Origin of the sequence: Ligilactobacillus animalis, assembly GCF_009933595.1 — a bacterium.
GTDB lineage: Bacteria > Bacillota > Bacilli > Lactobacillales > Lactobacillaceae > Ligilactobacillus > Ligilactobacillus animalis.
In genome coordinates, this window is the sequence record NZ_CP047141.1 from 956,374 (window position 1) to 1,187,059 (window position 230,686).

General features: G+C 40.5%; 208 protein-coding genes, 3 tRNA genes, 1 other RNA gene, 5 pseudogenes, 2 CRISPR repeat arrays and 1 other annotated feature (1 of these 220 cut by a window edge). Of the genes and pseudogenes, 44 read left to right on the plus strand and 173 right to left on the minus strand.

The genetic code is table 11. The features are described 5' to 3' along the window. Positions 1 to 31: 31 nt before the first annotated feature. From GSR62_RS04780 to GSR62_RS04905, 26 genes are all read right to left on the minus strand, one after another. Entirely contained in the window at positions 32 to 760 is a 729-nt protein-coding gene (locus GSR62_RS04780) for a hypothetical protein (protein ID WP_225362233.1), read from the minus strand. A 36-nt stretch (positions 761 to 796) separates the two neighbouring features. Beyond that, the gene (locus tag GSR62_RS04785) at positions 797 to 943 is read right to left on the minus strand and encodes a hypothetical protein (protein WP_010689056.1); all 147 of its coding nucleotides are present in this window, start codon (positions 941 to 943) and stop codon (positions 797 to 799) included. 351 nt (positions 944 to 1,294) lie between these two features. Beyond that, positions 1,295 to 2,218, minus strand: a complete 924-nt coding sequence (locus GSR62_RS04790) for a tyrosine-type recombinase/integrase (RefSeq protein WP_035448295.1) — start codon at positions 2,216 to 2,218, stop codon at positions 1,295 to 1,297. Positions 2,219 to 2,306: 88 nt separating this feature from the next. Next, the gene (locus GSR62_RS04795; RefSeq protein WP_066023920.1) at positions 2,307 to 3,146 is read right to left on the minus strand and encodes a metallophosphoesterase family protein; all 840 of its coding nucleotides are present in this window, start codon (positions 3,144 to 3,146) and stop codon (positions 2,307 to 2,309) included. A 17-nt stretch (positions 3,147 to 3,163) separates the two neighbouring features. Further along, complete coding sequence (locus tag GSR62_RS04800; RefSeq protein WP_010689059.1) at positions 3,164 to 3,631, minus strand: hypothetical protein; 468 nt, start codon at positions 3,629 to 3,631, stop codon at positions 3,164 to 3,166. 301 nt (positions 3,632 to 3,932) lie between these two features. Then, entirely contained in the window at positions 3,933 to 4,844 is a 912-nt protein-coding gene (locus tag GSR62_RS04805) for a DMT family transporter (protein ID WP_010689060.1), read from the minus strand. Positions 4,845 to 4,915: 71 nt separating this feature from the next. Continuing rightward, entirely contained in the window at positions 4,916 to 5,701 is a 786-nt protein-coding gene (murI, locus tag GSR62_RS04810) for a glutamate racemase (protein WP_066023921.1), read from the minus strand. A 71-nt stretch (positions 5,702 to 5,772) separates the two neighbouring features. Continuing rightward, the gene (locus GSR62_RS04815; RefSeq protein WP_035448289.1) at positions 5,773 to 6,933 is read right to left on the minus strand and encodes a pyridoxal phosphate-dependent aminotransferase; all 1,161 of its coding nucleotides are present in this window, start codon (positions 6,931 to 6,933) and stop codon (positions 5,773 to 5,775) included. A gap of 117 nt (positions 6,934 to 7,050) precedes the next feature. After that, a complete protein-coding gene (locus GSR62_RS04820; protein ID WP_010689063.1) occupies positions 7,051 to 7,587 on the minus strand; it encodes a biotin transporter BioY in 537 nt (178 codons plus the stop codon). A 122-nt stretch (positions 7,588 to 7,709) separates the two neighbouring features. After that, on the minus strand, positions 7,710 to 8,468 hold the full coding sequence (locus tag GSR62_RS04825) for a DeoR/GlpR family DNA-binding transcription regulator (protein ID WP_066023922.1): 759 nt from the start codon (positions 8,466 to 8,468) through the stop codon (positions 7,710 to 7,712). 195 nt (positions 8,469 to 8,663) lie between these two features. Then, positions 8,664 to 9,590, minus strand: coding sequence for a manganese-dependent inorganic pyrophosphatase (locus tag GSR62_RS04830; RefSeq protein ID WP_066023923.1), 927 nt, complete (start codon positions 9,588 to 9,590; stop codon positions 8,664 to 8,666). A gap of 122 nt (positions 9,591 to 9,712) precedes the next feature. Then, positions 9,713 to 10,663, minus strand: coding sequence for a LysR family transcriptional regulator (locus tag GSR62_RS04835; protein WP_066023924.1), 951 nt, complete (start codon positions 10,661 to 10,663; stop codon positions 9,713 to 9,715). A gap of 426 nt (positions 10,664 to 11,089) precedes the next feature. Further along, complete coding sequence (locus tag GSR62_RS04840; protein ID WP_066023925.1) at positions 11,090 to 12,028, minus strand: LCP family glycopolymer transferase; 939 nt, start codon at positions 12,026 to 12,028, stop codon at positions 11,090 to 11,092. Between the two features lie 149 nt (positions 12,029 to 12,177). Beyond that, a complete protein-coding gene (gene pyrE / locus GSR62_RS04845; RefSeq protein ID WP_010689068.1) occupies positions 12,178 to 12,804 on the minus strand; it encodes an orotate phosphoribosyltransferase in 627 nt (208 codons plus the stop codon). A 15-nt stretch (positions 12,805 to 12,819) separates the two neighbouring features. Further along, entirely contained in the window at positions 12,820 to 13,536 is a 717-nt protein-coding gene (pyrF, locus tag GSR62_RS04850; RefSeq protein ID WP_066023926.1) for an orotidine-5'-phosphate decarboxylase, read from the minus strand. After that, complete coding sequence (locus GSR62_RS04855; protein WP_035448277.1) at positions 13,526 to 14,464, minus strand: dihydroorotate dehydrogenase; 939 nt, start codon at positions 14,462 to 14,464, stop codon at positions 13,526 to 13,528. The genes pyrF and GSR62_RS04855 overlap by 11 nt, the downstream gene beginning before the upstream one ends. A gap of 13 nt (positions 14,465 to 14,477) precedes the next feature. Beyond that, on the minus strand, positions 14,478 to 17,654 hold the full coding sequence (gene carB, locus GSR62_RS04860) for a carbamoyl-phosphate synthase large subunit (RefSeq protein WP_066023927.1): 3,177 nt from the start codon (positions 17,652 to 17,654) through the stop codon (positions 14,478 to 14,480). After that, a complete protein-coding gene (locus tag GSR62_RS04865) occupies positions 17,647 to 18,732 on the minus strand; it encodes a carbamoyl phosphate synthase small subunit (protein WP_010689073.1) in 1,086 nt (361 codons plus the stop codon). Before GSR62_RS04865 ends, carB begins: the two co-directional genes overlap by 8 nt. A 1-nt stretch (position 18,733) precedes the next feature. Then, entirely contained in the window at positions 18,734 to 20,011 is a 1,278-nt protein-coding gene (locus tag GSR62_RS04870; protein ID WP_035448273.1) for a dihydroorotase, read from the minus strand. Further along, positions 20,008 to 20,940: an aspartate carbamoyltransferase catalytic subunit gene (locus GSR62_RS04875; RefSeq protein WP_010689075.1), complete on the minus strand. Its 933-nt coding sequence runs from the start codon at positions 20,938 to 20,940 to the stop codon at positions 20,008 to 20,010. Before GSR62_RS04875 ends, GSR62_RS04870 begins: the two co-directional genes overlap by 4 nt. 107 nt (positions 20,941 to 21,047) lie before the next feature. Further along, a complete protein-coding gene (locus tag GSR62_RS04880) occupies positions 21,048 to 22,328 on the minus strand; it encodes a solute carrier family 23 protein (protein WP_035448271.1) in 1,281 nt (426 codons plus the stop codon). A gap of 139 nt (positions 22,329 to 22,467) precedes the next feature. Next, a complete protein-coding gene (gene pyrR / locus GSR62_RS04885) occupies positions 22,468 to 23,010 on the minus strand; it encodes a bifunctional pyr operon transcriptional regulator/uracil phosphoribosyltransferase PyrR (RefSeq protein WP_035448270.1) in 543 nt (180 codons plus the stop codon). Between the two features lie 157 nt (positions 23,011 to 23,167). Continuing rightward, a complete protein-coding gene (locus GSR62_RS04890) occupies positions 23,168 to 24,073 on the minus strand; it encodes an RluA family pseudouridine synthase (protein WP_035448268.1) in 906 nt (301 codons plus the stop codon). A 25-nt stretch (positions 24,074 to 24,098) separates the two neighbouring features. Continuing rightward, the gene (lspA, locus tag GSR62_RS04895; protein WP_035448377.1) at positions 24,099 to 24,548 is read right to left on the minus strand and encodes a signal peptidase II; all 450 of its coding nucleotides are present in this window, start codon (positions 24,546 to 24,548) and stop codon (positions 24,099 to 24,101) included. A 166-nt stretch (positions 24,549 to 24,714) separates the two neighbouring features. After that, positions 24,715 to 26,373: a formate--tetrahydrofolate ligase gene (locus GSR62_RS04900; protein ID WP_035448266.1), complete on the minus strand. Its 1,659-nt coding sequence runs from the start codon at positions 26,371 to 26,373 to the stop codon at positions 24,715 to 24,717. A gap of 176 nt (positions 26,374 to 26,549) precedes the next feature. Further along, the gene (locus GSR62_RS04905; RefSeq protein ID WP_010689081.1) at positions 26,550 to 26,921 is read right to left on the minus strand and encodes an EbsA family protein; all 372 of its coding nucleotides are present in this window, start codon (positions 26,919 to 26,921) and stop codon (positions 26,550 to 26,552) included. 112 nt (positions 26,922 to 27,033) lie between these two features. Between GSR62_RS04905 and GSR62_RS04910 the strand changes: the two genes are divergently transcribed. Next, on the plus strand, positions 27,034 to 27,411 hold the full coding sequence (locus GSR62_RS04910; protein WP_035448264.1) for a ribonuclease HI family protein: 378 nt from the start codon (positions 27,034 to 27,036) through the stop codon (positions 27,409 to 27,411). Here the strand turns inward: GSR62_RS04910 and GSR62_RS04915 are convergent. The 4 genes from GSR62_RS04915 to GSR62_RS04930 form a co-directional block, all read right to left on the minus strand. Then, positions 27,408 to 28,544 carry a THUMP domain-containing class I SAM-dependent RNA methyltransferase gene (locus tag GSR62_RS04915; RefSeq protein ID WP_066023928.1) on the minus strand — a complete coding sequence of 379 codons (1,137 nt, stop codon included), beginning with the start codon at positions 28,542 to 28,544 and terminating at the stop codon, positions 27,408 to 27,410. The two genes, GSR62_RS04910 and GSR62_RS04915, sit on opposite strands and share 4 nt — an antisense overlap. Before the next feature lie 106 nt (positions 28,545 to 28,650). After that, positions 28,651 to 29,025, minus strand: an RNA gene (rnpB, locus tag GSR62_RS04920) — RNase P RNA component class B. An 18-nt stretch (positions 29,026 to 29,043) separates the two neighbouring features. After that, positions 29,044 to 29,385, minus strand: coding sequence for a cell division regulator GpsB (gpsB, locus tag GSR62_RS04925; RefSeq protein WP_004047746.1), 342 nt, complete (start codon positions 29,383 to 29,385; stop codon positions 29,044 to 29,046). 100 nt (positions 29,386 to 29,485) lie between these two features. Then, a complete protein-coding gene (locus GSR62_RS04930; RefSeq protein ID WP_035448262.1) occupies positions 29,486 to 30,040 on the minus strand; it encodes an SLOG family protein in 555 nt (184 codons plus the stop codon). Between the two features lie 133 nt (positions 30,041 to 30,173). On the opposite strand from GSR62_RS04930, the gene recU reads away from it, so the two are divergent. Continuing rightward, on the plus strand, positions 30,174 to 30,776 hold the full coding sequence (recU, locus tag GSR62_RS04935; RefSeq protein WP_035448261.1) for a Holliday junction resolvase RecU: 603 nt from the start codon (positions 30,174 to 30,176) through the stop codon (positions 30,774 to 30,776). 210 nt (positions 30,777 to 30,986) lie between these two features. Continuing rightward, positions 30,987 to 33,302: a transglycosylase domain-containing protein gene (locus GSR62_RS04940; protein WP_066024107.1), complete on the plus strand. Its 2,316-nt coding sequence runs from the start codon at positions 30,987 to 30,989 to the stop codon at positions 33,300 to 33,302. 127 nt (positions 33,303 to 33,429) lie between these two features. On the opposite strand, the gene GSR62_RS04945 is transcribed toward GSR62_RS04940, so the two are convergent. The 7 genes from GSR62_RS04945 to GSR62_RS04975 all read right to left on the minus strand — a co-directional run bounded on the left by GSR62_RS04945 (position 33,430) and on the right by GSR62_RS04975 (position 42,113). Continuing rightward, complete coding sequence (locus GSR62_RS04945) at positions 33,430 to 34,707, minus strand: cation:dicarboxylate symporter family transporter (protein WP_010689087.1); 1,278 nt, start codon at positions 34,705 to 34,707, stop codon at positions 33,430 to 33,432. Positions 34,708 to 34,828: 121 nt separating this feature from the next. Next, positions 34,829 to 35,467 carry an endonuclease III gene (nth, locus tag GSR62_RS04950; RefSeq protein WP_010689088.1) on the minus strand — a complete coding sequence of 213 codons (639 nt, stop codon included), beginning with the start codon at positions 35,465 to 35,467 and terminating at the stop codon, positions 34,829 to 34,831. Further along, complete coding sequence (locus GSR62_RS04955; RefSeq protein ID WP_035448259.1) at positions 35,457 to 36,176, minus strand: DnaD domain-containing protein; 720 nt, start codon at positions 36,174 to 36,176, stop codon at positions 35,457 to 35,459. The genes nth and GSR62_RS04955 overlap by 11 nt, the downstream gene beginning before the upstream one ends. Before the next feature lie 68 nt (positions 36,177 to 36,244). After that, positions 36,245 to 37,546, minus strand: coding sequence for an asparagine--tRNA ligase (asnS, locus tag GSR62_RS04960; protein WP_010689090.1), 1,302 nt, complete (start codon positions 37,544 to 37,546; stop codon positions 36,245 to 36,247). An 18-nt stretch (positions 37,547 to 37,564) separates the two neighbouring features. After that, a complete protein-coding gene (locus GSR62_RS04965) occupies positions 37,565 to 38,752 on the minus strand; it encodes a pyridoxal phosphate-dependent aminotransferase (RefSeq protein ID WP_035448258.1) in 1,188 nt (395 codons plus the stop codon). Between the two features lie 17 nt (positions 38,753 to 38,769). Next, positions 38,770 to 39,267 carry a cell wall elongation regulator TseB-like domain-containing protein gene (locus tag GSR62_RS04970; RefSeq protein WP_035448256.1) on the minus strand — a complete coding sequence of 166 codons (498 nt, stop codon included), beginning with the start codon at positions 39,265 to 39,267 and terminating at the stop codon, positions 38,770 to 38,772. A gap of 47 nt (positions 39,268 to 39,314) precedes the next feature. Continuing rightward, entirely contained in the window at positions 39,315 to 42,113 is a 2,799-nt protein-coding gene (locus GSR62_RS04975) for a helicase C-terminal domain-containing protein (RefSeq protein ID WP_035448254.1), read from the minus strand. A gap of 259 nt (positions 42,114 to 42,372) precedes the next feature. Between GSR62_RS04975 and mvk the strand changes: the two genes are divergently transcribed. The 5 genes from mvk to GSR62_RS05000 all read left to right on the plus strand — a co-directional run bounded on the left by mvk (position 42,373) and on the right by GSR62_RS05000 (position 49,189). Further along, complete coding sequence (gene mvk, locus GSR62_RS04980; protein ID WP_066023929.1) at positions 42,373 to 43,317, plus strand: mevalonate kinase; 945 nt, start codon at positions 42,373 to 42,375, stop codon at positions 43,315 to 43,317. A gap of 123 nt (positions 43,318 to 43,440) precedes the next feature. Beyond that, a complete protein-coding gene (gene mvaD / locus GSR62_RS04985; protein WP_066023930.1) occupies positions 43,441 to 44,433 on the plus strand; it encodes a diphosphomevalonate decarboxylase in 993 nt (330 codons plus the stop codon). Positions 44,434 to 44,437: 4 nt separating this feature from the next. Beyond that, entirely contained in the window at positions 44,438 to 45,517 is a 1,080-nt protein-coding gene (locus GSR62_RS04990) for a phosphomevalonate kinase (protein ID WP_066023931.1), read from the plus strand. A 4-nt stretch (positions 45,518 to 45,521) separates the two neighbouring features. Beyond that, complete coding sequence (fni, locus tag GSR62_RS04995) at positions 45,522 to 46,544, plus strand: type 2 isopentenyl-diphosphate Delta-isomerase (protein WP_066023932.1); 1,023 nt, start codon at positions 45,522 to 45,524, stop codon at positions 46,542 to 46,544. A gap of 110 nt (positions 46,545 to 46,654) precedes the next feature. Next, positions 46,655 to 49,189, plus strand: coding sequence for a M1 family metallopeptidase (locus GSR62_RS05000; protein WP_066023933.1), 2,535 nt, complete (start codon positions 46,655 to 46,657; stop codon positions 49,187 to 49,189). Between the two features lie 56 nt (positions 49,190 to 49,245). On the opposite strand, the gene GSR62_RS05005 is transcribed toward GSR62_RS05000, so the two are convergent. After that, the gene (locus tag GSR62_RS05005) at positions 49,246 to 50,631 is read right to left on the minus strand and encodes a L,D-transpeptidase family protein (RefSeq protein WP_035448243.1); all 1,386 of its coding nucleotides are present in this window, start codon (positions 50,629 to 50,631) and stop codon (positions 49,246 to 49,248) included. A 174-nt stretch (positions 50,632 to 50,805) separates the two neighbouring features. Between GSR62_RS05005 and GSR62_RS05010 the strand changes: the two genes are divergently transcribed. After that, positions 50,806 to 51,573 (plus strand): DUF4931 domain-containing protein, encoded by a 768-nt coding sequence (locus tag GSR62_RS05010; RefSeq protein WP_066023934.1) that lies wholly within the window; start codon positions 50,806 to 50,808, stop codon positions 51,571 to 51,573. A gap of 66 nt (positions 51,574 to 51,639) precedes the next feature. On the opposite strand, the gene GSR62_RS05015 is transcribed toward GSR62_RS05010, so the two are convergent. The 4 genes from GSR62_RS05015 to GSR62_RS05030 all read right to left on the minus strand — a co-directional run bounded on the left by GSR62_RS05015 (position 51,640) and on the right by GSR62_RS05030 (position 55,142). Beyond that, complete coding sequence (locus tag GSR62_RS05015; RefSeq protein ID WP_066023935.1) at positions 51,640 to 53,013, minus strand: RsmB/NOP family class I SAM-dependent RNA methyltransferase; 1,374 nt, start codon at positions 53,011 to 53,013, stop codon at positions 51,640 to 51,642. Between the two features lie 63 nt (positions 53,014 to 53,076). Then, a complete protein-coding gene (locus GSR62_RS05020) occupies positions 53,077 to 54,048 on the minus strand; it encodes an ABC transporter permease (RefSeq protein ID WP_066023936.1) in 972 nt (323 codons plus the stop codon). 13 nt (positions 54,049 to 54,061) lie between these two features. Further along, positions 54,062 to 54,382: a metal-sulfur cluster assembly factor gene (locus GSR62_RS05025; RefSeq protein ID WP_010689103.1), complete on the minus strand. Its 321-nt coding sequence runs from the start codon at positions 54,380 to 54,382 to the stop codon at positions 54,062 to 54,064. Then, positions 54,366 to 55,142, minus strand: coding sequence for an alpha/beta hydrolase family protein (locus GSR62_RS05030; RefSeq protein ID WP_066024108.1), 777 nt, complete (start codon positions 55,140 to 55,142; stop codon positions 54,366 to 54,368). The genes GSR62_RS05025 and GSR62_RS05030 overlap by 17 nt, the downstream gene beginning before the upstream one ends. 148 nt (positions 55,143 to 55,290) lie before the next feature. Here GSR62_RS05030 and GSR62_RS05035 point away from each other — a divergent pair, with 148 nt between their 5' ends. Next, positions 55,291 to 56,100, plus strand: coding sequence for a Cof-type HAD-IIB family hydrolase (locus GSR62_RS05035; protein WP_066023937.1), 810 nt, complete (start codon positions 55,291 to 55,293; stop codon positions 56,098 to 56,100). Positions 56,101 to 56,152: 52 nt separating this feature from the next. On the opposite strand, the gene GSR62_RS05040 is transcribed toward GSR62_RS05035, so the two are convergent. Continuing rightward, positions 56,153 to 56,341 (minus strand): 2-hydroxymuconate tautomerase, encoded by a 189-nt coding sequence (locus tag GSR62_RS05040; RefSeq protein WP_004047673.1) that lies wholly within the window; start codon positions 56,339 to 56,341, stop codon positions 56,153 to 56,155. 124 nt (positions 56,342 to 56,465) lie between these two features. Here GSR62_RS05040 and GSR62_RS05045 point away from each other — a divergent pair, with 124 nt between their 5' ends. Continuing rightward, a complete protein-coding gene (locus tag GSR62_RS05045; RefSeq protein WP_066023938.1) occupies positions 56,466 to 57,896 on the plus strand; it encodes a C69 family dipeptidase in 1,431 nt (476 codons plus the stop codon). Between the two features lie 108 nt (positions 57,897 to 58,004). On the opposite strand, the pseudogene GSR62_RS05050 reads toward GSR62_RS05045, so the two are convergent. Further along, positions 58,005 to 58,320, minus strand: a pseudogene (locus GSR62_RS05050) (heavy metal-binding domain-containing protein). Between the two features lie 3 nt (positions 58,321 to 58,323). Continuing rightward, complete coding sequence (locus GSR62_RS05055; protein ID WP_066023939.1) at positions 58,324 to 59,292, minus strand: hypothetical protein; 969 nt, start codon at positions 59,290 to 59,292, stop codon at positions 58,324 to 58,326. Positions 59,293 to 59,453: 161 nt separating this feature from the next. On the opposite strand from GSR62_RS05055, the gene GSR62_RS05060 reads away from it, so the two are divergent. Further along, complete coding sequence (locus GSR62_RS05060) at positions 59,454 to 59,816, plus strand: iron-sulfur cluster biosynthesis family protein (RefSeq protein WP_010689108.1); 363 nt, start codon at positions 59,454 to 59,456, stop codon at positions 59,814 to 59,816. A gap of 69 nt (positions 59,817 to 59,885) precedes the next feature. Here the strand turns inward: GSR62_RS05060 and GSR62_RS05065 are convergent, their stop codons facing one another. The 9 genes from GSR62_RS05065 to dnaE all read right to left on the minus strand — a co-directional run bounded on the left by GSR62_RS05065 (position 59,886) and on the right by dnaE (position 72,595). After that, the gene (locus GSR62_RS05065; protein ID WP_066023940.1) at positions 59,886 to 60,677 is read right to left on the minus strand and encodes a TraX family protein; all 792 of its coding nucleotides are present in this window, start codon (positions 60,675 to 60,677) and stop codon (positions 59,886 to 59,888) included. Between the two features lie 27 nt (positions 60,678 to 60,704). After that, on the minus strand, positions 60,705 to 62,693 hold the full coding sequence (locus GSR62_RS05070; RefSeq protein WP_066023941.1) for an ABC transporter permease: 1,989 nt from the start codon (positions 62,691 to 62,693) through the stop codon (positions 60,705 to 60,707). A gap of 15 nt (positions 62,694 to 62,708) precedes the next feature. Continuing rightward, complete coding sequence (locus tag GSR62_RS05075) at positions 62,709 to 63,464, minus strand: ABC transporter ATP-binding protein (protein ID WP_010689111.1); 756 nt, start codon at positions 63,462 to 63,464, stop codon at positions 62,709 to 62,711. Positions 63,465 to 63,602: 138 nt separating this feature from the next. Continuing rightward, positions 63,603 to 64,580 carry a sensor histidine kinase gene (locus GSR62_RS05080; RefSeq protein WP_010689112.1) on the minus strand — a complete coding sequence of 326 codons (978 nt, stop codon included), beginning with the start codon at positions 64,578 to 64,580 and terminating at the stop codon, positions 63,603 to 63,605. Beyond that, entirely contained in the window at positions 64,564 to 65,262 is a 699-nt protein-coding gene (locus GSR62_RS05085; protein ID WP_010689113.1) for a response regulator transcription factor, read from the minus strand. The genes GSR62_RS05080 and GSR62_RS05085 overlap by 17 nt, the downstream gene beginning before the upstream one ends. 10 nt (positions 65,263 to 65,272) lie before the next feature. Continuing rightward, positions 65,273 to 66,175, minus strand: coding sequence for a magnesium transporter CorA family protein (locus tag GSR62_RS05090; RefSeq protein ID WP_010689114.1), 903 nt, complete (start codon positions 66,173 to 66,175; stop codon positions 65,273 to 65,275). A gap of 149 nt (positions 66,176 to 66,324) precedes the next feature. Beyond that, the gene (pyk, locus tag GSR62_RS05095) at positions 66,325 to 68,085 is read right to left on the minus strand and encodes a pyruvate kinase (protein WP_010689115.1); all 1,761 of its coding nucleotides are present in this window, start codon (positions 68,083 to 68,085) and stop codon (positions 66,325 to 66,327) included. Between the two features lie 113 nt (positions 68,086 to 68,198). Beyond that, a complete protein-coding gene (gene pfkA, locus GSR62_RS05100) occupies positions 68,199 to 69,161 on the minus strand; it encodes a 6-phosphofructokinase (RefSeq protein WP_010689116.1) in 963 nt (320 codons plus the stop codon). A gap of 128 nt (positions 69,162 to 69,289) precedes the next feature. After that, a complete protein-coding gene (gene dnaE, locus GSR62_RS05105) occupies positions 69,290 to 72,595 on the minus strand; it encodes a DNA polymerase III subunit alpha (RefSeq protein WP_066023942.1) in 3,306 nt (1,101 codons plus the stop codon). Between the two features lie 336 nt (positions 72,596 to 72,931). Here dnaE and GSR62_RS05110 point away from each other — a divergent pair, with 336 nt between their 5' ends. Beyond that, the gene (locus GSR62_RS05110; protein ID WP_004047900.1) at positions 72,932 to 73,129 is read left to right on the plus strand and encodes a YjzD family protein; all 198 of its coding nucleotides are present in this window, start codon (positions 72,932 to 72,934) and stop codon (positions 73,127 to 73,129) included. A gap of 36 nt (positions 73,130 to 73,165) precedes the next feature. On the opposite strand, the gene clpB is transcribed toward GSR62_RS05110, so the two are convergent. The 15 genes from clpB to rpsU form a co-directional block, all read right to left on the minus strand. After that, a complete protein-coding gene (gene clpB / locus GSR62_RS05115; protein WP_035448217.1) occupies positions 73,166 to 75,763 on the minus strand; it encodes an ATP-dependent chaperone ClpB in 2,598 nt (865 codons plus the stop codon). A 52-nt stretch (positions 75,764 to 75,815) separates the two neighbouring features. Continuing rightward, positions 75,816 to 77,060 carry a peptidase T gene (gene pepT, locus GSR62_RS05120; protein WP_035448214.1) on the minus strand — a complete coding sequence of 415 codons (1,245 nt, stop codon included), beginning with the start codon at positions 77,058 to 77,060 and terminating at the stop codon, positions 75,816 to 75,818. Positions 77,061 to 77,078: 18 nt separating this feature from the next. Continuing rightward, positions 77,079 to 78,194, minus strand: coding sequence for a Nif3-like dinuclear metal center hexameric protein (locus GSR62_RS05125; RefSeq protein WP_035448212.1), 1,116 nt, complete (start codon positions 78,192 to 78,194; stop codon positions 77,079 to 77,081). Then, on the minus strand, positions 78,187 to 78,885 hold the full coding sequence (locus GSR62_RS05130) for a tRNA (adenine(22)-N(1))-methyltransferase (RefSeq protein ID WP_035448210.1): 699 nt from the start codon (positions 78,883 to 78,885) through the stop codon (positions 78,187 to 78,189). The genes GSR62_RS05125 and GSR62_RS05130 overlap by 8 nt, the downstream gene beginning before the upstream one ends. Positions 78,886 to 79,065: 180 nt before the next feature. Next, the gene (gene rpoD, locus GSR62_RS05135) at positions 79,066 to 80,190 is read right to left on the minus strand and encodes an RNA polymerase sigma factor RpoD (RefSeq protein WP_035448208.1); all 1,125 of its coding nucleotides are present in this window, start codon (positions 80,188 to 80,190) and stop codon (positions 79,066 to 79,068) included. Positions 80,191 to 80,204: 14 nt separating this feature from the next. Continuing rightward, entirely contained in the window at positions 80,205 to 82,070 is a 1,866-nt protein-coding gene (dnaG, locus tag GSR62_RS05140; RefSeq protein WP_066023943.1) for a DNA primase, read from the minus strand. 287 nt (positions 82,071 to 82,357) lie between these two features. Then, positions 82,358 to 84,436: a glycine--tRNA ligase subunit beta gene (gene glyS, locus GSR62_RS05145; RefSeq protein WP_066023944.1), complete on the minus strand. Its 2,079-nt coding sequence runs from the start codon at positions 84,434 to 84,436 to the stop codon at positions 82,358 to 82,360. Continuing rightward, positions 84,436 to 85,353, minus strand: a complete 918-nt coding sequence (gene glyQ, locus GSR62_RS05150) for a glycine--tRNA ligase subunit alpha (protein WP_004047915.1) — start codon at positions 85,351 to 85,353, stop codon at positions 84,436 to 84,438. The genes glyS and glyQ overlap by 1 nt, the downstream gene beginning before the upstream one ends. 307 nt (positions 85,354 to 85,660) lie before the next feature. Further along, a complete protein-coding gene (recO, locus tag GSR62_RS05155) occupies positions 85,661 to 86,443 on the minus strand; it encodes a DNA repair protein RecO (protein ID WP_029507325.1) in 783 nt (260 codons plus the stop codon). 55 nt (positions 86,444 to 86,498) lie between these two features. Continuing rightward, positions 86,499 to 87,401, minus strand: a complete 903-nt coding sequence (gene era / locus GSR62_RS05160) for a GTPase Era (RefSeq protein WP_010689126.1) — start codon at positions 87,399 to 87,401, stop codon at positions 86,499 to 86,501. Positions 87,402 to 87,424: 23 nt separating this feature from the next. After that, positions 87,425 to 87,835: a diacylglycerol kinase family protein gene (locus tag GSR62_RS05165; protein ID WP_010689127.1), complete on the minus strand. Its 411-nt coding sequence runs from the start codon at positions 87,833 to 87,835 to the stop codon at positions 87,425 to 87,427. After that, positions 87,819 to 88,298, minus strand: a complete 480-nt coding sequence (gene ybeY, locus GSR62_RS05170) for an rRNA maturation RNase YbeY (RefSeq protein ID WP_010689128.1) — start codon at positions 88,296 to 88,298, stop codon at positions 87,819 to 87,821. Before ybeY ends, GSR62_RS05165 begins: the two co-directional genes overlap by 17 nt. 2 nt (positions 88,299 to 88,300) lie before the next feature. Next, on the minus strand, positions 88,301 to 89,284 hold the full coding sequence (locus tag GSR62_RS05175; protein ID WP_035448202.1) for a PhoH family protein: 984 nt from the start codon (positions 89,282 to 89,284) through the stop codon (positions 88,301 to 88,303). Between the two features lie 123 nt (positions 89,285 to 89,407). Continuing rightward, positions 89,408 to 89,854 (minus strand): GatB/YqeY domain-containing protein, encoded by a 447-nt coding sequence (locus GSR62_RS05180; protein ID WP_004047933.1) that lies wholly within the window; start codon positions 89,852 to 89,854, stop codon positions 89,408 to 89,410. 21 nt (positions 89,855 to 89,875) lie between these two features. Next, complete coding sequence (rpsU, locus tag GSR62_RS05185) at positions 89,876 to 90,061, minus strand: 30S ribosomal protein S21 (protein ID WP_003694124.1); 186 nt, start codon at positions 90,059 to 90,061, stop codon at positions 89,876 to 89,878. A 279-nt stretch (positions 90,062 to 90,340) separates the two neighbouring features. Here rpsU and GSR62_RS05190 point away from each other — a divergent pair, with 279 nt between their 5' ends. Beyond that, positions 90,341 to 91,156: a pyruvate, water dikinase regulatory protein gene (locus tag GSR62_RS05190; protein ID WP_010689130.1), complete on the plus strand. Its 816-nt coding sequence runs from the start codon at positions 90,341 to 90,343 to the stop codon at positions 91,154 to 91,156. Positions 91,157 to 91,214: 58 nt separating this feature from the next. Here the strand turns inward: GSR62_RS05190 and GSR62_RS05195 are convergent, their stop codons facing one another. The 9 genes from GSR62_RS05195 to GSR62_RS05235 form a co-directional block, all read right to left on the minus strand. Next, the gene (locus tag GSR62_RS05195) at positions 91,215 to 92,117 is read right to left on the minus strand and encodes a deoxyribonuclease IV (RefSeq protein ID WP_033193008.1); all 903 of its coding nucleotides are present in this window, start codon (positions 92,115 to 92,117) and stop codon (positions 91,215 to 91,217) included. A 15-nt stretch (positions 92,118 to 92,132) separates the two neighbouring features. After that, a complete protein-coding gene (locus GSR62_RS05200) occupies positions 92,133 to 93,083 on the minus strand; it encodes a glycosyltransferase family 2 protein (protein WP_035448200.1) in 951 nt (316 codons plus the stop codon). Next, on the minus strand, positions 93,080 to 93,859 hold the full coding sequence (locus GSR62_RS05205; protein WP_035448198.1) for a glycosyltransferase family 32 protein: 780 nt from the start codon (positions 93,857 to 93,859) through the stop codon (positions 93,080 to 93,082). Before GSR62_RS05205 ends, GSR62_RS05200 begins: the two co-directional genes overlap by 4 nt. Beyond that, a complete protein-coding gene (locus GSR62_RS05210; protein WP_066023945.1) occupies positions 93,856 to 94,875 on the minus strand; it encodes a sugar transferase in 1,020 nt (339 codons plus the stop codon). Before GSR62_RS05210 ends, GSR62_RS05205 begins: the two co-directional genes overlap by 4 nt. Positions 94,876 to 94,890: 15 nt before the next feature. Beyond that, positions 94,891 to 95,763: a YitT family protein gene (locus GSR62_RS05215; RefSeq protein ID WP_010689135.1), complete on the minus strand. Its 873-nt coding sequence runs from the start codon at positions 95,761 to 95,763 to the stop codon at positions 94,891 to 94,893. Between the two features lie 227 nt (positions 95,764 to 95,990). Continuing rightward, the gene (gene aspS / locus GSR62_RS05220; RefSeq protein WP_066023946.1) at positions 95,991 to 97,757 is read right to left on the minus strand and encodes an aspartate--tRNA ligase; all 1,767 of its coding nucleotides are present in this window, start codon (positions 97,755 to 97,757) and stop codon (positions 95,991 to 95,993) included. Positions 97,758 to 97,772: 15 nt separating this feature from the next. After that, the gene (gene hisS, locus GSR62_RS05225; protein ID WP_066023947.1) at positions 97,773 to 99,050 is read right to left on the minus strand and encodes a histidine--tRNA ligase; all 1,278 of its coding nucleotides are present in this window, start codon (positions 99,048 to 99,050) and stop codon (positions 97,773 to 97,775) included. Between the two features lie 344 nt (positions 99,051 to 99,394). Then, positions 99,395 to 100,525, minus strand: coding sequence for a site-specific integrase (locus tag GSR62_RS05230; protein WP_066023948.1), 1,131 nt, complete (start codon positions 100,523 to 100,525; stop codon positions 99,395 to 99,397). A 537-nt stretch (positions 100,526 to 101,062) separates the two neighbouring features. After that, a complete protein-coding gene (locus tag GSR62_RS05235; protein WP_066023949.1) occupies positions 101,063 to 101,899 on the minus strand; it encodes a helix-turn-helix domain-containing protein in 837 nt (278 codons plus the stop codon). Positions 101,900 to 102,029: 130 nt separating this feature from the next. On the opposite strand from GSR62_RS05235, the gene GSR62_RS05240 reads away from it, so the two are divergent. The 18 genes from GSR62_RS05240 to GSR62_RS05320 all read left to right on the plus strand — a co-directional run bounded on the left by GSR62_RS05240 (position 102,030) and on the right by GSR62_RS05320 (position 114,340). Then, entirely contained in the window at positions 102,030 to 102,221 is a 192-nt protein-coding gene (locus GSR62_RS05240; RefSeq protein ID WP_066023950.1) for a hypothetical protein, read from the plus strand. 21 nt (positions 102,222 to 102,242) lie between these two features. After that, positions 102,243 to 103,025, plus strand: coding sequence for a Rha family transcriptional regulator (locus tag GSR62_RS05245; RefSeq protein WP_066023951.1), 783 nt, complete (start codon positions 102,243 to 102,245; stop codon positions 103,023 to 103,025). Continuing rightward, complete coding sequence (locus tag GSR62_RS05250) at positions 103,009 to 103,296, plus strand: hypothetical protein (protein ID WP_066023952.1); 288 nt, start codon at positions 103,009 to 103,011, stop codon at positions 103,294 to 103,296. Before GSR62_RS05245 ends, GSR62_RS05250 begins: the two co-directional genes overlap by 17 nt. 72 nt (positions 103,297 to 103,368) lie before the next feature. Next, positions 103,369 to 104,208, plus strand: a complete 840-nt coding sequence (locus tag GSR62_RS05255) for a Rha family transcriptional regulator (RefSeq protein WP_066023953.1) — start codon at positions 103,369 to 103,371, stop codon at positions 104,206 to 104,208. Positions 104,209 to 104,344: 136 nt separating this feature from the next. Then, positions 104,345 to 104,593, plus strand: a complete 249-nt coding sequence (locus GSR62_RS09520; protein ID WP_066023954.1) for a hypothetical protein — start codon at positions 104,345 to 104,347, stop codon at positions 104,591 to 104,593. Next, positions 104,593 to 104,958 carry a hypothetical protein gene (locus GSR62_RS05260; RefSeq protein ID WP_066023955.1) on the plus strand — a complete coding sequence of 122 codons (366 nt, stop codon included), beginning with the start codon at positions 104,593 to 104,595 and terminating at the stop codon, positions 104,956 to 104,958. Before GSR62_RS09520 ends, GSR62_RS05260 begins: the two co-directional genes overlap by 1 nt. After that, positions 104,939 to 105,247: a hypothetical protein gene (locus GSR62_RS05265; RefSeq protein WP_066023956.1), complete on the plus strand. Its 309-nt coding sequence runs from the start codon at positions 104,939 to 104,941 to the stop codon at positions 105,245 to 105,247. The genes GSR62_RS05260 and GSR62_RS05265 overlap by 20 nt, the downstream gene beginning before the upstream one ends. A 94-nt stretch (positions 105,248 to 105,341) precedes the next feature. After that, positions 105,342 to 105,719 (plus strand): hypothetical protein, encoded by a 378-nt coding sequence (locus GSR62_RS05270; RefSeq protein ID WP_066023957.1) that lies wholly within the window; start codon positions 105,342 to 105,344, stop codon positions 105,717 to 105,719. 2 nt (positions 105,720 to 105,721) lie between these two features. Further along, positions 105,722 to 105,964 (plus strand): hypothetical protein, encoded by a 243-nt coding sequence (locus GSR62_RS05275; RefSeq protein WP_066023958.1) that lies wholly within the window; start codon positions 105,722 to 105,724, stop codon positions 105,962 to 105,964. 19 nt (positions 105,965 to 105,983) lie between these two features. Next, positions 105,984 to 106,334: a hypothetical protein gene (locus GSR62_RS05280; RefSeq protein WP_066023959.1), complete on the plus strand. Its 351-nt coding sequence runs from the start codon at positions 105,984 to 105,986 to the stop codon at positions 106,332 to 106,334. Beyond that, positions 106,331 to 107,134, plus strand: a complete 804-nt coding sequence (locus GSR62_RS05285) for a bifunctional DNA primase/polymerase (RefSeq protein WP_066023960.1) — start codon at positions 106,331 to 106,333, stop codon at positions 107,132 to 107,134. The genes GSR62_RS05280 and GSR62_RS05285 overlap by 4 nt, the downstream gene beginning before the upstream one ends. Further along, positions 107,115 to 108,527, plus strand: a complete 1,413-nt coding sequence (locus GSR62_RS05290) for a DNA primase family protein (RefSeq protein ID WP_066023961.1) — start codon at positions 107,115 to 107,117, stop codon at positions 108,525 to 108,527. The genes GSR62_RS05285 and GSR62_RS05290 overlap by 20 nt, the downstream gene beginning before the upstream one ends. 307 nt (positions 108,528 to 108,834) lie before the next feature. Continuing rightward, on the plus strand, positions 108,835 to 109,365 hold the full coding sequence (locus GSR62_RS05295; protein ID WP_066023962.1) for a hypothetical protein: 531 nt from the start codon (positions 108,835 to 108,837) through the stop codon (positions 109,363 to 109,365). Positions 109,366 to 109,390: 25 nt separating this feature from the next. Then, positions 109,391 to 109,726: a hypothetical protein gene (locus GSR62_RS05300; protein ID WP_066023963.1), complete on the plus strand. Its 336-nt coding sequence runs from the start codon at positions 109,391 to 109,393 to the stop codon at positions 109,724 to 109,726. A gap of 102 nt (positions 109,727 to 109,828) precedes the next feature. Continuing rightward, entirely contained in the window at positions 109,829 to 110,374 is a 546-nt protein-coding gene (locus GSR62_RS05305; protein WP_066023964.1) for a hypothetical protein, read from the plus strand. Positions 110,375 to 111,944: 1,570 nt separating this feature from the next. Continuing rightward, a complete protein-coding gene (locus GSR62_RS05310) occupies positions 111,945 to 112,133 on the plus strand; it encodes a hypothetical protein (protein ID WP_066023965.1) in 189 nt (62 codons plus the stop codon). Between the two features lie 612 nt (positions 112,134 to 112,745). Continuing rightward, a complete protein-coding gene (locus tag GSR62_RS05315) occupies positions 112,746 to 113,171 on the plus strand; it encodes an ArpU family phage packaging/lysis transcriptional regulator (RefSeq protein ID WP_066024109.1) in 426 nt (141 codons plus the stop codon). Positions 113,172 to 114,154: 983 nt separating this feature from the next. Beyond that, positions 114,155 to 114,340 (plus strand): hypothetical protein, encoded by a 186-nt coding sequence (locus GSR62_RS05320; protein ID WP_066023966.1) that lies wholly within the window; start codon positions 114,155 to 114,157, stop codon positions 114,338 to 114,340. Positions 114,341 to 115,192: 852 nt separating this feature from the next. Here the strand turns inward: GSR62_RS05320 and tpx are convergent. After that, positions 115,193 to 115,693, minus strand: coding sequence for a thiol peroxidase (gene tpx, locus GSR62_RS05325; protein WP_066023967.1), 501 nt, complete (start codon positions 115,691 to 115,693; stop codon positions 115,193 to 115,195). 618 nt (positions 115,694 to 116,311) lie between these two features. Between tpx and GSR62_RS05330 the strand changes: the two genes are divergently transcribed. Further along, positions 116,312 to 116,992, plus strand: a complete 681-nt coding sequence (locus GSR62_RS05330; RefSeq protein ID WP_066023968.1) for a hypothetical protein — start codon at positions 116,312 to 116,314, stop codon at positions 116,990 to 116,992. Between the two features lie 231 nt (positions 116,993 to 117,223). On the opposite strand, the gene GSR62_RS05335 is transcribed toward GSR62_RS05330, so the two are convergent. From GSR62_RS05335 to deoC, 7 genes are all read right to left on the minus strand, one after another. Then, positions 117,224 to 117,311, minus strand: a tRNA-Ser gene (locus GSR62_RS05335). A gap of 97 nt (positions 117,312 to 117,408) precedes the next feature. Next, a complete protein-coding gene (locus GSR62_RS05340) occupies positions 117,409 to 117,744 on the minus strand; it encodes a hypothetical protein (protein ID WP_066023969.1) in 336 nt (111 codons plus the stop codon). A 154-nt stretch (positions 117,745 to 117,898) separates the two neighbouring features. Further along, entirely contained in the window at positions 117,899 to 118,348 is a 450-nt protein-coding gene (locus tag GSR62_RS05345) for a hypothetical protein (protein ID WP_066023970.1), read from the minus strand. Between the two features lie 115 nt (positions 118,349 to 118,463). Next, positions 118,464 to 119,762 (minus strand): pyrimidine-nucleoside phosphorylase, encoded by a 1,299-nt coding sequence (locus tag GSR62_RS05350; RefSeq protein ID WP_066023971.1) that lies wholly within the window; start codon positions 119,760 to 119,762, stop codon positions 118,464 to 118,466. A gap of 16 nt (positions 119,763 to 119,778) precedes the next feature. After that, on the minus strand, positions 119,779 to 120,495 hold the full coding sequence (gene deoD / locus GSR62_RS05355) for a purine-nucleoside phosphorylase (protein WP_035448183.1): 717 nt from the start codon (positions 120,493 to 120,495) through the stop codon (positions 119,779 to 119,781). 1 nt (position 120,496) lies between these two features. Then, positions 120,497 to 121,690 (minus strand): phosphopentomutase, encoded by a 1,194-nt coding sequence (locus GSR62_RS05360; protein WP_035448181.1) that lies wholly within the window; start codon positions 121,688 to 121,690, stop codon positions 120,497 to 120,499. Positions 121,691 to 121,702: 12 nt separating this feature from the next. Then, positions 121,703 to 122,350, minus strand: a complete 648-nt coding sequence (gene deoC, locus GSR62_RS05365; RefSeq protein WP_010689145.1) for a deoxyribose-phosphate aldolase — start codon at positions 122,348 to 122,350, stop codon at positions 121,703 to 121,705. Positions 122,351 to 122,925: 575 nt separating this feature from the next. On the opposite strand from deoC, the gene GSR62_RS09525 reads away from it, so the two are divergent. Then, positions 122,926 to 123,504 (plus strand): hypothetical protein, encoded by a 579-nt coding sequence (locus tag GSR62_RS09525; RefSeq protein ID WP_225362235.1) that lies wholly within the window; start codon positions 122,926 to 122,928, stop codon positions 123,502 to 123,504. Positions 123,505 to 123,770: 266 nt separating this feature from the next. Here the strand turns inward: GSR62_RS09525 and GSR62_RS05375 are convergent. The 20 genes from GSR62_RS05375 to pyrH all read right to left on the minus strand — a co-directional run bounded on the left by GSR62_RS05375 (position 123,771) and on the right by pyrH (position 146,423). Beyond that, positions 123,771 to 123,844, minus strand: a tRNA-Arg gene (locus GSR62_RS05375). A gap of 85 nt (positions 123,845 to 123,929) precedes the next feature. Next, positions 123,930 to 125,057: a molecular chaperone DnaJ gene (gene dnaJ, locus GSR62_RS05380; RefSeq protein ID WP_010689147.1), complete on the minus strand. Its 1,128-nt coding sequence runs from the start codon at positions 125,055 to 125,057 to the stop codon at positions 123,930 to 123,932. A gap of 128 nt (positions 125,058 to 125,185) precedes the next feature. Further along, entirely contained in the window at positions 125,186 to 127,030 is a 1,845-nt protein-coding gene (dnaK, locus tag GSR62_RS05385) for a molecular chaperone DnaK (RefSeq protein WP_035448178.1), read from the minus strand. 23 nt (positions 127,031 to 127,053) lie between these two features. Continuing rightward, on the minus strand, positions 127,054 to 127,629 hold the full coding sequence (gene grpE, locus GSR62_RS05390; RefSeq protein WP_035448176.1) for a nucleotide exchange factor GrpE: 576 nt from the start codon (positions 127,627 to 127,629) through the stop codon (positions 127,054 to 127,056). Positions 127,630 to 127,658: 29 nt separating this feature from the next. Continuing rightward, positions 127,659 to 128,687 carry a heat-inducible transcriptional repressor HrcA gene (hrcA, locus tag GSR62_RS05395; RefSeq protein WP_066023972.1) on the minus strand — a complete coding sequence of 343 codons (1,029 nt, stop codon included), beginning with the start codon at positions 128,685 to 128,687 and terminating at the stop codon, positions 127,659 to 127,661. 88 nt (positions 128,688 to 128,775) lie between these two features. Then, complete coding sequence (gene ribF / locus GSR62_RS05400) at positions 128,776 to 129,723, minus strand: riboflavin biosynthesis protein RibF (RefSeq protein WP_035448173.1); 948 nt, start codon at positions 129,721 to 129,723, stop codon at positions 128,776 to 128,778. Between the two features lie 14 nt (positions 129,724 to 129,737). After that, positions 129,738 to 130,643, minus strand: coding sequence for a tRNA pseudouridine(55) synthase TruB (gene truB / locus GSR62_RS05405; protein ID WP_066023973.1), 906 nt, complete (start codon positions 130,641 to 130,643; stop codon positions 129,738 to 129,740). Between the two features lie 86 nt (positions 130,644 to 130,729). Next, entirely contained in the window at positions 130,730 to 131,095 is a 366-nt protein-coding gene (rbfA, locus tag GSR62_RS05410; protein WP_004047989.1) for a 30S ribosome-binding factor RbfA, read from the minus strand. Between the two features lie 24 nt (positions 131,096 to 131,119). After that, a complete protein-coding gene (gene infB, locus GSR62_RS05415; RefSeq protein ID WP_035448169.1) occupies positions 131,120 to 133,441 on the minus strand; it encodes a translation initiation factor IF-2 in 2,322 nt (773 codons plus the stop codon). Between the two features lie 72 nt (positions 133,442 to 133,513). Continuing rightward, positions 133,514 to 133,828 (minus strand): L7Ae/L30e/S12e/Gadd45 family ribosomal protein, encoded by a 315-nt coding sequence (locus GSR62_RS05420; RefSeq protein WP_066023974.1) that lies wholly within the window; start codon positions 133,826 to 133,828, stop codon positions 133,514 to 133,516. Continuing rightward, positions 133,818 to 134,117, minus strand: a complete 300-nt coding sequence (rnpM, locus tag GSR62_RS05425) for an RNase P modulator RnpM (RefSeq protein WP_010689155.1) — start codon at positions 134,115 to 134,117, stop codon at positions 133,818 to 133,820. The genes GSR62_RS05420 and rnpM overlap by 11 nt, the downstream gene beginning before the upstream one ends. Before the next feature lie 11 nt (positions 134,118 to 134,128). After that, positions 134,129 to 135,286 carry a transcription termination factor NusA gene (gene nusA, locus GSR62_RS05430; RefSeq protein ID WP_066023975.1) on the minus strand — a complete coding sequence of 386 codons (1,158 nt, stop codon included), beginning with the start codon at positions 135,284 to 135,286 and terminating at the stop codon, positions 134,129 to 134,131. A 29-nt stretch (positions 135,287 to 135,315) separates the two neighbouring features. Next, on the minus strand, positions 135,316 to 135,786 hold the full coding sequence (rimP, locus tag GSR62_RS05435; RefSeq protein WP_004047998.1) for a ribosome maturation factor RimP: 471 nt from the start codon (positions 135,784 to 135,786) through the stop codon (positions 135,316 to 135,318). A gap of 195 nt (positions 135,787 to 135,981) precedes the next feature. Further along, positions 135,982 to 140,328 (minus strand): PolC-type DNA polymerase III, encoded by a 4,347-nt coding sequence (locus GSR62_RS05440; protein ID WP_066023976.1) that lies wholly within the window; start codon positions 140,326 to 140,328, stop codon positions 135,982 to 135,984. A gap of 69 nt (positions 140,329 to 140,397) precedes the next feature. Continuing rightward, positions 140,398 to 142,119: a proline--tRNA ligase gene (locus GSR62_RS05445; protein WP_066023977.1), complete on the minus strand. Its 1,722-nt coding sequence runs from the start codon at positions 142,117 to 142,119 to the stop codon at positions 140,398 to 140,400. A 27-nt stretch (positions 142,120 to 142,146) separates the two neighbouring features. Further along, the gene (gene rseP, locus GSR62_RS05450; protein WP_066023978.1) at positions 142,147 to 143,421 is read right to left on the minus strand and encodes an RIP metalloprotease RseP; all 1,275 of its coding nucleotides are present in this window, start codon (positions 143,419 to 143,421) and stop codon (positions 142,147 to 142,149) included. 33 nt (positions 143,422 to 143,454) lie between these two features. After that, positions 143,455 to 144,243 carry a phosphatidate cytidylyltransferase gene (locus GSR62_RS05455; protein WP_010689160.1) on the minus strand — a complete coding sequence of 263 codons (789 nt, stop codon included), beginning with the start codon at positions 144,241 to 144,243 and terminating at the stop codon, positions 143,455 to 143,457. A gap of 3 nt (positions 144,244 to 144,246) precedes the next feature. Next, a complete protein-coding gene (locus tag GSR62_RS05460; protein ID WP_066023979.1) occupies positions 144,247 to 145,023 on the minus strand; it encodes an isoprenyl transferase in 777 nt (258 codons plus the stop codon). Between the two features lie 105 nt (positions 145,024 to 145,128). Continuing rightward, entirely contained in the window at positions 145,129 to 145,692 is a 564-nt protein-coding gene (gene frr, locus GSR62_RS05465) for a ribosome recycling factor (RefSeq protein WP_035448157.1), read from the minus strand. 8 nt (positions 145,693 to 145,700) lie between these two features. Further along, positions 145,701 to 146,423 (minus strand): UMP kinase, encoded by a 723-nt coding sequence (gene pyrH, locus GSR62_RS05470; RefSeq protein ID WP_010689163.1) that lies wholly within the window; start codon positions 146,421 to 146,423, stop codon positions 145,701 to 145,703. 213 nt (positions 146,424 to 146,636) lie between these two features. Between pyrH and GSR62_RS05475 the strand changes: the two genes are divergently transcribed. After that, positions 146,637 to 147,515 (plus strand): N-acetylmuramoyl-L-alanine amidase, encoded by an 879-nt coding sequence (locus tag GSR62_RS05475; RefSeq protein ID WP_035448156.1) that lies wholly within the window; start codon positions 146,637 to 146,639, stop codon positions 147,513 to 147,515. 172 nt (positions 147,516 to 147,687) lie between these two features. On the opposite strand, the gene rpmA is transcribed toward GSR62_RS05475, so the two are convergent. The 22 genes and pseudogenes from rpmA to GSR62_RS05580 all read right to left on the minus strand — a co-directional run bounded on the left by rpmA (position 147,688) and on the right by GSR62_RS05580 (position 170,797). Continuing rightward, positions 147,688 to 147,969, minus strand: a complete 282-nt coding sequence (rpmA, locus tag GSR62_RS05480; RefSeq protein ID WP_004048016.1) for a 50S ribosomal protein L27 — start codon at positions 147,967 to 147,969, stop codon at positions 147,688 to 147,690. A 22-nt stretch (positions 147,970 to 147,991) separates the two neighbouring features. Further along, positions 147,992 to 148,318: a ribosomal-processing cysteine protease Prp gene (locus GSR62_RS05485; RefSeq protein ID WP_035448154.1), complete on the minus strand. Its 327-nt coding sequence runs from the start codon at positions 148,316 to 148,318 to the stop codon at positions 147,992 to 147,994. Between the two features lie 21 nt (positions 148,319 to 148,339). Then, complete coding sequence (gene rplU, locus GSR62_RS05490; RefSeq protein WP_004048019.1) at positions 148,340 to 148,648, minus strand: 50S ribosomal protein L21; 309 nt, start codon at positions 148,646 to 148,648, stop codon at positions 148,340 to 148,342. 17 nt (positions 148,649 to 148,665) lie between these two features. After that, positions 148,666 to 148,739 (minus strand) — a sequence feature (ribosomal protein L21 leader region). 101 nt (positions 148,740 to 148,840) lie between these two features. Next, positions 148,841 to 150,529: a CRISPR direct-repeat array (repeat unit 36 nt; unit sequence GTTTTGGAGTCATACAAAACAACATAGCTCTAAAAC). Between the two features lie 67 nt (positions 150,530 to 150,596). Then, positions 150,597 to 151,268 carry a type II-A CRISPR-associated protein Csn2 gene (gene csn2 / locus GSR62_RS05495; RefSeq protein ID WP_035448152.1) on the minus strand — a complete coding sequence of 224 codons (672 nt, stop codon included), beginning with the start codon at positions 151,266 to 151,268 and terminating at the stop codon, positions 150,597 to 150,599. After that, complete coding sequence (gene cas2, locus GSR62_RS05500) at positions 151,265 to 151,597, minus strand: CRISPR-associated endonuclease Cas2 (protein ID WP_010689167.1); 333 nt, start codon at positions 151,595 to 151,597, stop codon at positions 151,265 to 151,267. Before cas2 ends, csn2 begins: the two co-directional genes overlap by 4 nt. Continuing rightward, entirely contained in the window at positions 151,587 to 152,462 is an 876-nt protein-coding gene (gene cas1 / locus GSR62_RS05505) for a type II CRISPR-associated endonuclease Cas1 (RefSeq protein WP_029507329.1), read from the minus strand. The genes cas2 and cas1 overlap by 11 nt, the downstream gene beginning before the upstream one ends. Further along, on the minus strand, positions 152,459 to 156,400 hold the full coding sequence (gene cas9, locus GSR62_RS05510; RefSeq protein ID WP_066024110.1) for a type II CRISPR RNA-guided endonuclease Cas9: 3,942 nt from the start codon (positions 156,398 to 156,400) through the stop codon (positions 152,459 to 152,461). Before cas9 ends, cas1 begins: the two co-directional genes overlap by 4 nt. 429 nt (positions 156,401 to 156,829) lie before the next feature. Continuing rightward, positions 156,830 to 158,086, minus strand: coding sequence for a 5-methylcytosine restriction system specificity protein McrC (locus GSR62_RS05515; protein WP_066023980.1), 1,257 nt, complete (start codon positions 158,084 to 158,086; stop codon positions 156,830 to 156,832). Further along, positions 158,083 to 158,946: pseudogene (locus tag GSR62_RS05520) on the minus strand (McrB family protein); the annotation flags it as partial. The gene GSR62_RS05515 and the pseudogene GSR62_RS05520, both read right to left, overlap by 4 nt. Before the next feature lie 66 nt (positions 158,947 to 159,012). After that, positions 159,013 to 159,639 (minus strand): hypothetical protein, encoded by a 627-nt coding sequence (locus GSR62_RS05525; RefSeq protein ID WP_136344380.1) that lies wholly within the window; start codon positions 159,637 to 159,639, stop codon positions 159,013 to 159,015. A gap of 336 nt (positions 159,640 to 159,975) precedes the next feature. Then, positions 159,976 to 160,540: direct repeats of the CRISPR family, unit length 36 nt; unit sequence GTTTTAGAGCTATGTTGTTTTGTATGACTCCAAAAC. Between the two features lie 271 nt (positions 160,541 to 160,811). Continuing rightward, complete coding sequence (locus tag GSR62_RS05530; protein WP_035448146.1) at positions 160,812 to 161,006, minus strand: hypothetical protein; 195 nt, start codon at positions 161,004 to 161,006, stop codon at positions 160,812 to 160,814. Between the two features lie 64 nt (positions 161,007 to 161,070). After that, on the minus strand, positions 161,071 to 161,553 hold the full coding sequence (locus tag GSR62_RS05535) for a hypothetical protein (protein ID WP_066023981.1): 483 nt from the start codon (positions 161,551 to 161,553) through the stop codon (positions 161,071 to 161,073). Positions 161,554 to 161,608: 55 nt separating this feature from the next. Next, the gene (locus GSR62_RS05540) at positions 161,609 to 161,749 is read right to left on the minus strand and encodes a hypothetical protein (protein ID WP_010689173.1); all 141 of its coding nucleotides are present in this window, start codon (positions 161,747 to 161,749) and stop codon (positions 161,609 to 161,611) included. 302 nt (positions 161,750 to 162,051) lie between these two features. Then, positions 162,052 to 162,519 carry a Dps family protein gene (locus GSR62_RS05545; RefSeq protein WP_066023982.1) on the minus strand — a complete coding sequence of 156 codons (468 nt, stop codon included), beginning with the start codon at positions 162,517 to 162,519 and terminating at the stop codon, positions 162,052 to 162,054. 637 nt (positions 162,520 to 163,156) lie between these two features. Further along, entirely contained in the window at positions 163,157 to 163,660 is a 504-nt protein-coding gene (locus GSR62_RS09530) for a Fic family protein (protein ID WP_225362239.1), read from the minus strand. Beyond that, on the minus strand, positions 163,570 to 164,142 hold the full coding sequence (locus tag GSR62_RS09535; protein WP_225362240.1) for a Fic family protein: 573 nt from the start codon (positions 164,140 to 164,142) through the stop codon (positions 163,570 to 163,572). Before GSR62_RS09535 ends, GSR62_RS09530 begins: the two co-directional genes overlap by 91 nt. Positions 164,143 to 164,250: 108 nt before the next feature. Then, positions 164,251 to 165,987, minus strand: coding sequence for an ABC transporter substrate-binding protein (locus tag GSR62_RS05555; RefSeq protein WP_066023983.1), 1,737 nt, complete (start codon positions 165,985 to 165,987; stop codon positions 164,251 to 164,253). Between the two features lie 273 nt (positions 165,988 to 166,260). Then, a pseudogene (locus GSR62_RS05560) lies at positions 166,261 to 166,683 on the minus strand (phospho-sugar glycosidase domain-containing protein); the annotation flags it as partial. 229 nt (positions 166,684 to 166,912) lie between these two features. Beyond that, positions 166,913 to 167,119, minus strand: a complete 207-nt coding sequence (locus tag GSR62_RS05565; protein WP_035448137.1) for a hypothetical protein — start codon at positions 167,117 to 167,119, stop codon at positions 166,913 to 166,915. Positions 167,120 to 167,342: 223 nt separating this feature from the next. Beyond that, positions 167,343 to 169,037, minus strand: a complete 1,695-nt coding sequence (locus GSR62_RS05570) for an oleate hydratase (protein WP_035448136.1) — start codon at positions 169,035 to 169,037, stop codon at positions 167,343 to 167,345. Between the two features lie 131 nt (positions 169,038 to 169,168). Further along, the gene (locus GSR62_RS05575; RefSeq protein WP_035448135.1) at positions 169,169 to 170,500 is read right to left on the minus strand and encodes a M20/M25/M40 family metallo-hydrolase; all 1,332 of its coding nucleotides are present in this window, start codon (positions 170,498 to 170,500) and stop codon (positions 169,169 to 169,171) included. A gap of 105 nt (positions 170,501 to 170,605) precedes the next feature. Then, the gene (locus GSR62_RS05580) at positions 170,606 to 170,797 is read right to left on the minus strand and encodes a DUF6007 family protein (RefSeq protein WP_035448133.1); all 192 of its coding nucleotides are present in this window, start codon (positions 170,795 to 170,797) and stop codon (positions 170,606 to 170,608) included. A gap of 143 nt (positions 170,798 to 170,940) precedes the next feature. Between GSR62_RS05580 and GSR62_RS05585 the strand changes: the two genes are divergently transcribed. Beyond that, the gene (locus GSR62_RS05585; protein WP_035448130.1) at positions 170,941 to 171,378 is read left to right on the plus strand and encodes an Rrf2 family transcriptional regulator; all 438 of its coding nucleotides are present in this window, start codon (positions 170,941 to 170,943) and stop codon (positions 171,376 to 171,378) included. A 75-nt stretch (positions 171,379 to 171,453) separates the two neighbouring features. On the opposite strand, the pseudogene GSR62_RS05590 reads toward GSR62_RS05585, so the two are convergent. Beyond that, positions 171,454 to 173,197, minus strand: a pseudogene (locus GSR62_RS05590) (ATP-binding cassette domain-containing protein). A gap of 209 nt (positions 173,198 to 173,406) precedes the next feature. Between GSR62_RS05590 and GSR62_RS05595 the strand changes: the two are divergent. Further along, a complete protein-coding gene (locus tag GSR62_RS05595) occupies positions 173,407 to 174,078 on the plus strand; it encodes an outer membrane protein assembly factor BamE (protein ID WP_066023984.1) in 672 nt (223 codons plus the stop codon). Between the two features lie 53 nt (positions 174,079 to 174,131). Here GSR62_RS05595 and thrS read toward each other — a convergent pair whose 3' ends face one another. The 9 genes from thrS to GSR62_RS05640 all read right to left on the minus strand — a co-directional run bounded on the left by thrS (position 174,132) and on the right by GSR62_RS05640 (position 184,610). After that, on the minus strand, positions 174,132 to 176,084 hold the full coding sequence (thrS, locus tag GSR62_RS05600; RefSeq protein WP_035448127.1) for a threonine--tRNA ligase: 1,953 nt from the start codon (positions 176,082 to 176,084) through the stop codon (positions 174,132 to 174,134). 295 nt (positions 176,085 to 176,379) lie between these two features. After that, positions 176,380 to 177,309 (minus strand): primosomal protein DnaI, encoded by a 930-nt coding sequence (dnaI, locus tag GSR62_RS05605; RefSeq protein ID WP_004048069.1) that lies wholly within the window; start codon positions 177,307 to 177,309, stop codon positions 176,380 to 176,382. 17 nt (positions 177,310 to 177,326) lie between these two features. Next, the gene (locus GSR62_RS05610; protein ID WP_066023985.1) at positions 177,327 to 178,697 is read right to left on the minus strand and encodes a replication initiation and membrane attachment family protein; all 1,371 of its coding nucleotides are present in this window, start codon (positions 178,695 to 178,697) and stop codon (positions 177,327 to 177,329) included. A gap of 17 nt (positions 178,698 to 178,714) precedes the next feature. Next, entirely contained in the window at positions 178,715 to 179,185 is a 471-nt protein-coding gene (gene nrdR, locus GSR62_RS05615) for a transcriptional regulator NrdR (RefSeq protein WP_004048072.1), read from the minus strand. 17 nt (positions 179,186 to 179,202) lie between these two features. After that, on the minus strand, positions 179,203 to 179,808 hold the full coding sequence (coaE, locus tag GSR62_RS05620) for a dephospho-CoA kinase (RefSeq protein ID WP_066023986.1): 606 nt from the start codon (positions 179,806 to 179,808) through the stop codon (positions 179,203 to 179,205). Next, positions 179,805 to 180,635, minus strand: coding sequence for a DNA-formamidopyrimidine glycosylase (gene mutM, locus GSR62_RS05625; protein WP_066023987.1), 831 nt, complete (start codon positions 180,633 to 180,635; stop codon positions 179,805 to 179,807). The genes coaE and mutM overlap by 4 nt, the downstream gene beginning before the upstream one ends. Before the next feature lie 19 nt (positions 180,636 to 180,654). Further along, a complete protein-coding gene (gene polA / locus GSR62_RS05630) occupies positions 180,655 to 183,327 on the minus strand; it encodes a DNA polymerase I (RefSeq protein ID WP_066023988.1) in 2,673 nt (890 codons plus the stop codon). A 94-nt stretch (positions 183,328 to 183,421) separates the two neighbouring features. Next, positions 183,422 to 184,123: a Bax inhibitor-1/YccA family protein gene (locus GSR62_RS05635; protein ID WP_035448111.1), complete on the minus strand. Its 702-nt coding sequence runs from the start codon at positions 184,121 to 184,123 to the stop codon at positions 183,422 to 183,424. A 43-nt stretch (positions 184,124 to 184,166) separates the two neighbouring features. Further along, positions 184,167 to 184,610 carry a MaoC/PaaZ C-terminal domain-containing protein gene (locus tag GSR62_RS05640; RefSeq protein ID WP_035448109.1) on the minus strand — a complete coding sequence of 148 codons (444 nt, stop codon included), beginning with the start codon at positions 184,608 to 184,610 and terminating at the stop codon, positions 184,167 to 184,169. Between the two features lie 243 nt (positions 184,611 to 184,853). On the opposite strand from GSR62_RS05640, the gene GSR62_RS05645 reads away from it, so the two are divergent. The 3 genes from GSR62_RS05645 (at position 184,854) to GSR62_RS05655 (ending at position 188,550) form a co-directional block, all read left to right on the plus strand. Beyond that, positions 184,854 to 185,489, plus strand: a complete 636-nt coding sequence (locus GSR62_RS05645; protein ID WP_066023989.1) for an IS607 family transposase — start codon at positions 184,854 to 184,856, stop codon at positions 185,487 to 185,489. After that, a complete protein-coding gene (locus tag GSR62_RS05650; RefSeq protein WP_066023990.1) occupies positions 185,464 to 186,621 on the plus strand; it encodes an RNA-guided endonuclease InsQ/TnpB family protein in 1,158 nt (385 codons plus the stop codon). Before GSR62_RS05645 ends, GSR62_RS05650 begins: the two co-directional genes overlap by 26 nt. A gap of 198 nt (positions 186,622 to 186,819) precedes the next feature. Beyond that, complete coding sequence (locus GSR62_RS05655) at positions 186,820 to 188,550, plus strand: glycerophosphoryl diester phosphodiesterase membrane domain-containing protein (RefSeq protein WP_161517659.1); 1,731 nt, start codon at positions 186,820 to 186,822, stop codon at positions 188,548 to 188,550. Positions 188,551 to 188,631: 81 nt separating this feature from the next. Here GSR62_RS05655 and murC read toward each other — a convergent pair whose 3' ends face one another. The 3 genes from murC to GSR62_RS05670 all read right to left on the minus strand — a co-directional run bounded on the left by murC (position 188,632) and on the right by GSR62_RS05670 (position 192,017). Beyond that, positions 188,632 to 189,963, minus strand: coding sequence for a UDP-N-acetylmuramate--L-alanine ligase (gene murC / locus GSR62_RS05660; protein ID WP_066023992.1), 1,332 nt, complete (start codon positions 189,961 to 189,963; stop codon positions 188,632 to 188,634). Between the two features lie 115 nt (positions 189,964 to 190,078). Further along, positions 190,079 to 191,251, minus strand: a complete 1,173-nt coding sequence (locus GSR62_RS05665) for an ATP-grasp domain-containing protein (RefSeq protein ID WP_066023993.1) — start codon at positions 191,249 to 191,251, stop codon at positions 190,079 to 190,081. 19 nt (positions 191,252 to 191,270) lie between these two features. Continuing rightward, positions 191,271 to 192,017: an esterase family protein gene (locus tag GSR62_RS05670; RefSeq protein ID WP_066023994.1), complete on the minus strand. Its 747-nt coding sequence runs from the start codon at positions 192,015 to 192,017 to the stop codon at positions 191,271 to 191,273. A 274-nt stretch (positions 192,018 to 192,291) separates the two neighbouring features. Between GSR62_RS05670 and GSR62_RS05675 the strand changes: the two genes are divergently transcribed. Then, entirely contained in the window at positions 192,292 to 193,116 is an 825-nt protein-coding gene (locus GSR62_RS05675; protein ID WP_066023995.1) for an alpha/beta hydrolase, read from the plus strand. 44 nt (positions 193,117 to 193,160) lie between these two features. Here GSR62_RS05675 and GSR62_RS05680 read toward each other — a convergent pair whose 3' ends face one another. From GSR62_RS05680 to GSR62_RS05715, 8 genes are all read right to left on the minus strand, one after another. Then, positions 193,161 to 195,323, minus strand: a complete 2,163-nt coding sequence (locus GSR62_RS05680) for a DNA translocase FtsK (protein WP_066023996.1) — start codon at positions 195,321 to 195,323, stop codon at positions 193,161 to 193,163. 148 nt (positions 195,324 to 195,471) lie between these two features. Further along, positions 195,472 to 196,113 carry a YtpR family tRNA-binding protein gene (ytpR, locus tag GSR62_RS05685; protein WP_066023997.1) on the minus strand — a complete coding sequence of 214 codons (642 nt, stop codon included), beginning with the start codon at positions 196,111 to 196,113 and terminating at the stop codon, positions 195,472 to 195,474. A gap of 20 nt (positions 196,114 to 196,133) precedes the next feature. After that, the gene (locus tag GSR62_RS05690; protein ID WP_035449260.1) at positions 196,134 to 196,451 is read right to left on the minus strand and encodes a thioredoxin family protein; all 318 of its coding nucleotides are present in this window, start codon (positions 196,449 to 196,451) and stop codon (positions 196,134 to 196,136) included. Between the two features lie 76 nt (positions 196,452 to 196,527). Next, positions 196,528 to 197,172, minus strand: a complete 645-nt coding sequence (gene trmB / locus GSR62_RS05695; protein WP_066023998.1) for a tRNA (guanosine(46)-N7)-methyltransferase TrmB — start codon at positions 197,170 to 197,172, stop codon at positions 196,528 to 196,530. 96 nt (positions 197,173 to 197,268) lie between these two features. Beyond that, positions 197,269 to 198,063 carry a phosphotransferase family protein gene (locus tag GSR62_RS05700; protein WP_035449264.1) on the minus strand — a complete coding sequence of 265 codons (795 nt, stop codon included), beginning with the start codon at positions 198,061 to 198,063 and terminating at the stop codon, positions 197,269 to 197,271. Between the two features lie 63 nt (positions 198,064 to 198,126). Further along, a complete protein-coding gene (locus GSR62_RS05705; protein WP_066023999.1) occupies positions 198,127 to 199,341 on the minus strand; it encodes an ABC transporter permease in 1,215 nt (404 codons plus the stop codon). After that, on the minus strand, positions 199,334 to 200,074 hold the full coding sequence (locus tag GSR62_RS05710; RefSeq protein WP_035449269.1) for an ABC transporter ATP-binding protein: 741 nt from the start codon (positions 200,072 to 200,074) through the stop codon (positions 199,334 to 199,336). Before GSR62_RS05710 ends, GSR62_RS05705 begins: the two co-directional genes overlap by 8 nt. 18 nt (positions 200,075 to 200,092) lie before the next feature. Beyond that, positions 200,093 to 200,689, minus strand: a complete 597-nt coding sequence (locus tag GSR62_RS05715) for a sugar O-acetyltransferase (RefSeq protein ID WP_083213894.1) — start codon at positions 200,687 to 200,689, stop codon at positions 200,093 to 200,095. A 103-nt stretch (positions 200,690 to 200,792) separates the two neighbouring features. Between GSR62_RS05715 and GSR62_RS05720 the strand changes: the two genes are divergently transcribed. From GSR62_RS05720 to GSR62_RS05730, 3 genes are all read left to right on the plus strand, one after another. Further along, entirely contained in the window at positions 200,793 to 201,221 is a 429-nt protein-coding gene (locus tag GSR62_RS05720; protein ID WP_010689211.1) for an HIT family protein, read from the plus strand. A 5-nt stretch (positions 201,222 to 201,226) separates the two neighbouring features. After that, the gene (locus tag GSR62_RS05725; protein WP_066024000.1) at positions 201,227 to 201,532 is read left to right on the plus strand and encodes a hypothetical protein; all 306 of its coding nucleotides are present in this window, start codon (positions 201,227 to 201,229) and stop codon (positions 201,530 to 201,532) included. Between the two features lie 89 nt (positions 201,533 to 201,621). Beyond that, positions 201,622 to 202,518 (plus strand): peptidylprolyl isomerase PrsA, encoded by an 897-nt coding sequence (locus GSR62_RS05730; protein WP_035449271.1) that lies wholly within the window; start codon positions 201,622 to 201,624, stop codon positions 202,516 to 202,518. A gap of 85 nt (positions 202,519 to 202,603) precedes the next feature. Here GSR62_RS05730 and GSR62_RS05735 read toward each other — a convergent pair whose 3' ends face one another. The 24 genes and pseudogenes from GSR62_RS05735 to purB form a co-directional block, all read right to left on the minus strand. Continuing rightward, on the minus strand, positions 202,604 to 203,203 hold the full coding sequence (locus GSR62_RS05735) for a ribonuclease H1 domain-containing protein (protein ID WP_035449273.1): 600 nt from the start codon (positions 203,201 to 203,203) through the stop codon (positions 202,604 to 202,606). Between the two features lie 6 nt (positions 203,204 to 203,209). After that, positions 203,210 to 203,607 (minus strand): annotated as a pseudogene (locus GSR62_RS05740) (MerR family transcriptional regulator). Between the two features lie 5 nt (positions 203,608 to 203,612). Next, entirely contained in the window at positions 203,613 to 204,560 is a 948-nt protein-coding gene (locus tag GSR62_RS05745) for a 3'-5' exoribonuclease YhaM family protein (protein ID WP_035449275.1), read from the minus strand. Between the two features lie 112 nt (positions 204,561 to 204,672). Then, positions 204,673 to 205,011: a YlbF family regulator gene (locus GSR62_RS05750; protein ID WP_035449277.1), complete on the minus strand. Its 339-nt coding sequence runs from the start codon at positions 205,009 to 205,011 to the stop codon at positions 204,673 to 204,675. Positions 205,012 to 205,088: 77 nt separating this feature from the next. Beyond that, complete coding sequence (locus tag GSR62_RS05755) at positions 205,089 to 207,203, minus strand: PBP1A family penicillin-binding protein (protein ID WP_035449280.1); 2,115 nt, start codon at positions 207,201 to 207,203, stop codon at positions 205,089 to 205,091. A 155-nt stretch (positions 207,204 to 207,358) separates the two neighbouring features. Further along, entirely contained in the window at positions 207,359 to 207,826 is a 468-nt protein-coding gene (locus GSR62_RS05760; RefSeq protein WP_010689219.1) for an arginine repressor, read from the minus strand. A 91-nt stretch (positions 207,827 to 207,917) separates the two neighbouring features. After that, positions 207,918 to 208,652, minus strand: coding sequence for a Crp/Fnr family transcriptional regulator (locus GSR62_RS05765; protein WP_010689220.1), 735 nt, complete (start codon positions 208,650 to 208,652; stop codon positions 207,918 to 207,920). Positions 208,653 to 208,790: 138 nt separating this feature from the next. Further along, a complete protein-coding gene (gene argS, locus GSR62_RS05770) occupies positions 208,791 to 210,488 on the minus strand; it encodes an arginine--tRNA ligase (protein ID WP_010689221.1) in 1,698 nt (565 codons plus the stop codon). Between the two features lie 274 nt (positions 210,489 to 210,762). Next, positions 210,763 to 210,833, minus strand: a tRNA-Gly gene (locus GSR62_RS05775). A gap of 57 nt (positions 210,834 to 210,890) precedes the next feature. Beyond that, on the minus strand, positions 210,891 to 211,100 hold the full coding sequence (locus GSR62_RS05780; protein WP_010689222.1) for a hypothetical protein: 210 nt from the start codon (positions 211,098 to 211,100) through the stop codon (positions 210,891 to 210,893). Between the two features lie 129 nt (positions 211,101 to 211,229). Continuing rightward, positions 211,230 to 212,117, minus strand: coding sequence for a LysR family transcriptional regulator (locus GSR62_RS05785; RefSeq protein ID WP_035449283.1), 888 nt, complete (start codon positions 212,115 to 212,117; stop codon positions 211,230 to 211,232). A 97-nt stretch (positions 212,118 to 212,214) separates the two neighbouring features. Beyond that, on the minus strand, positions 212,215 to 213,510 hold the full coding sequence (gene purD, locus GSR62_RS05790) for a phosphoribosylamine--glycine ligase (protein WP_010689224.1): 1,296 nt from the start codon (positions 213,508 to 213,510) through the stop codon (positions 212,215 to 212,217). Between the two features lie 20 nt (positions 213,511 to 213,530). After that, positions 213,531 to 215,069 carry a bifunctional phosphoribosylaminoimidazolecarboxamide formyltransferase/IMP cyclohydrolase gene (purH, locus tag GSR62_RS05795; RefSeq protein WP_066024001.1) on the minus strand — a complete coding sequence of 513 codons (1,539 nt, stop codon included), beginning with the start codon at positions 215,067 to 215,069 and terminating at the stop codon, positions 213,531 to 213,533. Positions 215,070 to 215,071: 2 nt separating this feature from the next. Continuing rightward, entirely contained in the window at positions 215,072 to 215,650 is a 579-nt protein-coding gene (purN, locus tag GSR62_RS05800; protein ID WP_010689226.1) for a phosphoribosylglycinamide formyltransferase, read from the minus strand. A gap of 11 nt (positions 215,651 to 215,661) precedes the next feature. After that, the gene (gene purM, locus GSR62_RS05805; RefSeq protein WP_035449285.1) at positions 215,662 to 216,702 is read right to left on the minus strand and encodes a phosphoribosylformylglycinamidine cyclo-ligase; all 1,041 of its coding nucleotides are present in this window, start codon (positions 216,700 to 216,702) and stop codon (positions 215,662 to 215,664) included. Then, positions 216,699 to 218,153: an amidophosphoribosyltransferase gene (gene purF, locus GSR62_RS05810; protein ID WP_035449287.1), complete on the minus strand. Its 1,455-nt coding sequence runs from the start codon at positions 218,151 to 218,153 to the stop codon at positions 216,699 to 216,701. Before purF ends, purM begins: the two co-directional genes overlap by 4 nt. Then, positions 218,129 to 220,354, minus strand: a complete 2,226-nt coding sequence (gene purL / locus GSR62_RS05815) for a phosphoribosylformylglycinamidine synthase subunit PurL (protein WP_066024002.1) — start codon at positions 220,352 to 220,354, stop codon at positions 218,129 to 218,131. The genes purF and purL overlap by 25 nt, the downstream gene beginning before the upstream one ends. Next, complete coding sequence (purQ, locus tag GSR62_RS05820) at positions 220,354 to 221,037, minus strand: phosphoribosylformylglycinamidine synthase subunit PurQ (protein WP_010689230.1); 684 nt, start codon at positions 221,035 to 221,037, stop codon at positions 220,354 to 220,356. The genes purL and purQ overlap by 1 nt, the downstream gene beginning before the upstream one ends. Next, positions 221,037 to 221,285 carry a phosphoribosylformylglycinamidine synthase subunit PurS gene (gene purS / locus GSR62_RS05825; RefSeq protein ID WP_010689231.1) on the minus strand — a complete coding sequence of 83 codons (249 nt, stop codon included), beginning with the start codon at positions 221,283 to 221,285 and terminating at the stop codon, positions 221,037 to 221,039. The genes purQ and purS overlap by 1 nt, the downstream gene beginning before the upstream one ends. Next, positions 221,285 to 222,004: a phosphoribosylaminoimidazolesuccinocarboxamide synthase gene (gene purC / locus GSR62_RS05830; protein WP_066024003.1), complete on the minus strand. Its 720-nt coding sequence runs from the start codon at positions 222,002 to 222,004 to the stop codon at positions 221,285 to 221,287. Before purC ends, purS begins: the two co-directional genes overlap by 1 nt. A gap of 226 nt (positions 222,005 to 222,230) precedes the next feature. Next, the gene (locus tag GSR62_RS05835) at positions 222,231 to 223,373 is read right to left on the minus strand and encodes a class C sortase (protein WP_010689233.1); all 1,143 of its coding nucleotides are present in this window, start codon (positions 223,371 to 223,373) and stop codon (positions 222,231 to 222,233) included. 69 nt (positions 223,374 to 223,442) lie between these two features. Beyond that, positions 223,443 to 226,265 carry a SpaH/EbpB family LPXTG-anchored major pilin gene (locus tag GSR62_RS05840; protein WP_066024004.1) on the minus strand — a complete coding sequence of 941 codons (2,823 nt, stop codon included), beginning with the start codon at positions 226,263 to 226,265 and terminating at the stop codon, positions 223,443 to 223,445. Positions 226,266 to 226,268: 3 nt separating this feature from the next. Beyond that, the gene (locus GSR62_RS05845) at positions 226,269 to 229,517 is read right to left on the minus strand and encodes a VWA domain-containing protein (protein ID WP_066024005.1); all 3,249 of its coding nucleotides are present in this window, start codon (positions 229,515 to 229,517) and stop codon (positions 226,269 to 226,271) included. A gap of 334 nt (positions 229,518 to 229,851) precedes the next feature. After that, a protein-coding gene (gene purB / locus GSR62_RS05850; protein ID WP_010689236.1) for an adenylosuccinate lyase crosses the window boundary here: on the minus strand, positions 229,852 to 230,686 show its 3' portion. 461 nt of this gene lie beyond the right edge of the window; the window shows 835 of its 1,296 coding nt (coding positions 462-1,296); its start codon lies off the right edge, out of view — the gene reads right to left on this strand; its stop codon occupies positions 229,852 to 229,854.

Sequence of the window (230,686 nt, forward strand, 5' to 3'; positions counted from 1 at the left end):
ATGTTGCTCAGCATGATAAATTGCTCATAATTTATTTTTCTAACCAACTGATCCGTAAAAACGCCCCTAAGATCAACCCTACAAATGAAATGGACTGCCAGATAGCCAAAGTTTGCGCGTAACTGCCAAAACGCAAATTACTAGTCGAGACCATTGCTACATTCAGCAATAACAGAAAACTCGCATAAGTTGCTTTGCCAATTGCTAATAACCAGATCATTTGTAGCAGATGTCTTTCTCGCATATGCCCATATGCGAGTTTCATTTTTTGAAAAAAGTCTTTGATCGAGAAACGCGCTTCTGCGGTTAGAGTTTTGACCGTATCATCGAACTTGATCTTTCGAAGAAAAAACAACCCCAGCGCAAAAGTCAAGGCATTCAACAATGAAAGACAAAAAAACTGATCAGGATATAAAGTTAGCCACGCAGCCCCTAAAAGTTGACCGAGAACTATGCTTAAACTAAATAAAACAATGTCCAAAGCAGAGATCACACGACGCTCGCTGTGATCGATCCAAGTCTTTGAAAACGGAATAAACATATTACTGATGTATCCATCGATGCTATCAGATACCACGTTGGCTAAAAGAATCACAATAAATAAAGCTAGAGGCATTTGATATTGCAACATCAAAAAAGCGATCACAAAATAGATCCCAACTTGGATCCAATTAAGTAAAGTAGCTTTTTTTAGTCTTCTTGTTTCACGATCGGTCAAATATGCTAGTACCGGGTCGAAAAAGCCAGGTAAGTTCTCCAATAATTTAACAAGTGTAATCGCTAAAGTACTATATGTTTATTTAGAAGCTAAGGTCAATAAAGCCAAGTTATATAGCGCACTTCCAATACGATTGACTAACTTAGTACAAAGCAAATAACGTACGTGTTTCTTTTTTCGCAAAATAACGATCAATTTAGCATTGGTCACTCTCGTTAAATTCATAACTTTTATCCCCCATTAATAACCTTTGAAAACCAACTAAGTCATTCTACTTACACGCAAACTGTAAATATTTTCCTCATAACAGTGTTCCCCTAACTGCACACTTTGTAATTATTTTAATTATAAGAATTATAAATTATTTATATGTAATCTGATATATAGATGCTATAAAAATTAATATCTAATAATTTGATAGGCGATATTTACAGTTTATTTCACAGATACTATAGCATAATACTAATGAAATAAATAATATATTTATAATTAAAAATATCTAATTGTAATTTAAAATATGCCCAGGGGTGTACTTTCAATGTATTGCTATAAAAAAACGCTGGCCTAAGCCAACGTCTACTTGAAGATCGCATCACTGATCCGATCACTACTCTTGTTATTTAAACTGTTCAAATGATGGGCATAGATCTCAGTTGTCTGAATGTTAGTATGCCGCAAAAGTTGTTGGGTTTCCTCCAAAGTCGCGCCATTCAATAAGTTGAGGGTGGCACTGGTATGGCGTGTGCTATGGGCCGTCAAACGTGGACTATTATAACCGGCTGCAATAAAACATTGCTTGACGATCCCACGAATACTTCGCGTCGAAAGGCGTTTGCCTAAATTGTTATTGGATGTCGAAGCAAATAACGGTGCTTGACTATTGAATTCTTTCCGGACGCGTAAGTACTCACGGATCGCATTTTCAACGTGATCAGGCATTCGGATCGGAGCATCTTTTTCGATATGCCCTTTACCTTGAACATATAAAACAACAACATCACCACTAACACGCATATCTTCGATGTTAGCTCGTCTGACCTCGATCGTCCGCAAAGCCATCGTCAACATCAAAGCCAACATAGCATAATCGCGTTTGCCTTTGAGTGTACTCCGATCGATGTTTTCTAAAACTGACGCAGCTTGTTTGGAAGTCAGATAATCTTTTTTATGTTCCGTCCCTAGCTTTAAACCTTTGACATTTTTAGCAATATCGCGGTAAAAACCCATTTCTTCGGTCCATTTGAAAAATTGCTTGACTGCCATTAGATAATTTTGGACCGTTGTTGGCCGTAATCCCATTGCTAGTAAAGCTTCACGATAGTTTTTGACATCTTGCGGAGTCGGCTCTGTGATCTGTTGTTGGTCGGTGTAATTAAACCATTGTTTTAATGAGGTTTTATAAGTACGGATCGTATTTGGTGAAGCATCGATAAAATCGATAAAGCGTTCTAAATAATCAATTTCAGCTAATTGTGTAGCTTGACTAGTTTGTAGATCCATAAAATTTCCTCCTGTTAGTTGTTAGATCCCCAGCTTAAAATAAGCTGGGGATCGTTTGTTTTTCACTAAAGTTAAAGTAACTTTTTATTTATCGCATTTTATTTTGATAAGCGATCACTTCTTGCTCATAACCATACTTTTCATTATACTGGGCTAATAATTCTTGATCATGCGTATAGACTTTGCCTGTTGTCAAAAGTTTTTCGTAAAGTTCAAGGTATGGAATGTGGGCTTTTTTAGCTAATTCCAATTCTTTTTGGTAATCGTAGGCAACTTTACAAAAAGATATCCCACCAAGTCCATACTCATCGATCTCTAGCAAAGCATACTGCGCTCTAAGATCAGCTTGGAACTTTTTCCAATCACAAAAAGGCTCGCCGACCGAACCGGGATTCAATACGATCTGTTCAGCGGTCGTATACCGCATCAGTTGGTGGTGAACATGCGCATAGACCGCTAGATCAGCTGTGATCCCCTCTAAAACGGCATCAAAGTCTGCCTGTGGTCGCGTAGGATATAGCTTTTGACCGTAATTTAGATCTGGCAAGTTATGTGAGACACTGATCGTCAAGGGACCACGTGTTAGCGTCTGTTGGATGGGATTTGTAGCTAAAAAATCTAATTCAGCTTGCCCTAGGTCTTGACCGCAAGCCATTGCTAATTTGGAAAAATATACATGGCTAGGTTTGGTCAATTCGATCTTACCAGCTAACCCGTGTAATAACAGATCATCCCAATTGCCCCGGATAGACACTGTTGGCTGTAATGACTGCAGCAATTCCAAGATCTGTTTTCCCCCAGGTCCTGGCATCAAAATATCACCTAAGACCCAGACCTCATCAACTGCTTTAGCTTTGATATCGGAAATAACCGCCTCCAATGCAGTCAAATTACCATGGATATCCGAAATTATCGCTATTTTAGCCATCAAACCATCCCTATCTTTTAATCATTTACCAAATTGTTAGTCTTTGGTTTCAATAATTTCATACATTTGCGCCGTTCTTTGACTACTGCCGTTTGCATCTCTTTATTTGACCACTCGACTACCGGTGCAAATTCATATTTAACATACATATTTTTGCCTTCAAAACGTACATTCAAAATGGCATCGATCTGGACCCAGATCCCGGTACTTTCATCATAGATAAATTCCCCGACTTCAGAGACCTCACGAAATTCGTGCGGTTGATACATAATCTCGGCTTGGGTCGTCGTGTATTCCGCCGACAGATCCGGTGTTTGGAGCTGTTGACATAAACAGTCATAATAGATAAACTCACCCGCAGACCGTGGAGCAACTTTGATACTTAAAATGTTTATTACAACAAATGTTGCTTTACGATAATTGACAATATCGCCAATACTGATCACTTCATTTGAACGACGCCTAACCCGAATTTTTTCTAACATTGACTTTCCCAGCTATATAAAATGTGAAACAACATAATCTTTATTAATTATACTTGCGAAAGAAATATAGTTTTTCCCTTCCTAAACTTGAGGCCTGCATCTAACGAACCGTGAGCAACTCTCCCCGCACATTTTTAACTTTCCGAACAGGTCACTCCAGCTAAATAGCAGATCTCAGTATACGAACTGATTCCATAATAATATACTATCATTTTTCCTAAGTTTTAGCTATAACTTATGGAAACGTTTTAAAAATATAGCTAAAAAATACTCGCCAATATCTCCGGCGAGTATCTCTTACTTAGACATTATTGGTAAATTTCTTTTTTCTTGGGCGCCAATTTAAAGCTAAAACAGCAATAATGACCAAAAATGAGCCTAACAGATCGGCTCCGCTGAGTTGGAGCCCAAAAAAGATGATCGAACCGATCGTTGCTGCGATCGGCTCAAAGGCATCTAGCATACTGGCTGTAGTTGGGCGGATGTATTTCAAAGCATTGGTAAAGAGCTGAAACGGAATGATTGTTCCTAAAACAACTACAGCTAAAACTAATAGTACTAATTCTAATGTCAAAGGAAATGACTCAAATTTTGGATGGATCACGGTCAACCCGATCCCGGCGATCAATAAGCCCCAACCGGTCACAGCCGTTGAAGAATAATGTTGTAATAAACTGCGGGGAATCAAAGTATTAGCTGCTCCACCAACTGCTGAAAGCAATCCCCAGATCAAAACGGCCGGCGTGATCGCTAATTGCGTCAGATCACCATGCGTTGCAAGCAAGGCTACACCTAAAAATGCTACCAGCGCACTGATCAGTTCGATCCGGCGTGGTCGTTGTTTTTGAAAGACCGCTAAATATAAAATAATGAAAAATGGTCCAACGAATTGCAAGATCGTCGCGATCGAAGCATCACCTAATTTGATCGCCATAAAATAACAAAATTGTACTGGAATTATTCCACCTAATCCGTAAGCGATCGCAGTTTTTGCACTTTGCTTATTTTGCCAAAGCGCTAATGGAGCTTCCTTTTTATAACTGGCTAAAGCTAATAAAACTAAGCCCCCACTGAGCATCCGGATCTGACTCAATAAAAGTGGGGTCAATCTAGGTTCGAGCTCGAAGATAAATTTAGCAAATAAGCCCGACACGCCCCAAAGAAAAGTCGACAGGATCGTCAGCAGCGTCCAGAGTTTTTTTTGTTTCGTCATTTGTTGTCCTCACTATCTAAAAAATTCCAAAGAAAAGAGCTGAGAGATCTTCTCAGCTCAAAGTGACTGTATTAATCAGTCAAGTTCATCAGTTTTTGGCTCAGCTCGATTTCAACTGGGGTGGCATTACTATTTTCAAAAGTTATCTCACCGCCTGTTTGGTTAGGTGAAAGTAATTGCTTTTGCGTCAATAAATGCTTCAATTCGCGAGCCGCACCTGCTCCTCCGTCAAAAACAGCAACATCTTTTCCAATAATATCTTGGATCGCCTTTTTAACGAATGGAAAATGCGTGCATCCCAAAACAACTGAATCAACGTTTTCTTTATACGGTTCTAATATATCTTCTAAATATGCATATAATTCTGATGAATTTAATTCACCTTTTTCGACAAACTCAACTAACTTAGGGGCTGGTAACTTGATGATCTCACCTTGGTCTGAAAAGCGTTCCATCAAGTGATTGAATTTTTCTTCCTTTAAAGTCAATGGAGTCGCCATTACTAAGACTTTAGAATCCGTTTGATGCAAAACAGCTGGTTTGACAGCTGGTTCCAGTCCTACGATCGGAATTTCGGGATACTTTTGCCGTAAATACGTGGCCGCAGCACTTGTCGCAGTATTACAAGCGATCACGATCGCTTTGACTTTCTTTTGCTGGATAAAGTCCTCTACGATTGCTTCACTCAAAGCTTTGACTTCGGCTACACTTTTGGTACCATAAGGGGCATTTTTCGAATCCCCAAAGAAATAATAGCGCTCATTTGGCATGAGCTTATAGATCTCACGTAAGACACTGATCCCGCCGAGACCTGAATCAAATACTCCGATCGGAGCTAAAGCCTTGTTTTCCGTCATCACTATTCCTCATCTCTACTGCATTATTCACAATTAAATATTCTAACACTTTTTGGCAGTGAGGAGTAGTCTTAATAATTATCAGTAAATTTTTTAATGCGTTCACTTGCTTGGTGTAAGTCATCCATCGAAGCAGCATAACTCAAACGCACATACCCTTCGCCACCTTGACCAAATGAAACACCCGGGATCAAAGCGACTTTAGCTTCTTTGGCCAATTCGCGGACAAACTTCCAAGAGTCATGTCCACATTTAGCGGGGATCTTAGCGAATAAATAGAAGGCACCATCTGGTTGGACTACTTCAAATCCAGCATCTTCTAAAGCTTGGCGCATAAAATCACGTCTAGCTTGATATTCCTTCCGCATGCTCAAAGCATCATCTTTTCCTTTGGTCAACGCTTCTAAAGCAGCAAATTGAACATTTGTCGTTGGTGCTGTCACCATATATTGATGTGCTTTGACAACTTGTTCACTAAAATCCTTTGGCCCTAAAATAAAGCCCAAACGCCAGCCGGTCATCGCATGTGATTTCGAAAGCCCGCCGATCACGATCGTATTTTCAGGTAAGAAACTGGCTAAGGAAACATGTTGTCCTTCATAAGTCAATTCAGCATAGACTTCATCACACAAAGCCCAAATATCATATTCAGCGATCACTTTAGCCAAAGCAGCTAATTGTTCTTTTGTATAGGTTGCTCCAGTTGGGTTACTTGGGTAGACTAAGACAACTGCTTTGATATTTTTATCTTTATTTTCTTCTAAAGTAGCGCGTAATTTTTCAGGCGTTAAGATAAAACCATCTGCGCTCGTATCGACTTGTAAAACATCAGCCCCATTCAACTGGCTGATCGGAGCATAGATCGGAAAAACCGGTGTCGGCATCAAGACTGTATCACCTGGATTTAAAATCGTTTGCAAACTAGCGGCGATCGCTTCTGTTGCCCCCACAGTCGTAATGACCTGTTCTGGCGTGTAATCTAGATCATATTTTTCTTTGTAGTACTTAGCTGCGGCACGGCGTAACTCCATGATCCCCGAATTAGGTGTATAGTGTGATTGATCCGCATTGATCGCCGCGATCGCAGCTCGTTTCACGTGCTCCGGTGTATTAAAATCCGGTTCCCCTAATGTTAACTTAATGATCCCCTCGATCTGACTGACTTCCATATCGAATTGTCGAATGTCTGATACAGCAATGGCTTCGATCTTATGGTTAAATCTAGCTTGCATAAAACATTACCTCACTTTTTTAAATTTACTCTATTATATAGCAGATAGATTAAAATTACCAAAGAATTTTCGATAAATAAAAAATGCAGCCCGTATGACTGCATTTTGGCATAGCGCTTATATCTTAGCACTTCGTTTGGCAAATTCACGATAATAGATCTGTGCGCATATACATACTAAAATGACTTTAACTGCTCCAGGAAGAAGAAAAGGAACTGTTCCCAATAAAAGAGCATTTTCCAAGTTGATATCGCTGATCACAAGTAACCACAAAGAACCACATAATAACTGCATTATGGCCCCAAAACTGTTAGCTACTAATAACCAGCCAAACGTTTGCTTTTTAGCGACTAAGGAACCAACAACTATGACATAAACTAAAAAACCCAGTAAATAGCCCCCAGTATTGCTAAATAAGACACCTAGCCCCCCTTTAAAATTGGCAAAGATCGGTAGACCGATAAAGCCAAGCAATAGATACACTAAAATCGTCTGTAAACTGTATCTTAGCGGTAAGATCGAGGCTAACAAGCCGACCGCCAACGTCTGAAGCGTCAACGGGATCACAGGCAAAGGGATCGTTAACTGTGAACAAACGATCAACAAGGCGAGCATGATGCTAGCTAAAGATATGTAATATAATTTATTTTTCAAATTCAGTCATCCTCTCTACTTCCAATATCATAAGCATACGAGTTTCAGACCCCCTTTGTCAACTTTATATAAATAAAAAGTTTACTATATCGCTAAAAAAGAAGCTAGCAGGCTTCTTTTAGCTAGTCTTCTTGGGTCACGATTATTTTAGTCTCAGGAGCAAACATCGCACGTTGTTCGAGTGTTGGTGCTTGGTCAGTGATAAATAATGAGATCTTATCCAACGGACAAATACGATAGTAGGATTTATTGATAAACTTTTGATGTTCAGCTACCAAAATGACCTTACGAGCCCGTTTGACCGCCATTCCAACGATCTGAGCATCATCTTGATCAAGTAGGTAAGCCCCATTTTCATCGATCCCAGATGCAGCGATAAAAGCTGTATCGAATACAACATTTTGTAACTCTTCGATCGCTAAATTGGAATAGAAATAACGATTCTCATGATTCAAAGTCCCACTCAAGACCTTGACCCGTACTTTATTATGCTCGGCTAAAGCCATGCAATTGTCCAAAGAATGGGTCACGATCGTTAGGGGCATATTAATATTTTGACAAGTCTTCAATAAGATCGTTGACGAATCGACAAAATAAACATGATGCGGTTTAAAATGGGTCGCAGCTGCTAAGGCGATCTGCGTTTTTTGTTTAGTAAAACGCGCTAAACGGCTTTGAAAGTTCGGCACACTACGTCCAAAATCTAACGGTAAGATCCCGCCATGTGTGCGTCTAACTTCACCACGTTTTGCTAATAACACGATATCACGTCGCGCAGTATCTTGCGAGATCCCAAATTCCTGCATGATATCTTTAGTCGATAATTCCTGCCTTTCTTCTAATAATTGTTTGATCAATTCAATTCTCTTTTCTTGACTCATCAAGCGCACCTCTTAACTAATTATCTATAATTATTATACCTTTAGTTATCAGTAATTAAAAGCATTTATAATGATGTCCTTATTTAAAATAGGTAAATTCCCTTAAAAAATAGCTTATTTACCCCCTGTTGAAAAATAAAAAGTGCATACGTCCTTAAATTGAACGCATGCACTTTTACTTAACTAAAACAACTTTTAAGCGTTAAAAGCCGCTTCTAATTGTGGCACGATCTGTTTCTTACGGGAAACAACGCCTGGTAGATCAACTTTGTCAGCTACCAATTCTTTTTCAAAGGCCTTTTCGACCATTTCCTTAGGTTCACCCACAACTAAAAGACGGGTGTTGGAATCCAAGATATTAGTTACCATCAACAAGAACAAGTCATAACCTTCAGCAGCTGATTGTTTTTCGATAGCTTCACGTAAAGCAGCTTCACGTGCGAAAACTTCGTCAAGATCAACAGTGTTTACTTGATCGACACGAACAGTCTTACCACCCATGTCAAATGATTTTGCATCGGCTGTGATCAATTCTTCTTCGGTCTTACTTGCCAAGTTGGTACCAGCTTTAAGCATTTCAAGACCGTATGCTTCAAAATCTACATTAGCGATCTTAGCTAAAGCTTTTGCAGCAGCTTCATCTTTAGCCGTAGTTGTTGGTGATTTGAATAGTAAAGTATCAGAGATAATAGCCGATAGCATCAAACCAGCCAATTTAGCTGGGATCTCAACGTTATTTTGCACGAATTCGCCGTAAATGATCGTACTTGTACAACCAACTGGTTCAGCATGATAATACAAAGGTGCAGCTGTTGCAAAGTTAGCGATCCGGTGGTGATCAACTACGTGTGTAACTGTCACATTAGCGATATCAGCAACACTTTGTTGTTCTTCGTTGTGATCGACCAACATTACAGCTTCAACTTCTGGTGCTGCCTTTTCGATCACACGTGGAGCTGGTTCTTCAAAATGTTCTAACACAAATTTTGTTTCTTCATTTGGTGTACCCAAGGCAACAGCTTCGACTTCGTTACCTAAAGCGTTTTGTAAAAATGCGTAAGCCTTAGCAGCTACGATCGCATCTGTATCTGGATTTTTATGTCCAAAAACTAATTCTTTCATCAAAAATATCTCCCATCTAAAGTATTCCTAACTTTAATAATTCTACCACACAACTAGCCAAACTTAAATAACAATAAAAAAGCTCACCCCAATGCTCAGTTGCATCGTGGCGAGCCCGTAACTTATAAGCTTTCTTTGAGACGTGAAATGTAATCTTTTTTAGCTAGATAGCCGTCAAAAGTTTTCAAAAAACTATTGATGCGCGGGATCTGATCCTTACCCCGTCTAAAGACGAAGGCCAAGTCGAACTTGATCTCTGGTTCAAACAATGCCATCCCCATCTCACCATGGTTTTTAGCCGTCACAAATGACATTGGTAGTGCAGTGTAACTACCAGTTCGTTTAGCAAACTCAAAAAGTTGCTCAGGTGTAGCAAAATGCGCTACGCTATTTGGATGATCGACCATCGCATTCTTGTAAGCTTCTCTGATCGTATCATTTAAGTAATATTTTGGTGGATATGTCACCCATTTATTGTTCAACGTATCCTTGAACCGCACCCGTTTCCGTTTTTCTAAGCGTTCATTATTGTGCAAGAAGATCAAGTCTTCAGTGATGATCTTTTTAGTTTCGTATGGTTTCCAGTTCTTGATACTTTCATCTGGAAGATACATTACCGCTAGATCGATCGTATTGTTTTCTAAGCGCTCCCAAATCTCCTTACGCGTCAACATATGTGTGGAGAGTTTGATGCCATTATTTTTTTCGTAATATTCGATTGCAAAATCTGTGAAGACTTGATCCTCGATCGAAGCTAAGATCCCAATGTTGATCGTCCCTTGAGTCGCACTTGTCGACTGTTGGATCTCATCGGCTGCTTTATTTAATGTTTCATAGATCTGGTGAGTTGCATCTAGCATGGTGTAGCCCGCATCAGAAAGGTGCAACTTTTTACCAACTGAATAAAACAGTGGTGCTCCGACCGTTCGCTCTAATTTCTTTATCTGTTGAGTCAAAGCTGGTTGGGTGATCCCCAAGATCTGAGCTGCTTGGGTATAGCTCATCGTTTCAGCTAATTGCAAGAAATAGGTCAACGTCTTTGATGAAAAGATGTTTTCTTGTTGTGTCTTCATATAAGTATATCCTTTCCCGTAGCATTATCCTTCATTAATTCAAATGCCAAATATCTTATCCTTATATAAATAATTATACTATATTATGATAGTAATGTTAAAACTTTTTGAACTCTCTAAGGGTAATAATTCTATTATAAGTGAAAAATTCTATAACTACTAGAAATTTGGATAAATTAATGAATATAGTACACAAAATAAAATAAAAAACGATAATCTATGCTTCCACCCATAAATTACCGTTCTACTAGTAGATAACTTCCACATGATCTACCATTTTAAAATACGCAAGCACAAAACAATAAACAAAAAATTATCTTGCTATGATTTGTACCACAGTATCAGTATAGTATCACTTACTCTAATTTTCAACGGAAGTATATGAAAAAAAGTTGAGAATTTATTAATTCTCAACTTTAATTTTAATCATTTAAGTTTTAACGTTTGCTTTAATTGAGTTTGAACTTTATCCAAATTTTCCTTTGGTACGACTTCATATGAGACGCCATCGATCATTTGTCCATTACCCTTGAGCTGGATCTGATCGATATTTTTAGCCCCACTATAATTAGTTACGATATCTTTAATATCATCAAATGTTAAGTCAGTTTTCATGCTAGCCGAAATAGCATTCAAAATGCTATGGTATTTAGCTAGACTATCGATCGAAGCTGCTTTTTCCACTAAAGCCGTCAACACTTGACGTTGACGCAATTGACGTCCGTAATCGCCCCGTGGATCCTCATAACGCATCCGAGTATAAGCTAAGATATTATCGGAATCGATCGTGACTTCTCCCTTAGGAAAATGAACATCCAAATTAGTAAATTCTAAGTCATTATCGACTTTGACCGGGCCGATCGCTTCTGACAACTGTTCAAGCCCTTTCATATTGATCTCGATATAATGGTCGATCGGAATATCTAAATAGCTTTGCAACGTATTCAAAGCCCCGGAAACACCATCATATGAATAAGCTGCATTGATCTTATTATTACCTGGATGGCCAGCGATCGTAACTAAAGTATCCCGTGGAATACTCAATAATTCAGTCTTTTTAGGGGTAACAGCGGCTACCATGATAGTATCCGAACGTCCTTGTTCAGTCCGACCATACTCACCAGTATCACTGCCTAATAAGAGGACGGAAAACGGCTGTCCGTTATCTAAATCGACACTGCCGGTGCGCTTATCATCATGTTTGACAGCTTTATATGTAACATTGACAGCTTTTTTGGCATCGAAATAGAGTTTGCCTACGATAACTGCATCGACTAGTAAAAAGAGCCCCAATGCGATCAAGACCCACTTCCACCAACGTTTTTTCTTCTTATGATGTTTATATTTGTGTTGTTCATCAGGCATCAACAATCACCGCCTTAGTATTTATATTAATAAAAATAAACCTTGTATATTATACCAATATTCCTAAATTTTGTATAACAAAAGCTTTTCATATCTGAGTTAAAAATCTAAAATGACCATCCAACGTATCTGGATGGTCATTTTATCATTTAGTCTTTAGCTGACCAGTTTTCAGGATCATGGCGCCATTTTTCTAAGACTGCACGTTCTGCAGTTGAAATATAGTTAGCTTCAACAGCTGCTTCCAATAATTCTGAGTAATTAGTCAGGGTAAAATAACTCAGCTCTGCTTGTTTGAAATTATCAACGATCGCTTGTAATTGATAGCTAAAGATCGCTCCAACGCCTAAAACATCGGCTCCTTCATGTTGCGCAGCTTGAACAGCTTTCAAGACACTGCCCCCCGTCGATAAGAGATCATCGATCACGACGGTTTTAGCCCCAGGTTGCAAAACACCTTCGATCTGTTTGCTACGTCCGTGATCTTTTGGCTTAGAACGGACATAGACTAATGGTAAGTCTAACTCAGCGGCGATCCAAGCAGCATGCGGGATCCCCGCCGTAGCTGTTCCTGCGATCACCTCAACTTCTGGATAATTTTCTCTGATCAATTCTGCAATTCCTTTAGCGATCGCTGTTCTGATCTTAGGATAGCTGATCGTCAAACGGTTATCACAATAGATCGGACTTTTGATCCCACTTGCCCAAGTAAAAGGTTCATTGGGGGATAATTTTACAGCTTGAATTTCGAGTAAGTCTTTTGCGATTTCTTTCATTTACTTTATCCTTTCTTACTGGTTCCAAAGCTCAAAAATTTCTTGATACGCCTTCACGGGTTCTTTGGCTTGCGTGATCGGACGGCCAACAACGATCGCACTTGAGCCATTTTGCGCCGCCATATCTGGGGTCATGACCCGTTTCTGATCGCCTAAACTGTCGGTTTTTAGCCGGATCCCAGGCGTGACCCGTAAGAAATCCGGACCCGTAACTTCTCTTAGCTTATTAGCTTCCCAGCCAGAACAAACAACACCATCTAAACCTGCATTTTGCGCCAATTTAGCATAATTTTCCACGCTCTTATCAAGTCCGACCGTGATCAATTGTTCTTCTTTGACCATTCGTTCATCAGTTGAGGTCAATTGAGTGATCGCTAATAATTTGGGCTCTTTTTTGCCAGCTTTTAGTGCCCCTTCAACTAGACCGTATTTAGCTGCCTTGAGCATTTCACTGCCCCCATTAGCATGCGTCGTGGTAAGACTAACACCTAATTGACCTAAAACATACATTGCTCGTTCGACCGTATGCGGGATATCATGGCATTTTAGATCTAAAAAGACATCGTGTCCTTGTGCTAAGACCGCTTTAACTAGATCTTGTCCAGCACTGTAATACAGTTCCATCCCGATCTTCACAAAAAGCTTCTCAGTTTGCGGAAAATTTTGTAAAAAATCAAGGGTACGCTGGGCATCATTAAAATCAAGGGCAATGATCGGGCGTTTAAGCTTCATTATCTCTAGCCTCCCGTACTTCTTGGATCAACTTTTCAATACTTTCGATCCCCAATTCATCCATTACTTTTGGTAATTCCGCAACTAAATGTGGGCAGATCAAAGGATCGTAGAAGTGTGCCGTTCCGACTTGAACAGCTGATGCTCCAGCTAAATACATCTCGATGATATCTTTAGCGCTCTTGATCCCACCGACCCCAATGATCGGGATCTCTACTGCATGAGAGACTTGATAGATCATTCTGATCGCGATCGGTTTGATCGAATGTCCCGAAAAGCCACCAGTCAAATTGCCTAAGACCGATTTACGCGTTTTTAAATTCAAACTCATCCCCATCAAAGTATTGATCATTGTCAAACCATCAGCTCCAGCCGCTTCAACTGCCTTAGCGATCGCCACTACATCAGTCACATTGGGAGAAAGTTTAACATAGACTGGTACCTTAGAAACAGCTTTGACTTGTTTAGTCAATTCAGCTGCGGTCTGCGGATCAGTCCCAAAGGCCATCCCACCTTCATGTACATTCGGACAAGAAATGTTCAATTCTAAAGCGGTCACTAAATTAGAATAAGAGAGTTTTTTAGCGACCTCCACATAATCTTCGACCGTTGAACCACCTACACTGCCTAACACCGGCAAGTCGGGATAATCTTGTTTCAATGCGGGTAATTTCTCATTAACGACCGCTGCGATCCCCGGATTTTGTAATCCGACCGCATTGATGACCCCATTGTCCAGTACGGCGATCTTAGGATTAGGATTACCATCACGGGGCTCAGGTGTCGTCGTTTTGATAACTAATGCCCCTAAAGTATTCAAATTAAACTTTTGCGCTGCACCAACATCCCCAAAGCCAAAAGTTCCACTTGCTGGCATGATAGGATTTTTTAGATCTAAACCTGGTAAATTGACTGCTAACCTTGACATAATTGGCCTCCCTTTATAATGCTGTCGTCGAGAATGAACGATTTTCTAAAGCTTTCAGTAAAGCATCCACAGTATCAAATGATGTCAACAAAGCAATATTGTGCTCGATCGCAGTTTGTCTGATCACGAAACCATCAGACACTTTTTCTTGGTCATGATCCATCGTGTTGATCACGATATCAACTTCATTATTTTGTAAAACATCTAAGATCCCTGGTTTAGCTTGTCCGATCTTGGCAACAGTCATGGTATGCAAACCATTTTCATTTAAAAATTCGGCTGTGCCCGCAGTCGCAAAGATCCGATAGCCGATCTTGGCAAAACGTTTCGCTAAAGCTAAGGCTTGTTGTTTATCTTTGTCTTTGACCGTAAATAGGACGCTCCCGTTAGCTGGCAACTTCATGTTAGCTCCAATAAAGGCTTTGTAAAGTGCTTTTTCAAAGCTATGATCACTACCCATGACTTCACCCGTTGATTTCATTTCTGGTCCTAACAAACTATCAACATCGGCCAGTTTATTAAAGGAGAAGACTGGGGCTTTGACATGAATCATTTCAGATTCAGGATAGATCCCCGAATCATAACCGAGTTCTTTCAAAGTCTTGCCTAAGATGACTTGAGTAGCCACTTGAGTCATCTTGATATCAGTGATCTTACTCAAGAATGGTACCGTCCGACTAGCCCGTGGATTTACTTCAAGAACATAAACTTCACCTTTATGCACGATGAATTGGATATTCATGATCCCGATACACTTCAAAGCAACAGCTAATTTCTTAGTTGCATCTTCAATTTGATCTTTGACACTTTGATCAAAGCTTTGCGCTGGATATACCGCCATGGAATCACCTGAGTGGACCCCGGCTTGTTCGATATGCTCCATGATACCTGGGATCAAGACATCCTTACCGTCACAGATCGCATCGACTTCACATTCATAGCCTTCAAGGTACGCATCGACCAAGATCGGATGTTCTTTGGCTAAATATGCATTTTCAGCTAAGTATTGGGTCAATTCTTCATCGTTATTAACGATCTCCATTGCCCGCCCGCCAAGCACGTAACTTGGACGAACTAAAACGGGATAACCGATCTCATGGGCGCACGCTAGGACTTCTGCTTCTGACATTGCCGTCTTACCCACAGGTTGTTTTAAGCCAAGTTGTTTGATAACTTGATCAAATAACTCACGATCTTCAGCGCGGTCAAGATCAGCAACTGCAGTCCCTAAAACATTGACGCCATTTGCTTCTAAACCAGCCGCTAAATTGATCGCCGTTTGGCCCCCAAACTGCACGATCACACCTTTAGGCTGTTCAAGGTCGATCACGTTCAAGACATCTTCTAGATCAAGCGGTTCAAAATATAATTTATCAGAGACTGAAAAATCGGTAGAGACCGTTTCAGGATTAGAATTCATCACGATTGCTTCATAGCCTAGCTTTTGGATCGCTTTAACACTATGGACCGTAGCGTAATCAAATTCAACCCCTTGTCCGATCCGGATCGGGCCCGAACCGATAACTAGGATCGATTCTTTAGCTGAAGGGTGACTTTCATTTTCAAGATCGTATGAACTGTAAAAGTATGGCGTGTGTGATTCAAATTCAGCTGCACAAGTGTCGACCATCTTATAGACAGGCAGGATCTGATTTTCTTTTCTTAAAGCACAGATCTTTTCTGTAGTCGTATCCCAGAGCTTAGCGATCGTATAGTCACTAAAGCCATAATACTTAGCCTCTTTTAAGCAAGCTAGCTCATTAGGATGCTCCTTTAATTCAGCTTCAAGTTCGATGATATGTTTTACAATATCTAAATAATAGAGGTTGATCTTAGTAAATTCATGAACTTCTTGTAATGTATAACCGCGACGAAAGGCCTCAGCCAAATAAAAGAGGCGGTCATCTTGGGCATGAACTAATTTCTTCTCCAATTCTTCATCTGAAGCTTTAGCCACTCGTGGTGATAAAAGATCTTTTTCATCGATCTCAAGTGAGCGAACGGCTTTTTGCAACGCTTCTTCTAGGTTACGACCGATCGCCATAACTTCCCCAGTTGCTTTCATTTGCGTTCCTAAGGTCCGATCTGCCTGTGCGAATTTATCAAAGGGCCAGCGTGGGATCTTAGCAACTACATAGTCTAAAGCAGGTTCAAATTCCGCATAAGTCGTTTGGGTAACAGGATTTTTGATCTCATCTAATGTTAGACCAACTGCGATCTTAGCTGCCATTTTAGCGATCGGATACCCAGTTGCTTTAGAAGCTAAAGCCGAAGAACGTGAGACCCGTGGATTTACTTCGATCACGTTATACTTGAAACTGTTAGGATCAAGTGCTAACTGAACATTACAGCCCCCTTCGATCTTGAGCGCACGGATTAACTTTAAGGAACAATCCCGCAACATTTGGTATTCACGGTCGGTCAACGTTTGCGTTGGGGCGACCACGATCGAATCACCCGTATGGATCCCAACTGGATCAAAGTTTTCCATCGAACAAACTACCATTGCATTGTTAGCTGAATCGCGCATCACTTCAAATTCGATCTCTTTATAACCCATGATCGATTTTTCGATCAAACATTGGGTCGCAGGTGAAAGATCCAAACCATTAGCCGCGATCTCTTCTAACTCAGCAGGGGTATCACACAAGCCCCCACCGGTACCCCCCATCGTAAAAGCAGGCCGCACGATCACAGGATAGCCGATCATTTCAGCAAATTCTAAGGCTTCGGCTACTGTATTGACCGTCTTTGAAGCTGGGATCGGTTCGTTTAACTGTAACATCAACTCTTTGAATTTTTCGCGGTCCTCGGCTTGGTCGATCGCAGATAATTTGGTACCTAAAAGTTCGATCCCGAGTTCATCCAAGATCCCACTTTCATGCAAGGCAATCGCTAAGTTCAACCCGATCTGACCACCTAATGTTGGCAATAAGGCATCGGGATATTCTTGGCGCATGATGCGTGAAACTGATTCGACCGTTAATGGCTCTAAGTAGACCCGATTAGCAATATCAGTGTCGGTCATGATAGTTGCTGGATTGGAATTGACCAAAACTACTTCATAGCCTTCTTCCCGTAACGCCATACAAGCTTGAGTTCCGGAATAGTCAAATTCAGCAGCTTGGCCGATGATGATCGGTCCTGATCCCAGAACCATGATTTTTTTAATATCTGTTCGTTTAGGCATTTTCTTCTTCCTTTCGTTGATCGATCATATGCATAAAGTCATCAAAAAGATCGACTGCATCATGTGGTCCTGGTGCAGCATCGGGATGGAATTGCACGCTAAAAGCTTTATAGCGCTTATGGCGTAACCCTTCGACCGTGCCATCGTTGATCTCACGGTGGGTAATGATCAATTCATCTTTATCGACGGTTGCAGGATCGACTGCATAACCATGGTTTTGTGAAGTAAAATTGATCCTTCCCGTTGCGATCTCACGAACCGGGTGATTGAAACCGCGGTGTCCAAATTTCATCTTGTACGTATCAGCTCCGTTAGCTAAAGCAAAGATCTGGTGACCCAAACAGATCCCAAAGAGCGGCAGATGTTTTTGGACTTCTTTGACCATTTCGACCGCATGTAAGACGTCTTTAGGATCCCCAGGTCCGTTAGATAACATGACGCCATCGGGTTTTAAATTCAAGATATCTTGAGCCGTTGCACTTGATGGTAGAACGATCGTATTGCAATCACGTTTAGAAAGTTCGCGTAAGATACTGTGCTTGAGTCCATAATCAACTAGAACAACATTGCGCTTTTCACCTGGATTTGGATAAGGTTTAGTCGTTGAAACTTGTTCCACGACCCGATCATTTAGCACAGTTGCCCGCAACTGATCCAGTGTATGAGCCATATCGTGGACTGAATCGACTAAACATCCCTTCATCGTTCCATGTTCACGTAATTTCTTAGTCAATGCCCGGGTATCGATATGACAGATACCTGGGATCTGCATTTGCTTTAAGAAATCATCAAAGGTCCCTTGCTTGCGCCAACTGTCAGAAACGCGCGCCACCTCACGACAAACGACCCCACAACAATTTGGCATGAGCGATTCGTAATCATCCAGGTTGACCCCGTAATTTCCGATTAACGGATTGGTGAAAACTAAGATCTGGTTGGCAAATGATTGATCGGTCACAGCTTCTTGGTAACCTGTCATCCCCGTTGTAAAAACAACTTCTCCGGTCGTTTGCCCTTCAAAACCAAAAGCTTTTCCGGCAAATACTGTCCCATCTTCTAAAACTAAATAGCGCTCCATGCTAATCCTCCTTTTGATAAACTACATTACCATCGACCATCGTCAAGTAAGTTTGTCCAAAAACTCTTTCACCCGTAAATGGAGTATTTTTCCCCATCGAGAAATAATCAGCTTCCATGATCGTGGTTTCATGTTGCAGGTCAATAACAGCAAGATCTGCTTTCGCTCCGGCAAAAATACTTCCAGCATCAAACTTGAATGCTTCAGCCGGATTTTTAGACATGAGATCTAACAGCTGCTCCAAAGTCAAAACTTGCTGTTGCTTTACCAGTTGGGTATACAGTAAGGAAAAAGCTGTCTCACTCCCAGTGATCCCAAAAGCAGCGGTCCGCATATCGCCAGTTTTTTCGTCGATACTGTGAGGGGCATGATCAGTCGCAATCATATCGATCGTGCCATCCAAGACGCCTGCGATCAAAGCCTGTTGATCTGCATTAGCCCGCAACGGTGGGTTCATTTTATAAAAGCCATCATTTTTGACGATATCATCTTCACTCAACAATAGATGATGTGGCGAGACCTCACAGGTCACATTGATCCCATGCTTTTTAGCGATGCGAATCAATTCAACACTTTCTTTGGTCGATACATGGCAGACATGGTAATGGACCCCAGTTTCCTTGGCTAATAAGAGATCACGTGCGATCTGAGAAGATTCACTGATCCCCAAAATACCTGGTAGACCTAATTTGTTAGCCTTCTTGCCCGCATTCATCACTCCACCGAACAACAATGAATTATCTTCGACATGAGCTACCAAAGCGACATTGAGTTTTTTAGCTGCTAACATGGCTTGATACATCGTGCCAGCTGTTTGGACTCCACAACCATCATTGCTAAAAGCAAAGGCACCGGCTGCCTTCATCCCCGCATAATCGAGTAGCTCATCACTTTTTAAGCCCGCTGTGATCGCACCATATTGCTTGATCTTAACGACCCCATCAGCCTTATTCAACGCAACTTGAGCGGTAACTTTAGCTGGCGTGTCTGGGACAGGATCTAGGTTTGGCATCGCACAGACAGTTGTATAACCACCATGGGCTGCCGCTAAACTCCCGGTTTTGATCGTTTCTTTGTGAGTAAAACCTGGTTCGCGGTAGTGCACATGAACATCGACTAAACCAGGAGCAACTAATTTATCGGTCACATCGATCACTTGATCGACATCGGCTTTTAGGTCAGTACCTAAGGCTGTGATCACACCATTTTCGATCAACAGATCATTTTTTAATAGTTTACCAGCTTGATAAACTGTCCCATTTTTAAGTAATAACTTCATTTTGTTTTTCCTCCTAGCTCGCGGCCCTCGATCACTTTTTCTAACATTGCCATCCGCATGAACACACCATTTTGCATCTGTGCCTTAAAGCTTGATTTTTCCGCCTCAACTAAGCTACTGTCAAACTCAACATCACGGTTGATCGGTCCGGGATGCATGACGATCGCATCAGCTTTTAATTTAGCATAGCGGTCAGTCGTTAAACCGTATTTTTGATGATAACTCTCTTTTGAAAAAGTTTGCTCTTCAGTAGCACCATGGCGTTCGTGTTGCACTCTCAAAAGCATCAAGACATCAACTTGGGCGACTAATTCATCTAATGGGCGATAAGTACCGTATTCTTCAAAGGCTTCATCATACCAATAACTTGGGCCTGAGAAATATACGGTCGCTCCCAATTTGTGCAATAACTCCATATTGCTTTTGGCGACCCGAGAGTTCGTCAGATCACCCACGATCGCCACCTTTAAGCCCGCAAATTTTCCGAATTGCTCGTAGATCGTCAACATATCCAATAGACATTGTGAAGGGTGCTGACCACTTCCATCCCCGCCATTGATGATCCCGATATCTAGCGTTTGGTCAGGAGCTAGCGCGATCAATGGTGCATAATATTCATTTTGAGAATGCCTGATCACAGCTAGATCAACACCTAAAGCATCCATCGTCAACAACGTATCATATAATGTCTCCCCCTTGTTGACTGAGCTTTGCTTAGGGTCGAATTGCAAAACATTCAACCCCAATTTACGTTCAGCCATTTCAAAACTCGTATGCGTCCGAGTCGAATCTTCAAAGAACATATTGACACAATAGACCTCGCTTAGATCACGCGTTGGACGCCCCCCTTGTTTGAAATATTGCGCGCGCTTGATCAACGCTAAAACTTGTTTTTCATCTAAATTATCGACTGTTACAAAATGTTGCATGGCTCTTTTTGGCTATAGATCATGTGGTTATTAGAAAGTGCTATAGTTTTCCTTTCTTAGATTGCTGGCAAATATCAGTTCCACATTTTACTTTCCACTGATTATTTTTATCGTTCACTAAAAGCATATTTTGGTAAGATCAAGTTCAAACCGATCCCAAAGATCGTTGCTAAAGCAATACTTGTCAATTGGAAATTCCCTAATTGAAGGTATGTTCCGCCGACACCCACGACTAAGATGACTGAAGTGATCACTAAGTTGCGTTTCAATGCATAATTTACTTTATTATCAACCAAGATCTGTAGACCATTGGAGGCGATCATCCCAAAGAGTAGAAATGAGATCCCACCGATAACTGGACTTGGGATCGATTGGATCAAGGCTGAGATCTTACCACAAAAACTAAAGACGATCGCAAAGAAGGCTGCACCTCCGATCACCCAAACCGAATGGACCTTTGACATGGCTAAAACACCAATATTTTCACCATAAGAAGTGGTTGGCGGCCCACCAGCAAAACCAGCGATAATACTTGAAAAACCATCACCCAGTAACGTTCGATTCAAACCTGGATCTTTGAAGAAATTGCGCTTAGTCAATTTATTCAAGACCATGATATGTCCCATATGTTCAGTCATCGTCACAAAAGCGATCGGTGCCATCCCCAAGATCGCTGCAGGATACCATTTAAAGTCATAATTGATAAACATTACATCGAATGCTGGTAACGTGAACCATTTAGCCTTAGCAACAGCTGTAAAATCTACGATCCCCATCATAACAGCAAAGATATACCCGCCGATGATCCCAAGCAAAACGGGGATCATGCTTGGAAAGCCACGTAAGAAGATGTTAAAGCCGATCGTCAGTAGCAAGGTAAAGATCGCAACGCTGAAAAATTTCAGATCGTAATTCGAATTGTTCAACATCGCATCATTAGCCGCCGTCGTAGCAAGTGAGAGCCCGATAACGATGATGATCGGCCCCACAACGACCGGTGGTAATAATTTATCGACCCAACTTGAACCAAATTTACCAACGATCAAAGAAACGATCACGTAAACCAATCCGGCTGCGATAGCCCCCTGACCGACAGCCGGGTAGCCGTAGTTTTTCATCAAAACTTGCATCGTCATGATAAAAGCAAAACTCGAGCCTAGATAAGCTGGGATCTTAGCTTTGGTACACAGCAAGTATACGATCGTCCCGACACCGGAACAAAAGAGCGCGATACTTGGATTCAGACCGATCAGCAACGGTACGAGCACAGTGGCTCCAAACATCGTAAAGAGATGCTGGATCGATAAGACTAACCAATGCGGAAAACTCGGCTTATCGTTGATATCTAATAGTGCATCTTTATTTCTAAAAACTTCTTTTTCTGACATAAAATAATCTCCGTTCTATTTTTCTAAGAAAAAAAGCCCGAAACATTACATTTCGGGCTCTAAAAGGTAGACTTAATCCATGATGACTTAAGCCTAGCAACCTTTTTTGCCCTCTCTGGAGTCAATTAAAATGGTCGTTTTATTTGATTGTCTTCAATTCGATCCCGTCTTTACCATCGATCTCTTCGACATAGACGGAAACTTCTTCATTTAATGAGGTCGGAATATTTTTACCAACGAAATCGGCGCGGATCGGCAATTCGCGGTGGCCCCGATCGACCAAGATCGCTAAGTTGATCGTCTTTGGTCGACCTTGATCCATCAAAGCATCTAAAGCCGCGCGGATCGTTCTTCCAGTAAATAACACATCATCAACTAAAATAACATGCTTGTCATTGATATCAAAGCCGATCTGACTATTTTTTACGATCGGTTCATGCTTGGCTTCAGGATCATGATGGACATCATCACGATATAAGGAAATATCTAATTCGCCTACCGGGATCGTAACATCCTCTAATTGTTGCAAGCGCGCTGCGATCCGTTTGGCTAAATAAATGCCGCGGGTCTTGATCCCGACTAAAACGATCCCGTCTACCCCTTTATTCTTTTCAATGATCTCATAAGTCATCCGTGTTAATGCTCGTTTCATCGTAATTGCATCGCTCACTTCTTTTACCAAAGTAAAAACCTCCCTAGGATATTAAAAAAACGCTAGCCTCAAAGAATACACTTCAAGACTAGCGCTAAACAGGCCCACTGATAGCGTGGGCATATCGAACCGTACCTTGCTAGCCTCTCTGGACTATTCTTAAAGGACTCACTTATTTATTTATAATTTACTTGATTTCGTTTGTTTTGTCAAGATATGCTAGTTGTTTTTCAAAAATTTCTGGCAGTGGAGCTTCAAAAGTCAAAAATTCACCCGTTTTGGGATGGGCAAAGCCTAATTTAGCGGCATGCAAAAACTGCCCCTTGCCTTTTAACGTCTTCTTTGGACCATACAGCGGGTCACCAACTAGCGGATGACCGATATATTTCATATGCACACGTATCTGGTGGGTTCGACCAGTCTCTAAGCGACAACTTACCAAGGTGTAGTCTTGATAGCGTTTCAAGACTTTAAAATGCGTCACGGCATCTCTACCACCAGAAACAACAGCTTGTTTTTTACGATCCTTAGGGCTACGTGCGAGCGGAGCTTTGATCGTTCCCGAATCTTCTTTGATCCGTCCATGAACAAGAGCGATGTATTCACGTAAATTAGTCTTATCTTTTAATTGCTTAGCCAAACTGCGATGTGCTTGATCATTTTTAGCGACCATCAAGAGCCCTGAAGTATCTTTGTCGATCCGGTGCACGATCCCTGGGCGGTAAGTTCCATTGATCGTTGAAAGCGGGCAATGATATAGCAAAGCATTGACTAACGTATGGTCTTCATGCCCAGGTGCCGGATGCACGACCATTCCTTGTGGCTTATCGACCACGATCACATCATCATCTTCATAAACGATGTCTAAAGCGATATTTTCGGGTTCGACTGCGAGCTCTTTGATCTCCGGTTCAGTCAAACTGATCTTATCGCCCGCTTTGACCTTATATTTACCCTTTTGTTGCGTCTCATTGACTAAAATATTGCCCTGCTCCAATAATTGCTGGATCTGAGACCGCGAATACTGCGGAAAGACGGTCGTTAAAACTTTATCTAACCTTCCTGTCTGTGTAGTGATCGTTGCTTCTACCAATTCATTATCATCCTTCTTTATAGATTTAAACTATCCCTTCATCATCTTTTAGCATCGTGATCAAAATTACGATCACACCTAAAGTCAAGGCGCAATCAGCAATGTTGAAGATTGGAAAATTGATAAAATCCAATTCAAACATATCGACCACGTATCCAGAGAAAAGACGATCAAGTAAATTTCCGAGCGTTCCACCGATCAACAGTGAAAAGCCGAGGCCATAGCCCCAGTTATAGTATAATTTCTTAAAATAATAGCCAAAGATCACTAAAGCTACCAGTGAAATAATACTTAGTAACCATCTTTGACCTAACCACATGCTCCAAGCCGCTCCGAAATTTTGCACATACCCGATCGATAGGACACCTGGAATAACTTCATAGCTAAGATTAAGTGGAACATTTTGCTGAATATAAAATTTCAACAACTGGTCGGATAAAACTACCGCGACCATCAAACAAATATATAACGTCATCCGATCCATAACCCTTCTAAACTAATGACTAAAAAATCTTTCATTTCAATCTTAACGTAAAAATCGTTGTTAGACAATTATTCAAACAAAAAAGGAACCACTGCTGATGCCTTTTAAAGCTGATCTGACCTATCAGACTCCATTTTTCAGAAAATTGCAAACTATTTTAGTATAAGCCCGTGATCGTACCATCATCTGCTAGGTCCATCCCCATCGCAGCCGGAACTTTTGGCAGACCAGGCATCGTTAAAACATTACCGGTCAAGGCTACGATAAAGCCTGCCCCTAATTTAGGTACAAATTCACGCACATGGATCGTAAAATCAGTTGGGGCCCCAAGCAATTTAGGATCGTCAGAAAGTGAATACTGTGTTTTAGCCATACATACAGGTAATTTATCCCAACCAAGAGTTTTGAACTCGCTTAATTGGCGTAAGGCTTTCGGACTGAATTCAACATCTTTACCACCATAGATCTTAGTTACGATCTGCTTGATCTTGTCTTCAACGCTATCATCAGCCGCATACAAACGTTTAGGTTCAGTAACTTGATCACAGCTAGCGATCACAGCTTGAGCTAATTCTTTGGCACCAGCCCCACCTTTAGCCCACACATCGGCAACAACGGCGGTAGTGTCTTCTTTAGCGCAAAGCTCAACTAACAAGTCTAATTCGGCTGAAGTGTCTGCTGTAAACTTATTGATCGCAACAACTACAGGAATATCATATTGTTTCATACTTTGAATATGACGCTTCAAATTAGCAAAGCCTTTTTCTAAAGCCACTAGATCTTCATGATCGAGTTGGTCTTTGGCCACGCCACCGTTCATCTTCAAAGCGCGTACTGTAGCCACGATCACGATCGTATTTGGCGCCTTGCCTAACTGAGGTACTTTGATATCTAAGAATTTTTCAGCCCCAAGATCAGCTCCAAAACCAGCTTCAGTGATCGTATAGTCAGCTAACTGCAAAGCTGTCTTCGTTGCTAACACACTGTTACAACCATGGGCGATATTAGCAAAAGGTCCACCATGGATGATCGCTGGGGTATGCGCTAAGGTCTGAACTAGATTTGGTTTCAAGGCATCCTTTAACAACAAGGCGATCGCACCTGTCACGCCTAAGTCGTCAACTGTCACCGGTTCCTTGGTAAAAGTATAACCGATCACGATCTGCCCTAAGCGTTTCTTGAGATCAGCGATATCTTTGGCTAAACATAAGATCGCCATCATTTCTGAAGCTACCGTGATATCAAAACCGTCTTCACGCGGGATCCCTTGGACGACCCCACCAAGGCCGATGACCACATGACGCAAGGCGCGATCATTGATGTCCAATACGCGTTTCCAGATGACCCGGCGCTGGTCGATACCTAGCTTGTTACCTTGATAGATATGATTATCGATCAAGGCTGCTAAAGTATTATTGGCCGTCGTCAAGGCATGCATGTCACCGGTGAAATGCAAGTTGATATCTTCCATTGGAACTACTTGAGAATAGCCCCCACCAGTTGCACCACCTTTCATCCCCATCACAGGTCCTAAAGATGGTTCGCGCAAGGCGATCATTGTTTTCTTGCCTGCTAAACTCAAGGCATCGCCTAAACCAACAGTCACCGTCGATTTTCCTTCACCAGCCGGCGTTGGATTGACAGCCGTCACTAAGATCAACTTTTCTTTAGTCTTTGGACGGTCAGCTAATGGTAATTTGATCTTTGCTTTATATTGACCATATTGTTCGATCTCTTGTTCACTTAGACCCGCTTTTTTAGCGACCTCAACGATCGGTAACATCTCACTTTGTTGTGCAATTTCAATATCTTTCACGTTTACGCTTACGACTATATCATCAAAATGATAAATATAGCTTTTCCTTTCTTTTTTACCTGTATCTTATAGCTAATTCCTGATGAATTTAAGACCAGTATAAAACATATTTCGTGTTTTGTCATTAGTTTTTATAAAAAAGCTAATAAACATAATTTAAACAAACTAAAAGCGAACTATTTTAACAATTCTAGACACTTTTCTTTGCTTTTAGGTAACATCAAAACTGAATAAGTCCGATATTGATCAGTGATCTTCAATTGGCATTTCGTAGCCACGACTGCTTTGATATCGTTACGAGCAATGATCTTATCATTTAAAGATAAAACGCACTTGAATCTCACTTCGCGGTCTGTAATAACTAATTGGCGTCGCCACAATTGGATCGCAGTGACTAGCACAAAGATCACAAAAGCAATTGCGGTCCAGATCTGAAAAACTGTGATCTCTAACCATAAGAACAAACTCAATAAAAAGATCATAAAAGTATAGGACCAACATGTGATCGAACTAGGAATATCAGGTTGACAATAAAATTTTTGTTCCACAGAAAAAACACCTTTCCGTTGCACTAAGTTTCTTTTAATTTTACAATTTGAAGAGGACCACTTGTTTATTGAAGTGGTAATTTAACAATTAATTAAGAAAAGAGCACAGTCCATGGTAAAATTATACACCGATGCCGCAACAAACAAAACACATAGTGCGGCTGGGATCTTAGTTATCGCTGAGCAAAAACAACACCAAATCAAACAAAAGATAACAGCCTCAAATAATCATCAAGCTGAATTTGAAGCTGCTATCTTAGGTTTTGAATATTTGCTTCGACACTTTCCGAATGCGCAAAATGTCTTCTTTTACTCCGATAGTAAGATCGTGATCGATAGCTTAGACAAACGCTATAGTAAGTCATTTGCCCCTGAGTTGACAAAGCTACTCGCACTCCAAGAAAAATTCCCGCTTGTTATCGCTCAGTGGATCCCTGACAAGCAAAACGCCGGCGCGCATAACCTCGCTTTACAAGCTTTAAAAGCCTAATTGCGAGGCTTTTTTTGGCCCCAATATTGGAATAGATCAGTTCTTAAAGTACCATTATAAAGCTTGCGTCGCTTAGTCGCTTTTTGCCCATAATATTGTTCAAAAGCTAAGTCACTAGTCAAGATATATTTGCTCCAAGTCGTTAATGGACGGTAAAGATCCCCCATTTCTTGATAGAGCTTATGCACGCCAGCCTCATCGCTCAAACGTTCACCGTAGGGCGGATTAGCCACGATCACACCGTATTCTTTATCAGTCTTAAAATCTTTGACAGCCAATTGTTTGAACTTGATACTATGGGATAATCCAGCTTCCATCGCATTTTGCTTAGCGATCTCGATCATCTTACCATCAATATCGTAGCCACAGATATCAAGTTCGATATCATAATTAGCTTCTTGTTCGGCTTTAGCCCGTAATTCTTCGCTCAAGCCAGCCGGCATCCAATCCCATGTTTCACAAACAAAATCACGATTGAAGCCTGGTGCGATATTGTGCCCGATCATGGCCGCTTCGATCGGTAAAGTCCCTGAACCACATACCGGATCGACAAAAGGCTTTTCTGGATACCAATGCGCTAATAAAACGAGCGCTGCTGCCATATTTTCTTTCAAAGGGGCGCCCCCTTTACCAACACGATAACCCCGTTTGAACAAACTGCTTCCAGTCGTATCTAACGTCAATAAGACCTTATCTTTATTCAATGCAACTTCTAAAGGATATTTAGCCCCTGTTTCCGGTAAAAATGACCGGCGATGATATACCGATGAAAGCTTTTCAACGATCGCTTTTTTTACGATCGCTTGTACACTGGGAACGTTGTGCAATTTAGATTTTTGTGATTTTCCAGCAACTGGGAAATTCGCATCTAATGGTAAATATTCATCCCAAGGCAATGCCTTTGTCTTTTCAAAAAGTTCATCAAAAGTCGTGGCTTTGAATTCACCAATGATGATCTTGACCCGGTCAGCTGTACGTAACCAGAGATTGGTATTGATGATATCTTCTACCGTTCCTTGATAGCGAACGTGCCCGTTTTCAACGGCCACTTGATAGCCGAGGTGCTTTAATTCGTTTCCTGTGATCGCTTCGATCCCAGCAGCACAAGTTGCTAGTAAGTTGTATTTCTTCATAATGCTTCCTTTCTGCCTGAGCATAGATTTAATAAATTGATTTTTACATTAAAAAAACTAGGACAAAAGTTTCCTTCCGCCCTAGTCATTTCCTGAATATGTAGTCCTCTATAAGCCACGTTCTGTACGTCATTTAGCCCAGGAGCTAAAATCGGTGGTAATCATCTATCTCCGAGTTAGATAACTCGCCCCCATGATTAGTTCATTTCCGTCATGAAGCGCCCCTACCAAAGTTTGGGTTACCTGCTCGTGGGGTTTACCGCGTTCCACCAATAATGTTTCCACTATTGCTTCGTCACTGTGGCACTTTTCAAGACTACTCGGACATGGTCAAATGACTTTAGCCCTTTTATCTGCCGTTACCATCAAAATGGTACCTTGCCTTATTTTTTCAGCAAGCACGATCACTACAGGCATCGCAGCCTGTGCAAGCTTGGACTTTCCTCAGCCTATATAAAATAGACCGCGATTACCAGAAGACTACACATTATTTACTTATTTAAAAACGATTACTACGATCGTCATCATCATTAAGTTGAGCACCAAAAACATGTCGCTCTAAGTTAGACAACCGCTTTAAAACATCCATATTAGTCATATTCGTCGTTGGACGAGCGGTTTGACCCGAAGAACCGACCGCAACTTGCTTCGTCAATTCATCGACTTTGCTTACTAAACGATCATTTTCCATTTGAAGACGTTGATTTTCTTTAGCGTATGCTTCATAATCTTGGATAACTTGATCCAAAAATTCATCGACTTCATTCGAGTCATAACCGCGTAGACCGCGTGAAAAATTCTTATTTACGATGTCCTTAGGCGTAAGATTTACATTTTCCATCGAAACTGCACCTCATTTACATATTAGGAACTTAACTCATAACGTCCCTTATTATAGCATAATCGTTTGGTACTTGTAAATATAAATTTTTGTATATTTTTTAACGGTCATTCTTTTGTTCCAAATACTGTTCTGCCTCATCTTGAAGCTGATACATATCGATCACTTCAAGCTCATAAGCATGTGCTTGCTGATAACGTTTGATCGCTTCGTAGTCAAATTTTGGCTTCCCGGGAAGCTCTTGGTCATAGATCAAGACTGCTTTATCCGTATGTTCTAACATAAATTGCTGATAATTTTTCAACTGCACTGGCGAACTATATGGCCGTTTACTGACACTTGCACAAAAATCAACTTGTTGTTCTAACTGTGCTAGATGTATCTGTTTATCTTCCTGCCAATTTTTGGAAAATTCTGTATAGGGATACATCAGTGCTGTCTTGATCCCGACATATTCTTGTGTAAAAGAAACTGCTTCTTCTAATGCCCACTGTTCGATCCCCAACTGTCCCCCAGAAATGATCCATTCAAGCCCTAGATCAGCATTTTGCATAAAAATTTTACGTAAATAATACTTTAATACTTCGATCTTAGGGTCATCTAGTTTAAAGACCCCCAATTCATAACTTCGATAGCCACTTACCCATAAACGCACGTGTTTCACCTCGCCAAAATATTTTCTTTATCTTATGATACCACAAATTATTTGCTTTAAATTTTACCCAACTTTTTGCCAATAACTGTTTAAATTTGTTATAATTAACCGGATAGGAGCGTGATATTTATCTATGGCAATCCACTATCCAAACGGCGGCTTGTTCACTACTAAAAATAGTGCGAGTAAAAAAAGCCGCGCCAACAATACTATTTATGGAAAGCGCGGAATGTCGTTAGAAGATGAAATAAATGAAAGCAATAAATACTATCTTTCAGCTGGGATCGCGGTCATTCACAAAAAGCCGACACCGATCCAGATCGTTGATGTTTATTATCCCAAACGTAGTGCCGCAGTGATCAAAAAAGCTTATTTCAAACAGGCTTCTACTACTGATTACAACGGTGTCTATCGTGGCCATTATCTTGATTTTGAAGCAAAAGAGACTAAAAATAAGACCTCTTTTCCGCTCAGTAACTTTCATGCTCACCAGATAAAACACATGAAAGCTTGTCAAGATCAGGCTGGTATCTGCTTTACGATCGTTAAATTCGTCACAACTGACCAGGTGTTTTTGATGCCAGCCGATATTTTATTTGATTATTGGGATGCCCAAGCGACTGGGCGCAAATCGATCCCTAAAGCAGTGATCGAACGCGATGGCTTTGAGATCGATTATGCACTCCAACCACGCATCCCATATCTAAAATACGTTGACCTACTACTTGAAAAGTAGTTCAATGTTTCCCTAGTGGATAAATACGGTTAACTATATCAGTTAGAAAGTTAAAAATGTGTGACTGATACTTACAACAATCCAGTCAGGCAATTTGCCTAAACTACACTTTATCACTATAATTGTAGTACCTAAAATTAAGAAAGGAACGCTATATTCTTTCTGATCATATATTTTATGATTCCACATTTGTATAGTAGCAGTATCGTTATGGATAAAAATCCTAAATACTCGCGCACAAATGGTCCGAAAAAAAATGGCCGTTTAAAGCGTAGCGGTAAGAAAAAAGCTTCACGCGCTGGCAAAAAACCAATGTGGCTCAAGATCTTATTATCCCTAGCAGCTGCTTTAGTAGCTGCTCTAGTGGTCGGGGTCACCATCTTTTTTGTCTACGCAAGCAGTGCTCCTAAATTAAGCGAGCAACAGCTAGAAAGTGCTGGTTCAACGGTCATTTATGATTCAAATGGCAAAAAGATCATGTCTTTAGGGACTGAAAATCGGACTTATGTTGCAGAAAAAGACATCCCACAACAATTAAAAGATGCGGTCATCTCGATCGAAGACCGTCGTTTCTATAAACATCATGGGGTCGACCCATGGCGGATCGTCTCAGCTGCAATGTCTAACGCATCGGGGTCAGCTGGTCTACAAGGTGGGAGTACATTAGATCAACAATTGATCAAGCTCTCCTACTTCTCAACTAAACGCTCCGACCAAACGATCAAGCGTAAAGCCCAAGAAGCTTGGCTAGCGATCAATATGGACCGCCAATACAGCAAAGATCAGATCTTGACTTTCTATGTCAATAAGGTCTTCATGGGTGATGGCTGTTACGGGATGCAGACCGCGGCTAAATACTATTTTGGTAAAACATTGGATAAATTAGACTTAGCTCAAACAGCTTTGATCGCCGGGATCCCCAATGCCCCATCCTCTTATAATCCTTATACCAATCCAGAATTTGCTAAAAAGCGGCGGGATGATGTTTTAAATGCGATGGTCGCTAACAAAAAGATCACCCAAGCTCAAGCTAACGAAGCTAAACAAGAAAGTATCACCACTGGTCTAGTAGAGAAAAGCACTTCAAAGACTGTGACCTCAACTGAAAAGATCGCTGATCCATATGTCAAACAAGTTATCGAAGAAGCTAAGAAAAAAGGCTACGATCCTTATAAAGACAGCTTACAGATCTATACTAATTTAGACATGACGATCCAAAAGCGTCTCTATGAGATCGCAAATAGCGATGAATATTTGAACTTCCCAGATGACAATATCCAAGTCGCTTCGACCGTGATCGACCCTGATAATGGTAACGTGGTCGCAATGCTCGGGGGACGTAAGACTGGCGATGTCACCTTTGGACTCAACCGGGCAGTTCAAACTGATCGGACGAATGGTTCTACGGCTAAACCTTTGATGGATTACGCACCTGCGATCGAATATCTCGATTGGGCTACGTATCATCCGATCAAAGATAACCGCTATGTTTATCCTGGAACAAATATCCAGCTATACGATTTTGACCACCAATATAAAGGTTTGATGACGATGCGCCAAGCTTTGATCGAATCACGTAACGTCCCTGCGATCCGGGCTTTAGCCGCAGTGGGGATCACGAAAGCTCAAAACTTTATTTCACAAATGGGCTTTGATTACGATAAGACCTTAGAATATCAAAACGGTATCGGGTTACCTTCTTCGACCTTACAAAATGCTGCTGCCTATGCAGCCTTTGCTAATGGTGGGACGTATTACCAACCACAATATATCAAAGAGATCGTGACTGGTGATGGCGAACGTAAAGAATTTTCAAGCTCTGGTAAACAAGTCATGCAGTCATCAACTGCTTATATGATCACTGATATGCTCAAGGGCGTTATTACTTCACCTGAAGGAACGGGTACACGAGCTAATATCAGCGGTCTATATCAAGCCGGTAAGACTGGGACCAACGCCTATCCATCTGATATCTCGGCTAAATTCCCTGATAATGCTGTAATGGATTCTTGGTTCAACGGTTATACTAAACACTACTCTGTCTCCGTTTGGGTCGGCTATGACCACCAATACGAAGCCGGTAATTACTTGGATAACAATTCAGTTGCTTTAGCATCGCTTTTCTATAAGAGCATCATGACCTACATGTCACAAGGTAAGACTAACACCGATTGGCGCAAACCAAGCAACGTCTATGTTCGCTATATCAATGGTGTTCGTGAACTTTATTTAGCTGGTTCTGCTGCTCCAAGCTCAGAACTTTCTGACAGTTCAAGTTCCAGTCGCTCAAGTTCTTCAGAAACTTCGAGTTCATCGTCTGAATCTTCTTCCAGTTCGGAAAGTTCATCTAGCTCAGAAAGTTCATCAGAATCTTTTTCAAGCTCAAGTAGCTCTGAGAGTCAATCGTCAAGTCAATCTTCTCAACCGGCCGACGATAATTCAAGTTCAGCAAATTCTACCCCACCCGCTGAACCTAGCTCATCTACTGAGCCTCGAACAACAGACAGTGGGAATCCACCACAATAAAAAGCGGGTCGTCAACTTAAGAAATGATCCGTACAACACTTCCTACAGAAATGTGGGAAGTGTTTTTTTACACAAAAATGCACACTAAAAAATCGGTATCTATTTCGCAGATACCGATTTTTTAGGCTTATTTTTGTTTAAAAGATGCTACATATTCATCATGTTTTGCTTGATCAAATTCATTTTCGGATTTACCAATGATCAATGTTGCAGTAACATTCCCCGCAACATTGACAACTGTCCGACCCATATCAACTAAACGGTCGATCCCGGCGATCAAAGCCAACCCAGAAACTGGAACCCCGATCGTTGAGACTGTTGCTAGTAAGACAACAAATGATGCCCCAGGAACGCCTGCCATCCCTTTAGAAGTGATCATTAAAACTAATAATAACGTCAATTGTTGACTCAATGAAAGATCAATGTGATAAGCTTGGGCTAAAAAGATAGCTGCTAATGATTGATAGATCGCCGATCCGTCCAAGTTAAAGGTATAACCGGTCGGAATAACAAACGAACTGATCGCTTGGTCAACACCCAATTTTTGCGTTTTTTCCATCAAGCGCGGTAATGTTACTTCTGAACTAGCCGTTGTAAATGCTAAGACCAGCTCATCTTTGACAACTCGCAATTGGTCCATGATCCTAAAACCAAAGATCCGTGAAGTGATCCCTAAAACTACTAAAATAAAGAAGATCATCGTTACATAGGACATTACGATAAATAATCCCAATGGTTTCAAGGATTCAAGACCCAATTGAGCTACGGTAGCCCCGATCAGACCAGCGACCCCAAATGGAGCAAAATGCATGATCCAACCAGTGATCTTAAACATCACTTCTGCTACAGCTTGGAAAAATTGTAATAAGATCTTGCCTTTTTCACCAATTGCTGCGATCCCTAAGCCAAATAAACAGGAAAAGAAGATCACAGGTAACATTTGCCCCGTCGCTAAGGCATCAAAGAAATTAGATGGTACGATCGACATCAAGATCGACCCTAATCCACTATGTGAAGCTTGTTTAGCGGTCTTCACATATGTCGAGATATCAACTTGCGATAATTTACTTAGATCGAGCATATAGCCGATCTTTGAAAGATTAGAAACTAACATCCCAACGATAAAGGCGATCGTTGATAATACTTCAAAATAGATCAAAGTTTTTAGTCCGATCCGCCCTAACTTTTTGATATCGCCCATATTAGCGATCCCAACAACTAAACTCGAAAAGACGATCGGTAAAACGATCATCGAGATCATATTGATAAAAGTCGATCCGAGTCCATTTGCAAATTTGATAAATCCTTTATCATCTGTAAATATGACTCCTAAACCGATCCCGATCAAAAGGCCTAAGATGATCTGCCACCCAAGTGACAAACGATATACTTTTAACTTTTTCAAATTCACCATCTCCATAGAATTTTTATGCCAGTTAATAATTTACCATATTTTTTATAAAAATTCATTATGTTGTTTGTTTTTTTATTAAAACCATATCTTTATCACTAATTATGTTCGGTTTTTACACTCTTGAGCGGCCTTCTGGACAAATATCTAATAGGGGACAAGAACTACACTTCGGATTTCGGGCCATACATTGGTAGCGACCCCAAAATATCATCCGATGATGCCCTTTGATCCATAGATCTTGTGGGACTTTTTGCATTAGGATCTTTTCGATCGTTAAAACATCACTATCAGCTGGGACCATCCCTAACCGTTTAGCAACGCGGCTGACATGCGTATCGACCGCAAATGCTGGGATCCCAAAACATTCGGCTAAAACTACATCTGCTGTTTTGCGGCCGACCCCACTTAAGCTCATCAGTTCTTTTCTAGTCTTAGGGACGACCCCATTAAAGCGTTCAACTAGTTCCTGTGAGCATTTGATCAAAAAGCGCGCCTTGTTGCGATATAGACCGATCGTTTTGATATAACTCTCAACTTCTGCTTGACTCGCATTAGCTAAGTCCACCGGAGTTTTATAACGTTCAAATAAAGCCGGTGTAACTAAATTAACTGCTTTGTCAGTAGTTTGGGCACTCAATATCACCGAAAGCATAAAGTGATACGGATCTGTCTTAGTCAACGATGTTGTGGCATTGGGAAACATTTCCCCCATAACTTCGATCGCACGTGTCGTTTCTTCACTATTGAGCATCATCGATCCCTCCTGACCAATCATACATTGGAATACTTGGCTTAGCTTTATTTTGCTTAGGCACTGTAGGACGTTCTTTTTGCGCCAATTCTTGCCGCCGCTTTTGGCGTAACCGTTGCACATCAGCACTAGTTTTGATATTTTGCTTTTCCCAGCTCAATAAGATCTTATCAATATACTTCAAGCTGTAGACCTGATTTAAAACGGCCTCACGTAAAGCCAAAACGATCAATTCAGGTGCATAATTCTCTGTATTGAGCCAACTATCGATCGTTTGCAGTTCCATCGGAGTCAAGAGACGCCCAAATTCGACCTCGATATTTTTATAAACTTCTTGCTTACTGGTCGTTTCAGTTTGTGTCAGTTCAGCCGTTACTTCATTTTGTTCTAAAGCAAATAATTTCTCGTAAAGCAGCGTAAAATCATATTTGTCATACTTACGTCCCGCCGCATCTGTGGCTGTTGTTAATCTAAGAAATTTTTTTTCGATCAAATTACGCAATAAATTTCCCAGCTTACTCGTATCAAGCTGCATGCTTTGTGAAAGTTCAGTTAGATCGATCGCTTTTCCCTGCTGCGTTCGACTCATGATCTGCAACATCAAGATAAACTCAGCTTCATCTAGTCCTAACTGACGATAATTATTTAACAATAGATTGGATACTGTCATTTGCCCAGCAGCTAAATATTTTTGTAGTATTTTATCCATCTCGATCTTCCTTTTTAAGTAAAAAAACAGGACACAACGCTCTGTCATGTCCCGCAGCTCACCAACTATTATGGGTAGATCCGGTTTAATAAACGTGGGAATGGAATAGCTTCCCGGATATGGTCTTCACCTGTGATCCAAGTTACCGCACGTTCCAAACCAAGTCCAAAGCCAGAGTGTGGTACACTACCGTAGCGACGTAGATCTAAGTACCATTCATAATCAGCTTTATTTAAACCTGCATCTTCAATTTGTTTTGCTAGATATTCAGTATCTGTTGCACGTTCAGAACCGCCGATGATCTCACCATAACCTTCTGGCGCTAATAAGTCAGCACACACAACGAGATCTTCTCTAGTTGGATGTGGCTTCATGTAGAATGGTTTGATCGCTTTAGGGTAGTTCAACACAAACACAGGCTTGTTGAAGTGTTCTGCCAAATAAGTTTCTTCTGGCGAACCGAAATCTTCGCCCCATTTTACATCTGGGAATTTACCTGATTCTTGCAATAATTTGATCGCATCATCATAGGAAATGCGTGGGTAAGGTAATTGCGTATAGCGCTTGAGGACTTCCTTATCTCGACCCAAAATATCAAGTTCGTAGTCACAATTTTCAAGTACTTTTTCAACCAAGTAAGCAATATAGCGTTCTTGGATCTCTAAGCTCTCTTCTTGATGCATAAATGCCATTTCTGGTTCGATCATCCAAAATTCGATCAAATGACGACGTGTCTTGGATTTTTCCGCTCTAAATGTTGGCCCGAAAGTAAAGACTTTACCATAAGCCATTGCTCCAGCTTCAGCATAAAGCTGACCTGATTGTGAAAGATAAGCATCTTTTTCAAAATATTCAGTATGGAACAATTCTGTTGTGCCTTCAGGAGCACTACCGGTCAAGATCGGTGAATCTAACTTGATGAAACCTTCCTTGTTGAAGAATTCATAAGTTGCACGGATCATTTCGTTTCTGATCTTCATGATCGCAAATTGACGCTTCGAGCGCAACCAAAGATGACGATGATCCATCAAGAAATCTGTCCCGTGTTCTTTAGGAGTGATCGGATAGTCTTCACTTTGACCTACCAGTTCAATATCTTCAATTTCGATCTCATAGCCAAAGTGTGAGCGTGTATCTTCATGGATCGTACCTGTGACGTACATACTTGCTTCTTGTCTTACTTCTTTGGCAAGCTTGAATACATCTTCAGAAACATTATTCTTAACTACGACTCCTTGAAAATAAGCTGTTCCGTCGCGCAGCTGTAAAAAGGCGATTTTACCGCTGGAGCGCTTATTAGTCAACCAAACTCCGATTCTTACTTTTTGGTCGACATAGTCTTTAGCGTTAATAATACTGATAGTTTCCACTAAATTTTTCCTCCTATTTTATTTACTATATTTTTCAACAAATTTCTCTATCCGCACGATCGCCTCACGCAGATCTTCCAGTGAAGTTGCATAACTCAGGCGAATATGGCCCGGCATGCCAAAGGCTTCCCCTGGAACTACCGCAACAAAGGTCTCGCTCAATAAAGCATCGGCAAAACTTGGCGCGTCACTAAAACCAGTTGCTTTTAAAGCCTTTTGAATGTTAGGGAATAGATAAAAGGCCCCTTCTGGCTTAGCTGTCAACTCAAAACCGGGGATCTTCTCCACTAAAGGATAGATCTCATTTAACCGCGTTTCATACTCTTGACGCATCTTCTCAACGCAAGATTGGTCTTGTTGTAAAGCTGCTAAAGCTGCATATTGGCTGACTGCCGAAAGATTGCCAGTCGCATGTCCGACTACAGTCCCTAATTTAGCGATCAATTCTTTATTCGCCAAGGTATAACCAACACGCCATCCGGTCATCGAGTATGTCTTAGAAAAACCGTTGATCAATATCGTTTGCTGCTTGATTGCTTCTGAAAGTTCAACTAAAGAAACAAAGCTGTTTCCATTATAAACTAACTTATTATACATGTCATCAGCAATTAGCCAGATATTATTTTTTACGGCCCAATTTCCGATCGCTTCTAGCTCAGCTCTAGTGTAAATGACACCAGAAGGGTTTTGCGGCGAGTTGATGATCACGGCCCGCGTCTTTTCTGTTCGTTTAGCTTCAAGATCGGCTACCGTTACCTTTAATTTTCCAGTCTCAGGCAATACAAAGACTGGTTTTCCTTCAGCCAATTTGACTTGTTCGCTATAGCTGACCCAATATGGCAAAGGGATCAAGACTTCATCGCCCGGATCAAGGATCGTTTGGGCAACTGCATATAAAGAGAATTTCCCCCCTACTGTAACAGCAACATTTTCAAATGTATAATCAGTGTGATATTCAGCATTAGTTGCCTTAGCGATCGCCTTGCGCAATTCCACGATACCCAAAGCAGCAGTATAAAAATCTGATTTTCCTGCTCTGATCGCTTGGATCGCTGCTTCTTTAATATGCTCTGGCGTATTGAAGTTAGGCTCGCCAGCAGTCAAATTTTTGACATCATAGCCGTCTGCCTTTAATTGCTTTGCCTTAGCTGACAAGGCTAAAGTTGCTGAGGGTGAAACATTTTGTACTCTTTTTGATAATTCCATCTTGATTGGCCCCTTTATTAAATATTTTGGATCGTTTTAACAACTTTTCCTGTTTTAAAATCAAGTAGATCATAACAAAGATTACCGTAAGAATTAAGATAACTTACTTCCCAGACCGGTTTGTTTTTATGCATCCCTAAAGCAGTATGGGTGATCTTTTTCACGTTTCCAGTTTGCTGCGCGATCTTTTTAGCATTTGCTTCAGAGATCCCTTCATTTTGCTGGTAAACATTGATCTTCTTACCATTTTGTGCAACGATGGCATAAATTTTTTGTTTTTTGTCATTAGTTCCTGCGACCGTGTAATAAGTATGGTTCCGATTGTAGTGATAAAAGGCCGTCTCTTCTTTTAAGCCAGCGTATTGTTGTGCTAATTGCGTTGCCTGCTTTCTGGCATTTCTCATAGGCGAAAGTGCCAAATTGAAAATAACTAGCACTAATACTAAGACAGCCAAAACTCCGAGATACCACAAACGATACTTTGTTTTCTTTTTGATCCTCGTTGTCCGCTTCATAAATTCCTTCCTCTAGTCAAAAAACTATTTATCTCAATTATACCAAGTTAGCGCTGTTTGTCATGTAAAAAATCAGTAACTAATTTCGGGATCTCAGCTGTCAAAACTGGATGTAATTCTAATTTAGCCGGAAAGACCTGCTTAAATTCCTGACCATAGTGCTTGGTCAAGATCCGTGGGTCTAATAAGACAAATGCTCCACGATCATTTGGAGTCCGGATCAAGCGGCCAAAGCCCTGTTTTAGCCGTAAAACAGCTTCAGGCAACGCTAAGGTCGTAAACGGATCTTCGCCTACTTGTCGAGCACGCTCATACCGAACTTGGTTAAATAAGGTATTTGGTGCTTGAAATGGTAAACGTACGATCACCAAGAGCTCTAATAATTTTTCGGGGAGATCGATCCCTTCGAAGAATGTCCCCGTTGCAAGTAAGATCGCCGTCTGATTTTGATTCAAGATAAAACGCTTCTTTAACTTTTCAGGACTGCCATTGACTCCTTGAGCCAAAACTTCTCTTTCCTTGGTAAGACCTAAGACGGCTAGATATTCATAAGTTCGTTCGAGTTCATCTAATGAATTGAACAAGATCATCGTCTGACAGTGATTTTTAGCAGTCAGATCATAAAGTGTCTTGGCTAGATACTTCGCATATTCCTCGTTGTCCGTCGCACCAACAGTCGGCGCATCCTTTGCGATCAGGGCTAAAGTTTGCTTTTGATAGTCAAAATTACCTTGATAGCTCAACAAACGCGTATCTTTAGGTAGGTCTAACTGTTTTAACGTATAGGCGTGGGTTTGTTTGGTAAATAAGCCTGCACCTAAAAACAATACGTGTTCAAACTTCGGATACACTTTACTTTGTAAGAAATCAGCTCCATCTAAGTAGCTGAAGTGCAAGCGTAAATGTGCAGTCTCTTGTTCAGCTAAACTCAACCAGATCAATTGTTTAGTCTGATTAGCTTCAAGATCGGTAAAGGCTAATTTTTGCCAAGGCTCAAAAGCAGTCACCAATTGCGAAGCTAATCTAAAGAAATCCAACAAGTATAGCGTTGCTGTTTGATCGATCTGCTCTAAACGACTTGCTTTGAAAAATACTTTTTGGAGCCAGGCAAATTGCTGTAAAAATCCGTCATAGGCGCGAGTTATCTTATTGATCACACCATAATGTTCCTTTAAAAATCCCAAGAACTTCTTTTCACTTAATGGCTGCTCGGTGATCCCATTTTGTCGGAATCTTAAGAATCTACGAATAAAGGCCGCCCGCAGATCCCACATATCGTGATCCAATACTTGGAGATCTTTTAAAAGAGCGCGATATTGCTTTTTAGTCAATAGACTTTGTTCGATCAATTGTTCAAAGGAAAATGAGATCTGCGACTCCATTTTGACCAACATGCTATCACAGAGGATCTTGACCTCATCAAAATCCAAAACTTGCTGCACACTTTTGGCCACTGCAGTCGGAAGATTTTGCGCTTCATCGACGATCAATTCCAAGTCATTGCCCTTAAAATCAGCGGCATGAGTCAACAGATAGGCATGATTGGTAATGATAAACGAGGCGTTTTCTTTTGCGATCTCGTTTAGACGCAGATAGTCGACTCGATAAAAGGGACTTGTGGGCTCTAAACTATCCAAACCAGTATGCTCGATATTAGCAAATAAAGGATCTTGGCGTGTCGTCAATCTAAGCTCATCTAGGTCCCCGGTCTTAGTCTGTAATAGCCAAACGATCAAACGCATCTGTAACAAACGCGAATTTTTATTATATGGTTGTTTTAATGAACGCCAAAACTTATCTAGATCGATATAATGACGATTACCCTTTAAAACAACGACATCAAGATCAAATGGAAAGAGATTTTTCAAGGTCAAGTCGATCTCTTCTGCCAATTGAGCCTGAAGTGCCGTCGTTGCCGTACTGATCACGATCCGTTTATCTTGGGTCGAAGTGTACGCAGCCGGGACTAAATACCCTAAAGTCTTTCCCATCCCAGTTGGGGCTTCAAGTAACAAGCGCCGTTCGTCTGGATCATCAAAGAAATCAGCGATCGTAGACATCATTTTGACTTGTTCATCTCGCCACTCGATACTTCCTGAAAAGAGTTGTTTTTGTTCTTCTTTAGTCTTAGGAAATGTCAAAGCTATATTATCCTTGGTCTTAAAATTTGGCCTCAGAATAACTAAGTCTTCGATCTGCATCCACTTTTTAGCTAGTAGCTGCGCTTTTTTACTTTGCTCCGCATATGCTTCTTTAAAACACTCTGCTGTATCATAAAGCAACGCACCACTCAAGTTACATAAAGTTTGTAAAACACTAAGTGGTAATAATTCTAAACGTTTCTGCAAGAGTAAAAACAACTCTGCGGTAACATAAGTATCACTATCCGCTTGGTGTGGGCGCTCGTGCTTGATCCCAAGATAGTTACCGAGATCGACTAACCGATATGAAGGCTGTGTCGGCAATAAGATCTGGGCCAACTGCACCGTATCGATCCCCTTTAATTCAAGTTCAGGATAGCCCGCACGCTCAAACTCTGCATTTAAAAAGCGGTAATCTTGCATAATATTATGCGCTACAAAGACTGTGTCCTGTAGCAACGCATAGATCGTATCCGCTACATCACTAAATAATGGTGCTTTGCGAACATCACTGTTCTTGATCCCGGTCAGCTTTTGCACTTCCGGTGGGATCGGACATTGGGGATCGATCAACGTGCTAAAAGTATCTGAGATTTTTCCATTTTCAATAAAAGTACAACTAAATTGGATAATTCTTCCAGTTCCATCCAATGCAGGAGTCGTCATCTCAAGATCGACTACTGCATAGGTTTTTGATTTAGTCATTCATCATCACCGACTTTAAATAATCTTTCTGACAATAATTCTATCACACTCTACTCAAAAATAAATAACCAGTGATCGACTCAGCTTGACCGATCTATCCTTAATTACCGGTCTAAACTTGTCGCTCAAACACTAAACAGGTATAATCTAGTTTGAGACTTATCCATCCTTATTTAGCGGTATGGTATAATTTAGTTTGAAATTACAATGTTTTTCATTGTAAATATTTAGAATAGATACGATAGAAAGGGTGCTCTTTTTGCTTAGCACACAAAAAAAGATTGGTCAGGGTTCGAGTCATGCTAAGATCATTTTGATCGGTGAGCATGCGGTCGTATACGGGCAACCAGCGATCGCTCTACCACTAAAAACGCTCAAGACTCATGCTAAGATGACCTTGCGCCAAGATGACCAACAAATACTAGAAAGTAGTTACTATACGGGTCCGATCGCTGATGTTCCCGAATTTATGCGGGGGATCAAGCACTTAGTCATGTATATCTTGACTCAACAAAATAAAGATATCGGCTTTACGCTTCAGGTAACTAGCCAATTGCCGATCGAACGCGGAATGGGCTCATCGGCCTCTGTTGCAGTCGCGATCATTCGCGCTATGTATGATCTATTTTCTCTAGAACTTGATCATCAAACGCTCTTAAAACTCGCTGATGTGGCTGAAAAAGATACACATAAAAATCCAAGCGGCTTAGATGCAGCGACGACCTCTTCAGCCACACCGATCTGGATGATCCGTGACCAAACGATCGACCCGATTCCACTTGATCTCGATGCTTATTTGGTGATCTGTGATAGTGGTATCAAAGGTCAGACTTCGCAAGCGATCGCGACTGTCAAAGCTAAACTTCAAGCCACACCTACTGCGACTAAAAAAAAGATCGAAGCGATCGGAGATTTAAGCTGGCAAGCACGCAAGCAATTAGCCCAAAATAACGTTTTAGGTCTGGGACAAACGCTCAATGCAGCTCAAGAATATTTAAGGCAATTAGAGGTCAGTGAGCCAAAGCTGGATAAATTGATCGACTTAGCTTTGCAAAATGGAGCCTTGGGCGCTAAATTGACTGGTGGTGGCCGTGGTGGTTGCTTTATCTGCCTAGTCAAAGATCAGCGCTCAGCCAAGCAGCTCTCTGATCTTTTGCTCGCTAATGGCGCAATCGCTGCTTGGATCGAACCACTCAAAAAATGATCATCAGTTAGAAAGTTAAAAATGTGTGACTGATCATAATATAGTTATCAATGTAGCACTATGAAAGGAAAACTATATCGCTTTCTGGTCACTAGACCAACACATTTATATAGGTAATATCAGATGAAAACACCTAAAGTAACTGCTCGTGCACATACGAATATCGCACTTGTTAAATATTGGGGCAAAGAAGATGAAGAACTCATCATCCCACAAAACAACTCTCTTTCTTTGACATTGGACCATTTTTACACCGATACGACCGTCCAATTCGATCCTGATTTGACAGCTGACCAGTTCACACTCAACGGTCAAGCCCAAGAAACGACTAAGATCACTAAATTTTTGGATATCATTCGGCAAATGGCTAGTAGCCAACTTTTTGCACGGGTCGAATCGACTAATCACGTCCCTACTATGGCTGGGCTAGCCTCTTCTGCAAGTGCTTATGCGGCCCTAGCTTTAGCTGGTAGTAAGGCTTTGGGACTAGATCTTAGTTCTAAAGACTTATCACGTTTGGCCCGCCGTGGCTCTGGTTCTGCTTGTCGTTCGATCTATGGTGGCTTTGTAGAATGGCAAAAAGGCGATTCTGATCAGACCTCATATGCAGTTCCTTTGGTGGAAAATTTAGATTGGGATCTAAAGATGATCGCGATCGTTGTCAATGATAAACAAAAAAAGATCGCTTCACGGGCTGGCATGCAGACTGTTGTCCATACTTCGCCTTACTATTCGGCTTGGGTAAAACGTTCAAAAGAAGATCTATCAGCGCTCAAAGAAGCGATCAAGGAAAAAGATTTTACGCAATTAGGTAAGATCGCAGAGGGTAATGCCATGTGCATGCATGCTTTAAATCTCAGTGCAACACCACATTTCAACTATTTTGAAGCTGAGAGTCTAAAAGCAATGCAACTTGTCGAACGATTGCGTGGTCAAGGACTAGAGTGTTACTACACAATGGATGCTGGCCCTAACGTCAAGGTCATCTGCCAAGGAAAAGATCTTGAAGCTATCATGGATCTATTAAGTCAAGAATTCTCAGCGGAACAGCTTTTAGTCGCCTCAGCTGGCCCAGGTGCACGGATCTTAGAAATTGAAAATGCGGAAAGGAATTGATTTTTTGCCTACTGTAAAAGCTCCAGGAAAACTCTATATTGCTGGTGAATATGCCGTTGTTGAACCTGGACAACCGGCTATTTTGATTGCAGTCGATCAATTCGTCTATGCCACGATCAGCCAAGCCAAGCAAGGTTTAGTGTCCTCAAAACAATTGCTAGGTCAAGATATCTATTGGACACGTAAAAATGATCAACTGCAAACGACCCAAGCGACCGCGAAATTTGCCTATGTCCTCAAAGCAATCGAACTGACTGAACGCTACGCTAAGGAACAAAACTGCCAGCTATCGACCTTCAATTTACAACTTGATAGTGATCTAGATAGCCCCGATGGTAAAAAATATGGCCTCGGTTCTTCGGCAGCAGTCACCGTTGCTACGGTCAAAGCAGTAGCTGCCTACTATAATTTAGCGCTGACTCCCCTTGAGATCTTCAAGCTGGCAGCCAGTGCTCATTATCTCGTTCAAAAAAATGGTTCACTAGGTGATATTGCGGCTAGCAGCTTTGGGGGCTGGATCGCCTATCATTCCTTTGATCGCTCATGGTTGCTCCAAGGTTTGCAAGACCACTCTATGACCGAATTATTAAAGCTTACTTGGCCTAAATTGCAGATCGAATCCCTCGAGGCACCACCACGCTTGCAGCTTTTGATCGGTTGGACCGGTTCACCTGCTTCAACTTCAAATCTGATCAATGAAGTTGCACTCTCAAAAGAAGAACGCCAACGTAAATATGACCATTTTCTAGAGCAAAGTGCACTCTGTGTTTCTAAAATGATCGCAGCTTTCAAGCAACAAGATCTGGAAGTGATCATGTGCCAACTTGCGCGGGATCGTGAATTATTGCGCTCACTTGAAACCTTTTCCCAAGTGACGATCGAGACCCCTAAATTACACCAGCTGATCACCTTAGCCCAAAAATTTGGGGGCCAAGCTAAAACTTCAGGTGCTGGTGGGGGTGATTGTGGGATCGCTATTTTAGCCAAAGAGCAACCGCTAAATGAGCTCTTAAATGCTTGGAAACAAGCTGGGATCACCCCACTTCCCTTCAGTATTTACCACACTACTTTAGAAAGGAGTTGAGCTAATGGATATTCACGCACACCGTAAAGATGAACACGTATTTATCGCTGAAAAACAATACCGCCCCACGGCTGATAATGGTTTAGATCAGATCAGGCTCTTGCCTGCGACCTTACCTGAGCTTGGACTAGATGAGATCACACTTACGACCACATTGGCTGGAAAACAAGTGGCTTACCCTTTCTTTATCAATGCAATGACTGGTGGGAGTCCACAAACTGATAAAATAAATGAAAAATTAGCTTATGTTGCCAATAAGACCGGTCTGGCTATAGCAACAGGTTCACAAAGTGTCGGACTAAGATCACCTAAATATGCCCAAGGTTTTACAACTTTACGGACTCGACTCCCAGAAAACATGGTGATCGGTAATCTTGGGGCCGACCATCCCTTAGAAAATTGTCAAAAAGCGGTCGCCATGCTTTCCGCTGATGCCTTGGAATTGCATTTAAATGCTGCTCAAGAATTAGTTATGCCTGAAGGTGACCGTCAATTCTACTGGTTAGAAAACTTAAAACATGTCACCAAAAATTTGGACGTCCCTGTGATCGTTAAGGAAGTGGGCGGTGGGATCTCGCCCCTAGCTTTGGCCAAACTAAAGCAATGTCACGTCAAGTATGTCGACCTTTCAGGAAAAGGTGGGACTAATTTTATTGCGATCGAAAATGAGCGCCGTAAACAAAAAGAATATCACTTTTTGACCGATCTTGGTTTGACGACAGCCGAGGTCTTACTAGCAGCTCAACCTTATAAAGCCGATTTTTCTTTTACAGCTTCGGGTGGGATCAGAAATGCATTAGATATCGCCAAATGTATCGCACTGGGAGCGGATAATGTGGGGATCTCAGGCTTATTCTTACACACTCTCTTAAAAGAAGGCACCTCAGGGTTGATCGCATTGATCGAAGACCTCAAACAGCAATTGGCGCAGATCATGCTATTAGTCGGATGTAAAAACATTACTGAATTACAACAAGCACCTTACGTTTTATCAGCTGAATTACTAGCTTTCAGATCACAACTTTAAAAAAACCGTTCCCTTAATTGGAGCGGTTTTTTTACATTTTCAGAGAGTTACTTTTATTTTTAGCTAAAAAAGAATATAATTGCACTAACTTATATTTAGAAGGTGACCTTATGCATTTTGCAACAACATTCAAACCACAACACTACGACCTTTATTTTGACTTGGACCGCCAACAAAAACATTTCTTGGGCAAAACGACCATCACCGGCCGTGCCTTAACTGAGACTATTTGGCTTCACCAAAAAAAGCTCCAGATCAGCGAAGTCTTGGTCAATGGACAGCCACAGACCTTTAAACTTGATGAAACAAAAGATGCTCTTTACTTAGAACTTGGTTTTACTGGAGAAGTTACTTTAGAAATTACATATACCGCAAATTTGACTGATACAATGATGGGAATCTACCCTTCTTACTACGAGCTGGAAGGGCAAAAGAAGCAGTTGATCGGGACCCAATTTGAAACTGATGCGGCCCGCGAAGCCTTTGTCTGTGTCGATGAACCTGATGCCAAAGCGACTTTTGCCCTTGCTTTAAAATTCGATGAACAGCCAGGCGAACAAGTCTTAAGCAATATGCCGGAAAAAAGTGTTATTGCTGGCGTCCATTATTTTGAAACGACCCCTAAAATGTCAACTTATCTTGTCTGTTTTGTTTTAGGCGAACTCCAAAGTAAAACCGCCCTGACTGCTTCTGGGATCAAAGTAGGTGTGTTTTCAACTAAAGCGCACCAGTTGAAAGAATTGGATTTTGCTTTAGATATCGCCAAACGTGCCCTTGATTTCTTTGAAGACTATTACCAAACGCCCTATCCGCTCCCACATGCCTGGCAAGTGGCTTTACCGGACTTTTCAGCCGGAGCGATGGAAAATTGGGGGATCATTACTTATCGAGAAGCTTACCTCTTACTAGATCCCGACAATACGACTCTAGAGACCAAACAAAGGATCGCAACTGTGATCGCACATGAGTTAGCACATCAATGGTTTGGTGATCTAGTGACGATGAAATGGTGGGATGATCTGTGGTTAAATGAAAGTTTTGCCAACATGATGGAATATGTTTGTATCGATGCGCTTGAACCAAACTGGCAGATCTGGCAAACTTTCCAAAGTACTGAAGTCCCGCTAGCTTTGAACCGCGACGCTTTAGCTGGCGTTCAATCCATCTATACCCCAGTCGAAAACCCAGCCGAGATCGATGCCCTCTTTGATAGTGCGATCGTTTATGCTAAGGGAGCGCGCATGCTCGTCATGGTCCGCGCCTTGATCGGTGATACTGCCTTACGCCTAGGCTTAAAACACTATTTTGCCAGCCATGCCTATGGTAACGCCACTGGAGCCGAGCTTTGGCAAGCTTTAACACAAAAAACAGAGCTCGATCTGCCAAAAATAATGCCTATTTGGCTCAACTGCCCTGGTTATCCCATGGTCAGTGTCAAAAAAATCGGCAATGATCTTTTGCTCGAACAGCGACAATTCTTTACTGATCCGAGTGTAGCCTCCGACCAACTATGGCCGATCCCCTTAATGAGTAATTATCCTGAATTGCCGGCTTTAATGACGCAAAAACGTTTGATCCTCAAAGACTATACTAGTCTTAGACAAAAACATGGAGTTGCTTTGCAATTGAATATGAACAACAACGCTCATTTTATCGTTGACTACAGTCCTGAGCTATTACTCGATCTCTTAAAAAGATCACCCCAAACGGATACACTCACTCGCTTTAGTTTACTGCAAGATCTAGTCTTATTAGCTCAAGCTCAAATGATCTCATTGCCCCAAGTCCTTGAATTAACGGCTAACTTCAAAAATGATCATAGCCAGTTGGTCACACGAGCTTTACTGCAATCATTAGATCTCTTAAAGCTCTTTGTTGCCTCTGACACTACTGCGCATGATGATCTGTGCACTTTAGTAGTCAGCTTTACAAGTATTTTAAAGACCAGTCTTAGCCAAGAGCCGAATAGTTTTTCTCAGCTAGACTACGAGCTGTTGCAACCACTTCTTTTAAAGACTGAACTTTACGCTAAAGTCAAACACGTTGTAGATGAGCAATTATATTTTCCCCCAACTAAGACTGCTTGGGCTAAACTACCGGCTAAGATCCGAGGAGTTGCACTTAAAAATATGCTGGTAAATCACAATTCAGATGCTTGTTTCACTGAATTTTTCAAGGAATACCAGCAAAGTGTCGATCCCAGCTATAAAGTAGATCTCAGACAAGCTTTGACTAGTTCGCCTAAGGTAGCGCAATTGACCGAATTATTAGCCAATTTCAAGGATCCAGCCGTCATCAAGCCCCAAGATCTCAGAGCTTGGTTTGGGGAGATCTTAGCTAATCCAGTTGGACAAAAACTAGCTTGGGCTTGGCTCAAACAAAATTGGACTTGGTTAGAAGAAACTGTCGGGGGCGATATGGAATTTACTACCTATATCACCGTGATCGGCAAAACCCTCAGTTCTCCTGAACTCTATGCTGATTTCAACACTTTCTTTGAACCTAAATTAGCCGATCCTGGCCTAGCCCGCGAGATCAAGCTAGCTAAACATGCGATCTTTGCCCGGGTAAACTTACTTAAAATGCAACAGGCAAATGTGACGCAAGCCCTCAGCTCATTAGCTTGGTATCAAGAACGAGCATAAATAAACTATAAATAAGGCTCTCCACGATGCAGATCCATCATGGAGAGCCTTATTTTTTAATAGATAACAACTGGTTCACTTTGACTTAAATTGTTGAAAACATTAGCTGCTTCACTTGGTTTCATATTGACACATCCCAAAGAACCTTCTTTAAGATAAGCCGTGTTGGACCAATTTTTCCGCCAATCGGCATCATGGAAGCCACAACCATCTAAAGTAAATGGCACCCAATATTCTACCGGACTAGCATAAGCTGACCCATCAGCTCTTGATCCTCGTAAGGTCGTCTTTGTTTGTTTATACATAACATAAAAAACTCCCTTAGGTGTATCATTATGCGTACTTTGAGTCCCTGTCACAACATCGATGGAGGCAACTTGTTGGCCATCACGATAAGCCCACAAATGCTGTTTTTCGATCGAAACTTCAACATAGGTGTTCCCGATCCCACCATTAGTCGTCGTATCGTAGCCTGTTCCGCGTGTATCATAGCCTTCACCGTAGATATCACCCTTAGCATCGACTTTTGTTTCACCATTTTCCAAAGCTTTCGTCAAAGTCTTTTCCGCTTTATTAGCGCTGATCGCCCAGCCATAAGTACCAGCTGGAACACTTATCTCATTTCCTTCACTTGTCTTAAAGGCCAAGCTCTTATTTAAGGTCGCCTGTTTTTGATTGATCTCGACCACCTTATTCTTTAGCGCTTGCGTATCGAACTGATATTTTCCAGCTTGATAGCGGGCCGAAGTTAGAATATCTGCAGTCGTTAATTCATAATCCGTTTTTTGTACAGTGTAGGTGATCTTTTTACCGGTCAATTCTTTGAGTTTCTTTTCCTCTTGTTTAACAGTAGCACTATCTGCTTTGACTGGTTTTAAGTATTTAGCCGTTAAATAGATGTCTTTATTACCCTCTTTTTGGCTGAACTCTTTTAAGATCGCTGAAACATCGTATTTGTTTCCCGCTTGTTCTTGGACGATCTTAACTTTATCGCCTTCTAAGATCGCATAAGCATCAACTGGTGCTTTGCGTGACTGATTTGTCTCATTTAGTTTGGTTTCTACGTTTGATCTTAACGAAGCCACCTTTTTACCATCAACTTTAGCTGGTGTCAAAGTGTAATTGACCTTTTTGTCATTTGGTAAAGTCGTGGCTTGTTTTTTCAAGGTAGCTTCGAATTTTGCTAGATCTTTTGAGCTAAATTCTGATTCCGTCGGCTCTGCTGTATAGAGCAATTGCTTGTTGAGATAGACCTTCTTTTCAACTTTAGCTGCAGTTAGTTTTTCTTGCGCTTCCTTAGCGTTCAAGCCACCAACGTTGATCCCATTGATCGTAATATTTTTATTGAAATGGGTCCGCTGTTGGTAGATGAAATAGCCACCACCAATAAGAGCTAACATTGCAATTCCAACACAGAGTATAACTTTGGTTTTATATTTCATGTCGCACCTCTAATTGAATTGTTACGATTATGTTACAACATTTTACAAAAAAATACAATTATTTTTTAAGTTTTACACAACCAAATTATTTTTTAGCACTTGCCTACGTATTTAAACTTTTTTAAGTTATGTTATAATTTAGCCTATGACAAGTAAGGATCAGGTGAATATTTTATGGAAACAAATAGTCTTTTGACATTCAATCGTAGTATCGGTAAACAAAAGCGGATCTCCGGCGCAGCTGAGCCCAGTTGCCCTTTTTGTGACGTTGAACATTTAACTGATATTTACGATCAACAAGGCGAGATGATCTTTTTAAAAAATAAATATTCGACGCTCGAAAAGACCGATCAATTCGTTTTGATCGAATCTACTAAACACGACGGTAACATCTCCAACTATGAGCCTAAAGAATGGCAAAATATTCTAGCTTATGCGATCAAACAGTGGAAAGTATTTTATAATGACCCTAAATATAAAAGTGTTTTACTGTATAAAAACTACGGTAAACTTTCCGGCGGTTCCCTTTCACACCCGCACATGCAGATCGTCGGGCTTTTAGAGGCTGATGGTTACCACGAGATCGCCCCAGCTTACTTTAGTGGCGAAACGGTCGCAACTAAAGCCGGAGCAACCCTCAACATCTCCGATCACCCTATCATGGGCTTTTTGGAATTTAACATCAGCTTTGATGAACAAAGTATCGCACCTGCAGCTGATTATATCAAAGAAGTCGTTTCATATTTACTCGCTGAATTTAATGATGGACGCTGTGAAGCCTACAACCTCTTCTTCTATAAATTAGCCGATAAACTTTACTGTAAAGTAGTTCCGCGTTTTATCGTCTCACCTTATTTCGTAGGTTATTTTATCAGCCAAAAATTCGATGCTGAATTTACCGCTGAAATCGTAAAACGTCTTAAAGAAAAATATCTAAACTAGCAAAAAAGGGACCTATCACGATGCAAAAACATCATAATAGGTCCCTCATTATTTATAACAACTGTCTTATTCAAAACTAAAACGTAAGCCCTTAGGGAAGAAATTTTTGACCGTACCGTTGACGACCTTACCAAATGCAAAGGGTTTATCATCACAGACCAATAAATACCACCCATTCTTATGCGATGTGGCCACCGTCACTGTATTGCCAGCCACATACTGTTGCCATTGTTCATGGGTCAACGCTAGCTTTTGCTCTGTCTCAGTTGCACTTAAAGCTAAAGCTAGTGTATAGCTAGGCTCAAAGCGCTTTTTCTTAAAGACACCAAGCAATAGACCCGGACGCATAAACTTTAAGCATGAAATATCAGGCCAATTTTTATTGTAATAATAAAGATGGTCGCCATAGCATTGCAATTCATTTACTTTGAAGAGGTCTTGCTTTAAGAAGTTAGCGGAAAATTCTTTCCATAAAGCGACCTGTTCTTGGGTCAAACCTGCTTTATTTTGCTTTTTACGCTTATTCTTCTTAGTTTTTACAACTTGTGCTGGGCGTGTATCACGTAATTTAGCGATAAAATGGCCTTCACCTTTAAAGTGGTGTGGCATCAAGCGAACTGTCCCCGTTAGCGCGGGCTCATCATTGCCCCAAGCTGGGACTCCACTGTCCATGCCATTATACTTTTGTAAAGGTACGATCTCAAAGTAAGGATATTCTTGTAATAACCAGCTGATGATCTGTTCGTCTTCTTCAGGAGCAAATGTACAAGTCGAGTAGACCAATTCGCCACCAACAGCTAACATTTTAACCGCTTCAGCTAAGATCTCACGTTGACGCTTAGCACATTGCGCTGGATAATCGGCATGCCAATATGAGATCGCATGTGGATCTTTTCGAAACATCCCTTCACCTGAACAGGGCGCGTCAACTACGATCTTATCAAAACAAGTCTCAAAGTTTTGAGCTAATGTCGCTGGATCCTCGTTTAAGACGATCGAATTTCGGGCCCCAGTTCGTTCCATATTCTCAGCTAAGATCAAAGCCCGTTTTTTATTGATCTCATTTGAGACCAATAGCCCCTGATTTGCCATCTTTTCAATGATCTGCGTCGACTTCCCCCCCGGTGCAGCGCAAAGGTCTAAGATCTTTTCGCCCGGCTCAGCTTCGACCACTTCACCGACATACATTGCACTTAGATCTTGACTGTAGACATACCCTGCTTGATGCTCCAACGTCTTTCCACTAACTTCGCCTACATAACCGGTCGCAACATATTCGACCGGTTCATCCAGTGAATTAGCAACTTTTTTATAGTTATCTTTTAACGGATTAAGTCGAAATCCCTTTTGTACTTCGCCAGATAAACTTTCAAAGAATGCTGTGGCTTGGTCACCCAATAGAGCTTGATATTTTTTCTTAAAATCTTCTGGTAACTTCACTTCTTAAAAAACCTCTCCTGCTATATAACATAGCTTTTCTTTCCTAATTCTCTTTATCCTTAACTATTCACTCTTTTTCAACCTTAAATTGATCAACAGGTAAAATAGCAGACTGCTTCCTAGATAGATCGAACCCATCGTCAGCAATAGATAAGTATACGTCGTCATTTGGAAAATAAACATCCCTGCCATTCCGCCAATGATCGTACCTAGACCGACCCAGATCGAATATGTGCGCCATTCTTCAAAGGCAAATTTAGCGGGATTAGCTTGCAAAAATACGGCTTCGTTATAGCGTCGCCGTGATGAGATCAACCAAACAGCCATTTGCGCTAAGAAACCGACCGCTGCCGCAAATAAGCCTAGGACTTGCGCCCAATGTGAGGCTAACCATGATTCATCAGAAATGATGAAATTCTTTTTGACTAATCTGGTAGCTGACAGTAAGCCTAGCTCTTTTTTTAAGGTTTTAGCATCGATCGGGGTCAAACTATCCAAAATGATCCGATAATCATTAGTGTGAGCTGTTGCCAGTTTTTGAGTCGAAGCCGCAATAAATATCTGATCATCTAGATCTGAGTGATAGTTGTCGCCCATCACACCGATCACAGGTAAATAATTACCATCTAGTTTCAAATATGCCTGATCTTTAGGCTCATATAATTTTTTTTCATAATTTTTTCCCACGACCGCTAACGGAACATCGGATTCAAAGTCAGCACTTGAAAAGAAATGTCCTGAAAGCAATGGTGGTTGCGTATAATTGCCCTTACCGTAAAAATATGTCACATTACGCTGATCTTTAGCTTGGTAATGAAGCTGGACATCGGTCAATTTATCATTGTCCTTTACCTTCTGATCGAGTTCTGCTAGTGAGATATCTTGTTTGAGCGTGATCTTATACGCATCTAGAGAAAGGTTGTTGTTATTCAATTGAATGATCAGGTCACGTTCTTGGATCTTAAAAAATAGATAGACACAAAAAAATGAGATCAAAGCAATATATAACACAACAGAGATTTTTCTTTTTAACACAAAAACGCCTCCGTTAGTGGATCCCTAGCGCCATCTTGGCATAGCTAGTCATGCGGTCCATTGTCCAGGCCGGTTCCCAAACAAATTCAACTTCGACCTTTTTGACTTCAGCGATCCCATCCATCGAACGTTCGACCATATCAGCCAATAAGTTCGTCAAAGGGCAGCCCATCGTCGTCAAGGTCATCTGAACGATACATAGACCATCTTCTTTTAGATCAACTGAATAGATCAAACCTAAATTAACGATATCCACCCCTAATTCTGGATCGATCACCGTTTCAAGGGCATCTAAAATATCTTTTTTGATCAATTCACTATTTCGTGGTTCCATCATCGATTCCTCCAAAATACTCTTCAAATTTTTCTGCCATCTCGACCGCAGTTGCATAATTTACCTTATGTCCCTGCCCTGTAGTCGTTGTAAATGATGTATTTCTAGCATAATCTTTCCCTTGGATACTGTCAAAGAATGCCTTATCCGGCGCATATGGCACCATTTGATCAGCAGTATCATGCCAAAAATGGACTGGTCGCCCAGCGATCCGTTCAGGGTGCTTTGATAGATCGATCAGCTCGAGTTGGGCTAATTGCTGCTCGACAAAACTAGCTGGAATATCTGCTAAACCGGGCAACTCTTCCAGTAATTGGCGGGCAAATGCGGTCGGGCAAGGAGAACCCATCAAACTCACACCTGCTTTGATCCAATCATACACAGTCAACAAAGCGCAGGTCGTGATCGCTCCCATCGAAAGTCCACTGACACCAACTAGGTCATCTTTTATCCCGCTCGTTTGGCGATAATGATCTACCAAAAGTGGTAGCTCTTTGACTGAACTAGCTACGATCTGCCAAAATTCTTGGCGGTGCCCCGTGACAGGTCCGCTTTGCCTCTGACCATGAAATTTAGCATCTGGTAAGACCACTCTAAAGCCCCGCTTGGCTAATTCATAACCTTCTGTTAAAACTCGTTCTTTACAACCAGTCCACCCGTGATAAAAAACGATCAACGGTAAACTTTGGGTGCGATATTTTCTAGCCACGACTTCTAAAACTGGTAAGCCTTCGATCTGTTTTGCGATGATCTCGATCATCATAACTACCCCCTTCTTGATCTTTCCCTTAAAATTATACACTATTATCTTCAAAATGATCGCAAAATTAGTTCCTTATCCGTTGTTTTTTATTTAAGTTTGTGATAAGTTTAAGCAGATATACTACAAATTTTTAAGGATTGATTCTATGGAACAAAAACTGATCGCGATCGATCTTGATGGCACAACATTAAATGAAAATAGTCAAATAACGCCTAAAACTAAAGAAGTTTTAACCAAAGCTACCGCAGCGGGGCATATCGTTTCGATCGTAACCGGCCGCCCTAACCGGATCTCAGAAAACTATTATGATTTTCTAGGTCTTAAATCACCCATGATCAATTTTAATGGGGCCGTGGGACATATTCCCCATCAAACTTGGGATAAAGAATACGCTTTGACCTTTAATCGTGATATTGCTTTTGAAATCTTAGCTGCTAAAGAACAACTTGGGATCAAAGTCGTTGCAGCTGAAGGTAAGAATATGGCCTTGGCTGATGTCCCTAATACCGTGATCGATGATTTCTTTCCAGTAACATTGAAAGCTAATGAAGTCCTAAATAGGATAAACTTACAGGAAAACCCATCAGCCATGACGATGTTAGTCGACAAACTTCAATTGCTTAAAACAGTCTCGGCTCTAGAAGAAAATTTCGGTGACAAGATCAATGTTGGTGTTTGGGGTGGTCCTAATCCGATCTTAGAACTGTTACCTAAAGGCGTTGATAAAGCGCATGGGGTCAAATTCTTAGCTGATACCTTTAAGATCGACCGTAAAAATATTTTGGCCTTTGGCGATGAACATAATGATGCCGAAATGATCGATTATGCTGGCTGGGGCGTAGTCATGCAAAACGGGACTGAGCAACTCAAAGCTTTAGCCAACGATATTACGCCTTTGACCAATAAAGAAGATGGCTTAGCCCATTACTTAGAAGAATATTTAAAATTAGCTTAGAGTAAATAAAAAATTCGAGACCTAGTGCAACTTAGATCTCGAATTTTTTATTTTAATTTTCGTCGCTCTTTAACACACCGCCAACAGCGTAACGATCTTTTTGCATTTCATTCAATACAACGTGAACGTGTTCAGCTGGAGCACCAGTGTTTTCAACCACTGCTTTAGTTACGTCTTTAACTAAGTTCTTGAGTTGTTCTTGGCTACGACCTTCGATAAGTTCGATATGAACTAATGGCATTATTGTCATCTCCCTCTTTGTTGATATTGTTAATTATGACAAAGTTTTAGGACAAGTGCAATTGTTTTTAGTTCTGTCAGTCTGCTAAAATAAAACTAATCACCTGATGAAAGGACGTCTCTGTATGACACTTTATAAAAGTTTCGAATTTTCCGCTTGCACTAGCATCCTAGTCGGAAAAAAAGCGATGGCTGATGGTTCGACTGTGATTGGGCGCAACGAAGATGCCAAAAGTGCTTGGCCTAAACACATGGTCATCCATCCCCATCAAGAATTTGATACCCCACAAGAATTTATCTCAAAAGACAACGGCTTTAAAATGCCACTACCACAAGTTCGTTTCAAATACAGTGCCACACCAGAATGGACCACTGAATTTGGCTTATTTGAAGAAGATGGGATCAATGAATATGGGGTAGCCATGAGTGCCACCGAAAGTGCCTATGCCAACGAACGTGTTTTAGGCTGCGATCCCCTTGTCAAAGATGGGATCGGCGAAGAAGCCATGGTCACCGTAGTTTTGCCCTATGTTAAGACAGCTCGCGAAGGTGTAGAACGCCTAGGCCAGATCGTTGAAAAATACGGTACTTGCGAATCTAACGGGATCTTATTTGCCGATCAAGAAGAAGTTTGGTATTTAGAAACCGGTTCTGGGCACCACTTTGTTGCACAAAGGATCCCCGATGATTGCTATGCGGTAGTGGCTAACCAACTAGCGATCCAAGAGATCGACTTCAACGATCCTGCTAACTTTATCTTTTCAACTGGGATCCAAGAATTTGTCGCTACTAACCATTTAAATCCTGATCCGACATGCTTTAACTTCCGCAATATCTTTGGAACACACGAATTGTCCGACGAGATCTACAGTACTCCACGGGTCTGGGACGGTCAACGCTATTTGACACCTAGCGTCAAACAAGACCCAATGAGCGAAGAATTACCATTTATCCAAAAAGCTGACCGTTTATTGTATTTAGATGATCTCAAATACGTCTTGGGCTCGCATTTCCAAAATACACCTTACGATCCGCTAGGTAAGGCACCGGAAAAAAATAAGTTTAGACCGATCAGCTTAGCTAAAACGCAAGAATCTCACTTGCTTCAACTTCGCCCAAACTTACCGGTCGAGATCGCTGGTCTTCACTGGGTCGCAATGGGCGTTACTGCGCAAAGTGTTTTTGTCCCGGTCTATGCCGGTAGTACCGATGTCCATCCCGCTTACAAGGCCGGCCAAAAGACGTATTCTAGCGACTCGGCTTACTGGGTCTACAAATTACTCGGCGTCTTAGTCGATCCTCACTATGCACAATTTGGACCAAAAGTTTTGGATCTAAAGAAAGAACTAGCCGTCAAATTCACCCAGATCATCAAACAAACAGATGCAAAAGCGTTGACTATAGATGATCCGCTTGTTTTAAGTGAATTATTGACTAAGGCATCCCTTGAGATGCAGGCATTAGGCTTAAGTGAAACGCAAAAACTGACCGCTGAATTGATCACTGAAGCAACAGATCTTTCACCACTGAACTTCAAGACTGACGCTAATTTGTAAAATATAGCTTTTTAAATCAAATAAGATCCCCGATGGAAGTTGGGATATAACTTCCATCGGGGATCTCTTTATACACTTAAATGCCCTTAACGATATCGTCTATTGTAGTTAGTCAATAAATTTTACGGCAGTCCCATAGGCAGCAACTGATTGCATATCTGCACTGATCGAACCCGAATCAAAGCGCATCATGACAACAGCATCAGCCCCCATAGCCTTAGCTTCTTGTTTTAAGCGATCAACGGCTTCGTGACGCGAATTATTTAACATCATTGGTATAGCCCTTGATCTCACCACCAACGATTCTCTTTAGACCTGCCCCAAAGTCACTGGCAATATTGCGCGATTGCGTCGTCACGCCAAAAGCAGTCCCGATCACTTCGTATTTTTTGCCTGGAATATTTTCTGTTCTTACAACTAACATTTGCTATACCCTTTCTTCTGAAAAACTAACTGTCTTAGTCAAAGGTTCGATCGCCTCTAAGGTCTTTTCGCCATAGCTCAAACACTGCGTTGGGGCGATCACATGCACGACTTCTTTTAATTCGCTCTCGCTTTGATCAGCTGCGATCACATCAATATCTTTTATACTATCTTTATTATAAATGATGGTATCTTGCTTAGCAATTCCTGCTTGAATTATGAATTTTTCTGGTTTTTCCGTGGCTAATTTTAAGTTAGTTGGCGTCGCAGCTGTAAAATCATCAAATGGGAATAGTAATTTAGCTAAAATAGCAAGATCTGGTGCCAGCAGTAAAGTTCTGCCAGCTTGTTTAGCAATTTCTTGATATTTCAGGATCTCTTCTGGGGCTAATTCCGATAATTTTAAAGCTGGTAAGTCCGTCGTAGATAGATTTGCTAAGAAACGTTTGAATTTTTTAGTGTTTGATACAAAAACTTCGCTGGTCTGTAACGCCGCACTATCTAATAACAACAGATCTAACTTAGCCGTCTGAAAAGCTTTTTTCCATTTCTTGATCCGCTTTTTATGTGCTCCGCGCGTGATAAAACGACCTGTATAGCCAAACGCTTTACCTTCATGTTCGAGCAACAAACTGACTGCTCCATTCAAACCATCATCACTTGGAAACGCAGTGACCCAGAGATCTGCTATCTGAACAGGATAATTATAGGGATAGCACTTTATCTTTCTAAAATTCAAAGGTCTGATGAAACCTGCTTGAACTAATTTTTGAAGCTGTTTGAGTAACATCTGTGGTAAATAAACAAGATTTTTGCGTCGCTTATCAGCTAAGATCTGCAAAAGATCCGTCGATAAATGCGTAAATAGATAAATATCTTCTGCCGTAGAAGCTACGTTTTCTTTAGGATCGAGCCTGATAGTTTGCTTAGACTCAAGGCAGATATTACCTTCATTTTTGATGATCAAGGACATATTATCACCTGGCCTTTCTTAAATTTTCTAACTAATTCAATTATAAGCGAAGCATGTAAATAATTCTATCTTCATACAGCTAACTTTTTGTAAGCATATATGTTGTAATCAGTTAACAAGTGATAGATAATATACATATCAGTTAAGGGAGGTATTTTAAAATGAAATTAACCATTACAGATGAAGCAGCTACCAAATTACGTCCATTTTTTGAAGATCCAAATGCCATCGTTCTACTCGATTTTGATGATGGCGTCGGTCCTTTTTCCAAAGTCGGTGTGTGCTCTTTAAATCAAGCCTTTCAATTAGTGATCGTTGATAAAGATGAAGATATCCATGATTATAATGAAAAGATCGTAACTGAGCTTGGAGATGTGTATTACAAGGGCTACTCTGACATGTATTTAGATCAAGTCATGCAACTCAAATTAAATCCGCAAAATATGACTTTGCGACTTGTAGGTAACAGTTCGGGTGAATTGACCCCAGTCTTAAATGTTATCGATCTCCGCAAAAATAACTAAATCTAATAAAAAGGCTCCCTATGAGGTAAGATCTTACCTCATAGGGAGCCTATTTTTATTCATATTTGTTTAGACAAAGGCTTTGATCAAGTAAATGATCCAAAGGTGAACTGGATAAAAGATATAGAAGAACGACTTTTCAGCTTGACTACCACTGCCACCACGTTTGCCATTATATAGCCAGATCAATGGAATGACGGCTACCATCATAAATTCACTGGCAAATGTCAAATGGTCATAGAGTGAAACTGAAGCTGTCGCCCCCCTACTGTAACTGTAATAAGCTTTAGCAAATAACAGAGCACACCAGAAAAACGTTGCCCAAAGCATTGGCGCTTTCTTGTAATACTTACGACCTAAGAAGAAGATCAAAGCTAACGGCAAGAGATAGACCCCACCTTCTGCAAAAGCAAACATCAGCAAAGCACTTACGATAAATGCCGGCCATGATACCTTACGTCTATGCTTATTTAAAATGTTATCCAATGACCACATCATGATCAGCTGTAAAGCTAACGTCAAAAAGATATTATGTGGCCCGAGAAACAGTAAGTAATTGGGTTGATGATCGAACGGATTGATATATGCCTTAGTCAAGAGATTGTAGATAATATTACCGATCCCTACGACTAATGCTCCGAGCAATAAGCGCTTCAAATACCGCCGTTTATTACGGGTATGAAAATATCCTTCAACTAATAGAAATGAAAATGTTGGCGCCACAAAACGACCTAAAAAATTGATCCATAACGGCCAATGTAACTCTGGCCCTAAATACATATTTAAATGATCCACCAACATAAAGATCATTGCTAAAACTTTTAACTGATAACCAGTTAAACCTTTTTTAAGAAGACTCATCTTCTTTCTCTCCTAAATTTTTACTACTTAACGTTCAACTAGACGGTAATAGACCCGTGCAGTTAGTTGATACACAATATAATACAGAATGCTAAAAATCAGCGCAACCGCGAGTGTAACTACTAAGAATAGCTGCCAGTTAGTGATCCCAAATAAGACCAACATCTTTTTGATCAGTGGGAAAGCAAATGCAACGTGTAACATCGCAAAGGCTAATGGGAAGATGAAGACCATCATGATCTGACTGTGGATCACACGTTTAACTTCAGCTTCATCCATCCCAACTTTTTGTAAGATCACAAAGCGCTCGCGGTCGTCCATCCCTTCAGAAACTTGCTTGTAATAGATGATCAATGTCGTAGCTAGTAAGAAAGCTGTCCCTAAAATGATCCCTAAGAAGAAGAACCCACCATCAAAGCGTTTGACACTTTCGCGATAGCTATCCTTATCTTGAAAGGAATACCATTGTTTATCCGAAGTTTTAGCAAACTCTTTGCTTAGTCCACGGATGAATGCTTTACGTTTAGCTTGATCTTTGAGGTCAATATTGAAGTTAAGTGCATAAGCTGGTGCTAAATACGCTTCACCTTTCTTAGTACCAAACCACTCTTTCAAAAGCGAATCGATCTGCTGTTGATCTTTCATAACGATAATGTAGGAATCGACCGGTGACACATTAAGCAATCCAGTATCTTTTAATTTGTTGACCTGTTGCTTGATCTGATACTTATGTCCATTCAATACCATTGTCTTTTCAGGATAACTCCGTGCGGTAGTATACATAAAGATGTCATCAGTTTTATTTAAAGATAAATTATCTTTTGTCAAAGTATTATATTCACTCAAACTGATCAAAACCACGTTAGCCGATTTATCAACATCTGAAACAGAATAATGCATCCGATCAGAAACCTTAAAATTGTTAGCATCTTTGGTAACCAATAAAGGTTGACTGGCCCGGCTATATTGCATATCACTTAATTTAACATCCTCCTCAGCAGCATAGGTCTTAGCTACTTGTTTGAGTTTCGTCAGTGGCTCTGCTGAAGTGACCATAACATCGCGTGGAAACATCTGTTGAACTTGATCATTTAAGCCAAAGAACAATCCAGCTGTCGTTGAAACTGTGACTAAGACCATCGTTGACAAGATACAGATGCTAGCCAAACCGACCGCATTTTGTTTCATTCGATAGATCATCCCTGATACAGGAATGAAATGTTTAACATTATAGTAGTAGTTTTCATTTTTACGCAATAATTTTAAAACAACGATGCTCCCGGCTGTAAAGATCAGATAGGTACCGATGATCACTAATAGTACTGCGATAAAGAAATTAGTGATCGCTGAAACTGGCGATTTGATCGTAAGCGCGATCCAGTAACCCCAAACTAAAGAGACTAAACCAACTAAAGCCAAGAACCATTTAGCTTTAGGCTCTTTTTCACCTTTTTGATCAGCATGTAACAACTCGATCGGATCACTTTTAAAGATATTAAAAGCGTTGATCAAATATAGCCAAGCGTAAACACCAGCGATAAATAAGATCGTGATCATCAAGATCGAAGGGTTCAAAGTAAATTTGAATTCACCACCAACTCCCATCAATTTCTTGATGATCAAATACGCTAGCCGCGAAAAGATCACACCACTTGTGATACCTAAAACAACTGTTGTAACTAAATTGATCACTTTTTCAAAAAAGGTCAACTTATATAATTCACGTTTGCCCATACCTAAAACATTGTACAAGCCTAGTTCGTTTTTACGCTGCTTGTTTAGGATCGTTTCCGTATAAGTAGCAAATACTACCGAAAAGATCAATACGATCACAGAACCAAAGCCAAAAAGTTGGGTGATCGCTTCAGCTCCTTGCAGCTTAGCCAACCCTGGGTCATTAGCGACCATCAACATCAAAGTATTTAAGGCCGTCAAAAAGATCATCGACAGTAAAAATGGTACAAAGGCCTGTTTATTTTTACGAATATTTTGGAAAGCTAATTTAGCATAAAACATACAGATCCCTCCTGACTAACGTGGCAATAATGACGCCATCGTCATATTGATCTTTTCTAAGAAATCCTTGGAGTCAAGTTCCCCCCGATAAAGTTGATGATAAACGATCCCGTCTTTGATAAACAAGACCCGCTTAGCTCGACTAGCAGCTAATGAACTGTGGGTGACCATCAAGATCGTTTGCCCATTTTGATTCAACTGTTCAAAGATATCCAATAATTGATCTGAGGTCTTTGAATCTAACGCCCCAGTCGGTTCATCGGCTAAAAGTAGTGCTGGATCGGTAATGATCGCCCGCGCGACCGCTACCCGTTGCTTTTGTCCGCCAGATAATTCGTATGGATATTTTTCTAATAAGGCGGTGATCTCTAATTTCTCTGCTAATTCTTGCAATTTAGGCTTAGCCGCTTTGATACTTTTACGTGATAAAACTAAAGGTAATAAGATGTTATCTTTGACAGAGATCGTGTCTAACAAGTTAAAATCTTGGAAGACAAAGCCCAAATGTTCACGTCTAAATGCTGCAGCGGCTTTTTCCTTGATCTGAGTCAGATCATCACCATTCAAATACAATTTACCTGATGTTGGTTTATCCAAAGTGGCGATCATATTCAACAAGGTACTCTTACCAGAACCGGATTCGCCCATGATCGCTGTATATTCGCCCTCATTGACTTCAAGTTGGATATCCTTTAAAGCTTCAACTTGAACACCCTTAAAACGACTCTGATAAACTTTACGTGCATGTTCGATCTTTAGTAATTCTTTCATGATTATTTCCTCCGTTGTCCTAATTGATATCTTAATCATAACAAGCCTAGCGACTCATGCCTACTTACAAAATAAATGGCAACCTTACAACTTTGTAAGGTTGCCATTTTGAAATAACACTAAAGTTAAAGTAACAATTTATTTATCATATTTTGGAAAATAAACTTTGACCGTTGTCCCTTGACCAACTTTAGAAGTCAATTCGAGTTTACATCCTAATTTGGTCGCAACTTTTTGACTCAAATACAAGCCCAGACCACTTGCGCGTTGATCTTGCCGGCCATTATAACCGGTAAAACCTTTGTCAAAGACACGGGGAATATCTTGTGCTTTGATCCCGATCCCGGTATCTTTGATCGCCAAATGATCGCCATTAAAGATAAACGTTATCGTTCCGGTGTTAGTATATTTGATCGCATTGAAGATCAATTGCTCTAAAATAAAGATCAACCACTTCTTATCGGTCGTGACTTTGGCATCAAGGTCGACAAACTCCACCCGTAGCCCTTTTTGAGCAAAAAAGAGGGCATATTTTTTCAAGACTTCCTTGATCACCTGATCTAAGGCGACTTGTTCAAAAACAAGGTCAGAATTATCCAATTGTTGACGCAAATAATTTAACATCAGCTGGAGATACTCATTGACTTTGAACAACTCAGCTCGCATCTTAGGATCGTTGCCTTGCGCTTGGATCAAAAGGTCTAAAGCAGATACTGGTGTCTTGACTTGATGTAGCCAAATGCCAAAGTCTTCTAACATCTCCTGTTTTTTCAAACGACTATGTTCTAATTCGGCTACTAATTTTTGTTCTAATTCTTCAGCGATCTGCTGATAAAGCATTTCTGCTTGACTAGTGCTTAAGGGTAAAAGCTCATGTGAAAAATTGGCCTGTAAGAGCTGTAACTGCTTGAGCTTTCTTTGCCACCGACTAAAGGCAACTAACGTATAGCTAAAAATGATCAAACAGCTAAACAATAGCGTATCACCTAAGATCGCCTGGGTCTGATCATATAGATACAACGTCAAGCCTTGGGTTCCCAGTAATAATAACCATACTAGATAGGTCGCTTTATGTTCCCAGATAAAAGCTTTGATCAATTTAAATACTTGTTTCATCCTCGATCAAATACCCCTTTCCTTTGACCGTTTGTATCAGATCCTTGATCCCGACTGAGGCTAATTTCTTACGGATCCGGGTGATATTGACCGCTAATGTATTACTATCGATAAAGTCATCGGCTTGCCATAACGCTTCGACCATCTGTGTCTTCGAAACGATCTGACCGCGTTCACGTAATAAAATAACCAAGATCTTAGTCTCATTGGGCGATAGATTCAACTTACTCTCAGCATTTGCGATCATATTTTCCTCAGGCGTAAAAGTAAATCCTTGTAAACGATAGGTATCAACGGTCTGTACCTGATTATACTGGTAACTACGCCGCAATAAGGCTTGGATCTTAGCCACTAATAAATTGAGATCAAACGGTTTGACGATAAAATCATCGGCACCTAAATTGATCGCCATGATCTGATTCATTTGATCAGCAGCTGATGAGATAAAAATGATCGGCACCTGCGAATGTTTTCTGATCTCTTGGCACCAATGAAAGCCATTAAAGTAAGGCAATGAAATATCCAACAAGACCAATTGAGGATCGAGTTCTAAACACTCACTTAGCACATTTTGAAAATCTGTCACACCCTTGCAAGCATACCCCCAAGAGTTCAATTTTTCACTGACAACTTGAATGATCGTTGCATCGTCTTCTACCATAAAAATAGTCTGCTTACCCATATCTTTCACCTCATTTTATGCGTTTTAGGATCGTCTCTAACAGTCCGATCGATAAAAACATACTGATAAAAATAATAATGAGCCAGCCAAATGGACTATCTTTAAACGGTAATAAAACATTCATCCCAAAAAAGCCTGTCACAATAGTCGGGACCGTCAACAATAACGACCAGATCGTCAATAAACGCATCGTGTCGTTCAAGTTGTTATTCAATAAGTTATTATAGGTCTCCGAGATCTGACCTAAGATCTGATCGGATAAATTAGCCATCGCCACCAACTGATAAGCTTCGATCTCGACATCTTCTAGCTCTTCTTGTTCATTTTCTGTCAGATAGCGATAAAGTGAGATCTTTTTTAATTGTGCCAATAATAATGAATTTTGTTGTGTTGCATTGACTAAATAAACTAAGCCCATCCCTAGATCCGAGAGCTCCAACAAATTACGGTTAGTCGTCTTAGTTTTTAGCTTTTCTGTCAAAGCCAAACGTTTTTTATCGATCTCTTTGATCACTGGGAAAAATGCTCCCACGATCTGATAAAGCGTCTTAAAGATCAAACTCAAACGACTGAGATTGGGCTGGCGCGTGATCAACCCTTCAATGAACTCAGTCACATAAGCTGTTTTAGCGGTCGTAAAACTATACAGCTCATTTTGCTTGATAATAAAAGCCACCGGTGTCGTTTCATATCGTTCACTGTGTTTTTTGATCACATTAAAAACGATCAACAAGAGCTCTTCTTCAGCGTCATATTCCACGTGAGCATTTTCGTGTTCGTCCAAAGCATAACCCAACAGTTCTTTATCGAGCTTGGCTTGGCTTTTTAGCTCCTGGACCACATTTTCATCATCTTTTTTGATATCGATCCAAATAAAATCTTTTTTTGGACCAAAAACGATCTCCTTGCTCATCTTTCCAACCCCTAGCATTTATATATCTACCATAAATAATTTTAGCATAGCACAAAAAGCTAGCTGGATAAAGTCATACAAAAAGACCCGCCTCAAATGAAGCGGGTCCGATAACTAGTTATTTATTTTAAATTTGTTAAGCGTTCGGCTTAAAGTGCGTTTGATGCACCATGGTAAACAATACCACGACGAGAATCAACTGTTACAACTTCACCGTCAGCAATCAATTCAGTTGCGTTTGCAGCACCAACAACAACAGGAATACCCATTGAGATACCTACAACAGCAGCATGTGATGTTAAACCACCGTTTTCAACGATCAAAGCAGATGCTTTTTCGATAGCTGGTAAGTAGTCTTTGTCAGTTGTCTTTGTTACAAGAACTGCACCTTCAACAGCTTTTTCGTTAGCTTCAGCAGCAGATGTAGCTACAACAGCCTTGCCGATAACAGTTTCGTCACCAACACCTTGGCCTTCAACTAATTTAGAACCGATCAATTGGATCTTCATAACATTAGTTGTACCCTTTTCACCAACTGGAACACCAGCTGTGATCAAGATCAAATCGCCTTCCTTAGCAAAGCCAGCTTCTTTAGCTTTTTCTGTTGCCAAGTTGAACATTTCGTCTGTTGAACCTGGTGTTTCAGCAACAACAGGGAATACACCCCAGTTTACAGACAAACCACGGCGTGTACGTTCGTCAAATGTAACTGCCAAGATGTCAGCATCTGGACGGTACTTGGAGATCATACGAGCTGTGTGACCAGATTTTGTAGCAGCAACGATCGTCTTGATGTTCAAGTTGTCAGCTGCTTCAGCAACGGCACGGCCGATTGCTTCTGTAACGTCTGTCTTGTCAAATTCGTTCAATGAGAATGACTTGTGTTGACGTAATGCATTTTCAGCTTTAACGTCGATACGAGCCATTGTTGCAACAGCTTCAACTGGGTAGTCACCGTTTGCAGATTCACCAGAAAGCATTGTTGCATCTGTACCGTCAAACACAGCGTTAGCAACGTCAGAAGCTTCAGCACGTGTAGGACGTGGGTTTTCTTGCATAGAATCAAGCATTTGTGTAGCTGTGATAACAGCTTTACCAGCAGCGTTACACTTCTTGATCAATGCTTTTTGTACCAAAGGAACGTTTTCTGCTGGGATTTCAACACCCATGTCACCACGAGCGATCATCAAACCATCAGAAACTTTCAAGATTTCATCAAAGTTATCGATACCTTCTTGAGATTCGATCTTAGGGAAGATTTGAACATGTTCCATGTTCTTCTCTTCTAATAATTCACGAATATCTAAAACGTCTTGAGGCTTACGTACGAAGGAAGCAGCGATAAAGTTGATTTCGTTATCCAAACCAAAGCGGATATCGTCAGCATCTTTTTCTGTGATACCAGGTAAGTTGATGGAAACGCCAGGAGCGTTAACACCTTTACGTGAACCAAGTGTACCTTCGTTAAGAACTGTACATACTAATTCGCGGTTTGCTTCGTCTTTCTTTTCGATCTTCATGTCGATCAAACCATCATCAAATAATACGTGGCCACCTTCATGAACGTCATCGTATAAGTCAGCATAAGTAACAGCGATCTTTTCTTTTGTACCTTCGATAGAAGCATCCATAGAGATACGAACTTCGTCGCCGATGTTGAAGTGAAGCTTGCCACCTTGTTGAACAGTTGTACGGATTTCAGCACCCTTTGTATCAAGCATGATACCAACCATCTTACCAGTAACCTTTTCAGCTTCACGCACAAGGTTCATACGGCCTAAATGTTCTTCATGGTCACCATGAGAGAAGTTGAAGCGGAAGACGTTAGCGCCTGCTTCGATCAATTTGCAAATTGTATCTAAATCTGAACTAGCTGGTCCAAGTGTACTTACGATCTTGGTCTTTTTCATGAGTTAATTCTCTCCTTTGAAAATCTTAAATGCTCTGCATTTTACGTTGAAATATCAAAAGTTTAAACAGTTACCCGTTAAGGTAGTTTCAACTCTACCTATAAGTTGCTACTTTAGAAGCTCAAACGTTCGTTCAAGTCAAGCAATGACACGTCTGTCACATGCTTGTGGTTTTCTAAAGTATCGATGATATCAGTTGCAACAAGTTGGTTGTCGCGAATACCGATAGCTAAACCACCCTTGCCTTCAAGCAATAAACGAACAGCATAATCACCGAAGCGACTAGCTAATACGCGGTCTTTAGCAGTTGGTACGCCACCACGTTGAATGTGGCCCAAAGTAATTGCACGACTATCGAAGTCACCGTGCTTGTCAAGTTCTTCCTTGAAGTCTTTAGCAGACATTACGCCTTCAGCCAAGACGATCAAGCCATGATCTTTACCTTGTTCACGGTTCTTAGTCAACTTGTCAGCAATTGCTTTGACGTCATAATCGCGTTCTGGAATAACGATTGCATCTGCTCCGGCTGCGATCCCAGACCATAATGCAATATCCCCAGCGCCACGACCCATAACTTCAACAACAAAGACACGTTGGTGTGATGTTGCTGTATCATTGATGCGATCTAAAGCATCTGTTGCCACGTTGACAGCTGTATCAAAACCGATCGTGAAATCAGTTCCTGGAATATCGTTATCGATCGTTCCTGGAACACCGATCGAGTTAAAGCCATGCTTTGTAAGTTTCAAAGCACCGTGGTAAGAACCGTCGCCACCAATAACAACTAAAGCATCGATCCCAAACTTTTTAAGTTGTTCGATCGCTTTTAATTGTACTTCTTCTTCTGCAAATTCTGGGAAACGTGCAGAGTAAAGAATGGTGCCACCACGATTGATGATACCGTCCAATTGGGAAGATTCCATCTTGAAGATGTTACCTTCAACAAGACCCTTGTAGCCATAGTTGACACCATAAGCTTCAAGACCCGCATTCATAGCGGAACGAGCAATCGCACGTACAGCAGCGTTCATCCCGGAGGCATCGCCACCGCTTGTTAAAATACCAATGCGTTTCATTTCTTCACCTCAAGTAATAATTGTAGTACTACATTCTCCAAATGTAATCTTATCACTTTTGAGCGCCGTTGTCTTGTAAAAAATTGCATTTTCACCAATAATTTAAAAGCAGTTTTCATGAATTTTCATTACTTCAAAACGACATTTTTGCTACCTAACAAGGTTGTTAGCGCTTCTTTCGTGCTTTCATCTGGGCGCAACCATAAATTTTCTTGCAAAATTATTTTCCTGTTCTCATTTTCTTCGATTATGATTACAGGAACATCCCCATGATGAGCCCGCAAGATCCGCCAGAGTTGCTGGCGTGTCCCCTTGGCTAGTGATCGTTCTAAACGTAAATAGTAATATTGCTCTTTGATATCAGCTGCAGCAGCCAGCTCTGAAACTAAGATACTCTTTCTTTCATTGCGCAACTCAACTTTTCCACTTACTAGCAAGATGCTTTGGGGTTCACATAATGTCGCAAAGCGGCGGTATTCCCGCGGAAAGATCACCAATTCAGTTTCACCACTCTCATCAGCAACCTGCAAAAAGGCCATCTGCTCACCTTTTTTAGTTCGGATCACCCGCTTATTTTTAACATAAACGACTGTCTTGACCGTTTCATTCGGAATAAGCTCCGCCAATAATTTTGCGTGTTGCCTTTGACGTAGCCAAGCATACTTTTCGACTGGATGCCCCGACAAATACGTCCCTAAGTAATAAAATTCCTTTTCTAAAAGCTCAGCCGTCGAGAGCGTTTCAGTCGTCTTTTCTTCTTTAGGTGCTAACATCTCAAACAAAGTCTGATTTTCACCGCTCAAAGCGATATTGCTCAACACCATCGGTAATTGTGATAATAGTTTGCTTCGATCTGATTCTATTTGATCAAAGGCGCCAGCATAGATCAAGGCTTTAAGTTGTTCTTCTTTTAAGAGTTTTTTATCCAAACGTCGGATAAGATCGGCTAAACTCTTGAAATTACCGTTTTGTCGCCGTTCTTGTAAGATCGCTTTGACCAGATCACCGCGTAAAGTTTTGATCAAGCCTAGGCCGAAGACGACTTTTTTGTCTTTGAGTGAAAAATAGAGCTGACTGGTGTTGATATCTGGACCAGCAACTTGCAACTTGAATTGGCGCATCTCACCTAGATATTCTTTTAACTTATTATCGTTTCCGATCACTGAATTCAATAGAGCCGCAAAAAAAGCAGCCGGATAATGGCTCTTAAGATAGGCTAACTCAAACGCCATTTTAGAATATGCGACCGCGTGGGACCGGTTAAAACCGTAATTACCAAAGCGTTTCATGTACTCATAGACCTCTAGCGCACTAGCGACTGTGTACCCTTTAGCTTTAGCACCCATGACAAAGCGCTCTTGCAATTTATCGATCTTTAGTTGATCTTTTTTACTGATCGCCCGGCGCAAGAGGTCGGCTTCACCTAAGCTAAAGCCCCCCATCGCTGACGCAACTTGCATGACTTGTTCTTGATAGACCATGATCCCATAAGTTTTAGCTAGGATCGGCTGTAAACTTTTTTCTGGATAGCTAACAGGATGTTGCCCATATTTACGCGCAATAAATTCATCGATATTTCCGATCGGCCCCGGACGATATAAGGCATTGACCGCAGCAACATCTTCAAATGAAGTTGGATGTAGACGCCGTAAAACATTCTTGATCCCCGTCGATTCAAATTGAAAGACGCCATTTGTCTGTCCTGCTTGAAAGAGCCGTAAAGTCAAAGGATCATCTAAAGAGATCTGTTTTAGATCTAATTTTTCTTGATAACCCTTGCGGACAAATTTGAGTGCATTATCTAAGATCGTCAAATTCCGTAGGCCTAAAAAGTCGATCTTCAATAAGCCAGCTTCTTCGACTTGGCCCTTAGCAAACTGAGATAACAAGATCTGATCGGTCCCTAATTGAACAGGGATCAAGTCGCTCAAGACTTCATCACTCAAGATCACCCCTGCAGCATGCGTTGAATAATGACGCGGTAGCCCCTCTAATTTAAGGGCTGTTTTGAACAACAATTCATTTCTTTGACTATCAGCGATCAAATTTTTGACCTTTTGTGATTCTTGATATGCCTCTTTTAAGGTCAGTTTAAACTTATGCGGCAATGCTTTTGACCACTCATCGATCTCAAAACTCGTCAACCCCATGACTCGAGCAACGTCACGGATCGCTTGCCGTGCCCCCAAAGTTCCAAAGGTTATGATCTGAGCCATATGTTCATGGCCATATTTTTGGTGTACGTATTTGATGATCTGATCACGTTTAGTATCTGGGATATCCAGATCGATATCTGGCATTTGGGCGCGCTCGGGATTCAAGAAACGTTCAAATAACAAACCATACCGCAAAGGGTCGACATCAGTGATCTTTAAAACATATGAAACTAACGACCCAGCCGCCGAGCCTCGCCCTGGTCCGATCCGGGTCTGGTTGTTATGCGCATAATTAGTGACATCCCAAACGATCAAAAAATAATCATCAAAGCCCATCGCATCGATCACGGCTAATTCTTGTTTCAAGCGGTCAAAATACGGCTTGGTCTCGGTTATCTGATCAGCTACTAACCGTTGTCGCAACCCTTCTTGACAAAGTTTTTGTAAATAAGCTTTAGCACTCATCCCATTAGGTGTCTTAAAATGAGGCAATTTAGTCTTAGGGAAATCCAGTATCACTTGGGCTAGATCACACAGCCTAGCATTTGCCTCTAAGGCTTTTGTCAGTCCTAAAGCCCGATATTCTTCATGATATTGACTGATATCTTTAAGATAGTTTTTGCCTAAAGTGTTCTTCTTGTTCCAGACGCCGCTCAACTTCTCTGCTTCACCGATCGCCCGCAAAACTTTGACTTCAAAATAGTCAGCTGGTTCTAAATAATGAACTGCACTGGCAGCGATCAACGCAGTCTGCGTTTGCTGTGCTAATAATTTGATCGCTAATAATTCTTGTTTAGACAAGAGCGGATCGATCCCTAAATAGACCCCAGCTACCGGTGTCTGTTTCAAGCGCTCCAAGATCTCACCAGCTTGTTCGTAGTATTTTAATAATAGGCTTTCCTTAGCTGGTGAGATAATAAAGAGATCTTGGCTATATGTCATGACCGCTTTTAAAAATTCTTCTAGCTCTGGAAGTTCTTGCTTGAACGTGGTCATTTTTAGCGAAGACAATTTGAGCAAATTGTGGTAGCCCGTATTATTTTTGGCGATCAATAACAGTTTCGCGTCATTTTCAAATTCTAAGGTCAGCCCAAAGATCGGCTTGATCTGGTATTTCTGACAGGCATGATAAAAATCAAGGACACCATACATCACATCGATATCGCTTAAAACGAGGCTCTGGTAGCCTAAATCGGCAGCACGTTTGACATAATCTTCGATACGTAAAGTGCTCTTTAACAAACTGTTAGCACTGATAACTTGTAATGGAGCAAACAAAACGACCGCCACCTTTCTAATAAAAGTCTTTGTTTTAATTATACAAATTTGTCCGTGTCTTTTCAAAAATACGTTCGCCTTTTATCACAGTGCGCAAGAATGCGTTTAGCTCCGTAAAAATAACGGCAAGCAAACTATGAGGCGCTTTTTGCCTCGGAGTTTGATCGTTGTTATTTTCCAGGAGTTGCATTCTGGAGCACGACTACACAGTGCGCAGAAAAGCGGGATATGCCGTACAGATAACTGCGACAGTCTCCCAAAATTGCTCCTAGCCGTCCGTTGTAAATTAAAATTCTTTGTGCTAAACTACTTAGTGAGAATGCGAGGTGTTGTCAAATGGCAAAACAACTTACAATTCTTTTTTGGGGCTTTATCTATGGTGAAGTTATCGGCTATGTGCTCTCTGCACTTTCCGGTAGTCCCTTTGAACCACTCCAAAGCGGTCTGATCGCAATGGTCGGTGGCTTTATCGCCGTAAATTGCCTACTCGCTTTTGTTAAAAGCCCAAAAAAGGCAACGAAAACTGATAAGTAATAAAAACCGAGACTATTTGTAGCCTCGGTTTTTTTGTTATTCAATAACCGTCTTATTAAAGACTAAATTTCCATCCTTTAGATCGATCTCAACTTTACTGTGTGGTAAGATCTCACCTGAAATGATCTCACGTGCCAGTGGCGTTTCGACTTGGTTTGTGATGAAGCGTTGCAATGGACGAGCTCCGTAAGCAGGATCATAGCCTTTTTGAGCCAACCATTGCCGAGCACTATCACTGATCGTCAGGCTGATCTCTTGTTCTTCAAGTCGTTTTGATAGTTGCGCAACGAATTTATCCACGATCTTTCCAATAGCCTTGAGCGACAATGGCGAAAACATGATGATATCATCGATCCGATTGAGAAATTCCGGCTTAAAGTGAGCCTTAGCAATATCTAACACTTGCTTTTTAGCCTCAGGTGAGATCTTATCGTCAGCTTCTAAATTATTCAATAAGATCTCTGAACCTAAGTTAGACGTTAAGATCAAAATCGTATTTCTAAAATCGACCGTTCGCCCTTGACCATCAGTCAAACGTCCATCATCTAAAACTTGCAACAAGATGTTAAAGACATCAGGATGAGCTTTTTCGATCTCGTCGAATAATACGATCGTGTATGGATTACGCCGAACAGCTTCGGTCAATTGTCCGCCTTCTTCATAGCCGATATACCCTGGAGCAGCTCCGACCAAACGTGATACATTGGCTTTTTCCATGTATTCCGACATATCGATCCGAACCATATGCTTATCAGAATCAAAGAGATCTTCAGCTAAGGCTTTAGCTAATTCGGTTTTACCGACCCCAGTTGGCCCTAAAAACATAAATGAGCCCAATGGTTTAGATGGGTCCTGTAACCCAGCACGAGAACGTAGGACTGCATTTGAGACCGCGTCAACGGCTTCATCTTGACCGATCACGCGCTTATGCAGGTTCTCGGCTAAATGTAAGAGCTTTTGCCGTTCACCTTGAACTAATTTGGCTACAGGCACACCCGTTAACCGACTAACGACTGAAGCGATCTCTTCTTCGGTCACGGATTCTTCGACCAACCAATTATCGGGACGCTCTACTTGCTCTAGTTTGGCTAATTGTTTTTCCAATTCTGGGATCACAGCATGTTGCAATTTAGCGGCTTTTTCAAGGTCATAGTTATTTTCCGCTTCTTCTAGTTCATGCTTAGCCCGATCAAGTTCAGATTTTTTATCACTTATCTTTTGGACATCTTCTTTTTCACTTTCCCAGCGCATCTTCAACTGATTAGCTTTCTCACGCGACTCAGCTAATTCACTTTGCATTTCGGCTAAGCGTTTCTTGGAAGCGGGGTCAGATTCTTTTTTCAAAGCTGCTTCTTCGACCTCTTGGCGCATCAATTGGCGCGTGATCTGATCGAGTTCGGTCGGCATCGAATTCATTTCTACTCTGATCTCAGCACAAGCTTCATCGACTAGATCGATCGCTTTATCGGGCAAGAAACGATCGGTGATATAGCGATCAGATAAGGTCGCTGCCGCCACTAAGGCACTATCATGGATCGAAACACCATGGTGGATCTCATAGCGTTCTTTTAACCCCCGCAAGATCGAGATCGTGTCTTCAACAGTCGGTTCTTTGACCAAAACTTTTTGGAAACGGCGCTCTAAAGCTTTGTCCTTTTCCAAATACTCACGATATTCGTCTAAAGTCGTTGCCCCGATCAAATGCAGTTCACCACGGGCAAGCATTGGTTTCAACAGATTACCGGCATCCATACTGCCTTCTGTCTTACCAGCGCCAACAATATTATGGATCTCATCGATAAATAAGATGATCTGGCCTTGACTCTTGGTAACAGCCTTTAAAACAGCTTTCAAACGTTCTTCAAATTCGCCACGGTATTTAGCTCCCGCGATCAAAGAGCCCATATCTAAAGAAAAGATCGTCTTGTCTTTTAGATTATCGGGAACATCTTTTCTAACGATCCGTTGAGCCAAACCTTCGATGATCGCTGTTTTACCGACCCCAGGTTCCCCGATCAAGACGGGATTGTTTTTTGTCTTCCGCGACAAGATCCTGATTACATCACGGATCTCTTCGTCGCGACCGATGATAGGATCTTGTTTACCTTGCCGTACCTGTTTGACCAGATCGACCCCATATTTTTCCAAAGCTTGGTATTGTTCTTCTTGATTCTTAGAAGTTACTCGTTCGCCAGCTCGCATCTCAGTGATGGTCTGTTGGAGTTTAGTAGCGGTAGCACCATGCTCGGTCAACCAACGTGCTAGTGGATCATAAGTCTGTTTCATCAAAGCCAAGACTAAAGTATCCAAAGAAATATATTCATCACTAAATTCTTGCTTGATCTCATCGGCATCACGCAAGAGTTGTAATAACTTCGTGCTAAAGGCTTGACCGTATTGGACGCTACCTGAAATAACTGGTAACTGATCTAAGACACGGTCGATCTCTTGTTCAAGGGCTTTAAGGTCGACCCCGGCTTTTTTATAGATCTCACCGACAAGTTCACCTGGTTGTACTAAGAATTTAAAGAGGTGAGCAACATCGATCTCTTGTTGTTTACGCGTGATCGCGATCTGTTGGGCTTCACCCAATGCAGCTTGCACTGCTGAAGTCAAATTATCTTCATTATTCATCTTAACTACCCCATTTCACAAATAAGCGCGACTTACTTGCCACGCTTTAAAACTATTTAGTTGCTGCCAACTTGATGATCTCTAAGATCACGTCAGCTGCTTGTTCCATGACTTGCTTAGACACATATTCATAGCGGGCATGCATGTTTTCGCCCCCCGCAAAAATATTAGGTGTCGGTAATCCCATAAATGAGATCGTTGAGCCATCTGTGCCTCCACGGACGGGATAGATCTCTGGTGTGATATCGAGATTTTTCATCGCCTGTTCAGCAAGTTCAACGACTGTCATATCTTTTTCGATAACTTCACGCATGTTGTAGTATTGATCCTTTAGTTCAAGTACAACGCGCTCTTGACCCAATTTCTCATTTAATTTAGCTGCGATATCTTTCATCAATTGTTTGCGTTGTTCAAATTTTTGATGATCGTGATCACGAATGATATAAGTCAAACTAGCTTGATCGACTGTGCCTTGCATATCAAGTACATGGAAAAATCCTTGGCGTCCTTCTGTTTTTTCAGGGACTTCATCTTTAGGCAATAAAGCATGGAAATCCATTGCTAGCTGAATCGCATTGACCATGATCCCCTTTGCGGTCGCCGGATGAACATCTTTACCGATAAATTTGACCTTGGCTTGAGCTCCATTAAAGGTCTCATATTCCAATTCCCCTAAAGGACCACCATCGACTGTATAAGCAATATCAGCCCAAAAATCAGCCACATCAAATTGCCGTGAGCCAGTACCGATCTCTTCATCTGGTCCGATCCCGATCTTGATATCGCCGTGTTTGATCTCGGGATGAGCCACTAAATATTCCATGACTGTAATGATCTCAGCTACCCCAGCTTTATCGTCAGCCCCAAGTAAAGTTGACCCATCTGTGGTGATCAAGGTATGCCCTTGATATTTTTTCAAACTTGGAAATTCGGCTGGTGATAAGACATAGTTGCCAGCTGGATCCAACTTGATATCACTTTGCCCGTCATAATTTTCAACGATCTGTGGTTTTACATCAGTCGCATTAAAATCAGCCGTATCCATATGAGCTAAAAAGCCGACCTTTTTTACACCTGTATCATCGGCTAAATTACTCTTTAATTCAGCAAAAACATAGCCACTTTTATCTGAAATACGGACATTTTCTAAGCCAATCGTCGTCAATTCCGCCGCTAATTTTTTAGCGAACTCAACTTGTGACTGCGTGGATGGGATCGTCGTCGAATTTTCATCGGAACGTGTTTCGACTTTAACATAATCCAAAAAGCGCGGTACTAATTTATCATATTTTGTCATTAAAATTCCTCTTTTCTGCTAGATGAATGTGAATGGATCTGTATTTAATTTAGAAGAAACGACCTCGATCTGCCAAGTATTTTGCTCATTCCAACGGGTAAAGAGTCGTTTTAGGTGAGGCTTACAGATCGCTTCAAAATGATGTCCAGGATCGATCACTGCCAGTCCACTTTCATACATATCATGAGCTGTATGGTAAGAGACATCGCCTGTAACATAGACATCAGCTTGTGCTTTTAAAGCAAATGGATAAAATTTAGCGCCGGAACCACCTAAGACGGCGACGCGTTCCACTACCCTTGTAGGATCTTTAGCTACTAAACGCAACCCCTGAAGGCCTAAAACTTGTTTACAAAACGCCGCATATTCGCTTACTGTCATCGACGTGCTCAACTTACCGACGCGGCCCATCCCCGTACTTTGGCCAAGGCCTTCGACTTGATATAGATCAAAAGCGATCTCTTCATAAGGATGCGCAGCTTGCATTGCCTGCAAAACTTTGGCTTTTATTTTGGCTGGGAAAACCACTTCGACTTTTTCTTCAGCTACTTCGCTTACTTGACCGACTTCTCCTAAATGTGGGGCAGCACCAGCTTCTGGTCTAAAACGACCTGTCCCACTTACAGAATATGAGCATGCCGTATAATCGCCCAAATGTCCCGCACCAGCCTTAGCTAAGGCTTGACGTAAAATGGTAGCATGTTCTTCAGGAACAAATACCGCTAATTTATACCAAACTTCAGCTTTAGGTGGTAGTAATGGTTTTGTTTCTTCAATATGCAACGCTTCTGCTAACCAATCATTCATACCTCCGTTAGCATTGTCCAAATTGGTGTGGGCGGCATAGACCGTGATATCGTGCTTGATGAGTTTGGCATACATTTGATTTTGTGGATCGGTTAGATCAAAATGTTTTACTGGAACAAACATCGCTGGATGATGGGCAAAAATAAAATCTACCCCCGCTGCGATCGCCTCTTCCACAACTTCTGGTCTGACATCCAAGGTGACCATCATTTTTTTGACTTCATGCTCGAGACTGCCTAATTGTAATCCGATCGGGTCGTTTTTTTCGGCGATCCGCTGGGGGGCAAATTCCTCAAAACGAGCCACGATATCTTTGACTTTAACCATTTAAAACACTTCCGATCTGTGCTATTTTTGCTTCAAGCGCTTGTTTTTTAGCGACTGGAACTTGATTTGCTTTATTCAATTCTTTTAAGATCGTTTCTAACTTAGCGATCTCTTTTTGCCATTTAGCTTGAAAAGCAGCATTTTTCTTTTGGAGTAGATAAGGTCCAAACTGTAACGCTTCAGGTGTCAAAGTTTGTTTTTCATCAGTATAGCTTGCTGCGATCACTTCATAGATGTGGCCATCTTCTTCCATGATATATTCAGCTGTGATCTGATAATTATTAGCTAACAGCCAACGTCTGACGTTTTCTTCACCGACATTAGGCTGCAAGATCAACTGTGGATGATCGACTAACTTGTCCTTCCCAGCTTCCAAGATATCACAGATCAACGTACCACCCATCCCGCAGATCGTGATCACATTGATCTGGTCGGCTAACTCGATCGCATTCAAGCCATCCGCCAACCGAGCTTGGACTTTATCTTCTAGCCCCTCTTTTTTGATCTCTTGCTTTGCATTTTCATAAGGACCCTTGACCACTTCACCAGCGATCCCAAACTCAATTTGACCCTTTAAAGCCAAATATGCTGGTAAATAAGCATGATCCGAACCGATATCCGCTAAGCGTGCTCCTTTTTCGATCAGATCAGCCACACATAAGAGGCGTTGTGAAAGATGATGTGCATCCATGTTACTATTAGCTATACCAAATGTGGTCCGAAAATATAGCTATTCCTTTCATTTACTACTTTTTGGACTCAGCGCCACATTTTATTTCCGCTGACGTTGTTTCTTAAGGATTATTTTACCATTTATCTTTAGACTCGACAAAAAAAGGTCCACCCAAAATCGGCGGACCTTTGACAAAGCCTATTCTAAGAAGTCTTTTAATTGTTTAGACCGTGAAGGATGACGCAATTTGCGTAAAGCCTTGGCTTCGATCTGACGGATACGTTCCCGCGTGACCCCAAAGACTTTACCAACTTCTTCTAAAGTTCGTGTCCGGCCATCATCTAGACCAAAGCGTAGACGTAAAACATTTTCTTCACGATCAGTCAAAGTATCTAAGACACTTTCGATCTGTTCTTTTAATAATTCATAAGCTGCATGTTCAGCTGGACTTGTCGCATCTTGATCTTCGATAAAATCACCTAAATGCGAATCATCTTCTTCACCGATCGGCGTTTCTAAAGAAACAGGTTCTTGCGCGATCTTTAAGATCTCACGTACTTTTTCGGTCGGCATGTTCATTTCAGCCCCGATTTCTTCAGGGATCGGTTCACGTCCGAGATCTTGGAGCATTTGGCGTTGGATGCGGATCAATTTATTGATCGTTTCTACCATGTGCACAGGGATCCGGATCGTCCGAGCTTGATCAGCGATCGCACGTGTGATCGCTTGTCTGATCCACCAAGTTGCATAAGTTGAGAATTTGAATCCCTTACGATAGTCAAATTTTTCAACGGCTTTCATCAAGCCCATGTTACCTTCTTGGATCAAGTCAAGAAATGACATTCCACGCCCCACATAGCGCTTAGCGATCGAAACGACCAAGCGCAAGTTTGCTTCCGCCAAACGTTGCTTAGCTTCTTCGTCGCCTTCTTCGATCCGTAAAGCTAAAGCCACTTCTTCGTCAGCAGTCAAGAGATTGACACGGCCAATTTCTTTAAGGTACATCCGAACTGGATCATTGATCTTAACGCCAGATGGAGCTGATAAGTCACTTTTTGCTAATTCTTTTTCTTCATGACTGGCTTTCTTCAAGCTGAGTTCACTTGGATCACCATTTTCATCCACAACTGAGATCCCAGCATCTTCGACCCGCACGATCAAACTGTCCATTTGTTCGGCATCTAAGTGAAATGGCGTTACCATTTTATCAGTCAATTCATCATATCTGATTTCTTTTTTTGGTTTATACTCACGTAATAACTCACGCAATGCTTTCTTATATGCCACCGCATCGAAATTCGTATTTTTTTTCTCTTCTGCCAAAATAGAGGCCTCCCTTAAATGATTGACTTCTCTGTCTGCTTTTTTTTCAATAATTCGATCAGTTTTGTCGTCTGTTCCATGATCGCTTTGGCATCTCCCAAACGTTTGGCTTGCTCTAATTGGGCTTCGACCGCCTTGATCTGCTCTTCTAACGGGGAATGCTGCATGATAAATGCTAGACAATCACTGATCTCTTGTTCGTTTGATTCACCATAATCACCTAATTCAAGTGAGATGATGATCTGCCTTAAATGTTCATCTTTTAAAAAGTCTAAAAAGCTTGCACTTTCATACTCAGAATAACGGTCAAAGTATCCATCAGCTAATAAAAAGATCGTTTCATAATCTTCATGGATAAACGAAAAATCAGCTAGACCCTTGATGCGTAAAAAGACATCATGTTCATGTAACAAACGATACAATAATAATCTTTCGGCTTGTTCAGCCGGGGTATAGCGTTTTTTTTCTTGACGCTGTTGGGTACTATAGACGACCTTATCCGAGCGCTTGAGTGAATTTGCTTGATCTTGTTTGAGTTGTTCTGATTGGACCTGTTGCATCAAAACCTGAAGTTGACTAGTTAAATTGTTCTTATCTAGCTCAAACTCTTTGGCTAAACGATTGATGGTCAGATCGCGCGCCAGTGGATCTTTGACCTGTGCAACTCTCTCTAATACATCTGTGATATACGCTAATTGATCACTTTCAGTCTCAAGATTACGCCCTGCCCGAAAATACTCCAAATAAAATTCTAATTCAGTGCGTTCATGTGACGTCACAAAATCTTTAAAATTTTCTGGACCGTATTTGCGAACATACTCATCTGGATCAAGCTTTTCAGGTAATAAGATCGTTCCAAGCTCAAACTTGCTCAATGGTGCGATCAACTCCAAGGCCCGCTTGGTAGCCTTACGCCCTGGAAGATCACCATCATAACAGATATAGAGCTTACTTGCCGTTTGCTCTAAAAGATAGATCTGCTCACTCGTTAAACTCGTCCCCATCGAGGCTACACCATTTTTGATCCCAGCCCGCCATGCTGCTAAAACATCCATAAAGCCCTCAAATAGATAGACTTTACTTTCATGTCTGATCGTCTTTTTAGCCTTATCAAAGTTAAAGAGAACTTTACGCTTATTAAATAAGATCCCCTCGGGTGAGTTGAGATATTTAGGCAATTTCTTATCAGGTGTCAAAAGTCGACCTGAAAAAGCAATGATCTGTCCAGTTTGATTTCTGATCGGAAACATGATCCGATCATTGAAACGTTCAGCTAGATTTTCACCTTCACGTTCGCTAAACAGACCCGATTTTCGCAAAGTTTGATAATCATCAAGCTTTTTTTCATGAAAAAAGGCTTGTAAGATCTCAGCTTGAGGTGCATACCCCAACTGAAACTCTGCAATCAGCTCATCACTTAGACCACGTTCATGCAGATAATCCAAAGCTGGCTGTCCTAACTTAGTATTTACTAAGATGTGATGATATAACTGCCCTGCTTGCGCATAAAGCTGCTTTAATCTACCGGTCTCAGACTGAGTATCTTCTGCACCAGCAATATTTTGCGGTAAATACTTAGCATCAAGCTCGATCCCGGCTAACTCAGCTGTGCGATAAACTGCTTCCGGAAATGTCAGATCCTCGATCTCCATCAAGAATTTGAAAACATTTCCCCCGCGACCACATGAAAAACAGTGGAAGAACTGCTTGGGTTCATTCACAGAAAATGAGCCCGTTTTTTCTGTATGGAAGGGACACAATCCGAACCAATTGCTCCCTGAGCGGTGTAACTGGACATATTGGCCTATGATATCCAAAATATTGACATCCGATCTGATCTGATCGATCACATCAGTCGGTATCCTACGTTGACTTACCACGGCCTCACCCCATTTTTAAATATAGTTACGAAAGGTCGCACACCAAAGCACGACCTTTCATAATAAAAATTATACCGATACTAATTTTATAATAGATATATCTTTATTGCAAGAGTAAACGTAAACAATCACTATATCAAATTGACATGTCTTTGACAAGCATTATTACAAAATAATTATCCTTCAACTTTTTTACATCTAAATAATACGCTGTACCATTGCTCTTAGACAACATAATTGCTCGAAAAAAAGAGCAAGTCTAAAAACTAGACTCACTCTTAGAAAAATTATTTAGTATTCAAGGCATCTAAAGCACCAAAGACAGCTGTCAAACGTGCGATCTGTGCTAATTGACGCAAACGATTCAACTTGACCTTTTCATCATCGGCCATGACCATCGTCTTTTCAAAATAAGCATTGATCGGTTCACGTAAGTTCTTCAAAGCAATAAATTTAGTTTCAAGATCAGCTGCTTTGAAGTCTTTTCTAACTGCTTCAACGGCTTCATAAAGACCTTGTTCAGCTTCGTTTTCAAATAATGCTGTATCAACAGTAAGATCACTTTGATCATCTAATTTCTTAGCTAAGCGACTTGCTCTAGTCAAAGCTTCGATATTTTCTTTGAAGTCTTCATCTGTTAAATGTTGCACCAAAAGATCAGCGGCTTTTTGAGCCAATGTAAATGCATTAGCTTTATTAGCCATTACTGCTTCAAGCACATCATGCCGTAAGTTTGGTCCATTCAAGATCTGTTGCAAGCGATCTGCGATGAAATCTTGGATCATAGCTTTATTTTCAGCAGGAGCGATCTTTTCGTATAGATCTGGGCGTTTAGCATAAGCGGCTTCAACTGCTGCTTGTAACAATGGGGTTGAAAGGGCCCAACCTTTAGCTAAAGCGATCCGAACGATACCTAAAGCTTGACGACGCAAAGCATAAGGATCATTAGAACCACTTGGCAACATCCCTGCACTAAAGAAGGCTTGGATGCTATCGATTTTATCAGCGATCGATAAGACTGCCCCAACATTTGTCTGTGGTAATTCACCTTCAGCACTAGTTGGAAGATACTCTTCACGCATTGCAACACAGACTGCTTCATTTTCACCTTGCAATCTAGCATAGATCTCACCCATGACACCTTGCAATTCAGAAAATTCACCGACCATTCCAGTTACTAAGTCAAATTTATAGATCTGACTTGCACGATCAAGATCGGCTAATTCTTGGTCACTTAAGCCTAATTTTTCACCTAAGTAATGTGCGATCAAGTGAACACGTTCCATCTTTTCGTAGATCGTGCCGATCTTATCGTGAAACATTACCTTCTTCAAACGTTCAACATAATCTGCGATCGTTTGTTTTTGATCTTCTTCATAGAAGAAAGCAGCGTCTTCTAAGCGTGCCGTCAACACTTTTTCGTTACCGGCGATCACATTTTCCAAATGAGCTTGGTTCCCGTTACGCACCGAGATAAAGTTTGGTAACAAGTTACCAGCTTCATCGGTTACGTAGAAGAAACGTTGATGATCTTTCATGGAGGTGATCAAAACAGCATCTGGGATCATTAGGTATTTTTGATCAAAGTTTCCAGCAAAGACAGTTGGATATTCGACCAAATTATTAACTTCTTCTAACAACTCTGGATCGATCACTACTTGCCAATTATTTTGTTGTGCAAGCTCATTGATCTGCGAAACGATCATTTCTTTACGTTTCTTGGCATCAGCGATCACCATTTGTGGTTCTAAAGCAGCTGGATAGTCATTAGCATCAGTAAGCTCGATCGCCTTACCCAAGAAACGATGACCCAACGTTTGGTGTCCAGCCTTAACGTTTAAGATCTCAAAATCTACGACTTCTTTATCCAACAAGGATACTAGCCACTTGATCGGACGCACGTATTCAAAATCATTAGTGCTCCAGCGCATCATCGTTGGGAACTTAAGATCCATCACGACGTCTTTGACATCACTTAAAACTTCTTTAGCGCTCTTACCAGGAATGAATTTCTTAACGTAAGCATATTCGACCCCTTTTAATTCCTTAAAAAAGATATCATCTGGCGTGCAACCTTGCCCCCGAGAAAAGCCTTGAGCAGCTTTAGACCAGTTTCCTTCGGCATCCAAAGCGATCTTTTTAGCTGGACCTTTAGCTTCTTCTTCAATGTCAGCTTGCTTATCAGCTAAGCCTAAGACCTTGAGTGCTAAACGCCTTGGAGTTGAGTAAGCTTTGATCTCATCAAAGTCTAAGCGATTTTCTTCTAAAAATGCCATCATCTTTTTGACCAATTGTTGGCTACTTGGTGTAACGACATGAGCTGGGATCTCTTCTAATCCGATCTCTAACAAAAATGTATGTGCCATTATTTGTCCTCCTCTAACAATTTAGCGCGTAAAGCTTCATCTTTGATCAATGGATAACCCAATTTCTTACGTTCAGCCACAAAAGCCCGAGCGACCATTCGAGCCATATTTCTGATCCGTGATAAATAACCAGCACGTTCAGTTACAGAAACTGCACCACGAGCATCTAATAAGTTAAAGGTATGGCTACATTTTAGGATATAGTCATAAGCTGGGTGAACTAGACCATTTTCGATCTGCTTTTTAGCTTCTTTTTCATAAGTGTCAAATAATTCAAACAACATCTCTTGGTTGCTTTCTTCAAATGAATACTTGGAATGTTCAAATTCAGGTTCTTTGAAGATATCACCGTATTTGACTCCATCGGCCCATTCAAGCTCAAATACTGAATTAACGTCTTGAATGTAAGAGGATAAACGTTCGAGCCCATAAGTTACTTCAACGGCAACTGGACGAACTTCTAAGCCCCCGACTTGTTGGAAATAAGTAAATTGGGTGATCTCCATCCCGTCGAGCCAAACTTCCCAACCAACACCGGCACAACCCATTGATGGGTTTTCCCAGTTATCTTCAACAAACCGAATATCATGTTCTAAAGGATCGATCCCTAAGGCACGTAAACTATCCAAATAAAGTTCTTGGATGTTGTCTGGCGAAGGTTTCATGATCACTTGGAATTGATGATGTTGGTATAAACGATTAGGGTTTTCACCATAACGACCGTCAGCTGGGCGACGTGAAGGTTCAACATAGGCAACGTTCCAAGGTTCTGGTCCGATCGCACGTAAGAAAGTATAGGGACTCATCGTACCAGCCCCTTTTTCTGTATCATAGGATTGCATTAACATACAGCCTTGCTTTGCCCAAAACTGTTGTAATGTCAAAATAATATCTTGCATTGACAATTTATCTGCCATCTTTTTGCCTCCAAAGATTTATTTTCGAATCAGCCAAATAACGCACAAAAAAGTCCCTATGTAGCGCCTTTGGCTACATAGGGACGATTTTCGAAAATCGCGGTTCCACCCTACTTCTAGTATAACTAGCAGCTTAATTCGTTAAGACTCCAAAAGTGCCAATCATGTCTCAATAGATATCTGCTTTCACCATCTCAGACTCGCTAACTCTATCCTTAGACCGATCCTCTTCTATCAACGTCTCATTATTGATATTTTTAGGATAGTTTAACCGCGTTTTTTTGTCAAGTCATATTTAGTTGTAAAATCACTTATTATCCTTAAAAAATTGGTCCCATGACGACATTTGATCAAGAAATTTTTTTGCTGGCACGTAAATTCCAACTTGATGTTCATAGATCTCATCCAAAGTTTTTCTTAAATTAGCTTTAGTCTGGTCCTTGACCTTGATCGAATTCAACCGCTCCAGATCTACAACTGATAGTAGGCGTAAATAATAGACTGTCCGCTGATCCAAATGCAACCGATGGGGATCTAAATGCCAATGTTGCTGACACAACAAACCACCATAACTTTCTGAATAATCAAATAAACGCTCCGTATTTTGGCAAATAACACAGCTTTCAAGTCGCGGTCTGACCCCAAAACTGGTAAGTAACTGGATCTCGATGATATTAGTGATGATCGCAGGATCAAAGCCCTCATCGATCAACTCAAGTGCCTTTTTGACTCTTAAAAACCAACTTAAATTCACAAGATCTTCCGTCGTTAGAGCTCGTTCTACTAAACTCAAGATATACGAAGCATAGGCATTCAACTCGATATCCTGGGTGATCTGTTGATATTGGCTGATGTCACGGGTCGTCGTGATAAATGACAACCCCTCATCACTGATACTTCCAAGATAGGTCCCATGGGTAAAAGGCAGGATCGCTGCTCCTAATTTAAAGCCCCGCTTACGCACTCCACGGACAAAAAAAGTTTTAAAGCCATATTTATCGGTCAAAATTTTGACCAACATATCGCGTTCCTTATAGTCTTTACGTGAGACCACGATCCCTAAAAACTCTACGCCTTGTTGTAGCACCATCTTTTTACCCCCAAAAATCTCAAAAAAGAGGAGAATCATCCCCTCTTTTCCTTAATTAATAATCATCTTGTCGGTAACCAAACGCTTTTAGATCGACTTGACGGTCTTTCCAATTAGGTTGAACTTTGACCCAAAGCTCTAAAAAGACTTTATCACCTAACATAAATTCGATCTCTTTACGCGCTCTTGTCCCGATCTCTTTTAGCATCTTACCACCTTTACCGATGATAATTCCCTTTTGACTGGAACGTTCGACCACAATAGTTGCTTGGATCAAAACTTTTTCATCATCTTCGCGCTTGATCCGATCGACAACAACGGCAACGGAATGTGGCACTTCTTCACGTGTCAATTGCAGAACTTTTTCGCGGATCAATTCGCTGACAATAAAACGTTCGGGATGATCAGTAACTTGATCTTCAGGATAATATTGCGGACCTTCCGGCAGATCTTCAACTAGATCGTGGACTAATTCAGCACAGTTATTGCCATTCAAAGCCGAGATCGGGAAGACGTCTTTGTAGTCTAAAGTATCCCGGTAATCATCCATCACTTCTAATAAATGATCGGGATGGATCTTATCGATCTTGTTGATCACTAAATAGATCGGCTTTTTAACATTTTTTAGTCGTTCAATGATGAAATCATCGCCCCGACCGCGTTTTTGTTCCGCATTGACCATGAAGATCACTGCATCAACTTCATTAAGCGTCGAAAGCGCCGACTTGACCATAAAATCGCCTAAACGACTATGTGGTTTATGGATCCCAGGAGTATCAATGAACACGATCTGTGCATTATCAGTGGTATATACCCCTTGGATCTTATTGCGTGTTGTTTGAGCTTTGTCGCTCATGATCGCGATCTTTTGTCCGACCACATTATTTAAAAAAGTCGATTTGCCAACGTTAGGCCGCCCTACGATCGCAATAAAACCTGAATGAAATTTTTCTTCCAAAACATACACTTCCCTAATTAATATCAGTTAAATAATTGCCAAATATGTGGACCAAAGATCAATGTTGCTGTGATCAAAGAAAAGATCGCTGCCAGTAAGACCGCTGCAGCCGCCATATCTTTAGCTTTTTTGGCAAGTGGATGTCGTTTATAGTTTGTAGCTAGATCAACGACATTTTCGATGGCAGAATTCCAGACTTCACTGGAGATCACCAAAAAAATACTCAAAAATAGCCAGAGCCACTCACTGATGGTCACATTAAAAATGAGTCCCATAATCACGACCAAAGTTATCGCACTCACATGAAACCGCAGATTACGCTCTTCTCTATAAGCCGTTTTCAAGCCAACGAGCGCATAACGCAAGGACTGGAAAAAATGGCGGTTTTTCCAGCTGTTGACCGGCTGTTTTTGTTCTTTATCGTTTAAGTCCATACGCCTCGAGAATTTCTCTTTGCAAGCCAAACATTTCCTTTTCGTCTTCAGCTTGCATGTGGTCGTAGCCATTGAGATGTAAAAAACCATGAACAACTAAAAAGCCCAATTCTCTTTCCTGCGAATGTCCTAAATACTCAGCTTGTTCTTTGACTTTATCGACCGAAACCATGATATCCCCAATATTTTTAGGGATCTCGAAATCAGCTTCATCCGGTAAAATGATCGGAACCTCATTTGGATCTTCCTCTTCGATCGCAAAACTGATCACATCAGTTGGTTTATCAACACCACGATATTCTTTGTTGATCCGATGGATTTCAGCATTATCCATCAAAGTGACTGACATTTCAGTATTTGAGGGTAACTTGAGATAATCACCCGCAAAGTCCAAGATCTCGCAAATGAGCGTCTTCCACTCACTTGAAACTTGCTCAGTATTATCATAAACTTCCAGATCCATTTTTATTCCTCATTTTCCATTGAATTATAGTTATCGTATGCACGAATGATCTCAGATACGACCGGATGGCGCACAACATCGGCAGAATCAAATTTTACAAAGCCGATGTGCGGGGAACCCTGCAAGATCTTTTCCGCATCGACCAAACCACTTTGACTGTGCCCCTTAGGTAGATCGATCTGTGATTTATCACCATTGATGATCATTTTAGAACCAAAGCCAAGGCGCGTCAAAAACATCTTCATTTGCGCTCTAGTCGTGTTTTGAGCTTCATCCAAGATAACAAAAGCATTGTCTAACGTGCGTCCCCGCATATAAGCTAAAGGCGCGATCTCGATCACACCGCGGTCGATCAAGCGTTCCGTGTGTTCTGCCCCTAAGATCGAATTTAGCGCATCATAGATCGGACGTAAATACGGATCAACTTTTTCTTTAAGATCACCCGGTAAAAAGCCCAATGATTCGCCTGCTTCGACTGCTGGACGCGTCAAGATCAACCGTTCAACTTCATGACGCTTTAGGGCAGCAACAGCCATTACAACGGCTAAATAAGTCTTGCCTGTTCCGGCAGGTCCGATCCCAAACACAAGATCTTTATGCTTGATCTCTTGCACATACTGGCGTTGCCCATAATTTTTGACCCGGATCGAACGTCCCCGACGGTCTTTTAATAACTCTTCAGTATAGAGATCTTTAAAATACTCTAATGTTCCGCGCTGTGCCATCTTCATCGCTGACACAATATCTGCACTACTTATAGTGATTTTTTTACGTAAAAGTCCCGTCAACTCACTCAATATCTGATAGACTAGATCAACGTTTTCTTCAGTACCGGTGATCTTTATCGTACCACCGAAAGGCTTTAATACCACATCTTGGCCTTCTTCGATCAATTTAAAATGGCTGTCATTGATGCCCGACAGCGAAATTTGCAATTGAGAATCGTTGAGAACGAAACTTTTTTCGACTAATTGTTCTGCGCTCAATCGCCCATCTCCCTTATCATACTTTATAATCCCAATTATACTGATTATCAATTCGATAATCAAATTCAAAGTAAACTTGAACAAATAAGAAAAAAGCCGAGATCTAGCATCTCGACTCTTTGCTTATTTATTAAGCAATGACATTACGGTAGAGTTGACTAATTTACCATCAGCTTTACCCTTTAACTTAGGCATCACTGCCCCCATTACTTTACCGAAGTCAGCTTTTGATGTTGCTCCAACCTGATTGATCGTTTCTTCAACAACGGCCTTTACTTCATCTGCACTGAGTTGTTTTGGCAAGTAACCTTCAACAACTTTGATCTCTTCTTCGAGTTTTTGGACAGCTTCATCACGCCCAGCAGCCTTGAATTCTTCTAAAGAATCCTTGCGTTGCTTCAACTCACGAGATAACACGCTTACTTCTTCATCAGGAGTCAAGTCGTGTCCAACGTTGATTTGTTCATTTGTAACTGCAGCTTTGAGCATCCGAACAGTTGCCAAACGGCCCTTATCCTTAGCTTTCATTGCAGCTACCATATCTTTTTGTAATGAATCTAATAAACTCATCACATTAGCCTCCTCTAGAAACTAGAAACGACGCTTATTTTTGCGCTTTCTTGCTGCTTCGGATTTTTTCTTACGTTTTACACTTGGCTTCTCGTAGAATTCACGTTTCCGATATTCTTGCAAAGTACCTGTTTTTGAAACGGAACGTTTGAAGCGACGAAGAGCGTCATCAAGAGATTCGTTTTTACGAACGACTGTCTTTGACATGGTTGTTTCCCTCCCTCCGAGCTTAAATGTAACCGTCTTAATTGTACAAACCTCAACAGTTCCTTTCCATTATAAACTAAATTAAAAGTTAGAGTCAACATAACTTTATAAACTTTTACATAATTAGTGTTCATTTATGATCCGACCGGTGAAAAGTTAAAGTTTTACAGTTTTTTTTACCCTAGCCATTTTTCTTGGAATCACTTGTTAGATAGGCTATAATTTTTCATAGAATAAGTCGTTTTTTAACACTTTATCATAATTAAGGGAGGCATTTTTATGTCAAATGAATTACATGTTTATGCGATCTCAGATTCACTCGGGGAGACCGCCTATGCGATCGCCGAAGCTGCTAGTGTCCAATTTCCTAACGCAGATTTCAAGATCCAACGTTACCCATTGATCAAGACTGTTTCTTTGGTCCAAGGGATCATGAACAAGGCCAAACGTGAATCTGCTATCATCGTGCATACTTTCGTCGATCCAGAACTATCGACTTTTGTAAATAACTACTGCCAAGAAAATGGTTTAGCCGTGATCGATGCTTTAAGTGATGTTATCCAAAAATTCTCACAAAAAGCCGGTGAAAAACCATTACAAAAAGCTGGGATCAATCACAATACCGATAAAGAATATTTCAATCGGATCGAAGCTCTTGAATTTGCTGTTACCTATGACGATGGTAAAGACCCAGCTGGCTTTTTAAAGGCAGATCTGGTCTTATTGGGGATCTCGCGGACATCGAAGACTCCGTTGTCACTTTTCCTAGCTAATCGTGGCTATAAAGTGGCTAACTTACCCCTTGTTCCTAAGGCGCAAATCCCAGAAGAGATCTATAAAGTCGATCCGAACAAGATCTTTGGTTTGACTAACGACCCTGAGATCTTAAATGGGATCCGACGTGAACGGATGATCTCTTATGGTCTTGATCCAGATACACACTACTCAAACATCAACAACATCGAAAGCGAATTGAATTTTGCTAACGAACTTTACAAAAAACTTGGTTGTCCTGTGATCAACGTGGCCCACAAATCGATCGAAGAGACTGCAACGATAATTACTGAAAGTTTGGATAGCAACGCACAAAGATAAATAAAAAACTAAGATCTGTAAATTGACGTGTTCAATTTAGATCTTAGTTTTTTTATGTCTATTTTTTACCCTTATTTTGGTAGATCTTATCGAGTAACTCAGGGTCAAATTCACCTGCGCGTAACATTGCGATCTCATAACCATATGGCGCATAACGATCATTTTTATCGGGACCTACATATGGTGTTTCCAAGATTTTCGGTAGTGTAGCTAATTCTTCAAGTTTAGCGATCTTTGCTAAACTGTCAAAACCGATCGTCCCAAACCCTAGATTAGCATGCCGATCCTTATGGCTTCCTTGGGGATTCAAGGAATCATTTAAATGGATCACTTTTAGTCGATCTAAACCAATGATCTTATCAAATTCCGTTAAAACGCCCGAAAAATCGTCTTTGATCGCATAGCCTGCATCATTTGTATGGCAAGTATCCAAAGTAACGGATAGCTTGTCATTATATTTTACCAAATCGATGATCTGAGCTAATTCTTCAAAGCTCCGTCCGACCTCTGTTCCTTTGCCCGCCATCGTCTCCAAAGCGATCTGAAGTTTTTGATCAGGTCGGATGACTTCATTTAAGCCCTTAGCAATACTTTCGATCCCAGCCTTTGCTCCCGCACCGACATGGGCTCCGGGATGAAGCGTCATCTGAGTTGCTCCTAAAGCTTCAGCCCGTTCAACTTCAGCCCGTAAAAACTCGACTGCAAACCCAAAATTTTCCGGTTTTTTAGTATTACCTAGATTAACGATATAGGGAGCATGAACAACGATCTGACTTAAGCCGTGTTCTGCCATATACGCCTGGCCTGCTTCGATATTTAGCTCCGCGATCGGTTTACGTCGCGTATTTTGGGGTGCCCCCGTATAGATCATAAAGGTCGAAGCCTCATAACTAGCAGCCTCTTTTGCTGCCCCCAGCAACATTTCCTTACCCTTCATGCCGACATGTGAACCAATTAGCATTTTTTCACCTCATTTTTAAAGATAAAATAGTCGATAAGTTAGTGGATTGACACAACGTAAATATAGATCAACTTTACTTTTTTGACGCAAATATGGATTTTTAGCAAAATCTGGGAACCAGATCTTTTTTTGTTGCCAGATCTGATCTAAGAGTTGACGCTTTAGTTGCTTATCTTTTAATTTAACGACCTTGCGCAATAAAACATTTCCTAATAAGTTTCGCACAAAACGATACTCCAATTCAAGATAATAGGTCTCAAAGAGCCCTTTAGTTTGATAAAAATCAATGATATCTTGATAGATCCACAAGATTTCAGAGATGCGTGTCGTCTCACTGTATGAGATCGAAGTTTGGCGTTGTACGTAATAAACTTCACACTCGCTATCAACGGCTACGTCTGTGATATCAGTTAAATAAGTCACTAATTTAAAGAAAAAGTCTTGATCTTCATAGAGTTTTCCCTTGGGAAATTTTACTTTTGTATCTAACAGCCATGTCCGTAAATATAATTTATTCCAAGCGACCACACGTCCACGAATCATATAATCTTTGAGTGAAGCATATTTAGGCGCTTGATCTTTTATCTTTTTATTCGGATATTCCCAATAAAAATCACACTCAACGATCTTCTTGTTTCCTTTTTCAGTTAAGGCGTACATATTCGTCAAAGCATGTGGCGCAAGATAGTCATCTGAATCTAAAAACATGATATATTGTCCAGTTGCATACTGCATCCCAAAATTACGCGCATCCGATAGCCCACCATTTGGCTTGGTATAACTTTTGATGAGCGATGGATATTGGTCAGCATAATTTTCACAAAGCTTAGCCGAACTATCAGTACTCCCGTCATTTACTAAAATAACTTCAAAATCAGTGAAAGTTTGTTTGACTAAGCTTGAGACACATTTTGGTAGATAAGCTTCAACATTATAGACTGGAACGATCACACTGATCTTTGTCATTTACTTTTCCCCCATAACTTCTTGATCCGGCGTTCGAGCGCCCACCAAACCCGCCACAAAAAATTGATCCGCATCCCCCATTTTTTACCAAAACGGCGATTGATCCGGCGCATCTTCTCAATATGGCGTAAATTGGTCGGTGTTTGCCATAACGCACTGTAGTGATGGATGCTGATCGTCTCGGGACTGAGAGTTATCTGCCCCGTTAAAAAATCCATTGGTGCAAAGTAAGTCGTTGGATAGATCGTCACATCCCCAAACTTTTGTAATTTATCTTGACGTTTAAAGCCCAGCTTTTCCAACAATTGCGTGGTATAAACTGGGATCGCGACTGTATTTAACGAACCATCGGCTTTGATAAATTCCAAGTCATTATACATATCGCGTAGCTGCTTTAATAGTGGATGATTTTTTTTAGCTCCAAAACCTAATCCTGGTGCAACTTCAGCCCCACTCTCATTTTCTTCGATCGCAAAAAAAGCATCATTTTCTAAAATGTGGTCTAACGTTTGAAGTAATTCAACATCCGTATCCAAATAGATCCCACCATAGCGGTAAACGACATCAAATCCTAAATAATCAGAGACAAAACTCCACTTACCGGCTTTGGCAGCTTGAGCAGTATAGGCTACTTGCTCGACATCATAATTTTCTTCATTCCACTCAATGATCTCATAGTCGGGACAAATTTTTTTCCAACCTTCAATATATTGCCGATACTGTTTAGGCATTTCATTTTGGCCAAACCAACAGTAATGGATTATCTTAGGGATCATTTTGTCACCTCATGTTCTAATTTTGTCACAGCTTCCTTTAAATACGCCCCCGTACGCATCTTATGAGCCACTTTGGCTACATTTTGACACATCTGGTAATACTCTTCTGGTGTCAATTCATTTAGTATCTCATCTAGTTGTGCTAAGTTATCGACAGCCAGTCCCACTTGGTTTTTTACGATAAAATCAGCTAAGGCCGCTTCTTTCCAGATGATGACTGGAAGCCCCGAACTCAGATAAAGTGAAGTTTTATGAGGATCATTATATTTTAAGTAATTTCCAAAGCTACCGTCACAGCGTTCGATACTCGTACCGTCCCAGACCAAGCCAAAATTTTGCGTTAATTTTGCTGGCAATTCATCTGGCGGAAATGAACCATAGTGAGTGATATTCTTGGGATAAGTAGCAGCCTTGTTGGGACCATATAAGGCTAGCGGGATGCTGAGATCCAACTTTTGTAAAAAATCGGCTTTTTGTAAATTACCCGCATAACAAATACTCTTTTCATAAGGGCGATCAGTAGCTAGTTTGATTGGATTAGCATAATCAAAGATCTCTAACACAGTTATTGGCTTAGTGACCCCATTTTCTTTGAGCCAAGCCTTCATTTTTTCATTATGCACGATCAAACCATCACTTTGATTCAAAAATGCGATCTCTTTTTTGCGATAAGTCACATCATCAGCATAAGCACGCAAAGATTCGATATCATGGATCAGATACAATAACTTGGCTTGAGTAAAGCGACGCACACTTTTCACGATCGCCTGATCAGTGCGCTGATCAAAAGACGGATATTGAAAAACCACCGTCTGGGGCTCTAACTTTTTGATCTGACGCGGAATATCCAAAAAACTCTGCTTATAGCTCATAAGTTTAGCTTTTCTAGCCCCTGAAAAATAAAAATTCAGCTTTTTAAAGCCCTCAGTGGCTAAAAAATTTTCAGCATCAACTTTAGCCTTGGGACCAGCTTCATTTTGGCCCTTATCATACATCGAGATTATATATTTTTCCATTGACCGGTTTCCTTTCTATGGCTTTGGTTCGTAGAAATGCCCCATGATATGCACATTTTCTGCAATACTTACAAAAGCATGTGGATCCGATTCTGTCATTGCCTGACGTAATTCGGGTTGTTCATATCGGGAGATCACCGTAAACAAGATCGTCTTTCTATCATGCTTATATGCCCCTTCGGCACCATGAACGATCGTGATCCCACGGCGCATGTGATTTTGAATACAATCGATCACGCTCTTTGGTTTATTGGTCACGATCATGACTTGCATTTTTTGTTGCCGCGTATAGACCATATCCATGACCCGAGCATTGACAAAGATACCTAATGCAGAATAGAAGGCATAAGGCCAGCCATAGACCGCCCCCGCAGCTAAAACGATAAAAGCATTGAAGATGATGTTGATCGTGCCAACACTTTTACCCGTATGTTTTCTGATCGTCAACCCTAAAATATCTAAGCCACCAGTAGAGATCCCATTTTTCAAAGCCAAGCCCGTTCCAAAGCCATTGATCGCAGCGCCAAAAAGCGCACAAATTATCGGATCGTGTGTCAGCGTTATCGGTTGAAGTGACTTGATCATAAGTGATGAGCAAAAGACCGCTAAAACCGTGAAAAAGGTAAATCGGCGGCCGATCTGAAACCACGCCAAGATAAAGAGTGGCACATTTAAGATAAAGATCAGTAACGCTGTCGAGAGCTGGACTGGCAAGTTAGCTGTCAAAGTAGCGATCAGCTGAGCTAGACCCGTGATCCCTGAAGAGTAAATATGCCCCGGCTCCCAAAAAAAGTTCATCGCGATCGAAACTAAAACACCGTAAATAAATGCTGTCGAAGCCTTAGCGATATAAACATGGCGTTTCCAAATCTTTTGTAGTTCATCCATTGTAATTAAATCCTTTCAAGCACAAAAGTTATCTCAGCTATACAAGAAACAGATCCGCATTTTTTCTTAAAATTTTTAAATAACTTTACCTTGAAATAATACACCGCTGTTTTTGCTTGTAAACCATTCTCTAAATAATAATACCGCACTTTGGCTTCTGAACAAACCACTTTATGTAAAAAATAGCTTGCCTAAGTAAATACTTAAACAAGCTATCAAATAATAAATTAAGCCTTATCTTCTGGGACTTCAGTCGTTAGATAAAGTTCATCCAATTGCTTATCTGCCACTGGACTTGGAGCATGTGTCAACGGTTCAGAAGCCTTGGAGTTCTTAGGAAAGGCGATCACTTCACGAATATTATCTTTACCAGCTAATAACATTGCAAAACGGTCTAACCCAAGTGCTAAACCACCGTGTGGAGGGAAACCAAAGTCTAAGGCGTCCATGAACCAACCAAATTGTTCTTTGGCACTTTCTTCTGTAAAGCCTAAAGCCTTAAACATCGCTTCTTGCACACTACGTTGGTGGATACGGATCGAACCGCCACCTAATTCATAACCATTCAACACGATGTCATAGCTTTGTGCATGGCATTTATGTGGGTCAGTCGCTAATAACTCAAGATCTTCTTCATTTGGCATTGTAAATGGATGGTGAGCAGCAATATAGCGTTCGAATTCTTCACTGTATTCAAATAGTGGCCAATCAACGACCCAAACAAAGGCAAATTGTGACTTATCGATCATGTCTAATTCTTTAGCAATAGCTACCCGAAGATATCCAAGTGCATCAGCCACGACTTTTGGCTTATCAGCCACAAATAAGATCATGTCACCTGCTTTAGCACCACTAGCTGCTAAGATCTTGTCTTCGCGTTCTTTAAAGAACTTAGCGATCGGACCAGTTAGGCCTTCATCTGTAACTTTGAGCCACGCTAATCCCTTAGCCCCAAAGCGCTTGATGTACTCTTGTTTTTCATCGATATGCTTACGTGAATACTTATCGGCTCCACCAGGAACAGTGATCGCTTTGACTTGTCCACCGTTTTCTAATGTGCTGTCAAAAACTTTAAAACCAGCCCCGGCGACTGCATCAGCCATGTTCGTCAATTCCATACCAAAACGCATGTCTGGCTTATCAGAACCAAAGCGATCCATTGCTTCATTCCATGTGATCCGCTTGATCGGTGTTTCTAATTCTACACCTAAAGCAGCTTTCATTACGGCTTTCAACAAGCCTTCTGTCATCGTTTGGATCTCTTCAGCTGTCATAAATGACATTTCCATATCGATCTGGGTAAATTCTGGTTGTCGATCCCCCCGCAGATCTTCGTCACGGAAGCAACGTGCGATCTGATAGTAACGATCCACGCCAGCGCCCATCAATAATTGCTTGAACAATTGTGGTGATTGTGGCAAAGCATAGAAGTGTCCTGGGTAAACACGCGATGGAACTAAATAGTCACGCGCTCCTTCTGGCGTTGAACGTGTTAGATATGGTGTTTCGACATCCAAGAAATTATTTTCATCCAAGTAACGGTGAACTGCTTGTGTGATCCGATTTCTGATCTTCAAAGCTTTCAACATTTCTGGACGTCGAAGATCTAAATAACGATATTGTAAACGCAGATCATCAGAAGCGTTGATATCGTCAGAAATATCAAATGGTGTTGTCTTAGCTTCGTTTAAAACGGTGATCTTAGAAACTTCAACTTCGATCTGACCCGTCTTCATGTTAGGGTTAGCGTTAGCACGTTTAACGACCTTCCCTTCAACTTCGATCACATATTCACTCCGGATATTTTCAGCGATCTCAAGTGCTTCAGCTCCGAATTCTTGACTAAAGACAAGTTGGACGATCCCTTCACGATCTCGAAGATCAACGAAGATCAAGTTCCCAAGGTCGCGGCGCTTTTGGACCCAACCCTTTAAAACTACTTCTTGTCCTAAATATTTTTCATCAACTAAACCTGCATATGTTGTACGTTCCATGTCTATCCTTCTTTCTTAAGCTAATAAACCAGCAAAGTTAGCATAGATATCCGCTAACGAAACGCTGATCTCTTCGCCAGTTTCCATATTCTTTAAGTTAGCTTTTTGTTCAGCTAATTCAGTTTCACCTAAAGTCAAAGTATATTTTGCATTCAAGCGACTAGCTGTTTTAAATTGCCCCTTAGGTTTACGATCAAGGTAATCACGATCGGCGCTAAAACCTTGGTGGCGCAAGCTTTGGACTAATTTTAACGTTTCAGCATTGACACTTTGACCGATCCCAACAACATAAACATCAAGAGGATCTTCAAGTTGTAAGCCATTTTCAGTTGCATCTAAAACTAATAACAAGCGTTCAACCCCTAAACCAAAACCGATCCCCGGTGTTTCAGGGCCACCGAGTTGTTCAACTAAGCCATTGTAACGACCACCGGCACACACGGTCGTCCACTTGCCACCAAAGGCTTTCGAATCGCTCATGATCTCAAAGATCGTATGGTTGTAGTAATCTAAACCACGCACCATATTAGGATCGACTTCATACTTGATCCCTAGATCATCTAAGAGTTTCTTTAGTGTTTCAAAATGTTCTGTTGCTGCAGGTGTTAGATAATCCAAGATCGATGGTGCATCAGCTACGATCTCTTGATCTTTTTTATCTTTACTATCTAAGACCCGCAACGGATTTTTGTGCAGACGTTCTTTGGAATCATCTGAAAGTTGATCGGCAAATGGTTCTAAATAGTCGATCAAAGCTTGACGGTAAGCTTGACGTGATTCATTATCACCTAAAGTATTCAATGCTAACTTCAAGCTATCTAACCCAAAACTTTCCAAAAGATCGATAGCCATTGCGATCACTTCAACATCTAAAGCTGGGCTGTCAACGCCAAAAGCTTCGACCCCGATCTGATGAAATTCACGTAAACGTCCAGATTGTGGCCGTTCGTAACGAAACATCGGTCCCATATAGTAAGTTTTGACGGGTTTTTGCAACTCAGGACCGTATAATTTATTTTCAACAAAGCTACGTACCACTCCGGCAGTTCCTTCTGGCCGTAAAGTGATATGCCGTTCACCTTTATCATAAAAGTCATACATTTCTTTAGTTACGATGTCAGATGTTTCACCCGATGTGCGAGAAAAAACTTCGAAACTTTCAAAGATCGGAGTCCGCATTTCATGGTAACGATATTTTTTAAATAGTTCACGAGCCTTAGCTTCAACATATTGCCATTTTGCTGATTCAGCTGGCAAAATATCGGCTGTGCCCTTCGGACGTTGGTATTTCATGGATTTCCTCCTAAAAATGTCCCGGTAACAAAAAAGGCCCTTGTTGAATTGTTTCAACAAGGGCGCAAACAGCACGGTACCACCTTAATTTATCACTTTAGGATAACGCACCTATCTACGGCATACTCTCATATGCACCTCAAGAGTCGTCTTTCACTTGAGCCTGATCGACGGATTTCCAGCAACCTCCGCTCTCTGGACGACAAACTCAAATTACTCATCTCTTTAAACCGGTCTGATATTATACTATTCAGCATAATATTAACCAGCTTCAAAGTCAAGCCTTTATCAAGACTTTCAGCGTAGAAAATACTCTTTGGGTCTCCTTTGGGTCTCCCAACTTATCAGCCAAGAAAGCGAACAAGTTTTTGGATAGTCTCTTTTTGATCTTGCCGGGTCAAGTGGGTATAGATATCAAGCGTAGTCGTTACGTCGCTATGCCCTAGCCTATTTTGTACTTCTTTGACGCTAGCGCCTGCAGAAAATAGCAAAGTAGCGTGTGTGTGTCTAAAGCCGTGCAACGTGATATGTGGCAAGTTACCGGCTTGTAATATCTTATCGCACCACTTCCGAACCGTCTGCAGTTGCGCAAGTTTATTATGCTGGTTGCTAAAAACCAATTGACCTCTATCCATTGCATTGATCCCACAAGTTAACAAGTAACTTGCTTGCTGAACCTTCCACCGCTTTAAGATCTGCATTGTTTCCAAGTCCATATCTAACACGCGCTTACTTGCCATAGTTTTTGGATCACTAACTATCAAATTACCTTTTTCGTTTTTTGATTGGGTCTTATTGACATCAATTGTATTATCCGAAAAATTGACATCATCCCATGTTAATGCCAGCATCTCACCTATTCGCATACCACTATAAGCTAACAACCTAAATGCTGTATATTGCTTTATCCCTTGCTTTTGCGCCAACGTTAAAAATTCTCTTAATTGATCAGCATCCAAAAAATTTACTTTTTCTTTTTTCTGCAGTCGTGGGATCACTATACTTTTAAACGGGTTTTTGTCGGTTAACCCTAACTTTATAGCATACTCAAAAACCATTGACGCATAGACTTTTATCAGTTTGACAGTTCCAGGGCTATTCTTAGCCCAATTATTAATTTCACGCTGACAAATAGCTATACTTAATTTATCTAAATCATACGATCCAAGGACAGGTAAAATCTTTTTAAATGTTCGTCTAGCATTGAACGCCGTTGACTCTTTGACAGTCAAGCGGTACTGCTCTATCCAAAGATCGTATACATCCCGGAACTTCCGAACTTCCACCGGTTTGAAATGGCCACCGTTAGCGATCTCATATTCTAACTTGACCAACTCTTTTTTTGCTTGCGCCTTGGTTTTAAAACCTGATCGCTTGATATATTTCTTTTTGCCAGTCGTTGCATCAATACCTGCATACACACGAAAGCGATACAGCTTCCCTTTTGAATTTGAATATTCAACAATCTTAGCCATGTTTATCAGTCCTTTATCTTTGATCGCACGGGCTAGGTGGCTTAAAGTAATGCACGATAATGCTAAGGCGTTGAGATCATTATTCTATTGTGTATGTATGTATCAAGTAGCAAACAGCGTAGAAATTATCTACCTTGTTAGATTCGCATCAAGGGATGCACTTAGCCGAAAAATCGGCCCAGCGCTGGCAGTTCGATTTTATCGAAGTACCTACTAGGCAAGCGACAATTAGTTACCCACCTTATACCGGTCTTACAGCACCAAGGGATGCACGTAGGCAAGTAGAAATAATCGACCTGCCATTAACCAGGTAAATATTTTTTACCTACCTCACATCATCCTTACAGTGCCAAGGAATGCAGGCAACCAATTCGAAATTATCGAAGTGGCTCAGATACTACAAATTACTACTTTTACGCTGGTATATACTTAGCGCATTTTTGCGCTCAGTGATCACGATCGAGTACGGCGGAGTTTTCCGCCCTACTAACGAACGCAATTTTACGTTGGCTAGTTATCGGCCGAGTTTTCGGCTGGTTAGGATAACGGTTTACGTTCACCACTTTCATAAACATCCAATAATTTTATTATTTTAGAGCGAATTTCATTGTTGTAGTCGTCGTCATCATCGGAAGCAAGTAATTCAAACAACAATACAAGTCTATAATTTATTTCTTCTCTCTGCTCTTTTGTAAAATTCTCAATTTTTCCCATAGTATCTAGTCCTAATAAGGATAAATTCGATACCGTGCTAAAAAGAATTTCGTTATTATCACCTAATACATATTCAAGTAGCTCATCTTTATTGTCTTGCCAAATTTGATCGTTTATTTTGGGGTAAAAAGTGTGATTTCTTATACTCGGCAATGATGCTAGAAATTCGTAGTTATTAACAAATTTCAAATACTTAGAAATCAAATATCTCAATGCCTCATCATTATTATCAGACACTAACTTTTTCACTATCCCATCACTTTCGTTGTCTAAATTCACATTCGAAACTTCTTTTAGATACTCTATATCGCTTTTTGTTACCTTTTTCTCAAGTAAATCTGCAAGATGATCTAAAGCAGTGAGTGAACTAAATCCATTTTGCTCGTTCCAATGAATTCTAAATACCATAAGATTTATAGCAGTTTTTCTTGAGATCCCAAAGCCCTGTAAATACGGAGTAGGTACATCAAAATAATCTGCTAGCTTCTCCATTGATTTGAACGGTGGATCATTAACTCCTTTTTCCCAACGTGACAAAGTAGCGTAAGAAATAGGCTTTATCATATCTCTGTGATTCTCAGTAAATTCGTTAAACTCATTGGCTAAGTCTTTCAACGTTAAGCTTTTTTCTTTTCTCAATTGTTCTATTCGATTTCTCAAAGATAACACCTCTTTTCAAAGCAAATTATATATTACTTTACAAAAATTGTAAAATTATATTGACTTTACAAAAAATGTAAATTAATATAATTGTGTATTTTACAAAAAATGTAAAAAGGAGATGGAGAGCATGGAATTAACACAAGAGCAATTAATAGCATTGCGACGCTTTCGGGGTGAAAAAAACATCCCTGTATATCAACTAGCCGACGAGATCGGTATCAGTCGTTACATCTTACGTAGCGCTTTGAATGGTCAATCGTTACGACCTAAGAACGTGAAAATTATCAATGATTGGCTATTGAAGCAATACGTCAAATAGCCATAAGAAAGGAGCGACACCATGAACGACTTAGAACAACTAACCGAAGTGATGATAAAAGACCGTAAGGCGATCACGAGCAGTCTAAACGTGGCTGAAGTATTTAATAAAGAGCACTATAACGTGTTAAAAATTATCGATCGCATCAAAAAAGACTGGAACAAGGCAATTAGTTCCCGACCACTGACGTTAAAAAATACGGCAGTAAATCGGAACGAATTGCCGTTAAAAAATACGGCAACTAACCAAAAAGAATTGCCGTTAAAAATGGACTCAGTTAAAACACGTTTCAAAGATCATTTCAAAGAAACAACTTACATCACCGAGAACGGTAGAACTGCAAGAAGTTACGATCTTGATCGTTTCGCATTCACAATGCTAGTAACCGGCTTTCACGGTGAAAAAGCCACAGCATTCAAACTAGCATATTTCACCCGGTTTGATGAAATGGAGCAGGAACTAACCAAGCGTAACACCTTGTACGATATGGAAAAAGAGCTAAGAAAACAGCTTACAGACTGCTTAAAGGATCACTATGCCGGGGATGATCTAAGCAATGAGATCCGAAAGATGACGACGCTTTTATATATGGTTTCGGCCGGAAACAATGCAAGCAAGTTAAAGCGTGATCGTGGCTTAGATGCCCGAGCATCCGCATTCGCTGAAGCTTTAACGAGTAACGAACGCCAAACCTACATGGCAAAGGAAATGCAATTAATTGCGTTGTATCAGATCGGTGTTACCGACTACCACGAACTAAAAGAAAAATTACAAGGAGATCAGACAAATGGAATTAAAAACTAAAACATCAACGAATAACGACGTATACGCGGTATTAACATTTTTTGACTCCCCTGCACCGGATAGCGATGAACTAGCGACAGATATTTCATTATTAGGCGCATTTCATACGAAAAAAGAAGCGCAAGAGTACGTTAAGAAAGCTATTGAACGGCTTAATTATGAAGTTGACGACGATTTATACAGTGAAAGCGACTTTTTTATTAAGCAACTTAAGGGAGTAGCACCAAACGATCAAATTATCGTATCTGCTGGCGATCTTGACGAAGAATAGTTAAATCATCCCTAGTTAACGCATTTTAAATGCAAAAACCCAAAACATCCCACTAAATAAATTTGAAAGGAAATGAACAGACATGAGAACGAAAAATTAAATAGCACGATCGCAATGCTAAAAGAATACAAGGAAAGCAACCAGCTAACCTATCAAGAATTAGCAGAACAAATGAACGTAAACGATAAGACATTAAGTGCTTGGATCGTTGGGCGTGCTTGCCCGAGTATTAAATCATTGAGAAAAATTGAATTATTTTTCAATACTTTTGATAATGGTACGCTTGCGAAACGTTTTTCGGACAATATTAGATACATTGATAGTCGATTAGTTGCGGAATGGACCGACAAAAAGCATAGCGAATTACTAAAGGATATCCGAGGCTATATCAATGACTTAGAGAAGGAAAAATACAACTTGCAGGGGGTTGGTGAAATTTCCCCAACCCCCCAGAAAGTCGGAAAATACGGCGTTTTAGACCCAAAGTTATATTTTATCAAGTCATCATATATCCACCCACAAAATAAAACAGAATATCCTTGCTACTTAGTAAGCGAGTTAGGTTGTGAACTCATAGAGCATAAAATGCGGAACTCTAAGGGCACGATCTTTACAGCGTTATACATTAACGAGTTTCACCGCATGAAAGACAACGAGCAAGCCAAAGTAATCGATCACGATCGCAAGCCAGCACCAAGACTAGAAGACGATCCGACTTTTAGCCGTGAAGCGGTAGAAAGACGCTTGGCAAACATGACGCCGGAACAGCGAGACTTGAACTATATCAGAAATAAATTAATAGAAGTATCAAAAACCGACGACATCAGAGCAATCATGCCCAAGCTTGTTAGAGTTGCTAAACTAATCGACATCATACTAGGCACAGACAGCGAAGCAAGAAAATTGCAATAACAGTCGTGACACTCAAATTTGAGAAACACGACAACGAGCGTAACGGACATTTTTGTCCCTAGCGTATATAAGCCCCTGCAACAGTTAAACCCAAAACACCCACCCCAAAATAAATGACGAAAGGAAACAGAACAAAATGACATTTAAAGTTAAGGTCTGGCCACTAGATAAGCCCTACCACAGACCTGCCAAATTCAAGCGAACACACACGCTAAAGAAATGCCTAGAAGAATTGTGCATTATCGAGCTGGGAGAACGTGAAGGACGTGTCAAAGCGTTCAATCTTGAAACAGCACATCATAACAATGGTTTAAGAGATAACAAATTAGATAACGCACTATTACACGAGATCGAGAAGCTTATCAATAAGGAGCGTGAGAGCTGATGAAACAACTTAGCACAGACGAAAAAAACATCTTGAAACTGCTGGGATATGGTGCAGATACTGCACGGACTACCGCTTACCTTGCTGGAATTACTGGCTTAGGCGATCGGACAGTCCGTGACATTATCAGACGGTTAGTGATACATCACGGCGTCCCGGTCGTGGGAGTTCGTAGCGGATCAAAGCCCGGCTATTACATTGCTACCGATCAAGACGAACTAGCACGAGCAAGCGGACCACTCAAAAACGAGATCAAGCAACTAGCAAGGCGCAACCGAGCCTTAATATTCGCACAGATCCGCACTGACTGGCTGGAATATCTAACAACTAAAGGAGATCAAAACAATGGCAAATCTGACATTTAACGTTGCTGGTGTATCTGTATCAGTAAACACCGCAGATCCTAACTTACTAAAAGAGCTACAAGAATTTAACACTAACTTGCGACTTGTTCAAACACTGCTGACTAACCAGCCTAATAGTGGCGGGTATCTGACTGATACGGCTAAGGTCTTTGGTGTTTCAGATAGCACCGTCAAGAAATGGACCGGCAAAGGGATGCCAGTAGTCAAGTTGGACGGGATGCACGATTACTATGTATACCGCAACGTGATCAAGTGGCTAACAGATAATCAAGTATCACTTACGAACTAAGGAATACGATCCATAGAGCTATAACGATAAAAAAGCACTGGGCTAGGTGGCTTAAAGGTTAGCTTTATGGATCACTGAAAGGAATTGAATAGACATGATGAATTTAACGAGATCGAACCGGGAGCGGATCAATACCATTTTAGAGAACGTCATAAGCGGTCAAGACGGGATCTACATCCCTAGGAGAGTAGAACGATCCGACAAACTGACATTTGAACAAAAAGAGTTGTACGGGCTTCTATGTATGCAGGCAGACACCAGGGGCGTAGTTGCTAACGGTGATCACTTGGTATATATCCTTGGTGCTTTGACTGCTGAAGTGGTCAAGGATCTGGAACGTTTGAAAAAGCTGGGATATATTGCACCAGTGATCCAATCAATAGGCTTTTGCAAGTATGAAGTCACTTACTGGAATATCTTAAACATTGACGACGTAGAAAAAGTAAAAAGAAAGATGCTAAAGGAGGGCTAAGCATGTTAGAACAAATCAAATTGGACGCCTGCTACTTGTTTGAAGTGGAACGATCAGACCGGGACGGCGTTAAGTATGCCTTAGTTATGTATTTATTGATGATCGTATTGCTAACACTGATCTTTGGCGTTGCTGGATTGGTTACACCGCTTGTCATTGAGTGGGTACGATCGAGAGCAAAGAAAAAGCCCGCTGGCACCCCTGCCAACGAGCTAAACCCAAAACACCCATTCAAAAATAAATGATGAACAGGAGTTATCTATTATGTTACAAGAAAACACACAATTAAATCAAGACAAAATCACATCATTTGAACAATTAAAAGTAGGCTTGCGCAGTCTGATCGCAACTGATGACTTGAAACCGGAACAAGCACGCTTACTATTTAATGCTTATGGCGACAAGCTAAAGAATGACGATCCCGAATTATATAGCAAGCTTAGCGAGATTGTCTTAGTTAACGCCGTTGTACACTCCCTTAAAAATAAGATCAAGCACGTACCGTTAGAAGCTTGTGAAGTTAAGATCGCTCTTAAGTATTTCAGTAAACACCTAAAAGCGCATGAGCCGGAACTATACAAACAACTAAAAGAGCTTAAGGAGGAACGCAAATGATTGCTAAAAACACCGCCTTAGAGCTTGCTAAACATGGCTTTAAGGTGTTTCCACTAGTCCCAAACACTAAGCGTCCTATCAAAGATCAAAGCTATCTGACAGCGTCCAACGATCCGCAGACAGTTGCGAAGTGGTTCGATGATCTGCCACAGGCTAACTTAGGCTTAGAGCTTGCAAGTAAAAATTTGATTGTGGTAGACATCGACAATCACAATAGCGATGGCATTAGGGATACTATGCAAAAAATGGCAGATCAGGGATGCACGTTGCCAACTAACACATATATAGAGCAAACGCCAAGCGGTGGTCTGCACTTCTTTTACACAGGCACAGCTAAAAAGAAACGAGTTACCAATTTCATCCCTAACGTTGATCTATTGGCAGATTTTACAGTCATAGCGCCTAGCGTGATCAATGGTGATGCTTATAGGAGTATCAACGAGCGATACAATTACAACACCATTATAGAAGCCCCCAAATGGCTTTTAGAGGCGTTGGACGATAAACCAGCACAACAATACTCAAATAGCTTTAACCGTCCTATAAATGGCAAAAAATGGACAGGCAAGCGGTTAGATGAAATAGTCGCAGGCGTTGACAGTGGCGGACGTAATACGTGGCTAACTAAGCAAGTCGGTTGGCTGATAAGCACAGGCGCAGAGCTAGAGACAGTATACACGATCGCACAACAGATCAACCGTGACTATATCAGCCCACCGCTACCAGATAGCGAAGTCAACACGATCTTTAAAAGCGTAGTGAGAAAGGAAGCATCAAAATATGAACAACGTAGCAGATAAAGCGATGATGATCGAATTCATGGACCAATTTAAAGACAAATTGAACCAAGCTAATAACTTGGATCCTTGGTTATACGAGAATAACCGAGGCACTATAAAAATTGATCCCGTCAAGCTTGGTCAAACGATCCTAGAACGTGGAAACTATCTACAGATCAAGAAAAACAACGACTTGACTTTATACCGCTATAACGATTGCTTAGGCTTATGGCAAGTTGTGACAGCTAACGAGATCCGAAAGGAAGTAAGCACCTTGGTACGTGACCATTGGAGCAATAAAGAAGTATCGGACGCTACTAAATACATCATGGATCTAGCTGACATCAAAGACGCTAGCGAAACGATCGACAACGTAGACCCGTACGCAGTTCATTTTAAAAATGGTGTCTATGACATCAGAACGGGCGAAATGAGACCAAACAGCCCGGACAATTATTTATTTTATGGTCGTGATTATGAAATCGACACCAGCAACGCCCCTACTCCCTTAACTGATAAGTGGTTAGATGAAAGCGTAAAAGACGCCAAAACGTTCTTAATGGAATTCATTGGCTTTTGTTTTTATCGATCATACGAACACTTACAGAAGTTTGCTATCTTGCTATCGGAAGGCGGAGACGGTAAGAGCACTTTTTTCAATTGGCTAAGAGAGATGATCGGACCAGCTAACACAAGTACAGTCCGCCTAAATGATCTAACGAACCCTGAAAGACGGTTCACATTAGCGAGACTTTACGCCAAACTACTCAACTATTACGCAGATATTGGCAATAGTTTAATTATAGATCCATCCCTAATCAAAGGTATAACAGGGGATGACGCCATCGACGTTGAGAACAAAGGCGAACAAGCCCAAACTATTAAGCCGTTTGCTAAACAGATCTTTGGGGCTAATAGACTACCAAGTTTTAAAGACACATCGGCGGGCTTTGGTCGTCGTCCTTGTATCGTGCCTTTTTATTCGATCCCAGATTTTAGACAACGCTTTGACAAAAAAGCATTATATGCAGAACAGCCCGCTTTTGTTTATAAGTGCCTGCAAGCTTTTAGAGAAGTGCTAAAACGTGGCTATTTTTCTGAAACTGAAGAAATGGAACGCTTGCGCTTGGAATGGATCGGAGAAAATGACATCGTGCAAGATTTTATAGACGAGTATTGCGAATTAGGAAAAGATTACGCAGTCAAGAAAGTATACTTGTATGACACTTACAAGAACTACTGCTACAACAACGGGTACAAGCCACTAAGTAGTCAAAAACTCAAGAAAGAGCTTAGACGTTTTAGCGTATTCGATACCACGAAACGCATCAACGGAGAACCCGCCAAAGCCTACATTGGCATCAAATTACGATCTATAACAAGTGATGAGCTAGCTATCATGCAACTAAAATAGCCGAGTGTAACCAAATCACCCCAAATGTAACCAGTGAGTAACCGCAATGTTAATATTTTAAAATTTTTTAGCTTTTGACACTTATGTTATGTAACTAATGTAACTACTTTATATATATATACGTATATAAATAAAATAAATAATAAATAAATATATAAAGAGAGAGTGAGCGGGGCAAAATTTTTGTTATTTTGTTTACACGCTTAGAGTGCCAAGGGATACAGAAGTTTTTGGGGCAGTTACGTTGAGTTACAGCAGGTTACACAATACCCACATCACTGATCACAGAAAGGAAGCCAAAAACAAAATGAATATCACAGATGCAATCACGATGAACGAAAGCCCACAAGTAAGATTATCCTATATCCTAGACGACATCGAGACACTAGACCGTTATGCTGATAGAGTCGTCAAGGCTAAAGCTAAGGTCAAACAGTTATTCGATGCACTGGACCAACTACCAATAAGCGAGAAGCCCGCAAGTATTGAGGATATTTATAACTTGTATGATTTTAGAATGGAGTTGCTGACGCTTGGCGTTCCAATTCATGAAGTATACAAGTTTGATATCAAACCAGAACCAGAGTTAAACGTTACGATCATCGCAACTCATAAAGTTATGAAGATGATCTATAAGCACGATGAGCAAGCTCATAGATCGAATACCATGATAGAAACATACAGGATTTTGAAAGACAATTTGAACAAGGACCTTACCAGCTTTATCGAAGATCTAAAGAAGTTCACGCCCAACGATCTAAGAAGACATCACTTGACCAATCAACAGTTTTTAGACATCAAGAACATCAGCGAGCAACTGGCCAAAGATTTTAAATAAGCATCCCTGAAAGGAAGATCACATCATGACAGAAGAAAACAAGAACTTGACCATTATTGACAGCTGGACAGTACCAACGAGAGAAGAAAGGGAGACGATCCTAAACTTTGAAGACGAAACACAAAGCTGGCACATTTATACAGACGTTCCAAAACATGCACGTAAGTACGAGAAGTTTTTAGACGAGACCAAGCCACACCGCAAAGGCTACAGCGCTAACGGCGGAGTATTGGCAATGATCGAAGGCTACTTGAATGATAGCGCCCTGGTATCTATCCGACAACGTGCAAGACTGACAGACAAGCAAAAAGAGTTGGCAAGTAAACGATTGGCAGAATTGAGAAAGAAACAAAACGCCTAAAATCGTTTTTAAGCTCAAGAGCGCCTATGCAGATAGGCGTTGAATCACATAACTACCCTATCGAGTGTAATTATACTAAGGAACATGAAAGGAAGTTCAAACATGAATGTAATACCCACAAATTTAAACGATCTCAAGGAAGACATCAGACACGCAAGCCCATCACGTTTACGATCGTATCAGATCCAACTAGAAGCCTACACCGCCTTTATTTCAGTATATGACGGCGTGAAAGGATCGACGGAAGAAAAGATCTACTCAGCTAACAAGATCATCAACGATCTATTTTTACTTGAGATGGACCAACTAGGCTACTACTTTGATCGTGAGTGTGCAGAAACAGCCAAGACAGGGCTAGAGTTTGCCTTGAATGAAAAATATAACGGTAAATTCGCTAAGAAAGTAAAACTACTACCGTCCATCATGCTAGTAAGTCACTACGGTTTTAGATCTATCATGAACCACCGCTTAGAAATGTTAGCAGACGGACACGACATTGACCCGTATACGATCTATTACATGAACCGCTTGCGTGGAAACATCACACTTAAAGGCTATCCAAGTTTCAAAGCGTTGCGTAACATACTTAAGATCGAATGTTTGACGGCGATCGAATACATCAAATCAGTAATAGCACCAATCAAATAAAACGCAAGGGATGCACTGGCTGACTGCTGGCATCCCTTTTAATTTATAGCGAAAAAGCCACGTCCCCACAAGTGGGCACGATCACCAAAGAAGACCGTAACCACAGTACACACATCAAGGGCGTAGTTATAAATACGATCTTACGACCGCCGAAAATTCAAACATGGACCTATCCCAAGATATTGGCATAAATTGCTCAGATTTGCTCAGGTCAAATGGTAGCAAATGGTAGCATAAAACGTTGGCAAATGTTGGCATAAATTGCTCGCAAATGCTCGCATAAAATGCTGACAAATGCTGACATCAAAACGTTATTAGCCACTAGCAATATACTAGTTATTACGCCAAAAAGTGTGCGTACTTTTTGCGTTTTTGTGTGCACCCTTTTTGGCTTTTTGTATGCACACCTTTTTTAAGCAAAAAAACACTATTTCAAAGCCTGTTAGAGCAACGGTAAAGGTACAAAAACCCTAAGAAAACCTAAGATAAAATGCTAGGAATTGATAGGATGAATTGCTGAAAAATGCTGAAATAAAATGTTGAGAATTGTTGAGGTCAAATGCTAACATTTGCTAACCTATTTTTTTGCCACAAGTAGCAACGTTGTAGAAAATATAGAGCTATGCAATTTCAGTTACACAACAAATCACAACCGTAGTTATAGTTACACTTGTTAGCCAGCGCCACGACTGGCGCTATAACTGGTTCACTTCCTGACGATCGGAGAAAATCGGAGTAAATGGCTACTTTTTTGATTGCTGAAATAAGCTAATATAAGCGTTCTAGCAGTGTTTTAACTTGCTTGAATGTAAATACCCTATCCGATTGCTAGCATTGCAGAAAATTGCAGGAAACACACTTTAAATAGCAATGACATCCCTAGCCCCTATTCATTGCTATAGCTGGGCTTAGTGGTGGTTATCTGACTAATTGCGATCGTGATTTTATGAAGTAATGAAATGTTGGAAAATGTTGGAAAAATGTGAGTGTAATACTCAGGTAAATTGTCGGAAATTGTCGGAGTAAAAACCTATATTGACGCCAAATACAGGCTATTGGGTGTTTATTGATGAAGTATTGACGATAATTGACCAAGAAACCTATAATACTGGCGTTTTTATTGATTATTTATTGGTGAAAATTAGCATTTTTCTAGTAAAAAGACTTGCTTTTATATACGTAATACCGTATAATATAAATATAAGGTTAAGGAGGTGAGGCAGTGCCACCGAGAAAAAGAAAAGAGCCGAAAATCATTTCAATAATCAAAACCATTAAGGACTTAGCCGAGTGGCTAGCATTCTTACTAGGACTAGCACAAGGCTTAGAATGGTTGATAGAAACGATTAAACGACTCTTAAACTAATAACTTAAGCGGTAGGGGAAAACTTGGACGGCTCCCCTACTGTTTAAGAGTACCATAATCGGGAGCACTTAGGAAATGGAAAACTTTATGAAATTTATCAGAAAAACCAAGCCTATTTTATTTAAATTACTAATTGCCTTACTGGTGATCGATGGTATCTTATGGATCATTTTAAAACTACTAGGCAAGTAAGGAGCTGACAGCATGGAAAAGAAAACAAGTGAAGCCCAAGCAAGAGCACGGGACAAGTGGAACGAAAAGAACAAAGCCAAGAAGAAAGTATATAGCTATCGATCATACACCCGCAAATTTATCAAAGAGATGGCGACGATCGATGACATTCAAGAAATTAAACAGCTACTTGCTGAGCGTGAGCAAGAATTGCAAGAATAACCAACTATAGGGATGCTCAAGGCGTCCCTTTTTTCGTATGACATCCCACACGATCGATTTTAAGCATCAGAACTAGGCAAATGGACACAGTTTACAGACATCAAACACCGTCCGAGTATGATTACACTAGACAGCATTTTAAAACGCTGAGAGTGGCTTTGTATTGACTCTCACGCATAAATAAATAGATCCACATTGTGACAGTTGCATATTATGCAATGCTCACGATCTAACAAGTTCGCTATCGTTCAAAGCGACAGCGAAGCGGTATATTATCCGTGGTCGTTTCAAACGACCTCAAGAAGTGAGTCAATCATATTGACCGAGTTTGTAAAACCTGAAAAAACCTGAGCTAAAAGTCTGTATTTACCCGAGGTCAACCATATTGACCACGAAACAGGTTATTTAATGCTTTGGGTCGTTCCAAACGACCTTAATTTATAATCACGATACAAGCTATTTTAAGCATGTTATAAGCTCCATTTGATATAATCAGTAGAATTATACTAGAATAGTGTTAAACGTCTTAGAACGCTTTTTATAGCGTGATAGAGTAATACCCCAAATTATAGAGCTTGTAACAGCTTGATACAGTTAGGAGCGTTGGACATGATGAAACTTGACCCACCAGACACCAGAGAAGTAGACTACAGCAAAACACGCAATAACGTTACTAACTGGTTTGATACAGAGTATAGCAAGTATCAGCGATTAGCAAACATCCCAGTTATTTCAAGCGTACGCTTATCATTAGCACCCAAAGGAACAGCAAGCGCCAATAGTGTGGAAGATATGAACGTAAACAGAGCCAACGCCAAGCAAGTTTTAGAGTTCGTGGAAGCCGTGATCAATAGTCTAGGCGATTATAAACCTTTTTTAGAAGCACGATACATCAAGAAATTACAAACGTGGCAAATTGAAGAACGCTTAGGCTTTGGGCATACTCAAACGCAAAATAGAATTAGAAAAGCCTGTGCCCTATTTGCTCAAACCATGGACATGACAGCAGGCACAGCGCTCACAGCCTACAAACATTAGGAGTGGTCCCACTTGTTAAAATTTATTATCATTCTTGCGATCGTTACAGCGATCAACGTTTATTTAAAACGCCGTCATTGGTATTCTAGGTTTTACATCAAGCACCTATCCAGCAGGCACGACCTGCAACGCCTTAGCTTGATGATCGATAAAAGACTTAAGGAGTTAGACGATGAAAGATAAGTCACCAGTTGAACAGTTAGTTTTAGAGCTATGTTTTTGTATACCCAAAAAGGGATGCACTAGCTTAGTTGCTGGTACATCCCTTATTGATCATTCTACTGAATGGCTATATGATGAAATCGTTTGAAAAAATGCTATAAAATACTTGTTTTCATATGAAATTTAATACATAATATGGACATGGTCAAAGATAAAGGCTAGCTACCTTTTGAATTGGTCTAGTGGAGTATTGAAACATAAAGCACGCCTATTCAACTAATCCATAACGTTAGGCGGTGAGTTTATGAAATTCAATACAGAAAGGAATAGCGCTTTTGCTTACGTTGTTGATCGTGCTTGTGCTAAGACTGGATAAGATTATCCTAGCTTGCACAGAAGCATATAAGACAATCAAAAAAGCTAACCGCCATAAATAGCAGTTAGCTAGCAAAACATGTTTCTTTAATCCACGTTCAAGGGCTGGTAGTTGTGGGGACTATCAGTCCTTTATTCGTATCTAAGTATATTACATTTCAAACATCAATTCAAGCGTTAGGAGTGATCGCATGGAAAAATTACAATGGTTTGTCCTTGGGTTCGTATTAGCTTGGCAGTTGCCTAAGATCGTTGATAGCATTCAAGAAGCACGTAGGATCATCAAAGAAGCCAACGAAAAATACAACTAGGAGCATTCAAAGAATGGAATACATGGAAGTAATAGCGATAGTCTTATCGCTTATCTACCTAGGTTACTGCATTAAGATAGCCTATTGGATCATCAAAGACACAAACAAACGTTACAAGTAAGGAGATACACCACAATGCCAAGAAAGACATCACAAGCACAGTTAGACGCTTCTAACCGCTGGAATGAGAAGAACAAGGAGCGCAAATACTATCTTGCTAAAAGATCCATGGCCCGCAGTTATTGCCGTGTGGCTACTAAAGAAGATCTTGAAGCTTTGATCGAGTTTGCTAACGAACAAATGCAGGAGCGATTTAACTAGAAGGGATGCACGTTGTGACATCCTTTTTTACTGCACAAAAAAGCGCCCTGGCACGATCACCAAGACGCTTAAAAGGACCGTTCAAGCATGAACGATACTAAGAACGTTGAAGTATCCACTAGCATTATAACATAGCTAACAGCACAATAAAAAGCTCCTTGGCGCCCGTAGACGATCCAAAGAGCCGACTAGCCTATATCTTGTAATCATTATATCAAAAAAAGCCCCGCACAGAGAACGGGGCAGGCTTTCAAGAAGCTTTTAACGCATTAAGTAAGTTATAGGCGGGAACAACCTAGGCACATTATAACATGATAACAGCAAAAAACGCCCCGGAGTTCGGAGCGTTCAAAGGAGTTACCCAGCTAAACGTGAAATACAAAATTTTACTCATACAGCAATAGCACCAACCAATTATAGCACATATCAAAAAAACGTTAGATCACTCTAACGCTTAATATCGTGTATTATTTTAAACCACCTAACCCGTTTTTTGGGGTCTCCCTTGGGTCTCTTTCAAGGTCTCTTTTTGCCATTTTTTAGGTATCTTTTTTCAAATTTTAGTATTTTTGACATTTAAAAATCGCTTAACCACGGGGAAAAAACGCAACTTTGGCTATTCAGCATAATATTAACCAGCTTCAAAGTCAAGCCTATTTTAGTTTTTATTAGCCACTACGACCCCTAACAAGAAAAATACCAAAAGAAGCCATCAAAGCTTTAGTAACAAGCCTAAGAAGGCTAATAAGACCACACCTAAAATCACAAAGGCAAAGATCGCTATACATCCCCTAAGGGCACCATCAGTGACTTTAAAAAGTAACCATAGTACAAGTAATAATCCGAGAAATTTTAGCATTGATCCAAACTATCCAAAAATTCTAAAGCTTTAGCATAATTTGGTTCATCCGATTGTTCTGTCAATAATTCTTGATAGAGAACTTTGCCTTCAGTATCGACGATCCAAATACTGCGTGCATCGATTCCTTTTTCTTCAACATATAATCCCATAGCTTTACCAAATTCAGCCGTGGCATCGGATAAAAGTTCAAGTTTGGCCACACCTTCAGCGGCACACCAATTCTTTTGTTGCTCTAAGGTATTGGTCGAGATCGTATAAAAATTAATATTATTGTAATTATCAACTTCTTGATTGAAACGTTTTGTCGAGATGCTGCAAACACGGGTGTCGATATCAGGTACGACACTGATCAAACTTACCTTAGTAAAAAGCTGCGTTCCAGTTTTAACGGTATCAGCTGCATCTTTTACAGTAAACGCAGGCAATTTTTCACCGACTTTTACGGGAGTTCCATTTGTTTTTGTTGCAACACCATGAAAAAGAATTTCCATTTTAAAATACCTCCAACATTTAAATTACTTCTATTTAAACATACTGGTACTAGAAAGCAAATTTTTTGCTTGATCTATGTAATTCTGCGCAAATTTATTATTGCTGTAGACATGGTAATTTTTATTGACAAGTTACAATTTGCAGATATTTTTTATTTTCTTTTAAAACTTATCTCGTAATTAGTTGAAATACCGCCCCTTTTAGTAATGTGTATCATTCATGGTAATATATGTCATCTGAATACTTGTTAAAAATGTATTCCTTGGTTTAATTATGATAATATAATAAATGTATTAAGGTATTTAAAAAATAAGATTAATATTTTTGCAGTTGAGCTTTCAACTTATAGCCTGAAAGCTGCTGAATATGTAAAACCAGAACAATTATTACGTGATTACAATATTCCAAAATAGGCTAAACGTTATATGGACTGGATTACATTAAAATAATGCTGGTCTAAGTTCGTTCAACTTTATTTATCCATCCATTTTTGTAAGCCCTATCATTTTTCGTTAAGTAATTTTTTGAAGTTTATATTTTAAGTAGATCATAGAGTTACATTTGACCAAAGAACTGATGTCGTAAAAAGCTGAAATAATAAAAAGGAGATTTACAATATGTATAAAAGTATTAAAACTATTAGTCTGCTACTTCTATCAGCCTTAACATTGGCTGGTTGCAGTAACACAGTTGATAATTCAAATAAATCAGCCTCGTCTTCCAGTGCTAAGGTAAAGAAAAATAGTTCTTCTCGAGATAACAAAAAGGTTACTGCTGGAGAACTTTTAAAAGTGGAACAATGGCATGATGATCCAACTAGTGGAAAAGTAACTTTAGAGCGAATCGTTTCACCAACAAATGCTGAAATTAACTACGGTCCCATGAACTTTAAAATTAAAAATATTAAGTTATTAAAATACGAGCCTAAAACAGACCAGCAAAAAGAACTTATTTCCACCACTTTTGATTCCGCCAACGTTACCTTACCATCATACGTTATTCAAGTAACTTATACATTAGATAATTCATCTGACTCTGAACTCCAGTTTAACGGTATAAAGTCATTAGTTCCGAATTATGGTCAACAGTTAAGTATGGGTAGTGGGTTGATTGATGAAGGTGTAGGATCTGCAATTGCTGCACATGCACATAAAGACGAGCATGCACAAGCACTTATTAATTCTGATGATGTTTCTAAACTAAATCAACTTACATTCAATCTAGACTCCATTGCTAACACCGACACCTTTGAAACAGTTGCTGACGCTCCTGAGTCATTAACTATCGATTTTAAATAAAACATAGTTCCCGTCCTCTGTGGCGGGTTTTAAAACTAAAATGGACTCTAAAACACAAGTCGAATCATCACTTCACTAGTAGCGATATGATCTTAGCCCTAGCCACAAAACCTATGAACAAATATACACAAAAAAACATCTGATAATCACCAGATGGTTTTCATATTTCCTCTGTGGGGGACATTTGGTGGGCATAACAGCCCTAACCCCTTGACATAACAGGTATATTTAAGGAGAGTACAGGATTTGAACCTGCGCGCCGGTATTAGCCGGTTCGCCGGATTTCGAGTCCGGTGCATTACCACTCTGCCAACTCTCCATAACAAAGAATATTATAGCAACTTCACTTTTAAATTGCAACAATATTCAAAAAAATATATACTTAAAATTCTATTTTTATTCTTTCAATTCTAAACTCAGTATCTAAAAATAAAATTCCTTAGCTCCCACCAAACATATTCGAAGCCATTTTTTAGCCACCAATAACCATCCCCAATTCTGTTGATCACTCTTTGTTCCAAATTGACCTTGATGATATCGATCTCTTTGACCTGGGTCTCAGTGATCGTTTTGGTCGGAAAAGTAACGACACACCTCCGCTCGCGCTTTTTAGTCAAGACGATTCCCCAAGTACCATCTGGTGTATCTTCTGGAAGCGCAAACCCAAAAACATGACCACTTACCCACTTCCCATCTGCTAAGATTATCCGTATATATCTGTCCATATACTTCTCTAAATACTCCGGTACCATACTATTTTCCCCCAAACTATATTGATATGGTCCCCATTTTCCTTCTTTTTAGTAAGATACACAAGAGCTTTGGACAATTTCTTAGCAAACTACTATTATCTATAAGTTTTAAATACAAAAAAAGCATCATTGCTGATGCTTTAAAATGATCATTTTAACTTACTGCTTGCAATGTTGCCTGTAAATATTGGCCCACATAACCATCATTATTGAAGTTTTCTTCAAGTTCATCCAACGAGACCATCTCACTTTTAGTGAAATCATCTGGCAACTGCTCCAATAAATTTTTATGTACATGCTCGATATGATGGCGCGTGATCTTGATAAATTCCGAGTAAAATAAGAGATTGACCTTATAATCAGGTTTTGATAGACCTGTATTGGGAAAATGATACGTTACATTAAAACGCGTAAATTTTCCCTCATGAAATCTCACTTCTGGCCGTTCGACACGATCTTTGATATCGATTTTAGCTTTCACACACGGTAAAGCTGGTTGCCACAACTTAAAATATTGTGGATACCTAACATGAACTAAATAAATATCTTTTCGTTGTTGATCTACATAAAAAACGTTATTCAACGTCAACTCATATAGTTTCAACTCTGTTTCCTCCCATTTTTCAATGTGATAATTATCTTAATATGGATCACTAAATTATGCAAATCAAAAAATAGCATTGTTAAGCCTTACATCCCTAACAATACTATCTTATCTGCTATTTGATTATTTCATGGATCAACGGAACAGCATTAGTCTTCTCACCGATCTCGATATTATCTAAGATCAATTTTTCAACTTGCTCAATGTCTTTTTGATCACTATAGACGGTCACTAGCTCCTCATCTTTTTCAACCCGATCACCGACTTTTTTGTGCAAGCGTAGACCGACCGCATAATTGATCGTATCTTCTTTACTTTGACGACCACCGCCAAGTAGCATACTTGCCACCCCTAATTCATCAGCAGTCATTTTAGAAATATAGCCTGCCTTAGGAGCTTTGATCGTGATCTGATATTTTGCCTGTGGCATCAAACTATAATCATCGATGATATTGCGATCGCCACCTTGCGCTTCGATCATATCGCCAAATTTTTCAAGAGCTTTACCGTTGACTAAAACTTCGATCAGCATTTCGCGTGCTTGCTCTAAAGTTTCTGCTTTTCCAGCTAAAACTACCATCTGACTTCCTAATGTTAAGACAAGATCAGTGATGTCTTTAGGTCCATTACCCTTTAAGATCTTGATCGACTCTTCGATCTCAAGCGTATTTCCGATCGTATTGCCTAATGGTTGATTCATATCAGAGATAACTGCCATACAACGCATTCCCACGTTTTTACCGATCTCGACCATCGCTTGTGCTAAGGCCTTAGCTTTCTCTTGGGTCTTCATGAATGCACCTGAGCCCGTCTTAACATCTAAGACCAACGCATCAGTGCCAGAAGCGATCTTCTTACTCATAATGGAACCAGCGATCAATGGGATCGAATCGACCGTTGCAGTAACGTCACGTAAAGCATATAATTTCTTATCTGCGGGCGCGATATTGCCGGTAGCACTGATGATCGCCAAGTTGATATCTTTAACTTGCTGGATAAATTCAGCTTCACTGAGTTCGACCTTAAATCCTGGTATCGCTTCCAATTTATCTAATGTTCCTCCAGTATGTCCCAGACCACGACCCGAGATCATCGGGATCGGAATATCTAACGCAGCGATCATCGGAGCTAAAGGGATACTGGTCTTGTCCCCCACACCACCAGTTGAGTGTTTATCGACCTTGATACCTGGGATCAGCGACAAGTCGACCTCATCACCTGAATGCAACATCTCTAAAGCAAAGGTTGCTTGTTCCTTAGCTGTCATCCCATTGAAATATGTTGCCATCAAAAAAGCACTAGCTTGATAATCTGGGATCTCGCCTTTAGTATAACCCTCGATAAAAGTGTGTAGCTCTTCTTTTGTCAATTCTGCTCCATTACGTTTGCGTTCGATAATATCTACCATTCGCATTGTAGCTCCCACCTTTCTACGCTTTAATTTGTGAAACTGTAGCTTCGAGCGCAACTTTCACCATATCGTTGAATGATCGTTCACGCTCAGACGCTGGTGTTGACTCGCCACTTATAATATGGTTACTGATCGTCAAAACAGCTAAAGCCCTTACATTATACTTTGCTGCGATCAGATATAGGCCTGCTGCTTCCATCTCAGCCCCTAGCACCTTGTATTGGATCAATTTTTCCCGATCGATCTCATCATTATAAAAACGATCCTCTGAGATGATATTACCGACCTTAACTGCGATCTGCTCTTTTTTAGCTGCAGCATATGCATGATCGAGCAAACTAAAATCAGCTGTAGGCGCATAATAAAGACCACTGCCAAAAGTATTTTGAATGATGGCCGAATCAGTCGTTGCCGATTGCGCTAAGATGACATCTCTAACTTTTATTTCGGGTGCCATTCCACCGCATGTGCCGACACGGATCAAGATCTCACACTCGTAGTAATTGATCAACTCTTCGGCATATATCAAAGTTGAGGGGATCCCCATCCCTGTTCCTTGGACCGAGATCTTTACGCCTTTATAAGTTCCTGTATAACCCAATGCATTACGAACTGTATTGTAACAGATCGGATCTTCTAAAAACGTTTCGGCAATATGTTTGGCCCGTAAAGGATCACCTGGTAGCAAAACGATCTTAGCAATATCACCTTTCTTGGCTTCAATATGTTCACTCATCTTAATTCCTCCGTAAATCGGCTAAAAAACTCTTACCGTCCGTTTTATTTGGTAGCGCAAAATTATCTAAGATCGTTGCACCTAGATCAGCATAAGTATCGCGGATCCCTAACGAACTACCCTTAGAAAAACTTGGTGAGTAAGCTAATAAAGGCACATACTCACGGGTATGATCGGTCCCTTTAAATCCAGGATCGTTACCATGATCAGCTGTGATCAGCAATAGATCGTCAGCTTGTAAATTCTCCAGTAGCTCACCCAAACGTTCATCAAATGCTGCCAACGCTTTACCATAGCCTTCACGATCACGGCGATGACCATACATCGCATCAAAATCGACCAAGTTCGTAAAACACAGACCTGTAAAATCTGTTTTAGCAACTTCGATCGTCTTAGTCATCCCGTCATCATTACTTTCAGTGTGGATCCCCGTATCGATCCCTTTACCTGAAAAAATGTCGTTCGTTTTCCCAACTCCGATAACTTCAAAGCCAGCTTGACCCAACATATCCAGGACTGTATCTTTTGGAGGGACTAACGTAAAGTCATGGCGGTCAGACGTTCGTTTAAATTCGTTTTTATCTTTGCCAACATAAGGACGCGCAATAATACGCCCGATGTGATATTCATCGATCGTTATTTCTCTAACATATTTACAGATCCGATATAACTCATCGAGTGGGATGATCGCTGTATTAGCTGCGATCTGTAAGACCGAATCACCTGAGGTATACACGATCAAGGCCCCAGTTTCTAACTGTTCCTCACCGTATTTAGCGATCACTTCAGTCCCCGAGATCGGACGATTGACGATCACTTTACGTCCACTAAATCCTTCGATCGCCTTGATCAAGGGTTCGGGGAATCCGTTAGGGAAAAAGCCCAGTGGTTCAGTAACTGGCAAGCCCATCATTTCCCAGTGACCGTCCATACTATCTTTTCCAGCCGAGATCTCTTGCATCTTACCATAGTAAGCTAGTGGGGTTTCAACTGGTAAAACACCTGTTAATGGCGAATCAGCCCGAATATTGCCCAAACCTAAAGCCGTTAAATTAGGTAATTTTAATTCACCATTCCAATAAGAAGTGATGTGGCCTAGAGTATCAGAGCCTTCATCATCAAATTTAGCCGCATCTTTAGCAGCACCGATCCCTACTGAGTCGATCACTAATGTAAATACACGTTTAAATCGCATTCCATTCACACCCTAACTATTAACGATCTTGATCCCTGCACTTGCACCTAAACGTGAAGCTCCAGCCTCGATCAAGGCTAAAGCTTCTTCTTTGGAATGGATACCGCCAGAAGCTTTAACACCGATATCTGGTCCAACAGTCTTTCGCATCAATTCAATATCAGCTACTGTTGCGCCACCAGTCGAAAAACCAGTGGATGTTTTAACGTAGTCAGCTCCAGCTTCTTTTGACAATTCACAAGCTTTGATCTTTTCTTCATCGGTCAATAAGCAAGCTTCAATGATCACTTTGACCAATTTATTTTCTGCATGACACGCATCAACTACTGCTTTGATGTCTGCTTTGACCGCATCGTAATGTTTAGCCTTTAGCTCGCCGATATTTAACACCATATCAAGCTCATCGGCTCCATCAGCGATCGCTTCTTTAGCTTCACTGACTTTGATACTGGTCTTATTAGCGCCCAAAGGAAAACCGATCACTGTACAGACTTCAACGTCACTATCAGCTAAACCCTGAGCTACTTTTTTGACCCAATATGGATTGATACAGACTGACGCAAAGCCATATTCTAACGCTTCAGAAATTATCTTTTCTACTTGTTCTTCGGTTGCATTTGGTGCCAAGATCGTGTGATCGATATATTTTGCTAGATCCATAACTAATTCCTCCAAAAATATAAATTTTATATTATGAATACGCTTACAATATAACATTTAACTAATACCCTTGTAAAATAAACAGCTTAATTTTTAGGAAAAATTACTGAATATTTTATTTTTAAAAAAACGAACTAACTAATGAGATAAAACCACCAATGAGTAAGATCGCTAGGACAAACATCATTTCAACCAAACGCTCTAAAAAGTGGAAAAACCAACCAACAGATCAGGACGTTGTTATCTATCGATGGTCTTTTAACCAGTCATAGATAATGCTTGATACTAGATTGACTAGAATAGCCAAAATCAAGTTAAAAAATGCAGATAGCACTACATCTCACCGCTGTCACATTGACAATTACTATTTTTTCGTTTATTCTTTATGCGTAGATATCACGAAGCTTCACTGTCTCATTGCAAGATGGCTTCTTGCGAACCAGTTTTACCTTCTGCCCTATTTGTCAGAAGGTAATTTTTTTATGTAAAATGTCCTGCTAAGAAGCTAATATTTTCAATATAGTCCAAAAACTGATGACATTAAAAGCTGATTACATATAGTAAGGGATGGTATATTGAAAAAAATTTATATTAAGCTAGGAGTTTCGAGCTTATCTCTCCTACTACTTGCTGGATGCACTAATAATTCTAACAACAAATCAAGTACAAGTAGTCACAAAGCTAAATCTGAACGATTAGCAAAAGAGGCTTCTAAAGAGAAAGCTATAAGTAAGCGTAAAGCCTCCGAAAGTAAGATGAAAGCCGAGAGCAAATCAAGGTCTAAAGCCGAAAATGAAACTAAAAGGGCTTCACAACAATCTCAAATTGCCTCGCAGCAAGTAACATATTCTAGTTCTCAACAGAACTATTCTCAAGCTTCCAATAGTACTCCTCAGCAAGCTAAATCACAAAGCCAGTTAAATCAAGAAAATGGGTACGATCCTCAAGGCAACCAAGTTATGCCCGGTCAAGACCATGCTCCTGGCACTGATGTATATGGAAATCCTGATCCTTGGGTGCAAGATCAAATTGAATGGGCTAAGCAAAATGGCTATCTTAATCAGGATGGAACGCCAACTGAAAAAGGAAAACAAGCAGATGCAGAAGCTAATGCTAATGCCGATCCTAATGACACTGGTGACCCAAACAATTAATTCAAACAGAACTAAAAAGATATAATGTCTGCTTAGAGTTACAACTACGGTCGATGTTTATGCATATCTGATCGACGAATATGAAGAAAAATGATATAACGATCACCTCAAAATTGGATGATCTTGCGGGGTGATCATCACCCTCCCATTACCCTTTTCTTACTACAACTTACTGTTTTTAACGATTTCTCCCAAATAACAAAAAGGCAAAACGCTGATATAACAACGTTTTGCCTTTTTTATACGGTAATTAACTTCATTTGATATGATCCGGGTGAGATTCGAACTCACGACCTACGGTTTAGAAGACCGTTGCTCTATCCAACTGAGCTACCAGACCATCGCAACGAAATTAATTATACCGTTTTTTTATAACTAAAGTCAATCATTTTCAGATAAAATTTATAAATCTTTATCTTGTGATCTTATTCATTTTTTAGTGCCTTGACTAAGCGATCTAAGAAGTTTCCTTCATCAGCAACTTCATCACCAGAAGCTTCTGCAAAAGCCTTCAAAGCGATCTTTTGTTGTTTATTTAAGCTCTTTGGTGTTTGAACTTTCACTGTAACACGCTCATCACCATTGCCTGTGCCATGCAATCTCGGTGCACCTTTACCACGTAAACGGAATGTTGTTCCCGTTTGCGTTCCAGCTGGGATCTTCAACTTAACATCCCCGTGGACAGTCTTAACTGGGATCTCAGCCCCTAAAGTAGCTTGCACAAAGGTGATCGGTTGCTCTAAATAGATCTCAGAGCCATCACGCTTGAAAGTATCACTTGGCGCAACATTAAAGACGATAAATAGATCGCCGTATGGTCCACCATTTACCCCAGCTTCACCTTGGCCTTGTAAGCGCATTTGATTGCCATCTTCGACCCCTGCTGGTACTTTGACTTCAACTGCATGTTTCTTGCGGATATGGCCGGAACCATGACATGTAGTACACTTTTCTTTGATCTCTTTTCCGGTACCACCACAGACATCACATTCTTGTTGAGTCATGATACGACCAAGTGGCGTTTGGCGCTCAACTTGGACAAAGCCACGGCCACCACAGTGTGAACAGGTCACAGGTGAAGTTCCTGGTTTAGCACCGGTACCGTTACATGTGTCACAATCTTCTTCACGAGTATATTCAATTTCAGTCGTCTTGCCAAAAATTGCTTCTTCAAAGGTCAAGTTCATCTCATATTGCAGATCACGGCCTTGACGTGGTGCTGTTCGTGAACGGCTAGTACCGCCACCACCAAAGAATGAACTGAAAATATCGTCAAATCCACCGAAGCCACCTTCAAAGCCGCCACCAAAGCCTTGACCAGCACCGCCAAAGCCTTGAGCTCCAGTCGAGCCAAACTGATCAAATTGAGCCTTTTTCTGTGGGTCACTTAAAATCTCATAAGCATCGTTTACCTCTTTGAACTTTTCTTCTGCCCCAGCTTCATGGTTCAAGTCAGGGTGATACTTCTTCGATAGTTTACGATAAGCGCGCTTGATCTCATCAGCAGATGCATCTTTGGAAATACCTAAGACATCATAAGGATTCTTTTCCATGTTTCTCCTCCAAATAATTGGTTATTTGCCGTGCAATTACACTTAAATTTAGATTAACATAACTGCTTAAAAATAAAAAGCCAAAGTCCACAAAGGGCCTTTGACTTTTCATTTAGCCATTGTAACGATTATTTATCGTCAGGATCGACTTCTTTAAAGTCGCCATCTACTGTGTTATCATCAGCTGCGTTGTTGTCGCTAGCAGATGCACCATCAGCTTGAGCTTGGCCTTGAGCTTGTTGTGCTTGTTGGTAAAGTTTGACTGACATGTCTTGGATGATCTTTGTCAAATCATCTTTCTTAGCTTTCATGTCTTCAACGTTGTTTTCTTCTTGAGCTTTCTTCAATGCATCACGTGCATCTTCAGCTTTCTTCACTTCGTCATCAGACACTTTGCCCTTGATCTCTTCTAACGTCTTATCTGTTTGGAAGAGCAATTGATCTACTTCGTTACGTAGATCAACTTCTTCTTTACGCTTCTTGTCAGCTTCTTCGTTTTCCTTAGCTTCCTTGACCATACGATCGATCTCTTCATCGGATAGACCAGATGAACTCTTGATCGTGATCTTTTGTTCTTTGTTAGTGCCGAGATCCTTAGCAGACACATTTACGATACCGTTCTTGTCGATATCAAATGTAACTTGGATTTGAGGAACACCACGTGGAGCTGCTGGAATATCCGTCAATTGGAAACGACCTAAAGTCTTGTTGTCAGCTGCCATTGGACGTTCACCTTGTAAAACGTGAATATCAACGGCTGGTTGGTTATCAGCGGCAGTTGAGAAGACTTGTGACTTAGATGTTGGGATCGTTGTATTGCGATCGATCAATTTTGTAAAGACGCCACCCATTGTTTCGATACCAAGTGATAATGGTGTAACATCAAGTAAAACAACGTCTTTAACATCACCTGTGATGACCCCACCTTGGATAGCTGCCCCTAAAGCAACAGCTTCATCAGGGTTGACAGATTCGTTTGGTGTATGGCCAGTTTCAGCTTTAACAGCTTCTTTAACTGCAGGGATACGTGTTGAACCACCAACTAAGATAACTTCATCGATGTCAGCATTTGTTAAACCAGCATCTTGTAAAGCATTACGTACAGGGATCTTAGTTCTTTCGATCAAGTCATGTGTCAATTCATTGAACTTAGCACGTGTTAAAGTTGTTTCTAAGTGCAATGGACCTGCTTCACCTGCTGTGATAAATGGCAAGGAGATCTGTGCAGAAGTTACACCAGAAAGGTCTTTCTTAGCTTTTTCAGCAGCATCTTTGAGACGTTGCATTGCCATCTTATCAGTTGAAAGATCGATACCATGTTCTTTCTTGAATTCTGCAACTAACCAATCGATGATCTTGTTATCAAAGTCATCCCCACCAAGGTTTGTATCACCGTTTGTGGAAAGTACTTGGAAGACACCATCGCCAAGTTCAAGGATGGAAACGTCAAATGTACCACCACCAAGGTCAAAGACTAAAACTTTTTCATCTTTGTCTTGCTTGTCCAAACCGTAAGCTAAAGCAGCTGCGGTTGGTTCGTTGACGATACGTTCAACTTTCAAACCAGCGATCTTACCAGCATCTTTAGTAGCTTGACGTTGTGAGTCATTGAAGTAAGCTGGAACTGTGATAACAGCTTGAGTAACTTCTTCACCTAAGTAGCTTTCAGCATATTCTTTGATGTATTGCAAGATCATTGCTGAAATTTCTTGTGGTGTGTATTCTTTACCTTCAATATCTACTGTATAACCTGCTTCACCCATGTGACGTTTGATCGAGCTGATCGTATTTGGGTTAGTGATTGCTTGACGTTTAGCCACTTCACCGACTTGAGTTTCACCGTTTTTAAATGAAACAACAGATGGAGTTGTCCGGTTACCTTCTGGATTTGTAATAATTTTTGCTTCTTTACCTTCAAGAACAGCAACTGCTGAGTTAGTTGTCCCAAGGTCAATACCAATGATTTTTGACATTAAAAATTCACCCTTTTACAAAATTATTGTGCGACAACGACCATTGCTGGACGTAAGACGCGATCTTTTAACATATAGCCCTCTTGTAAGACTTGGACGATCGTTTCAGGCGTTTGCCCTTCTTCGACCGGTACTGACTTGACCGCTTGATGTTTCGTCGGATCAAATTCTTCACCTAACGAAGCGATCCTCGTCACGTCATTACTTTGCAAGGCCTTATCGAGATCTCTTGCAACGATCTCGATCCCTTGCTTGAGCTGTTTAGAACCAACATCTTCAACTTCTGTTTGCAAGGCACGTGTCAAGTTATCAACAACTGGTAAAATATCACGTGCTAGATCTTGTCCTTCATAACGAAGAAGTTGTTCTTGTTCTTTTTTTAAACGCTTAGTCATATTCGCCATTTCCGCTTCTGAACGGTAGTAGCGATCTTCTAATTCATCATATTTTTTTTGCAGTTCAGCTAACTGATCAGTCAAAGCTGTGACTTCATCGACAGCTTCTTCTTTCTTTGGATCATCCACTGAATCATTCTTTACTTCAGTTTCATCCGGTGCTGTTTGCTCTGCTGCAGCATTTTTGATCTCTTCTTCTGCCACATCAACACCCCTTTTCTTATAAAATTAATTTAAAACTTTTGATAATAATCGTTTATCCTCTTAGTTAGTTCATCACGGAAAACCGTGATCAGACCAATCATCTTTGAATATGGCATATTTGTCGGACCTAGGATCGCGATCGTCCCCTGTCCATGGTTGCCGTCATCAAAAGTAGCAGAGATCAAGCTATAATTTTGTAGCAAAGTGCTTGGTAGTTCATCACCTAACTTGACGGAGATCCCATCTTTAGATGAGTCCACCAAACTGCCGATCCCTTGAGTATGATCAACTAGAGAATATAGCGACTTTATCTGTTCAAGTGAGGCATCTTTGGAAAAATCCAAAAGATTCATCTTCCCCCCTACATAAACCTGTTCCTTAGCTACACGGTTCAAGATATTACCAAAAACATCAATGAAACCAGCCGGTTGATGTAAGTAACGGTTCAAAAGGGGCAAACATTCATTAAGCCTGACGATCACCTGTCTCAGTGGTAGACCAACGACTTTATCATTGATCAGACGGATAACAGCTTCGAGTTCACTGCCACTTATCCCACTTGGCATCGTAAAAGTCTGACTCTCAACGGTACCGTCACTTGTTACCAAAATCACCATTACCTGTTGATTGCCAAGCTCTACAATTCTAAAACCTTCTAAGCGTAGATCTTTAGCTTCAGGTTTGAGCGAAATGGCAGTATAACTTGTCAAATCGGATAAGATCTTAGCTGAAGTAGCTAGGATCTCATCGATCTTCTGAAATTCATTTCCAAAAGAGTTGCGAATATCATGCAAAGCATCACGATCAAGCTCGCTAGGTTTCATCAAATTATCGACATAATATCGATACCCCTTAAGTGAAGGGATCCGCCCCGAACTTGAATGCTCCTTTGCAATATATCCTTGCTGTTCGAGAACCGCCATCTCATTGCGAATGGTCGCTGAACTCACATGGACCGGTAATTGTTGTTGTAAAGTCTTCGATCCGATCGGCTGACCCGCTTCTGTATAGTTGCGGATCACGGCTTCAAGGATCAATAACTGTCGCTCACTCAACACTACGATCACCTCTTTTAGCACTTAACACTATGGAGTGCTAAGTCAATTATTAATATACACAACTCTTAGCAATCTGTCAAGCAGAGTGCTAATTTTCATTTTGAACATTGAGTAATGCTTCAGAATGCCGTTTATCATCCTCTAATTGTACGACTAATTCAGCGATACTATTAAATTTCACCATCGGACGCAGATAATTTTTCCAATAGACCGTTACTTTTTTGCCATAGACCATCGCCGAAAAATCAAAGAGATTTACTTCTAATGTCTTAGCTAGATCAGCACCAAAAGTTTCATTATGACCGATCGAAGCCATCCCTTGATATCGTTTGCCATCCAATTCTACTTCAACAGCATAGACTCCCACTGCTGGCAATTGTTTAGCAAGACTCGTTTCGATGTTCAAAGTTGGAAAACCTATCTGGCGCCCGCGTTCAAAACCATGCACCACCGTCCCAGTCGTTTGGTAATCATAGCCTAAATAGTGGGCTGCAAGTCCGACTTTGCCACTCGCCAAAGCTTCCCTGATCCCAGTCGAACCAACTTTTTCATCTTCTTTTAGTAACTCGACAGTCTGGATCTCGAATCTATTTTTAGCATATTTAGGTAGATTTTTCATATTAGCGACCGTATGGGGACCATAAGTGTAATCACTGCCGGCTGTGATCCCTACCGCATTTAACCCCACGACATATTTATCGATAAATTCTTGAGGTTTTAAATAAGCAAGTTTTTCGTCAAATTTGACCACATAAGCAATATCTGCGCCAAATTTTTCAAATAGCGCTAATTTTTCGGTGATCGTCGTCAAATATTGGATCGTTTGTGGATCACGTTGCTGGAAAATAGCGCTGGGATGCCGATCAAAAGTCATCACTGCTAGCTTAGCACCCATTTTTTGAGCTTGCTGTTTAGCTGCTTTGATCACAGCTTGATGTCCGCGATGGACCCCATCAAAAAAGCCTAGTGCTAAGACGATCTTTCCCGGATAGATCTCACTTTTAGCATACGGTTCAGCTAATTCAATAACTTTCATCTCTGTTACCCTCTTTAAGTTAGATCAAGCATTTGTTCTGAACGAAAAACACCTTTTTTATCATCATAATAATAAAGCGCCCGTGCTTTATCGCCATACATCAACAAGATCTTCGTTGTCCTATCTTTAAAAATATTTGCTGGTAAAAAGCCCCCATTTTGGACCTTTTGCCACTGTTGTTCAGTCAAAATGACCTTAGGATAGCTTCGAAAAGCATATTCAAGTGGATAAAGGTAGTTTTCCAATTCTTCTGGCGTGGCATTAGCCAGCTGTTCGAGGGTCACACTCTGCTCTAGCTCAAAGCCCCCACTTTGCAAACGTGTCAGATCTGACATTACAGCTGGCACACCTAAGATTTCACCTAGATCTAACGCTAGCGTCCTTACATAAGTTCCTTTACCGCAGCCAACTTCAAAATAAAGCGTTTGTTGTTGTTTAGTTGCATCATAGGTGCTTGGCTTAGTCTGCTTAAAATAAGCGACTGTGATCTTTCTTTTAGGGCGTTCAACACTTTGCCCAGCACGTGCGTATTCGTAAAGTCGTTTACCGTTGACCTTGACTGCAGAATACATCGGTGGGATCTGAACTATCTCCCCCGTCAACTGTGCCATTGCTTGGTCGATCTGCTCCTGACTAAATGGTCGTTCGATAGCTTTTTTAGCAACAACTTCACCATCAAGATCTTCAGTTTCCGTTGAAAAACCTAAGATGATCTCACCTTTATAAACTTTTCCTGACGCCATCAAGTAATTAACTGCCTTGGTCGCTCTACCGATACAGATCGGTAAGACACCATCGACATTAGGATCAAGCGTACCACTATGACCAACTTTACGCGTTTTAAAAATTTTCCGGCATTTAAAAACTGCATCGTGGCTCGTCATACCACGATCTTTATTCAAAGGAAGGATCCCGTCCATCTTTTACCTCTCTTTTCTAAAAAAAGAAGCTAGAAAAATTTTTCCAGCTTCTTTTTATCTACACATAATTTTTAAATCATGATCGATCAATAAGGATTACTTTCTTGCTGGTGTAGCTTACTTAAAAGCTCATCGATATGATCACCGTAACGCACTGATTCATCCCGTTCAAATTTAATTTCAGGCGTTACATAAATACGCAAGCGTTGACCCAATTCACGTCTGATCAAACCTGTTGCTTTATCTAAACCGATCTGTGTTTTTTCAGCGTCAGAAGCCAAATTAGATAATGTACTGTAGTAGATCGTTGCATGTTGCAAGTCACCTGTCACTTCTACGCCCGTGATCGTCACGCCTTGTACTCGAGGATCACGCACACGCTTAGTCAAAATATCATTGACTTCCCTTTGGATCTCTTGTGATAACCGACCCACACGATAATGTTGTGCCATTCAAATTCCTCCTCAAATCAAATATTAGTCTTGTGGAACTTCTTCCATCACGTAAGCTTCGATACGATCGCCTACTTTGATATCATTGTATTTTTCGATCATCAGACCACATTCGTAGCCTTGTTTTACTTGCTTAACGTCATCTTTGAAACGTTTAAGTGAAGCAAGTTGACCTTCATAGATCACGATACCATCGCGGATAACACGGACACCACTATCACGTTGGATATAGCCATCTGTGACATAGCCCCCACCGATAGTACCTAACTTAGATACTTTATAAGTTTCACGAATTTCAACTTCACCGATGACTTTTTCTTCAAAGACTGGTTCTAACATACCCTTCATCGCAGTTTCAACTTCATCGATCGCCTTATAGATAACGTTGTGTAAACGAATATCGACCTTATCACTTTCAGCTTGGATCTTAGCTTGTGGCGTTGGACGTACGTTGAAACCGATGATGATAGCATTTGAAGCTTCGGCCAAAGTAACGTCAGATTCGTTGATCGCACCAACTGCTTGGTGGATGATGTTTACGCGAACACCTTCAACATCGATCTTCTTAAAGCTTTGTGCTAAAGCTTCAGCTGAACCTTGCACGTCGGCTTTGATGATCAGATCAACTTCCTTTAGATCGCCTTCTTTTAAGGTATCAAACAAGTTATCTAAGGTCACATGTGTCGTTTGGTTACGTTCCTTGATCAAGGCACGTTTAGCACGTTCTTCACCAGCTGCCCGTGCTGTTTTTTCGTCATCAAATGTGATGAAACGATCACCAGAATCAGGAACATCGTTTAAACCAGTGATCTCAACTGGAGTCGCTGGAGTTGCTTTCTTGATCGAACGACCACGAGCATCAGTCATCGTCCGCACACGACCAAAGGTATTACCCACAACGATTGGATCACCAACATGTAAGGTACCATGTTGTACAAGTAATGAGGCCACAGAACCCTTACCTTTATCTAAACGAGCTTCAATAACAGAACCTGCACCGTGTTGTTTAGCATTGGCTTTTAATTCGAGCATTTCAGCTTCAAGTAAGATCATATCGAGTAATTCTTCTAAGTTCTTATTGAATTTAGCTGAGATCTCAACGAAGATCGTATCGCCACCCCAACTTTCAGGGATCAATTCATACTCGGATAATTGTTCCATGACATGGTTTGGATTAGCACCTGGCTTATCGATCTTATTGACCGCAACGATGATCGGCACATTAGCAGCCTTAGCGTGGTTGATAGCTTCGATCGTTTGTGGCATTACACCGTCATCAGCTGCAACAACTAAGACAGTGATATCAGTGATGTCTGCCCCACGAGCCCGCATGTTGGTAAAGGCCGCGTGTCCTGGGGTATCCAAGAATGTGATCGTCTTGCCTGAGTGACGCACTTGGTAAGCACCGATATGTTGGGTGATACCACCAGCTTCGCCTGCTGTAACATTGGTATGCCGTAATTTATCCAATAACGTTGTCTTACCGTGGTCAACGTGACCCATGATCGTTACAACTGGTGGGCGTGAAGTTAAATTATCTTGATTATTTTGTTCTTCTTCAAAGAATTTATCGATGTCAGCTACGTCAACTTCAACTTTTTCTTCTGCCTTGATACCGTAATCAGCTGCTAAGATCTCGATCGTATCTTTATCAAGGGATTGGTTTTGGTTGACCATAACACCCATCATAAATAATTTCTTGATGATCTCAGCTGGTTCACGGTGGATCTTTTTAGCAATATCTGCTACGTTCATGCCGACCGTATAGACCAAAACTTCTGGTAATGGCTTGTTTTTACGTGGAGGAACTGCTGGTTTATTGTTCTTTTGATTGAACTTCTTATTTTTGTTTTTCTTGTTCTTTTTATTGAACTTATGATTGTTATTATTCCCGCCAAAGCGATTGTTTGAAAACTTGTTTTTCTTTTGACTGTTGTTGTTTTGGCTATTGCCTTGGGAATTATTACCGCGATGTTTTGTATTATTCGCGTTGTTATTATTGTTGTTGTTTTTTTCCATACGCTTCCCTGAATGCCTTTCATTATTTCTTTGTGCGGATGCTTGGTTTTGATGCTTAGAATGGTTATTATTCCGCGCATTTTGGGAGTTTTTGTTTACAGCAACATTTTGTTTTTTCTCGCTGTTTTCTTTTTTAGGAGTCGCCTGCTGTTGTGAACTAGATTTAACTGGTTTAACAAATGAAGCTTTTACTTTAGCTTCAGCAGCTTGGTCTAAAGATGACATGTGGTTACCAACTTTAAAACCATTTTTCTTTGCAACTTCAATTACTTCTTTGTTGCTAACGTTTAATTCCTTAGCCAGTTCATAAATCCTTTTTTTACTCATGACTTCACTCTCCTTATTTTCAAGAATACACACCTACTCGATCCCTGACCGAATAAGCTTTGTACCCTTCGATCAAGAAAAAAGAAGCTGGCGTATCTTCTTCCCAAAACCAGGATCGGTAACTGCGATCAATGAACGCTTGGCGCCGATCGCAGCACTTAATTCCCGTTTTGTAAATTCTGTTGTTAATGCTACATCATAACTCTTGCACTTATCAGTGAATTTCTTTTGGGTGCTTTGCCCGCAATCGTTTGCCATCAGCACGACTTTAGCTTTTCCGGAACGAATCGCTGCTAAGACCAGGTCTTGGCCTGTAGTCAACTTGCCAGCTTTCCGAGCTAATCCCAATAAGTTTAGAGCTTTTTGTTGTTGTATCTTATTTTCCATTGCCAAATAACTCTGCTCGTGCAACTTGGTGATCGACATATGCTACTAGCTCATCATAAAAAGCAGGTTCGATCTTAACACCAAAAACTTTATCAAAAGTCTTTTGTTCCCGAGCTTTCTTTGCGGTAGCTACATCTAAATGAATATATGCACCCCGGCCAGCTTTTTTACCAGTTGGATCGAGACTTACTTCATTTTCTTTGTTTTTCACGACGCGTACAAGTTCTTTTTTAGGTTTCATTTCACCAGTAACGATATCTTTGCGCATTGGGATCTTGCGTTGTGCCATGTTTGTGCCCCCTATTCTTCAGTTGTTTCAACTGAAACTTCTGCTTCATCAGCTAGCTCAGCATTTGCTTCTAAAGCAGCCATATCGGATTCGGATTTGATATCGATCTTGTATCCAGTCAAATGCGCTGCTAAACGAGCATTTTGCCCCCGTTTACCGATCGCAAGTGAAAGTTGATCATCTGGCACGATCACCGTGCAGACACGTTCATTTTCAGGATCAAAGCGAACTTCAACGATATTAGCTGGGTTCAAAGCGTTTGAGATATACTTAGCTGGATCTTCACTCCATTCAATGATATCCATCTTTTCACCATTCAATTCATTGACGATCGCTTGAACACGTTCACCGCGTGGGCCCACACATGTTCCGATCGGATCAACGCCTTCTTCTGCTGAGTAAACAGCCACTTTAGCACGATCACCGGCTTCACGTGCGATCGATTTGATCTCAACTGTACCGTCAAAAATTTCAGGTACTTCGTTTTCAAATAGACGTTTCAATAGATCTGGGTGAGAACGACTAACGTAAACTTGTGGTCCACGATTCTTGCGCCGTTTCTTCCCATCTTTATTTTCAACTTCTGGTTCATTGTTGTTAGCTGATGGATCCACAACTTTGTAGATGTAGACTTTGATCCGATCATGTGATTTGTAAACTTCACCTGGCACTTGATCTTTTTTAGATAAAACAGCTTCAACATTGCCTAAATTGACATAGATATAACGGCTATCATGGCGTTCAACTTCACCAGAAACGATCTCATTTTCATACTTGCTGTATTGATCATAGATCATTTGGCGTTCTTCTTCACGCACACGTTGCATGATCACTTGCTTAGCTGTTTGAGCTGCGATCCGTCCAAAATCACGTGGTGTCACTTCAAAGCGGATCGTATCACCAACTTCATAAGCCTTGTTGATCTCTAATGCATCTTCTAAGTTAACTTCCAAGCGTGAGTCAAAGACATTGTTGACAACTTCTTTGACGGAATAGACTTTGATGTCACCTTTACGCTTGTCAAATTCAACTTCTACGTTTTGGGCTTTATCGTAATTTCGCTTGTAAGCTGAAACTAAAGCCTGTTCCAACGCATCGATCACAACTTCTTTTTTGATTCCTTTTTCTGTTTCAAGCGCATCTAATGCGTTAAGTAATTCCTTACTCATGGTTTGATTCTCCTTGTAAAAATAATCTTTTAAAATTTAATTGCGAGCCGCGCCTTAGCAATTTGCTTGCGTGGGATCGTGATTGTTTTTTTACGGGTCTTATCCATATATTCAAGTGTCAACTCATCTTTGGATAATGCTGTCATTGTTCCTTCATATACTTTCTTACCATCGAGCTGTTGGTAAAGTGAAACATTGATATATGAGTTCAAAGCACGCTCATAATCTTTTTCTTTTTTCAATGGTCGTTCTGCCCCTGGCGAAGAAACTTCCAAATAATAAGCTTGTGGAATTGGATCTGGATCACAATTATCCAACTTTTCACTAAGTTGGTCGCTAACAAGGGCACATTCTTCGATGTTGATGCCCCCTTCTTTATCGATAAAGACACGCAAATACCAACTTTTTCCTTCTTTGACAAATTCGATATCAACTAATTCAAAGTGATGATCATCCAAGATCGGTGTAACTAGCTTCGTTACTGTTTCTACAACACTCACGCATTAGCCCCCTCTAAAATAACTTGCAACTCTATTGTAACGCATTTTTTATTCCAATAAAAAGAGTGAGCATCTCTGCTCACTCTCACGAGTTATCAAAATACAAAAGTAATTATAACATTTAAACCTTGGAATTTCAAGATTACATTATTTTTCCATATTTACTTTGCTAAAACTAGTGATAAAAAGATCTATTTAGAATAGATTTTCAAATAAACTCAATTGATTTTCGTCTGGCAAAGTATCAAGTACGTGGTTTTCTGACAAAAAATCGATGATCGTCGCCGAAACTTTACCACGTTTAGCAAGATCTTCTTTGGACAAGAAATCTTGTTCCTCACGTGCCGCCACGATCTGTTTAGCAACGTTCAGGCCTAACCCTGGTACTGCCGTAAATGGTGCGATCAACGTATTATCTTCGATCAACCAATCGCTGGCATCCGATTTATTGAGATCGACCATTTTGAATTCAAAGCCACGTTCCAACATTTCATTAGCTAATTCAAGCACCGTCAAAAGATTTTTCTCCTTAGCGGTCGCATCATTGCCCTTGTCAGTGATCTCTTTCATTGCAGCTTTGACGGATTCTTTACCGTGAGCCATCGAAACTAGATCAAAGTCATCAGCCCGGACTGAGAAATAAGCAGCATAGTATACCAATGGATAATACACCTTGAAATAGGCGATCCGCAAAGCCATCAACACATAAGCAGCAGCGTGGGCTTTCGGGAACATGTATTTGATCTTCAAGCATGCACCGATATACCATTCCGGCACTTCAGATTCACGCATCGCTGCCTGCCACTCATCTGGGACCCCGCGTCCCTTACGTACGTGTTCCATGATCTTAAAGGCCAAGTCAGACTCAACCCCCATATGGATCAAGTCCATCATGATATCGTCACGACATCCAATAACTTCTGGCATCGTAACGGTCCCGTTTTGGATCAATTCTTCCGCGTTACCTAACCACACATCAGTCCCGTGAGAAAGACCAGAGATCTTGACTAGTTCGGCAAACGTTTTGGGGTGCGTTTCTTCTAACATCCCGCGAACAAAACGCGTCCCAAATTCTGGGATCCCTAAAGTCCCGGTCTTAGACTGGATCTGCTCTGGAGTAACACCTAAAATATCAGTTCCTGAAAATAGCTTCATCACACCCGGATCATCAGTCGGGATCGTCTTTGGTTCGATCCCTGAAAGATCTTGCAACATTCTGATCATCGTCGGATCATCATGCCCTAAACAGTCGAGTTTTAAGATATTATCATGGATCGAGTGGAAATCAAAGTGAGTTGTTTTCCAAGCTGCAGTCAGATCGTCAGCCGGATACTGGATCGGAGTAAAATCATAGATATCAAGATAGTCCGGTACGACCAAGATCCCAGCCGGGTGTTGCCCGGTCGTTCGCTTAACACCTGTGGCACCCTTGGCCAATCGATCGACTTCAGCGCCTCGTAAATTCTGCTCAGTATCACGTTCGTAAGCTTTGACATACCCATAGGCCGTTTTATCAGCCACTGTACCGATCGTACCAGCCCGAAACACATTGTTCTCACCAAACAAAACTTTCGTGTAATTATGAGCTACTGGTTGATAGTCACCCGAGAAGTTCAGATCGATATCGGGAACTTTATTCCCCTTGAAACCAAGGAACGTTTCAAACGGGATCTCTTGGCCATCTTTGACCAATTCTGTTCCGCATTCTGGACATTCTTTATCCGGTAAGTCATAGCCAGAACCATATTCACCTTTTTCATAAAAATGCGACCACTTACACTTAGGACAGCGATAATGTGGTGGTAAGGGGTTGACCTCAGTGATACCTGTCAGAGTGGCGACCAAACTGGAGCCCACCGAACCACGAGACCCTACTAAATAGCCATCTTTATTGGATTTAGCCACCAGCTTTTGTGAGATCAAATAGATAACTGAGAAACCATTTCCGATAACGGATTTCAATTCTTTATCAACGCGTTTTTGCACGATATCTGGTAACGGATCGCCATACCATTCATGGGCTTTGTTCAATGTCAAATTCTTGATATCATCTTCAGCCCCTGGCATTTTAGGCGTATACAACTTATCCTTGACCGGCGTGATCTCATCACACATATCGACGATCTTATTTGGATCAGTCACGACGACTTTTTCCGCCTTTTCTTCACCTAAAAAGACAAAATCTTCTAACATTTCATCCGTCGTTCGGAAATGGGCATCTGGTAGATCACGTAGCTTATTAAGGGGGTTAGCCCCACCTTGTGAATGGATCAAGATCTTACGGTAGATCGCATCTTCTTTATTCATAAAATGCACATCCCCCGTAGCTGCGATCGGGATCTTGAGCTCTTCAGCTAGTTGCACCATATTAGCAATGATCTCTTCTAAATTTTTATTATTTTTGACCAATTCTTGTTCGATCAAAGGTGCGTATAATGCTTTAGGTTGAACTTCTAAATAATCATAATATTTTGCCTTTTCTTTAGCCTGTTCGTAACCTTTTTGCATCATCGCAGTAAAAACTTCTCCATCAGCACAAGCCGAACCTACGATCAAGCCTTCACGATATTTATCTAAGACTGAACGCGGTACCCGTGGAACACGGTAGAAATACTTGACCATTGACTCTGAAGCAACTTTAAAGAGATTTTTGAGACCCTCTTGTGTTTTAGCCAAGATCACCGCATGGAACGGATGTTGATGTTTATAAATATCATCATCTTTTTGCGTATTAAATTGATCATGGTATTCGATCTGCAACTTCTCTTCAGCATCTTTTAGCATTGCATAATAGATATAGCCTGTTGCTTCCGCATCATAGATCGCCCGGTGATGGTGTTCCAAATTAACATTCAATTTTTTAGCTAAGGTATTCAAACGAAAACCTTTCATTTCTGGATACAATAAGCGCGCCATTGGCAATGTATCTAACCAAGGTTCACTGATCAAAGGTAACCCATGCCGAGCATAACCCGTATTCATAAAGTCAACGTCAAAGGTCGCGTTATGCCCGACAATGATACTGCCCTTACAAAATTCTTGGAACATCTCAAAAACTTCTTTTTCAGACTTTGAGCCCCGGACCATATCATCGGTGATCGAAGTCAATTTGATCGTCGTTTGTGAAAGGGGATGACCTGGATCGATAAATTGTTCAAAACGCTCGATCACTTCGCCATCTTTCATCTTGACTGCCGCCAATTCGATGACCTTATCATAACGAGCCGATAACCCGGTCGTTTCCGTATCGAAAACAACATATGTCGCATCTTTTAATTTCACATGTTGTTCATTATAGGCGATCGGTTGCCCATCATCGACAACATTAGCTTCGACCCCGTATAAGATCTTGACATTATTCTTTAAGCCCGCACTATGCGCCTCAGGGAAAGCTTGGAGCGTACTATGATCAGTGATCGCGATCGCTTTTTGCCCCCAAGCAGCTGCTTGCTTGACATAGTCACTGATGCTGTTTGTCGCATCCATCATACTCATATTGGAATGAACATGCAATTCAGCGCGCTTATGATCTTCGGGTGCGGTATCTTTGCGTCCCTCATGTGCTACTTCAACGATATCATAGGCATTCATCGCTAAATCACGCATATAGGTATCTTCTTGAACGCTCCCGCGAACTTTGACCCACTTACCGACAGCTAGTGCATCAAACATCGCTTCATCTTCTTCATTACGCGAAAACTTCTTGATCACCATTGATGAAGAATAATCGGTGACCTTGATGATGAGCAATTTGCGCTCAGAACGTAGAGTACGGACCTCTTTATCGAAAATATAACCTTGAACGACCACCGAACGTTCTTCTTCCGTGATCGTTGCCATCTGTCTGATCTCAGCATCATCAGCGATCTTCTTGCCAAGTTGGACTGGTCCGTCGACAGTGACCGTTTCTTTTTCTTTAGCTTTTTGTTGCCGTTTTTCGTTTTGCTTTTGGATCGCCTCGACCGCTTGTTGGGCTAATTGCGCATCAGATCTAGCTTTTTGTTCTTTGTATTCATCGATCTTAGCCTGCGATTTTGATTCATCGATCAGCGTATTGATCGTAAATTTAGGAAACCCATATTGTTGATATGTCCGTTCGATCGGTCCTAAAGCCTGTGTCGTCAAAAAGTTTTTGATGATCTCATTTTCAGCTAACAACATGACCCGGTTATCGTCTAAATACGGTACCTTACCTTGACACAATTCTTGGATCAAAGGCGAATTGACCCCACACGTTGACACCACATAGGCCCAATAATCACCTAGATCACGCTCATTTAACGTCGCCTCTTGGACTTCCAAGTTCAAAGTCGTTTGCGCAATCGGTTCAAAAACGTTAGCAAGGGCGTGGTTAAAACGCAAAAATGTTGTAAAGGGCAACACTTGCTTTAAACTGATCACAAATTCCCAGCGCTTTGAAGCTGTATGGACTTCAACTTTATCGATCGCAGCTCCAGCAAAGAGTTCTTGTTCCTCTGGTAAATGTTGCCACTTGATCTGTTCAAGTAAGCGCAAAAACAATTCCTGTTTATTTGGTTCCAAATTCTGACCCCTCTCTATCAGAAATAAAAGGACTGGTGAAGTCACTTTCGCCAGTCCAATTATCTATATCTAGCCAAAAATGCCTTGATCTTCTTTGAGTAAGATCTTGATCGAATTTAACAATTCATCTGTCTTAACTTCAAGTGTTTCGCCTGTACGACGTAATTTGATCTCAACGATTCCTTCATCGGCTTTTTTACCAACTGTGATCCGCGCAGGTAGACCGATAAGATCAGCATCGGCAAATTTTACCCCTGGACGTTCTTTACGATCATCAACTAAAACTTTGTAGCCAGCATCTTCTAGCATTGTTGTGATCTCAGTTGCTAGTTTAACTTGTTCTTCTTTCTTCACATTGACCGGTACCACATGAATGTCAAATGGTGCGATCGAACGTGGCCAAATGATCCCATTTTCATCGCTATTTTGCTCTACGATCGCAGATAGCAAACGAGATACCCCGATACCATAGCTACCCATGATGATCGGTACTTCACGCCCATTTTCATCTAAAACTGTCGCACCTAAGCTTTCAGAATAACGTGTACCTAATTTGAAAATGTGACCGATCTCGATCCCACGTGTAAACTTAAGGACACCCTCACCATCTGGCGAAAGGTCACCTTCTTTGACAGTCCGAAGATCGACAAAATCATCTACACGGTAATCGCGTTCGATATTAGCGTTCATGTAGTGGTAACCATTTTCGTTAGCCCCTACATTAGCATTGACCATACCTTCAACATCAAGGTCAGCTACGATCTTAACGTCTTTGGCGACACCAACTGGTCCTAAAGAGCCAAAATCTGCACCTAAAAGCTCACGCGCTTGGGCATCTTCAGCCGGGTCTAAGAAGTCACAATCCAAATAATTTTTCAATTTGACTTCATTGAGCTCGTCATTACCACGCATCAAAACGATGACTGGTTCTTCATCGGCCATAAAGACTAAAGTTTTGATCATGCTCTCAGGCTCAACTTCTAAGAAAGCTGAAACTTCGTCGATCGTCTTGGCATCTGGTGTGGCTACTTTTGTCAATTCCTTTGGCGTTTCGTGGGATTTCTTGTTGATCCGCAAGTTCTTTGCCATTTCAAGGTTAGCAGCGTAATCACTTGAGTCGGAATAAACGACTGTATCTTCCCCGATCGGTGCGATCGCCATAAATTCTTTGGAATCCTTACCACCCATTGCACCAGCATCAGCAATGATCCCTCTAAAATCAAGGCCGACACGTTCAAAGATCTGTTGGTAAGCTTTATCCATATCACGGTAAGTTTGATCTAAACTTTCCATATCTGTGTGGAATGAGTAATCATCCAACATCAAAAATTCACGTCCACGCAAAAGTCCAAACCGCGGACGACTTTCATCCCGGTACTTCATTTGGATCTGATACAACTTCAACGGCAATTTTTTGTATGTCTTGATCGCATCTTTGATGATCTTAGTAAATGTCTCTTCGTGTGTTGGTCCTAAGATAAAATCACGTTCATGGCGATCCTTTAATTTAAATAAATTAGCTCCGTATGTCTTGTAACGGCCAGATTCTTCCCAAAGTTCAGCTGGTAAAACTCCTGGCACGAGCATTTCAACGGCATCGATCTTATCCATCTCATCACGGATGATCGTTTCGATATTATTTAAGACCCGATAAGCCAATGGTAAATAAGCATAGACCCCGGCTGTCACTTGTTTGATATAACCAGCCCGTAACATTAACTGGTGACTGAGTGCTTCAGCATCGCTTGGCACTTCTTTTAATGTTGGAATCAACATTTTTGATTGTTTCATTCTTGCTCAGACCCCTTTTATATTTAATTAGCGGAAGAAATAGCGTTGAATATCATTCCACGTAACTAGAAGCATCAAGATCATCAAAAATCCAAAACCGATCATTGTGATAATGATCTCTTTTTCTGGATCAAGTGGTTTTCTTCTGATCGCTTCGATAATATTTAATAACAACTTGCCCCCATCCAAAGCAGGAATCGGTAACAAGTTGATGATCCCTAAGTTAACTGACAACAGTGCTGTTAGTGTCACAACACTGATCAGGCCGTTTTCTTTAGCCTGTGATGTGAGTGAAAACATTGCTACCGGACCACCTAGATCATTTAGACTAAAGCCGTGTAACATTGACGCTAGGGCATTTCCTAGCTGTTTTATCACATACCAAGTTTGGGTAAACCCATAAGTCAGCTTGGCTTTGATAGAACGATCCATTTTTCCCTTAGCAATTATACCAATCTGGGCGACCTTTTGTCCATTTACGTTTTTTTGGACTGGTGTGACCTTGATGTTTTGCTTTTTGTCAGCTCGCTTGACTGTTAAAACAAGCTCTTTACCATCAGCTGTTCTGATATGTTGGGCTACATCGTCCCAAGTCGGTGTTTTATCACCATTGATCGCAATGATCGTATCATTTGCTTTTAAACCAGCTTTTTGAGCAACTGAATCAGTTTGAACTTGAGCTATCGTATTAGTGGTTACAGGGACTCCTCCTTGTAAGAAGGCAACTAAGCCAAAAGCTACGATCGCTAACAAGAAATTATTCAATGGCCCCGCAAAATTGGTCAGCATCCGATCGACTAACGAAGCCGACTGAAAACGCACATCACGTGGTGCGATCTGAAGTTCGATCCCATCTTTACCGATGATCAATGCATCGTGATCAACTTTGAAGCGTTTGATCTCGTCTTCAGTGCCGTTTTCATAGCCTTCGATCCAAAGTCCATCGGTCAGATCCCAGTCAGTCAATTCGAGTGGGATCCCTTCGACTAAAGTGATTTTTTTACTAGTATTTATCTTTTGAACGACACTATTTTCATCTGTGATCAGACTGACTGGCATCCCTTTTTTCAGCTCTTCAGTATCGTCTTCCAAACCTGCCATGCTGATATATCCACCTAGTGGCAAGATCCGCCAAGTGTAGGTCGTGCCATTCTTGCGATATGCAAACAGTTTTGGCCCCATCCCGATCGCAAATTCACGTACCAAGATCCCAGCACGCTTGGCAAAATAATAGTGCCCAAATTCATGGACAAATACTAAGATCCCAAAGACGATGATAAATGTAATTATAGTTGTTATCATATTGCTCTACCGTCCTTATCCTAATCGATCCACTTAGATCAAGCCAGCAAAATGCATCAATGGTAAAACAAATAGTAATGAATCAAAGCGGTCTAAGATCCCACCGTGTCCAGGTAAGATCTTGCCTGAATCCTTGACTCCATAATGACGTTTGAAGGCTGACTCGATCAGATCACCAAGTTGGCCTCCAACTGAAAAGACTAAAGTCCACAAAAGCATGGTCGAGAAACTATATGGAAACGCACCTTGCACAAAGTATAGATATGCGCCTACAATAACTACCGCACTGAGTGAACCACCGATCGAACCTTCCCAAGTTTTGTTGGGACTGATATGTGGTGCTAATTTATTCTTACCGATCTTGCGTCCGATCAGATAAGCCCCACTATCTGTGATCCAAACGATCAATAAGGCATAAAGTATCATCCACAGACTCTCTGCGCGAGCTAGCATCATGAATCTAAATCCAAGCCCCGCATAAAGCCCACCTAATAACAGGACCCCAGCATCATCAAATGAAAAACGATTTTTAGAGATCACAGTGTAGACTAGCATAACTAGGGCTAGCAAATAAAAGCTGCCGCCTAAAGTATCTTGCGTCCAAAAACCAGCCCAAAAGACCGGCAGTAATACTGAGAGTATCAAAAGAAATGAAATGATCGCCTCAAATGACACGAGTAATTTCTTTTTCATGATCAAAAATTCTGACATTGCGACGATCCCCATCAACGTTACCAAGATATCAAAAGGTAGTCCCCCTAGATAAAGCAATGGTAAGAAAACGATCAAAGCGATCACCGCTGTTATAACACGCTGTTTCATTAATCAATTATCCTCCTTCTTATTCAGCCCACCAAAGCGTCGATCGCGTTGCTGAAACTTATAAATCGATAATTCTAGATCTTCAGCCGAAAAGTCCGGCCATAAAACATCTGTAAATACTAACTCACTGTAAGCGATCTGCCACAATAAAAAGTTAGAGATCCGTTCTTCACCACTCGTGCGGATCAGTAATTCTGGATCAGCATAAGGGAGATCAGCTGTCATCAAGGCCTCTGAAAAAACTTTTTCATCGATCTGGGATGGTTCCAATTCACCTTGTTTGACTTGCGTTGCTAAAGCTTGAACTGCAGACGTGATCTCAGCACGACTCCCGTAATTCAAAGCAAAATTCAAGACCATGCCAGTATTATCTTTAGTCTGCTCGATCGCATCAAAGACTGCTTTTTGCGTCGAGTCAGGTAATTTATCCGTATATCCCATCACATTGACGCGGACATTATTTGCAATCAATTCTGGAACGAATGTATTGAAAAACTTTACCGGAAGATCCATCAAAAAGCCCACTTCATCTTGTGGCCTTTTCCAATTTTCCGTTGAAAAAGCATATAACGTCAATACCTTGACGCCCAGATCACTAGCGACTTTAGTGATCGTTTTAACAGTCTCCATTCCCTGCTTGTGGCCCGCGACTCGGGGCAATCCACGCTTTTTTGCCCATCTACCATTACCATCCATAATGATCGCAATATGAGCCGGTATTTTTGGGGGATCTAGCTCGTTTTGTGCTGCCTGCTTATTTTTAAATAAGTTAGAAAACATATCTTCACCTCTGTTAAAAGAATAACGGGACAAATTCGTCGATCCAGTAAGCGCCTGTTTCGACGAGCCCTTGCCCCGTTATCATCAGCAAAACAAAGCTTTCACCTAACCGGCAAGCACTTCTTTTTCTTTTTCTGCTGTAATATTTTCAATATTTTTGATCGAATTATCCGTTACTTTTTGGGCAACATCTTCCAAGTCACGCAATTCGTCTTCGGTCAAATCGCCATTCTTTTGAGCTTTCTTCAAAGCATCCATCATTTCACGACGAACATTTCTAACAGCAACCTTGCCCTTTTCAGAAGTTGCTTTAACTTGTTTAGCTAATTCCTTACGACGTTCTTCCGTCAATTGTGGGATCACTAAGCGAATAGCTGATCCGTCATTCATAGGAGCGATGCCTAGGTCAGATACTAAAAGTGCATGTTCGATGTCTTTCAAAGAAGACTTATCGTATGGTGTGATGAGAAGCACGCGTGCTTCTGGAACACTGATCTGAGCCATTTGATTAAGTGGTGTTGGCACTCCGTAATATTCAACGTTGACCCGGTTGAGCAAGCTAGCATTAGCTACACCCGCACGGATCGTACCTAATTCACGTTGTAAAGCTTCTTCGGCTTTAGTCATTTTTTCTTGATATTGTAAAATAGTTGGATTTGTAATTTTCATAAATTTATTTACTTCCCTTCAACTGTTGTTCCGATCGTTTCACCTTGAACAACTTTCTTGATATTGCCACGTTCATTCATGTTAAAGACTACAAGTGGGATATTGTTATCCATGGATAGTGATGAAGCCGTTGTATCCATAACTTGTAACCCTTTATTGATGATCTCCATATGTGTTAGCTTATCGTATTTAACTGCATTTGCATCTTTACGCGGATCTGCTGAATAAACGCCGTCAACACCATTTTTAGCCATCAAGATCACATCAGCATTGATCTCTGACGCCCGCAAGGCTGAAGTCGTATCAGTGGAGAAATATGGCGAGCCTGTGCCGGCTGCAAAGATCACGATACGTCCCTTTTCCAAATGACGCATAGCCTTACGACGAATATATGGTTCAGCTACTTGGCGCATTTCAATTGCAGTTTGAACTCTAGTTGGTACTCCGATCGATTCTAAATTGTCTTGTAGTGCCAAAGCATTCATCACCGTTCCAAGCATTCCGATATAATCTGCTTGAGCGCGCTCCATTCCCATTTGTGCACCAGATTCTCCCCGCCACATATTGCCACCACCGACAACGATCGCGATTTGAACCCCCAAGTCATGCACTTCTTTGATCTCTTCGGCAACTTTACGGATCTCTGGCGGATTGATCCCTTGACCAGCATCTCCGGCCAATGCTTCCCCGCTCAGTTTCATCACAACTCGTTTGTATTTAATGTCAGACATTAGTTGATCCTCCTAAAACAATTTTGCTGAAATTCGTTCACGATTTAACGAAAGCCGTTTGAATAAATTTTATCATTCTATCGGGGGTTTTGCCAACTATTAATTTGTTTTTACATTTCAACAAGCTTTGCTAGGAAACCGTTAGCATTTACTTGTTGGACACAAAGTATTTTTGCTATAATGTGAATAGTTGTTAAATTTGGAGTGATGCACATGGAAAAGCCTAGAACTTCTCATGGATCTGGCCTCCCCAAACGTATTCGGGTCCTATTTGCGATCATTTTCGTACTAGTTGGTATTTTAGGTTATCGCACTTATAAATATTTCGGACAACTAGAGATCCAAACTAACTATGCTGTCCTTAAAAACGGCCCTGGTGTTGAATATGATCAAATCAGTCAACTCAAGCAAAACCAACGTGTAACTGTCTTGAAAAGCAAATATCATTGGATGTATGTTGAAACTGACGATGAAAAAAAAGGCTGGATCGCTGATTGGATGATCAACAGTAGCTACAAATTACCTATTACCGATCTTTCAAATGCGACGATCGTGATCGATCCTGGTCACGGTGGTTATGATTCTGGGGCGACCTCGAACACTGAGAAAAAAGAAGAAAAACAATATACTTTAGCTTATGCCAAACTTTTGGCTAAAAAATTACGTAAACAAAATACAAAAGTCTATCTTACACGTAGCGATGACACTTTTGTCAGTCTAAGCAAACGTCCCGCACTAGCAGATCAAGTCCATGCAGATGCTTTTATCAGTTTCCACTTTGACTCGTCGCCAGTCAAAAACACCGCTTCGGGATTTACGACTTATTATTATCATAAGAACTCCGCCAAGTTAGCACAAACGATAAATAAGGAGTTTGGTGCGATCGGCTTAGAAAATCGCGGGGTCGAGATCGGTGACTTTTTGGTCATTCGTGACATCAAAGAACCGGCGATCCTATTAGAAATGGGATATATCAACTCCGATCGTGACTTTGATCAGATAAGCTCTAAGTCTTACCGTGCGACCGTCGTAAATGACGTTTATCAAGGCTTAGAAAAATATTTTGCAGCTCAAAAAGATACAAGTAAATAAAGTTAGGTCTTCTAAAAAAGATAGCATTTGGCTATATTTTTAGAAGACCTATTTTATTATTGGAATTCTTGGCAAAACTTAAGCAAAGAGAAATCAGCCTAAGTTTTCCACAAAATAAAAAACGCCCTGATCCTTGCTATACAAGAGATCAGGACGTTTTTAGCATCACCGATTATTCAGCAACTGGGTAAACACTAACTTGCTTCTTATCGCGGCCTTTACGTTCAAATTTAACGACACCAGCAACCTTAGCAAATAATGTGTTATCGCCACCCATACCAACGTTAACACCTGGGTAAATACGTGTACCACGTTGACGGTATAAGATAGCACCACCGTTAACTGTTTGACCGTCAGCACTCTTAGCACCTAAACGCTTAGAACGTGAGTCACGACCGTTAGAAGTGGAACCACCACCCTTTTTATGAGCGAAGTATTGTAAGTTCATTAACATAGTTCGTGCACCTCCTTATTGCTTAATTTATATTCGTTTTTATATATTTTGGATAACTCTGTTCAACATCTTTCAAACCTAATTCAAGGCTCGATAAGATCAATTGAACTGCGGGATCATTTTGTCCCTCATCTGATAAAGCCACTTGTAAAAGACCGCCATTTTTCTGATCTTCAACTAGTTCAAATTTTTGTTTCAGCAACTTTTCCAACGTATTGATCGTATTGATCGCTAACACTGAAACAGCTGCACAAACAATATCCTCACCAGCTTCAGCAAAACCTGCATGACCAGTAATGTCGAAACCTTCTATCACTTTACCATTTCTAATAATATTTGCATGGATCATCTAACGTCCACCTCGCAAAAATTATGCGTTGATTGCGTCGATAACAACCTTTGTGTATGGTTGACGATGACCTTGCTTTGTGTGTTGATGCTTCTTAGGCTTGTACTTGAAAGTAACAACTTTCTTAGCACGACCTTGCTTTTCAACAGTACCTTCAACAGTAGCACCTTCAACAAAAGGTGTACCGATCACTGTGTTTTCGCCGCCTACTAAAACAACTTTATCAAAAGTTACTTTTTCACCAGCTTCAGCAGCCAACTTTTCAACGTAGATAGCTTGACCAGCTTCTACTTTAAGTTGCTTACCACCTGTTTCAATAATTGCGTACATTAATGTGCACCTCCTTGTATTTTACTTAGACTCGCCGTAATGTAGTGGCTCAGAGAGCACTTGAACTTAAAACGTGCGGTTGCAGTTGTGGCATGCACAAATACAACGCTAATATAATATCAAATTATAAAGTTGACGTCAATAGAAATACTGTAAAAATATTTTTCAATTGCACATATTCTCAACCGGAAAATACTAAAGTTTTACAAAACAACATAGCTCTAAAACACATAGGCCTTTAGCCATTAGACTAACAATGGTTTTGGAGTCATACAAAACAACATAGCTCTAAAACGAGTTAGTTGATGTTGTGGGGATAAATGCTGTTTTGGAGTCATACAAAACAACATAGCTCTAAAACCGTCTAATAAACGTGGTCCAAGATCTGGATGTTTTGGAGTCATACAAAACAACATAGCTCTAAAACTCGTAAACGGTGCGAGCATGAACAACGCAAGTTTTGGAGTCATACAAAACAACATAGCTCTAAAACCTGTGCCCCCTTTACGAAAGCGTCTTTAACGTTTTGGAGTCATACAAAACAACATAGCTCTAAAACTGCTGATGTTGCTCATGATCCAAGATTTAAGTTTTGGAGTCATACAAAACAACATAGCTCTAAAACTCTCGCTTGGTTTTAATGTCGTTGTGGAAGGTTTTGGAGTCATACAAAACAACATAGCTCTAAAACATTCAAAGTAACACTATTTGCTGTTACGTTTGTTTTGGAGTCATACAAAACAACATAGCTCTAAAACATGACGTAAAAGAAATCATCGATGAATACGGTTTTGGAGTCATACAAAACAACATAGCTCTAAAACCTCACTTTGACATCTAACGAAGCATACTTGGTTTTGGAGTCATACAAAACAACATAGCTCTAAAACTTGATCAGCCTTCTGATTGACATAAGACATGTTTTGGAGTCATACAAAACAACATAGCTCTAAAACGCTAAACCATCAACAGCATCATTGACCATTGTTTTGGAGTCATACAAAACAACATAGCTCTAAAACACCTTATTTCCCTTTGCATCTTGTAAATTTGTTTTGGAGTCATACAAAACAACATAGCTCTAAAACTACGATATAGGCATTACGCTTGGGCAATATGTTTTGGAGTCATACAAAACAACATAGCTCTAAAACATCATATGGGTTTCTTGGTGGGTTATAACTGTTTTGGAGTCATACAAAACAACATAGCTCTAAAACATCAACACAAACAGCGCGATAGCTCCTTTGGTTTTGGAGTCATACAAAACAACATAGCTCTAAAACACAGTTGCCTTAATGTCTGTCGTGCCAGTAGTTTTGGAGTCATACAAAACAACATAGCTCTAAAACTTTTGTGCGTCGCTACTGTCAACTTTAGGTGTTTTGGAGTCATACAAAACAACATAGCTCTAAAACCGTGGTCATCGAATGATGGCTAATGGTGGTCGTTTTGGAGTCATACAAAACAACATAGCTCTAAAACTTCCAGAAAATTGTAGCTGAAATTCTCTCGGTTTTGGAGTCATACAAAACAACATAGCTCTAAAACTATTGGGTTAGTTATCGAAGGCAAAGGGAAGTTTTGGAGTCATACAAAACAACATAGCTCTAAAACAGTCAAGGCGTTACAAGAAACAGACGCTTAGTTTTGGAGTCATACAAAACAACATAGCTCTAAAACTTACCGATTTGAACATATGCACTTTGAGGTGTTTTGGAGTCATACAAAACAACATAGCTCTAAAACGCTATCTAGTTACCGTTATTGTGCTTGCGCGTTTTGGAGTCATACAAAACAACATAGCTCTAAAACAAAGGTGAGAGCTTAGCCACAATCGTCGGTGTTTTGGAGTCATACAAAACAACATAGCTCTAAAACCTCAAATGCAAAAAATGGCACAGTGGTTTCGTAATCGCGCTACTAATTCTAGCAAAATTTTCGCTTTCTATGACTCCGAAGAGCTATTCAAATACTCTAAATAATAATCACTATCTAAAATATACTGCGGTAAGTCATACAACTTACTTGGCTCAAGGAATATGACATTCAAATTGCACAGTTCAATGTACTCAAGTAAGCTTCTTATTTGTTTTTCTGTCAAATAAGCACCAACATTTAAGAAAACTAATAATTTTTTCTTACTTAAGTATTTGAAAATTTGCACTATCTCATAACATTTTTCGTAAACCGATGACATCGTCGTTTCGATTTTTACACCCATCGCCTTTATCAATTCTAGCAGTGTGATCTCATCATACTCAAGATCTAACTCATTTTCTAAACATTCACTCGAAATAATATTTGCTATCTCCACTGCTAATAACTCAAGTCTGGCTTTAACTTCCTCTTTTTCACCAAATTGTCTTTCCAGATCCGCATAAACTAATTTCAAAATAGCTGGAGTATTGACATTATACCCTAGAATATCTGAAACTAGCATTAATTGGCTCTCTTTAAGTGGTGAAAAATCATCCAAAGCTAACTTCAACGGGCTCGATTCATTATAGCTATACAATAACCTCGCAAGATCACTGAAGGTTTCTGTATCTTCGATCGCTAAGATCAAAGTTTTATCAAATTCGATCATGCCATCTAATAATGGAAAATTAATTTTCATAGCTCTTCCCCCAGAAAAACTACCCTTTTATCTGTATTAGCAATTGACGGGTCACTTGTTCCACTAAGATATATCATCCTTGAAAATTGCTTTTCTGTGACCGTCAGAACGGTTACCTTACCCGATGGCGGTTTATTTTTAGTTAATCGATCCAGTATCGACCTCTTAGCGGAGCCATTAAGCAACAACTTACTGTAAACAGAATATTGGTGCATCAGAAAGCCTTCCGATAATAAAAATTTGCGAAAGCGCCGGTAGTTTTTCCGGTCTTCTGCAGTTTCAGTCGGTAGATCAAACATCAACAACATACGCATATACCTATAACCCATATTTAAATATAGGAACCTCCTCGCTTTTTTTATTCAAAGCTTGGATCACTTTACGGGTATACTCTTCAACAATATTGGTCAAAAACATTTCTTTACCATTGAAATAATATGTCTCTGAAAAAATTTGCAGTAAGCAGTATTTGATCGATTTGAAATCCAGCTCTTTATTTTGAAAAACAATATCATCGATTATCGGTCTAAAAGGCTCCATAATATCACTCGCCAAGTTGAATTGATTGAACTGATTGACGTGCTTTAGACCTAACTGCGTCAAACATCCATTTTTAACGATCTCACGTGCTACCATACTTAAGAGCAGTGTATACCCATAATCTAAACCGGCGTTGATCGGATTTTTGATATCACGTGTAAAGCCCGTACCAAATAAAGTATTGAAGTAAACTTTAGCCGCATGTCCTTCACGATTTGTTTTATCAAAAATAGTCAGATCTGCACAATAATCCAATAATTTTTGCGAATTTTTTTCAAAATCATGTTTATGCAAACATACACTTTGATTGATCAATTTCTGAGAAATTATCTCAGTCCACAACACTTTCTTATTTTCAGCATCCCACATCATTTGTTTGTCGATCTGCAAACTTGAATCATGCTTACCATAAAATGGTAACAACTGTGCCGTGGGCATTCGTTTATCATCACAAAAGATCACTAGAACATTTTCATCGATCAAACGCTTAGTCAACATTGTACTCAATAAAATATCCGTTGTTTCAAGGATCAAAATATCGATCTCTGACAGATGGATCATCTCGGTTTCAAACGGGGTACGATAAACGAGATGATTATTTTGATACGACAACTTCGAGTGCTTGTTGACAATAACTGTACGCCAGCCCATTATAATTTACCTAGATCGATCCTTGTTTCATATAACCCCGTTTTTGACTGATAGATCAATGTTCCATTGAGCAAACTTCCTGCCGAATTATATCGTTTCCGTGGAATATTTTCGCCAAAGAATTTGAAATCGCTCGCAGCACCATCAGCTGTATATCTCAAGAGCTCAACAAAGTTCTTACCCAATTCCATTGGGGTAGCATCTTGATTTTCTTCGTATAAGCGTCTGATCTTTTCTGAATTTTTAGATGCAACAACATACTTATCCGCAAACTCCATGATCTTATCAAATAATTCTTTAAATTCAGCTTTATGATCCTCTAATTTTTGCTCTCCATCTTTTGCATTGACCCAATAGAGCAACTCTACTAGATGCCGTGGCAAGATCAATTCATTTGCTTTTTGAAATTCCTTGAAACTTGCTAGATAACGACGACGACCTTCTGGATCTTCAAGCAGACTATACTTAGGCAAAATAAAACTATTTGTGACGTTTGTATACCCACGACTAGCTAAATATGCAGTTGGATCAGCCTCATATTTCTTACTATCTATGATCGGAATATTTACTAAAGTTTTCACTTTCTTTGTTTTGCCTTTTTTGACTTCATCTGCAGTGATCAAAACCGCATAACTTTCTACCGCTTTGGCATAGCCACCATATTTAACTGGATCGAGCCCTTCTTTTCGTGGCAGTAGCTTACCTGAATCACTCTTAGGTACCAACATTTCATCAGAAAAGCCACCGGTTTGGCGTTCAGCTTTGCGAACTTTATTAACTTGTGCCCGATATAAATAACGCTTGATCGTTGGGAGATCACGTGCTTTATCCCAGAAAGGATATACTTCATTCTCCTTTAAGAAATATAAAACGTTAGCATATAATGTATTTTTAGCCGTAGCTTTGCCTAAACCTTTAAACTTAGTTTTGCGGTACTTACCATAGACAAATTCTGGCTCCAATTCAGGATATTTTGCCATGATCAAATTAGCTACAATAGCATTAAGATAAGCATCGTGAGCATGATGTAAATTATTGAGCGCTCTTACTTTGCGCAGTTTGAATTCGCTCCTAAATTGCGAAGCTAACTGAGCTTTTAGAGTAACGATCGCAATTTTTTCATCAAGTTCAACACCATTTCCATCATAATTTAGTCGTTGGTCTAAGAGCTGTGCCACATATTTAGTGATCTGCCGTGTTTCGACCAATTGGCGTTCGATAAAACGTTCTTTTAGTTTTTCATTCAATCCGCCATGAAGATTACGCCGTAGATTGTCATATTTTTTGTTGGTCATAGCTCCAGCATCTAACAATTTTTTCCAGAAACTTCCCATCTTTTGGATCACGGCTTCACTTGGCAGACCATTAGTCTTACGGACATTTTCTTTTTTGATCGTTAAGACCTTATTTTCGATCGAATCATCTTTCAAAAAGCTCTGCGGAATAATATGGTCAACATCATAAAACTGCAAATGGTCATAGTCTAGAGGCGCTCCGGTATACATATCACGTCCATTTTGTAAGCAATACAAGTACTTTCTTTCATCACTCAATTCAGCATTACTTGGCAATTTTTTAGGTAATTCATTAGCATCTTTTAAATTTTTCACGATCTGTTGCACTCGATCTTCACGTTTCCGTGTCCCATGCGTTTTCTGGGTTTCACGTGCCATTTCGACTACAATACTTTTAGGCTTGTATCCCATGACTTTGATGATCTCATCAACGATCTCTAAACTCTGTAAGATCCCCTTCTTAATAGCTGGACTTCCAGGCAATTCCTGTACAGTTTTAGCCAAAGTTTCCTCTTTTTCGATCACTTGGGCATTTTTGATCGTTTCCTTGAATGAATAGGTATCATCATTGATCAATTGCATGAAATTTTGACTGTAATCTTCAGTCATCAAACAATCTAAGATCGTCTTATGTGTCTTTTTGTCATAGATACCATCCAACAGCTTAGCTGAAAGGCGCCCCCACCCCGTATATTTTTTCCGACTCAATTTACGTAATATATCTTCGCCTAAAAAGTCACGATAGTTTTCTAAGCGACGTTTGATCAATTTGCGTCCTTCAAAGATAGTTAGAGTCTTGATGATATCTTCCCACTTTTCACTATTTACTTCATCATTTAAAAGTTCTGGCGCAACACCCATATCAACTAAATCTTTATAGGTTCCGTAAGAAGCGTTGAATTTTCCGTTGTCCAACCCTTTCAAAGCTTGGATCCTGATGGCTGGCATAACAACTTTCAGATGCTTAATAACCATTTTTTCACTTACTTTTCGGTCTAATTTAAAAAGTTCAAAGATCGAGCGCTTGGTTTGGGCATCAAAATACTTAGCCTCACCATTTTCAGTCACATATCTGACACCAGCTAACTCATTAAAGATAGTGTATCTCTCATATAATAAACTATGCTTAGGCAAAACTGGCTCAGTCGGTAGATATAGATCGTTGATCGTCATGCGTTTAATGAAATCTTCAGCTGAAGTCTCCTTGTCGATCATTTCATCAAAGTTATATGGTGTTATTTTTCCTTCACCAGCTCGGGTCAACCATGCAAATTTACTGTTTCCGCGCGCTAAAGGCCCAACATAATACGGGATTCGGAAGTTTAAGATCTTTTCAAACTTATCTTTATTTTCACGTAAGAAAGGATAGTATTTACCTTGATTTTCAACTATTGCCACTAGTTCTTTTAAATGGACTTGATGCGGGATCGCACCATTATCAAATGTTCTTTGTTTTCGCAAATAATTATTAGCATCGATCTTTTGTAAGATCTCTTCTGTCTCAGGGATCCCCTTCAAAGTCTTCTTAGTATACTTATAGAAATCTTCTTCACTTACTTTGCCATCAATATATCCCGCATAACCACTGATCTTAGGTTCACTGAAAAAGTCATGACATTTCTCAGGAAGATATTTTTTAAAGACTCGTTTCAATTCAATTAGGTCTTTTTGATGTTCTTCATAGCGTTCGATCATCGCTTGTGAGAAAACAGTCTTTGTTTGCGTATCTTTTACATCTAAAATACTTGCCAAAATAGCTGCATCATACACTTTCTTAGCAGCAACAAAGATATCTAAATATTGATCACCAGCTTCAGCTAATAAGTCATTTAAATCATCTTCGTATGTGTCCTTTCCAAACGATAATTTATGTTCTTCATCGGTCCCTAGCACTTTCTTGAAGCTACCCATATTGCCGACCATCATCTTGAATAATTGATGAGCTAGTTGATTTTTCTTAGCCCCACTAAGTTTCAACAGTTCTTCAGATTTTTTTGTTTTTGAGAATGTATTATCTTTGAAGATATCAGCAACATCTAGCTTACCCAAATTTTCATCACTATTCTCATTTAGAGTTTCACTGAACTCCGCAAATACTTTGTTGATATCAGTAGTTCTTAGATCAATTTCACCTTCCAGTAAGAAATTTCCCCGATACTTGATAATATGTGCTAAAGCCAAATAAACCAATCTTAGATCAGCTGGTCGATCATTATTAGCTAGTTCACTGCGTAAGTGATAGATCGTCTTATGTGTATCATGATACAGTAATTCTTCTTCACGCTTTCCAAAGATAGGATATACATCATACTTCTTATCTTCAGCCACCAGTGAACTTTCTTCTAGTCGATAAAAGAAATTAGGATCGACTTTAGCCAATGCTGGTGCAAAGATCTCTTGTAAATAGCGCAAACGATTTTTCCGCCGAGTATAGCGTCGGCGAGCCCCGCGCTTCAAACGAGTATCAGCTGCCGTCTGTCCTTCATTGAACAGTAAAACTCCCAGCATGTTTTTCTTGATCGTTTTTTTAGATGTATCCCCAAAAACTTTCATCTTTTTGGTAGGAACTTTATAATCATCAGTAACTACAGCATGTCCCACTGAGTTTGTCCCAATATCCAACCCAATACTATAATCTTTTTTCAGCATATTACTTCCCATCCCTTCATTTTTATGCTATTATTACTAGTGGAGTTATACAAAACAACATTAGCAAAGTTAAAATAAGGTTTAATCCGTAATCAACAAGTTTTATCTTGGGCGCGCCGTTTCGGCGCTTTTTTTGTTTTGTAAAACTTCTTATTTACTTCTCCCCTATTTTACTATTTTTAGTAAATAAAACCTAATAATATCACTTCATTTAAACAGATTTTTTTAGCAACCTTTTTTATCTTAAATATCAAGCTGATCATCTCAACAATTTTACATATTTTTAGTCTTGATAAGTATATTACTAGCCAAAATTATTAAGCCCACCGTACTTTTTACGGTCACACAAAAAACACCTTGATCCTTTTGGTAGAATCGAGGCGCTAAACAACATAACTCTAAAATAAATAAAGCAGATAAAGACATTTAATCTGCAAAATAATCTTTCAACTGTTTTTCTACTTTCCTTATCTTCCTAACAAAATTCTCGTAGCTATCGACCTGTTGTGGAACATAAAATTTATAAGTAAATAAATTCCCACCTAGCCCTTCTAGTGTTTCTAGTTGTTGCCACGTTTGGTCATAACTTGTTGTCGGTTGCAAAAAGCCCGCCTGCATCGTAGAACTTTGACTTTTATTTATAATATGCAAATAAGTGATGAGCTGATTATAATCATTCACTGTATCAAGCTCAAACTTATATTTTGTATCGATCGGAATATTTTCCACGATAAAATCTGGATATCGATGATGATTTCTAGAGTCTCTAAATAGGTATAATGTCTCTAGCTTCCTCTCCATACCATAGTGTTTCCATTTTGTTATCGTTGCAATATATTCCTCCCATAGCCAAGCAATATCTACAATGATTCCATAAAATTTTTTATTATTATCTCCCACTCCATTTTCCTTTAAGATCTGGATACATAATTTCTGTAGTGAGATATATTCACTAAAATAATTATGTCGAATCTCATTTCTAATATTTTTTTGTAAAACAGACATAGTTTGCACTTTAGAGTAGCTTGGGGTCGCCTGCCGTATCAGCGAAACATTCTTACGTGTTTCAACTTTTGAATTTATCAAATTCGGTAAGCGTTCACTAACTTTTTCTAATGCATGTCGTACCAGCTGCATTAAATCATTATCATAACTGAGTTCACTTACTTGATACGCAATTTGACCTGAAAAGGGAATATTCCTTTTGAGCTGTTTTGAAATGTTGATCCGGCCTCGAAAATCAGCATTATTGTAGTTTCGCTTTACGTATTCTTTATACGGTCCTTTTTGCATCGCAATATTCATATAATATGGAAATAGTAGTAATAGTAAATTGTAGTAAGGTTTTTTTTCGGAACTTCCTTGAAAACTATCGATGATACTATAATTTAAGACTTTTTCCAACATGTAGGTCAAAAAATAATCATCGTCAGCATACTCACTAAATCTAGATTTGATCACAACATTTTGTTTCCCATCACTCAAAAAACCGACTAGATTTCCTGTTGTCGTTTTACCATTGATCGCTGAAAAGATCGTTGTATCACTTTTAGCTATACTTGGTGGAAACACTAGAAAATCTTCATTCTCCAATTCACGCAAGGAACGTCCTACTAATTTTGAAGCTAGCTCATTTCCTAACAAATCAATATCAAATTCACGATTATCATATAATACTATCATTCATCTACTCCAGCAAAATATGCTCTACCTAGAAAAGCTAATTTTTCACTTGCTTTATGATCCCCTCTAAAATAGTCATTTAATAATGGACATAATTTGGTTTCCCATAAATGTTCTAATGTTTCTTCACCAATATCAAGTTTCAAAAAATAACTAGCACCGATCTGATAGTCTTTGGTGAGCCCAACTTCTGGAGCAATGATCGCAGCATTCAGGTGTGAAAGTATTTCCTTGATAGTATCATTTGCTAGCATATTTTCAGCTGAAATTTGCGCTGTGATCTCTAAAAAAGTAAAACGACGCCTCATCGCAAAATCAAACGTATCAACTGAACGGTCAATATCGTTCATTGTTCCAATAATATATACATTCTCTGGTACATAGAACTTTTCTGTTGGATCAGCATGTAAATTAGCATATTGCGTATAAACTCCATCTTTATGACCACAATACTCAGGATCGATAGAGAAAAATAACTCACCAAAAACTCTAGCTATCTCACTACGATTGATCTCATCAATAATAAATACATAAGTACTATCTAAGTCATTTAAGGCTTGTTCAACAAAACGTTTAAAACTTCCAGATTTTAATTCGAAGCTCACAACTCCCCCAATGGTACTCGCTGGACGCAATCCTTCGACAAAATCGGTGTAATCATAACTCGGATGGAATTGTACGAAGCCTAGCTGCCGTCGCTGTGTTTCAGTTAGATTATTTATATTATTCACTTTTCCATTAGAAATCAGTTCAGCTGCGATATTTTTAGCTAAATACGTTTTTCACGTTCCAGGAGCTCCATGTAAAATAATATTTTTGCTTGCTAATAATTGTTCACAATAATCACTTATTTTTCTATTATTATTTTCCTTGAGTACATATTCATGATAATCCCACAAAATAACACTTAGATGATAACCATCCAATTATGGAAAGCGCTCCATCATCACCGTCAATCCATGATTTTGGTGATAGACCCAGCCTTCCTTTTTGGGGGTATATAATTTTTTCCAGATTTTATCATTATCTAAATTCATATTAATTCCTACATACGTATTTTCAGCTGAATAGGCACATAATAATTTAGTAATGATAGCTGGTCGTGTAAAAAATGAATTTTTACTACTAAATTCTTCACTATCAAAATCTTTTTTTATACCTGCTTCAAGGATCGCAATTAAATCTGCTTTTAGCTTTGTAAATTCTGCTTCAAGTTCAGAAACTGGAATCGGTTGATTACGTTTATTACAATAAACTTGCTTCTCTTTATTCCAATAGATACCAAACTTATTTGCGCTGCCACCCCTGATCCCTAAGTGTAGATCACGATATTTTCCAGCTTCGATCTCATAGCACAGTGACTTGTTAGCCGGACCTCTACCGATAACATATTCGTCTAATTCCATTGTTTTGATCCTGTCAAGTGGCCATTCTTTCAAAAATTCTTTTGCCAACTGCATATTTTGTTTCTTCCATGCCTCTGCTCGTTTTAACAGTGCTGATTTATTTTCAAAATACCAATCCGAAAAGTGTTTTATATCGATTTTTACCATCCTGTCACCCCATCGTTTTTATATAGCATACAATAAGCTTAGTAGCCGATGCACCTAAAACGCATATAAATTTAGACAAAAAAGTTCCATTAGAAAATTTTTCTAATTTCTTAAAAAGCATCTCAATAGTTAGATAGTGACTCTAACAATTAAGATGCTTCATATTAATCTAGTACTGAAAATTTTAGACAGTTATATTTTGGCTTAACGTAGTGTATAATTATAATTGAATTATGTATTACGTTAATGAAAAAACATGGAATCATACAAAACTGAAATCTTGCTAGGATAAGTAGCGCGATTACGAAACCAAAACGACATTTTTTTGCATTTGAGGTTTTAGAGCTATGTTGTTTTGTATGACTCCAAAACAAAATCTACGCCAGACGATCTACAAACATCGTTTTAGAGCTATGTTGTTTTGTATGACTCCAAAACGCCAGCCCAGCCAGTGACCCACTCTTCATGGTTTTAGAGCTATGTTGTTTTGTATGACTCCAAAACCGAAGGTTTTCTACATGATAGTGTGCAGCCGGTTTTAGAGCTATGTTGTTTTGTATGACTCCAAAACATCAAATCCGGCTTGATAAAGATCATCGTAGTTTTAGAGCTATGTTGTTTTGTATGACTCCAAAACCTTATCAAGACATCATAAACCAAACAGTCTGTTTTAGAGCTATGTTGTTTTGTATGACTCCAAAACTTCGCATATGCACAAAGAAGATTAACTAAAGTTTTAGAGCTATGTTGTTTTGTATGACTCCAAAACTGAGCACTTGCTTTGCCATTACCAATCATTGTTTTAGAGCTATGTTGTTTTGTATGACTCCAAAACTGTGGAAGAAGAAGGCGGAGCTAACCCACCGTTTTAGAGCTATGTTGTTTTGTATGACTCCAAAACAAGCGAAGAGATTGGCGAAGAGCGTCAATAGTTTTTTTGCATGACTCCATAAATGAGTTAGTGCACTAGAACATACTGAATTATTTTAGAACTATTATTTAACGGCTTGATTCTTTTAGCAGAATCAAGTTGTTTTTTGTGTAATCACAAAAATAATATGATGGTGTTTTGAAAAATCTTATGTTGTATCCTACAAATAAAAACTAGCATGTTGACCTCTGTAATACTTGATAGACAGCAAAAAAGCGCCTAATCAATAGGCGCTACGTACTTACCTGTTAGCACACTTCCATTTTTCCAATCCTTTAAATACCAGGACAACACTTGCAATCACTAATAAACTAACTAAAATATTAACGACTAAGTTCACTTCAGCAGAAGGCATCAACTTAGCAATAAACAAACTATAAAAATACTGCGTGATAAAAATAGCAACTACAATGGCAATACTCATTTTATCTTTCATGTTCAGGAGCCTCCTTGTGATCACAAAGACAGTAACCGTTTACAATTCAATTATACACTATAACTTAGTGACTTTGATATAACTTTCCGTCAAACGATAATTTCCACTCAGGATCATAAAAGCAGGCTTCATTCGGATACATTATCTTTTGTAGCCCAAACGCTTGCAACAACGCCTCCCCCTTAGCGATCACTTGCTGATACTTCTCCAAACTGATATCGCCTCGCTGCAACTGTAATTCCAAAAATCCTGTGTGGATATACATGTGACATTTATGACAGATCGAGACATACCCGGTCAATGTTTGGGTCAAATTAATGAAATCATATTCATATTGCTCGTGGAGTTCAAGCCAGTCTCCAGCAGTATGACTGACATATCGTTGGCAGATCATGCAGTGATTATCGGCTAACAAGCGGTACTGTCTTTTCAACTTATCCCACTCGAACTGTCCCATGATCGTTCGTGGATTCACATAATGCACTGCCGGTGGAACTGGGGGTTGTGTCAATACCTTGATCATATTGATATCTAATTGCTCATCCATCTTTATCCTTCTTAGAAATGTTGCCGTACATTCCTTCTCTAACTTCAAAATATCTTTAAGTCTTAGCTTTCCGACTGTCACTTAAGATATGCTCCTGTGTATGCGTCCCCTCTATCAATTCATCTTGTAAAGTAACTTTTTCAAACGGTAATAAATTGGAATCATTTAGCAAAAGTTCCACATCTTTAAGAGTCAATTTAATTCCATCGTCTCAAATGATCAGGGCATTACTAAACCATAGATATCAGCAATTCGTTCTTTACCAACATACATCATTGCATCGATCTTTTGAATAAATTCTTTTTTATCATAATACTTTTCTTCTGGCATTGTATTATCCCAGCTTCCAAGATGTTGACCTTATTTTGGACTTCTCTATCTAAGTTTTCAAGTAAGATGAATTGACTTTAGCCAAATAATCTCAGACACTAAATATAACTTTATTTATGCACATAAAGACACCATGCCATCGCGATAACATGGTGTCTGATCAGTATATTAATTGTCGATCTCAGGTGCTTGGTCTAACTCTGCACTTACCATCCAGATCTTCTTTTCAATATCAGTCTTGAAGCCGATAAAAATATCTTGCGTGCTGTGATCTTGTTCTTGATCACTAACTTCGATACCCTTTTGATATAATGCTTCGAGATAACGGTAGCCTTCTAGTAATTTACGTAAATGTTCTTGGATCGTCTTGTCATAGCTGCCAGGTTCATCTTCGATCTTCGTGTGGTCAGCCATTTCACGTAGGGTTGAATATGGGGCGCCATCAAGGATGATCAGGCGTTCTGAGATCACATCGAGTTGGTCATTGATCTCATCCATAAATTCATCCATCAATGGGTGTAACTTCAAAAAGTTGGTTCCACGCATGTACCAATGTGTTTGGTGAATGATCATTGACATTTGGCTCAAATCTGCAACAAGTTGGTTCAAAACTTTCTTTGTTTCTCCATACTTCATGTAAAATTCCTCCCAAGATAAATTAGAATGTTCCTACATTATTTACTATAACATTAATTTATCAGAAATTCTAAGAATTGAACTGAACCCTTCTAGACCTTATGATAACTGCAATTTTTATCACTTCCCTGTGCAGCTAAAAATTAAGTATGGTACTTGGTCGAAAGTCTCTCTAGAGTATTGTATCCCTTGGTACCATTTTCTCTATGATTTTTATACGCATCATATTCCTATCTTCTCTGCTACAATATTGAAATAGTAGCAACCATCTGGATTATCTATAGTCCCGTGTTCGTTGAACGTCAAAAAGTGATCTAAAAGGACTTTCTCTCTAAAGCGAGTATATGCAAATTCTGAGAAAGAAGTATTAGTAGGATCTATGCTGTTCCCCCATATTTCTTCCATCACTCTACAGTCTATCTTATACTTATACCCTAAATATTTATGTTTACCCACTCTAACTCCTCACTCATCCTAGTCAATTTTCCTACAAATATTTTATTACACCCCGTATATAGGTTTCCACTTTAAAATTCATTTTCACTAAAATTCGAAAAATAGCATCAAGAAATCACTAAAAAACAAAAGATTTTGACTATATGATTTCCTTCAGTCTCTGCCAAACCACGCAAAAATGTTACACCTTATGATAACTGCGATTTTTATTACTTCCCTGTGCCACTAAAAGACCCAAGCTTACAAATTTAGCTAAATGCTTGCGAGCTGTTGCTACTGATTTTTGGATCGATTTAGCGGTTACCGTAGTGTTTATACTTTCATGCTCCGTCAAATACTTGGTCACCAACACATATGTTTTAGCTTCACTATCCGTTAGCCCTTTAGGAATATCAATTTTTTGTTCTAAATCACTATTTACATTTAGATAACTTTTCAACGTTTTTAAAATGATCGCTAACATAAATTCAATAAATCTATTTGAGTTAGTTTCCTGATCGACTTGTTCTAAGACTTTATAATAGTCACGCTGATTTTCATAGATCATCGTCTCAATCGGGATCCAAGCAAAGATTGGATCCCGATTAGCCAAGATCACTGTTTGCCACAAACTCCCCATTCGTCCATTCCCATCTGCAAAAGGATGGATCGTTTCGATCTCATAGTGAAAAACACAACTTTTGATAAGCTCAGGCGTATTGTCATTTTTCCCCAAGTAAATAGGTCATCCATCAGTGTTTGAAGATATTGCGGTCTAGCTCCCATATGCACGACATTGCCCATCTCATCAAATATCCCAACATCTCGACTGCGATACTTTCCAGCTTCGTTTACGATCCCAGCTGTCAAAAGGCGATGGGCTTTTAAAAAATCTTTTTGCCGATATGGATCTAAGGTCAAAATTTCTTCGTAAGCATCATACGCATTTTTGACCTCGCGTATCTCTTTAGGATCACCTAAGACACGTTTACCATCAATAATATCTGTAACTTGTTTTTCAGTAAGTGAATTATTTTCGATCGCAAGTGACGCATGGATCGACTTGATCCGATTTTCTTTTTGCAACTTCAAATCACTTTTAACGCGAAATTCTATGATCCCCAGTATCCTTGGGATCTCGATCACTTGATGAAACATCGTATTTGTCAATGTAAATGGTGGTTTCACTGTAATTCCCCCAAAGTTTTTCTTCAATTATAATTTATCGCTCAGCTTACAAGCGATAAAAGCCCTATGCCAGGCATCCCCTGATCATAGAGCTTCTTGTGAAATATTTTATTTTGTCAGTGCCACATCGACCCAGAGATCGTTATCTTTATTTGGATCTAAGGACATATTCTTAACATGCTTGGTGACTGAGATCGTATCATGAGTGAAGGCGATCGGGACGACGAAAGCTTCTTTATCCATGTAAGCTTGCCACTTGTGGAATTGCTTCAAACGATATTTCTCGTCAAATGCCTTATCTGATTTTAGCGAATTGATCAATTCCGTGTTTTCCTTAGTCACAAAATGCCCATTGTTATAAGCTGAAGTGACTGTGTATGAATTAGCGATATCGGTCGGTTCTGGTGTAACGCCCCAAGCTCCAAACCATAAGTCATAATCTGTTGAGCCACTAGATAGCTTTTCGACCATCGTGTTGAACTCTTGGAAACGTCCATTTAATAACTTAACGTGCACGCCTAGTTCTTTCCACTGTTGGATGTAGTTTTTGATGGTCTCTTCTTGGCTCTTACTTGAATCGTCAGCCATTAAAGTCAAGGTCAACTTTTTGCCATTAGGTTTTGTCCGATAGCTATCCTTTTGTAATTTATAACCCGCATCATCTAATAATTTCTTAGCTTTTTTCATATCTAGCTTATAGCCTTTGACTTCTTTAGCATTCCATTTACCAAATACATCGGGGACAACTGTATTCGCCCGATATGATAATCCTGAACTGAATTTTTTAGTGACTTGTTCAACATTCATTGCGTAGGCCATCGCTTGTCTTAAAGCACGATCACTACTTGGAGTATGCTTATCCATGACATTATTACCATCTTTATCGAGCTTACCGACTCTAAAGCCCATGTAAGAGTAGTAGTAAGTTTTCTTTCCCAATTGAACGAGATCTTTATCCTTTTTGAGTGCGTTATAGATCTGCGGTGACTGTGCTAGCATAACATCAAATTTACCAGCTTTGATCGCTACTACGGCTTTACTATTATCGATCGTCTCAACTATGATCTTAGCGATATGTGGTTTCTTGTAGTAATAAGTATTTGGCACCCATTCGATCGATTCACCTTGGACCAGTTTCTTGATTTTAAATGGTCCGTAAAATAATGGCTTTTTCCGTAGCTTATCACTTGCTACTAGATCTTTCATTGCGACATTTTTTAGGTAATGGTAAGGTTCAGCCGATTCTAAAATATAGCCCGAACCGGTAGTCGTCATTGTCGGTTTCATCTTTTTAAAATGAATAACTAAGGTCTTATCATCTTTTTCTTCCAAGCCTGAGATCTTGTCAGCAGTCCCGTTGTGGTATTCTCGCATACCCTCGATGTTTTCTAACTCTTCACTATAATGTGACGAACCCACCGCTTTATTAGCTACGATCTCATAGGCAAAACTTAGATCGCGTGCGACTACTGGATGTCCATCCGACCATTTGGCGCGCTTTGAGATCTTGACTGTAGCGGTCTTATTCTTACGGTCAAAACTGATATCAGCTAACCCACCACGCTTGAATTCATTATTGGGGTCGATCTTAAATAAGCTGACCATCCCAAACTGCGCAAGTTCTAAGGTCGGTCCATCATCGGCGATCTCCGGCGAAAAGATCCCCTTGAACGCTCCATTATTGATATAGCCTACACGCAATGTCCCGCCTTTTTTAGCCTTTTTTGGATTCTTATACTCCATCTTCAAACTGTCAGCTTGCACTTGCCATAAAGGTTCACTGATCCAAAAAATCATCATTCCCAACAATAAAATCGCTACTTTACCTAACTTTGCTTTATTCATGGTAATTCCTCCCCAAAAGCCACATACTACGACAACATCATTCCATAATTTAAAGTCACCTCTCTTCTTTTTCCGAAATTATAATCCTATCTCATATCAATTTCAACAGAAATTAATCATTTCAATAACTTTTATATTATGATTTTTAAAGATAAATTGTTTGATAATTTATCAAAAGGCTGTGGCATGTCCCAATATAGCTAATAAGAGAGCCCACCACGACACAAAATACGCATCATGGTGAGCCCTCTCACCCACTCTTAAAAAGCTTATTTAGTTTTTAGGCACAAATTTAAATTTTGTCCACGGTTTGACAAAATCTAACAGCATCAATTCTTCTGGCGGGATATTGCCAACTAAATTCTTGCGCGGATCACTGTGCGGTTCTAAAACGATCTGGAGCTCATTTTTATACTTGCTAAAGTTATCATTGCCGATCACCACATCGCCTCTTTGAAATTCTTTGGTATTATCGTGAGCTGGATTAGCCTGCTCAGCGTATTTTACGCACACCATCGTCGACCGGATCGCACTGGCTGTGATATCGCCCCGCCGGAAGTGCTTCGGGTAGGTTACGATCTTTTTTTCAAGCTCAGTTGCTTGCAGTACAAACTCGATCCCTAAACTCAATTTATAGCGATCGACTGCAGCCAACTGTTTTAATTCTTCATCCGAAGCATAAGCATTGCCGATGATCGGTGGTGTGACCCAAGGTGGCATTACCGTAGCCACAGGGACCCAGCCAAAGCTCGTTGCAAAATAAGCTGTTGTAACACAGACCATTGGAGTTACGATAATAAGATAGCCGCCTTAGCCTTTTGGATCTGCAAAGGTTTAGTCCTAAATATCACAGGCTTTACTTCGAGCAAACCTGTAGCAAGATTTGCTTTTAGCGTACTAAAATAGCTCTAACATTTCTTCTGATCTACCACAATGGATATAGATCTAGTCCAAAAAATTCTTTACCGTAATAGCCGATCGCTTCAGCTAAAAACATCCCACAAAAAACCATCAATATAGGTGTACCGACCAAAATAGCGATCACCCAGTAATATTTGCGTGCAACTAAGCAAAAAAGGGCGACAAACTCGATCCCAAAAGCTTCTAACACCGTACTAACGGGTAAAACCATGAAAAAATACTAGTGCTACAATGATCGCGACTTTTGGAAATACAGTATTTTCTTCCCATATTTCAAGTATGTCCCTCTTCCCCTTTCACGACACATCGCTACACTATAATTATACAATGCTAAAGGAGTGCGAAATAATGTGACCAGTGCCGGATAGATAACAAAAAGAGCACCATGATTCCTTTCATCGTGGTGCTCTTTTCATTATTTAGACACAGATCTATTATTCAAACATCCGCTTAGCTGCGCGTAACAAGACCCGTGGATCCTTGTCATAACGCGGTGTCTTGACTAACTGGCTTTCTGGGATACCAGCGAAGTGATAGGCTGCGATCTCACCGGAACGAACAGCACTTTGTTCGGTAAAGACCATCTGATATGGTTGTTCTACAAATTCACCCGTAAAGGCTAAGTTCGTCGAGTGAGTTGGAATAACTTCTGGCCGATCGCTCTTAGCACGGTTATTGAACAAAGCAGAAGCATATGGCATGTAAACAGGAATACAATTGATCACACTATCCATGATCGCTGCTTCTTTTTCTTTGATATTGACAGGACCGGGATCGACCTTAGAAAGTTGCCCGATCAGTTCTTGTAGCATCTCTTTACCGGTCATCTTGATGTATTGCTTATCGACAAATTCACCCCGCCGTCTTGGGTAAAGGAAGTAACCCCATAAGACGGTCTCATTTGGCTTTTGCGTCGTAAAGTGCGGTTGATGGTGAACGACGATCGACATGTTGACATCTTCGTGGCCTAGTGGCGTGATCGGCTCGGTTGATAGAAATGAATTGAGCGCATTGCCCGGTAATTGGGTCGTGATCCGAGTGATCTCATTTAACAACAGGTGATCTTTGGTCGTCAAAGTAAAGCTGACCCATTCTGAAGCATTCCGATCAGCAAAGAATTTATCGGGATTACCCAAATTATAGAAATGTTGGGTCGCTTGCTTCCACAGTGATGAAGCAGCCCCATAGTCCATATTTTCCGGGGCAGGTGTATTGAAGTCACCCAAGCTAGCCGAGTCTGTGATCGAACCATTCGTAAAGAAGACAGCGGTATCGGAATCGATCGTGACATGTTTTTTCTCATTTGTCGCCGTATCTAAGATCTCCAAGCCAGTGACCGTGATCTCATCTTGCATCGAAGTCTCTTTGAAATCAAAAGCTTCGACCCGACTATTCATCACAAACTTGCAACCTTGACCTTCGAGGTATTTGATCAAAGGCAACATGATGCTTTCAAATTGATTATAACGTGTCCGATTGACCCCAACTAAGTGTTCGATCTGAGTAAATTCATAGATCATTTGATGCATGTAACGCCGTAATTCTTGCGCTGATGATTCGACACGAAAGGCAAAGGTCGTCTCCCACATATACCAGAAATTTGTTTGGAACATATGTGGATCATCTTTAAAGTATTCAGCGATCGAAACATTGTCCAATTCTTCTTCCTTATCATCAGGCAACATGATCAAACGAGTCAACAACATGCGGTCTAAATTATTCAGTCCTAGTTTGTGACCATCAATGATCCCTTTGCCCCCTTGCATCAACCGTGCTTTATCAAAGGTCCGGTGTTTGCTATCAAAATCACGCGTATCTTCAGCCGCTGTCATGCCAGGCTCTGTTACTGAAGGGATCCGATCCAACAAGTCCATCAGATCAACATAAGTCCGATAATTCAACATTCGACCCCCCCGTGCAACATAGCCCTTGGTGTTTTCCATTGGATGGTTCTTGTTCCAATACTGTTCAGCGGCTACTGAGGCGGCAGCACCATCATTTGCTCCATGTAGATCAAGGGCATAAAAAGTGATGTCTTCGCCGCGCCAGTGACCCTCTTGGATCAGATAAACAGCGGCAGCCATATTAGCAATACCAGCACCGATCATTACTGCTTTATTCTTTAACATAACATATCACCCCATCTATCAAATTTCATCTCCATTATAGTTCTCTTGCAGTAAAAATACAGATAAAGACACTCAAAAAAGCGACAAAAGTCTTATTTTGTCGCAAATGATCACTCAGTTCAAAAACTGCTTTAATTTTTACCAAATTCTATTAAAATATCACCTAAAAGTTGCGTTCCATCCCCAAAATCCTGAAGGCGAATATGCTCATTAGGGCTGTGCACTTGGCTTCCAGCATAAGACACCCCTAAGATCACGATCGGTAAATTCAGTTCATTGCCAAAGATCTCAGCGGGACCTCCACCGGCTGAATTAGGCAGATACTTAGTTTGTTTTCCGTAGTGCTTTTTGGCCTTAGCAAGGACTAATTTGATGAAAGGATCACTCATCGGGGAACGATAACCATTTTCACCGAGACGATATCTGACTTTCAGATCAGCAAAGCCATTTTTATCTAAATGTTCTTGGATCAACTGGGCGATCTTTCTAGGGTCTTGCGAAGGCGTCAACCGACAATCTAATTTTGCCGAAGCCATATGTGGGATCACGGTTTTGACACCTTTACCTTGGTAGCCAGCAGTCAAACCATTGATCGTCATCGTCGGCTCATTGACTAACGCTACTTTATGCTCGGCTTTGACGGTCCGTCTCAAACCAGCCCGACTGATTGCCACATCTAAATCAAAATCATAGGCGAAGACCGCTTCTTCTTCGGCCTTACTCAACGGTTCGACATCATCATAAAAGCCTTCGACTAAAACTTTACCGGTATCATCACGCAAAGTAGCTAAACCACGAACTAAACGCCAAGCAGCATTTTCAGCATATGAAGCTAACGATGAATGCAGATCGATATCAGCTGTTGTCGTTTCGACATCAAAGACCGTAATCCCCCGCATACCACCGACGATCTGATAATTGTCGACGTAGTTTTTGCCACCGCCTTCCCAAATACACGCATCTGCGGCTAGTTTAGCTTTGTTTTCTTTAACGATCTGTTCGACATGTAAACTGCCGATCTCTTCTTCACCTTCAACAAAAAATTTCACGTTGACAGGCAAACCACCATTTGCCTGAAAATATTTAACTAAAACTAAGCGTGAGATCAGCTCGCCTTTATTATCGGAAGCTCCTCTGGCATAAAGTTTTTCCTCCCTGATCGTCGGTTCAAAAGGATCACTTTCCCATTTCTCCAAGGGTTCTGGTGGCTGAACATCATAGTGCTGATAAAACAAGATCGTTTTAGTCGGATCATTACCAGTAAATTCAGCAAAGATAGCTGGCGCATGTTCCGGACTCCCTAATTTTTCCACCCGAGCTGCCCCTAACTCATTAAAAACTTTCACCAGATACTCTGCCGTCTCGGGGATCTCTTTTTGCTGGGCTGAGATCGAACGCAAACGCAACAGCTCAAAATAGTCCGGTAAATGTTTTAACGCAAATTTACGTAAATTTTCTTTCATATTGCTCACTTCCTTTAGAAAATCACTTCATTTTTTTCTAAAGTATATTTAATATATTTTTCGTTGTCAATCAAAAAAGGCACTTCTGACAAGCGCCCCACTAGCTTAATTTTTCCTAACTCGCAGACGTTTCAAAATAACATCTAGGATCATGTATACACCAAACATCACAACGATCATTATAACTATGTTTATCCCGATCTCAAGCCAAGTATCATTAGGTAAATACCAAATCAAAAACAAATCACAAATAATATAACCGATCACGTTATACAAGATCTCCTTGTCAGCTTTCATAGTTCCCCCCTTATTGTGATAGCGCATCCATATCTAATCTTATTATAACATAATTATTGACCCCAACGTTGTAACCATTGACATCACAACCCCAGCAAAGTATAGTTGACTATATTGAAGTCATATTTAAAGAGGTGATATTCATGCAGATCTCAAGCCGTTTTACGATCGCTATGCACATTTTAACTTATATCGCTACTGCTCCAGCAGAAGAAAAAGTGACCAGTGAGATCTTAGCTGATAGTATCCAAGTCAATCCTGTGATCATCCGCAATATCTTGTCGCAGTTAAAAAAAGCAGACTTGATCACTGTCAAACGTGGGCAAGGTGGCGCAACGATCATTAAGCCGTTTGACCAACTGAGTTTATTTGATGTCTATCGAGCTGTCGATAGCGTTAAAGATGGAGTTCTTTTTAGTTTTCATGAGAATCCTAACCCAAACTGTCCTGTCGGGCGTAACATCCATAACATTTTGGATGATAAATTGCTTCGCGTCCAACAAGCGATGGAAAATGAACTAAAGGCGATCACATTAGCTGAAGTTTTACAAGATGCCGATAAGTATCTCGCTAACAAATAGATAATGAGAAGACCGCTATCTATGTAATAGAAATGTGTTCGGCAATACGGCGCTGACCGTATTGTCGAACACGCTTTATTTATAAGCATCTTTTTGCAATTGATAAAGCTCACGGTAAGTCTGATCAGACTGTAACAACTGGGCGTGCGGTGCAAAACCAGCAATAGTACCATTTTTCAAAAACAAGACCCGACCGGCTAAATGCACGGCTGACATTCGGTGCGTCACAAATAAGATCGTCTGCCCCGTGTCGGCTGCTAGAAATTCTTGATACATTTGTTGTTCACTGCGCGCATCTAAGGCTGAGGTCGGTTCATCCAAAAAACATAAGCTACTGTCTTTGTATAAACACCTAGCTAAAGCGATCTTTTGCCATTGGCCCCTAGAAAGTTCAGTTCCATGATCGAACTCTTTGCTTAAATTTTGTTGCAGATCTGCTTCTAATATAGTTAGCCCAACACGCGCTAAACAGGCTTTTATCTTAGAAATCGGACCTTTTTTTAACACCGAAACATTAGTGACCACACTCAACTTAAAACGACTAAAATCCTGAAAAGCTGCACTGAGATATTTGCGATAGCTTGCACACCGATACATAGATAACGGCGTCTCATCCAATAGGATCTGACCTTTACTTGAATCATAGTAACGCAACAAGAGTTTCACTAAAGTTGATTTTCCGGAACCATTTTCACCGACGATTGCGATTTTTTCGCCTGCATTGAACTCCAAATTCAGGTCATATAATACTTCCACCTTCGAAAAAGGATACATAAACGAAACGTGCTCCAACTTGAGTTTTTTAAAATCACCTTTAAATTCTAAAGTCCCATCGGTTTGCTTTTCCTTGAATTCTAAAAAGCGCTGATATTTTTTGACCCAGAGCAACGAATCATATAACAAACTCGAGTCTTCGACCAAGCGCGTCATCCCTTCAACTAGATAAGCGATCACCGAGATATACATCAATAAGGCACCGATCCCCAGGAGTTTTTTGCTGAACTTGTCCGATAAACCACCAAAAGCCACCAGCGCTGACTGCCACTGTCATACTTAAAAAGACTAAAGCTAAAAACATCTGCTTTCGCCGGATCTGGTCAACATTTTTTTGTGATAAGTTAAATAATTTCAGATAACGTGTGATCACCGCTGAAAACATATCGAATAAACGAACTTCCTTGGCATCATCTCGCGCCAACAATAACGAACTCAAGTAATTTAATTTACGGGCATACTTGCTTCGTGTCACCATCGTTTCAAAGGCTTCCTGTTGGATCCGATACGAAACGAGCGTCTGTGGCACCAAAACGCCCAATAAAAGTAATGCGAGCCACATATTATATTTTCCTAACAACCAAAACATCCCACTTATAGTCACCACTTCACGCAAGATCGCAACTCCAAAAACGATCAAATTCACCGGACGCCAACTTGCACCCTCGTTTAATACTTCTAGATCATCAAAAAAGTCACTATCATCAAACAGCTCTAAGGAATTTAGCTGTTGCGACTTGCGCATCAAGGAGAGTTTGATAAACCCGGTCAACTTGTCTGTCAGCATCCCTTGAAAATTAGTCCCTACGACCGGCAAAACCTGCGTCAAGACCGTTGCTAGCGTCCATAAGCAAAAGAAATATCCATATGACTGTTGCGCACTCAACTGATCGACCAAGCGTTGGCCAGCCTGTACTCCTAAAACTGGCGCTAAAGCCTCTAACGGCGTCAAGGCTACCACGACTACCGAGATCAACAAAGTGGCCTTAAAGAAGATCTTATACATCTGAAATAATAACTTGAAATAATCATAAACTCGGGTCATAAGTTTTCACCTCGTATTTTTTATAGTTAGAATAATAATATCTTGCTTTGAGAAAACTGGCTCAAATCATCTCATTTGGTCTAAAATCCAACAGATTTGGTACATAAATTCCTTTAAGGCGTAAATTTAGTTTTAAATATTTCAAAAATAAGATCAAATCTTTGATACTTTTTCCTAAGAGGCATAAGATATAGACGGAGGTCTTTAAAATGAAATTAAATCACGGACTAATGCTTGGTCTCGCCTGCTTGAGCTTGGGGTTGGCGGGGACCGTTACCTATCAAGCAACAACTGATACCATCCAAGCTAACACAGTATCCACTAAAAACTTTAAACAGGTCAAACTCGGCATGAACAAGCGCCAAGTGATCGATACGCTGGGCAAACCGGCTCATGACAAATATGAAGCTAATGTTTGGACTTATCCGGTAAAAGATAAGCAAGTCTTGACCTTGATCTTTAAAAAAGACACTTTAGAAAATGTCAGCGATCATACCTTGATCAGCTCTAAAAATAGTGTTGCTAAAAAGGCGTCAGCTAAAACAAAACGCCAAAATATCAACACCGCTTTTAGTGATTATTTCAAACAAGCCCATGAATACGCCAAAGCTGGGCAAACAGAATTTTCTTGGAGCACGATGATCCAAAAAGTTACTTTTGATGGTGATGATGAGATCAAAGTCAGCACGGTGGATGGTTTTAACGACACACCCGCTACTGAAAAAAATATGATCGCTAAAAAGATCGCTGAACTCAGCAAGTCATTTCTACATCGTTACAACAAAAAAGACTTTGACCTAGAATTCTACGAAAATAAACACGAAGTCGGTAGCAATAAAAATGATTCTTTGACTAAATTCGAATGGAAAAACAATAACTAGTAAAAAGCCTGACCTTGATCATTTGATCAAAGCCAGGCTTTTTCTAGTTATGCTTAGTCTTCTTTACGGCTGTAAGTTTCAATGTCATGCAAGATAAGGTTTCTGAATTCATCTTGAGTCATTGTTTCAGTCTTTTCACTACCGTATTTACGAACAGTTACAGTGCCGTCAGCTACTTCTTGGTCACCAACAACTAAAGTATATGGTGTCTTCATCACTTGTGCTTGACGGATCTTGTAACCCATCTTTTCATTTCGGTCATCGATGCTTACACGGATCTGGTGTGCACCCAATTTTGAGATCAATTGACGCGCATAATCCAAGTGAAGTTCATTCTTAACTGGAATGATCTCAACTTGCTTTGGAGCTAACCAAGTTGGGAAAGCACCTTTGTACATTTCTGTCAAGTAAGCTGTGAAACGTTCCATCGTTGATACGATACCACGGTGGATCATAACTGGACGGTGTTCTTCACCATCAGCCCCTGTGTACTTGAGGTCGAAACGTTCTGGTAACAAGAAGTCCAATTGGATCGTGGAAAGTGTTTCTTCCCCACCAAGAGCTGTCTTAGTTTGAACGTCTAATTTAGGACCGTAGAAAGCAGCTTCGCCTTCAGCTTCAAAGTAATCTAAGCCAAGATCATCCATAGCTGCTTTGAGCATGCGTTGGGATTTTTCCCACATTTCATCATCATCGTAGTACTTATGTGTGTTTTCAGGATCACGGTAGCTCAAACGGAAACGGTAGTCCTTGATGTCAAAGTCATTGTAAACATCGACCATCAATTGAAGTGTCCGCTTGAATTCTTCTTCGATCTGATCTGGCGCTACGAAAGTATGACCATCATTCAATGTCATTTCACGTACCCGAGAAAGACCTGTCAAAGCACCGGATTTTTCGTAACGGTGCATCATCCCAAGTTCAGCGATACGCAATGGAAGATCACGGTATGAACGGATATGGTGGTTGTAAACTTGAATGTGGGATGGGCAGTTCATCGGACGCAATTCAAGTAATTCACCATCACCCATATCCATTGGTGGGAACATGTCTTCGCGATAGTGATCCCAGTGACCTGATTGTTTGTAAAGATCAACGTTAGCTAAAATTGGTGTGTAAACATGTTCGTAGCCACGAGCAACTTCTTTGTCGATGATATAGCGTTCGATCGTCCGACGGATCGTTGCCCCATTTGGCATCCAGTATGGGAGACCAGCCCCAACTTTAGGATCAACAAAGAAGAGGTCTAAATTGTTACCGATCACACGGTGGTCACGTTCACGTGCTTCTTGACGACGTTGTAATTCAGCCTCAAGGTCTTTTTGCTTGTAAAAGGCTGTTCCGTAGATACGTTGTAACATTGGGTTGCTTGAAGCACCTTTCCAGTAAGCACCAGCCACTGAAAGCAATTGGAACACTTTGATCGCACCAGTTGAAGCTAATTGTGGTCCAAATGAGAAATCATTGAAATCACCTAACTTGTGAGCTACGACTTTACCTGCGTTATCGGCAGCGATCTCTTTGACTAATTCAGTTTGGTATTGATCACCGGCAACTAATTGCAAAGCTTCTTCTTCCGTATATTCAACACGTTCGATCGGTAAGTTTTGCTTGATGATCTCTTGCATCTTTTGTTCGATCTTTTCAAAATCAGCTTCGGCCACTTGACCAGCTGCATTGTCTGTATCAAAGAAGAAGCCATGTTCTAAAGCTTCACCTTGACCAAACTTCATTTCTGGATAAAGGCTATGCAAAGCACTAGCTAAAACATTAGCTGCTGTTTGCCATAACACGTTCATCCCTTCATCAGAATCTTTAGTGATGATCTCGATCGTACCATCTTCATTTAAAGGTTCGTTGTAATCCACTAATTTACCGTTAAATTTACCTGCAACAGACTTCTTAGCTAAGCTGATACTGATAGACTTTGCGATATCTTGTGTTGTTGTTCCAGCTGCAAATTGTTTTACAGCACCATCTGGAAACTTAACATTGATCTCTGACATTATATGTTCCTCCTTGATTTTTACCAAGACATAAAAGACGCCCCTAGTGCTACATTTAACACTAGGGGCGTCTTTAACGCGGTTCCACCCAATTTCAAGGTCAGTTGACCCTCTCTTGATCGTCGATAACGGAAACGAGCCGTCCTACCTTTGCAGTAGGCTATCGTGATAAAAGTGGTAAGCTCCTCTTTAAGAGACTTGCAGTCAAAGGCCTCTTTCCCTGAATTGATTTGCCGTTTGTCTTTTACTTAATGTAATTTCTATTTAAGCACGAAACTTCTTTAATTTCAAGTCATTATTCCGGATTTCGGCGATTTTTTCCTACAACATGATACTCATCAGCCAAAAATTTGATCCGTTCCATGATGCGTTTGGCCTTCAAAGGCTCTGCTTCGCCCCGGTTGTTGACAGTCAAATATTGTTGCTCTAGTTGTTCTAACGAAAGATTCGAGCTAAAAAATGTCGGTAATTCTTCTTGCATCCGATATTGCAAAATAACACCTAAAACATCATCTCTAAGCCAGCTACTCAAAGAATCAGCTCCGATATCATCAATCATCAAAACTTGAGCTTTTTTCAAATTATCGATATATTCATTTGTCTGATTTTTACCAATCGAGCCCTTGATCTCAACCGCAAATGATGGAAAATGCACCAGTGTCGTCTGGTAACCTCGCTTAGCTAGATCATTAGCGATCGCCGCCAAAAGATAGGTCTTACCGACTCCAAAACTGCCTTCGAGGTATAATCCCTTATGAAAATCTTTTGGTGCTTTGGTATAACTAGTGATAAAAGATAGCGCCGCTTTTAAAGCTTCCATCCGCTCATCACTACGCTCGTAATCTTTTAATTGCGCCCGACGAACACTACGCGGTAAATTGATCGTCTTGACACGAGCTTCTAGGGCTTTTTGTTCACGTTTAGCTTTTAATTCTGCGGTCGGCACATACACGACTTCGATCCGATGATTGCTGATCGCAAGTGTCGGTAGGTATCCGGGTGCAAAGGTCTGTTTTCCTTGAGCTAGCTGTTTTTTTAGCGTTACGAATTCATATAACTTGCTGGCACTTTTCATCACATCAGCTTCCGTCAGGACTTGACTGTTTTCCGCTAAAAAAGTCCGCACTTCATCATCTTGTAAGATCTCAGCGATCAGTTCTTGATAACGCTGGTTCCAATTGTTTTTTTGCATCCGCTCCGTCAAGTTTTTCCCTAGATCTTCCATCCTAGCCACCTGCCTTTCTATTCACTTTGTTCCAATTGAGCTAACAATTCATCGATCTCAGCATTCAAGGCCTGTTTATCCTCTTTAGCCGGTTTAGATACAGCTTTATTTTCTTTTGTCTTAGCCCAGTCCGGCAAAGTCTCTTTTTGCACGACTTGTTGCTTACGCCCATAATATTGCTTTTGTTTCTGCTTTTCTCGTGCTTTTTGGTTAGCCTCGCGCATATAAAGCATGGCTTCTTCTGGGGTCTGGATCTTCTTTTCAGCCAACTTAGCTGCAGCTTTGGTAAAGCGATTAGCGACTTTATCTTCCAGCATCGTATTATTTTGCGCGATCAAATAATAGTGCAGGAGCACATTGATCACCGCATTAGGTAAAACTTGCTTTTCAACTAGATTTTTGACCGTATAACGCTCTAAATTCGTCACAAAACTGTGCTTTTGCCGTTTGAGTTCTTCGATGAATTCCAAAGGTAGATATTGTTTTGAAACGGCGATCAGCGCTAGATCAGTTTGCGTCAATTCCGCACTCACCGCCGGATCAACTGGTTCAGTCACTTTCGACTCTTTAGGTGTTATCTCTTTGAATTGCCGATCAAATTGCTGTGTGGCTAATTTTTTGACGAGCTCAAGATCGACTTTATCATCTTTGACATTTAGTGCTTGTTCGAGCAATTTGACGAGTTCTAGTTCATCTAGACCATACAACAAAGAGATCGACTTTAAGGTCTCAAGTGAACGGCTGATCTCAGTTGCGGGTACAAAAGATCGGGCTAAAAGCTCTTTTAAATATTCTACATCCAGATCGACTTCGACTGAATCGACGAGATTTTTAGTCGGTTTAGGTATCGCTTTTACCTGTGAATTTTTGAGTAATGCATCTTTTTTCACCGTAAAAACATCTAGTAGCGACTTGGTGATCTCTTTGGCATTAGCATACGTGAGATCTGGTTTGACAAATTCTTGTTTTAACTCATCATATTGGGTCTGTCCCAATGAATCGGCTAAAAGCATGCTCAAGAGATCATCTTTAAAGAAAGCCTCAGCACTCAAAGGAGCTTGTAACTCATAGATAAACACTTGACCAAGTTCATCTTTTTGCACGAATGTCTTCAATAACCCGAGGGCCTCTAATCTGATCCGCGCTTCGTAAAAGTCGCGCAAACCTAAACTCAAAATATCCAATAACTCTTTATGCATCCGGCGGGCTAACAGGTCTGGTGTTTGAGCCACTTTAGTCGCTAATAGTGAATAAACACCATAAGCATTGACCCCCATCAACGGTTGGTAGAGCTTTAAAATGACTTTGAACTCTGTCGAACCGATATGGGCTTTAGTATTGACGACGTAACCATCCTTAGGCGACATCTGCCTTAATCCTTCACTCATCGCCTAACATCCCCCAACTACTTATTTTTTTCGTTGTCACGTGCCATCAAGTCTTGCAATTCCTTCGCAAAAGATGCCATATCTTTAAATTCACGATAGACGCTCGCAAATCTGATATAGGCGATATCATCGACATTTGCTAAGATCTCCATCACATATTCACCGATCAATTGACTCGAAACTTCATTCCCGCCGACTGCCCGGATCTTTGTTTCGACTTGATCGACGATATTTTGGATCTCATCCATCGCGACGGGCCGTTTTTCAGCCGCTCGCATGACACCCCGCAAGACTTTTTCACGATTAAATTCTTCTCTAGCACCATTTTTCTTAATAACTAAGAGTGGCGCTGCTTCTACTCTTTCAAATGTAGTAAAACGGAAACCACAATTTTCACATTCCCGCCGGCGCCGAATGGCATGTCCATTGTCGGCGGGACGGCTATCCACTACACGTGATCCATTTTGATGACAATTTGGACACTTCATAATCTTTACCTCGCTGCCTAATTTTCGATTAAATTATTTATCTTTAGCCATTTTATCACTTGCGCTTGCGTTTCTTCAACTGTTCCCGAACTATCTACTGTAATTGTGGCCAAATTTCGCCTTTTTTCAGCCGACATCTGACTAGCGATCCGCTCAAGTGCCGCCTCCTCACTCAAATGATCGCGTTCTATGATCCGTTTTAGCTGAAGTGCTTTAGGAACTTCAACATTGATAACTGCATCACAATGATCTGCATAACCATTTTCAAATAATAAGGCAGCATCGATCACAACTACTTTATCGCCCTTTTGCTCAGCTAAAGCTAGCTGTTTTTCATATTCAGCTCTGATCAATGGCTGCATGATCTGGTTTAATTGAGCTAATTTCTTAGGATCATTGAAGACGATCTTGCCGAGTTTAGCCCGATCTAAAGTCTGATCAGCTTGGATGATCTGAGATCCAAATGTTTTTTTTAATTTAGCTAAACCAAGGGTCGCTGGTTCAACGACTTGGCGGGCGATCACATCAGCATCGAGGATCTTAAAATCTAATGTTTGTAAAAAATTACTGATCGTCGTTTTGCCCATCCCGATCCCACCAGTCAAGCCTAGAATATATGTCATTTTACCACCTGCTGACAATGCGGACAAAAATGCGTGCCCCGTTGTCCCACTACGATCTTTTGGATCTTTGTTCCACAACGTTTACATGGCTCATCGGTCCGGCCATAAACATCTAGTTCGAACTGAAAAGCGCCTGTTTTTTGGAAAGCATCCGTGTAACTTCTGATCGTTGTGCCACCTGCTTTGATCGCCTTAGCTAATTCAGTGATGATATTATCATGCAGTATCGTTGCTTGGTCTAAAGTCAATTTTTGACATGACGTCTCAGGATGGATCTTACTTTGCCACAACACCTCATCAACATAGATATTACCTAGACCCGTGACCAAGGTCTGGTCGAGTAAGGCGGTCTTGATATTTTTCTTCTTTTTTTGTAGCTTTTGATAAAAGTCAGCCACTTTAAAAGTTTCAGCCACTGGCTCTGGTCCTAATTTGGCTAACCCAGGCAATTTTTCTTCACTACCCGTTTGAACTAATTGCATTCGCCCAAATTTACGGACATCGTTATAGCGCAATTGCCGGCCATCGGCTAGATCAAAGATGACATGCGTATGTTTATCGACTGGATCAGTCGCTTCTTTGACATAAAACTTACCCTCCATGCGCAAATGGGAGACAACGGTAAGGCCATTTGTAAACCTAAAGAGCAAATACTTGCCCCGACGTTCGATCTTTTCAAGTGTTTGCTCTGTTAATTTAGCTTTAAAATCGTCAGCATCACCAACGATCATCTTAGGATATAAAACTTCGACTCGCGCGATCTTTTGACCTAAAACTAATTTTTGCAAACCGCGACGGACAGTTTCTACTTCTGGTAACTCTGGCATTTTTTCACCTCATCTTATACTATTTAGTCTCAAACCACGTCTTACCACTAGCGCTTTCGACCTTTAATGGGACCGACAGCTCAACAGCTGAATCCATGATCTTTGGCACTAACTCTTTTAATTTAGGGATCTCTGCTTTCGGTGCTTCAAAGATCAACTCATCGTGCACTTGTAACAACATTTTGGCTTCTAAGCCCGCATCTTTTAAGGCTTGTTGCATATTGATCATTGCAACTTTGATGATATCAGCTGCACTCCCTTGGATCGGAGTATTCATCGCTGTCCGTTCCGCAAATGAGCGCAAGTTGTAATTTTTGCTCTTGATATCTGGCAAGTACCGTCGGCGATGGAAAAGTGTTTCAACGTAGCCTTTTTGACGCGCACTCTCAATGATATCTTGCATGTATTGATGGACTCCAGGAAATGAAGCTAGATACGTCTCCATAAATTCTTTGGCTTGTTTACGCGTACTTCCGATGCTTTGAGCCAAACCAAAATCACTGATCCCATAAACGATCCCAAAGTTGACCGCTTTAGCTTGCCGACGCATGTTAGCCGTAACTTCACTTGGATCATCTAGTCCAAAAATACGCATCGCAGTATTAGCATGAATATCAAAATCATCCTTGAAAGCTTGTTGCATATGCGGATCCTTTGAAATATGGGCTAAGACCCGTAACTCGATCTGCGAATAGTCAGAAGCAAAGATCTCCCAATCTGGATGACTTGGTACAAAAGCTTGCCGGATCTTACGGCCCTCTTCTAACCGGACCGGGATATTTTGCAAGTTAGGATCGACTGACGATAAACGTCCGGTTGCCGTCAAAGTTTGGGTATACCGCGTGTGGACCTTACCATCAGCTGCGATAACTTTCAATAGGCCTTCAACATAGGTCGATTGTAATTTAGCTAATTGGCGGTAAGCTAAAATATTATCGATGATCGGTGACATCCCACGTAATTTTTCTAAGACATCGACAGCTGTTGAGTAGCCCGTTTTAGTCTTTTTGACGACTGGTAATTTTAATTTTTCAAACAAGATCACCCCAAGTTGCTTAGGTGAATTGATGTTGAATTTCTCACCCGCTTCGTTATAGATCTGTTGTTCTAACTCACTCAAGCGTTCCTTAAATTCACTTTGCATGATATCTAAACGTTCACGGTCGACTTTGATCCCGGAGATCTCCATCTGTGCTAAAACTAATGAAAGTGGACGTTCGATCTCAAAATAAAGATCTTCTTGCTCATTTTCAGCTAGTTCTTTCATCAACTTATCTTCTAGGTCTGAGATGGCCTTGAGTTTATGTGCTAAATGTTCAAAGTATAGCGCATCATCAGCTGGAACTTTGCGCTTAGCCCCTTTTCCATAGACTTCTTCATCGGTCTCAACATCAAAGTAATCATGTCGCTTGGCTAAATTACCTAGATCATTGCTGTTATCACTTGTATTTAACAAATATGAGACTAAAAGTAAGTCAAAATTGATATTTTTTAGTTCGATACCTAAGCGTTCTAAGGCTACATAGGTCTGTTTGCCATCAAAAACATCAACTTCGAGCGCAGGATCTTCCAATAATTGCTTTAGCTTAGGTAATTTCAAAAGCTCAACATCTCTAGCTGCATAATATCGGTCATCGATCTTAAGTCCAAAGCCCCAAAAGTCAGCTGTATGATAATTATCATTACTTAGTTCAAGGTAAAAGCTGATATCTGAATCTTTATCATAGTCCAGCTTTTCGACCTTAGCAGCATCCAAAGGTTCGACCTTTAATTTACTCAAAGTAGGCTCTGCACTGACATCGGCGGTTGAACTAGCTTGTAATTGAGCGATAAAACTCTTAAAATCCATCTCTTCAAAGAACTTGAGCAGATCTTCTTTTTTAGCTCCTGGCCACGCTGTCTGAGCTAAAGTTAGGTCTACTGGAGCATCTTTTCTGATCGTCGCCAGATCTTTACATTGAAATGCGATCTCTTTATCATTGATCAAGTTTTCCTTTAACTTAGACTTTTTCATCGCTTCAATGTTTTCATAGATCCCTTCGATCGTATCGTATTGTTTTAAAAGCTTGAGCGCGGTCTTTTCACCGACTTTAGTCACCCCAGGGTAGTTATCTGAACTATCACCCGTCAAGCCTTTCATATCAACGATCTGTGCTGGTTGCAAGCCGTATTTTTCGATCACATGAGCTGGCGTATACTCTTCGATCTCAGTTACCCCTTTGATCGTCACCGCAACAGTCGTCTTATCAGTCGTCAATTGGGTCAGATCTCGGTCCCCCGTTACGATCGTGACTTGATAGCCCGCTTTTTCAGCTTGAGCGGCCATCGTCCCGATAATATCGTCGGCTTCATATTCGGGTAATTCATAGTGTTTGATCCCATAAGCATCGAGCAATTCTCTGATGTAAGGAAACTGTTCTGACAATTCAGTCGGGGTCTTGGAACGCCCGCCTTTGTAATCAGCATAAGCTTTCGTTCTAAAAGTCACTTTACCTGCATCAAAAGCAACTAAGACATTACTCGGTAAAACATCGCCTAAGATCTTGTCTAACATCAATTTAAAGCCATAGATCGCATTCGTATGCAGCCCAGCATGATTGACAAAGCGCTCTAATTGGTTGTGGAGCGCAAAGAAGGCTCTGAAAGCCACACTATTGCCATCCACTAATAACATTTTCTTATCTTCTGCCATATCGATCCGTCCTCTTATCTAGTTTCTTTTATTTTAACAAATTTTTCGTAGAAATTAAAAAAGCCTCTCCGAAAAGTCGAAGAGACTCGTTTGACTAGTCGCGGTCGCCACCAGCACCGGTAAAGATATTCAACAAGAAGATAAAGATGTTGATAAAATCTAAGTAGAGCTGTAAAGCACCCATCAAGGCCAAATTATTAACATTTACTTGTGAACCCATTTGAAGATACATTTGACGTAAACGTTGAGTATCCCAAGCTGTCAAACCGGCAAAGATCACTAAGCCGATAAAGGAAAAGACATAAGTGATCATTGGGCTTTGCAAGAACATGTTGATCAACGATACGATGATAAACGCGATCAAAGCTGCACGAGCTTGGCGGCCGATCCCTGAGAGATCTTTTTTAGTTGTTGATCCCATAAAGGATAAAACGGCAAACATCACAAAGGCGGAAACAAAAGCACTCGTAATGTTTTGGGCCGTGTAAACGATGAAGATCCCACTAAAGAGCAGACCTTCCAACCCGGCAAAGACAAACAAACCTAAGGCACTGACTAATGGTGAGCGTTGTGACTTAAGCGATGACATGGAGTAAGCCAAAACTAATTGGACCCCAAAGACCGCAAATAAGGCGATCGGATTACTCATAAACCGGATCACAGTCGGACTAAACGAACCCAAGAAAGCCGTTAACGCCGAAACTGCCACTGCAGCACTCATATACCCATACATCTTAGTAAAGAAACTGTTCAAGCCAGCATTACTATTACCGTAAACTTCGGGATTGTTATTCATAAAATTCTCCTTCTTTCAATTATCTAACTAATTATAAATGTAGCTAATCTTGCTGACGCGGAGGCCGAGCCATGACAACTGAATCTAAAACGCGTTCATTTTGACGGTTATTACCCTCAACTGAGATCATCACAACTTCTTTCATCGTATCAACTTTGATCACTTCAAAACTGAATGTGACGATCTCATCATGATAGACTGGCCGAATGAAGTTAGCTGAAAAATTCACTACTTCACTCCCAGGTCCAGGTAATAATTTTGAAACTGAGCTCGTAATGATCCCACTCAACAACACTGGGGGCACAACTGGACCAGCGTACCCTAATTTTTGTGCATATTCATTTTGAATATACAGTGGGTTATTATCGTTAGTCAGTCCCAAATAGATCAACAGATCTCGTTCTGAGATACTTTCCGTTACAGTCAATGAATCGCCTTCTTTGATCTCAGCGATCGTTTTGCCCTGCCGATGCACATCATCAGGCATATAGCTTCACCTTCCTCTAAGTGGTCTGCCTTAATGATAGCATACCACTTCTTTTTGCTCAATCGTTAGGTCTGGATCAAAGTACCTAGATTTAAGGATAATTGTTGTTCCAACGCATTGTATTGGGTACAATGTAATAAAAATTTAAAAAATTGGAGTGGTTAACTGTTACCAAAAACATAGAATAATGTAGAAAAATTTGTTATAACAAACCATGGAAAGAAGTAAAAGTGGGTGGTTATTATGACAATGTTAAAGCCGAAAGAAATGGCTGAACGTTTAGGTGTTACAGTCAGAACTTTGCAAATTTGGGATAGTAAAGGTGTGTTAAAAGCATATCGGACTCCCACCAATCGAAGATATTATACTGAAGAACAATATTTAAACTATATTGGTAAATCAGAGTCCAACAAGCGCAAAGTAGTCGCCTATGCTAGAGTATCAACAAATAGTCAAAGAGATGATTTAAAAAATCAAATTGACTTTATTAGGCAATACGTTAACGCTAAAGGCATCATTTTAGATGAAACAATTACTGATGTTGGCAGTGGGCTTAACTACAATCGAAAAAAGTGGAATAAATTGCTAGAAGAAGTAATGAATAATCAGATTGATACGATTTACATTACTTATAAAGATAGATTTATTCGTTTTGGTTATGAGTGGTTTGAACGATTATGTAAAATACATAATACTAAGATTGTGGTATTGAATAATGTTAAAACTAGTCCAACGCAAGAAATGATTGATGATATGTTGAGTATTGTACACGTATTTTCCTGTCGTTTATATGGTTTACGTAAATATAAGCATAAACTAGAAAACGACAGATCTTTGAAAGGTGGTGAAAATAATGGTGTTAAGAACCCAAAAAGTTAGACTTTATCCAAATAAAACCATGCAGAAAGTCTTAGATGACTTGTGTGATTATCGCAGATATTGCTGGAATGCTGGTTTGGCTTTATGGAATGATATGTATGAAGAAGCATTGATCTTAGATGATAAGCGCCTCAGACCAAATGAATACAAGGTTCGCAACGAGTTAGTGGCTAATAAAGCTGATTGGCAATATCGTTTTTCAGCCCGTTGCTTACAACTAGCAATTAGCGACTTAAATAAAGCGTGGAAGAACTTTTTTGATAAGGCACAAGTTGATTGGGGTAAACCACGTTTTAAATCAAAGAAAGCCACTAGACAGGGTTTTAAAACTGACCGTGCCAAGATTATTAAGGGTAAGTTGCGCTTGGATAAACCACATGGAATTAAGAATTGGTATGACATTCGCATGAGTGGCGCTAAGTTGTTAACTGGTGAATTAAAAGTTGTTTCAATTTACCGTGAAAATGGTAAATATTGGGCAAGTTTACCTTTTGAAGTCAATATTGAAACAAAGCCTAAAACTGACCATGTAACAGCTATTGATGTCAATGTCGGGCACATTAACTATACGGAAGGTAAGATCAACACTTTACCAGATGACCTAAAACATTTATATAAGCGTATCAAGCATTATCAACGCACGTTAGCTAGAAAGCGTGTTGTAAATGGGAAACGAGCTACTAAAAGTAATGATTATGTTAAGACGAGAGCCAAGTTGCAACGTGATTATCGCAAAGTAGCTAATATCCAACATGATATTATGCAGAAGTTTACAACTCAATTAGTTGAAGAATACGACAAGATCGTAATTGAAGATTTGGCGGTTAAAGAAATGCAGATGACTCATGTTGCTTCCAAGGGGCTACAGCGTTCAATGTTTGGTCATTTCAGACAGATACTGGGTTATAAGTGCGATTGGAACGGTAAGAAACTTATCTTAGCTGATAAGTATTATCCAAGCACCCAACGCTGTTCTAAGTGTGGTCATATTAAGACTGGTGCAGATAAAGTCGGACTTAACGGTAACCTAAAGCATGGAACTAAGCATAACGAATATATCTGTTATGAATGCGGAAGTGTTATGGACCGAGATGAAAATGCGGTTTACAATCTTTTGGCTTTAATTAATTAAAAAAATACAGGGGTGGGCTACACCCTTAAACTGTAAGAGTTAGTCACTGTCATTACCCTCTCGTTAGGATATGGGAATACTAATGTTGACGGCAGTAAATAAAATTAGGAAAGGAAAAACTATATAATTCTTTCTAACAATGTAGAAGAATGTACTTAAACTTCTATATTGTTCTACATTTTATATAGCAGTGATATGATGCGTTTGAAACGCGATTTTAGCTTACATTGGAAAAATTATTTGATCCTCTTTTTAGTGGTCGAACTTTCACTTGAGGTCGGGGTTATCCCTCTCTTTAATACGTGGACTTCGCTACTATTGAATTTAGGTGCGATCCCCTATTTATCTTATACTAATGCTCTTTCACCCGTTACGAGCCATCCCTATATCGCTTTAGGCTTGCTATTGAAATTGATCATTTTGATCATCTGTGTTTTTGGGCAATTCGCGCTCATCTTAAACGGTGTTGTTCGGATCAGGCAAGATGAATTCAGCTTTCGGACGATCCTCAAAGACACTGCCCGGCAACTACGCCAACTCGACCCACTCGAGATCTGCTTTTTTGCTGGCTATTTCTTATTGATCGTACCTTTTAGTGGGATCTTCTTTAATTCACCGCTTTTGAGTAAAGTGGTCATTCCTGAATTTATCTTGGATTTTCTCCTACAAAAACCACTTTATGCAACTTTGATCGGTATTTTTTATTTAGCGATCTTTATTTTGAGCATCCGCTTGCTCTTTGTGTTACCCCTGATGCTTTTTGAAAAGCTCAAGATCAAAGCAGCACTCGCTCAAAGTTGGCAACTGACGAAAAATAAATTTTGGGTCTATACGTTAAAATTACTAAAGATCTCACTTATTGCGCTCATCGCTAACTTGAGTCTGATCGGTATTTTATACGCGATCCAGCTTGGACTCGACCAGACCGCTCCGTGGAGCGCACTTATCGGTGGCAGTATCAATGTTACCTTGCTGCAAGTCGGTTCATTTCTGATCTCGGTCTGGGCTAGTGTTGCCCTGTTGCAACTCATTTTACCAGCTGACGTTACTTTAGCGACCTATAAGAGTACTAAAAAAAGTTGGCTCAGCAAGGTAGCTAAGCCATTATTTGCTTTATTTGCACTTGGAGCCCTATTAGGTAATGGGGTCTATTTAGTTCATTTAGGCCAAACACCATTGATCATCTCACACCGGGGCGTCGATGCGCAAAATGGTGTCCAAAATACGCTCCCTGCTCTACGTAAGACCGCTCAAGCCAGACCCGATTACATCGAGATCGATATTCAAGAAACTAAAGATCATAAATTCGTCGTCATGCACGATGAAAATCTAAAACAACTCGCCAAGCTTGATGCCAGTCCCCAAGAATTGACACTCGCACAACTGACAGCTTTGACCGTACACGAAAATGGTCATCAAGCTAAGATCCCTAGTTTTGATGAGTATCTGAATGTTGCCAAACAATATGATCAAAAGCTATTAGTTGAGATCAAAACAACTAAACGTGATTCAAAAAATATGTTAAAGAATTTCTTTGACACGTACGAAGCTACTCTCAAACAAAATAAACATGAGTTGCAATCACTTGACTATAAAGTTATCACTAGTGCTAAAAAATATGCTCCTACGCTAAATACCTACTATATCCTACCGTATAATTTCATCTTCCCTCAAACACCAGCTAATGGGTATACGATGGAAAAGACAACTTTAAATGATTCCTTTGTCACCCAAGCCAAGCTCAGTTTCAAAAAAGTTTATTCTTGGACTGTCAATAGTGAAAACGATTTTAAAAATGCAGCCTTTTTGGATGTAGATGGGATCATCACCGATAATGTCACTAAAGCAAAACGGGTCTACCATAACTTCAATGCTAATACCAGTTATGCTAAACGTTTGCTAGACTTTATCATCCTCTTACCTGAATAATGACCTAGTGTATAAATAACAGGGGCCTCACTACGATCTGATCATAGTGAGGCCCCTGTTATTTATGCAGCACTAAGTATATTAGTTATTGTTCAAGCTAAGATTGCTCAATAATTTTTCATAAGCATATTCGTATTTTTGAATATCGCCTGCACCCATGAAGACAACAACATCATCATGGTAATCAAGCAATGGTGACATGTTATCTAAAGCTAAAACTTCGCCACCCTTAGTGATCTTTTCACCTAGATCTTTGGCAGAAACTTTACCGTCATGTTCACGGATCGAACTAAAGATATCCGTCAAATAGACTTTATCGGCTAGGTCTAAACTCTTAGCAAATTCATCCATCAACGCGATCGTCCGACTGAAAGTATGCGGTTGGAAGACTGCAATGATCTTCTTATCTGGATATTGTTGTCGTGCAGCATCTAGAGTCGCAGTGATCTCAGATGGATGGTGAGCATAGTCATCAATGATCACCATGTCAGCGACACGCTTTTCAGTAAACCGACGCTTAACACCCTTGAAAGTCAATAATTCTTTTTTGATCTCTTCTTGATCGACTTTTTCCATGTGCGAAACCGCGATCACAGCTAAAATGTTCAAGATATTGTGCTTACCAAACATTGGGATCTCATAGTTACCTAGATATTCATCGTGTAGATATACATCAAAAGTCGAACCCTTAGTTGTGCGTTTGATATTTTCAGCACGCACGTCATCGTTAGCTTCAGTCCCATAATAATATACTGGTACATCTGCTTTTAGTTTACGAAGGTATTTATCTTCACCCCAAACAAAGAGACCCTTTTTAGTTTGTTTAGCCAAAGTTTCAAAGGCATCACAAACATCTTCGATCCCGGTGAAATAATCCGGATGATCAAAGTCGATATTGGTCATGATCGTGTAATCTGGATGGTATGCCACAAAATGACGCCGATATTCATCAGCTTCAAACACAAAGAAACGTGCATCAGGAATTCCCTTACCCGAGCCATCTCCGACCAAATAACTTGTTGGTGAGACCCCACTTAAAACATGAGCCAACAAGCCTGAAGTACTCGTCTTACCATGGGCACCAGCGACCCCAATACTTGTCGTCTCTTCGATCAACATTTCAACAACTTCTGGATAACGCATGACTTTTAAGCCTAATTCGCGTGCTTTTTTGATCTCTTCTTGATCGTCACCAAAAGCATTACCCGCAACGATCGTCATCTTATCATGGATATTTTTTTCGTCAAATGGGAAAATCTCAATTCCAGCCTGTTCTAAGCCACGTTGGGTAAACGTGTATTTTTCGATATCTGAACCGGCAACTTTACAACCCTTATCATTTAAAATAAGGGCTAACGCACTCATCCCCGTCCCCTTGATGCCTACAAAAAAATATGTGGTGTCCATATTCATGGTAAATATCCTCTTTTCTTAATTAACAATTAAGCTAAGTTTACCATAGATCGCAAACCTTTTTAAAGTCATAGCCATACAAAAAAGCCGATCATAATTTTGATCAGCTTTTTTCTTATGCTTGTGTCTTGAGTGCACCGACAAATTCGATTATCGCATGCATCTGTTCTTTAGTCTCCGTATTGAAAATATAGCCAACATCTCCCATGATCTCAGCAAATACTCCCGGTACATGTTGGATCTCTTTTAGCTCAGCTCCATATTTTTGTTTGATCTCAGCTAGATCATAGCGATAGTCTTGCTTGTTACTACGTGAAATATAGACACTGTAATATGGACAAGTACTATCTCCATAGAATTTATTTTCTTTGACCAAATGAGCATACTCTTCAAACAAGCTCAACTGATGGGCATGATTCATCAGATCGATCGAAGGTCCCCCCGGCGGACAACAGTTGATCTCTAAGGCATAGAGCTTATCATCTGCTGTTCTAAAGAACTCGAAGTGGAAAAATCTTTCCCTGATATCAAAAGCAGCTACACTTTTCATGCCCAACTCATAAAAATCTTCGGGGATATCCCGTGTCTCATAAAAATACATGTCACCCGTGCGATGGACCGTTTCTAAAGCTGGTTCTTGATAAACAAGCGAAGAATAAAAAACAACGTTCCCTGCTTGATCTGTCAGACCATCAAAAGTTATGATGTCACCCTCAATGAATTCTTCCATAAAGTAAGTCACATTCGGAGTACGTTTGGTCAAAAAATCAGTAAAATCTTTGGGATCACTGATCTTATATGTGTCGCTAGCTCCAACGCCAGAATCAGGTTTAACGATCACTGGATAACCGAACTGTTCTAGCAAATGCCAACCTTCCTCAGCGGTCTGGAAAGCTTTTCCCAATGCAACTGGAATATCGTGGCTCAAAAAGACCTGTTTCATCTTTGACTTATACTTGATCGTATCCATCTCATCGTTCTTATAACCTGGAATATTAAAATCAGTCCGTAATTTGGCATCCTGAAACAACCAATATTCATTATGTGATTCCAAGCGATCGATCTTGCCGTATTTAAAAGCAAAATATGCTACTGCGCGATACATCTGGTCATAATCTTCCATATCATCAACTCTGTAGTACTCACTCAATGCGTTGCGCAAACTCGGTGTCAACTCATCGTAGGCTTTATCCCCGATCCCCAAGGTTGTGATCCCATTATTGCTGAGGCTCACTGAAAATTGCTCAAAATTTGCGGGAAAATGGGGCGAAATAACAATAAAATTCATTATAGCTTGTCCCCTCTAATCAAATTTGTCCCGTTTCGGATAATTTACTTAAATAATATGGCATCTGTTTTTTCCACCAGACCCAGTCATGAGAAACATCCGCTCCCCAGTAATCAAACCAACCTGGGATCTGTTTAGCATTAAAAACCGCTTCAAGTTTACGGGTCTCATCGACTTCTTCCCAAGGCCCTAGACCGGTACAGATGATATAGGTATTTTGCCGATATTTTTCAAAAAACCACGGATCAGCTAAATTCCAGAGATAATCAGTCGGTGAATTGTAGTAAACTAACTCGTCATCGCCATAGTCCCCTACGACAAACCGTAGATCATATAGCCCACTTAATGAAATAACGGTATCAAAGATCTCAGGGAATTTGAGTCCAAAATACATCGCATGATATGCTCCCATCGAACATCCTGTTGTTATCAGTCCGCCAGCCCATTGTGTCTTGTCATAGATGAGCGGTACCAATTTCTCAACGATAAAACGCTCATAATCCATATGTGCTAAGGCCCGATCATGGGGACTCTTCTCATTAGCCTCAAAAGCTTCATTATCGAACGAATCTGGAGTAAAAAAGCGCACCTGACCACTATCGATCCAAGGACGACATGCGGCGATCATCCCAAAATCACCATATTCGTTATGACTGCCACCAGATGCAGGAAAAACTAAGATCGGTCTCCCCGCATGACCATAAACATTAAAATTCATTGAACGCCCCAAAACTTTACTATGTAATTGACATTCCTCAAAATACATGTGATCTCCCTCCACCTTTTTTAATTTACAATGTCTCGGCTACTTTAAGCTCTAACACTGCTTAAAATACTAAAATAAATTTTATTTTACCCATCATTAACTAACTTTAATTTAATTTTCCGTTAATATTAACACAAAATTTAACTAATGTGAATACTATTTATTTATCATTTTATTTTTATACAAATAAAATTTTGATCATAGCTGGACAAAAAGTTTTTTTCAGTATATCTTGGTCATATATGCAAGAAATTGGGAAAGGAACAGCTATATTATGCCGCAAAATAGTTATTATCTTGAGTTACGGACGCACTATCTATTTGTGCCTTATTTTTCAAATGAGCATAAGATCCGAGTACTACTTCCCCGAGATTATTTTCATAATGAGCGCCATTATCCTGTTTTATACATGCACGATGGGCAAAATGTTTTTTACAGTCGCGAAGCGTATGCGGGTTATTCGTGGAAGGTCATTCCCTTGATCAAGCAACACCTTGAACTACCTCAAATGATCATCGTTGGGATCGACAATAGCGATGAACATCGGCTCGATGAATATTCACCTTGGAAGACCGAATTTCAAACGTCTGATAGCACAGGACATTTTGGCGGCCTAGGTCGAGCTTATGTTGACTGGCTAGTAGATACCGTTAAGCCATTTATCGATAAAAAATATCGTACATTGCCCCAACGTGAGACCACACTGCTAGCTGGAAGTTCGATGGGGGGCTATATCACTGCCTATGCTGGCTCATTATATCCTGAGATCTTTGGAAATTTAGGTGTTTTTTCTAGCGCCGCCTGGTTGAATGAAACAAAATTCACGCAGTTTGTCGCCTCTCATCCCCTGATGCCAAGCAATAAAGTCTACATTCAAACTGGAGCTAGCGAAAATGATGCTGGTGACGATGAAGTTTTAGACCCTGAAAAACAGGCCCAGGCCTATATTGATGAAGCCTTACGCTATTATCAGACGCTTTTACGGACAGGGCATTCCTTGGATAATATCTCACTAAATATCTTTGCAGCTGAATCTCACAGTGAGTTTTACTGGGCTAAACATTTCCCAGCATTTTTAAATTTCATATTCAACGAATAGCTGTATAATAAAAAAACGACTGAGGCGCACTCAGTCGTTTTTTATTATACACTGCGCAATTTATTCAAGCCTTCTTGTGTCAAAAAGACCTTCCGTGGCTTAGCACCATGCGCTGGTGAAATGTATTGTTTAGCTTCAAGATCATCAATGATCGCTGCAGCTCGATTATAGCCGATCGAAAAGACGCGTTGTAACTTGGAAGTCGAGATCGTCTCTTCGTTGACGATATAGTCTAGAACGCGTGGCAAGAGATCGTCTTGTTTTTCTGATTCGACAGCACGTTTTTTCAAACTATCAGGATCAAAAGCATACTTCGGCTTACCCTGCTGTCTAACAAAATCAGTTACCAAATCGACCTCATCTTCGATATACGTGCCTTGCAAGCGGGTCGGTTGTCCCGAACCATTTCCCAAATAGAGCATGTCGCCACGCCCCAAAAGACGTTCCGCCCCTGCGGTATCCAGGATAGTTCGTGAATCGACTTGGCTTGAGACCATAAAGGCGATCCGAGTCGGAATATTATTTTTGATCGTTCCCGTCAAAACATCCACACTTGGTCGTTGGGTCGCAACTAATAAGTGGATCCCCGCTGCCCGAGCTTTTTGAGTGATCCGGGCAATATGATCTTGGACCTCAGAAGAAGCGGCCATCATGAGATCAGCTAATTCATCGATCACTACCACGATATATGGTAATTGCAGACCATACTCTCCGGCAGCCTTAGCTTTTTCATTATAAGCCTCTAAATTACGGGCTCCCGCAGCAGCCAGCCGTTGATACCGCTCTTCCATCTCATTTACGAGCCATTTCAACGCTGCCGCAGCTGCTTTAGCGTCAGAGATCACTGGTGCTAATAAGTGAGGCAGATCATGGTAAGGTGCCATTTCTACTGCCTTAGGATCGATCAAGACCAGCTTCACTTCACTAGGCGAAGCTTTGTAGAGCAGTGAGACGAGCAGACTATTGATAAAGACCGATTTCCCCGAGCCGGTAGCTCCAGCGATCAAACCATGGGGCATCTTTTGTAGATCTGTGATCTGAGGTTCCCCAAACAGATCGACACCTAGAGCTACTGTCAATGGTGAAGAGGCTTCTTGGAATTTATCTGAACGTAGAACTTCGGATAACATAACTGGGCGTGAAGTCTTATTAGGGATCTCGATCCCTACACTACTTTTACCTGGGATCGGGGCTTCGATCCGGATATCTTTAGCAGCTAATGCAAGCTTGAGATCATCATTTAAATTGGTGATCTTATTGACCTTGACTCCCCGTCCTAAAGTCAATTCAAATTGCGTAACAGTCGGACCGATCGTCCAATCGCTAACAGTCGCATCAACGTGAAAAGCCTTGAGCGTCTCATTTAACGTTTGGACCTGACTTGCGACCCAATCGTCTAAGGCCGGATCATCATCGATCACTGGTGCAGGCAATAAATTGAGAGGTGGAAACTGATAATGCTTAGGTTCGTACTCAGGTATTGTCGGTTGGGCTGTCACGCTTGGTTGGCTTTGTGTCAAAGAACTCTCATGCGCCAAAGCAGCTTTGAGCCCCGTCATTTTCTGTGGCTCTGATTTAGTAGCGACTTCACTAGTGAGTTCAACTTGTGAAGTAAGCTCTGAAGTTACTTGGCTTTGGCTTACACTTTTTGCCTCACTATTAGCTGGGCTCGTGCTTTGAGCGTGCGTATCACTCACTGAGCTTTGCAACTGGCTAGTCGAACTTGCCAAATAGACCTGACTTGTTGAGTCGTCCAAACTTTCACTAGTCGCTAAACTAGAACTAGTTGTTTGACTGTCCGAAGCTAAGGTCGGCGTTTTAAGTTGTGATGATACAGTCGGGCGTTTAGGCAACTTAGTCTCCGTACTATCACTAATGAGTGGGCGTTTTACCGTTAGATCGATCGCCTGAGTTCCTAACAAAACAGTCCCTTCAAAGAGTAAATAATCCTCAGGAGCTTTCTTCAATGAGCGCACCAATTTATCGTAATCAGGGCGTTTTTTTACGATCCGATCAGCAACTAAAGAGCGCGGGACTTGTCTTGGACTAAAAGCCCGTGGAGACTCGTTTAAACGTTCCTTTTGGTTACTTGTTGCTGTTCTAGTCGGCATTTTTTCAGTTTTGGCTGGTACTTTAGTCTGAACCCGCGCTTTTGTAGCCGGGCGACCATTATTTCTGTAAAAGGCTGGTCCATCATAATGTTCCATGGTGTTCATCCTAACTGTCTGTCTAATTTACTTCTAAATTCATTATAGTAATTATTCAAAATGGAGAAAAGGTTTTTTACCACTTTTATAAAACTTTATGTAAAAAAACACCTAGGACCTACCATAGTCCCAGGTGAGAGCTACTAAACTAAGCTGTAAAAAGCTTAGCCCCCTTTTCAAAATCAAAAGCTGTCTTAGCTTCAAATTCAGCAGGATCAAGAACTAAGATACCACGCTTTTTAGGAGCGTTAGGCAATTCAAGCTCACGGGCTGCACAAACCATCCCATAGCTATCTACGCCTCGCAATTTACCAGGCCAGATCATTGCACCATTTGGCATCATCGCACCAACCTTAGCAACGACCACATTTTGACCTGCTTCAATATTAGGCGCACCGCATACGATCTGTAACGTTTGATCATTATCAACTTCGATCTTAGCGATATGCAAATGATTTGAATCTGGATGTTCTGTCAATTCAGCTACATAGCCCACCACAAATTTAGGTTCATCATCAACGACCAATTCAGGTTCAAAACCAGCTGCTTGTAAAGCTTGATTCAAAGCTTCCACTTGAGCTTGATCCAAGAAAACTTGACCTTTAACAGCTAGATCACCCAAGATCTCACTGACATCAAAAAAATTAAACCCTAAAGTTTCATTATTTTCGGTATTAAAAATACGAACGATCCGTCCTTTTTGTTCAGTTGCTTGCGCTGCTGCTTCAGGGCGCACCATCGTCAATAAAACATCACCCATTTGGGTCGGATTATAGCTAGCAATTAACATTATTTGATACTTCCTTTGTTTTAGATATTGTTCAAGAAGTCTTCTACTTCTTTTTTCGTCTTACGATCTTTATTCACAAAACGAGCTTTTTCTTTACCATCTTCATACACGACAAAACTTGGGATCCCCATGATCATCATTTCTTGGCAAAGGTCGATGTTTTCATCCCGATCGACTAAGATAAATTCGAATTGTGAAAATTCGGCTTCGATCTCAGGCATTGCTGGTTTGATAAAACGGCAATCTGGGCACCAGTCAGCGGTAAAGAATAATACGTACTTTCCTGTGCTCAACTTTTCTTCTAATGCTTTTTTATCCATCTTTGCTAATTTTTCCATCTTAAATACCTCCAAGATAAATTACTTACTTTTTGTATATTATAACTTATCCTCTTGGCTTTTAAAATTTTTTTGCCTAAGCTTTGAAATGAGCTTCGAGTTTATAGATCGGTTGGCCTTTTTGACTGAATTTTTCTTCATATTCAGTCATCACGTTATCTTCAACATCCGGTGTCTGATGAAGATCTAACCACACCTGATCAAATACCATCCCATAATTGTTCAAACTCGTCAATGAATATTCGAACAAGCCACGGTTATCGGTCTTAAATTCAAGATGACCGTCTGCTTGCATCACTTCTTCATATTGAGCTAAAAAGCTCTTATAGGTCAAGCGCCGTTTTTCATTCCGGTTTTTAGGCCATGGATCAGAAAAATTCAAATAGATCCCGCTAACTTCATTTGGTTCGAAGAATTCTGTCAAACCACTGCCATTAGCACATACCAACTGGAGATTAGGTAATTTAGCCTCGAGCTGTTTTTTCAAGGCGATCCCTGTAGCAACTGTCTGCATTTCAAGACCGATAAAATTACGTTCAGGATATTTCTTGGCCATCTCAACGATAAAACGACCCTTTCCCATCCCAATCTCGATATATAGTGGTTGTTCTTTTTCAAAACGACTTTGCCAATTACCACGTAAAGCTGCCGGATCAGTCACGACATATTGTGGGTTTTCTTGGATCAAGGGCTTAGCCCAAGGTTTATTTCGTAAACGCATGATAATTTGCTATGTAGTTAATACATAGACTTCCTTTCAACTAAAATTCACTAAATAAGGGACAAAAGGTTTTTGATGCCTTTTATCCCCATCAATTTAAATATAATTTTGCTTCTTGATTACTTGATTAAGCTTGATAATGTCTTGGTTCATTTCATGGAAATGACCACGCTGATAGTTGTGTTTGATAACCAACAAAAGATTCATGACCGCATACCAATAAATACGCTTCATCATATCCGGTGACGGTTCTTTTTTTGCATACCGCGTCAACCATTGCTTCCAGTCTTTGCGTGGGACATATTGACACATTAACATACTAAGATCTAAAGCCGGGTCAGCTAATTTAACGGCTTCCCAATCGACTAGATATAGCTGTCCTGTCTCAGATAAGAGCCAGTTTTTATGATTTAAATCGCCATGACATACTTCGTAATTCGAGCGTTCAAGTTGCGGCTGGTTCGCCTTCAATCGCGACGTTGCTTCGGCCAATAGCGAATGCTGACGTAATTCAGAACTCAAGCCATTAAAATATTGGGCTAACAGATCAGCCGGCGTATACGTTTTGCCTCCGACCCGTAATAGCATCTTTTTTAAAAGCTTAGAGCCATGCATCCGAGCTAGTAATTCCGAGACCTGGAGCGAACACATCTCTTCGCGTTTTAGCGAACGGCCATTCAACCACTCTTGAGCGGTCAGGGTATCACCTGAGACCGTCCGCTTTGACCAGATCAAGCGGGGAACGATCTCTTCTAATGAAAGGGCCGCTAAAAACGGCGAAGTGTTACGCTTGATGAAGATACGTTCATCGTTATTCACCGCCATATAAGCAGTGCCAGTGTCGCCATCGATCGGTAAGATCTCCCAGCCATGTTCCAAATTGAAATCCATCTGGGGCTCTCCTTTTGAAAATATCGATAACTAAAATAAGTCTACAAAGAACTAGGCTCAGTGTCAAGCTCTTTTTGCTAAGCGCCCCTTAAGATAAGGCCGAGTCAACAATGCGACCTCAAGCACTAAAACGCCTAAGAATTCGAGACTAAATAAACTATTTTGCAACTGGATCCAACTAACTAAAGTAAAAATCACCGCGAGCATAAACAGTAATTGCCCGAGCATCTTTTGAAATGCTCTTTGTTTACCGGTTGGATCCAACGGATAGATGTGCATAAAAACTACTTCATCATAGTGGTGATACAAAGAAAACAATTGGAACCCAAGTAAATAGATGAACAATACCGCTAAAGCCAAGGCTAGCCACGGTTCAGTGATGAAATACAAGATAACAGTCCCCAACACCGTTAACCGTAGGACTAGGCCACTGGTTTCACCATTACGGACCAAGGCCCGCCAATAAAGGTAAGTAAAACTTCCATTAGGCTTAGCTTGCGGTAACAGGCGATCTAAGTAGCGACGCCGTTTAGCTGCGACCTGCAGATTAGGTACATCGGTAAAGAGCGCAAAGAAACGGTATAGCTGCAACATTCTTGCATTTTCAGTCCGGATCGCCCCTTCCCAGTCAAATACAGCTTGGGTCGTAAGAGCTTTTTTTGATCGATCAACATACCCCGTCAAAAGTGTGGCCACTAATAACAGGTATAACGGATCCAAATAAAGACTTGTCCCTAATAAAAGGCCACAAAAACCAACATCTAAGAACCATTTCCAACGTCCACTGGCAAATTGTGCTTGATAAAGTCCTAATAGTTGCCGATCCAGTTGTAAATATTTCAATACTAACAACAACAGCCATAAAAAGATGAGCTGGACCGCGGTCAATTTAGCCGCAACAAGTAAAAATGGAGCTAGGGCCAACATCACTAACGTATCGAACACCCAAGCAAAAACTAACGATGCCCGTAAAGCTTTTTGTAAATACTGTCCCATTTCAGCTTGGCGGGGTGAAATAAATACGATGTCAGCCGGTTTTAACAGCGTTGCTAGCCGTCCTACTTGTAAACTTATGACTAAAATAAGTAACACCAACGGTTTAGCATACCAGAGCTCTTCTTGGGTCGGAAGAGCTTTGATATAATTTGAATAGCCCAAAGCCAAGCCACCTAAGATGAAAAGCAACGCTAAGATGAAGTGATCATTTAATACATAGCGTAAATACTTAAACATCTGCTTTTGATGAGTTTTTTGACGTGTTTTCCACAGATCAAGCATGCTTTTCACCTGCCCCTGTGAGCTTGAGATAGATCGTTGCTAAAGAAGCCGTTTCATCGCCAAACTGCGTCTGCAGACTTGCAAGATCACCCTTAGCCGTTACTTGACCTTGATCGATCATTACAAAGCGATCACAGTATTCTTGAGCTGTACTCAAAACATGTGTCGACATCAAAACGGCTGCTCCAGCTTGCTTTTTTTGATCGATCAAGTCCAAGAGATCTTGGGTCGCTAAAGGATCAAGTCCCAAAAACGGTTCGTCGATGATATAAAGTTTGGCTTCAGTTATAAAAGCACAAACGATCATCACCTTTTGCTTCATCCCCTTAGAAAAATTAGCGGGAAACCAATCCAATTTATTTTCTAATCTAAAAAGCTCGAGTAATTTCTGGGCACGTTGCCAAGCACTCTTAGCTTCTAACCCGTAAGCCATGATCGTTAGCTCGATATGCTCACGTAAGGTCAATTCTTCATATAAGATCGGAGTTTCAGGAATATAAGCCATTTTTTGCTTATATGCTTTAGGATCTGTTTTTAGAGTCACACCCTCTAAAGTTATCGTCCCTTTCTGTGGTCGTAATAAACCAATAATGTGCTTGATGGTCGTGGATTTACCAGCCCCATTCAAGCCGATCAAGCCGACTAATTCACCGGCTTTGACCTCAAATGAAACATCTTTTAGAACTGGAACACGTGAATAACCACCGACTAAATTTTCAACTTCTAATGTCATCTAAATTACCTACTTTATCTAAATTTCAGCGGGATCATAACCCGTTTTATCGGCTGCTGTGATCTTACGTGCGACCTGGCACGGAACTCCGTATGCGACGACATCAGCGGGAATATCATGTGTGACCACACTCCCCGCACCGATCACAGTATTATCGCCGATCGTGACTCCCTGATCGATATGCACGCCCGCGCCGATCCAAACATTATTACCGATCATCACTGGCTTAGCCCGACAGCCACCCAGTTGGCGCTCAGTTTTATCAATTGCATGATCAGCTGTATAAATACCCACCCGGGGACCAAATAAAACATTGTCCCCGATCGTGATCTTAGCCCCATCAAGCATGATACAATCAAAATTCGCAAAAAAATTATCACCGATCGAGATATTCTTACCAAACTCGCAGCGAAAAGTCGGTTCAAAATGGACATTTTTACCGATCTTGCCTAAAATTTTTGCTAACAAAGCTTCGCGTTTGGCAAGACTTTGAGAGTAGCTTTGATCATATGCCGTCGTTAAGGCCATAGTCCTTTGACGCGCTGGCATCAGCTCAGGGTCTAGATCATTATACATCATACCGTTTTGCATCCTATACGTTTGTTTGCCCAACATGCTCTTCCCTCCATTATTTCCTTTTAACATTTAGTTTACAACAATTAGGCTCAGATAGTGTATACTAAAAACAGATTTAAAATTTTTGAAAGAAGGTTTTTATATGACAGACTGTATCTTTTGCAAAATCATCGCCGGAGAGATCCCAAGTGTGACCGTCTATGAAGACGATAAAGTCAAAGCCTTTTTAGATATCTCACAAGCAACCCCAGGTCACACATTGGTCGTGCCTAAAAAGCACGTTGCTGACCTCTTTGAATACGACGAACAATTAGCTAGTGATGTTTTTAGTCGTTTGCCTAAGATCGCGCGTGCAGTCAAAGCATCCGATCCAACGATCAAGGGGCTAAACATCGTCAACAACAACGGTGAAGTCGCTTATCAAACGGTCTTTCATTCACACATCCATCTCTTACCACGCTACAGCAATGAAGATGGTTTTGGAATGACCTTTGCCGATAATTCTGCCGACTACACACCAGAAAAATTACAAGTGATCGCAAATAAGATCGCAGAGCAGATAAAGGACTGAAAAAAATGAAAAAATTTTTGTGGACTTTGACCATTACTGGAGCTCTCGGCGCCTATGCTTATAGTAAGCGCGATGAGATCTTAAAATATCTCACCAAAAAACTGATCGCTTCTGATCAAACTGTAGAGCAAACAACAGATTATCTTGCTAAAGTCGAAAAAGTCAAAGAAAATGCGGCTAAATTTTCCGCAGAACTCAAAGCTTCTGAGCCTGTGATCAACAGTTTGACCCAAGAGATCGAAAGCTATCGTGAACAAGTCGAACCTTTAGCCAAAGAGATCCAAGCTAAACTGCCTCAGCAAAACGATTGATTTTCTTAAAAATTATTAAAACATTGATAATTTAGACGTGACTTGTGTTATATTAGAATTATTAATTTTACGATTGGATGTGTAACATAATGAAAAAATGGTTTGCCGCTTTAGCCGGCGTCTTGTTGACTTTCACCTTAGCGGCTTGTTCATCTAAAACAGTTGCAACAACATCAGGTGGTAAGATCACTGAAAGCCAATACTACGACAGCATGAAAAAGACTACTTCAGGTAAGCAAGTCTTACAACAAATGATCTTAGATAAGATCTTAGAAGGCAAGTATGGTGATAAGGTCACTGATAAAGCTGTTAACAAAGAATACAATAAGTATAAGAAACAATATGGTTCTTCTTTCTCAACTGTTTTAGCCCAAAATGGTATGACAGCTTCAGCATTTAAGAAGAGCATTCGTTCTAACTTATTGCTTCGTCAAGCTGTGATCGCTAATACTAAGATCACTAATGCTGACTTGAAGAAACAATGGAAGAGCTATGAACCAACGATCACAGTCGCACAGATCTTGGTATCTAAGAAAGAAGATGCTGATGCGATCATCGAAGAATTGAAAAAAGACGGCTCTTGGGATAACTTCAAGAAGTTAGCTAAGGAAAAATCGATCGATGAATCTACTAAGAATGATGGCGGTAAGTTACCTTCCTTCAATAACATGGATACTTCCCTTGACAGTGACTTCAAGAAAGCTGCCTTTGCTTTGAAACAAGGTGAATTCTCACAAGAACCAGTTAAGACAAGCTATGGTTACCATGTCATCTACAGCATCAAGAACCCTGGTAAGGGCAAGATGGCTGATCATACAAAAGAATTGAAAGATCAGATCATTGATGAAAAACTAAATGATTCAACAGCATTGCAAAAGATCATTGCTAAAGAATTCAAAGAAGGTAATGTAAACATCAAAGATAGTGACTTGAAAGATGTCTTATCCGATTACATCTCTTCTTCATCTAGCTCAAGCTCAAAATAAGCTTTGAACTTTCAAAGGCTACCTACATTTCGTGGGTAGCCTTTTTTAGTATAAAAAAAGAAGCCTGACACAGCTTCTTTTACGTTCAAATTGCTATCCCTGCAGCTTGTTTAGCTAGTTGATCGGCCCGTTCGTTGAATTTTACTCCAGTATGAGCCGAGATCTTTTGAAAATGGACCTGCAATCCATCTTTAGTGGTAACTTGCTTAACAAACGCAGCATAACGTTTGGTAATATCTTGTTTAGCCTGCCAAGAACCATCGGCCCAGCTAGCGATCCCTTGATAGTCATGACAGATCGTGACTTCCTTCATTCCCAGTGATAGTGCATACTTTAGGGCGTAGATCGTAGCCAACAATTCGCCGCCAACATTGCGTAACCGCAAGATCTCAGCATGCTTATCATCCCGGATCGTTTGTTCATGGACACTTTTGTCATCTTTTACCATTACAAAAGCGCCCCCTACGATCGTCTCATCCGCATTAAAACTACCATCGACGAAAATACTTTCGCTTGGTAAACTTGCAGTTGGACTTTGCCCCGCTAAAAATGCCTTGGCTTCCGCTTCAGTTGCAAATCCCTTGAATACAGGTGCTTTGACTTTTTTTAGTGCAGTTTGGCATTCAGCCCAAGTGCGATAGATCTTACCCGTGTTTTTTATTGCATAAAAATGTTTTTTTGCCATATGACCTCATTGATCTTTTTCATCTATTTTATAGTGTAATTTTTCAATTTCATAGTTTAGTACATGACTTTCAAAATTATCTAACTTGTAATTTAAATAATTCAAAGTTTTTTCGATCTCGCGCTTTTGTTGTTCCAATTTATCACGTTGTTCAACAAGTAATTGTTTTTGGGCAGCACGTGTATCAGTTTTTAAGCGATATAGCTCAACAAATTCAACTAGCGCCTCGATCGATACCCCAGCTTTGCGCATGACCTGAATAAAGAAGACCCATACTCTCCATAGCCACAATAACCACTCTCATTACGTGGGATCTCAGGAAGTAATCCCGATCTTTCCCAATAACGCAAAGTTTCTTTAGTGATGTCAAATTTTTCACTGACCTGTGCGTGATCAGCCTCCAAGGCAATTATTTTTGTTTGGGATGATAGAAATTACGCCCATCCATCCCAAAGATGCGCTCTGAAAAATTGCCCGGCTCGGTATGCCCTAAACTTTTCTTTAGCATTTGGATCGAAGCATCAAGATTATCTAACTGATGTAAAATGTCGGCCTCTAACAAGTGTGGTTGCACTGGAGAACCGTATTCCAATAGTCCATGATGTGCTAAGATCATGTGCCGCAATAAGATCGCATCTTCACTTTCAAGTTCGATCTTTAATGCTGCGCAAGCTTTAACGATCTCTTCATCGACCAAAACGATATGCCCGATCAAATTACCAGCTAGCGTGTAGGTCGTCGCAACGGGCCCCGATAATTCTAAGACCTTACCTAGATCATGTAAAATAGTTCCCGCGTAGAGTAATGCCTTATCAACTTCTTCATATTGTTCGGCCACTGATTTAGCCAAGCGTAAGATCGATAATGTGTGAAAGGCTAAACCACCCGCATAGGCATGATGATTGGACTTAGCTGCGGGAAATTTAAAGAACTCATCGTGGTATTCCTTGAGTAAATAACGCACGATCCGATTCCACGTTGGATTAACGATCTCAAACACATACTGATTCAGTTCTTCTTCCATCACAAGTGTCTTTTCTGGTGCAGCTTGGAGATAAAGTGCCGGATCATTTGGTTCTTCAGCATTAGCTAACCGAAGCTTGAAGATCTTGATCTGGGGATTGTTTTGATAATTTTCACGTTTACCTTTCAAGTGAACTACTTTGCCCGCTTCAAATCGCTTGATATCATCATCTGAAGCATCCCAAAATTTAGCACTGATCACGCCAGAGCTATCAGCAAAATTAAAAGCAATAAACTTTTTGCCATTCTTAGCGATCCGCGTTTCAGCTGACTTGATCAATACAAATAATTCTAAATTTTCATCAACTTTATAATCAAATAATTTTTTTAACACGCTCTTGTCCTATCCATTCATTTATTTTTCCCCGTTTCGTACTAACTTTACCACATTTTCGCTTCAGTTAGTAGGACTAAAAAAAGAGCTCCGCAGAGCTCTTTTGTTCATTTTAATCTTGGTATAATTCTTGAACTGGTTGGAAGATGATCTTGCTTACTTCATCCATCAACATGCTCAAAGCTTGTTCTTTCAACATCAATGTTTGTAATGTTTCAAATTCTTTAGCTTTAGCCCCAGCTTCTTGCAATTCTTTGAAATCGTCTTCTGTGATGTTGCCTTGCATTTGCTTTTGTTGCAATTGACCTTGAAGATCTTGCAATTCCTTGAAGCAAGCATAAGCTTTTTCATCCGCCTTCAAAGCTTCATAAGCTGCTTTTAATTCTTGGTATTGTTGTGTTTGCTTCAAATCTTGTTCCATTTGATTAGCTGTATCATAAATATTGACCATAATATCGCTCCTTCAATTCTTAATATATCTATTATAACGCACTTTGCTAAAAAAGTTTTATCTAAAGCCTTTAAAAACTAATTTCCAAACAGGCTATTTAATGCATCTTTTCCTTTTTGAAGCCACGAATCGGCAGTCTGTTTCCAATCACTCGTACCTTCTTGACCAGCATTTTTGATCTTATCCCACCAGCTCTCATCGCTATCATCGTCAGCACTATTCTCAGCGGCCATCGTTGAGGCGGACTTGACTTCGAATTTATTTTCCTTGGTATATGGTAAGATGCCTTCCATCTGGGTCTTGAACAGACTAGCCCCACCACGATTACCAGCGTCTTCGATCGAATCTTTGCTAGAATCATAGCCGACCCAGGTAGCCACAACTACATCTGGGGTATAACCCACATACCAATGATCGGTATCTGCTGCCATCGGATCGACCCCATTGCCTTGCGTTGAACCGGTCTTACCAGCGATCGTATAACCAGCTGGTTTAGCATTAGTCCCAGTCCCCATTGTATATACATCGATCAACATACTCGTCATCTCATTGGCATTCTTAGCTGAAAGGACTCGCGTCGAATCGACTTCAGTATTATCAACGATCGTCTTACCCGAAGCATCGACGATCTTGGTGATAAAGTGTGGATCATAGCGGACACCATCGTTAGCAAAAGCCGTATAAGCACTTGCGATCTGATAAGGTGAGACCCCTTTTTTAAGTCCCCCTAGCGCTAAACTCAAATTTTCATCAGAAGGATCTAGCGTTATCCCAAATTTTTCAACACTGTCAAAACCGGTTTTGACCCCGATCTTATTTAACAACCAGACCGCGGAAGTATTTTTACTTTCAGCTAAGGCTTTATACATCGGGAGATCACCACCATAAACATTATTCCAATTATGTGGCGTATACTTGTTAGTTCCATAGGCTTTCAATTCGTCAGGCAATTCCGAATCATAATGGTAACCCTTATTCAGAGCCGGAGCATACACCGCTAAGGGTTTGATCGTTGATCCCGGTGAGCGCACCAATTGCGTCCCCCGATTATAGCCCCGAAAGACATGCGTCCCACTCCGGCCCCCAACGACCGCGGCTACACCGCCTGTTTTAGGGTCAAGTGCCACTGAAGCACCTTGAGCTCTAGCCCCATTAGCCGCGTTGTCTGGGAATAAATAGTCATTAGCAAAATCTTCTTGGAATGTCGTTTGGTAATTTTGATCAAGTGAAGTATAGATCTTATAGCCACGGTTCATAATATCTGATTCACTTAAACCATAGCGATTGATCGCTTCTGAGATAACAGCATCAAAATAATATGGATACTTATAACCTGAATTATAGGTATACGTATTATTAGTCACCATTGGTGTAGCTTGATATTCTTTAGTTTGGGCTGCGGTCAGTTTATTGTTATCTTCCATCAAGCTCAAGACTACATCCCGGCGTTTTTTAGAGGCTTCGGGATGGTCGGCTGGATTATAGGCATTTGGACTCGTCAACATCCCCGCTAAAGTAGCTGCTTGTGGAACCGTCAACTGGCTAGCCGTTGTTCCAAAATAGCGTTTAGCTGCATCACCAACGCCCCAGACTCCATTGCCAAAATAAGCATGATTCAGATACATTGCCAAGATCTCTTTTTTACTATAGGTATTTTCGACTTGCATCGCAATAAAGATCTCTTTGGCTTTACGAGAAAGCGTCTGTTCTTGGGAAAGGAAGGCATTTTTGACCAATTGTTGGGTCAAAGTACTCCCCCCACCGGTAACGGCATTACCGCCAGTCAACTTATTTTTGAGATGCATCAAACTGGCCCGGGCGATTCCTTTGACGGAAAAACCATATTCTTTATAGAAGTTACGGTCTTCGGTCGACAATACTGCATCGATAACGTTAGGTGAAATATCATCGATCGAAGTCCAAGTACCTTTTTGGGCATAAAGATAACCCGCCTTTTGATCATTTTTATCGTAGATCTCAGTTGCTTGTTCTAAAGCGTTCTTTAGGCCCTTAACATTAGAAGTTTTGGCTACAAAGGTCAGATAGATACTCATGCATAAAAAACTCGCTAAAAAAATAACTACCAACCACCGCCATAATTGATAACGTCGGCTCTTAGCCAAAAACCAAGTCCAAATTTTTTTACCATAGTGGCTTATAGTTTGGCGCAATTTTTCTAAAAAATCATTCATCGCATAAATTCCTTTTCTACTATCGTTAATTATCATCTTAGCACATCTAAGCAAGGTTCCGCCAAACGTATCTAAAATTTAATAATATTTAAGAATGCACAAAGAGACCGCAACTAAGAGTCACGATCTCAATGATCATTATAGTATAAATGCTTCTACAGCAAATTATCTGGATCAACGTGTTCCATAAATAACGCATAGAGCTGAGCAGCAGCTTCGCGTGAGGGACTGATCACTACTACAGTGTCAAAGCCAGCTAACGTTCCAGCAACTTCTGGTAAAGACAGATCATCTAAGATCGCCGCTAAAACATTCGCATTGCGTGGAGTAGTATGGATCACATTCATAAATTCAACCGTCGTGATCGCTGTGACCGCATCAGAAATTGCTTTATACAGCTTATCTTGTTCCGATTGATTGTTAGCTTTAAAGATCACATAGCGTAACTTACCATTACCATCCTGTTGCTTAACGATCTGCATTTCCCGGATATCGCGTGAGATCGTCGCTTGCGTTGCACTGATACCAATAGCTTGTAGCGCCTGCATCAGCTCTTCTTGATTAGAGATGACTTGCTGATTTATCAGCTGCTCGATCTTTCCTTGGCGCATTTCTTTTTTCACAAAAATCACCTCAAGACAAAAGATTGTATCTCTATTTTAACAAACTTCCGCAGGCAAGCAAAATTAGGCTTACTCGATCTCGTCTAAAAATTCAACTAAACTCATTAAAACCTGTATTCGCGACATAATCCATCACTAGCTCGCGGTCTAACAAGAGCTTGCGCCGTCCCCGTTTAGCTAAGCCTTGACTGCAGTATTCTTTGATGATCATGTTGACTAGTGAGGTAGAGGCACGAGTGTAAGAAGCTAAAACGTTTTGATCGATCCGCCGAGGCAAACGGACCCACTTCTCATCGGTAACTTTCCCATAGAGCACCGCTAAGTAGAAAAGTGTATTCTTGATCCGTTCTCTTGTCGATGATAGATTGCAATAAATGTTGTAGATCCGTTCTTTTTGCAATTGGTATGCCATCTGCTCACGTAGCATTTCATTGAAGAAAGGCGATTTATCTCGATATTCATGCATAATATCTTCAGGAATAACAATAATGATCGCTTTATCCGAAAATACGACCAACTCTTCTTCCGTATGATCTTCATCAAATACCTCGTGCGAAGGATAGAATAACTCTTGTTGCTTATAAAACGTCATATATTGGTCTTTATCACTTTCATAATTGTAATACCGGCTTGCCACCAACCCACTGACTAAAAAGCAAGCAAAGTCACCCTTAAATCCATTGAACATCAACATATCGTTGTAGTCATAAACCATTGCTCGACAAGATGTGCGAAATTTTTCTTGGTCTTTTTCTGATAAATTTCCGATTTTTTGAATCAGATCAAAAACATAATCCTCTTTTTTTGCATAATTGTTGATCTTCACCACGAAACTCCCCCTTATTGTTTGTTGCACCAAGTTTACCACTAAACAACTGGCGCAAAACTTATTTATCAATAAATTATTTCTAACGGTGATTTCATAAAAAAAGCCGATCACACTGTGGCGATCGACTTTTGAAAATTACATTTCGTCTGGAGCTGCTACCCCTAAGAGGCGCAATGCTTCTTTTAAGACATCAGCTACACTAGCTACTAAAGCTAAGCGTGCTTCTAATTGGTCATCTTCGACCAAGATCTTAGAATGAGCATAGTACTTGTTGAAGGCTTTTGCCAAATGGATCGCATACTTAGCGATCACAGATGGTTCGTATTCTGCGACTGCACGAGCAACAGTTTCTGGGAATTCGCCCAATAGACGCAAAGTTTCCCAAGCATTTTCATCTGTTACAGCATAGGCCTTAGCCGGATCGATCTTCGTCACACCAGCTTTACGTAAAATACTCATTGCACGAGCATGTGAGTATTGAACATATGGACCAGTTTCACCTTCAAAACGTACGACTTCTTCTAAATCAAAGTCAAAGTTGTTCAAACGTTCATTCTTAAGGTCATGGAAGACTACCGCACCAACACCGACTTCTTCAGCAACTTGATCTTTATTAGCTAAACCAGGATTCTTAGCTTCGATCTGTTCTTTAGCCAAGGCAACCGCATCATCCAAAACTTTTTCTAACAAAATGACACGACCCGAACGTGTAGAAAGCTTCTTACCACCTTGTGTGATCAAACCAAATGGAATGTGATGGATATCATCGGACCAATCATATCCCATTTCTTTTAAAACGGCCTTCAATTGCTTGAAGTGATTTGATTGTTCGTTACCAACGACATACAAGGATTGGGCAAAGTCATAAGTACGTTTACGATACATTGCTGCGGCTAAGTCACGAGTAATGTAAAGTGTCGCCCCGTCAGTCTTTTTGATCAAAGCAGGATTCAAGTTATAGGCTTCAAGATCCACGATCTGAGCTCCTTGACTTTCTTTTAATAATCCCTTGTCTTCTAAGATCTCGACTACTTCATCCATCTTGTCGTTGTAGAAAGCTTCACCGTTGTAAGAATCAAATTCGATCCCTAAACGATCATAGACAGTTGTGAAAGCTTTAAGTGATTCTTCACGGAACCATTTCCAAAGACGAGTTGCTTCTTCATCCCCATCTTCTAAACGTTTGAACCAATCACGGGCTTCATCATCTAATTGAGGATTTTCAACGTCTTCTTGGTGGAAACGTACGTAATAACCTAATAAGGAGTTGATCGGATCATTTTTAACTTCTTCTTCACTTCCCCAAAGTTCATAAGCACGCATCAATTTGCCAAATTGGGTGCCCCAGTCACCTAGGTGGTTGATCTTGACTGGTTTGTAACCGGATTTTTCCATTAAAAGAGCGATCGAGTTACCGATCACAGTTGAACGCAAGTGGCCCATCGACATTGGTTTAGCGATATTAGGCGAAGACATATCGATCGGAACTTGGCGGCCATTGCCAGTCGTTGCATCCCCAAAATGTTCTTGTTTAGTCAAAACATCATGCAAAACATCTTCACTAAAAGCTGCCTTATCTAAGAAAAAGTTTACGTAAGGTCCCACAGCTTCAACTTTTTCAAAATTAGTCGTATCGATCTTTTCGACCAATTCTTGCGCGATCATTTGTGGTGCTTTACGCAAGACCTTAGCCAATACGAATGCTGGAAAAGCATAGTCCCCTAACTTAAGATCTTTTGGTTGTTCGATCTTTTCAATGATCGCTTCTTCATTTAACTGGCCATCAACTGCTGCATATACTGCTTGAGCCACTAATTGTTTGTAGTCCTTCATCATTATATCCTCCTTTAAAAATAAAAACGTCTCTTGCATAGCGTTAAATAACACTTTGCAAGAGACGAGAAATTCCCGCGGTACCACTCTATTTGATCAATATCCACTCAAATATTCACTTGTACTCTAAAAAGCGCGCTTCACCTGCTTACACGATCTGGCTCCCACCACCCCAGACTCGCTTACCGCTGCCACAGGCTACTTTTCTTTTATCATTGAGTTTTCTTAACTTAAATAAAAAACATCTCCGGCCGAAACCAAAGATGCTCTTTGAAGCGGGTGACGAGAATCGAACTCGCGACATCAGCTTGGGAAGCTGGGATTTTACCACTAAACTACACCCGCAACAACAAAGATAATTATAGCACCCTTATCTTCGTTTGTCATCTTTTTTTTGAATTTTTATGCTGGCTTCTTTTTCATGTGATCTAAAGCTACTACAGCACGGTTATGGAAATCGCTCACGACTACGGTATCATCTTTATGATGTTCCAAGATCTCAACCACTGCAGAATTTTCATAGATCTTTTCGATCGCGCCGACAAAATCATGCGTCAATGAAGCAAATTTATCACATGTCACTTTGTCGCCAACTTTTAATTTTGTTTCCATTGATTAATATTCACCTACTTTGCCTGGCAATGTCCTATGAATATTAACAAACTTTAATGCTATATGCAAGTACCTTAGTCCATAAATTTGACTTTATTTAAATTTTTTAACAATTCTTACTGTGACCCGTTACACTAACCCACCATAGCGCTCGGTCAAATAGTCTATAATAACGCGGATAAAAGCCTGTGTCGAAGGTGTTTGCTGGGCTTTATTGTGTGTTACTAAGGCAATCGTCCGAAAATATCGCTTGGCAAAAGGATACTGCACGACATTGCCCGAAAGTTTTTGTAGAGCTAATTCTGGCAAGATCCCAAAGCCTAGTCCTGATTCGACCATTGCAATGATCGAGGCATCATCGATACTGTATTGGATCGAATTGACTGAAACATTATAGTCATCCAGAGCCTCTTTAGTATTGCGATCATAATCGATCTCTTGGAGAATAAACGGTTTATCCGCCACATCACTAGCCACGACGGCTTTTTTATCTTGGGGCGTAAATCCCTCAGGTGCAACACAATAGATCTCATCTCGATACAACGGTACAACTTCCAGATTTTCTTTGATCGGTAAGGCGGAAAAACCAATATCGATCTCTCCTAATTTGATCTGCTGGATGACTTCATTAAAGTTGCCCTGCCAAACCGAAACTTCGATCTCAGGATAATTTTTTTTGAAGGTATTGATCATATCAGGGAGCCAATTGATACAGACACTACTAAAAGCCCCGATCCGCAACCGTCCTTGGTCTAACCCGTTGATCCGAGCGGCTTCTTCTAATAACTTATCTTCGGTATTCAATAGTTCACGGACGATCGGTAAGATCTTTTCTCCAGCGGAAGTCAACTGGACTCCATTGCGATTACGGAAAAACAATGCAAATCCTAACTCTTTTTCAAGCCCATTGATCGAATGACTGATCGCTGATGGTGTCACATTCAATACTTTGGCTGCCGTCACAAAAGCTTTTTGCTTAGCGACCTCGCTGAATGCTTGATACATAAAATTACTCATCTAGTTTCCTGCCTTGTCCAAATCATTTCCTTAAAAATATCATTTCTCTACTTAGAAGACAAGTAAAAAAGCGAACCAGATCCAGTCCGCTTTTACACTAGGCTAAGTCTTTTAGTTCGCCATCGATCCCAGAAAATTTTCCTGTGGCTTTCGTCCCGATATCGTGGCGATAGTAACAATCAGTAAATTCATGTTGCGCTAAATAACTATAGGCTTTTGCCTGTGCTAGCTGAAGATCATCTTCTAGCGCTAACACACACAATAAACGACCACCATTACCGATAAACTGCTCTGCCTTTTCACTGACATTAGCATAATCGATCTTGATCTCATCTGTTGTTTTTAATTCGGGCAAAACTTGTCCTTTGAGATACTCACCCGGATAACCAGAAGCTGCTACGACTACGCCTAAGCAAGCTTTAGCTGTTACTTCGATCGCTGGTAATGCGTTGCCATTAAGCGCACAGTCTATCAATTCTGCAAAATCAGATGTGATCCGCGGTAAGACGACCTGCGTCTCGGGATCACCTAAACGTACATTGTATTCAATGACTTTCGGGCCTTGTTCGGTCATGATCAACCCGATATATAAGATCCCGCAGTAATCAAACTCTTCTTGGCGCAAACCAGCGATCGTTGGTGCAACAACTTCACGTAACATCCGCTGATAATCAGCTTCTGGCAATTGTGGCAACGGACTATAAGCCCCCATTCCACCAGTATTCAACCCTTTATCAAGATCAAAAGCTCGCTTATGGTCTTGCGCCATCGGAAGTATCCGATAATCTTTACGGCCTACCGCAACAAAGAGTGAATATTCTGCTCCAGATAAAAATTCCGAGAGCACGAGCCGTTTTTGCCCTTTTTTAAACATCAAAGCGATCTCTTCTTTAGCTTGTTCCTTTGTTTGGGCGATCACGACCCCCTTACCAGCTGCTAACCCATCAGCTTTGATCACGACCGGTTCACTAAATTCTGCTAGCCCTGCAATAGCTGAAGCTGAGTCGGAAAAAGTGGCAAAGCTTGCCGTTGGAACAGCATATTTATTCATAAAGCGCATCGCAAAGTCTTTTGACCCTTCCAACTGAGCTGCTGTCTTAGCTGGACCAAAGATCTTTAGCCCATCTGCTTCAAATGAATCCACGATCCCAGCGACTAACGCATTTTCCGGTCCCACAAAAGTCCAGGCGATCTCTTCTTCATAACAAAAACCTTTAAGTGCCGGAAAATCAAGCTCAGAGATCGCAACCGGTATGATCCCATCCACTGTCATCCCCGGATTACCTGGAGCACAATAAACTTGACTAACATGTGGACTAGCTAATAATTTTTTAGCGATCGCATGTTCACGTCCACCAGAACCAACGACTAATAACTTTAAATCATCTTTCATTTGCGTTTCACCCTCGCCCATTAGTGTCTAAAGTGTCTGATACCTGTAGTCAACATTGCGATCCCATACTTATCAGCCATCTTGATCGAATCTTCATCGCGGATCGAGCCACCCGGTTGAATGATCGCCTTGATCCCATTTTTAGCCGCATATTCAACACAGTCATCCATTGGGAAAAAGGCATCTGAGGCTAAAACTGTTTCATCATTGATAAAGTCTTTAGCATGTCCCACTGCGATCTTGGTCGAGTCGATCCGATTAGGTTGACCAGCCCCGATCCCTAATGTGCGTTCAGTATTAGCTACTACGATCGCATTAGATTTAGTGTGCTTGACAGCCTTTAAAGCAAGTAATAACGCTTTTTCTTGTGCTTTAGTTGGCGCTTTTTTCGTAACAACAGTCCAGTCAGCTGGATCTTCTAAAGTCATATCTTGTTCTTGGACCAACAAGCCACCCATGACCGAAACTGTTTCAAAGGCTGGAGTTTCATCTTTAGCACTAAAATCTAACTCTAATAAACGTAAATTCTTCTTTTGTTTCAAAACTTCTAAGGCAGCTGGCTCAAAACCAGGTGCGATAATGATCTCTAAGAATAACTTATGCATTTTTTCAGCCGTTTTGACATCGACTGGACGATTCAATACGATAATGCCACCAAAGATCGAGATCGGATCAGCCGCATAAGCTAGATCCCACGCTTTTTCCAAGTTATCTGCTTGTCCGATCCCACATGGATTCATATGTTTTAAAGCGACCACGGTCGGGCCCTCAAATTCGCGGGCGATCCGCAGTGCAGCGTCGGCATCCTTGATATTGTTATAAGATAATTGCTTACCATTTAATTGTTTAGCGGAAGTGATCGCATATTTTTTAGGTAAAGCATCCCGATAGAACCAAGCCGGTTGGTGCGAATTTTCGCCATAGCGCATTTCAGACTCCAATTCATAGGTCAATGTCAACTTCTCTGGTGCAACTTCATGTAATTGCTCAGCAAAGTAATGGGCGATCATCGCATCATAGCTGGCTGTATGTGCAAAAACTTTAGCCGCTAACTTTTTACGCGTTGCTAAAGTCGTATTACCTTCATTGTTCAATTCTTCTAAAACTTTCTCATAATCAGCCTTGTCGACGACCACAGTCACATCATTGAAGTTTTTAGCGGCCGAACGCAACATACTTGGACCACCGATATCGATATTTTCGATCGCATCGGCAAATGTCTTGCTAGGATCGGTGATCGTTTCTTTGAAGGGATATAAGTTGACACATACTAGGTCGATCGGTCTGATCGCTAACTTTTCCATGGTTGCAACATGCTCGGGTAAATCACGTCTTCCCAAAAGTCCCCCGTGGATATATGGGTTCAAGGTCTTGACCCGACCATCCAAGATCTCAGGAAAATTAGTCACCTCTTCTACTGCCAGGGTCTTGATCCCAGCTTCTTCTAACATTTTTTGAGTACCACCTGTCGAAATGATCTCAAAATCATTTGCGACTAATCCTTTGGCAAATTCAACGATACCACTTTTATCTGAAAGACTGATCAATGCTCTTTTCACGCTTACTCTCCTTTAAATATCTGCTTTAGTGCTTGAGGATACAATTCATGTTCACACGCATGGATCCGCTGTTCGAGCGTTTCTAACGTGTCATCTGGATAGATCGGGACATGCTTTTGTAAGATCGCTGGGCCCGTATCTAAGCCAGTATCGACATAATGGATCGTCACGCCGGTCTGACTTTTACCTTGCGTCTGATGATCGCTAAAAGCCCGTTCGATCGCATGTAGACCTTGATATTCAGGTAAATACGCTGGGTGTAGATTAACGATCCGCTTATCATAAGCTAAAACGATCTCTTCACCTAAAACACGCATATAGCCCGCCAAGATGATAAAATCGATCTGATACTTCTCCAAGATCTCCATAATACGTTTTTCATACAAAACTTTGCCCCCGCATTCTTTGACCGTAAAAGTCTCATAGGGGACCTTTAATTTCTGGGCCCGTTTGATCACAAAAGCGTCTGGATGGTCACTAAATAATAGCACCAGCTCAGCCTTGAATTCGCCGGCTTGGAATTTTTGGGCTAAAACTTCAAAATTTGAACCACTGCCCGATGCAAAAATTGCTGTGCGCATCAAATCACCCCTTAAAAATCGATCTCGATCTTAGCTGCATTTTCAGGCCGTTTTACCAGTTCACCGATCTCGTAAAATGGCTCAGCTGCCTGCTGTAATAAGTCTTTGACCGCTGGAACATTTTGCGGTGCAACGGCTAAAACTAACCCGATCCCTAAGTTGAAAGTCTCTAAACAATCAGCTTGCTCTAACTCACCTAGATCTCTCAAATACCCAAAGATCGCCGGTTTGTCCCATGAGGTATAATCTAAGCGTGCCTGTAGCTCGTCGCCAAACATACGTGGTAAATTTTCGATCAAGCCACCGCCTGTGATATGACTAACACCACTTATCAAGCCTTGTTTGATCAATGGCAAAACAGCTTTAACATAGATCCGCGTGGGTTCTAACAATACTTCACCAACACTTTTACCTGAAAGTGCTGCTGGGCGGTCGGCCAAGTCTACCTGATGATCTTTGAATAAGATCTGTCTGACTAATGAAAATCCATTCGAGTGTAGCCCGCTTGAAGGTAGACCGATCAATTTCATGCCCGCTTTAGGCTGGCTTTCATCCAAAAGCTTACTCTTTTCGACCGCTCCGACAGCAAAACCAGCTAGATCATATTCAGTTGGGGCGTACATATCAGGCATTTCAGCCGTTTCGCCACCGACTAAAGCCGCTCCAGCTTGACGACAGCCTTCTGCCACACCAGAAACGATCTGCGCCATTTTAGCCGGATCGTTTTTTCCAGTTGCGATATAATCTAAAAAATATAACGGTTCAGCCCCTTGAGCTAAAATATCGTTGACGCACATCGCGACACAATCGATCCCGATCGTATCATGCTTATCTAATGCCTGGGCGATCATCAATTTCGTCCCTACACCATCAGTTCCTGAAACTAAGACCGGGCTTTTTAGATCTAAGACACTTAGATCAAACATCCCGCCAAAACTTCCTAGACTACCTAGCATCCCTAAACGTGCGGTCGAAGCAACATCTTGTTTGATCTTTTTGACCATTTCATACCCAGCATTAACGTCAACACCAGCTTCTTGATAACGACTCATCGCAAAAAATTCCTTTCTTCTTGTTGCTTGAGTGAGGCTAAATAATCAGCTTCATAATCATACAGCGGGGTCGGATATTTGCCATCGAAATAAGCAACTGTTAGCCCGCCATTTTCGACTTTTCTACCACTCGGGATATCGATCGCCTTGATCAGACTTTCCGTGCTCAAAAAGCCCAGTGAATCAGCCCCGATCAACTCACAGATTTCTTGCACACTGTGATCAGCTGCGATCAATTCTGCCCTAGTTGAAATATCGATCCCATAAAAACATGGAAAGCGCAATGGGGGTGAAGCGATCCGCATATGTACTTCTTTAGCGCCCGCCTCTTTTAAAAGTTTCACGATCTGCTTAGAAGTTGTACCACGAACGATCGAATCATCAATGATCGCAACTTTTTTACCCTCAACGACCCCACGCACAGCCGAAAGTTTTAATTTGACACCACGTTCACGCAATTCTTGGGTCGGCTGAATAAAAGTCCTAGCTACATATTGACTCTTGATCAACCCCATTTCATATGGTAAGCCAGCTTCTTCCGCAAAACCCGAAGCAGCTGATAAAGATGAATTGGGAACACCGATCACGATATCAGCATCAACTGGCTGTTCTTTGGCTAACAGACGCCCCATCCGTTTACGCGCAGTATGCACATTGACCCCATGAATGATCGAATCGGGCCGCGCAAAATAAATGTATTCCATCGAACAAACTGCCAATTTAGTGTCGTCAGTATAGTTATCGATGTGCAGACCATCTTTATCAATGATGATCAGTTCACCGGGTTCGACATCCCGGACAAATTTAGCGCCGATCATATCCAAAGCACAGGTCTCGCTTGCAACGACATAGGCTTTATTTTTAAGTTGTCCGATGCATAACGGACGAAAGCCATTAGGATCTAACGCTGCGATCAAGCGATCCTTTTGCAACAATAGAAATGCAAAGCCACCCTTGACTTCATTTAAACTGGCTTTTAAGGCATCGATAAAATCCAGATCGCGCTTTTGCCTGATCAAATGGATCAAGATCTCGGTATCAGAATTAGAGTGAAAAACCGAACCCGCTTTTTCCAATTGCCGCCTAAGACTTTTAGCATTGATCAAATTACCGTTATGTGCCAAGGCAACTTCATCATCATAAAAGTTGAATAAAAAAGGCTGGAGATTGTTGATCGAATCGTTACCACTAGTGGCATAGCGAACATGACCGATCGCAGCATTCCCATCTAAACTATCCAGATCAGCTTCATTAGCAAAGACTTCCGCCAATAAACCTTTATTTCTGAATTGTTTGAGCTTGGTGCCATCACTTGAGACGATCCCTGCACCTTCTTGACCGCGGTGTTGTAGACTGTGTAAACCAAAATATGTCAGCTGATTGGCCTTTTTAGTATCAAAAACACCAAAGACACCACATTCTTCGTTTAATCCTTTGATTTCATGAGGCACGGTATCGCTTCCTCCCATAATTTTTGTGCTTCGCTTACTTCAACTTCAAATTTTGCATCAGTTAAGGTCACGGCTAACTTGGATCCGCCATCTACTTCACCTAAGAAGATCTGCGCTGTCCCTAAAGTTTTTTCAAATTCAGTGCGCTTAGCTTGCGGAACACTGACGATAAAACGACCAGGCGTTTCACTAAAGAAATCTGAACTACTCAAGTTTAACGTTACTTTAGCCCCCAGATCACTATTGAATAATGTTTCGGCTAAACAAACACCCAAACCACCTTCACTAGCATCGTGACTGCTCGTGACCAAACCATTTTGCATGGCTGTTAAAAGTTGTTTCATTACCTTATTCAAATTAGGTAGATCTAATTCATTTAGCGCGCCAAAGATCTTACCAGTTTGCATCTTTTGGATCTCGCTACCTGAAAAATCGGCTTTTGTCTTGGCACCAACTAAATACAAAGCGTCACCCGCATTTTTTACAGTCGAAGGGATGATGCGTTTTACATCCTCGATCAAACCGACCATCCCGACCATTGGAGTTCCGTAGATCGCTTCACCATTGGTTTCGTTATATAAGGATACATTTCCTGAAATAACTGGTGTATCAAAGGCTTCACAGGCTTGGGCCATCCCCGCGACCGAATGGTGTAGTTCATAATAGATCTCAGGGTCATTAGGATCACCATAATTCAAGCAATCTGTCATTGCTAGCGGTAAAGCACCACTAGAGATAACATTAGCACAGGCTTCAGCGACTGCCATCTGTCCACCGATCTTTGGGTCTAAATAGATAAAACGTCCATTGCCATCGGTCGTCATCGCTAAGGCTTTGTTTGTTTTGCGAACTCTGATCACACCGGCATCGCTTCCCGGCCCTAAGACTGTGCTCGTGCGCACTTGTGAATCATAAGTCTGCGTAAACATTTCTTTTGAAGCGATCGTTGGTTGTTGCAACAATGCGAGTAAAGTTTGTTTAGGATCGGTGACTGTTGGGACCCATTGTGGCATTTCCTTAGCTTCGAGCAAACGTTGTGGTACTCTTTCTTGGCTCGGTTCTTCTAAAACATCATCCGTCAAAGTTTTGACTGGGATATCACAGACTACTTGGCCATGATGTTTCAAAAGATACTGACCATCATCCGTTACACGCCCGATCACAACAGCTTCAAGGTCAAAATCTTTGAACAATTCGATGACCTTTTCTTCATATCTTTTATGCACACAAAGTAACATCCGTTCTTGCGATTCAGACAACATGATCTCATAAGCTGACATTTCACTTTCACGTTGTGGCACTTTATCTAACTCTAAGACCAAGCCACTGTCCGCCTTTGAGGCCATTTCACAAGATGATGAAGCGATCCCTGCTGCTCCCATATCTTGGATCCCGACCAACCAATCCTTATGGTCATGGGTCAATTTCAAGCAAGCTTCCATGAGTAATTTTTCCATAAATGGATTACCGACCTGAACAGCTGAACGTTGTGTCTCTTTTTCGTCACTGAAATCACTTGACGCAAAAGTTGCACCGTGGATCCCATCACGTCCGGTCTTAGCACCAACATAGATTACCGCATTACCAACACCAGTCGCGCGACCTTTTTGCATGTCTTTTTGTTCCATCAAGCCGACACTCATCGCATTAACTAAGCAGTTGCCACGATAACATTCATCAAAAGTCATCTCACCGCCGACAGTTGGGATCCCCATACAGTTACCATAACCGCCGATCCCTGCTACGACACCATTGACTAAGTATTTGGTCCGCGCATCCGTCAATTCGCCAAAATGTAATGAGTCAAGTGAGGCAACAGGTCGTGCACCCATACTGAAAATATCGCGCAAGATCCCACCGACCCCAGTTGCGGCTCCTTCATAGGGTTCAACGGCAGAAGGATGATTGTGACTTTCAGCTTTGAAAACGACCGCTAAACCATCGCCGATATCAACGATCCCGGCACCTTCCCCCGGTCCTTGTAAAACACGTTCATTTTTGGTAGGAAATAAGCGTAAAACTGGCTTAGACTTCTTATAAGAACAGTGCTCACTCCACATGACCGAAAATAAACCTGTTTCTGTATAGTTTGGTAAACGCTGGAGCAATTCATCACAGATATAATCGTATTCTTTTTGTGTCAAACCCCATTCAAGATATGGTTTTTGGGTTTTGATCTCTTCTGGTGTCATTTCAGCCATTAGCTTTCCTCCGTTTTAACTGTGCCATTTTCCAATAATGATCTGAAGACGCGTAAGCCATCCTCATTGCCTAATAAAGCTTCTACCGCTCGTTCTGGGTGTGGCATCATCCCCAAAACATTGCCTTGTTTATTGCAGATCCCCGCAATATCATGCAAACTACCATTGGGATTTTCGTCAACATATCGGAAAACAACTTGTCCATTAGTTTCCAGTTCCGCTAAAGTAGCTTCATCGGCAAAGTAACTGCCATCAGCATGGGCGATCGGCAATTCGATCACTTCATCTTGTCGGTATTGGTGGGTAAATGGTGTTTTAGTGTTTTCAACTCTTAAAGGTACTGTCTTGCAAACAAATTTCAAACTATCATTTTGTTTCAAGGCACCTGGCAACAGACCAGCTTCGGTCAAGATCTGGAAACCATTGCAAGTTCCAAAGACCGGTTTACCTGCTTTGGCCATTTTTACGATCTCAGGCATGACCTTGGAAAAACGCGCGATCGCACCACAACGCAAGTAATCTCCATAAGAAAAGCCACCGGGTAGCATCACGGCATCAAAAGCACTTAGGTCTTCACATTTATGCGAAACGTACTCTACATCTGCATCCAAAACCATATGCAAAGCTTCGTAGAGATCGATATCACAATTGGATCCTGGAAAAACAACGACTGCGATCTTCATTAGGCTTCCTCCATGATCTCATAGCGATAAGTTTCAAGATTGAAATTGACCAGTAATTCTTCCGCGACTTCTTTGACGGCAGTTTCGATATCTTTTTTACTTGGATCAAGAGTCACATCAAAAAATTTACCTACCTTAACATCTTTGACTTCATCATGCCCTAATGCATGGATCGCTTGTTTGATCGTGTCACCTTGGGGATCAAAGACAGATTCCTTATAGGTCACATAGATTCTTACGTCAGTCATTATTTTTCCTCCTTTAAAGCTTGTTGTAAGCGGGCCAAAACTTCTTCATAAACTGGAGTCAACTCACCTAGATCTTGTCGATAAACATCTTTATCCATATGAGCTTTAGTTTTTTTATCCCAAAGCCGGCAATTATCAGGTGAAAATTCATCTGCTAAGACTAAAGTTCCATCACTCAAACGACCAAATTCAAGTTTGAAGTCCACTAAAGTCAGATCAGCTTTAGCAAATAATGCCGTTAGCAATTGATTTGTCTTGCGCGAAAGCTCCCAGATCTCGGTGAGTTCGGCTTTAGTTGCTAAACCAAGGGATAAAGTCTGTGATTCATTGATGAAAGGATCATCTAAAGCATCACTTTTGTAGTATGTTTCTTCAACTGGTGTCTCAAACACCAGACCATCTTCAACTCCAAAGCGGGTGACAAAGTGTCCAGTAGCTATATTACGGGTCACCGCTTCGAGTGGAATGATCTCAACTTTATGTACCAATTCTTCTGTCGAGGATAACTTTTTGATGAAGTGGGTCTTGATCCCTTGTTTAGCTAAATATTCAAAGACCAATGTCGAGATCTCATTATTGATCTGACCTTTACCCTTGATCTGATCTTTTTTCTTGCCATTCAAAGCAGTTGCCTGATCCATATAAACGACCCGTAAGACTTCTGGATCATCTGTGCTCCACATTTGTTTTGCTTTTCCTGTATAAATTACTTCGCCCATGGCTATATTTTTGCTCCTTTAACTTTAAAAACGAACTTTAAAACGACATACAACAAATATAATTCGATAATTTACATCTATAAGATAACAAACTCCTTCTATCACGTCAACAAAAATACCGAATATTTATTGTTAAAATTTTAAAAATATAAACTTAAATATATAAAACAGCAAAATAAAGTTCGTGTTTTGGCACACAAACATACCAAAACACGAATTTTACCATTCAAAAGATCCAATTATATCCATTATCCAGATGTATCACTTTAGGTCGTTGCCACTTCTTAGGATAAAATTTCCCCTGCTGCTCACTACGTTTCTTGATACCCACTACCATCCGTTCCTTTCTCGTAGCATCTTCCAACAAAATACTATAGAGTCCACCCGGCAAATGGGCGAAACGAACTTTACCTTTGGCATCGCTTTTGACTAAATACGGTCGCCCATTGCGCTGTAAAAGTTTTTTGCCTCGCTTGTCATATAAGCCAAATTTTTTGCCACTGAGCGGCCGACCATCAGCAGCGACACAATAAAATTCTAGATCAAATTTTTGCTTCTTCAATAGTGCACCATAGATCGTAGTAACTAAAAGATAGAGTAGCCAACCAAATATTAGCGCACAGGCGAGTAAGATCAGCATATTTTTGATAAAATTGCGCCAGACTGCATCTTTACTTTGTTCGTCCATTTTGGCAGTATACGGGATCCGGTGACCCTTTAGCACCAAACGATGTGTATTCAACATGTACGGGGTGCAAGTCAAAAGTGAGGCTAGATCTCGCCCTGGCTCAGCTTGTAAGATCGATGTATCGCTTGGTAACACAGTCTTTATCTCTTCGATCTGATAAGCGAGCTTTTTATTGTAGACTTCAAAAATAAAGATATCACCTTTTTTTAATTTGTTGAGATCAGTAAATAATTTTCGCTCAGGTAGACCACGGTGGCTGGATACTACACTGTGTGTCCCTTTTCCACCGACTGGATAAGCGGTCCCATCTAAAACGGCAGCTCCATACTGGATCGTTTGACTATTTGTCGTATCAAACAGCGGAATATCGACCGCGATCTTAGGGATGATCACCTTACCGATCAAATGTTTCTTTAGATCGACCTTTGTCTTATTCGAAGTATTTTTAAAGGGATCGTTTTTTGCCTTTTCAGTTGCTTGTTTATTCTTAGCCTCTAACTTGGCCAAACGTGTAGCATTCTGCTGCGTATTTTCACGGGCGATCTGCCCCACCCGATAACGATCGATAAAATTATTCAAAGCCCCGACGTAAAAGGGGTAGAGCGCGATAATGACGCCAATGATAAAAACTATGATCAAACCAACTTGGAGCCAAACACCTTTTTGCTTTGTTTTTTTCATAGCTCATCCTTTCTGAAGTGTAATAAAAAAGAGGTCAAGTTTCCCCGCCTCTTTTTAGTCTAATTTGACTTAGACATTGTCATTTTTTCTAACACGACGGAACCAAACATAAGCACCGCCCATTAAAGCAAGACCGATCACTAAGAAGATATAGATCCCGTAACCACCAGTTGAAGGTAACAGACCTTTCTTAGCATTTTTAACTTCAATTGGTGCATTTTCGGTCTTTTGATACGTATCCTTAGCAACCTTAAAGTCGAGCGCTTCACCCTTAGCATAGCCTGTTGGCGCTTCGATCTCGACTAATTTATAATCACCATATGGTAGATAGTCCAATTTGATCCTACCATTTTTATCAGAAGTATAAACGGTCGCATCACTGCTATCTTTCACCCATTTGAGGTCATTTCGACCATTAGCACTCTTGTTGAATTTCACATAACCAGATTGCTTTGGATTATCAGTTTCTGTATCAAAGACTACAAATTTTGCACCTGCTAAAGCTTTACCTGATTGAGCATCGATCTTTTGGAAGTTGTAACCACCTACAGCTAATGGCTTTTCAGCTGTTTTTTCAAGGACTATAGCAGCACGCAAAGCAAATGGTGTTGTCACACGTGTCGTTTCACCTTCAGTTGAAGTCTGATCATCTTTAGTTGTATCGGCTGTAACTGTGACCTTGTTATCTACCGGATTATCCATTGAAGCTTCTGTCTTAGCTAAATAAGCATAGTAAGTGATCTCTAATGTTTCCCCAGCTAGATCAGCATTTTGTTCACCCGTGATTTTCATTTCAAAATAGGAGTTCCCACCTTGTTGTTTATCTTCATGATGTTTGACTTCAGCATCGACTGTTTTACCATTGTAGGTCGCTACCACGTTAGCAACTTGAGCGTTTGAGTTCAAGGAATCAACGATCGTATCGACTGCTTTACCATTGGCGTCTTTAGCAACTTTTTCTGGTAACACGATACCAATACCCGGATCATCGACGATCGTCAAACCATTGTCAGCATCAAAGATCGTTGTCGCAGGCACATTGTAAGTTACCTTGTATTGAAGCAAACGACCAACACGCGGAGATAAGATCATATCATCGATCGCATTTACGCCCCATGCATTAGTGTGGTGGTGAACTGTGTCATCTAACAATTCTTTAGTGAGCTTACCTTCATAACTATCCTCATTTTCCGCGTTCTTTGGATAGACATGGATATTTTCTAAGACCTTGCTGGTCACTTCACCTTTATCATCGTACGCATACATTGGCATTGTTAAGACCATCGGAGCAGATTTAGTCGTGATCGCACTTGGTGATTTAGTTTCTAAAACAATATATGTCTTGAATTTGTCATCAACTTTAGTAGCTAGACCTTCAAAAGTCACATCCCCATTTTTACCGGTCAATTTTTGTTCAGCCGCTACAGTAGCTGGCTTAGCATCAGTATACTTATTGACCATCGCATCTGTAGCCGTTTGAGCATCCTTTGTTTCAGCTAGTTTTTTGATATACTCTTCTGTAATATCATAGACTGTAAATCCAACATTAGGTAAGGCTTCCCCACCAAAGTCTGGCATCAGATCACCAGTATTTGGCTTATCTCCTGGCAAATTACCATTCTTAAAGACGCGTTTGTGTACTGTGATATTGACATTTTCTGGAATATTTTCATCCGCATTGACTGTCTTTGCACTAGCCAAACTTGGGATCAAAACCGAAGCAACTAACAACAAACTCATAAAGAGCGCTTTAAGTTTATTTTTCATTTTTCCCACCTCTTTTTTTCTTTGACGTATGAATTCAACAACTGCAAAACTTACCAGTAAGATCCCGATCAAAGAGACCAGGCCTTTCTTCTCACCCAATTGGGCTAACATTCCACCAACACTTGGCCCTTTTGGCCCACTGTTATCAAAGGAAGTGTTATCGTTATTTCCATTATCAGTCGGTACGGTCGGTGTTTGATTTGGCTTATCTTCTGAAATGGCATAGTTTAAGATCTTAGGTGCGGTCGTAAAACTACTTGGGACCATCCCAGCTACCAATTCAACTAATTGAACGCCCGCCACTGTGATCTGCATGTCATCAGCAACAGTCACTGCGATCCGTTTAGCCGCTTCAGAAATGCTGTAGCCATTTGGTGCTTTGACTTCACTAAAGAAGTATTGTCCCGGTGCTAATTCAGAATCGTGCAAGACCAGACCTTGTTCATCGGAAGTAAACTTCTTGACCCGGGTATCATTAGCCGGATCATCACTAGCTACAAAACTTGTTTCATCTATTGCAAGATATTGCTTTTCACCGGCAACTTCTTGCCCTAAGACAAATTGCGCATCCGCTAGCGCTATCTGCTTGTCACCATTGACACCGTATTTATAAAAATACGCACAACTCGTCAATTTGACCGGCTTGGTGTAAAGTTCCACCATATTTTTAGATGTTCCATCTTCATTTTGCAGCGGTAACGAAAATGCTAGCGGTAAGATCGTTTGGCCCTTGACCGCATGATCTTGCACGATCAAATACGCATTATCATTGCCTGCTACTTTAAAATGAGCTTTTCCCATAACATCGGTCGTCACAGTTTCGACTTTTTTGATCTCGTTATCTGCCAAATACTGCCTTAACTGTTGTGCTGACAACTGAGAGAAACTTTCGATGAATTTCTGCGCATCAGCTGGCGTTTCTTGCGCTTGATATTGCTTAGAGATATCATAGAGCGATAAAGCGATATCTGCTCCGTAAACTAGCTCACTGCCATCAGGATTTTCAAACTGATGCTGAACTACAACTTGTAAGGGTTCTTCTGTTACATCAGCGCTGACTCTTTGTCCCAAAAGCGGCAGACAAAGTGCGATCAATAAGAGTATCGATTTGAATACTTTTTTCATGACCTACACCCCCCGCTTCTTGATGATAAAGCGTCTAGCGACAAAAGCAGATCCGGCTAAGACCGATCCAATGAGTACATAGAGCCAAAGACCTGGTCCACCTGTTTCTGGTAAGATCCCAGCTGGGAAGTTATTGACTTTTAACTCGATCAAGTTATGCCCCGTCGTAGTCAGTTTTAAATTACCTTTACCGTTCAACTCACCATCTTCAGTGATCGTAAATTCGATCTCATCACTTAATTTCACATAACCAGCAGGCGCTTTGACTTCTTTTAAGACATATGCACCTGGACGTAAGTTAGTTACTGTAAAGATTCCATCCTCAGTTGTAGTGATATCATAACGTTGACCTGTTTCATCTGTTAGTTCAAATTCAGCCCCGGCCAATGTCTTTTGGGTCAAGGCATTAACTTTTTTGATGGTCAGATCAGTATCTTTTAAGCGGTTCGCCCGGGAAATGATCAATTTTTCAGCATTAGTCTGATCTAGATAAAGTTGATCTAACTTTTCAGTCTTAGCGGCTGTGATCTCTTTTCCATTTTCATCGAACCACTTTTCGTCTTCCCATTTGAATTTGACCACACTCTCATCGAGCTGATACCCGGCTGGAGCGCTGATCTCTTGGAGCCCATAATGCCCGGATTTAAGATCATCTAAAACATTTTCGCTATCAGCAGTGATCGTCTTTTCAAAAGATCCATCTTGGGTCTGCCACGCATCGGTGTAACGGATCAACTTGAATTTAGCATCGGCTAGAGGCTGACCATTCGTAGTATATTTTGCAACGCTTACGCTCCCCGTTTTCAGTGGTGTATTTTCGACCCTAAAATCAAGTGTATTTTGATCATCACCTGTAGTTAATTCGACTTTGAAATCTTTAGGCTCGTTCTCAAACTCGACATTACCAGCTTCTGTGATGGTGAATTTAAGTGGTGCAGTCAAAAGTTTGTGATCTACTGGAGCTTTTGTCTCTGTCAACGTGTACTCGCCTGGAGTTAAACCACTGAACTTGAGCTTAGTTTTAGCGTCATTAGCGTATTCGAATTTGATCTGCTCACCCTTAGCATTCACTAACTCAAATTCAGCCCCAGAGAGCTGTTTGCCCTTAGTATCTGTTTTGGTCAAATTCAACGTAAATGGTTTAAGTATATTATATTTAACACCTGTCAAGATATAAGCGCTATCATTTGAAAAATTCAAATAAAAACCATCTTGCCCCGCTTCCAAATTGGTTGCAGTGATCTCGTTATTTGCTTCATCGAAGAATTTTCCATTTTTGATGCTGAACTTGAGCGCATTTGGCTCGGCTTGATACCCAGTTGGCGCTTTGGTCTCGATCAAAGCGTAGTGCCCATTTTTAAGGCCACTCATGATATCCTTGCTATTAGCAACTAGTTTCTCGTTGAAACTTGGATCTTCAGTTACAAATTCGTCACTGTATTTGACTAACTTGAACTCGGCGCCATCTAACTTAGCATCACTTGGACTAGCACGTTTTTCGACCTGTAGACCTAACTCAGTATTGATGATGCGCCATTTATTTTCACCAAGATGTTCGATCTTCGTGTTAAAGCCCTCTACGGCAGTTTCTTCGCTGACTTGATAGTTGTAGTCGACCCCAAGCTTATTATATTTAGCTAAGGCTACTTCTTGACCGTCAGCTAATGTCAATTTATCAAAAGTCTTTTGCCACTTGTCACCGGCAGTCAATACACCACCAGCTGTTTGCCACTCATCGTCTCCAGCAACTTTACGAATGACTTTGAAACCGATGTTTTCTGGCAATTCTGTTTGACTAAAAGTCTTCCACTCTTTAGTGACATCGATCGTCGTTCCCGAAGCTTTTCCAGATGGGATCCCAAATTTTTCGCCTGGGATCTTCTCAGCTGTCAACACCGTTTCTCCACTCATCGGATACCACTTATTTGGCACAAAATCAGCCGTCCCCGTCTTTAAGCGAACTTGGTAGTGAAACTGAACTTCATCTCCCTTACCAAGATTGATCTTGCCAATATCAATATGATCTTCATATTGATATTGGCAAGGTGCTTCTAGCCGAGAAAGTTCATTTTCCCCTACAGAAGTAATACCAACTTGTTCACTAGCAAATTCGTATTGTTCCCCTAATGGGATCACTATACTACCATTTTTAATGGTATCAAAACTACTGATAACATTGTCAGCTTGACTCTCTAAATACTCTTTGATATCCTTCGATGATGATTGTGGCGAATAATGACCTTTATTAGCCAGCAGTTCCATTTTAGCGCTATATTTATCAGCAATACTTATACCCAAGACATTAATAACAATATCAGTACTATTTTTTATATTTCGTGCCTCACCTAATGTAGCTGGCCAAGTACTATCTATTTTAAAACCATCAACTGTATACGTCATATCCCAGAATAAAGATGATGGAAAATTCTCACTGCTACCAATGCCTTCCGATTTCTCGTAGTCGAAAGTTTCTCCATAAACTTCTCCACCTTCACTTATTGCACTTTCTACATGGTAAGAATATGTGGGGGCACCATCAGTTAGCAAAATGATCATCTTTTCATCACTTTTACTCCCACTAAACATATCCTTGGCTTTATACAATCCGTCTTGTATAAAGGTCCCACCTCCAGCTTCCAAAGCTTTAACTGTGCTCTTTAGACTCGTCCCATTGTTAGAAACTGTATCTAAATTTTCCTGTACAATAGCCGTATCGTCATAGCTCACTAGCCCTGCACGGATATTATCGCCTAGTTTCGCCTTTTCAACATTATCGATAAAATCATTGATCCCAGCCTTAACATTGTCTAACCGCTCACTATCCCCCATACTACCCGAGGTATCAACCACGAAAACTACATCAACCGTTTTTTCTTGGCGGACCGAATTACCGCGAACATTCAAAAATACATCAAAAGTACCTGGAGTAGCAGTCTCACGTGCGAATTTTCGAATCATAAAATCCGGATCATCCACATTGCCGTGTTTAAGGTATGAATTAGTGGTATCACTTGGATCACCACTCCAATTCGTATTATTGTCAAAACCACTGACGGTCCCACCTTGATGGTTGATGACATTTTCTTGACCTGTTGGTTTCCAAGAAGCTGTTGGATAAGTTCCTGTATCGTCAATAGTGTACACTGGTTCAATATTATCTCCATAAGCCTGTACACTTTGACCAAGTAATGGGAAAAGTAGGCAAATGATCAAAAGTAAAGCGCATACTTTTCTCACCAATTTAGTTTTCATCCTCTTCATCTCCTTTCCTTACCAAAAACTAACCCAAAGTTATACATATAGCTTAAAATCAATTTTTGTATCAATCCTCCCAACCTCTACAAACACCATAAACTACATAACAATATCAAATAATATACCTAAGATTATATATATTATTTTCATCCTTATCGTATCTAATAATGAAACCGTTAGCAATATATTTACTCCTTAATTTTTTCATAAACTTCATAACTTTTATCAAAATATATTATGATTTTTTTATAAAAGCATAAAAAATCCTCGATCACATGGAACCAACTCCACCGATCAAGGCTTTTTAAATATTAAATTTATATTATAGACACTATTCTAAACCAACACGTTTAAAAATATCATCAATATGTTTCAAGTGCCAGTGATAATCGAATGCATCATCAAGATCTTCTTTAGATAAGCGGCTCATGATCGTTGCATCACTTTCAAGCAATGGACGGAACTGTGTTTGTTCATCCCAAGCTTTAGCTGTATATGGTTGCACAAGGTCATAAGCTTCTTCACGACTCATCCCAGTATCAATCAACTTCAACAAGACCCGACCACTGTAGATCAAGCCAAATGTCTTATCCATATTGCGCTTCATGTTTTCTGGGAAAACAGTCAAGTTCTTCACGATCCGACCAAAGCGATTCAACATGTAATCGATCAAGATCGTTGTATCTGGTAAGATGATACGTTCGGCAGAAGAGTGCGAGATATCACGTTCATGCCACAAAGCAACATTTTCATAAGCTGTGACCATATGACCACGGCAAACACGAGCTAAACCACAAATATTTTCTGAGCCGATCGGGTTACGCTTGTGTGGCATTGCAGATGAACCCTTTTGCCCCTTAGCAAAGTATTCTTCGACTTCACGCGTCTCTGATTTTTGTAATCCACGGATCTCAGTTGCAAATTCTTCCAAACTTGTAGCGATCAAAGCTAAGGAAGCCATGTAATCAGCATGCAGATCACGTGGTAAGACTTGGCTCGACACTTCTTGGGCACGGATCCCTAATTTTTCGCAGACATATTCTTCAACAAAAGGATCGATATTAGCATATGTCCCGACCGCACCACTGATCTTGCCGGCTTCGACACCCTTAGCTGCACGATCAAAACGTTCGATATTGCGCTTCATTTCTGAATACCAACGAGCT

Coding starts and splice junctions, on each gene's coding strand:
- GSR62_RS04785 (WP_010689056.1), bottom strand. CDS start 943: ATGAATTTAACGAGAGTGACCAATGCTAAATTGATCGTTATTTTGCGA.
- GSR62_RS04790 (WP_035448295.1), bottom strand. CDS start 2,218: ATGGATCTACAAACTAGTCAAGCTACACAATTAGCTGAAATTGATTAT.
- GSR62_RS04795 (WP_066023920.1), bottom strand. CDS start 3,146: ATGGCTAAAATAGCGATAATTTCGGATATCCATGGTAATTTGACTGCA.
- GSR62_RS04800 (WP_010689059.1), bottom strand. CDS start 3,631: ATGTTAGAAAAAATTCGGGTTAGGCGTCGTTCAAATGAAGTGATCAGT.
- GSR62_RS04805 (WP_010689060.1), bottom strand. CDS start 4,844: ATGACGAAACAAAAAAAACTCTGGACGCTGCTGACGATCCTGTCGACT.
- murI (WP_066023921.1), bottom strand. CDS start 5,701: ATGACGGAAAACAAGGCTTTAGCTCCGATCGGAGTATTTGATTCAGGT.
- GSR62_RS04815 (WP_035448289.1), bottom strand. CDS start 6,933: ATGCAAGCTAGATTTAACCATAAGATCGAAGCCATTGCTGTATCAGAC.
- GSR62_RS04825 (WP_066023922.1), bottom strand. CDS start 8,468: ATGAGTCAAGAAAAGAGAATTGAATTGATCAAACAATTATTAGAAGAA.
- GSR62_RS04830 (WP_066023923.1), bottom strand. CDS start 9,590: ATGAAAGAATTAGTTTTTGGACATAAAAATCCAGATACAGATGCGATC.
- GSR62_RS04835 (WP_066023924.1), bottom strand. CDS start 10,663: ATGAAGACACAACAAGAAAACATCTTTTCATCAAAGACGTTGACCTAT.
- GSR62_RS04840 (WP_066023925.1), bottom strand. CDS start 12,028: ATGCCTGATGAACAACACAAATATAAACATCATAAGAAGAAAAAACGT.
- pyrE (WP_010689068.1), bottom strand. CDS start 12,804: ATGAAAGAAATCGCAAAAGACTTACTCGAAATTCAAGCTGTAAAATTA.
- pyrF (WP_066023926.1), bottom strand. CDS start 13,536: ATGAAGCTTAAACGCCCGATCATTGCCCTTGATTTTAATGATGCCCAG.
- GSR62_RS04855 (WP_035448277.1), bottom strand. CDS start 14,464: ATGTCAAGGTTAGCAGTCAATTTACCAGGTTTAGATCTAAAAAATCCT.
- carB (WP_066023927.1), bottom strand. CDS start 17,654: ATGCCTAAACGAACAGATATTAAAAAAATCATGGTTCTGGGATCAGGA.
- GSR62_RS04865 (WP_010689073.1), bottom strand. CDS start 18,732: ATGGAGCGCTATTTAGTTTTAGAAGATGGGACAGTATTTGCCGGAAAA.
- GSR62_RS04870 (WP_035448273.1), bottom strand. CDS start 20,011: ATGAAGTTATTACTTAAAAATGGGACAGTTTATCAAGCTGGTAAACTA.
- GSR62_RS04875 (WP_010689075.1), bottom strand. CDS start 20,940: ATGCAACATTTTGTAACAGTCGATAATTTAGATGAAAAACAAGTTTTA.
- GSR62_RS04880 (WP_035448271.1), bottom strand. CDS start 22,328: ATGTCAGAAAAAGAAGTTTTTAGAAATAAAGATGCACTATTAGATATC.
- lspA (WP_035448377.1), bottom strand. CDS start 24,548: ATGACGTTATATATTTGTTTGATGGTCGCGGTAGTTTTATCCGACCAG.
- GSR62_RS04910 (WP_035448264.1), top strand. CDS start 27,034: ATGGTAAAATTATACACCGATGCCGCAACAAACAAAACACATAGTGCG.
- GSR62_RS04915 (WP_066023928.1), bottom strand. CDS start 28,544: ATGAAGAAATACAACTTACTAGCAACTTGTGCTGCTGGGATCGAAGCG.
- gpsB (WP_004047746.1), bottom strand. CDS start 29,385: ATGGAAAATGTAAATCTTACGCCTAAGGACATCGTAAATAAGAATTTT.
- recU (WP_035448261.1), top strand. CDS start 30,174: ATGGCAATCCACTATCCAAACGGCGGCTTGTTCACTACTAAAAATAGT.
- GSR62_RS04940 (WP_066024107.1), top strand. CDS start 30,987: ATGGATAAAAATCCTAAATACTCGCGCACAAATGGTCCGAAAAAAAAT.
- nth (WP_010689088.1), bottom strand. CDS start 35,467: ATGCTCAATAGTGAAGAAACGACACGTGCGATCGAAGTTATGGGGGAA.
- GSR62_RS04955 (WP_035448259.1), bottom strand. CDS start 36,176: ATGGATAAAATACTACAAAAATATTTAGCTGCTGGGCAAATGACAGTA.
- GSR62_RS04965 (WP_035448258.1), bottom strand. CDS start 38,752: ATGGAATTATCAAAAAGAGTACAAAATGTTTCACCCTCAGCAACTTTA.
- GSR62_RS04970 (WP_035448256.1), bottom strand. CDS start 39,267: ATGAAGCGGACAACGAGGATCAAAAAGAAAACAAAGTATCGTTTGTGG.
- GSR62_RS04975 (WP_035448254.1), bottom strand. CDS start 42,113: ATGACTAAATCAAAAACCTATGCAGTAGTCGATCTTGAGATGACGACT.
- mvaD (WP_066023930.1), top strand. CDS start 43,441: ATGAAAACACCTAAAGTAACTGCTCGTGCACATACGAATATCGCACTT.
- fni (WP_066023932.1), top strand. CDS start 45,522: ATGGATATTCACGCACACCGTAAAGATGAACACGTATTTATCGCTGAA.
- GSR62_RS05000 (WP_066023933.1), top strand. CDS start 46,655: ATGCATTTTGCAACAACATTCAAACCACAACACTACGACCTTTATTTT.
- GSR62_RS05005 (WP_035448243.1), bottom strand. CDS start 50,631: ATGAAATATAAAACCAAAGTTATACTCTGTGTTGGAATTGCAATGTTA.
- GSR62_RS05010 (WP_066023934.1), top strand. CDS start 50,806: ATGGAAACAAATAGTCTTTTGACATTCAATCGTAGTATCGGTAAACAA.
- GSR62_RS05025 (WP_010689103.1), bottom strand. CDS start 54,382: ATGGAACCACGAAATAGTGAATTGATCAAAAAAGATATTTTAGATGCC.
- GSR62_RS05030 (WP_066024108.1), bottom strand. CDS start 55,142: ATGATCGAGATCATCGCAAAACAGATCGAAGGCTTACCAGTTTTAGAA.
- GSR62_RS05035 (WP_066023937.1), top strand. CDS start 55,291: ATGGAACAAAAACTGATCGCGATCGATCTTGATGGCACAACATTAAAT.
- GSR62_RS05040 (WP_004047673.1), bottom strand. CDS start 56,341: ATGCCATTAGTTCATATCGAACTTATCGAAGGTCGTAGCCAAGAACAA.
- GSR62_RS05045 (WP_066023938.1), top strand. CDS start 56,466: ATGACACTTTATAAAAGTTTCGAATTTTCCGCTTGCACTAGCATCCTA.
- GSR62_RS05055 (WP_066023939.1), bottom strand. CDS start 59,292: ATGTCCTTGATCATCAAAAATGAAGGTAATATCTGCCTTGAGTCTAAG.
- GSR62_RS05060 (WP_010689108.1), top strand. CDS start 59,454: ATGAAATTAACCATTACAGATGAAGCAGCTACCAAATTACGTCCATTT.
- GSR62_RS05065 (WP_066023940.1), bottom strand. CDS start 60,677: ATGAGTCTTCTTAAAAAAGGTTTAACTGGTTATCAGTTAAAAGTTTTA.
- GSR62_RS05070 (WP_066023941.1), bottom strand. CDS start 62,693: ATGTTTTATGCTAAATTAGCTTTCCAAAATATTCGTAAAAATAAACAG.
- GSR62_RS05075 (WP_010689111.1), bottom strand. CDS start 63,464: ATGAAAGAATTACTAAAGATCGAACATGCACGTAAAGTTTATCAGAGT.
- GSR62_RS05080 (WP_010689112.1), bottom strand. CDS start 64,580: ATGAAACAAGTATTTAAATTGATCAAAGCTTTTATCTGGGAACATAAA.
- GSR62_RS05085 (WP_010689113.1), bottom strand. CDS start 65,262: ATGGGTAAGCAGACTATTTTTATGGTAGAAGACGATGCAACGATCATT.
- GSR62_RS05090 (WP_010689114.1), bottom strand. CDS start 66,175: ATGAGCAAGGAGATCGTTTTTGGTCCAAAAAAAGATTTTATTTGGATC.
- pyk (WP_010689115.1), bottom strand. CDS start 68,085: ATGAAAAAGACCAAGATCGTAAGTACACTTGGACCAGCTAGTTCAGAT.
- pfkA (WP_010689116.1), bottom strand. CDS start 69,161: ATGAAACGCATTGGTATTTTAACAAGCGGTGGCGATGCCTCCGGGATG.
- GSR62_RS05110 (WP_004047900.1), top strand. CDS start 72,932: ATGGCAAAACAACTTACAATTCTTTTTTGGGGCTTTATCTATGGTGAA.
- clpB (WP_035448217.1), bottom strand. CDS start 75,763: ATGAATAATGAAGATAATTTGACTTCAGCAGTGCAAGCTGCATTGGGT.
- pepT (WP_035448214.1), bottom strand. CDS start 77,060: ATGACAAAATATGATAAATTAGTACCGCGCTTTTTGGATTATGTTAAA.
- GSR62_RS05125 (WP_035448212.1), bottom strand. CDS start 78,194: ATGGTTAAAGTCAAAGATATCGTGGCTCGTTTTGAGGAATTTGCCCCC.
- GSR62_RS05130 (WP_035448210.1), bottom strand. CDS start 78,885: ATGGATGCACATCATCTTTCACAACGCCTCTTATGTGTGGCTGATCTG.
- glyS (WP_066023944.1), bottom strand. CDS start 84,436: ATGGCACATACATTTTTGTTAGAGATCGGATTAGAAGAGATCCCAGCT.
- glyQ (WP_004047915.1), bottom strand. CDS start 85,353: ATGGCAGATAAATTGTCAATGCAAGATATTATTTTGACATTACAACAG.
- recO (WP_029507325.1), bottom strand. CDS start 86,443: ATGGTGCTACAACAAGGCGTAGAGTTTTTAGGGATCGTGGTCTCACGT.
- GSR62_RS05165 (WP_010689127.1), bottom strand. CDS start 87,835: ATGGACTTAAACGATAAAGAACAAAAACAGCCGGTCAACAGCTGGAAA.
- ybeY (WP_010689128.1), bottom strand. CDS start 88,298: ATGGATCTGGAAGTTTATGATAATACTGAGCAAGTTTCAAGTGAGTGG.
- GSR62_RS05180 (WP_004047933.1), bottom strand. CDS start 89,854: ATGAGTTTATTAGATTCATTACAAAAAGATATGGTAGCTGCAATGAAA.
- rpsU (WP_003694124.1), bottom strand. CDS start 90,061: ATGTCAAAGACAGTCGTTCGTAAAAACGAATCTCTTGATGACGCTCTT.
- GSR62_RS05190 (WP_010689130.1), top strand. CDS start 90,341: ATGTCAAATGAATTACATGTTTATGCGATCTCAGATTCACTCGGGGAG.
- GSR62_RS05195 (WP_033193008.1), bottom strand. CDS start 92,117: ATGCTAATTGGTTCACATGTCGGCATGAAGGGTAAGGAAATGTTGCTG.
- GSR62_RS05200 (WP_035448200.1), bottom strand. CDS start 93,083: ATGACAAAGATCAGTGTGATCGTTCCAGTCTATAATGTTGAAGCTTAT.
- GSR62_RS05205 (WP_035448198.1), bottom strand. CDS start 93,859: ATGATCCCTAAGATAATCCATTACTGTTGGTTTGGCCAAAATGAAATG.
- GSR62_RS05210 (WP_066023945.1), bottom strand. CDS start 94,875: ATGGAAAAATATATAATCTCGATGTATGATAAGGGCCAAAATGAAGCT.
- GSR62_RS05215 (WP_010689135.1), bottom strand. CDS start 95,763: ATGGATGAACTACAAAAGATTTGGAAACGCCATGTTTATATCGCTAAG.
- aspS (WP_066023946.1), bottom strand. CDS start 97,757: ATGGAACGTACAACATATGCAGGTTTAGTTGATGAAAAATATTTAGGA.
- hisS (WP_066023947.1), bottom strand. CDS start 99,050: ATGAAATACCAACGTCCGAAGGGCACAGCCGATATTTTGCCAGCTGAA.
- GSR62_RS05230 (WP_066023948.1), bottom strand. CDS start 100,525: ATGGCTAAGATTGTTGAATATTCAAATTCAAAAGGGAAGCTGTATCGC.
- GSR62_RS05240 (WP_066023950.1), top strand. CDS start 102,030: ATGGAATTAACACAAGAGCAATTAATAGCATTGCGACGCTTTCGGGGT.
- GSR62_RS05245 (WP_066023951.1), top strand. CDS start 102,243: ATGAACGACTTAGAACAACTAACCGAAGTGATGATAAAAGACCGTAAG.
- GSR62_RS05250 (WP_066023952.1), top strand. CDS start 103,009: ATGGAATTAAAAACTAAAACATCAACGAATAACGACGTATACGCGGTA.
- GSR62_RS05255 (WP_066023953.1), top strand. CDS start 103,369: ATGAACAGACATGAGAACGAAAAATTAAATAGCACGATCGCAATGCTA.
- GSR62_RS09520 (WP_066023954.1), top strand. CDS start 104,345: ATGACATTTAAAGTTAAGGTCTGGCCACTAGATAAGCCCTACCACAGA.
- GSR62_RS05260 (WP_066023955.1), top strand. CDS start 104,593: ATGAAACAACTTAGCACAGACGAAAAAAACATCTTGAAACTGCTGGGA.
- GSR62_RS05265 (WP_066023956.1), top strand. CDS start 104,939: ATGGCAAATCTGACATTTAACGTTGCTGGTGTATCTGTATCAGTAAAC.
- GSR62_RS05270 (WP_066023957.1), top strand. CDS start 105,342: ATGATGAATTTAACGAGATCGAACCGGGAGCGGATCAATACCATTTTA.
- GSR62_RS05275 (WP_066023958.1), top strand. CDS start 105,722: ATGTTAGAACAAATCAAATTGGACGCCTGCTACTTGTTTGAAGTGGAA.
- GSR62_RS05280 (WP_066023959.1), top strand. CDS start 105,984: ATGTTACAAGAAAACACACAATTAAATCAAGACAAAATCACATCATTT.
- GSR62_RS05285 (WP_066023960.1), top strand. CDS start 106,331: ATGATTGCTAAAAACACCGCCTTAGAGCTTGCTAAACATGGCTTTAAG.
- GSR62_RS05290 (WP_066023961.1), top strand. CDS start 107,115: ATGAACAACGTAGCAGATAAAGCGATGATGATCGAATTCATGGACCAA.
- GSR62_RS05295 (WP_066023962.1), top strand. CDS start 108,835: ATGAATATCACAGATGCAATCACGATGAACGAAAGCCCACAAGTAAGA.
- GSR62_RS05300 (WP_066023963.1), top strand. CDS start 109,391: ATGACAGAAGAAAACAAGAACTTGACCATTATTGACAGCTGGACAGTA.
- GSR62_RS05305 (WP_066023964.1), top strand. CDS start 109,829: ATGAATGTAATACCCACAAATTTAAACGATCTCAAGGAAGACATCAGA.
- GSR62_RS05310 (WP_066023965.1), top strand. CDS start 111,945: ATGGAAAAGAAAACAAGTGAAGCCCAAGCAAGAGCACGGGACAAGTGG.
- GSR62_RS05315 (WP_066024109.1), top strand. CDS start 112,746: ATGAAACTTGACCCACCAGACACCAGAGAAGTAGACTACAGCAAAACA.
- GSR62_RS05320 (WP_066023966.1), top strand. CDS start 114,155: ATGCCAAGAAAGACATCACAAGCACAGTTAGACGCTTCTAACCGCTGG.
- tpx (WP_066023967.1), bottom strand. CDS start 115,693: ATGGAAATTCTTTTTCATGGTGTTGCAACAAAAACAAATGGAACTCCC.
- GSR62_RS05330 (WP_066023968.1), top strand. CDS start 116,312: ATGTATAAAAGTATTAAAACTATTAGTCTGCTACTTCTATCAGCCTTA.
- GSR62_RS05340 (WP_066023969.1), bottom strand. CDS start 117,744: ATGGTACCGGAGTATTTAGAGAAGTATATGGACAGATATATACGGATA.
- GSR62_RS05350 (WP_066023971.1), bottom strand. CDS start 119,762: ATGCGAATGGTAGATATTATCGAACGCAAACGTAATGGAGCAGAATTG.
- deoD (WP_035448183.1), bottom strand. CDS start 120,495: ATGAGTGAACATATTGAAGCCAAGAAAGGTGATATTGCTAAGATCGTT.
- GSR62_RS05360 (WP_035448181.1), bottom strand. CDS start 121,690: ATGCGATTTAAACGTGTATTTACATTAGTGATCGACTCAGTAGGGATC.
- deoC (WP_010689145.1), bottom strand. CDS start 122,350: ATGGATCTAGCAAAATATATCGATCACACGATCTTGGCACCAAATGCA.
- dnaJ (WP_010689147.1), bottom strand. CDS start 125,057: ATGGAAAAGAATCCTTATGATGTCTTAGGTATTTCCAAAGATGCATCT.
- dnaK (WP_035448178.1), bottom strand. CDS start 127,030: ATGTCAAAAATCATTGGTATTGACCTTGGGACAACTAACTCAGCAGTT.
- ribF (WP_035448173.1), bottom strand. CDS start 129,723: ATGAAAGTTATTGAATTAGCTGAACCGTATGCTAAAAGTGAGATCTAT.
- truB (WP_066023973.1), bottom strand. CDS start 130,643: ATGGACGGGATCCTTCCTTTGAATAAAGATCGTGGTATGACGAGCCAC.
- rbfA (WP_004047989.1), bottom strand. CDS start 131,095: ATGGCACAACATTATCGTGTGGGTCGGTTATCACAAGAGATCCAAAGG.
- infB (WP_035448169.1), bottom strand. CDS start 133,441: ATGAGTAAAAAAAGGATTTATGAACTGGCTAAGGAATTAAACGTTAGC.
- GSR62_RS05420 (WP_066023974.1), bottom strand. CDS start 133,828: ATGGAAAATAAGATACAACAACAAAAAGCTCTAAACTTATTGGGATTA.
- rnpM (WP_010689155.1), bottom strand. CDS start 134,117: ATGGCACAACGCAAGATCCCAATGCGCAAAGATATCGTTACTGGTGAA.
- nusA (WP_066023975.1), bottom strand. CDS start 135,286: ATGAGTAAGGAATTACTTAACGCATTAGATGCGCTTGAAACAGAAAAA.
- GSR62_RS05445 (WP_066023977.1), bottom strand. CDS start 142,119: ATGAAACAATCAAAAATGTTGATTCCAACATTAAAAGAAGTGCCAAGC.
- rseP (WP_066023978.1), bottom strand. CDS start 143,421: ATGATAACAACTATAATTACATTTATCATCGTCTTTGGGATCTTAGTA.
- GSR62_RS05455 (WP_010689160.1), bottom strand. CDS start 144,243: ATGAAACAGCGTGTTATAACAGCGGTGATCGCTTTGATCGTTTTCTTA.
- GSR62_RS05460 (WP_066023979.1), bottom strand. CDS start 145,023: ATGTTTTCTAACTTATTTAAAAATAAGCAGGCAGCACAAAACGAGCTA.
- frr (WP_035448157.1), bottom strand. CDS start 145,692: ATGAAAATTACAAATCCAACTATTTTACAATATCAAGAAAAAATGACT.
- pyrH (WP_010689163.1), bottom strand. CDS start 146,423: ATGTCTGACATTAAATACAAACGAGTTGTGATGAAACTGAGCGGGGAA.
- GSR62_RS05475 (WP_035448156.1), top strand. CDS start 146,637: ATGGAAAAGCCTAGAACTTCTCATGGATCTGGCCTCCCCAAACGTATT.
- rpmA (WP_004048016.1), bottom strand. CDS start 147,969: ATGTTAATGAACTTACAATACTTCGCTCATAAAAAGGGTGGTGGTTCC.
- GSR62_RS05485 (WP_035448154.1), bottom strand. CDS start 148,318: ATGATCCATGCAAATATTATTAGAAATGGTAAAGTGATAGAAGGTTTC.
- rplU (WP_004048019.1), bottom strand. CDS start 148,648: ATGTACGCAATTATTGAAACAGGTGGTAAGCAACTTAAAGTAGAAGCT.
- csn2 (WP_035448152.1), bottom strand. CDS start 151,268: ATGAAAATTAATTTTCCATTATTAGATGGCATGATCGAATTTGATAAA.
- cas2 (WP_010689167.1), bottom strand. CDS start 151,597: ATGGGTTATAGGTATATGCGTATGTTGTTGATGTTTGATCTACCGACT.
- GSR62_RS05515 (WP_066023980.1), bottom strand. CDS start 158,086: ATGATAGTATTATATGATAATCGTGAATTTGATATTGATTTGTTAGGA.
- GSR62_RS05525 (WP_136344380.1), bottom strand. CDS start 159,639: ATGGTAAAAATCGATATAAAACACTTTTCGGATTGGTATTTTGAAAAT.
- GSR62_RS05530 (WP_035448146.1), bottom strand. CDS start 161,006: ATGAAAGATAAAATGAGTATTGCCATTGTAGTTGCTATTTTTATCACG.
- GSR62_RS05535 (WP_066023981.1), bottom strand. CDS start 161,553: ATGGATGAGCAATTAGATATCAATATGATCAAGGTATTGACACAACCC.
- GSR62_RS05545 (WP_066023982.1), bottom strand. CDS start 162,519: ATGAAGTATGGAGAAACAAAGAAAGTTTTGAACCAACTTGTTGCAGAT.
- GSR62_RS05555 (WP_066023983.1), bottom strand. CDS start 165,987: ATGAATAAAGCAAAGTTAGGTAAAGTAGCGATTTTATTGTTGGGAATG.
- GSR62_RS05565 (WP_035448137.1), bottom strand. CDS start 167,119: ATGGTTTTACCCGTTAGTACGGTGTTAGAAGCTTTTGGGATCGAGTTT.
- GSR62_RS05570 (WP_035448136.1), bottom strand. CDS start 169,037: ATGTTAAAGAATAAAGCAGTAATGATCGGTGCTGGTATTGCTAATATG.
- GSR62_RS05575 (WP_035448135.1), bottom strand. CDS start 170,500: ATGAAAGAAAATTTACGTAAATTTGCGTTAAAACATTTACCGGACTAT.
- GSR62_RS05580 (WP_035448133.1), bottom strand. CDS start 170,797: ATGAAAGCTGACAAGGAGATCTTGTATAACGTGATCGGTTATATTATT.
- GSR62_RS05585 (WP_035448130.1), top strand. CDS start 170,941: ATGCAGATCTCAAGCCGTTTTACGATCGCTATGCACATTTTAACTTAT.
- GSR62_RS05595 (WP_066023984.1), top strand. CDS start 173,407: ATGAAATTAAATCACGGACTAATGCTTGGTCTCGCCTGCTTGAGCTTG.
- thrS (WP_035448127.1), bottom strand. CDS start 176,084: ATGTCAGAGATCAATGTTAAGTTTCCAGATGGTGCTGTAAAACAATTT.
- dnaI (WP_004048069.1), bottom strand. CDS start 177,309: ATGGAAGATCTAGGGAAAAACTTGACGGAGCGGATGCAAAAAAACAAT.
- GSR62_RS05610 (WP_066023985.1), bottom strand. CDS start 178,697: ATGAGTGAAGGATTAAGGCAGATGTCGCCTAAGGATGGTTACGTCGTC.
- nrdR (WP_004048072.1), bottom strand. CDS start 179,185: ATGAAGTGTCCAAATTGTCATCAAAATGGATCACGTGTAGTGGATAGC.
- coaE (WP_066023986.1), bottom strand. CDS start 179,808: ATGACATATATTCTAGGCTTGACTGGTGGGATCGGGATGGGCAAAACG.
- mutM (WP_066023987.1), bottom strand. CDS start 180,635: ATGCCAGAGTTACCAGAAGTAGAAACTGTCCGTCGCGGTTTGCAAAAA.
- polA (WP_066023988.1), bottom strand. CDS start 183,327: ATGGCAGAAGATAAGAAAATGTTATTAGTGGATGGCAATAGTGTGGCT.
- GSR62_RS05635 (WP_035448111.1), bottom strand. CDS start 184,123: ATGAATAACAATCCCGAAGTTTACGGTAATAGTAATGCTGGCTTGAAC.
- GSR62_RS05640 (WP_035448109.1), bottom strand. CDS start 184,610: ATGCCTGATGATGTGCATCGGCAGGGCAAAACGATCGCTGAGATCAAA.
- GSR62_RS05645 (WP_066023989.1), top strand. CDS start 184,854: ATGACAATGTTAAAGCCGAAAGAAATGGCTGAACGTTTAGGTGTTACA.
- GSR62_RS05650 (WP_066023990.1), top strand. CDS start 185,464: ATGGTGTTAAGAACCCAAAAAGTTAGACTTTATCCAAATAAAACCATG.
- GSR62_RS05655 (WP_161517659.1), top strand. CDS start 186,820: ATGCGTTTGAAACGCGATTTTAGCTTACATTGGAAAAATTATTTGATC.
- murC (WP_066023992.1), bottom strand. CDS start 189,963: ATGAATATGGACACCACATATTTTTTTGTAGGCATCAAGGGGACGGGG.
- GSR62_RS05665 (WP_066023993.1), bottom strand. CDS start 191,251: ATGAATTTTATTGTTATTTCGCCCCATTTTCCCGCAAATTTTGAGCAA.
- GSR62_RS05670 (WP_066023994.1), bottom strand. CDS start 192,017: ATGTATTTTGAGGAATGTCAATTACATAGTAAAGTTTTGGGGCGTTCA.
- GSR62_RS05675 (WP_066023995.1), top strand. CDS start 192,292: ATGCCGCAAAATAGTTATTATCTTGAGTTACGGACGCACTATCTATTT.
- GSR62_RS05680 (WP_066023996.1), bottom strand. CDS start 195,323: ATGGAACATTATGATGGACCAGCCTTTTACAGAAATAATGGTCGCCCG.
- ytpR (WP_066023997.1), bottom strand. CDS start 196,113: ATGTTAATTGCTAGCTATAATCCGACCCAAATGGGTGATGTTTTATTG.
- GSR62_RS05690 (WP_035449260.1), bottom strand. CDS start 196,451: ATGGAAAAATTAGCAAAGATGGATAAAAAAGCATTAGAAGAAAAGTTG.
- trmB (WP_066023998.1), bottom strand. CDS start 197,172: ATGCGTTTACGAAATAAACCTTGGGCTAAGCCCTTGATCCAAGAAAAC.
- GSR62_RS05700 (WP_035449264.1), bottom strand. CDS start 198,063: ATGGATTTCAATTTGGAACATGGCTGGGAGATCTTACCGATCGATGGC.
- GSR62_RS05705 (WP_066023999.1), bottom strand. CDS start 199,341: ATGCTTGATCTGTGGAAAACACGTCAAAAAACTCATCAAAAGCAGATG.
- GSR62_RS05710 (WP_035449269.1), bottom strand. CDS start 200,074: ATGACATTAGAAGTTGAAAATTTAGTCGGTGGTTATTCACGTGTTCCA.
- GSR62_RS05715 (WP_083213894.1), bottom strand. CDS start 200,689: ATGTTGGGCAAACAAACGTATAGGATGCAAAACGGTATGATGTATAAT.
- GSR62_RS05720 (WP_010689211.1), top strand. CDS start 200,793: ATGACAGACTGTATCTTTTGCAAAATCATCGCCGGAGAGATCCCAAGT.
- GSR62_RS05725 (WP_066024000.1), top strand. CDS start 201,227: ATGAAAAAATTTTTGTGGACTTTGACCATTACTGGAGCTCTCGGCGCC.
- GSR62_RS05730 (WP_035449271.1), top strand. CDS start 201,622: ATGAAAAAATGGTTTGCCGCTTTAGCCGGCGTCTTGTTGACTTTCACC.
- GSR62_RS05735 (WP_035449273.1), bottom strand. CDS start 203,203: ATGGCAAAAAAACATTTTTATGCAATAAAAAACACGGGTAAGATCTAT.
- GSR62_RS05750 (WP_035449277.1), bottom strand. CDS start 205,011: ATGGTCAATATTTATGATACAGCTAATCAAATGGAACAAGATTTGAAG.
- GSR62_RS05755 (WP_035449280.1), bottom strand. CDS start 207,203: ATGAATGATTTTTTAGAAAAATTGCGCCAAACTATAAGCCACTATGGT.
- argS (WP_010689221.1), bottom strand. CDS start 210,488: ATGAAGGACTACAAACAATTAGTGGCTCAAGCAGTATATGCAGCAGTT.
- GSR62_RS05780 (WP_010689222.1), bottom strand. CDS start 211,100: ATGGAAACAAAATTAAAAGTTGGCGACAAAGTGACATGTGATAAATTT.
- GSR62_RS05785 (WP_035449283.1), bottom strand. CDS start 212,117: ATGAGTAATTTTATGTATCAAGCATTCAGCGAGGTCGCTAAGCAAAAA.
- purD (WP_010689224.1), bottom strand. CDS start 213,510: ATGAAAGATGATTTAAAGTTATTAGTCGTTGGTTCTGGTGGACGTGAA.
- purN (WP_010689226.1), bottom strand. CDS start 215,650: ATGCGCACAGCAATTTTTGCATCGGGCAGTGGTTCAAATTTTGAAGTT.
- purM (WP_035449285.1), bottom strand. CDS start 216,702: ATGAGTCGTTATCAAGAAGCTGGTGTTGACGTTAATGCTGGGTATGAA.
- purL (WP_066024002.1), bottom strand. CDS start 220,354: ATGGCTGAAATGACACCAGAAGAGATCAAAACCCAAAAACCATATCTT.
- purQ (WP_010689230.1), bottom strand. CDS start 221,037: ATGAAGATCGCAGTCGTTGTTTTTCCAGGATCCAATTGTGATATCGAT.
- purS (WP_010689231.1), bottom strand. CDS start 221,285: ATGACTGACGTAAGAATCTATGTGACCTATAAGGAATCTGTCTTTGAT.
- purC (WP_066024003.1), bottom strand. CDS start 222,004: ATGGGCGAAGTAATTTATACAGGAAAAGCAAAACAAATGTGGAGCACA.
- GSR62_RS05835 (WP_010689233.1), bottom strand. CDS start 223,373: ATGAAAAAAACAAAGCAAAAAGGTGTTTGGCTCCAAGTTGGTTTGATC.
- GSR62_RS05840 (WP_066024004.1), bottom strand. CDS start 226,265: ATGAAAAAAGTATTCAAATCGATACTCTTATTGATCGCACTTTGTCTG.
- GSR62_RS05845 (WP_066024005.1), bottom strand. CDS start 229,517: ATGAAAACTAAATTGGTGAGAAAAGTATGCGCTTTACTTTTGATCATT.